General features: G+C 62.2%; 225 protein-coding genes, 1 pseudogene and 1 riboswitch (2 of these 227 only partly in view). Of the genes and pseudogenes, 84 read left to right on the top strand and 142 right to left on the bottom strand.

The window, feature by feature from the left end; all coding sequences use genetic code 11:
* The 12 genes from AB8B20_RS27095 to AB8B20_RS27040 form a co-directional block, all read right to left on the bottom strand.
* Window positions 1-1,127 carry the 5' portion of a cache domain-containing protein gene (locus AB8B20_RS27095; RefSeq protein ID WP_089261690.1) on the bottom strand. The gene continues 562 nt to the left of window position 1, outside the view, so 1,127 of the gene's 1,689 nt are visible here — the first part of the coding sequence; the start codon lies at window positions 1,125-1,127; its stop codon lies beyond the left edge, outside the window.
* A gap of 283 nt (window positions 1,128-1,410) precedes the next feature.
* Window positions 1,411-3,090 carry a methyl-accepting chemotaxis protein gene (locus tag AB8B20_RS27090; protein WP_120288635.1) on the bottom strand — a complete coding sequence of 560 codons (1,680 nt, stop codon included), beginning with the start codon at window positions 3,088-3,090 and terminating at the stop codon, window positions 1,411-1,413.
* A 198-nt stretch (window positions 3,091-3,288) separates the two neighbouring features.
* Complete coding sequence (gene serA, locus AB8B20_RS27085) at window positions 3,289-4,878, bottom strand: phosphoglycerate dehydrogenase (protein ID WP_439073968.1); 1,590 nt, start codon at window positions 4,876-4,878, stop codon at window positions 3,289-3,291.
* Between the two features lie 234 nt (window positions 4,879-5,112).
* Window positions 5,113-6,285, bottom strand: a complete 1,173-nt coding sequence (locus AB8B20_RS27080; protein WP_439073969.1) for a phosphoserine transaminase — start codon at window positions 6,283-6,285, stop codon at window positions 5,113-5,115.
* Between the two features lie 105 nt (window positions 6,286-6,390).
* Entirely contained in the window at window positions 6,391-6,633 is a 243-nt protein-coding gene (locus AB8B20_RS27075; RefSeq protein WP_093759294.1) for a hypothetical protein, read from the bottom strand.
* Between the two features lie 252 nt (window positions 6,634-6,885).
* Window positions 6,886-7,185 (bottom strand): hypothetical protein, encoded by a 300-nt coding sequence (locus tag AB8B20_RS27070; RefSeq protein ID WP_439073970.1) that lies wholly within the window; start codon window positions 7,183-7,185, stop codon window positions 6,886-6,888.
* 84 nt (window positions 7,186-7,269) lie between these two features.
* A complete protein-coding gene (locus tag AB8B20_RS27065) occupies window positions 7,270-7,674 on the bottom strand; it encodes a GNAT family N-acetyltransferase (protein WP_439073971.1) in 405 nt (134 codons plus the stop codon).
* A gap of 55 nt (window positions 7,675-7,729) precedes the next feature.
* Window positions 7,730-8,311: a glutathione S-transferase family protein gene (locus AB8B20_RS27060; RefSeq protein WP_439073972.1), complete on the bottom strand. Its 582-nt coding sequence runs from the start codon at window positions 8,309-8,311 to the stop codon at window positions 7,730-7,732.
* 99 nt (window positions 8,312-8,410) lie between these two features.
* On the bottom strand, window positions 8,411-9,235 hold the full coding sequence (locus AB8B20_RS27055; RefSeq protein ID WP_439057384.1) for an outer membrane protein: 825 nt from the start codon (window positions 9,233-9,235) through the stop codon (window positions 8,411-8,413).
* Window positions 9,236-9,388: 153 nt separating this feature from the next.
* Window positions 9,389-10,252: an outer membrane protein gene (locus AB8B20_RS27050; RefSeq protein WP_439073973.1), complete on the bottom strand. Its 864-nt coding sequence runs from the start codon at window positions 10,250-10,252 to the stop codon at window positions 9,389-9,391.
* Window positions 10,253-10,729: 477 nt separating this feature from the next.
* A complete protein-coding gene (gene glmM, locus AB8B20_RS27045) occupies window positions 10,730-12,076 on the bottom strand; it encodes a phosphoglucosamine mutase (RefSeq protein WP_089261706.1) in 1,347 nt (448 codons plus the stop codon).
* Between the two features lie 251 nt (window positions 12,077-12,327).
* Complete coding sequence (locus AB8B20_RS27040; protein WP_184520290.1) at window positions 12,328-12,525, bottom strand: hypothetical protein; 198 nt, start codon at window positions 12,523-12,525, stop codon at window positions 12,328-12,330.
* Between the two features lie 123 nt (window positions 12,526-12,648).
* On the opposite strand from AB8B20_RS27040, the gene AB8B20_RS27035 reads away from it, so the two are divergent.
* On the top strand, window positions 12,649-13,788 hold the full coding sequence (locus AB8B20_RS27035; protein ID WP_184513869.1) for an alpha-hydroxy acid oxidase: 1,140 nt from the start codon (window positions 12,649-12,651) through the stop codon (window positions 13,786-13,788).
* A gap of 7 nt (window positions 13,789-13,795) precedes the next feature.
* On the opposite strand, the gene AB8B20_RS27030 is transcribed toward AB8B20_RS27035, so the two are convergent.
* From AB8B20_RS27030 to AB8B20_RS26980, 11 genes are all read right to left on the bottom strand, one after another.
* Window positions 13,796-14,596, bottom strand: coding sequence for an alpha/beta hydrolase (locus AB8B20_RS27030; RefSeq protein WP_439073974.1), 801 nt, complete (start codon window positions 14,594-14,596; stop codon window positions 13,796-13,798).
* A gap of 25 nt (window positions 14,597-14,621) precedes the next feature.
* On the bottom strand, window positions 14,622-15,251 hold the full coding sequence (locus tag AB8B20_RS27025; protein ID WP_439073975.1) for a hypothetical protein: 630 nt from the start codon (window positions 15,249-15,251) through the stop codon (window positions 14,622-14,624).
* A gap of 72 nt (window positions 15,252-15,323) precedes the next feature.
* Complete coding sequence (locus tag AB8B20_RS27020; protein WP_439073976.1) at window positions 15,324-16,169, bottom strand: shikimate dehydrogenase; 846 nt, start codon at window positions 16,167-16,169, stop codon at window positions 15,324-15,326.
* 142 nt (window positions 16,170-16,311) lie between these two features.
* The gene (locus AB8B20_RS27015; RefSeq protein WP_439073977.1) at window positions 16,312-18,051 is read right to left on the bottom strand and encodes a SulP family inorganic anion transporter; all 1,740 of its coding nucleotides are present in this window, start codon (window positions 18,049-18,051) and stop codon (window positions 16,312-16,314) included.
* Between the two features lie 49 nt (window positions 18,052-18,100).
* Complete coding sequence (locus AB8B20_RS27010) at window positions 18,101-18,373, bottom strand: helix-turn-helix domain-containing protein (RefSeq protein ID WP_068731217.1); 273 nt, start codon at window positions 18,371-18,373, stop codon at window positions 18,101-18,103.
* A gap of 64 nt (window positions 18,374-18,437) precedes the next feature.
* Window positions 18,438-18,779, bottom strand: a complete 342-nt coding sequence (locus tag AB8B20_RS27005) for a hypothetical protein (protein WP_439073978.1) — start codon at window positions 18,777-18,779, stop codon at window positions 18,438-18,440.
* A 3-nt stretch (window positions 18,780-18,782) separates the two neighbouring features.
* On the bottom strand, window positions 18,783-18,947 hold the full coding sequence (locus AB8B20_RS27000; protein WP_439073979.1) for a hypothetical protein: 165 nt from the start codon (window positions 18,945-18,947) through the stop codon (window positions 18,783-18,785).
* A gap of 11 nt (window positions 18,948-18,958) precedes the next feature.
* Window positions 18,959-21,022, bottom strand: a complete 2,064-nt coding sequence (locus AB8B20_RS26995) for an elongation factor G (RefSeq protein WP_439073980.1) — start codon at window positions 21,020-21,022, stop codon at window positions 18,959-18,961.
* Between the two features lie 184 nt (window positions 21,023-21,206).
* Window positions 21,207-21,683 carry a DUF992 domain-containing protein gene (locus AB8B20_RS26990; protein WP_068731211.1) on the bottom strand — a complete coding sequence of 159 codons (477 nt, stop codon included), beginning with the start codon at window positions 21,681-21,683 and terminating at the stop codon, window positions 21,207-21,209.
* A gap of 169 nt (window positions 21,684-21,852) precedes the next feature.
* Window positions 21,853-22,383 carry a DUF992 domain-containing protein gene (locus AB8B20_RS26985; protein WP_068731210.1) on the bottom strand — a complete coding sequence of 177 codons (531 nt, stop codon included), beginning with the start codon at window positions 22,381-22,383 and terminating at the stop codon, window positions 21,853-21,855.
* A 119-nt stretch (window positions 22,384-22,502) separates the two neighbouring features.
* Window positions 22,503-23,705, bottom strand: a complete 1,203-nt coding sequence (locus AB8B20_RS26980; RefSeq protein ID WP_068731379.1) for a pyridoxal phosphate-dependent aminotransferase — start codon at window positions 23,703-23,705, stop codon at window positions 22,503-22,505.
* 217 nt (window positions 23,706-23,922) lie between these two features.
* Here AB8B20_RS26980 and AB8B20_RS26975 point away from each other — a divergent pair, with 217 nt between their 5' ends.
* The 4 genes from AB8B20_RS26975 to AB8B20_RS26960 all read left to right on the top strand — a co-directional run bounded on the left by AB8B20_RS26975 (window position 23,923) and on the right by AB8B20_RS26960 (window position 27,543).
* Window positions 23,923-25,149 carry a glycosyltransferase family 87 protein gene (locus AB8B20_RS26975; RefSeq protein ID WP_439073981.1) on the top strand — a complete coding sequence of 409 codons (1,227 nt, stop codon included), beginning with the start codon at window positions 23,923-23,925 and terminating at the stop codon, window positions 25,147-25,149.
* A gap of 181 nt (window positions 25,150-25,330) precedes the next feature.
* Entirely contained in the window at window positions 25,331-25,984 is a 654-nt protein-coding gene (locus tag AB8B20_RS26970) for a glutathione S-transferase family protein (RefSeq protein WP_089261726.1), read from the top strand.
* Window positions 25,985-26,123: 139 nt separating this feature from the next.
* A complete protein-coding gene (locus AB8B20_RS26965) occupies window positions 26,124-26,297 on the top strand; it encodes a hypothetical protein (protein ID WP_175367576.1) in 174 nt (57 codons plus the stop codon).
* Between the two features lie 82 nt (window positions 26,298-26,379).
* A complete protein-coding gene (locus tag AB8B20_RS26960; protein ID WP_439073982.1) occupies window positions 26,380-27,543 on the top strand; it encodes a PQQ-dependent sugar dehydrogenase in 1,164 nt (387 codons plus the stop codon).
* A gap of 10 nt (window positions 27,544-27,553) precedes the next feature.
* On the opposite strand, the gene AB8B20_RS26955 is transcribed toward AB8B20_RS26960, so the two are convergent.
* Window positions 27,554-27,910, bottom strand: a complete 357-nt coding sequence (locus AB8B20_RS26955; protein WP_068731204.1) for a DMT family protein — start codon at window positions 27,908-27,910, stop codon at window positions 27,554-27,556.
* A 207-nt stretch (window positions 27,911-28,117) separates the two neighbouring features.
* Here AB8B20_RS26955 and AB8B20_RS26950 point away from each other — a divergent pair, with 207 nt between their 5' ends.
* From AB8B20_RS26950 to AB8B20_RS26940, 3 genes are all read left to right on the top strand, one after another.
* Window positions 28,118-28,714, top strand: a complete 597-nt coding sequence (locus AB8B20_RS26950) for a PAS-domain containing protein (protein ID WP_089261730.1) — start codon at window positions 28,118-28,120, stop codon at window positions 28,712-28,714.
* 222 nt (window positions 28,715-28,936) lie between these two features.
* Window positions 28,937-29,791, top strand: a complete 855-nt coding sequence (locus AB8B20_RS26945; RefSeq protein ID WP_439073983.1) for a lysophospholipid acyltransferase family protein — start codon at window positions 28,937-28,939, stop codon at window positions 29,789-29,791.
* A gap of 96 nt (window positions 29,792-29,887) precedes the next feature.
* Complete coding sequence (locus AB8B20_RS26940; protein ID WP_439073984.1) at window positions 29,888-30,829, top strand: aldo/keto reductase; 942 nt, start codon at window positions 29,888-29,890, stop codon at window positions 30,827-30,829.
* A 70-nt stretch (window positions 30,830-30,899) separates the two neighbouring features.
* On the opposite strand, the gene AB8B20_RS26935 is transcribed toward AB8B20_RS26940, so the two are convergent.
* The gene (locus tag AB8B20_RS26935; RefSeq protein WP_439073985.1) at window positions 30,900-32,126 is read right to left on the bottom strand and encodes a DUF1501 domain-containing protein; all 1,227 of its coding nucleotides are present in this window, start codon (window positions 32,124-32,126) and stop codon (window positions 30,900-30,902) included.
* The gene (locus AB8B20_RS26930; RefSeq protein ID WP_439073986.1) at window positions 32,123-33,616 is read right to left on the bottom strand and encodes a DUF1800 domain-containing protein; all 1,494 of its coding nucleotides are present in this window, start codon (window positions 33,614-33,616) and stop codon (window positions 32,123-32,125) included. The genes AB8B20_RS26935 and AB8B20_RS26930 overlap by 4 nt, the downstream gene beginning before the upstream one ends.
* A 122-nt stretch (window positions 33,617-33,738) precedes the next feature.
* Between AB8B20_RS26930 and AB8B20_RS26925 the strand changes: the two genes are divergently transcribed.
* Window positions 33,739-33,942, top strand: coding sequence for a hypothetical protein (locus AB8B20_RS26925; protein ID WP_089261740.1), 204 nt, complete (start codon window positions 33,739-33,741; stop codon window positions 33,940-33,942).
* Window positions 33,943-33,996: 54 nt separating this feature from the next.
* Here AB8B20_RS26925 and AB8B20_RS26920 read toward each other — a convergent pair whose 3' ends face one another.
* The 3 genes from AB8B20_RS26920 to AB8B20_RS26910 all read right to left on the bottom strand — a co-directional run bounded on the left by AB8B20_RS26920 (window position 33,997) and on the right by AB8B20_RS26910 (window position 37,068).
* On the bottom strand, window positions 33,997-35,469 hold the full coding sequence (locus tag AB8B20_RS26920) for a diguanylate cyclase domain-containing protein (RefSeq protein WP_439062361.1): 1,473 nt from the start codon (window positions 35,467-35,469) through the stop codon (window positions 33,997-33,999).
* 170 nt (window positions 35,470-35,639) lie between these two features.
* A complete protein-coding gene (locus AB8B20_RS26915) occupies window positions 35,640-36,335 on the bottom strand; it encodes a glutathione S-transferase family protein (protein WP_439073987.1) in 696 nt (231 codons plus the stop codon).
* 22 nt (window positions 36,336-36,357) lie between these two features.
* The gene (locus AB8B20_RS26910) at window positions 36,358-37,068 is read right to left on the bottom strand and encodes a glutathione binding-like protein (RefSeq protein ID WP_439073988.1); all 711 of its coding nucleotides are present in this window, start codon (window positions 37,066-37,068) and stop codon (window positions 36,358-36,360) included.
* Between the two features lie 214 nt (window positions 37,069-37,282).
* Here AB8B20_RS26910 and AB8B20_RS26905 point away from each other — a divergent pair, with 214 nt between their 5' ends.
* Both AB8B20_RS26905 and AB8B20_RS26900 read left to right on the top strand, forming a co-directional pair.
* A complete protein-coding gene (locus tag AB8B20_RS26905; protein ID WP_175367583.1) occupies window positions 37,283-38,395 on the top strand; it encodes an MBL fold metallo-hydrolase in 1,113 nt (370 codons plus the stop codon).
* Window positions 38,396-38,442: 47 nt separating this feature from the next.
* Complete coding sequence (locus AB8B20_RS26900) at window positions 38,443-39,039, top strand: SCO family protein (protein WP_439074077.1); 597 nt, start codon at window positions 38,443-38,445, stop codon at window positions 39,037-39,039.
* 53 nt (window positions 39,040-39,092) lie between these two features.
* Here the strand turns inward: AB8B20_RS26900 and AB8B20_RS26895 are convergent, their stop codons facing one another.
* A complete protein-coding gene (locus AB8B20_RS26895) occupies window positions 39,093-39,866 on the bottom strand; it encodes a DUF4394 domain-containing protein (protein WP_439073989.1) in 774 nt (257 codons plus the stop codon).
* A gap of 153 nt (window positions 39,867-40,019) precedes the next feature.
* Between AB8B20_RS26895 and AB8B20_RS26890 the strand changes: the two genes are divergently transcribed.
* A complete protein-coding gene (locus AB8B20_RS26890) occupies window positions 40,020-40,598 on the top strand; it encodes a sigma-70 family RNA polymerase sigma factor (protein ID WP_439073990.1) in 579 nt (192 codons plus the stop codon).
* Window positions 40,595-41,359: an anti-sigma factor gene (locus AB8B20_RS26885; protein WP_439062356.1), complete on the top strand. Its 765-nt coding sequence runs from the start codon at window positions 40,595-40,597 to the stop codon at window positions 41,357-41,359. The genes AB8B20_RS26890 and AB8B20_RS26885 overlap by 4 nt, the downstream gene beginning before the upstream one ends.
* A gap of 59 nt (window positions 41,360-41,418) precedes the next feature.
* On the opposite strand, the gene AB8B20_RS26880 is transcribed toward AB8B20_RS26885, so the two are convergent.
* Both AB8B20_RS26880 and AB8B20_RS26875 read right to left on the bottom strand, forming a co-directional pair.
* Complete coding sequence (locus tag AB8B20_RS26880; RefSeq protein WP_439073991.1) at window positions 41,419-42,681, bottom strand: hypothetical protein; 1,263 nt, start codon at window positions 42,679-42,681, stop codon at window positions 41,419-41,421.
* Window positions 42,642-42,968: a hypothetical protein gene (locus tag AB8B20_RS26875; protein WP_439073992.1), complete on the bottom strand. Its 327-nt coding sequence runs from the start codon at window positions 42,966-42,968 to the stop codon at window positions 42,642-42,644. The genes AB8B20_RS26880 and AB8B20_RS26875 overlap by 40 nt, the downstream gene beginning before the upstream one ends.
* A gap of 121 nt (window positions 42,969-43,089) precedes the next feature.
* On the opposite strand from AB8B20_RS26875, the gene AB8B20_RS26870 reads away from it, so the two are divergent.
* From AB8B20_RS26870 to AB8B20_RS26840, 7 genes and pseudogenes are all read left to right on the top strand, one after another.
* A complete protein-coding gene (locus tag AB8B20_RS26870; protein WP_439073993.1) occupies window positions 43,090-44,133 on the top strand; it encodes a hypothetical protein in 1,044 nt (347 codons plus the stop codon).
* Between the two features lie 120 nt (window positions 44,134-44,253).
* Window positions 44,254-44,643, top strand: coding sequence for an EF-hand domain-containing protein (locus AB8B20_RS26865; protein ID WP_439073994.1), 390 nt, complete (start codon window positions 44,254-44,256; stop codon window positions 44,641-44,643).
* 40 nt (window positions 44,644-44,683) lie between these two features.
* Window positions 44,684-47,704 (top strand): excinuclease ABC subunit UvrB, encoded by a 3,021-nt coding sequence (uvrB, locus tag AB8B20_RS26860; RefSeq protein WP_439073995.1) that lies wholly within the window; start codon window positions 44,684-44,686, stop codon window positions 47,702-47,704.
* 43 nt (window positions 47,705-47,747) lie between these two features.
* Window positions 47,748-48,036: pseudogene (locus AB8B20_RS26855) on the top strand (type II toxin-antitoxin system RelE/ParE family toxin).
* A 2-nt stretch (window positions 48,037-48,038) separates the two neighbouring features.
* Window positions 48,039-48,326: an addiction module antidote protein gene (locus AB8B20_RS26850; protein ID WP_439073996.1), complete on the top strand. Its 288-nt coding sequence runs from the start codon at window positions 48,039-48,041 to the stop codon at window positions 48,324-48,326.
* Between the two features lie 263 nt (window positions 48,327-48,589).
* Entirely contained in the window at window positions 48,590-50,386 is a 1,797-nt protein-coding gene (locus tag AB8B20_RS26845; protein ID WP_439073997.1) for a DUF4209 domain-containing protein, read from the top strand.
* A gap of 637 nt (window positions 50,387-51,023) precedes the next feature.
* Window positions 51,024-51,251 (top strand): hypothetical protein, encoded by a 228-nt coding sequence (locus AB8B20_RS26840; protein WP_439073998.1) that lies wholly within the window; start codon window positions 51,024-51,026, stop codon window positions 51,249-51,251.
* Window positions 51,252-51,254: 3 nt separating this feature from the next.
* Here AB8B20_RS26840 and AB8B20_RS26835 read toward each other — a convergent pair whose 3' ends face one another.
* Complete coding sequence (locus AB8B20_RS26835) at window positions 51,255-52,079, bottom strand: transporter substrate-binding domain-containing protein (protein ID WP_439073999.1); 825 nt, start codon at window positions 52,077-52,079, stop codon at window positions 51,255-51,257.
* Window positions 52,080-52,292: 213 nt separating this feature from the next.
* Between AB8B20_RS26835 and AB8B20_RS26830 the strand changes: the two genes are divergently transcribed.
* Window positions 52,293-52,997, top strand: a complete 705-nt coding sequence (locus AB8B20_RS26830; protein ID WP_439074000.1) for a GrlR family regulatory protein — start codon at window positions 52,293-52,295, stop codon at window positions 52,995-52,997.
* A gap of 106 nt (window positions 52,998-53,103) precedes the next feature.
* Here AB8B20_RS26830 and AB8B20_RS26825 read toward each other — a convergent pair whose 3' ends face one another.
* Window positions 53,104-54,126: a trypsin-like peptidase domain-containing protein gene (locus AB8B20_RS26825; RefSeq protein WP_439074001.1), complete on the bottom strand. Its 1,023-nt coding sequence runs from the start codon at window positions 54,124-54,126 to the stop codon at window positions 53,104-53,106.
* A 197-nt stretch (window positions 54,127-54,323) separates the two neighbouring features.
* Here AB8B20_RS26825 and AB8B20_RS26820 point away from each other — a divergent pair, with 197 nt between their 5' ends.
* Window positions 54,324-55,643, top strand: a complete 1,320-nt coding sequence (locus tag AB8B20_RS26820; protein WP_089261771.1) for a dicarboxylate/amino acid:cation symporter — start codon at window positions 54,324-54,326, stop codon at window positions 55,641-55,643.
* 9 nt (window positions 55,644-55,652) lie between these two features.
* Here AB8B20_RS26820 and AB8B20_RS26815 read toward each other — a convergent pair whose 3' ends face one another.
* Both AB8B20_RS26815 and AB8B20_RS26810 read right to left on the bottom strand, forming a co-directional pair.
* The gene (locus AB8B20_RS26815) at window positions 55,653-55,898 is read right to left on the bottom strand and encodes a (2Fe-2S) ferredoxin domain-containing protein (protein WP_439074002.1); all 246 of its coding nucleotides are present in this window, start codon (window positions 55,896-55,898) and stop codon (window positions 55,653-55,655) included.
* Between the two features lie 103 nt (window positions 55,899-56,001).
* The gene (locus AB8B20_RS26810; RefSeq protein WP_089261775.1) at window positions 56,002-56,181 is read right to left on the bottom strand and encodes a hypothetical protein; all 180 of its coding nucleotides are present in this window, start codon (window positions 56,179-56,181) and stop codon (window positions 56,002-56,004) included.
* A gap of 144 nt (window positions 56,182-56,325) precedes the next feature.
* Between AB8B20_RS26810 and AB8B20_RS26805 the strand changes: the two genes are divergently transcribed.
* The 4 genes from AB8B20_RS26805 (at window position 56,326) to AB8B20_RS26790 (ending at window position 58,857) form a co-directional block, all read left to right on the top strand.
* The gene (locus AB8B20_RS26805) at window positions 56,326-56,601 is read left to right on the top strand and encodes a hypothetical protein (RefSeq protein ID WP_089261777.1); all 276 of its coding nucleotides are present in this window, start codon (window positions 56,326-56,328) and stop codon (window positions 56,599-56,601) included.
* 193 nt (window positions 56,602-56,794) lie between these two features.
* Window positions 56,795-57,226, top strand: coding sequence for a nuclear transport factor 2 family protein (locus tag AB8B20_RS26800; protein WP_089261779.1), 432 nt, complete (start codon window positions 56,795-56,797; stop codon window positions 57,224-57,226).
* A gap of 122 nt (window positions 57,227-57,348) precedes the next feature.
* Window positions 57,349-58,245: a hypothetical protein gene (locus tag AB8B20_RS26795; RefSeq protein WP_439074003.1), complete on the top strand. Its 897-nt coding sequence runs from the start codon at window positions 57,349-57,351 to the stop codon at window positions 58,243-58,245.
* 171 nt (window positions 58,246-58,416) lie between these two features.
* Window positions 58,417-58,857: a hypothetical protein gene (locus AB8B20_RS26790; RefSeq protein ID WP_439074004.1), complete on the top strand. Its 441-nt coding sequence runs from the start codon at window positions 58,417-58,419 to the stop codon at window positions 58,855-58,857.
* A gap of 354 nt (window positions 58,858-59,211) precedes the next feature.
* Here the strand turns inward: AB8B20_RS26790 and AB8B20_RS26785 are convergent, their stop codons facing one another.
* From AB8B20_RS26785 to AB8B20_RS26775, 3 genes are all read right to left on the bottom strand, one after another.
* On the bottom strand, window positions 59,212-59,355 hold the full coding sequence (locus AB8B20_RS26785; protein ID WP_170849743.1) for a hypothetical protein: 144 nt from the start codon (window positions 59,353-59,355) through the stop codon (window positions 59,212-59,214).
* A 125-nt stretch (window positions 59,356-59,480) separates the two neighbouring features.
* Complete coding sequence (locus AB8B20_RS26780) at window positions 59,481-59,963, bottom strand: MaoC family dehydratase (protein ID WP_439062344.1); 483 nt, start codon at window positions 59,961-59,963, stop codon at window positions 59,481-59,483.
* A 9-nt stretch (window positions 59,964-59,972) separates the two neighbouring features.
* Window positions 59,973-60,431, bottom strand: coding sequence for a MaoC family dehydratase (locus AB8B20_RS26775; RefSeq protein WP_089261787.1), 459 nt, complete (start codon window positions 60,429-60,431; stop codon window positions 59,973-59,975).
* A gap of 178 nt (window positions 60,432-60,609) precedes the next feature.
* Here AB8B20_RS26775 and AB8B20_RS26770 point away from each other — a divergent pair, with 178 nt between their 5' ends.
* Window positions 60,610-60,933, top strand: coding sequence for a DUF4282 domain-containing protein (locus AB8B20_RS26770; protein WP_068731168.1), 324 nt, complete (start codon window positions 60,610-60,612; stop codon window positions 60,931-60,933).
* A 128-nt stretch (window positions 60,934-61,061) separates the two neighbouring features.
* Here AB8B20_RS26770 and ychF read toward each other — a convergent pair whose 3' ends face one another.
* From ychF to AB8B20_RS26750, 4 genes are all read right to left on the bottom strand, one after another.
* On the bottom strand, window positions 61,062-62,159 hold the full coding sequence (gene ychF, locus AB8B20_RS26765; RefSeq protein ID WP_175367602.1) for a redox-regulated ATPase YchF: 1,098 nt from the start codon (window positions 62,157-62,159) through the stop codon (window positions 61,062-61,064).
* Between the two features lie 9 nt (window positions 62,160-62,168).
* Complete coding sequence (gene pth, locus AB8B20_RS26760) at window positions 62,169-62,792, bottom strand: aminoacyl-tRNA hydrolase (protein WP_439057358.1); 624 nt, start codon at window positions 62,790-62,792, stop codon at window positions 62,169-62,171.
* Between the two features lie 21 nt (window positions 62,793-62,813).
* Entirely contained in the window at window positions 62,814-63,524 is a 711-nt protein-coding gene (locus AB8B20_RS26755; protein WP_068731165.1) for a 50S ribosomal protein L25/general stress protein Ctc, read from the bottom strand.
* Between the two features lie 241 nt (window positions 63,525-63,765).
* Entirely contained in the window at window positions 63,766-64,017 is a 252-nt protein-coding gene (locus AB8B20_RS26750; RefSeq protein ID WP_089261793.1) for an accessory factor UbiK family protein, read from the bottom strand.
* A gap of 176 nt (window positions 64,018-64,193) precedes the next feature.
* Between AB8B20_RS26750 and lgt the strand changes: the two genes are divergently transcribed.
* The 5 genes from lgt (at window position 64,194) to AB8B20_RS26725 (ending at window position 68,862) form a co-directional block, all read left to right on the top strand.
* Window positions 64,194-65,045 carry a prolipoprotein diacylglyceryl transferase gene (gene lgt / locus AB8B20_RS26745; protein ID WP_439074005.1) on the top strand — a complete coding sequence of 284 codons (852 nt, stop codon included), beginning with the start codon at window positions 64,194-64,196 and terminating at the stop codon, window positions 65,043-65,045.
* A 1-nt stretch (window position 65,046) separates the two neighbouring features.
* Window positions 65,047-66,171, top strand: a complete 1,125-nt coding sequence (locus tag AB8B20_RS26740) for a class I SAM-dependent methyltransferase (protein ID WP_439074006.1) — start codon at window positions 65,047-65,049, stop codon at window positions 66,169-66,171.
* A complete protein-coding gene (gene pgeF, locus AB8B20_RS26735; RefSeq protein WP_439074007.1) occupies window positions 66,168-66,935 on the top strand; it encodes a peptidoglycan editing factor PgeF in 768 nt (255 codons plus the stop codon). The genes AB8B20_RS26740 and pgeF overlap by 4 nt, the downstream gene beginning before the upstream one ends.
* A gap of 198 nt (window positions 66,936-67,133) precedes the next feature.
* Window positions 67,134-67,742 (top strand): hypothetical protein, encoded by a 609-nt coding sequence (locus AB8B20_RS26730; protein ID WP_092139012.1) that lies wholly within the window; start codon window positions 67,134-67,136, stop codon window positions 67,740-67,742.
* Window positions 67,743-67,908: 166 nt separating this feature from the next.
* The gene (locus AB8B20_RS26725) at window positions 67,909-68,862 is read left to right on the top strand and encodes a ribose-phosphate pyrophosphokinase (RefSeq protein ID WP_089263589.1); all 954 of its coding nucleotides are present in this window, start codon (window positions 67,909-67,911) and stop codon (window positions 68,860-68,862) included.
* 11 nt (window positions 68,863-68,873) lie between these two features.
* Here the strand turns inward: AB8B20_RS26725 and AB8B20_RS26720 are convergent, their stop codons facing one another.
* Complete coding sequence (locus AB8B20_RS26720) at window positions 68,874-69,386, bottom strand: 6,7-dimethyl-8-ribityllumazine synthase (RefSeq protein WP_089261803.1); 513 nt, start codon at window positions 69,384-69,386, stop codon at window positions 68,874-68,876.
* A gap of 422 nt (window positions 69,387-69,808) precedes the next feature.
* Here AB8B20_RS26720 and AB8B20_RS26715 point away from each other — a divergent pair, with 422 nt between their 5' ends.
* The 3 genes from AB8B20_RS26715 to proC all read left to right on the top strand — a co-directional run bounded on the left by AB8B20_RS26715 (window position 69,809) and on the right by proC (window position 71,641).
* Window positions 69,809-70,309, top strand: coding sequence for a YbjN domain-containing protein (locus AB8B20_RS26715; protein ID WP_089261805.1), 501 nt, complete (start codon window positions 69,809-69,811; stop codon window positions 70,307-70,309).
* Window positions 70,306-70,737 (top strand): GNAT family N-acetyltransferase, encoded by a 432-nt coding sequence (locus AB8B20_RS26710; protein WP_439074008.1) that lies wholly within the window; start codon window positions 70,306-70,308, stop codon window positions 70,735-70,737. Before AB8B20_RS26715 ends, AB8B20_RS26710 begins: the two co-directional genes overlap by 4 nt.
* A 70-nt stretch (window positions 70,738-70,807) precedes the next feature.
* Window positions 70,808-71,641 (top strand): pyrroline-5-carboxylate reductase, encoded by an 834-nt coding sequence (gene proC / locus AB8B20_RS26705; RefSeq protein ID WP_439074009.1) that lies wholly within the window; start codon window positions 70,808-70,810, stop codon window positions 71,639-71,641.
* Here the strand turns inward: proC and AB8B20_RS26700 are convergent, their stop codons facing one another.
* Genes AB8B20_RS26700 through AB8B20_RS26690 form a run of 3 tightly spaced genes read right to left on the bottom strand, consistent with a single transcriptional unit; the run spans window position 71,642 to window position 74,337 of the window.
* Window positions 71,642-73,030, bottom strand: a complete 1,389-nt coding sequence (locus AB8B20_RS26700; RefSeq protein ID WP_175367608.1) for an ATP-binding protein — start codon at window positions 73,028-73,030, stop codon at window positions 71,642-71,644.
* An 18-nt stretch (window positions 73,031-73,048) separates the two neighbouring features.
* A complete protein-coding gene (locus AB8B20_RS26695; RefSeq protein WP_231077938.1) occupies window positions 73,049-73,774 on the bottom strand; it encodes a response regulator in 726 nt (241 codons plus the stop codon).
* Window positions 73,771-74,337 (bottom strand): MarR family winged helix-turn-helix transcriptional regulator, encoded by a 567-nt coding sequence (locus tag AB8B20_RS26690; protein ID WP_439074010.1) that lies wholly within the window; start codon window positions 74,335-74,337, stop codon window positions 73,771-73,773. Before AB8B20_RS26690 ends, AB8B20_RS26695 begins: the two co-directional genes overlap by 4 nt.
* 237 nt (window positions 74,338-74,574) lie before the next feature.
* Between AB8B20_RS26690 and AB8B20_RS26685 the strand changes: the two genes are divergently transcribed.
* Window positions 74,575-75,687: a branched-chain amino acid aminotransferase gene (locus AB8B20_RS26685; protein ID WP_439074011.1), complete on the top strand. Its 1,113-nt coding sequence runs from the start codon at window positions 74,575-74,577 to the stop codon at window positions 75,685-75,687.
* A 60-nt stretch (window positions 75,688-75,747) separates the two neighbouring features.
* Here the strand turns inward: AB8B20_RS26685 and AB8B20_RS26680 are convergent, their stop codons facing one another.
* From AB8B20_RS26680 to uvrC, 6 genes are all read right to left on the bottom strand, one after another.
* Window positions 75,748-77,145: an MATE family efflux transporter gene (locus tag AB8B20_RS26680; RefSeq protein WP_439074012.1), complete on the bottom strand. Its 1,398-nt coding sequence runs from the start codon at window positions 77,143-77,145 to the stop codon at window positions 75,748-75,750.
* Window positions 77,146-77,291: 146 nt separating this feature from the next.
* Entirely contained in the window at window positions 77,292-78,329 is a 1,038-nt protein-coding gene (gene prmB / locus AB8B20_RS26675) for a 50S ribosomal protein L3 N(5)-glutamine methyltransferase (RefSeq protein WP_439074013.1), read from the bottom strand.
* Window positions 78,329-78,805, bottom strand: a complete 477-nt coding sequence (locus AB8B20_RS26670) for a molybdenum cofactor biosynthesis protein MoaE (protein WP_439074014.1) — start codon at window positions 78,803-78,805, stop codon at window positions 78,329-78,331. The genes prmB and AB8B20_RS26670 overlap by 1 nt, the downstream gene beginning before the upstream one ends.
* A gap of 24 nt (window positions 78,806-78,829) precedes the next feature.
* Window positions 78,830-79,081 (bottom strand): molybdopterin converting factor subunit 1, encoded by a 252-nt coding sequence (gene moaD, locus AB8B20_RS26665; protein ID WP_439074015.1) that lies wholly within the window; start codon window positions 79,079-79,081, stop codon window positions 78,830-78,832.
* Window positions 79,078-79,689 (bottom strand): CDP-diacylglycerol--glycerol-3-phosphate 3-phosphatidyltransferase, encoded by a 612-nt coding sequence (gene pgsA, locus AB8B20_RS26660; RefSeq protein WP_089261825.1) that lies wholly within the window; start codon window positions 79,687-79,689, stop codon window positions 79,078-79,080. Before pgsA ends, moaD begins: the two co-directional genes overlap by 4 nt.
* 121 nt (window positions 79,690-79,810) lie before the next feature.
* Window positions 79,811-81,904, bottom strand: a complete 2,094-nt coding sequence (uvrC, locus tag AB8B20_RS26655) for an excinuclease ABC subunit UvrC (protein ID WP_439074016.1) — start codon at window positions 81,902-81,904, stop codon at window positions 79,811-79,813.
* A gap of 317 nt (window positions 81,905-82,221) precedes the next feature.
* Between uvrC and AB8B20_RS26650 the strand changes: the two genes are divergently transcribed.
* Complete coding sequence (locus AB8B20_RS26650) at window positions 82,222-82,842, top strand: outer membrane protein (protein WP_068731146.1); 621 nt, start codon at window positions 82,222-82,224, stop codon at window positions 82,840-82,842.
* Window positions 82,843-82,980: 138 nt separating this feature from the next.
* Here the strand turns inward: AB8B20_RS26650 and AB8B20_RS26645 are convergent, their stop codons facing one another.
* The 4 genes from AB8B20_RS26645 to AB8B20_RS26630 all read right to left on the bottom strand — a co-directional run bounded on the left by AB8B20_RS26645 (window position 82,981) and on the right by AB8B20_RS26630 (window position 85,586).
* On the bottom strand, window positions 82,981-83,196 hold the full coding sequence (locus AB8B20_RS26645; protein ID WP_068731145.1) for a cold-shock protein: 216 nt from the start codon (window positions 83,194-83,196) through the stop codon (window positions 82,981-82,983).
* 253 nt (window positions 83,197-83,449) lie between these two features.
* Window positions 83,450-84,310: a 23S rRNA (adenine(2030)-N(6))-methyltransferase RlmJ gene (locus AB8B20_RS26640; protein WP_439074017.1), complete on the bottom strand. Its 861-nt coding sequence runs from the start codon at window positions 84,308-84,310 to the stop codon at window positions 83,450-83,452.
* A 32-nt stretch (window positions 84,311-84,342) separates the two neighbouring features.
* Entirely contained in the window at window positions 84,343-85,029 is a 687-nt protein-coding gene (locus tag AB8B20_RS26635) for a ribonuclease T2 family protein (protein WP_439074018.1), read from the bottom strand.
* A gap of 86 nt (window positions 85,030-85,115) precedes the next feature.
* The gene (locus tag AB8B20_RS26630) at window positions 85,116-85,586 is read right to left on the bottom strand and encodes a hypothetical protein (RefSeq protein ID WP_175367615.1); all 471 of its coding nucleotides are present in this window, start codon (window positions 85,584-85,586) and stop codon (window positions 85,116-85,118) included.
* A 167-nt stretch (window positions 85,587-85,753) separates the two neighbouring features.
* On the opposite strand from AB8B20_RS26630, the gene AB8B20_RS26625 reads away from it, so the two are divergent.
* From AB8B20_RS26625 to AB8B20_RS26615, 3 genes are all read left to right on the top strand, one after another.
* Window positions 85,754-86,047, top strand: a complete 294-nt coding sequence (locus tag AB8B20_RS26625) for a hypothetical protein (protein ID WP_175367616.1) — start codon at window positions 85,754-85,756, stop codon at window positions 86,045-86,047.
* A gap of 47 nt (window positions 86,048-86,094) precedes the next feature.
* Window positions 86,095-86,640: a DUF3617 domain-containing protein gene (locus AB8B20_RS26620; protein WP_439074019.1), complete on the top strand. Its 546-nt coding sequence runs from the start codon at window positions 86,095-86,097 to the stop codon at window positions 86,638-86,640.
* A 115-nt stretch (window positions 86,641-86,755) separates the two neighbouring features.
* Window positions 86,756-87,547, top strand: coding sequence for a thioesterase family protein (locus AB8B20_RS26615; protein ID WP_439074020.1), 792 nt, complete (start codon window positions 86,756-86,758; stop codon window positions 87,545-87,547).
* Window positions 87,548-87,551: 4 nt separating this feature from the next.
* Here AB8B20_RS26615 and AB8B20_RS26610 read toward each other — a convergent pair whose 3' ends face one another.
* Window positions 87,552-87,758, bottom strand: a complete 207-nt coding sequence (locus AB8B20_RS26610) for a tautomerase family protein (protein ID WP_093759344.1) — start codon at window positions 87,756-87,758, stop codon at window positions 87,552-87,554.
* Window positions 87,759-87,890: 132 nt separating this feature from the next.
* Entirely contained in the window at window positions 87,891-89,399 is a 1,509-nt protein-coding gene (gene hisS, locus AB8B20_RS26605) for a histidine--tRNA ligase (protein ID WP_439074021.1), read from the bottom strand.
* Between the two features lie 184 nt (window positions 89,400-89,583).
* On the opposite strand from hisS, the gene AB8B20_RS26600 reads away from it, so the two are divergent.
* From AB8B20_RS26600 to AB8B20_RS26585, 4 genes are all read left to right on the top strand, one after another.
* Entirely contained in the window at window positions 89,584-90,177 is a 594-nt protein-coding gene (locus AB8B20_RS26600) for a phage holin family protein (protein ID WP_439074022.1), read from the top strand.
* Window positions 90,177-91,304: a YihY/virulence factor BrkB family protein gene (locus AB8B20_RS26595; RefSeq protein WP_439074023.1), complete on the top strand. Its 1,128-nt coding sequence runs from the start codon at window positions 90,177-90,179 to the stop codon at window positions 91,302-91,304. Before AB8B20_RS26600 ends, AB8B20_RS26595 begins: the two co-directional genes overlap by 1 nt.
* A gap of 153 nt (window positions 91,305-91,457) precedes the next feature.
* Window positions 91,458-92,933, top strand: a complete 1,476-nt coding sequence (locus AB8B20_RS26590; RefSeq protein ID WP_439074024.1) for an EAL domain-containing protein — start codon at window positions 91,458-91,460, stop codon at window positions 92,931-92,933.
* Between the two features lie 15 nt (window positions 92,934-92,948).
* A complete protein-coding gene (locus tag AB8B20_RS26585) occupies window positions 92,949-93,803 on the top strand; it encodes a TIGR01459 family HAD-type hydrolase (protein WP_439074025.1) in 855 nt (284 codons plus the stop codon).
* 1,130 nt (window positions 93,804-94,933) lie between these two features.
* Here AB8B20_RS26585 and AB8B20_RS26580 read toward each other — a convergent pair.
* Window positions 94,934-95,329 carry a response regulator gene (locus tag AB8B20_RS26580; protein WP_089263591.1) on the bottom strand — a complete coding sequence of 132 codons (396 nt, stop codon included), beginning with the start codon at window positions 95,327-95,329 and terminating at the stop codon, window positions 94,934-94,936.
* 260 nt (window positions 95,330-95,589) lie between these two features.
* Here AB8B20_RS26580 and AB8B20_RS26575 point away from each other — a divergent pair, with 260 nt between their 5' ends.
* The 8 genes from AB8B20_RS26575 to AB8B20_RS26540 all read left to right on the top strand — a co-directional run bounded on the left by AB8B20_RS26575 (window position 95,590) and on the right by AB8B20_RS26540 (window position 105,405).
* Window positions 95,590-96,561 (top strand): bifunctional riboflavin kinase/FAD synthetase, encoded by a 972-nt coding sequence (locus tag AB8B20_RS26575; RefSeq protein ID WP_439074026.1) that lies wholly within the window; start codon window positions 95,590-95,592, stop codon window positions 96,559-96,561.
* The gene (locus AB8B20_RS26570; protein ID WP_093759350.1) at window positions 96,558-97,118 is read left to right on the top strand and encodes a sugar O-acetyltransferase; all 561 of its coding nucleotides are present in this window, start codon (window positions 96,558-96,560) and stop codon (window positions 97,116-97,118) included. The genes AB8B20_RS26575 and AB8B20_RS26570 overlap by 4 nt, the downstream gene beginning before the upstream one ends.
* Before the next feature lie 179 nt (window positions 97,119-97,297).
* Window positions 97,298-100,294, top strand: coding sequence for an isoleucine--tRNA ligase (ileS, locus tag AB8B20_RS26565; protein ID WP_439074027.1), 2,997 nt, complete (start codon window positions 97,298-97,300; stop codon window positions 100,292-100,294).
* Window positions 100,267-100,788 carry a signal peptidase II gene (gene lspA / locus AB8B20_RS26560; protein WP_439074028.1) on the top strand — a complete coding sequence of 174 codons (522 nt, stop codon included), beginning with the start codon at window positions 100,267-100,269 and terminating at the stop codon, window positions 100,786-100,788. The genes ileS and lspA overlap by 28 nt, the downstream gene beginning before the upstream one ends.
* Window positions 100,789-100,888: 100 nt before the next feature.
* On the top strand, window positions 100,889-101,602 hold the full coding sequence (locus AB8B20_RS26555) for a hypothetical protein (RefSeq protein ID WP_439074029.1): 714 nt from the start codon (window positions 100,889-100,891) through the stop codon (window positions 101,600-101,602).
* Between the two features lie 129 nt (window positions 101,603-101,731).
* Complete coding sequence (locus tag AB8B20_RS26550) at window positions 101,732-103,129, top strand: M16 family metallopeptidase (RefSeq protein ID WP_439074030.1); 1,398 nt, start codon at window positions 101,732-101,734, stop codon at window positions 103,127-103,129.
* A gap of 2 nt (window positions 103,130-103,131) precedes the next feature.
* A complete protein-coding gene (locus AB8B20_RS26545; RefSeq protein WP_439074078.1) occupies window positions 103,132-104,493 on the top strand; it encodes a M16 family metallopeptidase in 1,362 nt (453 codons plus the stop codon).
* Window positions 104,494-104,502: 9 nt separating this feature from the next.
* On the top strand, window positions 104,503-105,405 hold the full coding sequence (locus tag AB8B20_RS26540) for a ketopantoate reductase family protein (protein WP_439074031.1): 903 nt from the start codon (window positions 104,503-104,505) through the stop codon (window positions 105,403-105,405).
* Here the strand turns inward: AB8B20_RS26540 and AB8B20_RS26535 are convergent.
* Complete coding sequence (locus AB8B20_RS26535) at window positions 105,402-106,085, bottom strand: ROK family protein (RefSeq protein ID WP_439074032.1); 684 nt, start codon at window positions 106,083-106,085, stop codon at window positions 105,402-105,404. The two genes, AB8B20_RS26540 and AB8B20_RS26535, sit on opposite strands and share 4 nt — an antisense overlap.
* A 155-nt stretch (window positions 106,086-106,240) precedes the next feature.
* On the opposite strand from AB8B20_RS26535, the gene arfB reads away from it, so the two are divergent.
* The 3 genes from arfB (at window position 106,241) to mutL (ending at window position 109,091) form a co-directional block, all read left to right on the top strand.
* On the top strand, window positions 106,241-106,657 hold the full coding sequence (gene arfB / locus AB8B20_RS26530) for an alternative ribosome rescue aminoacyl-tRNA hydrolase ArfB (RefSeq protein ID WP_089263593.1): 417 nt from the start codon (window positions 106,241-106,243) through the stop codon (window positions 106,655-106,657).
* Between the two features lie 48 nt (window positions 106,658-106,705).
* Complete coding sequence (locus AB8B20_RS26525; RefSeq protein ID WP_439074033.1) at window positions 106,706-107,101, top strand: VOC family protein; 396 nt, start codon at window positions 106,706-106,708, stop codon at window positions 107,099-107,101.
* Window positions 107,102-107,270: 169 nt separating this feature from the next.
* Window positions 107,271-109,091, top strand: a complete 1,821-nt coding sequence (gene mutL, locus AB8B20_RS26520; RefSeq protein WP_439074034.1) for a DNA mismatch repair endonuclease MutL — start codon at window positions 107,271-107,273, stop codon at window positions 109,089-109,091.
* Between the two features lie 110 nt (window positions 109,092-109,201).
* Here the strand turns inward: mutL and AB8B20_RS26515 are convergent, their stop codons facing one another.
* From AB8B20_RS26515 to AB8B20_RS26505, 3 genes are all read right to left on the bottom strand, one after another.
* Window positions 109,202-109,591 carry a VOC family protein gene (locus AB8B20_RS26515; RefSeq protein WP_089261869.1) on the bottom strand — a complete coding sequence of 130 codons (390 nt, stop codon included), beginning with the start codon at window positions 109,589-109,591 and terminating at the stop codon, window positions 109,202-109,204.
* A gap of 23 nt (window positions 109,592-109,614) precedes the next feature.
* Window positions 109,615-110,169 carry a 16S rRNA (guanine(966)-N(2))-methyltransferase RsmD gene (rsmD, locus tag AB8B20_RS26510; protein ID WP_309947204.1) on the bottom strand — a complete coding sequence of 185 codons (555 nt, stop codon included), beginning with the start codon at window positions 110,167-110,169 and terminating at the stop codon, window positions 109,615-109,617.
* Window positions 110,170-110,366: 197 nt separating this feature from the next.
* On the bottom strand, window positions 110,367-112,682 hold the full coding sequence (locus AB8B20_RS26505; RefSeq protein WP_439072942.1) for a pseudouridine synthase: 2,316 nt from the start codon (window positions 112,680-112,682) through the stop codon (window positions 110,367-110,369).
* Between the two features lie 160 nt (window positions 112,683-112,842).
* Between AB8B20_RS26505 and AB8B20_RS26500 the strand changes: the two genes are divergently transcribed.
* A complete protein-coding gene (locus AB8B20_RS26500; RefSeq protein ID WP_439072943.1) occupies window positions 112,843-113,289 on the top strand; it encodes a nucleoside deaminase in 447 nt (148 codons plus the stop codon).
* On the opposite strand, the gene AB8B20_RS26495 is transcribed toward AB8B20_RS26500, so the two are convergent.
* From AB8B20_RS26495 to AB8B20_RS26470, 6 genes are all read right to left on the bottom strand, one after another.
* Window positions 113,260-113,514 carry a DUF6894 family protein gene (locus tag AB8B20_RS26495; protein ID WP_439072944.1) on the bottom strand — a complete coding sequence of 85 codons (255 nt, stop codon included), beginning with the start codon at window positions 113,512-113,514 and terminating at the stop codon, window positions 113,260-113,262. The two genes, AB8B20_RS26500 and AB8B20_RS26495, sit on opposite strands and share 30 nt — an antisense overlap.
* Before the next feature lie 68 nt (window positions 113,515-113,582).
* On the bottom strand, window positions 113,583-114,866 hold the full coding sequence (gene purD, locus AB8B20_RS26490; RefSeq protein WP_175366466.1) for a phosphoribosylamine--glycine ligase: 1,284 nt from the start codon (window positions 114,864-114,866) through the stop codon (window positions 113,583-113,585).
* Between the two features lie 103 nt (window positions 114,867-114,969).
* Window positions 114,970-115,473, bottom strand: a complete 504-nt coding sequence (locus AB8B20_RS26485; protein WP_439072945.1) for a DUF6622 family protein — start codon at window positions 115,471-115,473, stop codon at window positions 114,970-114,972.
* A 21-nt stretch (window positions 115,474-115,494) separates the two neighbouring features.
* Window positions 115,495-115,797 (bottom strand): winged helix-turn-helix domain-containing protein, encoded by a 303-nt coding sequence (locus AB8B20_RS26480; RefSeq protein WP_089261883.1) that lies wholly within the window; start codon window positions 115,795-115,797, stop codon window positions 115,495-115,497.
* Window position 115,798: 1 nt separating this feature from the next.
* Window positions 115,799-116,350 (bottom strand): hypothetical protein, encoded by a 552-nt coding sequence (locus AB8B20_RS26475; RefSeq protein ID WP_439072946.1) that lies wholly within the window; start codon window positions 116,348-116,350, stop codon window positions 115,799-115,801.
* 4 nt (window positions 116,351-116,354) lie between these two features.
* Complete coding sequence (locus AB8B20_RS26470) at window positions 116,355-117,341, bottom strand: alpha/beta hydrolase (protein WP_439072947.1); 987 nt, start codon at window positions 117,339-117,341, stop codon at window positions 116,355-116,357.
* A gap of 122 nt (window positions 117,342-117,463) precedes the next feature.
* Between AB8B20_RS26470 and xseA the strand changes: the two genes are divergently transcribed.
* Both xseA and AB8B20_RS26460 read left to right on the top strand, forming a co-directional pair.
* On the top strand, window positions 117,464-119,065 hold the full coding sequence (gene xseA / locus AB8B20_RS26465) for an exodeoxyribonuclease VII large subunit (RefSeq protein WP_439072948.1): 1,602 nt from the start codon (window positions 117,464-117,466) through the stop codon (window positions 119,063-119,065).
* Window positions 119,066-119,186: 121 nt separating this feature from the next.
* Window positions 119,187-119,414: a DUF2093 domain-containing protein gene (locus AB8B20_RS26460; protein ID WP_089261889.1), complete on the top strand. Its 228-nt coding sequence runs from the start codon at window positions 119,187-119,189 to the stop codon at window positions 119,412-119,414.
* A 39-nt stretch (window positions 119,415-119,453) separates the two neighbouring features.
* Here the strand turns inward: AB8B20_RS26460 and lpxK are convergent, their stop codons facing one another.
* The 6 genes from lpxK to AB8B20_RS26430 form a co-directional block, all read right to left on the bottom strand.
* Window positions 119,454-120,464: a tetraacyldisaccharide 4'-kinase gene (gene lpxK / locus AB8B20_RS26455; protein ID WP_439072949.1), complete on the bottom strand. Its 1,011-nt coding sequence runs from the start codon at window positions 120,462-120,464 to the stop codon at window positions 119,454-119,456.
* Window positions 120,457-121,761 (bottom strand): 3-deoxy-D-manno-octulosonic acid transferase, encoded by a 1,305-nt coding sequence (locus tag AB8B20_RS26450; protein WP_439072950.1) that lies wholly within the window; start codon window positions 121,759-121,761, stop codon window positions 120,457-120,459. The genes lpxK and AB8B20_RS26450 overlap by 8 nt, the downstream gene beginning before the upstream one ends.
* Entirely contained in the window at window positions 121,754-122,467 is a 714-nt protein-coding gene (locus AB8B20_RS26445) for a lysophospholipid acyltransferase family protein (protein ID WP_089261893.1), read from the bottom strand. Before AB8B20_RS26445 ends, AB8B20_RS26450 begins: the two co-directional genes overlap by 8 nt.
* Window positions 122,464-122,709 carry a DUF4170 domain-containing protein gene (locus AB8B20_RS26440; protein WP_068733639.1) on the bottom strand — a complete coding sequence of 82 codons (246 nt, stop codon included), beginning with the start codon at window positions 122,707-122,709 and terminating at the stop codon, window positions 122,464-122,466. Before AB8B20_RS26440 ends, AB8B20_RS26445 begins: the two co-directional genes overlap by 4 nt.
* A gap of 61 nt (window positions 122,710-122,770) precedes the next feature.
* A complete protein-coding gene (locus AB8B20_RS26435; RefSeq protein WP_439072951.1) occupies window positions 122,771-123,580 on the bottom strand; it encodes a 3'(2'),5'-bisphosphate nucleotidase CysQ in 810 nt (269 codons plus the stop codon).
* Window positions 123,567-124,967 carry a TldD/PmbA family protein gene (locus tag AB8B20_RS26430; protein WP_439072952.1) on the bottom strand — a complete coding sequence of 467 codons (1,401 nt, stop codon included), beginning with the start codon at window positions 124,965-124,967 and terminating at the stop codon, window positions 123,567-123,569. Before AB8B20_RS26430 ends, AB8B20_RS26435 begins: the two co-directional genes overlap by 14 nt.
* Window positions 124,968-125,251: 284 nt before the next feature.
* On the opposite strand from AB8B20_RS26430, the gene AB8B20_RS26425 reads away from it, so the two are divergent.
* Window positions 125,252-125,776, top strand: a complete 525-nt coding sequence (locus AB8B20_RS26425; protein ID WP_439072953.1) for a DUF6101 family protein — start codon at window positions 125,252-125,254, stop codon at window positions 125,774-125,776.
* Window positions 125,777-125,803: 27 nt separating this feature from the next.
* Here AB8B20_RS26425 and AB8B20_RS26420 read toward each other — a convergent pair whose 3' ends face one another.
* The 7 genes from AB8B20_RS26420 to AB8B20_RS26390 form a co-directional block, all read right to left on the bottom strand.
* Window positions 125,804-127,246, bottom strand: coding sequence for an FAD-binding oxidoreductase (locus tag AB8B20_RS26420; RefSeq protein WP_439072954.1), 1,443 nt, complete (start codon window positions 127,244-127,246; stop codon window positions 125,804-125,806).
* Window positions 127,247-127,266: 20 nt separating this feature from the next.
* The gene (locus tag AB8B20_RS26415) at window positions 127,267-128,262 is read right to left on the bottom strand and encodes a Bug family tripartite tricarboxylate transporter substrate binding protein (RefSeq protein WP_439072955.1); all 996 of its coding nucleotides are present in this window, start codon (window positions 128,260-128,262) and stop codon (window positions 127,267-127,269) included.
* A gap of 115 nt (window positions 128,263-128,377) precedes the next feature.
* Window positions 128,378-128,974 (bottom strand): thiamine pyrophosphate-dependent enzyme, encoded by a 597-nt coding sequence (locus AB8B20_RS26410; protein ID WP_184513720.1) that lies wholly within the window; start codon window positions 128,972-128,974, stop codon window positions 128,378-128,380.
* Window positions 128,962-129,504: a thiamine pyrophosphate-binding protein gene (locus AB8B20_RS26405; RefSeq protein ID WP_089261903.1), complete on the bottom strand. Its 543-nt coding sequence runs from the start codon at window positions 129,502-129,504 to the stop codon at window positions 128,962-128,964. The genes AB8B20_RS26410 and AB8B20_RS26405 overlap by 13 nt, the downstream gene beginning before the upstream one ends.
* A 147-nt stretch (window positions 129,505-129,651) precedes the next feature.
* Window positions 129,652-130,590: a LysR substrate-binding domain-containing protein gene (locus AB8B20_RS26400; RefSeq protein WP_439072956.1), complete on the bottom strand. Its 939-nt coding sequence runs from the start codon at window positions 130,588-130,590 to the stop codon at window positions 129,652-129,654.
* A gap of 33 nt (window positions 130,591-130,623) precedes the next feature.
* Window positions 130,624-131,556 carry a 4-hydroxybenzoate octaprenyltransferase gene (gene ubiA / locus AB8B20_RS26395; protein ID WP_439072957.1) on the bottom strand — a complete coding sequence of 311 codons (933 nt, stop codon included), beginning with the start codon at window positions 131,554-131,556 and terminating at the stop codon, window positions 130,624-130,626.
* A gap of 25 nt (window positions 131,557-131,581) precedes the next feature.
* Complete coding sequence (locus tag AB8B20_RS26390; protein WP_439072958.1) at window positions 131,582-132,295, bottom strand: hypothetical protein; 714 nt, start codon at window positions 132,293-132,295, stop codon at window positions 131,582-131,584.
* Between the two features lie 202 nt (window positions 132,296-132,497).
* Here AB8B20_RS26390 and AB8B20_RS26385 point away from each other — a divergent pair, with 202 nt between their 5' ends.
* The 5 genes from AB8B20_RS26385 to AB8B20_RS26365 all read left to right on the top strand — a co-directional run bounded on the left by AB8B20_RS26385 (window position 132,498) and on the right by AB8B20_RS26365 (window position 137,495).
* Entirely contained in the window at window positions 132,498-133,262 is a 765-nt protein-coding gene (locus AB8B20_RS26385; RefSeq protein WP_439072959.1) for a 16S rRNA (uracil(1498)-N(3))-methyltransferase, read from the top strand.
* A gap of 113 nt (window positions 133,263-133,375) precedes the next feature.
* Complete coding sequence (locus AB8B20_RS26380) at window positions 133,376-134,542, top strand: ATP phosphoribosyltransferase regulatory subunit (RefSeq protein ID WP_439072960.1); 1,167 nt, start codon at window positions 133,376-133,378, stop codon at window positions 134,540-134,542.
* A complete protein-coding gene (gene hisG / locus AB8B20_RS26375; protein WP_068733618.1) occupies window positions 134,539-135,516 on the top strand; it encodes an ATP phosphoribosyltransferase in 978 nt (325 codons plus the stop codon). The genes AB8B20_RS26380 and hisG overlap by 4 nt, the downstream gene beginning before the upstream one ends.
* Before the next feature lie 90 nt (window positions 135,517-135,606).
* The gene (locus tag AB8B20_RS26370; protein ID WP_439072961.1) at window positions 135,607-136,653 is read left to right on the top strand and encodes a glycosyltransferase family 2 protein; all 1,047 of its coding nucleotides are present in this window, start codon (window positions 135,607-135,609) and stop codon (window positions 136,651-136,653) included.
* Window positions 136,650-137,495 (top strand): ChbG/HpnK family deacetylase, encoded by an 846-nt coding sequence (locus AB8B20_RS26365; RefSeq protein WP_439072962.1) that lies wholly within the window; start codon window positions 136,650-136,652, stop codon window positions 137,493-137,495. Before AB8B20_RS26370 ends, AB8B20_RS26365 begins: the two co-directional genes overlap by 4 nt.
* Here the strand turns inward: AB8B20_RS26365 and AB8B20_RS26360 are convergent.
* Together AB8B20_RS26360 and AB8B20_RS26355 are read right to left on the bottom strand one after the other, a co-directional pair.
* Window positions 137,492-138,460, bottom strand: coding sequence for a tripartite tricarboxylate transporter substrate-binding protein (locus AB8B20_RS26360; protein WP_089261917.1), 969 nt, complete (start codon window positions 138,458-138,460; stop codon window positions 137,492-137,494). The two genes, AB8B20_RS26365 and AB8B20_RS26360, sit on opposite strands and share 4 nt — an antisense overlap.
* Before the next feature lie 74 nt (window positions 138,461-138,534).
* Window positions 138,535-139,608, bottom strand: coding sequence for a tartrate dehydrogenase (locus AB8B20_RS26355; protein WP_115034037.1), 1,074 nt, complete (start codon window positions 139,606-139,608; stop codon window positions 138,535-138,537).
* 135 nt (window positions 139,609-139,743) lie between these two features.
* On the opposite strand from AB8B20_RS26355, the gene AB8B20_RS26350 reads away from it, so the two are divergent.
* A complete protein-coding gene (locus AB8B20_RS26350) occupies window positions 139,744-140,649 on the top strand; it encodes a LysR family transcriptional regulator (protein WP_439072963.1) in 906 nt (301 codons plus the stop codon).
* A gap of 136 nt (window positions 140,650-140,785) precedes the next feature.
* A complete protein-coding gene (locus AB8B20_RS26345; protein WP_309947161.1) occupies window positions 140,786-141,592 on the top strand; it encodes a DUF2076 domain-containing protein in 807 nt (268 codons plus the stop codon).
* Between the two features lie 68 nt (window positions 141,593-141,660).
* Here AB8B20_RS26345 and AB8B20_RS26340 read toward each other — a convergent pair whose 3' ends face one another.
* Window positions 141,661-142,452: a L,D-transpeptidase gene (locus AB8B20_RS26340; protein ID WP_439072964.1), complete on the bottom strand. Its 792-nt coding sequence runs from the start codon at window positions 142,450-142,452 to the stop codon at window positions 141,661-141,663.
* Between the two features lie 296 nt (window positions 142,453-142,748).
* Here AB8B20_RS26340 and AB8B20_RS26335 point away from each other — a divergent pair, with 296 nt between their 5' ends.
* Window positions 142,749-143,522, top strand: coding sequence for a protein phosphatase CheZ (locus tag AB8B20_RS26335; RefSeq protein ID WP_089261924.1), 774 nt, complete (start codon window positions 142,749-142,751; stop codon window positions 143,520-143,522).
* 29 nt (window positions 143,523-143,551) lie between these two features.
* Here AB8B20_RS26335 and AB8B20_RS26330 read toward each other — a convergent pair whose 3' ends face one another.
* A complete protein-coding gene (locus AB8B20_RS26330; protein WP_439057275.1) occupies window positions 143,552-144,760 on the bottom strand; it encodes an MFS transporter in 1,209 nt (402 codons plus the stop codon).
* A gap of 62 nt (window positions 144,761-144,822) precedes the next feature.
* Complete coding sequence (locus AB8B20_RS26325) at window positions 144,823-145,350, bottom strand: hypothetical protein (protein ID WP_439072965.1); 528 nt, start codon at window positions 145,348-145,350, stop codon at window positions 144,823-144,825.
* Between the two features lie 311 nt (window positions 145,351-145,661).
* Between AB8B20_RS26325 and AB8B20_RS26320 the strand changes: the two genes are divergently transcribed.
* From AB8B20_RS26320 to AB8B20_RS26310, 3 genes are all read left to right on the top strand, one after another.
* On the top strand, window positions 145,662-145,958 hold the full coding sequence (locus tag AB8B20_RS26320) for a co-chaperone GroES (RefSeq protein WP_439062887.1): 297 nt from the start codon (window positions 145,662-145,664) through the stop codon (window positions 145,956-145,958).
* Window positions 145,959-146,108: 150 nt separating this feature from the next.
* A complete protein-coding gene (groL, locus tag AB8B20_RS26315) occupies window positions 146,109-147,764 on the top strand; it encodes a chaperonin GroEL (RefSeq protein WP_068733597.1) in 1,656 nt (551 codons plus the stop codon).
* A gap of 201 nt (window positions 147,765-147,965) precedes the next feature.
* The gene (locus tag AB8B20_RS26310; RefSeq protein ID WP_439072966.1) at window positions 147,966-149,174 is read left to right on the top strand and encodes a hypothetical protein; all 1,209 of its coding nucleotides are present in this window, start codon (window positions 147,966-147,968) and stop codon (window positions 149,172-149,174) included.
* 223 nt (window positions 149,175-149,397) lie between these two features.
* On the opposite strand, the gene AB8B20_RS26305 is transcribed toward AB8B20_RS26310, so the two are convergent.
* Both AB8B20_RS26305 and AB8B20_RS26300 read right to left on the bottom strand, forming a co-directional pair.
* Window positions 149,398-149,793, bottom strand: coding sequence for an META domain-containing protein (locus tag AB8B20_RS26305; RefSeq protein ID WP_439073079.1), 396 nt, complete (start codon window positions 149,791-149,793; stop codon window positions 149,398-149,400).
* 168 nt (window positions 149,794-149,961) lie between these two features.
* On the bottom strand, window positions 149,962-151,629 hold the full coding sequence (locus AB8B20_RS26300; protein ID WP_089261934.1) for an L-lactate permease: 1,668 nt from the start codon (window positions 151,627-151,629) through the stop codon (window positions 149,962-149,964).
* Between the two features lie 277 nt (window positions 151,630-151,906).
* Between AB8B20_RS26300 and AB8B20_RS26295 the strand changes: the two genes are divergently transcribed.
* The gene (locus tag AB8B20_RS26295) at window positions 151,907-153,652 is read left to right on the top strand and encodes an ABC transporter ATP-binding protein/permease (RefSeq protein ID WP_439072967.1); all 1,746 of its coding nucleotides are present in this window, start codon (window positions 151,907-151,909) and stop codon (window positions 153,650-153,652) included.
* Between the two features lie 17 nt (window positions 153,653-153,669).
* Here AB8B20_RS26295 and AB8B20_RS26290 read toward each other — a convergent pair whose 3' ends face one another.
* The 6 genes from AB8B20_RS26290 to AB8B20_RS26265 all read right to left on the bottom strand — a co-directional run bounded on the left by AB8B20_RS26290 (window position 153,670) and on the right by AB8B20_RS26265 (window position 160,672).
* Window positions 153,670-154,182, bottom strand: coding sequence for an HPP family protein (locus AB8B20_RS26290; RefSeq protein ID WP_309947150.1), 513 nt, complete (start codon window positions 154,180-154,182; stop codon window positions 153,670-153,672).
* Window positions 154,183-154,251: 69 nt separating this feature from the next.
* On the bottom strand, window positions 154,252-155,244 hold the full coding sequence (locus AB8B20_RS26285; RefSeq protein ID WP_439072968.1) for a TorF family putative porin: 993 nt from the start codon (window positions 155,242-155,244) through the stop codon (window positions 154,252-154,254).
* A 467-nt stretch (window positions 155,245-155,711) separates the two neighbouring features.
* Window positions 155,712-156,305 (bottom strand): hypothetical protein, encoded by a 594-nt coding sequence (locus AB8B20_RS26280; protein WP_089261941.1) that lies wholly within the window; start codon window positions 156,303-156,305, stop codon window positions 155,712-155,714.
* A 100-nt stretch (window positions 156,306-156,405) separates the two neighbouring features.
* Window positions 156,406-157,719, bottom strand: a complete 1,314-nt coding sequence (gene glcF / locus AB8B20_RS26275; protein ID WP_439072969.1) for a glycolate oxidase subunit GlcF — start codon at window positions 157,717-157,719, stop codon at window positions 156,406-156,408.
* A gap of 12 nt (window positions 157,720-157,731) precedes the next feature.
* Window positions 157,732-158,970 carry an FAD-binding protein gene (locus AB8B20_RS26270; RefSeq protein ID WP_439072970.1) on the bottom strand — a complete coding sequence of 413 codons (1,239 nt, stop codon included), beginning with the start codon at window positions 158,968-158,970 and terminating at the stop codon, window positions 157,732-157,734.
* Window positions 158,971-159,178: 208 nt separating this feature from the next.
* Window positions 159,179-160,672 (bottom strand): FAD-linked oxidase C-terminal domain-containing protein, encoded by a 1,494-nt coding sequence (locus AB8B20_RS26265; protein WP_439073089.1) that lies wholly within the window; start codon window positions 160,670-160,672, stop codon window positions 159,179-159,181.
* Window positions 160,673-160,875: 203 nt separating this feature from the next.
* Here AB8B20_RS26265 and cycA point away from each other — a divergent pair, with 203 nt between their 5' ends.
* Window positions 160,876-161,271 carry a cytochrome c-550 CycA gene (cycA, locus tag AB8B20_RS26260; protein ID WP_115034028.1) on the top strand — a complete coding sequence of 132 codons (396 nt, stop codon included), beginning with the start codon at window positions 160,876-160,878 and terminating at the stop codon, window positions 161,269-161,271.
* 68 nt (window positions 161,272-161,339) lie between these two features.
* On the opposite strand, the gene AB8B20_RS26255 is transcribed toward cycA, so the two are convergent.
* From AB8B20_RS26255 to AB8B20_RS26235, 5 genes are all read right to left on the bottom strand, one after another.
* Entirely contained in the window at window positions 161,340-162,014 is a 675-nt protein-coding gene (locus AB8B20_RS26255) for a TetR/AcrR family transcriptional regulator (protein WP_089261951.1), read from the bottom strand.
* A gap of 171 nt (window positions 162,015-162,185) precedes the next feature.
* A complete protein-coding gene (locus tag AB8B20_RS26250) occupies window positions 162,186-162,503 on the bottom strand; it encodes an AzlD family protein (RefSeq protein ID WP_089261953.1) in 318 nt (105 codons plus the stop codon).
* Window positions 162,500-163,249, bottom strand: a complete 750-nt coding sequence (locus AB8B20_RS26245) for an AzlC family ABC transporter permease (protein WP_089261955.1) — start codon at window positions 163,247-163,249, stop codon at window positions 162,500-162,502. The genes AB8B20_RS26250 and AB8B20_RS26245 overlap by 4 nt, the downstream gene beginning before the upstream one ends.
* 112 nt (window positions 163,250-163,361) lie before the next feature.
* The gene (locus AB8B20_RS26240; protein WP_120288541.1) at window positions 163,362-164,486 is read right to left on the bottom strand and encodes a ribonucleotide-diphosphate reductase subunit beta; all 1,125 of its coding nucleotides are present in this window, start codon (window positions 164,484-164,486) and stop codon (window positions 163,362-163,364) included.
* Window positions 164,487-164,631: 145 nt separating this feature from the next.
* A complete protein-coding gene (locus AB8B20_RS26235) occupies window positions 164,632-167,562 on the bottom strand; it encodes a ribonucleoside-diphosphate reductase subunit alpha (RefSeq protein ID WP_439073090.1) in 2,931 nt (976 codons plus the stop codon).
* Window positions 167,563-167,681: 119 nt separating this feature from the next.
* Window positions 167,682-167,896: riboswitch (cobalamin riboswitch) on the bottom strand.
* Window positions 167,897-168,085: 189 nt separating this feature from the next.
* On the opposite strand from AB8B20_RS26235, the gene AB8B20_RS26230 reads away from it, so the two are divergent.
* Entirely contained in the window at window positions 168,086-168,271 is a 186-nt protein-coding gene (locus AB8B20_RS26230; protein ID WP_139212495.1) for a hypothetical protein, read from the top strand.
* Window positions 168,272-168,276: 5 nt separating this feature from the next.
* Here the strand turns inward: AB8B20_RS26230 and AB8B20_RS26225 are convergent, their stop codons facing one another.
* A complete protein-coding gene (locus tag AB8B20_RS26225) occupies window positions 168,277-169,242 on the bottom strand; it encodes a GlxA family transcriptional regulator (RefSeq protein ID WP_439074036.1) in 966 nt (321 codons plus the stop codon).
* A gap of 166 nt (window positions 169,243-169,408) precedes the next feature.
* Between AB8B20_RS26225 and AB8B20_RS26220 the strand changes: the two genes are divergently transcribed.
* A complete protein-coding gene (locus AB8B20_RS26220) occupies window positions 169,409-170,050 on the top strand; it encodes an HD domain-containing protein (protein ID WP_439073091.1) in 642 nt (213 codons plus the stop codon).
* Here AB8B20_RS26220 and AB8B20_RS26215 read toward each other — a convergent pair.
* From AB8B20_RS26215 to AB8B20_RS26140, 16 genes are all read right to left on the bottom strand, one after another.
* Entirely contained in the window at window positions 170,022-171,218 is a 1,197-nt protein-coding gene (locus AB8B20_RS26215) for a glycosyltransferase family 87 protein (RefSeq protein ID WP_439073092.1), read from the bottom strand. The genes AB8B20_RS26220 and AB8B20_RS26215 overlap by 29 nt on opposite strands.
* Window positions 171,219-171,383: 165 nt before the next feature.
* The gene (gene ftsH / locus AB8B20_RS26210; protein ID WP_089261969.1) at window positions 171,384-173,300 is read right to left on the bottom strand and encodes an ATP-dependent zinc metalloprotease FtsH; all 1,917 of its coding nucleotides are present in this window, start codon (window positions 173,298-173,300) and stop codon (window positions 171,384-171,386) included.
* Between the two features lie 233 nt (window positions 173,301-173,533).
* Complete coding sequence (gene tilS, locus AB8B20_RS26205; RefSeq protein ID WP_439073093.1) at window positions 173,534-174,565, bottom strand: tRNA lysidine(34) synthetase TilS; 1,032 nt, start codon at window positions 174,563-174,565, stop codon at window positions 173,534-173,536.
* 47 nt (window positions 174,566-174,612) lie between these two features.
* A complete protein-coding gene (ybgF, locus tag AB8B20_RS26200; RefSeq protein ID WP_439073094.1) occupies window positions 174,613-175,626 on the bottom strand; it encodes a tol-pal system protein YbgF in 1,014 nt (337 codons plus the stop codon).
* Between the two features lie 164 nt (window positions 175,627-175,790).
* Complete coding sequence (gene pal / locus AB8B20_RS26195) at window positions 175,791-176,285, bottom strand: peptidoglycan-associated lipoprotein Pal (protein ID WP_068733555.1); 495 nt, start codon at window positions 176,283-176,285, stop codon at window positions 175,791-175,793.
* Between the two features lie 270 nt (window positions 176,286-176,555).
* Window positions 176,556-177,296, bottom strand: a complete 741-nt coding sequence (locus AB8B20_RS26190; RefSeq protein ID WP_374725695.1) for an N-acyl amino acid synthase FeeM domain-containing protein — start codon at window positions 177,294-177,296, stop codon at window positions 176,556-176,558.
* A gap of 161 nt (window positions 177,297-177,457) precedes the next feature.
* The gene (locus AB8B20_RS26185) at window positions 177,458-179,785 is read right to left on the bottom strand and encodes a putative bifunctional diguanylate cyclase/phosphodiesterase (RefSeq protein ID WP_089261975.1); all 2,328 of its coding nucleotides are present in this window, start codon (window positions 179,783-179,785) and stop codon (window positions 177,458-177,460) included.
* Window positions 179,786-179,971: 186 nt separating this feature from the next.
* Window positions 179,972-181,321, bottom strand: a complete 1,350-nt coding sequence (gene tolB, locus AB8B20_RS26180; protein WP_439073095.1) for a Tol-Pal system beta propeller repeat protein TolB — start codon at window positions 181,319-181,321, stop codon at window positions 179,972-179,974.
* 44 nt (window positions 181,322-181,365) lie between these two features.
* A complete protein-coding gene (tolA, locus tag AB8B20_RS26175) occupies window positions 181,366-182,397 on the bottom strand; it encodes a cell envelope integrity protein TolA (protein ID WP_439073096.1) in 1,032 nt (343 codons plus the stop codon).
* 52 nt (window positions 182,398-182,449) lie between these two features.
* Window positions 182,450-182,923, bottom strand: coding sequence for a biopolymer transporter ExbD (locus AB8B20_RS26170; protein WP_093759405.1), 474 nt, complete (start codon window positions 182,921-182,923; stop codon window positions 182,450-182,452).
* 37 nt (window positions 182,924-182,960) lie between these two features.
* Window positions 182,961-183,674 (bottom strand): protein TolQ, encoded by a 714-nt coding sequence (gene tolQ, locus AB8B20_RS26165; protein ID WP_089261977.1) that lies wholly within the window; start codon window positions 183,672-183,674, stop codon window positions 182,961-182,963.
* Window positions 183,675-184,062: 388 nt separating this feature from the next.
* Window positions 184,063-184,542, bottom strand: coding sequence for a DUF2852 domain-containing protein (locus AB8B20_RS26160; protein ID WP_093760009.1), 480 nt, complete (start codon window positions 184,540-184,542; stop codon window positions 184,063-184,065).
* A gap of 107 nt (window positions 184,543-184,649) precedes the next feature.
* Complete coding sequence (locus tag AB8B20_RS26155; protein ID WP_092139180.1) at window positions 184,650-185,354, bottom strand: TetR/AcrR family transcriptional regulator; 705 nt, start codon at window positions 185,352-185,354, stop codon at window positions 184,650-184,652.
* Between the two features lie 161 nt (window positions 185,355-185,515).
* Window positions 185,516-185,941, bottom strand: coding sequence for a YciI family protein (locus tag AB8B20_RS26150; RefSeq protein WP_439073097.1), 426 nt, complete (start codon window positions 185,939-185,941; stop codon window positions 185,516-185,518).
* A 27-nt stretch (window positions 185,942-185,968) separates the two neighbouring features.
* Window positions 185,969-186,385, bottom strand: a complete 417-nt coding sequence (locus AB8B20_RS26145; RefSeq protein WP_089261983.1) for a YciI family protein — start codon at window positions 186,383-186,385, stop codon at window positions 185,969-185,971.
* 263 nt (window positions 186,386-186,648) lie between these two features.
* Window positions 186,649-187,590 carry a LysR family transcriptional regulator gene (locus tag AB8B20_RS26140; RefSeq protein ID WP_439073098.1) on the bottom strand — a complete coding sequence of 314 codons (942 nt, stop codon included), beginning with the start codon at window positions 187,588-187,590 and terminating at the stop codon, window positions 186,649-186,651.
* 76 nt (window positions 187,591-187,666) lie between these two features.
* Between AB8B20_RS26140 and AB8B20_RS26135 the strand changes: the two genes are divergently transcribed.
* Window positions 187,667-188,260 (top strand): isochorismatase family protein, encoded by a 594-nt coding sequence (locus AB8B20_RS26135; protein ID WP_439073099.1) that lies wholly within the window; start codon window positions 187,667-187,669, stop codon window positions 188,258-188,260.
* A gap of 132 nt (window positions 188,261-188,392) precedes the next feature.
* Complete coding sequence (locus AB8B20_RS26130; protein WP_439073100.1) at window positions 188,393-189,154, top strand: pirin family protein; 762 nt, start codon at window positions 188,393-188,395, stop codon at window positions 189,152-189,154.
* A gap of 47 nt (window positions 189,155-189,201) precedes the next feature.
* Here AB8B20_RS26130 and AB8B20_RS26125 read toward each other — a convergent pair whose 3' ends face one another.
* Window positions 189,202-189,567 (bottom strand): nuclear transport factor 2 family protein, encoded by a 366-nt coding sequence (locus tag AB8B20_RS26125; RefSeq protein ID WP_439073101.1) that lies wholly within the window; start codon window positions 189,565-189,567, stop codon window positions 189,202-189,204.
* A 5-nt stretch (window positions 189,568-189,572) separates the two neighbouring features.
* Window positions 189,573-190,220 carry a glutathione S-transferase family protein gene (locus tag AB8B20_RS26120; protein WP_439073102.1) on the bottom strand — a complete coding sequence of 216 codons (648 nt, stop codon included), beginning with the start codon at window positions 190,218-190,220 and terminating at the stop codon, window positions 189,573-189,575.
* Between the two features lie 327 nt (window positions 190,221-190,547).
* On the opposite strand from AB8B20_RS26120, the gene AB8B20_RS26115 reads away from it, so the two are divergent.
* The 3 genes from AB8B20_RS26115 (at window position 190,548) to AB8B20_RS26105 (ending at window position 196,077) form a co-directional block, all read left to right on the top strand.
* Entirely contained in the window at window positions 190,548-192,743 is a 2,196-nt protein-coding gene (locus tag AB8B20_RS26115; protein ID WP_439073103.1) for a TonB-dependent siderophore receptor, read from the top strand.
* 98 nt (window positions 192,744-192,841) lie between these two features.
* On the top strand, window positions 192,842-193,645 hold the full coding sequence (locus tag AB8B20_RS26110; protein WP_439073104.1) for an SDR family NAD(P)-dependent oxidoreductase: 804 nt from the start codon (window positions 192,842-192,844) through the stop codon (window positions 193,643-193,645).
* 185 nt (window positions 193,646-193,830) lie between these two features.
* Window positions 193,831-196,077, top strand: coding sequence for a TonB-dependent siderophore receptor (locus tag AB8B20_RS26105; RefSeq protein ID WP_439073105.1), 2,247 nt, complete (start codon window positions 193,831-193,833; stop codon window positions 196,075-196,077).
* Window positions 196,078-196,100: 23 nt separating this feature from the next.
* Here the strand turns inward: AB8B20_RS26105 and AB8B20_RS26100 are convergent, their stop codons facing one another.
* The 7 genes from AB8B20_RS26100 to AB8B20_RS26070 form a co-directional block, all read right to left on the bottom strand.
* A complete protein-coding gene (locus AB8B20_RS26100; RefSeq protein WP_439073106.1) occupies window positions 196,101-196,574 on the bottom strand; it encodes an anthrone oxygenase family protein in 474 nt (157 codons plus the stop codon).
* A 49-nt stretch (window positions 196,575-196,623) separates the two neighbouring features.
* Window positions 196,624-197,823, bottom strand: coding sequence for a multidrug effflux MFS transporter (locus AB8B20_RS26095; protein ID WP_439073107.1), 1,200 nt, complete (start codon window positions 197,821-197,823; stop codon window positions 196,624-196,626).
* A gap of 254 nt (window positions 197,824-198,077) precedes the next feature.
* Window positions 198,078-198,485, bottom strand: coding sequence for a VOC family protein (locus AB8B20_RS26090; protein ID WP_068733526.1), 408 nt, complete (start codon window positions 198,483-198,485; stop codon window positions 198,078-198,080).
* Window positions 198,457-198,903 carry a DoxX family protein gene (locus AB8B20_RS26085; protein WP_439074037.1) on the bottom strand — a complete coding sequence of 149 codons (447 nt, stop codon included), beginning with the start codon at window positions 198,901-198,903 and terminating at the stop codon, window positions 198,457-198,459. Before AB8B20_RS26085 ends, AB8B20_RS26090 begins: the two co-directional genes overlap by 29 nt.
* 80 nt (window positions 198,904-198,983) lie before the next feature.
* Window positions 198,984-200,297 (bottom strand): RNA polymerase sigma factor, encoded by a 1,314-nt coding sequence (locus tag AB8B20_RS26080; protein ID WP_439073108.1) that lies wholly within the window; start codon window positions 200,295-200,297, stop codon window positions 198,984-198,986.
* Window positions 200,294-200,659 carry a YciI family protein gene (locus AB8B20_RS26075; RefSeq protein WP_092139199.1) on the bottom strand — a complete coding sequence of 122 codons (366 nt, stop codon included), beginning with the start codon at window positions 200,657-200,659 and terminating at the stop codon, window positions 200,294-200,296. The genes AB8B20_RS26080 and AB8B20_RS26075 overlap by 4 nt, the downstream gene beginning before the upstream one ends.
* A 90-nt stretch (window positions 200,660-200,749) precedes the next feature.
* Window positions 200,750-201,412: a TetR/AcrR family transcriptional regulator gene (locus tag AB8B20_RS26070; protein WP_439073109.1), complete on the bottom strand. Its 663-nt coding sequence runs from the start codon at window positions 201,410-201,412 to the stop codon at window positions 200,750-200,752.
* Between the two features lie 99 nt (window positions 201,413-201,511).
* Here AB8B20_RS26070 and AB8B20_RS26065 point away from each other — a divergent pair, with 99 nt between their 5' ends.
* Window positions 201,512-202,162, top strand: coding sequence for a glutathione binding-like protein (locus tag AB8B20_RS26065; protein WP_439073110.1), 651 nt, complete (start codon window positions 201,512-201,514; stop codon window positions 202,160-202,162).
* A 125-nt stretch (window positions 202,163-202,287) separates the two neighbouring features.
* Here the strand turns inward: AB8B20_RS26065 and phnE (AB8B20_RS26060) are convergent, their stop codons facing one another.
* The 4 genes from phnE (AB8B20_RS26060) to phnC all read right to left on the bottom strand — a co-directional run bounded on the left by phnE (AB8B20_RS26060) (window position 202,288) and on the right by phnC (window position 205,959).
* Complete coding sequence (gene phnE, locus AB8B20_RS26060; RefSeq protein WP_439073111.1) at window positions 202,288-203,136, bottom strand: phosphonate ABC transporter, permease protein PhnE; 849 nt, start codon at window positions 203,134-203,136, stop codon at window positions 202,288-202,290.
* Complete coding sequence (gene phnE / locus AB8B20_RS26055; protein ID WP_089262015.1) at window positions 203,133-204,017, bottom strand: phosphonate ABC transporter, permease protein PhnE; 885 nt, start codon at window positions 204,015-204,017, stop codon at window positions 203,133-203,135. The genes phnE (AB8B20_RS26060) and phnE (AB8B20_RS26055) overlap by 4 nt, the downstream gene beginning before the upstream one ends.
* A gap of 80 nt (window positions 204,018-204,097) precedes the next feature.
* Window positions 204,098-205,036: a phosphonate ABC transporter substrate-binding protein gene (gene phnD, locus AB8B20_RS26050; RefSeq protein WP_175366406.1), complete on the bottom strand. Its 939-nt coding sequence runs from the start codon at window positions 205,034-205,036 to the stop codon at window positions 204,098-204,100.
* A gap of 113 nt (window positions 205,037-205,149) precedes the next feature.
* Entirely contained in the window at window positions 205,150-205,959 is an 810-nt protein-coding gene (gene phnC, locus AB8B20_RS26045; RefSeq protein WP_439073112.1) for a phosphonate ABC transporter ATP-binding protein, read from the bottom strand.
* A 224-nt stretch (window positions 205,960-206,183) separates the two neighbouring features.
* Between phnC and AB8B20_RS26040 the strand changes: the two genes are divergently transcribed.
* From AB8B20_RS26040 to AB8B20_RS26030, 3 genes are read left to right on the top strand one after another with little or no spacing between them, the layout of a single operon-like run.
* Entirely contained in the window at window positions 206,184-206,834 is a 651-nt protein-coding gene (locus AB8B20_RS26040) for a chloramphenicol acetyltransferase (RefSeq protein WP_089262021.1), read from the top strand.
* A complete protein-coding gene (locus AB8B20_RS26035) occupies window positions 206,831-208,018 on the top strand; it encodes an alpha-D-ribose 1-methylphosphonate 5-triphosphate diphosphatase (RefSeq protein WP_439073113.1) in 1,188 nt (395 codons plus the stop codon). Before AB8B20_RS26040 ends, AB8B20_RS26035 begins: the two co-directional genes overlap by 4 nt.
* 20 nt (window positions 208,019-208,038) lie before the next feature.
* On the top strand, window positions 208,039-208,740 hold the full coding sequence (locus AB8B20_RS26030; RefSeq protein WP_439073114.1) for a DUF1045 domain-containing protein: 702 nt from the start codon (window positions 208,039-208,041) through the stop codon (window positions 208,738-208,740).
* Window positions 208,741-208,744: 4 nt separating this feature from the next.
* Here AB8B20_RS26030 and zigA read toward each other — a convergent pair whose 3' ends face one another.
* From zigA to AB8B20_RS25985, 9 genes are all read right to left on the bottom strand, one after another.
* On the bottom strand, window positions 208,745-209,956 hold the full coding sequence (zigA, locus tag AB8B20_RS26025) for a zinc metallochaperone GTPase ZigA (RefSeq protein WP_439073115.1): 1,212 nt from the start codon (window positions 209,954-209,956) through the stop codon (window positions 208,745-208,747).
* A gap of 180 nt (window positions 209,957-210,136) precedes the next feature.
* Window positions 210,137-211,285, bottom strand: a complete 1,149-nt coding sequence (locus AB8B20_RS26020) for a diguanylate cyclase domain-containing protein (RefSeq protein WP_439073116.1) — start codon at window positions 211,283-211,285, stop codon at window positions 210,137-210,139.
* A 235-nt stretch (window positions 211,286-211,520) separates the two neighbouring features.
* On the bottom strand, window positions 211,521-213,098 hold the full coding sequence (locus AB8B20_RS26015) for a gamma-glutamyltransferase family protein (protein WP_439073117.1): 1,578 nt from the start codon (window positions 213,096-213,098) through the stop codon (window positions 211,521-211,523).
* Between the two features lie 336 nt (window positions 213,099-213,434).
* Window positions 213,435-215,453, bottom strand: coding sequence for a primary-amine oxidase (locus AB8B20_RS26010; RefSeq protein ID WP_439074038.1), 2,019 nt, complete (start codon window positions 215,451-215,453; stop codon window positions 213,435-213,437).
* Between the two features lie 73 nt (window positions 215,454-215,526).
* Window positions 215,527-217,137 (bottom strand): dipeptide ABC transporter ATP-binding protein, encoded by a 1,611-nt coding sequence (locus tag AB8B20_RS26005; RefSeq protein WP_439073118.1) that lies wholly within the window; start codon window positions 217,135-217,137, stop codon window positions 215,527-215,529.
* The gene (locus tag AB8B20_RS26000; protein ID WP_439073119.1) at window positions 217,134-218,024 is read right to left on the bottom strand and encodes an ABC transporter permease; all 891 of its coding nucleotides are present in this window, start codon (window positions 218,022-218,024) and stop codon (window positions 217,134-217,136) included. Before AB8B20_RS26000 ends, AB8B20_RS26005 begins: the two co-directional genes overlap by 4 nt.
* Window positions 218,021-218,971, bottom strand: a complete 951-nt coding sequence (locus AB8B20_RS25995) for an ABC transporter permease (RefSeq protein ID WP_439073120.1) — start codon at window positions 218,969-218,971, stop codon at window positions 218,021-218,023. The genes AB8B20_RS26000 and AB8B20_RS25995 overlap by 4 nt, the downstream gene beginning before the upstream one ends.
* Window positions 218,972-218,975: 4 nt before the next feature.
* Window positions 218,976-220,568: an ABC transporter substrate-binding protein gene (locus tag AB8B20_RS25990; protein ID WP_439073121.1), complete on the bottom strand. Its 1,593-nt coding sequence runs from the start codon at window positions 220,566-220,568 to the stop codon at window positions 218,976-218,978.
* Between the two features lie 35 nt (window positions 220,569-220,603).
* Window positions 220,604-221,803 (bottom strand): serine hydrolase domain-containing protein, encoded by a 1,200-nt coding sequence (locus AB8B20_RS25985; RefSeq protein WP_439073122.1) that lies wholly within the window; start codon window positions 221,801-221,803, stop codon window positions 220,604-220,606.
* A gap of 210 nt (window positions 221,804-222,013) precedes the next feature.
* Here AB8B20_RS25985 and AB8B20_RS25980 point away from each other — a divergent pair, with 210 nt between their 5' ends.
* The gene (locus AB8B20_RS25980) at window positions 222,014-223,021 is read left to right on the top strand and encodes a helix-turn-helix domain-containing protein (RefSeq protein WP_439073123.1); all 1,008 of its coding nucleotides are present in this window, start codon (window positions 222,014-222,016) and stop codon (window positions 223,019-223,021) included.
* Here the strand turns inward: AB8B20_RS25980 and AB8B20_RS25975 are convergent.
* A complete protein-coding gene (locus AB8B20_RS25975) occupies window positions 223,018-224,040 on the bottom strand; it encodes an NAD(P)H-dependent flavin oxidoreductase (protein WP_439073124.1) in 1,023 nt (340 codons plus the stop codon). The genes AB8B20_RS25980 and AB8B20_RS25975 overlap by 4 nt on opposite strands.
* A gap of 87 nt (window positions 224,041-224,127) precedes the next feature.
* Window positions 224,128-225,880: the 3' portion of an efflux RND transporter permease subunit gene (locus AB8B20_RS25970; protein WP_439073125.1), read on the bottom strand. Its footprint extends 1,400 nt past the window's final position; only the last 1,753 of its 3,153 coding nucleotides appear in the window; the start codon falls outside the window, past its right edge; the stop codon is at window positions 224,128-224,130.

Raw genomic sequence — 225,880 nt, 5'->3', positions numbered from 1 at the left:
TCGCCCACGGCCTTGCTGGCGATATCGCTCGAGGCTGCGACCTGACGCAGCACTTCGCTGACCGATGCCGATAGTTCTTCAGCCGCGGCGGCAACCGTGCTGACATTGTCAGATGAGCGCGCCGATGCCGCTCCGACCGTCGAGGCGCGCGAGCTCGCGTCGCTGGCTGTCGCCGTCATCGACTGCGCGGTGCTCTGCATACCAGCCGCGGCGGTGGAGACGGAACGCACGATGCCGTTGACGCTGCGCTCGAAATCATCGGCGAGGCTTTCCATAGCCGCACGGCGTTCGGCAGCAACACGGGCCTGCGATTCCACCTCGATCTTGTCGAGCCCGCGGATACGCACCGCGTTGTCCTTGAACACCTGAACCGTTGCGGCCATGGCGCCGATCTCGTCGCCGCGGTCGACGTCGGGGATCGCTTCATCCAGCGCGCCATCGGCGAGACCGCGCATGCGCGCGCCGAGCCGGCGAAGCGGGATGGTGATGCTGCGGCCAATCATCCAGGCAAGCGCGCCGAGAATGACAATGACCGCGAGTGCCGCGATCATCACGGTGCGCGCACTCTCCCAGAGCTGTACCTGCAAGTCGTCGATATAGACGCCGGTGCCGATGACCCAGCCCCAGGGCTCGAAACCGACGACATAAGAGAGCTTCGGCTGCGGTGCGTCCTTGCCGGGCTTGGGCCACAGATAGTCGACGAAGCCGGCCTTCTGCTTCTTCACGACATCGGCGAATTCGACAAACAGCCGCTTGCCGTTCGGATCCTTGTTGCCGGAGAGATCGCTACCGTTCATCTCGGGCTTGATCGGATGCATCACCATGCGCGGCTGCAGGTCGTTGATCCAGAAGTAATCGCCATTGCCGTAGCGCAGTTTGCCGATACGCGCCGCTGCGGTCTTGCGCGCGGCCTCGTCCGACACGCCGCTACGCTGGATCGTCGCGTATTCTTCCTGCGCGATGCCGAGCGCCAGCTCCGTAAGATGGGTCAATTCGCTCTGACGCTGCTGCTTGAGGGAGTCGCCGAGGGTGTTCAGCTGCATCCAGGCCAGCCCGGCGAGGCCAAGAAAGCTCAAGCCAATGATGCTGTAGAGGCGAAGGCCGATCGAAATTTTCAAACGATTCATGGGAAGTATCCCTGTAAGGCGCGCTGAAATAAGCGTGTCACCATCGCAGGGTGTAGTTTCGAGTTCGTGAAGTGGTGTGTAGTTCCGTTTTTGCAACCGCGGTTATAGGTTACCTCGAATGCACCAAAAGTCGCGCTACAGGTAGCTGCGCACCACTATGAACTATCATTGTGCAGATTTAAATTCGGTGGTCGACGCAGCGGCCGAAGCTCAATAGTTCAGACAAGTCCCAGCCCGGTAGCTCCCCGAGCACAGCAAAGCCGCGCTCGGGAAAAGATTTGACTCAGGCCGCTCTCACCTTGGCGAGGAATTCATCCACGGCGGTGCGCAGCATGCCGGACTGGCTCTCCAGCTCCTTTGCATTCGACAGCACCTGTGACGCCGCCGAGCCGGTGGCCTCGGCTGCGCTGCTGACGCCGCCGATATGATTGCTGATCTCATTCGCGCCGGCCGACACCGACTGAATGTTGCGCGCGATTTCCTGCGTCGCCGTGCCCTGCTGCTCCACCGCCACAGAGATCGTGTTGGTGATCTGGCTCATCTGGGCGATGGTGCCGGTGATGGCGCCGATCGATGCAACGGCCTCGCTGGTCGATGCCTGCATGGCGGCGACCTGCGCCGAAATTTCCTCGGTGGCCTTGGCGGTCTGGCTGGCCAGCGCCTTCACTTCGGATGCCACCACCGCGAAACCGCGACCGGACTCGCCGGCACGTGCGGCTTCGATGGTCGCGTTCAGCGCCAGCAGATTGGTCTGGGAGGCAATGCTGTGGATCAGCTGTACCACTTCGCCGATCTTCTCAGCGCCGCTCGACAGGATCTGAACAGTCGCATTGGTGCGCTCGGCATCGCCCACCGCCTTGCTGGCGATCTCGCTGGAAGCCGATACCTGACGCAGCACTTCACTGACTGACGCCGACAATTCCTCCGCAGCCGCCGCAACCGTGCTGACATTATCGGACGAGCGCGTCGAAGCTGCGCTGACCGTCGCGGCGCGCGAGCTTGCATCGCTTGCCGTCGCCGTCATCGACTGCGCAGTGCTCTGCATGCCGACCGCGGCGGTCGAGACCGAGCGGACGATACCCGTCACGCTACGCTCGAAATCCGTGGCCATCGCCTCCATGGCGGCGCGGCGCTCCGCGGCGATACGGCCCTGCGCATCCGCCTCGACCTGTTCCAGCGAGCGAATACGCAGCGCATTGTCCTTGAACACCTGAACCGTCTTGGCCATCGCACCGACTTCATCGCTACGGCCAACGCCGGGAATTTCCTCATCCAGCGCGCCATTGGCGAGCGACTCCATCCGCGATCCCAGCATGCCGAGCGGCTTGGTGATGCTACGGCCGATCAGCCACGCGATCGCACCCGCCACTGCGGCAATGGCCAGCATGGCCAGGCCGAGCGCCCAGATGATCGGTTTCAGATGAGCGTCGAGGTCATCGAGATAGGCGCCGGTGGCAATGAACATGTTCCAGCCGGGAAGCGCCGCGGCATAACCCATCTTGCGCGACGGGACCTGCTCATTGGGCTTCTGGAATTCATAGGTCAGAATCTTCGTGCCGTTGGCTGCGACGCCGTCGCGGAATTCACGTGTAATGGCTACGCCGCTAACCTTGACGTCGAGCCGGTTGGATCCCGCCTTGAAGCCCGGCAGATGAACCACTTCACCGTCCATCGTGTAGATGAACAGATAGTTGCCATTGTCATAGGTCATCGGCTCGATGCGGCGTACCAACTCGGCGGTCGCGGCTTCCTTGGTGAGCTTGCCTGCTGCGACATCCTTCTGGATGCTGGCCGCTACATTGGTTCCGATTTCGACGATCGACTTCAGCTGCTCGGTTCGCGCGGAGAGCATCTCGCTCTTGACCATATAGGCGGCCAGGATGCCCGCGGCGCAGAGGCCGATCATGGTGACGGCCACCAGAACGACGAGCTTGTACGTAATACGGATATTGGCGAGCTTCACGGCTGTATTCCCCCGGGCGTGCGATTTTCGATCGCTGATTCCTCGGAAATGTATCGGGGTAGTGTTCCCAAATCCTTACACGTGCGGGGCGGGGGCAAACCTGCCGCGCCGACCTGAATGTGAACATTTTCCGCAAAACGAAAAAATCCCCGCCTTTCGGACGGGGATTTCGGCAATGTCAGTTTAAGTAAGAGACACTCAGAAGGTCAGCGCCTTGGCCTGTTTCACCTGCGGCAGCGCCTGCACCTTGCTCAGCACATCGGCCGGCACAACGCCGTCGATCTCCACCAGCGCAATGGCGTCACCGCCCTGTTCGTTGCGGCCGAGATGGAAGGTTGCGATGTTGACCTTGGCATCGCCGAGCAGCGAGGCGAACTTTCCGATGAAGCCCGGCTTGTCCTCGTTGGTGACATAGATCATCGACTTCCCGAATTCGGCATCGACGCGGATACCCTTGATATCAACCAGCCGCGGCTTGCCGTCATGATAGACGGTGCCGGACACCGAGCGTTCCTGCCGTTCGGTGATAACCGTAACGGTGATCAGGCTTTCGTAATCGCTCTGCGCCGCGCGTACCACTTCATCGACCACCATGCCGCGCTCCTTGGCAACGGCCGGTGCGGAGACGACGTTGACGTCACCGAGCATCGGCCGCAGCAACCCGCTCAATGCAGCAGACGTCAGGGCCTTGATCTTCATTTCGGCCACCGCGCCTTCATAGGTGATCTGCACCTTGGCAATGCCGGTCTCGGTGAGCTGGCCCGCGAACGAGCCAAGCTTCTCGGCGAGTTCGATGAACGGCTTCAGCTTCGGTGCTTCTTCCGCGGTGATCGACGGGAAGTTGACCGCGTTTGAGATCGCGCCCGACAACAGATAATCCGACATCTGCTCGGCGACTTGCAAAGCGACGTTCTCCTGCGCTTCGGTGGTCGATGCGCCCAAATGCGGCGTGCAGATCACATTGGGATGGCCGAACAGCACGTTCTTGGTGGCCGGTTCCTCGACGAACACGTCGAAGGCAGCGCCGGCGACATACTTGCTATTCAGCGCATCGACCAGCGCTTGCTCATCGACCAGACCGCCGCGGGCGCAGTTGATGATGCGCACGCCGGGCTTCATCTTGGCGATGGCAGCGGCATCGATGATGTTCTTCGTCTTCTCGGTGAGCGGCGTGTGCAGCGTGATGAAGTCGGCGCGCTTGAGGAGATCGTCGAGCTCGACCTTCTCGACGCCGATGTCCTTGGCACGCTCCGGCGACAGGAACGGATCGAAGGCGATGACCTTCATGCGCAGGCCGAGCGCGCGGTCGGCGGCAATGGCGCCGATATTGCCGCAGCCGATCACGCCCAGCGTCTTGCCGGTGATCTCGACGCCCATGAAGCGATTCTTCTCCCACTTGCCGGCCTGCGTCGACGCATCGGCCTGCGGGATCTCGCGGGCGAGCGAGAGCATCAGTGTGATCGCATGTTCGGCTGTCGTGATCGAATTGCCGAACGGCGTGTTCATCACGATGATGCCCTTGGCGGTTGCCGCGGGAATTTCGACATTGTCGACGCCGATGCCGGCGCGGCCGATCACCTTAAGGCGCGTCGCCCTTTCGAGAATCTTCGCAGTTGCCTTGGTGGCCGAGCGAATGGCGAGGCCGTCATAGTTGCCGATGATCTCGGCAAGCTTGTCCTTGTCCTTGCCGAGATTCGGCTGGAAGTCGACGTCGATGCCGCGATCCCGAAAGATCTGCACGGCAGCGGGAGAGAGAGCGTCGGAAATGAGAACTTTGGGGGCGGTCATGGATGTGATCCTCGAAATGGGAGCCGGTGTAGGCGCGACAAACGCAGCAGGCTCCTTCTCCCCGTTATTACGGGGAGAAGGTCGGGATGAGGGGCCGCTTTCGACCCGAGAATGCAGGAGTGAGGAGAGTTGAGTGCCATGCCCCTCACCCGGACATCGCGCTTCGCGCGATGTCCGACCTCTCCCCGCCCGCGCACAGCGAAGCTGTGCTAGGCGGGGAGAGGTTAAGAGCAACTAAGCCGCTTTAGCGAGCGAAGCCTTGGTTTCGGCGAAAGCCCAGTCGATCCACTGCGTGAGGATTTGGACGTCCTTGGCTTCGACCGTAGCACCGCACCAGATGCGCAGACCAGCCGGCGCATCGCGATAATGCGCGAAGTCGAAACCGGCATTTTCCTTCTCGACGGTTGCGACCAGCTTCTTGGCGAAGTCAGCCTGCGCGTCCGGCGAGAGCGCGGTGATCGCGGGATCGATCACCTTCATGCACACCGACGTGTTGGAGCGGATCGCGGGATCAGCTGCCAGGAAGTCGATCCACGGCGTCTTCGCTTTCCAGTCGGCGAGCGCCTTGGTGTTGGCGTCGGCACGCGCGATCAGCGCCTTGAGACCTCCGACCGACTTGGCCCAGCCGAGCGCATCGAGATAGTCCTCGACGCACAGCATCGACGGCGTGTTGATGGTCTCGCCGACGAAGATGCCTTCGTTGAGCTTGCCGCCCTTGGTCATGCGGAAGATCTTCGGCAGCGGCCATGGCGGCGTGTAGCTCTCCAGACGCGCCACGGCACGCGGCGACAGCACGAGCACGCCATGCGCGGCTTCGCCGCCGAGCGCCTTTTGCCAGGAGAAGGTGACGACATCGAGCTTGGCCCAGTCGAGCGGCTGTGCAAAAGCAGCAGACGTCGCGTCGCAGATGGTCAGGCCTTCGCGGTCAGCCTTGATCCAGTCGGCATTCGGCACGCGCACGCCGGAGGTCGTGCCGTTCCAGGTGAAGACGATGTCCGAGTTCGGATCGGCCTTCGACAGGTCGGGGAGTTCGCCATAGCCGGCATGCAGCTTGGTGACGTCCTTGAGCTTCAGCTCCTTGACGATGTCCGAAACCCAGCCTTCACCGAAGGATTCCCAGGCGATGGTGGTGACGGGACGCGGCCCGAGCAGCGACCACAGCGCCATCTCAACGGCGCCCGTATCCGATGCCGGCACGATACCGATGCGGTAATCGGCGGGCACTTCAAGCACTTCACGCGTCAGATCGATCGCGAGTTTGAGCTTGTTCTTGCCGATCTTCGCACGGTGCGAACGGCCAAGGGCTGCGTCGGTGAGTTTTTCGGGGGTCCAGCCGGGGCGCTTGGCGCAGGGGCCGGAGGAGAAATGCGGCACGTTGGGCCGCGAAGAAGGCTTCGCTGCAGTCATAATCTATCCTTCCAGATAGCTAGCCTCCCGTTGGGGGGAGGTGTCCCGCTGGCGTGGATATGGGAACCGACCCGGAGCGTCAAGCGACTTCCGGGCTATCACGCGTCATTGATCTTGAGTGACATCGCCCGCCGGGTCGTGATCCTTCACAGACGATGCACCCGCAGGCATCGCGAGGTCACCGGACGATGCAGCGTCATCGGGTACCAGGGGCACGTCGTTCAGCAATTCCGACGCATAGACCACGAGCTGCGCGGCACGGCGGCGGCTGCCGACTTTCATGACGCTTTGATCGTCGACCTTCACGACATAGTCGCTGCCGACCTTCTCAATCGAATAATTGCTCATGAGTCCTTCCAACGTCCCCGCGTATATGGATACGTCGCTCGTCCCCGCACGTTCCGAAACAAATCCCATCAGCGCTTCGCTGGTTTACGGGTCATTAACCGGAACACCGACACCTACAGCCGCATGATACCGGCCCTCTTCGTCATTTCCCGCTGACGGAACGAACATGCGCGGTCAACGAAAAGGGCAGCGATGGCCATCGCCGCCCTTGCGTTTGAGGTTGCGGCTTACTCGCTCTCACGAGTGAAACGCCTATCGTCCCACCTTTCCGGGAAAGCCCGGCGCATTCGGATTATCCCCAGGTAAACCGCTCGGCGACGCGCCGGTGCCGATCCGTCCCGGCGTCGTTGTGTTCGGCGCGCCGGGCTGACTCGTGCCACCGCCCATACCCGTCGTGCCCGTTGCGGGAGGCGGCGAGACATTCGGGCTCGGCATCTGCGTTACCGGGGTGCCCGTGACACCGTCCGTGCCGGCACCCTGGGCCGAGGCGAATGCGGTCGAGGCCAGAAGCGAGGCGACGACGATAGCGGAAAAGCCAAATCGGGATTGCATGGGCAGCTCCATCGTTGATGACGATGGGCAACCACCGGTCCTGTTCGACGTTCCCGACCGCACGGCATGGTGATCGCGCGTGGCCTAGAAGCGGAACGTCATGCCCACATGACTGTCAGCGAAACCGAGCCGTTTGTAGAAGCGCTGGGCATCGACCCGGGTCTGATGCGTCAGCAGCTCGACGAGTTTGCATCCCCTCGCCTGTGCCTCGCCAATGGCCCATCGCACCAGTTGCTCACCGATGCCCTGGCTGCGCAGCGTCGTCGACACACGAACATCCTCGATAAGCGCACGCGAAGCGCCCTGCGAGCTCAAGCCCGGCAGGATGCAGAGCTGCAGGCATCCGACCACGCTGCCATCGCCGCCTTCTGCAACCATCGACCAGATATTTGGATCATGCGTGAGTTTATCGAAGGCCTCGTAATAAGATTGCGGCAGCGGATCCTCGATACGCTCGCGGCCACGGCCGAGCGCATCATCGGCCAACATCGCCACGATTGCAGCGACGCCCTGGCGCTGCGCGATCGCAGTACGACCTTCGTGCTCATACGAGGCCCAATGCCTTCTCGCTGTCGGCGATCCAGCGCCTGATCGACGCGTAACCGTCGAGATGGAAGCCCCCCTCATGGGCCACGCGCGTATAGGCCACCAACGACGCGTCGGCCAGCGAGACGCGATCTCCGACAAGGAAACGCGATGTCGTCAGGTGATGCTCCATGCGCACCAGCGCGAAATAGCCGCGCTTCAGCTTTTCGGGATCGAGATCCGAAATCGCCTTGCCGAGATAGACGATCTGATAGCGGCACACCGCGATATAGGGCTCGTGGCTGTATTGTTCCCAGAACAGCCATTCATCCATCTTGGCGGCATCATAGGCATCGGTCGGGATCAGACCGCTACCACGGGCGAGATAGCGGATGATGGCATTGGACTGCGCGAGCGGGCGACCGTCATCGAGCACGACGGTCGGCACCTGGCCGGCGCCGTTAAGCGCCAGAAACTCCGGCGTCCGGCTCTCGCCCTTGCTCGTGTCGATATCGATCCACGTATAGGGAAGTTTGAGGTGATCGCTCACCCACTTCACCTTCAGGCAATTGCCGGAATTCAGATCGCCGTAGATTTTCATGATGACTGCCCCGCATCCTCAGACACGGTAAGGCAGCATTCGTCAAACGGCATGTCAACAGAGATCAAACTCGTGCCAAACGTATGCGACCTTGGCCGGTCAGAACTTGTAGCCGACGCCGGCTCGCACGGTGTTGATATTGGTATCGACCGTTGAGGTGAAGCGGATGTATTCCCACTCGGCGCGCATGAACAGCCCACCGATCAGGTTCACGTCAACGCCGAGGCCAGCAGAGTAGCCGTAGATGAGATGGCTGTATTGGCCTTCGGTCTTGCTGTAGTCGAACGGGAGGTTCTGGAAGCCCGGTGCTGCGGCTACATTGACGGCGACCCCGTGAATACGTGCTGACCGAACGATATCGGCCTGTCCGAGCGCGAGACCTCCGAACATGTAAGGCAAGAACGATCCCACGGCATAGCCGGCGCGGGCACGCAGCGTGCCCATATCCGTAATCGACATCTTCGCAGCGGCATCGTAGGTGACGCCGTTGGTATAGCCGAGAGCATCGATGAAAGAGCGCCCCATCGAACCGCTTGCGTCGCCGCCGAACTTGCCGTGCATGTAGCTCATTTCGACGCCAATCACGACGTCGTCCCACTGGCTGTTGTAGCCGATGAAGCCACCCCAGCCCTCGCCTCGCCGCGACGTCTTGCCGAGCAATGGCCATTGCGAGACCTGGCCGGCTGATTCCATTGCAAGGCCATCCAGCAGGCTGCCCGCGAGGGTACGTGTCGCCCCGGTGAAATTCATGTCGGACTGTCCGACGCCAGCTTGGGCGCCGATATAGTAGCCCTCCCAGACCGAGCGCGTTGAGCTTAGTCCTTCGGGGAACGAGCCGCGCAGCGCCGGGAATTCTGGCATGTCGGCGGCTTGAGCGGTTTGCACTGCGCCCAGCAGCGCTGCAGCGATCAGAAGTCTACGCATCACGACAATTCCTCAACTCACCGAACTGTCCCGATCATCCGCTGTTAACCTTAATCATTGGTTGCGATGAGACTACCCGCGCAAAACAAAACGGCGCGGGAAGCTCCCGCGCCGTTAAGGTCTCTTAAGATAGTTGAGGCAATCCGCTTAGCTTTAGCCCTTGCGGATCAACGGCGGCGGCGCATAGGCCGGCGGGCTGTCGAGGTTCCAGCGCACGCCGAGCTTCAGGTCATGCGAGGTGATGTCCTTGAAGGTCACAGCGTACTGGCCCGGCACGACACCGGTATACGGGGTAAGCGATCCGGTCACGCCATCGCCAAGGTTCATGTAGCTATAGCCAAGTTCGACAGTCATGTTCGGATTGACCTTGTAGGCCAGACCGGTGTGCAGCGCCCACGCGAAATTCCACTTCGATGCAGAATCGGCATAGGCCGAGCCGACATTCGTGCCGACACCTGGAACGAACTGTAGATTTTGATCAGTGAAGTTGGCGACGGTCACGCGAGCCATACCGACGCCTGCGCCGACGAACGGCGTGACACACCACCAGGTACCGAGATCGACATAGGCGTTCGCCATGGCGACCCATTCCGACTTCCGGCCGCCATACTGCTCGGACTGGGCGATGCCGACATTTGCCGGACCGGTGAAGGAGAAGCGATCATAACCGTGGAAGTTTGAGCTGCCGCGATATTGACCGGTCACGTCGGCACGGAACCAGTTGTTGAACTGATAGCCGACGCCGAGCTGATAGATGCCGCCGGTATCGAAGCCGAGCGTTTGCTGTTCCAGCACGGTGTTTGGCGCGTTGTAACCAACACCGGCCGGGGTGGCGAGGTTCTTGACGCGCTGGTTGCTGAAACCAATATCGCCGCGCAGGTACCAACCGCCGAAGTCTTCGACCGGCGGCGGCGCATACATCTGAGGCGGTGGAGCAATGGGCATGTCGGCAGCGAGAACGGCGGTCGACATCAGGGAAGCCGCGCCCGCGGCCAGAATGAATTTAACGCTACGCATTGGCTTCGTCCTTTTGGGCCAAAGAGGCAACTAATGGAGGCCTCACACTCGGAAACTCACAAACGGACGATGACACCAACTCCTTAAGCGGCGCTTAACCCTAACTTTTAAGGTTGATATTTGGTGACGAAAATGCACGCAAATTCCATCACGCCGCTGCGTCGCCACAGTTACTAACAATGTCTTGCTATCAAACCGCGCTGCAATGCGCCACGGCATCGCCAGGTGTTAACGAGGACTTACCTCCCCGGAGCCTTCGGCTCTGATAGGACCGGAACCGAGGCTCCAGCCTTTTTTTTTGTCTAGACGCGTTTTCTTGATGCGAACCGGTGCCCACTTCGCTCGAAACGCTCTAACGCGAACTATCAAAACGCGGAAGAGCTGCCTCACCCGGTAAATATTCGGGCAAGACGGCTCTTCATGTCAGCTCAGCAGTCATCGCGCTGGCGCCTTGGCCAGAGCGAACGAACAGGAAGCTTACGCCGCGGCTGCGTGGCCCAGCGCGTCAACGATGGAATCCACCACTTCCTCGACCATCACGCGGTCATCGCCCTCTCCCATCACGCGGATGACCGGCTCCGTGCCCGACGGGCGGATCAGGAGACGACCATGGCCGTTGAGGCGCTGTTCACCGGCAGCGATGGTGGATTTCACTTCCGCATCATCGAGCGGCTTGCCGCTGCGATAACGCACATTCTTCAGAATCTGCGGCAACGGATCGAACAGGTGGCAAACTTCCGACACCGGCCGACCGAGCTTGGTCACCACGGCCAGCACCTGCAGCGCGGCTACGAAACCGTCGCCTGTCGTCGCATGGTCCGACATGATGATATGGCCGGAGGGTTCGCCGCCGACATTGTAGCCGTGCTGCAGCATCTGCTCGAGCACATAGCGGTCACCCACTGCCGTGCGGATGAGATCGATGCCCTGCCCCTTCAGGAAGCGCTCCAGACCGAGATTTGACATCACGGTGGAGACGATACCCGGCTTGGCAAGCCGCCCGTCTTCCTTCCAGCTCTGCGCGATAACGGCGAGCAACTGATCGCCATCGACCAGATGGCCACGCTCGTCGACCATGATCAGCCGATCGGCGTCGCCATCCAGCGCAATGCCAATATCGGCGCGCATCTCGCGCACCTTGCGACTCAGCGCTTCCGGTGCGGTCGATCCGCATTCCTTGTTGATGTTGAAACCATCCGGCTCGACGCCGATGGAGATGACGTCCGCGCCGAGTTCCCAGAGCGCCTCCGGCGCCACCTTGTAGGCAGCGCCATGGGCGCAATCGATGACGACGCGCAAACCATCGAGGCTGAGATTTCGCGGCAGCGTGCGTTTGGCGAATTCGATGTAACGATCATGCACCCCGTCGATGCGGCGCGCCCGACCGAGGCTGGCGCTCTGCGACAGTCTCTTGTCGAGATTCTCGTCGAGCAATTCCTCGATCTGCTTCTCGACATCGTCCGACAGCTTGTAGCCGAGCGGTCCGAACAGCTTGATGCCGTTGTCCTCGAACAGATTGTGCGATGCGGAAATCATCACGCCGAGATCGGCGCGCATCGACTTGGTCAGCATCGCCACGGCTGGCGTCGGCATCGGCCCGACCAGCAGCACATCCATCCCGACCGACGTGAAGCCTGCCACCATGGCATTTTCGATCATGTAGCCGGACAACCGGGTGTCCTTGCCGATCACGACACGATGACGGTGTTCGCCGCGCTGAAACACAAGACCTGCCGCCTGCCCGACCTTCAGTGCCAGTTCCGGCGTGATCAAACCATTGGCGCGGCCGCGAATGCCGTCTGTCCCGAAATATTTACGGCTCATGGTAACCCCCAATGCCCTCTCGCTTTGCGCGAGGGCTCAAAACCCTGTCTCAAGCGACTGACCCATTGGCAGCGCCATATATGTGACGGACTTATAAGGCTCGGGCCCCTAAAATCGCTTCAAAAAATATGATGAATCATTACCAAGCCCCGGTATACGTAATTAATGACAAGCCATTGATATTACTTATATACCTTAACCTTTCATGTAATGCCTTCGATGGAGCATCGGCTGACCGGAACCCGGCCCGCTCAGCCCTTTCGCTTGATATGCGCGTCCGCCTTTGAATGGGCAGGCTGGGTCACACTGACCGGATCGGAGCCCGGAAAAGTCTCCTCCAGTCCTTCGTCCAGCGCAACTTCCAGCTGTCGCTTTTCGTCGTCCGCGGCTGCCTTGCCGGGAGCCTTGCCGGCCCCGTGGCCTGCTGGATTTGTCTTGGAGCCGGACATTCTGGCCTCCTTCAATTTCGACGACATTCCAATGACAAGGATGATATGGCGGACCGCCTAACCATGCTAGATGACACCGAAACAAGCAAATACAAGCAAAGACAAGAACGGCTGGGACATCTCATGAAGCATATCACCTGCATCGAAGATCTTCGCCTCGAGCACAAGCGCAACGTGCCGAAGGCGTTCTTCGATTATGTCGACCATGGCTCCTATAGCGAAGATACGTTCCGTGCGAATTGTGAGGATCTGCAGAAGCTGAAGTTCCGCCAGCGTATTCTGGTCGATATCGCCAATCGCGACACCTCGACGACCATCCTCGGTGAGAAGGCCACCATGCCGCTGATCTGCGCGCCGGTCGGCTCAACCGGCTTGCAATATGGCGACGGCGAAATTCACGCCTGCCGGGCGGCGCAGGCGGCGGGCATTCCCTATACGCTCTCGACGATGTCGATCAATTCCATCGAAGACGTCGCCGAGAATGTCGAAAAACCGTTCTGGTTTCAGCTCTATGTCATGAAGGATCGAGGCTTCATCAAGGAATTGATCGAGCGCGCCATCAAGGCGAAGTGCAGCGCGCTGGTGCTGACCGTCGATCTGCAGGTGATCGGCCAGCGTCATGCCGACATCAAGAATGGCCTGTCGGTGCCACCTCAGATATTGAATGTGAAGAACCTGATCGATTTCATGAGCAAGCCCGGCTGGCTGGTGCGCACGCTGAAAGCCAAGCGGCGCAACTTCGGCAACATCGCCGGCTTCGTGAAGAACACCGACGATCTCGGCTCCGTCGCGCAGTGGACAGCATCGCAATTCGATGCGTCGTTGAACTGGAAGGATCTCGACTGGATCCGCAGCATCTGGCCCGGCAAGATCGTGATCAAGGGCATTCACGATATCGAGGATGCCCGCGAAGCCGTGAAGGTCGGCGCGCAGGCGATGGTCGTGTCCAACCACGGCGGACGTCAGCTCGACGGCGCACCGTCGTCAATCTCGGTACTGCCGGGGATCGCCGATGCCGTCGGCTCGGAGATCGAAGTGATGTTCGACAGCGGCATCCGCTCGGGGCAGGACGTGATGCGTGCGCTCGCACTCGGCGCCAAGTCCTGCATGATCGGCCGCGCCTATATCTACGGCCTCGGTGCCTATGGCGGCCCCGGCGTGACCAAGGCCCTGGACATCCTGCGCAACGAACTCAGCGTGACCATGGGCCTGTGCGGCGTGAATTCGATCGCCGAGATCGACAGGCACGTGCTGGTGCAGTGAGGACTCGTCAGATCGCCGCGTCAATCCACGCGGCGATCGTATCGACGACTTTTTGCTCGATGCCGTAATAGCCGTGCGGCGACAGCGATCCGCAATCCGTGGACGAGCGCTGATCTCCGCCACTGACCCTGAGGACCTTGACGCGCGGTGCGCCAGTCATCGCCGCTGCGATCCTGTCGGCGTCTTCCGGCGGTGCGACATTGCAACGATCGTCTGAATTGGCGACGACGAGTGCGGGCACATTGACTCGCTCAGGATGCGCGTCGAACACCGTCTCGTGGCTGCCACCAGGGCGCGACACCGACTCAGTGAGCACGATACCTGCGATCTGACCGTCACGCAGATTCGCTGCGCCGTTCATCGCCGCAATCGAGCCTTGGCTGGTCCCGAGCAGGAAGACCGGTCCCGGCGCCTGCGCGTGAGCCGCAGCGACGAGATCGCCCACAAGTGCTGCATATTGCGGCGAGCTGCGCAGCCCGCGCAAGTTCTGACTATCGACGGCGTCGGGGATCAGCACCGCGAAACCCGCAGCATTCCAGAGCACGCGCGAACGGACGACGAAGTTGTTACCGTGCGCTATTTCGCCATCCCGGGCGATGCCTACATCGCCTCTTCCGCCGGGCAGCATCACGATGGTTGCGCGTGGATGCGATGGACTGACGTAGAGCGCGCGCTGCTGATCGCCGCCATGAACAGGCAGGGTCAGCACGCGCTCTGTCGGAGCAAGTGTCTGCGCAGCAGCGAAGTGCGGCGCAGATAACAACAGAAATGCGAGGATGAAGCACGGTGTGAGGAACGGCCTGCGCAAGAGCTTTTCCGCTGTTTCGAATTTCTTACATCGGCGGCGTCAGCCCATCCAGCCCGACATTGACGCGTGCTGTCTCGAAGGTGCCGTCATCCTTCTTGATAGCGCCCATGATGATGATCTTCGCGCCAGGCTTGAGTTCATCCTTGTTGCCCGGCAAGAATGTCACGATCGGCGTGTCGGGCGTCACGGTCACTTTCTTTTCCCCGTCCTTGTACTTCACCGTCACCGTCTGGCCATCGGAGGCCTGGACCTTCTGATCGACGGTGGCGTTGGTCATGCTGCTGTTGGGGCGCAGATCCCAGGGGCGCGAGCCTTCGCCGGTGCCGCGCATCGCTTCCGGAAAGATATGGATCGCGATGGCCTTCTGCGACCCATCGGCCTGCGGCATGCCCGTCACGCCGATATAGGAGCCGGGCTTCACCTCGGCCATTGTCGTTCTGGCAATGCCGGTGACGGTGACATTGTCCGTCATCTTCACTTTGCGCTCATCGCCTTCACGCGTCTTGATCGTCAGCACCGCGCCATCGACGGCTTCGATGGCACCACGGATGCGCAGGGGTTGCGGCTGCTGCGCCGATGCGGCGGAAATCAGCAATGAACCAGCAAGAAGTGAGCCCGCGAACAAGCGAGCCGAAGTCGATACGATCTGAACCATAGGGGAATTTCCTTTGACGACAGCGCCCGCCGCTGCAAATGGAAACCCCAAGGCCAAATAGCTATTCCCCGCTCACGCCACTGTGAGATCGGCCTCGACGAGGCGACGCAGTTCCGGCGTCACATCGGGGCGCTGCCCGAACCACAGCTCGAAGCCACGCACGGCCTGATACAGTAACATGCCGAGTCCATCCGCGGTGCGGAGGCCCCGCGCCCGGGCGCCGGCGAGCAGCGGGGTGTCGAGTGGCACGTAAACGAGATCGGCGACGACCGCCTGGTCAGGCAACAGATCGAGGTCGATGATCAATGGTGGCTGGCCGCCCATGCCGAGCGACGTGGTGTTCACCAGCAAGGATGCGCGCGGCAACATGCAGGCGACATTCTCCCACGCCAGCGGCACCACCTGCGAGCCGAATTGCGCGGCCATCGCCTCGGCGCGATCGAGACTGCGATTGGCGACATAGACATGTTTGATTCCGCGTTCGAGCAATCCGAACACCACTGCACGCGACGAACCGCCCGCGCCGAGCACCAGCGCGTCGTCGGTGTGGTCCCAATCATGGGCGGCGTGATCGAGATTGTCGATGAAGCCTTCGATATCCGTATTGGTCGCGCGCAGCGTGCCGTGGTCGTACCATAGCGTGTTGGCAGCCCCGACCGCCCGCGCGCGGCGATCCGGGGAGGTCAATTTCAGCACGCGCTCCTTGTGCGGGATCGTGACATTGGCGCCGATGTAACCATGCTTGGAGAGGTTCATCACGAATTCGGCCACGCCTTCCGGTGGAATCGACTCGATGCTGTAACCGCCCGGAATATCCATGCTGCGCAGCCAGTGATGGTGGATCAGCGGCGAGCGCGAATGCGCGGCAGGCCAGCCGATCAAACAGGCGGCGCGGGGCGTGGTCTCGTTCGGCATCATTCATCCTTCGCTTCAGGCGGAAGCGTGCGTAGCATAAAAATCATGCAGGGGCTCTTAATCATCAGACAGTTTTGCGGCGCACAGCAAGTCCGACAACCATGCAGACGATCAATACTGCAGCTGCGAGCAACTGCCGATGCCATCAGCTCGACGTCTCCTGGATCGCTGCAGCGCGTCGGATCTTGATCTCGCTGACGGCCACTGCCACATCAGCACGGTATTTGACCAGTGGCGGTCGCGCGCCGTGGGTAAGCAGCGCCCGGCGCACGCCCTGCGAGGTGCCGGTGAGAATGACGCGGACGCCTTGTCGCTTTGCCTTCTCGGCAATGCCCTTGATCGCATTCGCAGCAGTCGAATCCAGGAAGGGGACCGCGGCAAAATCGATCACAAAAGCCTTGTGGCGATCCGAGAAGCCCTCGAGCACAGATCCGATGGTGGAGGCCGCGCCGAAGAAAAATGCGCCGGTGATGCGATAGACAACGACGTCGGGATCGGCAGCGAGACCGGGATCATAGGGTTTTCGGTCGCCATTGGCGTCGTCGGCCTTGTCGGCCACGACCAGCGGCTTATCCGCCTCAATGCCGGTTGTTTGCGCCATGCGGTTGATGAACAGAATCGCGCCAAGCGCGAAGCCGACCACAATGCCCTCGGTAAGATCGCGGAAGATCGTTAGCAGGAAAGTCGCCGACAGCACGGCAGCATCGCCCCATGATGACCGCAGTAACGTCGCGAATTCATGCTTCTCCGCCATGTTCCAGGCGACCACGGCAAGCACCGCGGCGAGCGCCGCCAGCGGAATGTAACTTGCCAATGGCGCCGCGGCGAGAATGAATACCAGCAGGAATACTGCATGCAGCATGCCCGAGATCGGGCCGTGCGCGCCGGCGCGGACGTTGGTGGCGGTTCGCGCGATGGTGCCGGTCACGCAGATTCCACCGAACAGCGCCGAGCCGATATTGGCGATGCCCTGCGCCACCAGTTCGCAATTGGAGCGATGCCGCCGGCCGGTCATGCCGTCAGCGACGACAGCTGAGAGCAAAGATTCAATCGCGCCCAGCAGCGCAAAGGAGATGGCGTCCGGCAGAATGGCCTGCAGCTTTGCCAGGGAAATCGCGGGAAGCGACGGCAGCGGAAAGGATTGCGGAATGCCGCCGAACTTGGTGCCGATGGTTTCAACCGGCAGCGCAAAGAACCATGCCGCGACCGCGCTTGCGGCAACCGCGATCAGAATGCCCGGCAAGGAAGGCCGCAGCTTCTTGAGCAGAAGGATGATCGCAATGGTCGCGATGGTGATCGCGGCGGCCGACAGGTTGACGGTGTGGATCGCACTTCCGAGCACCTGCAGCTTCGGGATCAGTTCGCCAGGCTCCTTGCCGGTGAGTGTGAGCCCGAGGAGATCCCTGATCTGGCTGGCGAAAATAATGACGGCAATACCGGCGGTAAATCCCACCGTGACCGGATAGGGAATGAACTTGATGTAAGTGCCGAGCTTCAAATAGCCCGCCACCATCAGGAACACGCCAGAGAGCATGGTCGCGAGGATAAGACCGTCGATGCCATTGCGGCTCACCGTGGCCGCCACCAGCACGATGAAGGCGCCGGCGGGTCCGCCGATCTGAAACCGGCTGCCACCCAGCGCAGAGACCAGGAAGCCGCCAATCACGGCGGTGATCAGCCCGCGGTCAGGTGATGCGCCCGAGGCGATGGCAATCGCCATCGACAGCGGCAGCGCCACGATCGCCACCGTCAGACCGGCGAGCACATCATCGCGAAATGCCGCAAGATTGTAGCCTTCGCGCAGCACCGTGATCAGTTTCGGTGTGAACAGCTCCGCGAATGTCGGCTGATGTGGGCGCCGCATGCCCCCGCCAGAAATGCCCATACTCGGCTCGCCTCTGTCGCACGCAGCGACTCGTCTCGATCTGCCAGTTTTATCCATCCACCTTAGGCGGCGGACCGGGCTGCTTCAGACGCACCCCTCGGCCACCGGAGTCGCTGCGGGTGTGTTCGCCGATCAATTCGACGCCGGCGCGATTGAACGCGTCCACCACCTTGATCAGCGAATCCACCACGCCCCTGACATTGCCTTCGCTCGCTTCCATGCGCTGGATGGTCGGTAGCGACACGCCGGCCATCTCGGCCAGCCGCTTTTGATCGATACCCAGCAGCGCACGGGCGGCCCGCATCTGAAACGATGTAATCAAGGGCGGTTTCCAGTTTCACGAGTCTTATATCATATGTGAGATATCTTCAATGATGTATAAAACATCACTTGATCGGCGAAGCCGCCATGGTCGCCACGAACTGGGCGACAGCGGCGCGCAATGTCAGGCGTCGTTTGACGCCGCCGAAGTCGTCGAACAGCGCCAGGTGGCCAGCGAACGAACTCGACGTTTTGCGCTGCCAGTAGGCCTCGGCCCAAGCCAGGAAATCTGCATGTTCCTCGGCCGTCGCACCACGCCAAGGGCCCCGGAGAGCGAGGCTATCGCGACAAACCTCCGGGCTCATGTCGAGCCAGATCAATGCTGTGGCGCGCGGCAATGCCGCTTCGACCAGCCAGCCGTAAACGCCTTCGATGATCCAGTTCGACTTCACGGCAAGGACGGCCACCAGTTATTTGGCCTGCCCCTCGTCGCGCTTCACACCGACCCTGTCCAGCCAGTGGATACAGTCGAGATCCGTGCGTTTGCCGCCGACGCGGCTTTCAAGCTGCTGCGCCAGCGTGCTCTTGCCCGAGCCGCTATTGCCAATGATTACAACCCGCGGACCAAGCGTCATGGGCCACTGTACTAAGCCGCCACCCGATGCGCCGCAACGATCTGGTCGGCGGCGCGGCCCGAGACTTCGGCCATGTGGTCGAAGCTGCGGGTGAAGCTGCCGGCACCCGCGGTGGCCGAACGCAACTCGACGATCAGGTCGCCGATCTCCGCTTCCGGCAACATCGCGCGCACCGTGTCCCAGCCCGGCCAGTTGTCACGGGTATCGAAGCCGAGGATCTGGCCGCGCCGTCCTGACAGGATGGCGTTGACCTTGGCCGTGGCCTCGGTGGGACAGACGATCTCCACCGTATGGATCGGCTCCAGCAGCACCGGCTGGCATTGCGGCAGCGCCTCGGTGAAACCGATGCGGGCAGCGGTCCGGAACGCCTGATCGGATGAATCGACGCTGTGATACGACCCATCGGTGAGCGTCACCTGCACGTCGATGACAGGAAAACCGAGCGGGCCACGCTGCAACCCGTCGACGACGCCTTCCTGCACCGCGGGAATGTAGTTGCGCGGCACCGCGCCGCCGACCACCTTTTCCTGGAATGCAAAGCCCTCGCCGCGCGGCAACGGGCCGATCTCCAGCACAACGTCGCCAAACTGGCCGTGACCGCCGGACTGCTTCTTGTGCCTGCCGCGCTGGGTGATCGGTTTACGGATGGTCTCCTGATAGCCGATCACCGGCGCATGCGATTTGACGTTGATGCCGAAGCGTTCGTGCAGGCGCTCCATCGCCACGCGCAGATGCATCTCGCCCTGCCCCCACAACACCACGTCATGGGTCTGCGCGTTATTGACCACCGCAAGCGACGGATCTTCTTCGGTCAGCCGCAACAGCGCCTGGCCAAGCTTGACGTCGTCCTTGCGATCGGCGGACGCCAGCGCCATGGCCAGCACGGGCGATGCGGCCACAACATTCACCAGAGACGCCGGCACGGTCTTGCCGGTCGAGATCGTGTCGCCGGTCCTGACATGATCGAGCTTGCCGAGCGCGACGGTCTCGCCCGCTTCGGCCGATGCGCGCTTGCTGTCATGTCCGCCGCTCGCCGCAAGAATGCCGGAGACGCGCCCGCTTTCGCCCGACGAGGACAGCAATGTTGCGCCATCATCGAGATGACCACTCAGCACGCGCGCGTAAGACAGCTTGCCGCCATGCTGTAGATGGCTGCTCTTGAACACGTAACCGATCGCATCCTTGCTGTCAGGCACGCCGAGGCGCTTGGCCGTCTCGGCCGCGCCGGGTGCCTCGTGGCGTAGCGCCTTCATCAGCCGCAGCACGCCATTCTCGCGCATCGCCGAGCCCAGCAACACCGGACAGATCAGACCTTCGCGCAATTCGCGCGCGAGATCGTCGAACACGGCGTCGGCCGGCGGCGCGATGTCGTCAAGCAACTGCTCCATCAGCGCGTCGTCATGATCCGCAAGCTTCTCCAGCATGGAGAAACGCGCCTCCTTCTCCCGATCGAGATCGCCGCCTTCGAGCTTGATGACTTCGGACGCCTTGTGCTCGCGATAGACGAAAGCGCGCTCCAGCGCGAGATCGACGAAGCCGGCGACAAGGTCGCCGTTCCAGATCGGGATCTGCCGCAGCACCAGCGGCACGCGCGAGGCCGGCTGCAATGTCGCCAGCGTCTCGCGCACGCGCTTGTGGGCGCGGTCGATCTTGTTGAGAAACAGAAATCTGGGAATGCCGAGGTCTTCGAGTTCGCGCAGGATCAATTGCAGCTGCGGCAATTTTCGCGCATCCGCCTCGCAAACCACGATGGCTGCATCGACGGCGGGTAATGCCGCGCGCATGTCATGTGCGAATTCCACCGAGCCCGGACAGTCGATGAATGTGTAGCTGTCGCCCGTGAAGGTGGTGGTAGCAGCCGTCAGGCCGACGCCCATCTTGTGGGCTCTGGCTTCCGCATTGGCATCGCCGATGCTTGTCCCATTGTCGACGCTGCCGGCCCGCGGGATCGCCCCGGTGCGGGCCATGATCGCTTCAAGCAGTGTGGTTTTTCCGCTCTGGAAAGGGCCCACCAGCGCAATGCACTTTGCGGCATTGCCTTGTGGACCGCGGGGACTTCTCAGGTCTTGTCCCATTGCCGCCTCCTCATGTGGAGCTCGGCCCATGATTGGGTCGGCGGTCAATGCTCCGCCCGGTCCGGATATTTGGCAAGATGGAAAAGTTGCTGCGCTGCGATGAACGTGATCGGATTGCGCCATAAAAAATCCGGCTCCGCCATGGGCGAAGCCGGATGAATTTGTGCGAGCGATCGCCGCGGGATCAGCGACCGGGGCGCAACTCCAGGCTCTGCAGACCGGCGGCGACATTCAGTCCCACCGACCCCTGCAGACTGAGCGGCTGCAGGGAGAAGGCATTTTGCGAACCGCCAACCAGGACATTCGCGCCGACGCCGACACCAACCGACGCGCTGCCCTGCGCGCCCGCATAGTTGCCGGACAGATCGCCGGGACCGCTATAGTTCACCGGCACGAACACGGCCCAGGATAGCGCGGTCTGTTCGGTAATACCGAGATCGATGCCCACTTTGCGGATCGTGGCGACATAAGGCTGATCCGGACGACCGGTACCGGTGAGCACGCAGCCGAGATTGGTCACCGAGCCCACGACGAATCCGACGCTGGCTCCGCCCCGGCAATTCAAGACACCGACCTGCACGCCTTGCTGCGACTGCGCTTGCGATGCAGTGAAAAAGGCGGCGGCAGCGATACCGAGAACAAGCGATGAGAGGCGGACCATCAGGAATCTCCGGGTGATGAACGGAAGTAAGGATGTGGATCGACTATCCATAGCTAATGATACCGCCCAATGACAGCGGCGCACGCGCAGCGCACGCAACAAAAAAGGCCCGCTCGCGCGGGCCTTTTCGTTAACCTTGCCGGATCGCTTACGCGATCACAGCGATCGCTTAGCGATGGCTGCGATGACGGCGCTTCTTGTTGTAGCGATGACCGCTGACCGGACCGGTCGCTTCCAGTTCGAGCTGAACGATGCCGCTGGCGACGTTCAAGCCGGTCTGGCCCTGCACCGAGATCGGCTGCAGCGAATAGGTGTTGCCCGGACCGCCAACGAGGAAGTTGCCGCCGAAACCGAGGCCAACCGATGCGTTGGTACCGACGCCGCCGTAGCTGCCGGCCAGTGCGCCGCGCGGCACGCGGGTGGTCGGAGCGAATGCAGCCCACTGCACCGTGGTGTTTTCGGTGAAGCCGAGATCAAGGCCGAAACGGCGGATGTTGGCGACGTAACCTTCGGCGCGGCCGCCGGCGCTCTGGAAGACGCAGTTGAGGTGCGCATTCGAACCGACCACGTAGCCGACGTTCTGGCCGCCACGGCACTCCAGCACGCCAACCTGAACGCTGCCAGGCTGCTGTGCATTTGCGGTCGCAACTGACGCCGCAAAGGCCACGGCCGTCAGGCCGAACATCTTGGAAAGTCGCATAGTGTTACTCCACCTTGGGGATTTTGATAGCGAGGGGACAAGAAGGAAGCGCCGTGTCGAAAACAAGGCGCTTCCCGGAATAAGCCCCGAAACCGTCAAAAGTTTCGGAGCAGGTTTTGTTACCGAAGATTTCCGCAGAAGCGCTGGATGCGCTTGCAGGCATCTTCGAGATCGGATGTTTTCGTCGCGTAGGAGATGCGGAATGCCGGGCCAAGGCCGAAGGCCGAACCCTGCACCACCGCCACGCCTTCGGTTTCCAACAGTTCTGTGACGAAGTCTTCGTCATTGGCGATAACCTTGCCCGAAGGCGCAGTCTTGCCGATGGTGCCGGCGCAGGACGGATAGACGTAGAATGCGCCTTCTGGACGCGGGCAGTTGATGCCCGAGGCCTGATTCAGCATTGCCACCACGAGATCGCGGCGCTCCTTGAACACAGCATTGTTCTTCGGGATGAAATCCTGCGGACCGTTCAAGGCTTCCACCGCCGCCCACTGTGCGATCGACGACGGGTTCGAGGTCGATTGCGACTGGATCGTCGCCATTGCCTTGATGAGCTCGGCGGGACCACCGGCGTAACCGATGCGCCAGCCGGTCATGCAATAAGCCTTGGAGACGCCGTTCACGGTCAGCGTGCGATTGAACAGGGACGGTTCGATCTGTGCCGGCGTGGTGAATTCGAAGTCGTCATAGACGAGGTGCTCATACATATCGTCGGTCATCACCCAAACGTGAGGATGCTTCACGAGGACATCGGTGAGCGCCTTGAGCTCCGACTTCTTGTAGGCGGCGCCCGTCGGGTTCGACGGCGAGCACAGGATGATCCACTTGGTCTTCGGCGTGATCGCTGCTTCCAGCGCGGAAGCCTGCAGCTTGAAGCCGAATTCTGCGGTGCAGACCACGGACACGGGCGTGCCGCCGGCCAGCGCCACCATTTCCGGATAGCTCACCCAATACGGCGCCGGGATGATGACTTCGTCACCCGGGTTCAACGTCGCCATCAGCGCGTTGTAGAGCACCTGCTTGCCGCCGGTGCCGACGATGATCTGGTTCGGCTTGTAGGTCAGGCCATTCTCGCGCTGAAACTTGCCGATAATGGCTTCCTTCAGTTCGGGAATACCGTCCACGGCGGTGTACTTGGTCTTGCCGGCCTCGATGGCGTGAATCGCTGCCAGCTTAATGTTCGCCGGGGTGTCGAAATCGGGCTCGCCCGAACCAAGACCGATGACGTTGCGGCCGGCTGCTTTCAGCGCACGTGCTTTATCCGTCACTGCGATCGTCGCGGACGGCTTCACACGGTCGAGCGCAGCGGACAAAAACGACATCATCTTCTCCTGAGAAAGGTCGCGGACCCGCGGTCGGCGACGTCAAAATGGCTGATCCTGCTGGGATCGGCGCACCCTAGTGCGTGCGACGTTGCATCGCAAGAAGCTTGGGCAAAAACCCATCTGGAAGTGATGCAATTCAGCAAGCGTTAAACGGGGGACGGTAGCGTCAACAGCACGTCGCAATCGACGATTTGGGCCAAAATGCACCCTTAAAATGATCTGGATCTGGCAGCACATTGAAAGCGGCGCATGGCTGCCCCTCGAACGCGTGCGGGCTTACAGCCTGATCGTGCTCGCTTTGGGCACATTGGCCTTCGCCGGCTGGATTGCGGTGTCGGACGGCGTGATCGACCGCAATGGCAAGCCGATCGGGACCGACTTTTCCAACATCTATGCGGCGGGCCGGCTCACCCTCGAAGGCAAACCCGCCGACGCCTATGATCCCGCCCTGCAACATGCCGCAGAACAGAGGGTGTTCGGCCGCGATGTGCCGTTCTACGGCTGGCACTATCCGCCGTTCTTTCTCGGAATTGCCGCGCTGGTGGCCACGGTACCCTATGGATGGGGGCTCGGTCTGTGGCTCGTCGCCAGCTTCGCCGCCTACCTCGCCGCGATCCGCACAATCCTGCCCCGCCAGGAAACGCTGCTGGTGGCCGCCGCCTTTCCTGCCGTCTTCATCAATGTCGGTCACGGCCATAACGGATTTCTAACCACCGCACTGCTGGGCGGCGCATTGCTTCTGCTCCATCGCCGGCCGTGGCTGGCCGGCGTGTTGATCGGGCTATTGGCCTACAAGCCGCAATTCGGTGTGCTGATTCCTCTCGCCCTGCTCGCCGATAGACGCTGGATCACGATGGTATCGGCCGCGCTCACTGTCGCTGTCCTCATCGTATTGAGCACGGGGTTGTTCGGCGCCGGCATCTGGCAGGCCTTTGCCGACTCCACTGCTTTCACTCGCGATGTCGTACTCGAACAAGGCGGCACCGGGTGGCAGAAAATCCAGTCGATCTTCGCCGCGACACGGATGTGGGGCGCCGGTCTTCCTGTCGCTTATGCCGCACAGTTCGGTCTCGCAGCCGGCATTGCCATCAGTTTGATGTGGCTATGGCGCAGCCATGCAGCGTTCGAACTCAAGGCAACAGCGCTCGCGGTCGGCAGTCTGCTGGCGACGCCCTATGTGCTCGACTACGATCTCATGGTGCTCGCCATCGCCATCGCCTTCTTCGCGCGGCATGGACTCGATCATGGCTTTCGCGCGGGCGAGATCAGCCTGCTCACATTGACCTGGATCATGCCGCTGCTGACGCGCAGCATCGCTGGCGCCATCGAACTGCCGCTCGGCTTTCTGGTGATGGTCGCTTTCTATATCATCGTGCTGCGGCGCGCACTCGCTGATAACAGCACATCGCGGCACCTTCACACACAGATCGCGGCAGCGTGATCTTCCATTGCCGAATGCTGCCTGACATACATTTTTCTCAATCCAGACTGCCGCAGCCGTTTTCGACTTTTTCCATTCCTTGGGCCTTGCGACAGGCTCGCATCAGCATCATTGTCTAACCGCGATCTGCGATGGCCAATCGCGCAGTTGCCTCGACCTGAAATGAATTGAACACCTGCGAATGTACAAACTCTATTCGATGCAGCGCTCTGGCAATAGCTACAAGGTTCGCCTCGCGCTGGCGTTCCTGGACGCGCCTTATCGCGCCATCGAGGTGGACATTCTGCGCGGCGAGAGCCGTACCCCGGAATTTCTGGCCAAGAACCCCAGCGGTCAGGTGCCGCTGCTCGAGATCGCCGAAGGCCGCTATCTCGCCGAATCCAACGCCATCCTGTGGTATGTCGCCATCGGTACATCTCTGGCGCCGGAATCGCGGATGGACCGTGCCGAAGCCATGCAGTGGATGTTCTTCGAGCAGCACGCGCTGGAGCCGAATCTCGGTGCCGCCTATTTCTGGCTGTGCCTGGTGCGCGGTGGCCGCGACCTGCAGACCCACGCGCTGGAAGACTGGATGGAGCGGGGCTATGCCGCGCTGCAGGTGATGGAGAATCACCTCAAGATCCATGACTTCTTCGCCGCCGGCCAGCTTACAATCGCCGACATCGCGCTATACGGTTACACCCACGTCGCCGAGAAGTGCGATTTCGACCTCTCTAGCTTTCCGTCGATCCGCCGCTGGCTGCGTCTGGTGGAAACCCAGCCGGGCTTTATCTCCATGGACTGGCACCCGACGTCGTCGGAATACGATACTTTGGACGTGGTTGCCGACGCTTAAGCCCTGAAATAGCGGGCATAACCGCTGTGAATGCCATTTTCCCGCCATAGTTACGGCCAATCCCGCCCAAATCTCGCCTGCCGCAGCTGCGAATTTGTGCACGCGGGTGATTCGCCCGCAATTTGAAGGATTTACGGCCATGATACGGTCGCTTCGCGTGGGTGCAGGATTTCAGGCACGCCCCACGTCCATCGCATCCACCCGGTTGACCCACGCCGTCGCGGCGTCGCTCGCGGTTGGCTGTCTGTCGCTCTGCGTCATCCTCGCCCTCACCGTGATGTCGATCCCGGTGGCGAGTGCGATGCCGCTCTGACGGTCCCCACAACTCATAAACACTCAGCCGCGATGCCGCGCATCGCTTATGCAACCTGCGACTCCGTGATGGAGCCATTTCGATGAAAAGGCCCGTGATCTGGGTCACTGTCACGTTGACGGCGGCTATCGTCGTGACCGCGACCCTTCTGATCGCCACGACCACCCGCGGCGAAAACACCTCGTTCGGCTCGTCGGCCGGCAGGCTCGAAGTACAGACAGTCGCCTCCGGTCTCGCTTATCCATGGGCATTGGCCTTCCTGCCCGAGGGCCGCATGCTCGTTACCGAACGGCCCGGTCGCATCCGTATCGTCTCGCCGCAGGGACAGTTGTCGCCTGCGGTGAAAGGCGTGCCCGAGGTGATGGCCGTCGGCCAGGGCGGTTTGCTCGACGTCGTCACCGACAAGAACTACGCGCAGAACAACACAATCTACTTCTGCTACTCGGAACGTTCGGGCAGCGGCGCTCGCACCGCGATCGCGCGCGGCAAGCTCATCGACGGCACTGCGCCGCGTCTCGACGACATGAAGGTGATCTTTCGCCAGGACGGCCCGCTGTCGTCGGGCAATCACCACGGCTGCCGTATTGTTCAGGCGCCTGACAGCAACCTGTTTGTTACGCTCGGCGAACACTATAGCGGCCGCGATCAGGCACAGAATCTCGATAATCATCTCGGCAAGCTGATCCGCATCGCGCCGGATGGATCTGTGCCGAAAGACAATCCGTTTGTCGGCCGCGACGGTGCCAGGCCGGAGATCTGGAGCTACGGTCATCGCAACCAGCAAGGCCTCGCCATCAATCCGGCGACCGGCGACTTGTGGGAGACCGAGCACGGGCCGCGCGGCGGCGATGAAGTGAACATCATCGGCAAGGGCAAGAATTACGGCTGGCCTGTGATCGGTTACGGCATCGACTATTCCGGCGCGAAGATCCACGAAACCACGTCGAAGGCGGGCATGGAGCAACCGGTGAAATACTGGGTGCCGTCGATCGCCCCGTCCGGCATGACGTTCTATACCGGCGATCTCTTCCCGCGCTGGCGGGGCAGCCTGTTCACCGGCGCGCTGGCAGGCCAGATGCTGGTGCGGCTACAGCTCAACGGAAACACGGTCACGTCCGAAGAGCGCGTTCTGCAAAATCTCAACGAACGTATCCGCGACGTCCGGCAAGGACCGGACGGCGCACTGTGGCTGCTGACGGATAGTTCAGCGGGACGGATCTTGCGGATTACGCCGGCCGGGAAGTAAGCGGTCGCTGCTACGACCACTTGTGGAAAATGAAGAACGCCCCGAGCGCGATGAAGGCAAAGCCCAGCGCGTGATTCCAGCCGAGCGGCTCCTTCAGATACAGCACCGAAAATGCAGCAAACACGACCAGCGTGATGACTTCCTGCATCGTCTTCAACTGGGCGGCATTGTAGACTTCGCTGCCCCAGCGATTGGCGGGCACCGCCAGCCAGTATTCGAAGAAGGCAATGCCCCAGCTCACCATGATGACGAGGGGCAAGGAGTGATCCTTGAATTTGAGATGGCCATACCAAGCGAAGGTCATGAAGATATTCGAGGCCAGCAGCATCAAAATCGGCAGCAGCAGCGGCGGAATGGTGAAGGGCATTCGATCGGGGTCCTTTTTAAATCCCGGCGCTAACATTCAGGGGCCGGCGCCGGTTCCGGTGGCATCGATAGCATTTGAAGCGAACAAGGGGAAAATGATGCCAGGCTCTTCACGCGCCGTTAGCTATACCGCCGGGAAATTGTGGGCCTTTTTGCAACCAGAGGCCAACCTGCGTTTCTTACCTATGTACGGACACAGGTACAGCCGATGCAGTACGATTGGCGACTGATTCTCGATCCGGGAATTGAAACGGCGATCATTGTGATCGCAGCCGTCGGGATTACTTTGGCAATCCGCCTCTTCCGGCTGCGACGCGCGGCCCGGGCCCGCGAGAACGAGCAGCACGCCACTGCCCAGCGCCTTTCGGCTGCACTTGACCAGATCGATATCGGTGTCGTGCTTCTCAATGCCGACACCCGCGCCGAATTCATCAACCGCGCCTTCCGCGACTACTTCACGCTCCCCGACGAGAAGGCTGACAGCAAGCCGCCGCTGATCGCGCTGATGTATCACGCGCGCGATATCCACGCCTACGCCCTCCCCGACGACGAGGTCGACAGCTTCATCGCCAGGCGCGTCGAGATGATCCGCGCCGGCACTTCCACGCCGACGACGTTGCGCCTCGCCAATGGCCGGGTGCTGCGGATGAGTTGCGCCGTGCTGCCCGATGGCGGGCGGATGCTGAGCTACACTCCGGTGACCGACCTCATTCGTCACACCGACGAGCTCTCCGAGCGCGACTATTATCTGGCGCTCCGCGAAGGCGACGTGTTCAGCTCCCACCGGCTGGACGCGGCCGAATAGGGCGCAATGCCACCTGTGGATATCCGGGTTGTCATGGCGATGTCACTCGCCCCGGCTAGGCTCCTCATGCAGCCGGTTGCTTCCCCCCGTCGCCAATCGGGTGCTTCCCCAGCGGTCTCCGTCAGTTGCCGCGCTGACCGGGACCGCTTCTTTTTGCCTTGGTTTCTCTTAGTTCATGCAACTGACTTTGCCTGCGGAAGACGGCCCCGGTATAACAAACCCATGATCCGTTTCGCCGCCGTCCTGATCTCCTTGACCATGCTGACGCTACTGCTGGCGCCGTTTCAGCTGATCGCACTGGCCTTCGGCCTGCGCTGGCACCGGAGTATTCCGCATCTGTTTCACCGCATCCTTTGCGCGCTGATCGGGGTGCGCATTCACGAAGTCGGCAAGCGGACGACGGACACGCCGGTCCTGATCCTCTCCAATCACGTCTCATGGCTCGACATCATCATCATCGGCGCCAGGGCGCCCGTGGTGTTCGTCGCCAAGAGCGAAGTTGCCAAATGGCCCGTGTTCGGCTGGCTCGCCAAACTGCAGCGCACGATTTTTGTCGAGCGCGAACGCCGGCAGAAGACCGGCGCGACGGCGCAGGAAATTGGCGACCGCATGCTGTCCGGCGACGCGGTGGTCCTGTTCGCGGAGGGCACCTCCAGCGACGGCATGCGCGTGCTGCCGTTTCGCTCGGCACTGGTCGGCTCGGTGCATCACGCGCTCGGCGATTCCACGCATCACAAAGAGATCACGGTGCAGCCGATGTCGATCGCCTATGTCGGCTTCGGTGGATTGCCGGTCGGCCGCGCCTTTCGCGAAAACGTGGCGTGGTATGGCGACATCGATCTGATCCCGCATTTCATCGGCATCCTGTCGTCGGGCGCCATCGACGTCGTCGTAAGCTGGGGCGAAGCCGTCGCCTATGACATGTCCGCTGATCGCAAGACGATCACGCGTAACGCGGAAAACGCTGTGCGGCGCATGACGTCCACAGCCTTGCGCGCCGGGCCGCCGCGGAAGACCCCGACCGCCCTGCCCGCGCCCGAAGCTCAACCGCCCGAGTCCGCTTCCGCCATCGCCTGAGCACCCGCGCGACTGCCATGATGCAGCGCGTCTTGCTGCGCGATGAGGCGCGCGCCATAACCTTGGTCCGCGCTTCCCTCACAAGGCACACTCATCATGGAAATCCGCAATCTCGGCCGCTCCGGCCTTCGCGTCTCCGCCGTCGGTCTCGGCTGCAACAATTTCGGCCAGCGCACCGATCTGGAGACCGCGCGCAAGGTCATCCACAAGGCGATCGATCTCGGCATCACGCTGTTCGACACCGCCGACATCTATGCCGGCATGGGCGGCTCCGAGACGGTGCTGGGTGAAGTGCTGGGCGATCGCCGCAAGGACATCGTACTCGCGACGAAATACTGCAAGCCGATGAGCAATGACGGCAGCAAGCAGGGCGCCTCGCGCCGCTACATCATGAGCGCCGTCGAGGCCAGCCTGAGGAGGCTGAAGACTGACTATATCGATCTGTATCAACAGCACGATTACGATGCGCTGACGCCCATCGAAGAGACGCTGCGCACGCTCGACGACCTCGTGCGTCAGGGCAAGGTGCGCTATATCGGCAATTCCAACTTCCCGGCCTGGCGCATCGCCGAAGCGGAGATGGCCGCGCGCCAGATGGGCGTCGCGCCCTTCGTGTCGTGCCAGGACGAATACAGTCTCGTCGTCCGCGACATCGAGAAAGACCTGCTGCCGGCCGCGCAGCATTTCAATCTCGGCCTGCTGCCGTTCTTCCCGCTCGCCGGCGGCATGCTGACCGGTAAATATGCCGGCCTGAAGAACGTCCCCGCCGATACGCGCTTCGGCAAGACCCCCTATATGCAAGAGCGCTATCTGAACCCGCGCAACATCGCCTTGGTCGATCAACTGCAGGCCTTCGTCGGCGCGCGCGGTCATTCGATGCTTGAGCTCGCCTTCTCGTGGCTCGCCGCCCGCCCGCAAGTCTCCAGCGTCATCGCCGGCGCATCATCGCCCGAGCAGATCGAGCAAAATGTGAAGGCGGCGCAGTGGAAGCTGACGGCGGAAGAGATGGCGGAGATTGACGGGATTACATTGGGGTAGTTAAACGCGCAGATTCTTCCCCTCTCCCCCAGCGCGGCAAAGCCGCGCGCCGCAGGAGAGGGGAAGCAAGCTACCCCACCAATCCCTTCGCCGGCTTCACCAGCGCACTGTCAGGAAACACCTGCTCGGCCAGTGCACGCTCGCTGATGCCGAGGTGATCGTGCAGCACGCCCTTGAAGATCGCGCGCAGATCCGTGGTGGGGGCGAGATCGCGGGCTTCATAGAGCTTGCCATTCGCAAGCCCCGGCCAGTCCGCAATCACCCGGCCGCCCTTGACCGCGCCACCCGCAAGCAGCGCAATCGTGCCGGTGCCGTGATCGGTGCCGGCCGTGCCGTTGATCTTGGCGGTGCGGCCGAACTCCGTGGCCACGACTACCACCGTGTCGCGCCAATGTGGCCCAAGCCCGCTCTCGAATTCCGCCAGTGCACCATCCAGACCGCCGAGCAATTGCGCGAGGCGGCCGACCGGCCCGCCCTCCTGCGCATGGGTGTCCCATCCATCGAAGGCGAGTGCCGCGATGCGCGGTCCGTCATCCGCGGCCATGAGTTTCGCCGCACCGCGTGCGACCTGGCGCATCGCCGCGACGGCATTTCCGCCGCTCTTCGGTTTCATCTCGTCGCCAACGGCAATCTTGTCGAGCTTCAGGCCCTGCGACAGGGCCGTCGCCAAAGCGGGATCGCGGTCCAGATAGAGTTGCATCAGCCGCATCGCCGTATCATCGGCCGCATTGGGCAGATTGACCGGCGCCCAGCCAACCGTCGGCGCGGCGCCGCGGAGCACCAGCGGCGTGGTCGGTCCGATCGCAAGACCCGACGAGACGCGTTCGCCACGCGGCAACGATTCAATGGCGCGGTTGAGCCAGCCCGACTGCACGCGGCCGGGGCCGGCATAGCCGCTCTCCAGCACGTCCTGGCCGTCGAAATGCGAACGTTCGCGATAGGACGTCGCCACCGCATGGACCACGGCCGCTTTCTTGTCGCGATACATCCGCGCGAATTCCGGCATCGCCGGATGCATGCCGAAGAACGAGTCGAGCGCGATGGCCGCGTTCGGTCCATCTTTTGCCAGCGCAATCGAGCCGTGCAGACCGGCATAATCGGGATCGCCGAGCGGCGCGACGGTCGCGAGGCCATCAAGCGCACCGCGCAGGATCACGACGATCAGGCGCGGATCGCGCGCGTCAGCGGCGCGGGCAAATTTCGGCAGATAGGCCCAGGCCGCAAAGGCTGCGCCTGACAGCAAGAGCGATCGGCGCGTGGGGCCGAGCATGCGGCTTTCACAGCAGTCCATCGTCATCTCCTTTGGAATTCCGGCGACATCAGCAACAGCGTCAGTGCCTGCTGCCGCGTCTCCGCGCGCGCGATCGTCTGTCGTGTTTCGGACGAGGCCGCCTCGCCGGCGACCACGTCGAGCATCTCGCGCGGATCGATACTGTCGGGAATGCGCGACGAAACCTGTGCGGCGAGATCGAGCCGCAGCTTCATGCCTTCGGGCACGGCCCAGGCGGCATTGCCGTCCGGAAAGCCGTTCGGCCCCGGCGGTGTCCAGAGCGGCTGGCCAAGCGTCTGCAGTCCTGCAAAGTAACGGCCGGGATCTTCGGGGATGCGCGCCAGCAGGCGGCCGGTGGAGATCAGATATTCATAGGGCGTGCGCAGCTTGGCCATCGGCATCCGCCAGGCTTCACTGGAATCGAGCAGCGCCAGCGCCAGCGCCTTCAGATCGCCGTCGGTCTTTTTGAACACCCCTTCCAGCCGCGCCAGCAGTGCCGGCGGCGGCGCATCAGCCACGAAATGCTGCGCGAATTTCCTGGCGATGAATGTCGCCGTCGATGGCTGCCGCGCAAGATCGGCGAGCGCTGTTTCGCCTTGCGCGACGCCGCTGTCGTCATAGGTCTTGCCCAGCAATTGCTGCGGCCCCGGTTCATGCGCATTGGCGTTGAAGGCAAAACTGCCGGGCGTGCCGATCTTTCCTTCGCGTCCGGCAAAGGTCCAGCCGGTGATGATGCGCGCCAGCGATGTCACGTCGGCCTGCGTGTAACCACCGCCGACGCCGAGCGTGTGCAGCTCCATGATCTCGCGCGCGAGATTTTCATTGAGGCCGCGCTTGCCCCTCTCACCGGCTTTTGAATTCGGGCCGATCGACTGCTGGTTGTCGAGGAAGAACAGCATCGCCGGATGCTGTTCGACGGCTTTCAGCATGTCGGCAAATTTGCCCAGCACATAAGGGCGGATCGCCTCGCGTTCGAAGGAGCCAGCCCACATCCGCGCCGGGTCGCCCTTGCTGGCCGAGATGCAGAAATGGTTCGACCAGAACACCACCAGGCGCTCGACAAAGCCACCCTCGGTAATGGTCGCGCGCTGGATCCGCGCCAGCGCTTCTGCACGATAGGTCTTCTGCACCACATTCGGCGGCAGCGCGACGGCCGGCGGCGGCTTCGGTGCGTCAGGCTGCACTGTCATGGTGGTGTTGCCGGTCATCGCGGGAGCTTCCGGCTTCCTGTCCATCGCAGCCGGCGGCGCTTCGACCGGCACCAGCCCCGGCGTCTTCAGCGCCGCCTCGCGTGCCGTTTTCACTTCGAGCTGATAGGCGAACATCGCCTGCCCCAGCTCGGTCGTGGATTGCAGGCCGGGCAATTCCAGCAGCGCCGCATTGGGGCGCGCCAGCTCGGCCTTCACGAAGCCGCGGGGATCGGAGGCCGCATTGACGATGTCGCCGGAAGCGCCACCCCGCGCGCCAAAGCCGAATCGGTTCAGCGCGATCAGCGCACCTTGCGGGTCGCGGGCCATCGGGTTTCCCTCACTCTGCCTTCGTCCTATGATGCATTGGAACATCAAAGGCGACACCCCAGATATACGGGTGGAACAGATGAACCCGGCATGAAAATCGCGCTGAAATTTGGGCTGCTTTCATGAATTATCGGACAGAAAGCTTAAAGCCGCTCAGCCGCAGCCTCACCTGCTCGGACTGCGGGACTGAATTCGGCTGCGACCTGTCGGGCAATTGCTGGTGCGCCGAGGAGACCGCAAAACTGCCGATGCCGACCACAGGCGGCGATTGCCTGTGCCGCGACTGCCTGCGCGCGAAGGCGGCGGCGGCGCACGCCACGACCTGACGGACGTGCCTGATCCGCAGGGCGCGCGATTGCGCATCGGCTCCCGCAGCCTGCCTACACCATGCCCGCGCTGCGCCGGTCACGATCGGGTTGCGCATAGTAGCTGCGCTTGGCTTGCAGCATTTCCATATCGGCGCGCTTGACCACGGCTTCGAGCCGCTCGCCGGTCCGGCTGGTGGCAATCCCGGTGGAGAGGCTCAGCGTCAGATCAGGATAGTACTGGTTGTTGACCTCGATCAGTCGCGCCAGCGAGGCAAGCACAGCTTCGCCGCCGGCAGCATCGACTCCGGGCAGCAAGATGGCGAATTCGTCGCCGCCGATGCGCGACACCGTCGCCGGCTTTTCGACCAGTTCGCCAAACACCTCGCCGGCACGGCGCAGCAACCCGTCACCTGCGGCATGGCCAAGATCGTCATTGGCAGCTTTCAGCGCGTTGAGATCGGCAATGATCACGGTGACCGGTTGCGATCCTTTGCGTTCGAGCCGGTTGAGTTCGTCCACGAAAAACGAGCGGTTCGTGGTGCGCGTCAATACGTCGTGGGTGCCGAGATATTCCAGATAGGCTTCCGCCTTCTTGCGCGCGGTGATGTCGGTCAGCGCGACCTGCACCTGTGACCAGTCGCGCTCATGCCCGGGCAATACCGAGAACTGCAGCAGCAGATGCAGCTTGGTGCCGTCGAGCGCGTAGTTGACGACCTCGCGCTGCTGGAACAGCTTGCCCTCCCACAGGTCGATCAACTGTTCGCGGAAATGCGGCTCCATCTCGTCGCGAAACACATCCGACAACTGACGGAGCAACGTGTCCTTGTCGGGCGCGCCGAACAGTTCGAGCGTGCGGCTGTTGACGTCGAGCACACGGATCTCGCTCATACAGCGCAAAACGAATTCCTCGTGCACATCCGTGAACACGCGAAAATCCTCAATGCCCCGCGCGCGAACGTCGTCGACTAGCCGCTTGACGCCGCTGAAATCCTCGACCCACAGCGACACCGGCGAATGCGCGAACAGGCCGAACGCATAATTCTCGCTCTCCGCGAGGCGACGACGCGCGCCTTCACGTTCGGTCACATCCTCGATGGCGATCATCACGCGATCCCAGCGCTCTTCATGCCCGGGCAGAACAATGCCGTGCAGCTGGATGTCGAGCCGCTCACCCTTCAGCGTGTAGTTGACCGTATGGCTGGAAAAATGATTCCGGCCGCTCCAGAGCTGGGCCAGTTCCGACACATGACTCTTGAACGTATCGTCGCGCATCACCAGGCCGAGACTCAGCGTCAGGTGAGACAGGTCGCGCGCGCCAAACAGTGACAGCGTCTTGCGATTGACCTTGAGAATGCGGATGTGCTGCGAGCACTCACGGACCCGTTCGGGATTGGCGAGCAGGAATGTCTCGATGTCGTCGACGCCCTGCGCCTGCCACTGTTCGAACAGCCCCTTCACATCGCTGTAGTCCTCGATCCAGAGCGAGACCGGGGCAAGATCGAACATCACGGCATCGTCGGCGAGATTGGTAGGCGGAACGGACATAGAGACCTTGGCGCGTGAGACAGCGTGAATCGTTGAGGTATTCCCTTATAGCGAGAGTTACAGGGAATATCCTCGGATTTTCACGAAGGCACCAAGCACCACCGAAACAACGCCGGTATGCGGACATGAATACCAGCGTTGCTCAATTCGTCGCCCGTAGAGAGTGGAACTCAGACCGGATAGCCCGCCGAGTTCCGCGCCATGCCGTTAAAAGCATCAAGCATGCTTTCGCGCCACGCATAGATCGCGTCGTCTTCCGCCAGCAGCTTGAACGGCGAGATCGCGCGCGCCCACTGGAACGGACCGAATACGATGTAGTCGGCATAGTTTGGCGCGGCGCCACCAAGGAACGGTTGCGTCTTCAGGGTGAGGCGCATCGGATCAAGCGACTTGCGGAAGGCATCTACGCCCGTGTCGCGATTGGATGCGACCTCTTCCAGCGACTTCTTGAACCGCGCTTCGCGGCTCTCGCGGAAATAGGCCTGATCGACCGGACGCAGATGACCATGAATATCCGCGACGATGAACGGAAACATGCCGGCGACCACGACCGTGTCGCCCCACCAGTTCAGCATCCGCCCCATGGCGCGGCCGCCCTCGCCGCCGAACAGTGACGGACGATCCGGATAGGTGTCTTCGAGATAATTGGCGATCGCCCAGGAGTCGTTGACCGCGCGCTCACCATCGAGCAGCACCGGCACCTTGTCGGATTTGTGCTTGTTGATCGCGTCCTTCTCGGTGAAGCGCCACGGGATCGATGTGGCGTCGAGGCCCTTATGTGCCAGCGCCATCCGGATGCGCCAGCAGAACGGGCTGAAGGGACGATCTTCGTCAGTGCCGACCAGTTCGAACAGTTGCAGCGCCATGATTGCTTCTCGTAAATCTGAGCTAACTCTTCACCACAGCCGAGGTCTGGCCGAACAGCAGCTTGCGCTCTTCGTCGGTGCGGATCGGCGGCTGGCCGAAATTAGGATTGACCTCTTTGGCGATCTCGTAAGCGCGCTTGACCGCCGGCCGCTCGGCGATGGTTTCGAGCCAGCGCTTGAGATGCGGGAAGTCGTTGATGTCCTGGCCCTGGTTCTTGTAGGGCACGATCCAGGGATAGCTCGCCATATCGGCAATCGAATAGTCGCCGGCGATGAATTTGCGGTCTGCGAGGCGCTTGTTGAGCACACCATAGAGCCGGTTGGTCTCGTTCACATAGCGATCGATGGCGTAAGTGATCTTTTCCTGCGCGTAGTTGCGGAAGTGATGGTTCTGTCCGGCCATCGGGCCAAGGCCACCCATCTGCCAGAACACCCACTGGATCGCATCATAGCGCACAGCGAGATCATCGGACAGGAACTTCCCGGTCTTCTCAGCGAGATACAGCAGCATCGCGCCGGACTCGAACACCGAGATCGGTTTCGAGCCGCTCTTGGGCGCATGATCGAGCAGCGCCGGAATGCGATTGTTCGGCGCGATGGCCAAAAACTCGTCCCTGAACTGGTCACCCTTGCTGATATTCACCGGAATGATCTTGTAGGGGAGCCCCGTCTCCTCAAGAAAGATCGTGATCTTGTGGCCGTTCGGCGTGCTCCAGTAATAGAGATCGATCATCGTTCAATCCGTTTTGCGTGATGAGGCAACCCGCAAACCCGACCGAAGGCCGATTGAATGCGACTGCATGAAATGTTGCCGGATCATCGGATCAAGTCAATGCAATTTGCTCCGCCTCCGATGATCTTCGAAAGATCATTCCCTGCCAGTGGCGCATCCGGTCTGTTATCAAACGGAAACTCCGCACAGGCGGATGATTTCCGGGAGACATGCCATGACCGCAGATATCCGCCGCCGCGACTTTCTCAAGACCTCGGCCGCCTTTGCTGGCATGGCTGCGGCCGGATTTTCCTGCGTGGAGGTTGCCAACGCGGCGCCGATCCAGGTGCCAACGGTCGATCGGCTCTCGATCCGCGTGCTCGTCGATCAGCAGCATGATCAATTCCTGCGCGGCAGCACGGTAAATGGCGTGGTGCATGAGGGGCCAGGACCGGCCCGCAGCGCGGATGCGCGCAACGTGCTGCACAATGAGTGGGGCCTGTCGCTGTTTCTGGAATCGCAGCGTGAGCAGGACAAGCGTAATATCCTGCTCGATTTCGGCTATACCTCGCCGGCGATCATCAACAATATCGGGCTGCTCAAGGTCGACCCGGCCTCGCTCAACGCGCTGATCGTCAGTCACGGACATATCGATCATTACGGTGGACTGATCGGCTTCCTCGAGCAATATCGCAGCGTATTGCCACCCGACATCAAGCTCTATGCCGGCGGCGAGGATAATTTCTGCCACCGCGTCAGCCGCGCATCGACCGGCCAGTTCGGCGAAGGCGGCATCCTCGACCGCAAGCAGATCGCCGCACAGAAGGTGCAGACCGTACTCTGCGAAACCCCCACGGTGATCGAGGGCCATGCTTTCACAACAGGCAAGATCAAGCGTAACAGCGTCGAGCGCGTGCTGCCGAACACCTTCGTGGACTACAAGCCGGACAGCGCAGGCTGCGACTACGGCCACTATACGGCTGCCGAACTGCAGGGCAATTTTGCACCGGACGAACACGTCCACGAACACGCCACCTGCTTCAACATCCGCGGCAAGGGGCTGGTGGTGATCAGCTCCTGCGGCCATGTCGGCATCGTCAATTCGGTCCGGCAGGCGCAGGAGATATCGGGCGTGCAGAAGGTACACGCCGTCGTCGGCGGCTTTCACCTCGGTCCTGCCCCTGCCGACTACCTCAAGCAGATCGTCGGCGAGATCAAGAAGCTCGAGCCCGATGTGATCATCCCGATGCATTGCAGCGGCCTGAACTTCCTGCTCGAGGCGCGCGCGCAGATGCCGGACAACGTCATCAACGTCTCGACCGGCAGCCGCCTGACCTTCAGCGCGTGACCTCGCGCGCCGCACGCGCCTTCTGGTACCGGACCGGCATAGCCGCCATGGCTGCGCTGTGGCTCGGGTGCTGGAGTGCGGCGCCCGCCTCAGCGCAGGGGTCGTCCCGCTCCGCAGCCGAATTGATGGACGCAGTGATGTGGAATCGCGAGCCGATCGGCGGCGCGTTCCAGCTTATCGACCAGTCGGGCCATGCCCGCAGCGAGCGCGACTATCGCGGCCGGCTGCTGCTGGTGTATTTCGGTTTCACCTATTGTCCGGACATCTGCCCGACCGACCTGCAGGCCATCGGACTGGCGATGGACCGGCTTGGCGCTGACGCCGCTCATGTGCAGCCGCTCTTCATCACTCTGGATCCCGAGCGCGACACCCGGGAGCAACTGGCGCAATATGTGCCGATGTTTCACCCGAAGCTGATCGGCCTGACCGGCAGCACTGCCGCGATTCATGCCGCCGCCGAAGCGTATCGCGTTTATTACAAGCGCATCGACTTCGACGACAAGCCGGCCGACTACACCGTCGATCACTCGGCCTTCGTCTATCTGATGGACCGCGACGGAAAATATCTCGGCTTCTTTCCGCCCGGCACCTCTGCCGAGAAGATGGTCGACATGATCCGGCCGTATCTGGGAATCGGAAAATAGAGATGCCGCGCCCTTGCGAGCGCAGCATCGTGATAGAAGTGATCGACTGAAGCTTACATGCCCATGATCGCGATATCCGTCACCTTGCCGGTGACGCCGGAGATCCTGGCGGCTTCGGTGGCCTTGCCGGTGACGAGATCGACCGAATAGAGCGTGCCGTCGGCCATCAGCCAGGCTTCGTTCCTGGTGCCATCCGACCAGATATCGAAGGCGACAGCCGCCGGCTTGATGCCGAGTTTGCCGACCGCGCCGAGAATGCCGTCATTCGGTGGCGCCTGCTTGACCAGCGCACCGATGGTGCCGTCGATGTCGAACAGCGCGGTCTCCTTGGTGCCCTTCACCGAATTGGTGTAGGCGCCGGCGATGACATTCGGTTTTTCGCCCTTGTGCATGTCGGTCTCGGCATATTTGTGATCGCCGTCCTTCGTCACCTTGCCGTCGTCGACATTGGCGCGCAGGCTCATGCCGTCCGAGCCCATCACGCGCAGACGATCGGCGACCGGATTGAAGTCGACGGTAGCGCCGACGCCCTTGGCCAGCATGGTGTCGAGCTTCGACTTCACCGTCGCCTTGCCGTCGGCGGCAATGGTGACCACGGTGCCATCATCGACCAGACCGTAGAGCATGCCGTCGGCCGGGCGGACATCGATGCCGACCAGCGCGCCGGATATACCAGTGACCTTGACGGATCCGGTGGCCATCTTCTTGGTGGTATCGACCATGGCGATGGTGTCGCCACCGACCAGGGCTGCGACCTGGGCGGCATTGGCGGCGGCGGATGTCAGCAGCAGCGCGGCGGAGGCGGCAAAAAGCGAACGAAATGACATGAGTGGCTCCCTGTGTTTCCGCGGTCCCCTCGGGACCGACACAAGGACTACCGGCGGGCCCTCCCGACTGGATGCACGCCCCTGAAAATAAATTCATTTGGGTGCATCCAATTGCGTGCGGCAAAGGTAGACTGACCATGCAAGGGCATGGACATGACTGGGAATGGCACCATCACCGAGACCCGGCGCGACGAGGCGGGCCTCGACCACGTGCGCGAGGCACAACTGTCGGCTGCGCTGGCGCGATGCGCCGCCGGCGACCGGGCGGCTCTGCAGATGATCTACAACAGCGAAGCCCCGAAGATGATCGGCGTCGCCCGCCGCATCCTGTTCCGGCAGGATCTGGCGGAGGAAGCCGTGCACGATGCCTTCGTGCGAATCTGGGGCGCGGCCGCGTCGTTCGATCCGCATCGCGGCTCGGCGCGCGGCTGGCTCTATGCCGTCGTGCGCAACCGCGCGCTCAGCATTCACCGCAACGAGCATCGCTATGATGCGTCCGACGACAGCGCGCTCGATATCGACTGCGAGGCGACCGTGACGCGGATGCCCGAGACATCGGCGTTGCGTAAATGCCTGGAGCGCATCGACCGGCCACGCCGCGATGTCGTGGTGCTGGCCTATGTCCATGGCATGAGCCACGGCGAACTGGCCGGCCGGCTGAAGGTGCCCTTGGGCACCGTGAAGAGCTGGGTCCGCCGCAGTCTGTTCGCACTGCAGGAGTGCATGGGATGAGCATGCACGACGACAATACGCATTCCACCGACGATCTCGCCGCCGACTATGTGATGGGCCTGCTGGAAGGCACCGAGCTCGCCGCTGCCGAAGCGCGCATGACCGACGATGCCGATTTCGCCAGGGCCGTCAGCACCTGGCGCGAGCGATTGGCCGATCTCGACGCCACAGCCGAAGCACTCGCCCCCAGCGCTGCACTGTGGGACCGCATCGCCGACTCCACCAAGGTGAAACCCGCGATCCCGCTACCCGGCGCCCGCGCCGCGCTGCGCGGTGCAACGCTATGGGACAATATCGGCTTCTGGCGCGGCACCGGGATCGGCGGCGTGTTCGCGGCCTTGATGCTTGTGGTGATCCTGATCGGCGCGCTCGCAACATCGCGCCAGCTCCGCCGCGAACTGATCGCGCTGGCGCAGCGCAAGCCGATCTATGTCGCCGTGCTGGTCAACGACGCCACCAGGGAAACCGGCGCCATCGTCAACACCTTCTCCGACGGCCGCGTTGAACTGATCCCGCTGCGCCCGATCGACGTCCCCGCCGGCCGCACGCTGCAGGTCTGGACCCTGTGGGATCGCGACATCGGCCCGAAGTCCATCGGTCTCACCGGACAGTCGCGGACATTGCAGCTCGATCTGGAAGCATTGCCGGATACTGTAGCAGATCAGCTGTTCGAGATCACACTGGAGCCCGAAGGCGGCTCGCCGATCGGGAGACCGACGGGGCCGATTTTGTTCAAGGGGAATGCGGCAAGGGCGTTGTGAACCGAGATAAGCAAATCCCCGGCTATATTCGCACCGGGGATTTGCCAACCCATTTACAACTATTGGGGCTCAACCTGCTTCGGCTTCCCGATAGATCCTGTCGGATTCAGATCTTTTTCTCCAGGCTTTTCCGAGTTCCGCACATCTGTTGCATTTGATGGTCGACTAGAAAGTTGGGAAGGCATTTGGGGGGAGCGTATTCGTGCGAGATACTGCCGTCTCTCCAATGACGCACTATACAGCCGCCCCCCCTCTCCAGGAACAAGGTCAGCCTCAAAGGCAGCTTTCGCCAATGCTTGGTTCAATGCATTCTGACATTTGTTTCTTGCAGTCGGAGTCTTCGTATACTCGGTGCTATCGCCCAACAAATTCTGGCATGAACGCCACATGAGTTTCGTTACTAAGAAAAAGTGAGGCGTATATGCCTCGATGGCAAACGTCGCATAGTTCATGTTCCAAGCGAAGTCTCGCCATAGACGAAGATCGCTATTTCCATTGTTCATAATCTGCAACGCGTATGCCAAGGTCGCGCAAACCTCGCCTCGCGCCATTGCGTAACTGGGAGCGTAGGAGCCGTCGGGTCCGGGAGTTACGTTCGCAGGCGCCAATTGGCACCTCTTCGTCAGATTATCGATGATCAGCCACATGTTGAGTTCGAGCGAATCCCGATAAAGCGGCAGCAGGGTTAATACGGGACCAGCACTCGAAAAGCTCAGATTGAGAAGATCGTCGACCAACGACGTGGCCTGATTGACTGCCTTGGTTGCGTGAATGGCGGCTTTCACTGAGTCCGAAAGGACCGGAATCTTCCCCATCAATTTGTCACGAATTTCGGAAAGTGATGCATTGCTTTCGGCATTGAAGAGCGTCGTCAGCGCGAGTCTGAACAGGGCGTAGTCCAATCTCGCCATCTTCTCATCGAAAAACTGGCAAACTGCCGGCAATGTAAATCTGGCAGCCTCGAGTGTACCGATCGCTCCCACTGCGTTGTCTGTGATCGCAATGTTCGTATTCGCATCGGGATAAAGGCAGTGGTATGCCTCATAAGCCGTTTCCACTGCAGCTCTCATGTTGGCTTCGATAGCAAGCTTGTCAGCATCGTTGTGACCGGCTTGCCGCGCTGCCGCTAATAAAACGCCAACCAACAGATATGACCGAAACAACCGATGGCTTTTCGTGTTTGCAACGAAGAGAACATAATCTTCGCCCTGCGCGACGATCCCCCCTCTTCGATTGAACTCCGCACACCCCGTCAGCATCGACGCCACTAGAACAAGCGCCGTCATTCGCGCAGTAAAGCGCGTCGCGAATCCTGAAAACATGGTCGCCCCCAAGCAAATCTTTGATTTGTAATGAGGTGAAGCTCGGCAGATTCGCGGCACATCCCGTAGTTGATATTTATCAGGGCATTTCCTTTGATTGATTTATCCACATCAATCGCTTTCGGGTTGAGTGTCCATTCGCGCAGCTGGCGCATCACGGCGGCGCCCGTCGCTTCGTCGTGGTCCCGACTGTCGCCGGAAATCGTCGCCGACCAGCCGTTCGAGATCACCCGGGAGCACGAAGACGGCTCGCCGGCCGGCCATCCGACCGGGCCTGTATCGTTCAAGGGCAATGCCGCGCGGGCGTTGTAGTCTCACGGCGACCGGTTTTGGCCCTTGAACGCTTCGGCCTGTGTAAGCGACAAAGGGCAGTGTTCGGCGTCGAATGGCGCATTGCGGAGAGAGTGCATGCGATATTCGACCGATGATCTGCGCGCGGCTGTCACAGCCGGCGTGCTTCCTTCCACGCAGCTCGACGCCCTGCTGACTTTCCTCACGGCGCGGGTGCCGGAGCAGCCTGCGGCCGGTCCCAAATTCGATGTCGTGCACTTGCTCTGGTATGCCGGCGCGCTGGTGGTGATATCAGCCATGGGGCTGTTCTCGACGCTGGCATTTTCGCAGATGGGCGGACCGGCCCTGACCGCCACTGCACTTGTCTATGCCGGCCTGTTCACCGCGGCCGGACACTATCTCTGGACCGTCAAGAAGCTGCGCACACCGGGTGGTCTGCTGATCGCGGTCGCCGTGGCGATGACGCCGCTCGCCGTGTTCGGCATACAGGATGCCTACGGTGCCTGGACCGATTTCGGTCGGCCGGCGGCGATGCGCGATTTCTATGTCTGGATCAAAGGCAGCTTCGTCTTCATGGAGCTGGCGACCATCGCCGCGGCAATCGTGGCGCTGCGGTTCTATCGCTTTCCGTTCATCGTGTTCATCATGGCGGTGGCGCTATGGTTCCTGTCGATGGATGTCGTGCCCTGGATCGCGGGCGCGAGCTACGGCAACTGGGAGCTATCGCGCAAGGTGTCCATCTGGTTCGGCCTTGGCATTCTGGTTGCTGCGGTGATCGTCAACCTGCGCCAGCGCAGCGGCGATTTCGCATTCTGGCTTTATCTGTTCGGCGTGCTGACATTCTGGGGCGGCATCACCGCCACGTCGAACGGCACCAATCTCGACAAGGCAATGTATTGCCTGCTGAACGTCGGTTTCCTGCTGATCTCGGTCGCCTTGTCGCGGCGGGTGTTCGCGGTGTTCGGCACCATCGGCATTGCGATCTATCTCAGCGACCTCGCCGAGAAGATCTTCAAGGATTCGATGCTGTTCCCGTTCGCGCTGTCGCTGATCGGCATCGGAATCATAGCGCTGGGGCTGTATGTCCATCGCCACCAGCGCGACATCGGCACCTGGGTCGATGCGCGCCTGCCGGAATCGCTCAAGCGCCTGCGGGCGTAACCTGTCGCCCCACAGGCGTGGTGAAGCCGCCCCCCTGCAGGACACCAAGTCTTGTCCCTTGAATGGACTATCCCCTTCAGGCATCCTTGCAATCAAGGATAGTATTCAAGGGAGGCTGCCATGGCGTTGTCGCGTCGGACCGTTCTGTTGTCGCTCGCCCTGTCGCTCGCCGCTGTGCCAGCGTGGTCGGCCTCTTTCCTGGCGCAGCTCGATCCCGACAAGGATGGCACCGTCGACCTCGCCGAAGCCAAGAACGCCGCCGGCAAACTGTTCGACAAGCTCGACCGCGACAAGGACGGCACGCTGGACGCCAGGGAGCTGCGTGGCCGCATGAGCAAGAGCGAATTCGCGGCCGCCAATCCGGACAACGACGGCACGCTCGACAGAGCGGAATATCTCGCCGTGGTGGAAACCCGGTTCCGCGCGGCAAACCCCGATAATGACGGCACCATCGACGCCAGGGAATTCGCCACGCCGGCGGGCAAGAAGCTGTTGAGGCTGCTCAAGTAGGGCCCTTTTATCGCCACCAGACTCGCCCCATATTCCGCCCATGGCGAAGAAACCCGACTCTCCGAAAAAGCCCGCAAAATCAATCAAGACACCCGCCGCCAAGCCTGGCGCCGGCCGTCCCGACGTCAAGCCGATCGGGCCTGCGCTGGCGGAACTGCTGAATCCCGCGATCAACCGCGGCGATGCCGGCATGGGCTCGGGCACCGGCCTGCAGCCGCCGCCGACTAATTCCTTCGAGCGCCGCTCCGGCGGCGAGGCCGCGGTGCATCGCGCGCGCAAATCGACGCCTAAGAAGTTCGAGGGCGATGAAGGCATGCGCCCGACGCCATTGCAGCCGTTTCCCCAGCCTGTTGTCGCGCCCTATGCGCCGCGGCTGAGCGAGCAGAAGGGTCTCGAGGAAGCGCCGCAGGCCAATTACAACACCTCGGCCTCGATCCCGACGCTGGATCCGGAACTGGCCAAGCAGCTCGGCTTCACCACCGAGGAAGAAGACGCCGAGGCGCTGACGGCGCGCCCGCCGCGCAACAAGATGGAAGCCCTCGGCGTGCAGGCCACCGCCGACGCGCTGGAAGCACTGGTGCGCGACGGCCGTCCGGAGTTCAAGGACCAGAAGGTGTGGACGCCGCACCGTCCGCCGCGCCCGGAGAAATCCGAAGGCGGCGTGCGCTTCGAGCTGAAGTCGGAATACGAGCCGAAGGGCGACCAGCCCACCGCCATCAAGGAACTGGTCGAGGGCATCGACCGCAACGACCGCACCCAGGTTCTGCTCGGCGTCACCGGTTCGGGCAAGACCTACACCATGGCCAAGGTGATCGAGGCAACGCAGCGCCCAGCGATCATCCTCGCGCCGAACAAGACGCTGGCCGCGCAGCTCTACGGCGAGTTCAAGAACTTCTTCCCCGACAACGCCGTCGAATATTTCGTCAGCTATTACGACTACTACCAGCCGGAAGCCTACGTCCCGCGCACCGACACCTATATCGAGAAAGACTCGTCCATCAACGAGCAGATCGACCGCATGCGCCACTCGGCGACGCGTGCGCTCTTAGAACGCGACGACGTCATCATCGTGGCCTCGGTATCGTGCATCTACGGTATCGGCTCGGTGGAAACCTATACCGCGATGACCTTCGCGCTCAAGAAGGACGAGCGCATCGACCAGCGCCAGCTGATCGCCGATCTCGTGGCGCTGCAATACAAGCGCACCCAGCACGATTTCACCCGCGGCACATTCCGCGTGCGCGGCGATGTCATCGACATCTTTCCGGCCCACTATGAAGACCGCGCCTGGCGCGTGAACCTGTTCGGCGACACCGTGGAGAGCATCGAGGAGTTCGATCCGCTCACCGGCCACAAGCAGGACGAGCTCGAATTCATCAAGATCTACGCCAATTCGCATTACGTGACGCCGCGGCCGACGCTGATCCAGGCGATGAAGTCGATCAAGGAAGAGCTGAAGTGGCGACTCGACCAGTTGCACAATCAGGGCCGTCTGCTGGAAGCGCAGCGCCTGGAGCAGCGCACCACCTTCGATCTCGAAATGATGGAAGCCACCGGTAGCTGCGCCGGCATCGAGAACTATTCGCGCTATCTCACCGGCCGCCGGCCGGGCGAGCCGCCGCCGACCTTGTTCGAATATGTGCCGGACAATGCGCTGGTCTTCGCCGACGAAAGCCACGTCTCGGTGCCGCAGATCGGCGCCATGTTCAAAGGCGACTTCCGCCGCAAGGCGACGCTGGCGGAATACGGCTTCCGCCTGCCCTCCTGCATGGACAACCGCCCGCTACGATTCGAGGAATGGGACATGATGCGCCCGCAATCGATCGCGGTGTCGGCGACGCCGTCCGGCTGGGAGCTGCAGGAATCCGGCGGCGTGTTCGTCGAGCAGGTCATTCGCCCCACCGGCCTGATCGACCCGCCGATCAATATCCGCCCGGCCCGCACCCAGGTCGACGATCTGTTGGGCGAAGTCCGCGCCACCGCGGCCCAGGGCTATCGTTCGCTGATCACCGTGCTGACCAAGCGCATGGCCGAAGACCTCACGGAGTTCCTGCATGAGCAGGGCATCCGCGTGCGCTACATGCACAGCGACATCGACACCATCGAGCGTATCGAGATCATCAGGGATCTCCGCCTCGGCGCCTTCGACGCGCTGGTCGGCATCAATCTCCTCCGCGAAGGTCTCGACATTCCCGAATGCGCGCTGGTCGCCGTGCTCGACGCCGACAAGGAAGGCTTTTTGCGCTCGGAGACGTCGCTGATCCAGACCATCGGCCGCGCCGCGCGTAACGTCGACGGCCGCGTCATTCTCTATGCCGACCAGATGACCGGCTCGATGACGCGCGCCATCGCCGAAACCGATCGCCGCCGCGAGAAGCAGGTCGAATACAACACGCTGCATGGCATCACGCCGGAGAGCGTGAAGAAGTCGATCGGCGACATCATGAACTCGGTCTATGAAGGCGACCGCGTGCTGGTGGATATCGGCGGCGGCATGGCCGAGGATGCCATCACCATCGGGCACAATTTCGAAGCCGTGCTGGCCGATCTGGAAGTGCGGATGCGCGAGGCCGCGGCCGACCTGAACTTCGAGGAAGCCGCAAGGCTGCGCGACGAGGTCAAGCGCCTGCGCGCCACCGAATTGGCCGTGGTCGACGACCCCACCGTCAAGCAGCGCGGCGTTGCCGCTCGCGGCGGCGGTTACAAAGGCGAGAAGAAGTATGGCGACGCCGCCAATCTTCCCGCGCGTCTCGACAAGGCCGCGCAAGGCAAGGCGCGCGGCAAATACGGCAAGAGTTCATCAGCGGGCGGTGCGTCGTCGAAAGTGCACAAGCCCGGGCTGGACGAGATGGGCATCGCGAACTGGCATGAAGTGAAGCCCGCCCGCGGCAAAGAGGTGGAACGTCCGCGCAAGCCGACACTGGACGAAATGGGTCCGGGCACCGAGAGCAAGATCTTCCAGCCGAAGAACAGCCGCGAGTCCGGGCCGGAGTTTGGCCCCGCGCCAAGATCAACCGGCGGCGCGCCGGGGCATCGGGGTGGGTGGAAGAAGAGGCCCTGATCCGCGCTCATTGACGAATGCATCTGTAGCGTATACGCTACAGATGCCGGTGATCAAGAGAACCGACGAATTCTCGATTTGGCTGAAAAATCTGCGCGACATCCGGGCGCGGGCTGTCGCGCATCGATCGGCTGGAGCTTGGCAACCCCGGCGACGTTGCGCCAGTCGGTGATGGCGTCAGTGAGATGCGCATTCACTACGGACCAGGCTATCGGGTCTATTTCGTCCGTCGCGGCGACGAACTGATCATCCTGCTCTGCGGTGGCGACAAGAGCTCGCAAAGCGCAGACATCGCCGCTGCCAAGCAGCTCGCGCATCAACTGAAGGAGTGAGCATGGCCACCGTGACCCCATTCGATGCCGCCGACTATCTCGACAATCCAGAGATGATCGCCGCCTATCTAACTGAGGCTTTTGAATCGGAAGACCCGGCCTTGATCGCCAAGGCGATCGGCGCCGTTGCCCGCGCGCAGGGCATGACCGACGTTGCCGAGAAGACCGGCCTGTCGCGCGAGAACCTTTATCGCGCGCTCGGCGGTGATGCCAAACCGGAATTCGCGACGGTGCTGAAGGTGTTGCATGCACTCGGGATCAGTTTGGTGGCGCAGACAAGGGTGGCATGAAATGCGCGAAGATCTTTCTGTGACCGCAGTGCCTTCCTTCCTGCGGAACAACATCAAACGCCACCCTGATAGACTGCAGCCGCTACCGGCTGAGCTTTTTCAAAGGATAGTTGCCTTAACGCACGGCATGACGTTCGATCCCACCGAACCGATCGAGGGGCGACGTCGAGCTTTGAGCGACTAGCGCCCCGCCCTACGAAAGCACTCAGGCCCAAGAGCAACATATTATCTCGACACCTTTCCGAACTACGATCGGAATATCCATGATGTCCGCACTCGCCGTTCCAAGTTTTATTGAGGACATCGTCCAGCGCTTCGATGCCAACGAAGAGCCGTTTGATGAATTCACGATCGGCGGCGAGCTGAAGACCGCGCGTGGCGCTTTGATTGATCCGTCCGAAGCCGAAAATCTTGGTGCCTGGGCGGAAGTACTAGCGTTCGCTTTGGCAACTGGCCAACATGAAAACCCGTGGAATAACTACTTTGGCCCCATGGGGTCGGGCACAAACGCCGACGGCCAAATATTCTATTTCCCGGACATCACAGGGACCCCACCAGATGTTGTAACGCATTGGGCGGCCCGGGCACGATCTCTCAAGCATCCCTTCCTTAAATCGCGCTACGCTGATCTTGCGTGGGAAATGAGCGGCCTTATCGGTAAGCGTAAGCGTGATCCAGAGGACGCCCGGATCGCAATCGATTCCTACCTCAATGCAGTTCCACGCATGGCTGAGGACCACAACCAAGTGATGTTTGCGATCCGGGCACTCGACCTTGCCACTTTGATCGACGACAAGGACCGCACCGATCGGGCGCGCGCTACGCTAATGGATATGCATCGCGCATTGATGAAAACTCACGCTGGTATGTGGTGGTACACTGTTGACCGGCTACTTGAGGACAAAAAGGCAGGTGTCACGGATGCGGAGCGTGATGAACTAGTCGCTGACTTGGAAAGCATTGTCACGAAAGGCTCAAATACCGGAGATCCAACCCACTTCAACCCGCATGAGGTCAAGGATGCTGCCGAGCGTTTGATCTCGTATTACCGCCGCTTGAACAAGTTCGATGATATCAGGCGTCTCCACAAGGCCGTCCGCGAGTCATTTGAACACTTCGCGAGTAACGCCGATCCGATGCTCGCGGCGGCATTGCTACAGACGGCCACCGATGAATACCGGGACGCAGGCTTGAAGGACGAGCGCGACCGTACCCGCATCCTTATGCAGCAGAAAATCGGCGCGGCTGGCGAAACTCTTCAATCGGTTGAGCATAAGATCGAGATCACCAAGGACGACATGGACAAGTTCTTGGACCTCGTTGTCGTTGATGACCTTGGCAAAAGCTTTGTGCGTATAACCCGAGAGTTCATGCTGAAACGTGGAGAGCTTGAAAAGGAAGTCCAAAAGACCCTGAAAGAAGCTCCGATTATGGCTCATATCACGCAAATGGTTATGGCCGACGATCACGTTGCCGCAAAGATCGGATCAGTAGGGGAGGATGCGTTCGGTCGCCTTTTCCATCAAGCCAAGTTCTCTTTTCAGTTTGCCACGCCTTGGCTAGCGCAAGCCTTCCGGCGCTTGTTTGAGAGGCACGAAGTAGTGGCCGAGCATTTTTCCGGATGGGCTAACCGTCACGGGTTGTTCGAAGATATGAGTTTATTGGTGGAAGGCGCCCGCGCATGGGAGCGCAACGATCACGTGAAGGCCGCGCATGTGCTTATCCCACAAATTGAGCGCGCGTTGCGGAAGATCGCGGATAGCCTCGGTGTGCCAGTTACCAAGCCTCACCCTAAAGTGTCCGGAACAAGCGTCGCCATCGGACAGGGTGAAATACTCTATAATGACAAGGTTGCAGAGGCCCTTGGGCCCGACGCCACACTACATTTTCAAGCGCTCTATGCCGATCCACGCGGCATGAATCTGCGAAATGAGATCGCGCATGGTTTGATGGATGCGGGTCAATTCTATTGGCACATCGGCAACCTCATTGTTCACTCACTTATGATGCTGGGCTTGTGGAAGGAGTTCGGCGACTTAAGTAAGAAACGGCGAGATTGAGGACGGATCAATAGGTTGAGAGTGGCTCGGAATCCTACCTTGACAAAATTCCTATAAGATTATATACTCATCCCCGTCCTTGCTCATGAGGGGCGCTTCTCGAGGGCGCTTTCGGAGTGGAGCAGGATACGGCGCCTGCGGACGTGCCTCGCAAGCACGGACTCGGGAGGTCCGGGGTCACCGTCCTGGCCCACTACGGGGCTGCGCCGGAAACGGCTGGACGGGTGCGGGTGAAGGCAGGCGAAAGCCTGTCCGGAACGGAGGACTTTATTAGTCCTGCCCAGTACCCGGAAGCACGGTCCCTGGAACAGAAACCGCCGTGATGGAGCGCCGCAAGGCGTTGCGCTGTGGACGGAACGGCGTCGCAACCGGACTGGACGCAGCGACTGACTATCAAGGTGCGCCTTGCGGCGCTCCATTCCCCTCAGTTTTCGAGGGGACAACGACAGCTCACCTCGGGGCTTTCGCCCACGAGAACGATGTCACGTGGCTGTTTGACATTCGAATCGGAGAGACAAATGCGACGGTGCAGGCGCGGACCTGTTGAACCGTTTCGGCGTCCCGCCAACCAATCATGATGCGCGGCCATCACGCCGCATCACGGCGGCAAGTGGCAATGACCGAGTGGCAGTTGGCGATGACCGAGATTAGTGCCCTCAAGAAGCGGCTCGACGACGTCACGCGCGACCACGGCAGAACCCGCGACTATCTGATCGGGCTGGCATCGGGCATGGTGGCTGCGCTGGCGGCCGCGCTGTTCGAGCAATACGGCAGGACGGCCAGCAACATCTATACCCAGATCATCGTCTTCGTGATCTGTTTTGTCCTCATCCGCCGCGTCATGCGCTGGACGCTGAAAGGCTGACGCTCACTTCCCCGCCGGCGGCGCGACGTCGGCGACCTGGCCGCTGCGCTTGAGCGCGTCGGCGACGAAACCCGAGGCCTTCATCTCCTCGACGAAGGCGGCAAGATAGGCGACACCAGTCGTGCGCGGCTTGTCGGCGATGCGCGGCATGGCCATCGCCTGCTGGATCTCCTGGAAATGCCCGGACATCACGCGCATCTCCGGATGGTCCTTGGCATAGGCATCGAGCTGCTGACGGACGCCGGCGGCCGCATCGAGCTTCTCGTCGAGAAACTTGCGGATCATCGCGCTGCCGCCGCCGGCATCGGCGCGCAGTACGGTGGCATGTTTGATGGTGCGGGTGAGATAGAGGTCGTAGGCCGAGCCGAGGCCGACCGACATCCGGACGCCGTCTTTGTCGACGTCATCGACGGTCTTCAGCGGCGAATTCACGGGGACCATGTAGGTGCCCTCGATGATTACATAGGGCGCGGTGAAGATGATCTCCTGCGCGCGCACCGGCTCGATGGCGATGAAGCCGACATCCCAGGCGCCGGCCTTGGCGCCCTCGAACACCTTGCCTGCCGCCTCATAGGGCACATAGTCCACGGCCACGCCGAGGCGCTTGGCGAGTTCAGCGGCAAGATCCGCCGAGACGCCGCGCGGCGCGCCGTCGGGGCCCTTCTGGGCCAGGACGCTATTGCCGTAATTGATCGCGGCGCGGAGTTTGCCGCTGGGGGCGAGATCGCGCAGCACCTCGGGCGATGCCTGAACGGATTGGGCCGCGGGCTGAGCGAAAGCCGGGACTGCAGCAGTCATGAACAGCACCATCCATCGTAAAACACGCATCCTAGGCCTCCCCGATTTCGGCGCGACCATGCCCGCAAACCCGCCGCGCGACAATCGGCGACCAGGGGCTTCGACGACAGCGTGATCGGCCCGGCGCACCCAACCTCCGTTCGTCACGCGGACGGGATGGCTGATATGCCCGGCCGGGAATGCCTGTTATCGCACTGCGCGACCGTCTACACTGGTGCCCGTTGGCGCAGTGGGTGGCTTTAGGTGTTCGACGGTTTCTACAAATGTGACTACCGGGCGGGCGATGTGGTCGGCCGCAGCGTCATGTATTGCAAGGACGGCCGCATGCTCGGCGGCAACACTGCCTTCGCCCATGTCGGCACCTATGAGGAAGCCGACGACGGCATCCATGCGGTGATCCACGGCCAGCGCCATCATGTCGGCTCGCAGTTTCGCACGCTCTATGGCGACGACGACGGCTCGATCCGCGTGCGTGGCATCCACGACGGCAAGAACTACAGGTTCACGGGCGGCGACGCGCAGGGCAAGGGGCCGGCCTTCGAGTCCGTGATGACACGGCTCGACGAAGAGGACTTCCCGGACACCGGAACGGTAGGCGATGGCGGCATCGCCAACGGGCTGTATTCGCTGCACATGAAAACCCTCGACGGCGTCGAGGACGGGCTGACCGGCGTGATGCTGCTGTTCGACGGCCGCATCCTCGGCGGCGATGCGCGCTTCTATTATCTCGGCGCCTATGGTTCGGCCGGCGGCCGCTGGAAGGGCGAGATCGTCAATCAGGAACACACGCCCGCAGCCGGCGGGAGTTCGCTGTTCGCCGGCTATGAAGTGGGCATCGGCTTTTTCGGCAGCTGCAGCGACGGCTGCGCGGCCTTCGAAGCCACCGCCCTCGCCGGCAAGCGCAGCCTGCGCCTCAAGGCCGAGCTGTCGCTGCTGCACAAGGCCTGACGCGGAGCCTTTTCCGTTCCGATTGAATCGGAACGGGGCTCCTGCTTCTTGTTTTACGCGTTTTCTTAACGCGAACCGGTGACCACTTCGCTCGAAAACGCTTTTGTTACGCGCGCGCCAGCACCTTGCGTTCGACGGGATGAATGTCGATGGCGCGCAGGCGGCCCATCCGCAGCACGTCGATCTCGATCGTCCGATCGATACGGTCGCGATCAAGAATGCGGATCAGATCGTCGACGCCGTTCACCGGCACGTGATCGAGACTGATCACGACATCGCCAGGCAACAGACCAGCCTTGAACGCCGGACCGTCGGGATCGATCTGGTCGAGCAGCGCGCCCATGGTGTTCTCGATGCCGGCAAGCACCGCATGGCGGCGCGGGATCGGCGCGGTTTGGCCGGACACGCCGATGAAGGCGCGGCGGACATAGCCGTGGCGGATGATCTCCGACAGCACGAATTGCGCGGTGTTGCTGGCGACCGCAAAGCAGATGCCCTGCGCGCCCTGGATGATGGCGGTGTTGATGCCGATCACCTCGCCGCGCGACGACACCAGCGCGCCACCGGAGTTGCCGGGATTGAGCGCGGCATCGGTCTGGATCACGTCCTCGATGTTGCGCCCGCTCACCGAGCGGATCGAGCGGCCGAGTGCCGAGACGACACCGGCGGTGACCGTGGATTCGAAGCCGAGCGGATTGCCGATCGCGACCACGAGCTGGCCGCGCTTCAGGTTCTTGGAATTGCCGAGACCCGCATAACGCAATTCGCGCGCGCCATCGGCCCGCAGCAAAGCAAGATCGGTATCGGGATCGGCGCCGAGCACGCGGGCATCGGTGACGACGCCTTCGGTGTCGCGCAGGCGTATATGCTTCGAATTGCCGACGACATGGCTGTTGGTCAGGACAAGGCCGTCCGGCGAGATGACGATGCCCGAGCCCAGCCCGCCGCGTTCGCGGGCATTCGGCGTCCTCGCGCCGGTCTCGACGCGCACGACCGCGGGACCGACGCGTTCGGTGACATCGATGACAGCGTTCGAATAGGCATCGAGCAGCGCAGCATCGTTCGGCACTGCGGCAACGGCGGATGTCGCGGAATCGTCATTTAAGGGATGTGCGGTGATATCAAGCATGGCGATGCTTCCTTTGACATTTAAATGGCCCCGGCGCGCACCACTGCAAGTGCAGCATGCACGGGAGACATGGCCGGGCTGCGCCGCGCTTTAACCTCAGGTCTGTTCAAAGCGTGACTTTACGCCGCAGCTCAGCGCACCTATGTTTTGCGCGCGGCTGTCGATGGTGATGAGCGCTTTCAAGGGACGAAACCACGATGGCCAAGCAACCCTGGTATCGCATTCTCTATATCCAGGTGCTGATCGCGATCGCGATCGGCGTCACCGTCGGCTACTTCTATCCGGATGCGGGCAAGGCCCTGAAGCCGCTCGGCGACGGCTTCATCGCGCTGATCAAGATGATGATCGCGCCGGCGATCTTCTGCACCGTGGTGCACGGCATCGCCTCCATCGGCGACATGAGCAAGGTCGGCCGCATCGGCGGCAAGACGCTGCTGTATTTCGAGACGGTCTCCACCCTGGCGCTACTGATCGGCCTGCTGGTCGGCCACTTCCTGCAGCCCGGCGCCGGCTTCAATATCGATCCCTCCACATTGGACGCAAAATCCGTCGCCAGCTATGTCAGCCGCGCCAAGGAGGAAAGCTTCGTCACCCATCTGATGGGAATCATTCCGACGTCCTATTTCGACTCGCTGGCCAAAGGCGATCTGCTGCAGGTGCTGCTGGTGGCGATCCTGTCCGGCTTCGCGATCTCGCATATGGGCAAGCCCGGCGAAAAGATCGCCGAAGGCGTTGATCTCGCCGGCAAGATGTTCTTCCGCATCATCGGCATGATCGTGCAGCTCGCGCCCATCGGCGCCTTTGGCGCGATGGCTTTCACCATTGGCTCGTTCGGCCTCGGCGCCCTCGTCAATCTCGGCTATCTCATCTTCACCTTCTATCTGGCGTCGCTGCTGTTCGTGCTGCTGGTGCTCGGCGGTATCGCGCGTGCCTTCGGCTTCTCGATCCTGCGTTTCATCGGCTATATCAAGGACGAGCTGCTGATCGTGCTCGGCACCTCGTCGTCCGAAACCGTGCTGCCGCGCATGATCACCAAGATGGAAGCGCTCGGCGCATCGAAGCCCGTGGTCGGCCTCGTGATCCCGACCGGCTACAGCTTCAATCTCGACGGCACCAATATCTACATGACGCTAGCCACGCTGTTTCTGGCGCAGGCCACCAACACGCATCTCACCTTCGGCCAGATGGCTGCAGTGCTCGGCGTGGCAATGCTGACATCGAAGGGCGCATCGGGCGTCACCGGCGCGGGCTTCGTGACGCTGGCCGCGACGCTGTCGATCATCCCCGATATTCCCATCACCGCGCTGGCCATTATCGTCGGCATCGACAAGTTCATGAGCGAATGCCGCGCACTCACCAATCTGATCGGCAACGGCGTCGCCACCATCGTCATCAGCCGCTGGGAAGGCGAACTCGATCGCCATCAGCTCCACGAGGCGCTGCTGCATCCGATCGATTTCGGCGAAGAGATGGAGCGCCGGCCGCTGGGAGAACTGCCGGAGAAATCGGCCGCCTGATCACCCTGTCTAGGGCACGCGATCCGGCATCAGCGTCTCCGCCGCCTCTGCGCTAGCGTCCGCACCTGACAGCAACAGATACTGCCCGTTCTTTAGCGTCGCGGCACTGGCCACGACGACGGCCCGCTTCGGGCAGATGCCAAGGCAACTCGTCAGCACCACGCGTGGACCTTTCACGTCCTGCTTCGCGCTGCGGCGTTTCAAGTCCGACTTGAGCGATTTGCGCAGTGCCTTGCCGTCATCAATGCGACCCAAGCATTTCTTGCAGACAAGAACGGGTGACGCGCGGCGCAAGCGCGCGGTGACGACGGGTTTACTGGCCATTCCTGTTATATAGAAACCGCCTGCTGCATTGCGATCACCCCGACCGGCGGTTGCTGGTGTTCTGCGTGAGATTGCCGTGCGCCGCCTGCTCACGAATATTGTGCTTCTCGTCGTCGCGATGACCCTTGGTGTTATCGAGCGTAACCTTCGGCGCGCTGCCAGGTCCCTTGTCGCTGCAATTATCTTCGGGAACGGGCTGGATGTGCTTGGTCATCGGGAATCTCCCTTGCAGATCGGGAGAAAACGCAGCCGCCCAAGCAGCGTTCCTCTCCCGGGCTCCGGCACATGAAATCGCCGCCCGCCGTTGAACCTTCTGGCGCCATTGTTTGACGCATAAAACATTGAGTGGGGGCGCTGCATGAAAATCGCGTTGCTGATCTTGCTGGGTCTGGTTCTGGGCTTGCTCGGTGGAGCGGCCGTGGGGATCGGCGCCGGCGTTGCCTGGGTCGAATTGTTCAAGACCAGCAATTTCGAGGGCTACAGCGCCATGCTGGTGTTTTTCACCTTCATGCCCATTGGCGCACTCCTCGGCGCCGTCGGCGGGGCCCTCCTGTTCGGCGTTATGGCTGCCCGCAATGGCGATGTCGCCATGGAACCACTCCCCGTGCAGGACCACGAGCAGACATACCGGTAAGGTTATGCCGACGCCGCAATGCAGCTTAACGTTTTGGTGAGCAGCTCCTCACCACGAACATTTGTGCATTGCAAAATAAACCGTTGAATTTTAGCGAAATTATATTACTTCAGCTATCAAGCAATTTGTGCAGACCGCCCGGGCAACGTTGCCCCGGCGCGCAAGTGTTTCAACCATTTTCAGGACTATCCCAATGACAGAGCACAGCCTCTGGCGTTTTTCGCGTGCGTTGCATCGCGCCATCAATGAACGCCAACTCGACCAACTCGCTGACATCATCGACGACAATATCGAATGGGCGGTCTACGGGCCGATCGACATGTTTCCGTTTCTCGGTGCGCGCCACGGCAAAGCCGCCGTGCTCGATGTCTGCAAGCAGATCGCCGACAATGTGCGTGTGCATCGCTTCGAGCGTGAGTCGATGATCCTTGGTGATGAGTCTGGCTCCGCAATGATGCGCTTCTCGCTGACTGCGCTGGATTCGAACCGCCCTATCAGCCTGCGGCTGGCGCAATTCGCGCAGTTCAAGGCCGGGCGTCTGACCAGCATGCGCGTGGTCGTGGATACGTTCGACCTGGTCGAGCAGGCATTGGGCCGGCCTATCCATCTGCCGAAGATCGCCTGAGCAGCACGGCGATTGCCAATCGCCAACGTCCATCCCCAGCGAAATGTTGCGACGCCACAATTCCGCCGGGCCTGATGGTATTATGTGCCAATCGATCCGCGATCTTGCTGGGCAGTGGCACGATGGCTTCAATCAAACCGACATATTGGGCGCTTGTCGCAGCACTCGGCGGAACCGCGTTTGCCTTTCCGGCTCACGCGCAGAATCCGTGGCGTGGTCTTATCGATCTCGCGCCGCCTCCCGGCGAAATAGAGCAGGTCGACACGGCAGCCACTCCTCCTGCTGACACACCGGAACCCGACTGGAGCCTCTTGAACGCCGACGATTCGCCGACGGCGAAGGCATCGCTCCGCGAGAAGCGCTCGTCGCTGATCGTCGGCAGCCCGTCGTCCAGCTGGACTTCCAATGACAGCAACGGCGCGTCCGCACTCTCGGTCAAGCAGTCGGTTACGCCGTTCTGGGATACCCGCGTCGGCGCCGACATCAATGTCGCGCGGCAAAACGCGCCGCGCAGCGCAGCCGATGCGTACCGCAACCAATTCGGCGACGGCACGGCGCAGGCCCAATCGGGCGGCGCCGCCTGGGCGGCAGCGACTGCTCCCGGCGTGGGCTCAATCTGGGACAAGACGGCGATCGAAGCGCGCGTCGATCCGGGCGCGGATCAAACCAAACTGGGCACTTCGCTCAGCAAGTCGGTACCCATTGCCGGCGATCAGTATTCGCTGACGCTGCAGAGCGGCTACAACGTGATCCAGCAAGGCAGCATTCCAGCCATTGGTTACAACGGTCGCCCCACGCGAAGCTACGAGACCGACCAGCTCGCGCGCTTCAACATCACCGATACCGGCACCAGCTTCATCGCCGGGCAATCGCTCGCCACCACCGACGACAAATGGCTGCGCAAGTTCGGCGCCGAGCAGAAGCTGTTTGGCGGCGTCAACGTCTCCGGATCGATCAGCGAGACCGTTCAGGGCGTGACCAACAAGACGTTCTCGGCCGGCTTCAAGCATAGTTGGTGAATTAAGTTTTAATACACTTTGCCAGACGATTGCCGGCAAAGATCGGCGCCCTGCCGCATATTCGCCGCTATCTCGTCAAAATCCACTGCGCAGATGTACACGTAAATTTGTCATGCGGGGGACCGCGCTCGCTCATTGTGAAGTCCGCTTCACACAAACAAGGAAGAGCTGATGAGTGCCATTCGTTCAGAACAGACAGAAGCCAAAGATGACGACAGCAACCTCGCCGCTGTGTCTGAAGTCGAAGCGGGTATCCGCGACTTCGTGCGCAACGATATCGCTTACCTCCGTCGTCCGGTGCCTGGCATGGTGAACAATTCAAGTGAAACCACCACCGGCAGCGAAGCGCCGCTGGAAGCGACGACCGAAGCAACCGTGAACAGCGTCAATTCGCTGATCCAGCGTGTCGCCGGTACCTCGCTCGGCGAGATCGAGAAGCTGGTTTCCGAACTCGAAAGCCTGCGCGACCTGCTCCACGCCGAAGGCCAGCGCGTTCAGCGCGAGATCTCGGGCTATGCCCAGCTCAGCCAGGCCGCGATGAAGTCGACCCGCCTGATCGCCGACAACGTCGCGCAGTGGAAGCGTACCGCTGACGGTCTGCGTCACGACTGATCGGCACTAGACCGCCCGAATCAAAAGCCGCCGCCCGAAAAGGCGGCGGTTTTTTCGTGAGCCCGTTCAATTGAACTTTATTCGTTTTGTTCCCGACCAACGGTTACGCAGCACCTGCGAACTGCTTTTGGGGGAATCGATCCGTGGAGACCATTCGGCCGAACAACACCGATCCCATTCCGGCGCGCAGCAACGCGCCCAGGATGGGGACCATTATCTTACGTTTTGTCGGATTGCTGTTGGTGGCCGTGGCATTGCTCGCCTGGGCCTGGAGTCGCTGAGGTCGCCATCATCGACCCTACTCACGAAAAAACCCGCGCAGTTCGGCGCGGGTCTGGTTAGCAACTCGTAAAATTACTCGCTGACGACCGCGCTGCTCTCGAGCGTATAGGCGCCATCGGCATAACCCTTGACCACCATGCACGTGGCCAGCATCACCGCAAGCGTCACGCTCGCAAAGATGAAGCCCACAAATTTCAATCCGGTGCGGTCAGCCATTGTCGTCCCCAAAATCGTCCTACGAAGTGTCGTCTCGGTCGTCATACCCGTGAGTCGCAGATCACGCTCACAAGGTTCAGAACCCCTTAACAGAGCTAGGGTTCCATCGATAAAGTTTGAAATGGTTAAGCCGCGTCGCCCCGTTGCGGCAGAAAGACCGAACCAAGGAAGCTGTAGACCTCCTCGCCGCGCTGATTAACGGCAACGTTCCTCGACTGCAAGATCCCCCAACCCGGACGCGTCGCGGTCGCGCGCACGGACACGACCTCGCTGCTATAAGTCAGGGTATCGCCGGCGAGAACAGGCCGGGTCCAGCGCAAATCACGAAAACCGGGAGATGGGCCGCCGACTGGAGGCTCTTCGCCACGCGCCTCTGCCTCCGCCTTTGCGCGCTGGCCATCGGCGACCAGCAACTTCATGCAGACCGACGCCACGTGCCAGCCCGACGCAGCGAGACCACCGAATAGCGATTTGCGGCCGGCCTCTTCATCGAGATGGAACGGTTGCGGATCGAATTGCCTGGCAAACGCCTTGATCGACTCCGCCGTGAACGTGAACGAGCCGAGCTCACGGCGCATACCGATTTGGATGTCTTCCAGATAGCGCATGCTGCGACCCTAGTTCCCGGAGGCGGGTTCACGCACCCCGATCATGATCGGGGTGATCATCTCGGAAATCGTCTGCCCCTTGGCATTGCGTGTGCTGAACTTGAATTTAACGATGCCCAAGGTCGGCCGGCTTTGCGATACGCGCGCCTCGACCACTTCGACATCCAGCGTCAGATCGTCGCCGGGGCGAAACGGCGCGAGCCATCGCATCTGATCTACGCCCGGCGAGCCCATCGATGCGGTCTTGTGCAGAAATCCGTCATAGATCATCCGCATCATCAGCGAGCACATGTGCCAGCCGGAGCCGGAAAGTCCTTTGAGCATCGATGCGCTTGCGGCAACTTCATCGAGATGCATCGGCTGCGGATCGTATTCTTTCGCATAGGCGATAATCTCGTCGCGCGTAATATGGCGCGGCCCGAAGGTCCCGAAGTGGCCGGGCTTAAAATCTTCAAATGTCAGGGTCATAATGGGGAATGCCGTCGAGGAAGCCTGATTGTGGCCGTTATTTGCAGCAATCTCAACCCGGTCGCTTGCATGGCTTTCCCGCGATCCTGCCCGTCAATGTGGTCGGGCCGGGATATTTGAAGCCGTTTCTCAATGCAATTGAATTTGTCACACATCTACACGGCGGGGGATTTTACCGATGTTCGAATTTCGCGATCTGTTTCAGTGGGACCGTTTCATCACGCCCACCATCATCAAGACGTTCTATTGGCTGGTGATCGCACTGATCATTCTGTTCGGCATTTCCGGGATCTTTTCGGGTCTCGCCGCAATGGCCATCAGCCCGTTCGGCGGTTTCGTCCTCGTGATGTCGAGCCTCGCGAGCGTCATCGTCGGCATCATCTTCGCACGTATTGCGGCTGAGTTCGTTCTGATCGTGTTCCGTATCAACGAACATCTCGGCGCGCTACGGGATCAGGGGCAAAACCTCGGGCAGGATCACGGCCACGGCCAGCAGTACTGAAAACTACCGCGCTCTCAACCGTCATTGCGAGGAGCCCTTGCGACGAAGCAATCCAGTCTTCGCTTGTGGCTCCTGGATTGCCGCGTCGCTTCGCTCCTCGCAATGACGGGGAGAGGATTGAGAATATCTTACGTGTTGAACCGGAAATGCAGCACGTCGCCGTCAGCGACGACATATTCCTTGCCTTCCAGCCGCAGCTTGCCGCCATCGCGCGCCCCGGCTTCGCCGCCGAGCCTGACATAGTCTTCATAGCCAATGGTTTCCGCGCGGATAAAGCCCTTCTCGAAATCCGTGTGGATCACGGCTGCAGCCTGCGGTGCCTTGGTGCCCTGGGTGATGGTCCAGGCACGGGCTTCCTTTGGGCCGACGGTGAAGTAGGTGATGAGGTGCAGCAGCGAATAGCCTGCACGGATCAGGCGATCGAGGCCCGCTTCCTCAAGCCCGAGCGTATCGAGGAATTCCACGCGTTCGGCACGTGACAGCGTCGCGATCTCGGATTCGATCTTCGCGGAGATGGCGACCGCAACAGCGCCCTCCTTCGCAGCATGTTCTGCAACCCGCTTCGAGTATTCGTTGCCTTCGCCCGCCGCGCCTTCTTCGACGTTGCAGACATAGAGAACAGGCTTGGAGGTCAGCAAGCCGAGCATGCCGAACGCGCGCTCTTCCTCGGGCTTGCGCTCGAGAAAACGTGTCGGCTTGCCGTCCCGCAGCAGCACCAACGCGCGCTGGACCAGATCGAGCTGTTCCTTGGCGTCCTTGTCGTTGCCCTTGGCCTTCTTGGTCAGGTTGTCGATGCGCTTCTCGCAAGAATCCAGATCCGCAAGCATCAGCTCGGTCTCGATGATCTCGATGTCGGCGAGCGGATCGATCTTGCCTTCGACATGGGTGATGTCGTCATCGATGAAGCAACGCACCACATGGGCGACGGCATCGACTTCGCGGATGGTGGCGAGGAACTGGTTGCCAAGGCCTTCGCCCTTCGACGCGCCTTTCACCAGGCCCGCGATGTCCACGAAGGTCAGGCGCGTCGGGATGATCTGCTGCGACTTGCCGATCTCGGACAATTTGTCGAGCCGCTTGTCCGGCACCGCGACTTCACCGACATTCGGCTCGATGGTGCAGAACGGATAGTTCGCAGCCTGCGCCGCGGCAGTTTCGGTGAGCGCATTGAACAGCGTCGATTTGCCGACATTCGGCAGTCCGACGATCCCGCATTTGAATCCCATGACCCTGTCCTAATTCTTCGACGGCTTCTCAGCGGAGCCGTTGTCGTCCTTCGACGTGAAACCCTTGGCCTGCATCGTCAGATGCACCTTGTTCTGAAACGACGAGTCCTGACCACCGACCAGCAGGCCGACATGGTCCGACACCGCATCGTTGAACGCTTCGAGCTGAGGCCGTTCGGCCTTGGCGAAATCGCTCAGCACGTGATTATGTACCAGCTCCTTGGCACCGGGATGTCCGATGCCGAGGCGCACGCGCCGATAGTCGTTGCCGACATGCGCGGAGATCGAGCGCAGACCGTTATGTCCCGCAATGCCGCCGCCGACCTTCACGCGCACCTTGGAGAATGGCAGTTCGAGCTCGTCGTGAAACACGGCGATGTCGCCGAGTGAAATCTTCAAATAGGCGGACGCTTCCTGAACTGAGCGGCCGGAGTCGTTCATGAAGGTCATCGGCTTCAGCAGGATGACGCGCTCGCCGTCCAGCGTGCCTTCGGAGGTCTCGCCCTGAAAGCGACGGCGCCACGGTCCAAAACCGTGACGCCGCGCGATATCATCGAGAACCATGAACCCGATATTGTGCCGGTTGCCCTGGTATTTGGCACCAGGGTTTCCGAGTCCAACAAAGAGAAGCATGACGCGGAGCTCCGCGCCGGATTACTTCTTCTTCGCCGGAGCGGCGGCAGCGGCCGGAGCCTTCGCGCCAGCGGCGGGGGCCTTGGCGCCGGCAGCCGGAGCCTTGGCACCCGCAGCGGCAGGAGCCGCAGCAGCAGCCGCAGGGGTCGCAGCTTCTTCACCGTAGCCCGACGGAGGCACGATGGTGACCAGCGTCAGATCGGCATCACGCGCCAGCGTCTTCACGCCCTTCGGCAGAACAACGTCGGTGATGTGCAGCGACGTGCCGATATCGAGCTGGCCGACATCAACTTCGAGGAACTGCGGAATGCTCTCGGCTTCGGCTTCCAGTTCGATCGTGTGGGTCACGATGTTGATGGTGCCGCCACGCTTCACGCCCGGAGCGCCTTCAGCACCCTTGATGTGCAGCGGAACGCTGACGCGGATGGTCGCGCCTTCGCCGAGGCGGAGGAAGTCGACGTGGAGCGGGAAGTCCTTGACCGGGTCGAGGTGGAAGTCGCGCGGAATCACGCGGTGCTTCTTGCCCTCGAGTTCGATGTCGTAAATCGTGGTGAGGAACCGGCCTGCCAGAATGCGCTGACGCAGTTCGGCATCATTCACCGAAATCGCCACCGGGGGTTTGTTGTCACCATAGATCACTCCGGGCACTCGGCCGGCGCGACGCTCTGCCCGTGCGGCCCCCTTGCCGCCGACCGGACGTGAGGTCGCCTTCAATTCCTTGACGGTCGCCATCGTTTAAGTCCTTGTTTTCTAAAAGTTAAAGGCCGCAATGCGGCCCGTTTTCACGCTGCAGCAAGCCTCCAGGGGTGCGGGGGCTGCGGACGTGGGCGGCTTCTACCGCCGAAACGCCAAAAAGACAAGGAAATGACAGGCTTTTTCTTCGTCGGCGGGCCCCTTCCAGGGGCTTATTTTGGCCGTCTATGCACGGGTAGCCGATGTCCGGCGCGCCGTGCAGGCCACCGCAGGCTTCCACTCAGCCGCCGAGCTTGGCTTCCAGCGCTGCGATCCGAGCCTTCAGCGCCTCGTTCTCCTCGCGGGCGAGCCTGGCCATATCCTTGACCGCCTCGAACTCCTCACGCTTCACGATATCGAGGTCGCGCAGGATCTTCTCAGCCTGGTTGCGCACAACCGTATCGACCTCGCGCTTGACGCCCTGAGCCGCGCCGGCGGCATCATTCATCAGGCGGCCGATCTCGTCGAAGAACCGATTGTTGGTCTGGGTCATGGCAAGAACTCCGGTCGGATGAACAAACACGCGGGATTAAGTTGTAGATCGACAATGGCGATCCCGACCGCGCAGTTCAAGTATCGCCTGCTTTTGGCGTTCACAACTGCAGAAGTCCCTTAATTCGTCACATGCCAATGCTTTACTGGCGCCATCGGGAGCCGTAAGCCCACCACATGCCATTCCTGACCATCGCCTTCCCCGTTTTCGATCCGATCGCCATCGCGCTCGGCCCGATTGTCATTCGCTGGTACGCGCTGGCCTATATCGGCGGCATCGTGATCGGCTGGATTTATGCCCGCGCGCTGATCAAGAGCACGAGACTGTGGGGCGGCCCCTCACCAATCTCCCTGCTGGATTTCGACGACTTCATCCTCTGGGTGACCATCGGCATCATTGTCGGCGGCCGCACCGGCTATGTGCTGTTCTACAATCTGGATTTCTTCATCGCCCACCCTGCCGAGATCTTCGAGCTCTGGAAGGGCGGCATGTCGTTCCATGGCGGCTTCATGGGCTGCGTCTTTGCCGTGTTTCTGTTCTGCTGGAAACGTGGGCTGTCGGTGCTGTCGCTCGGCGACATCACCTGCGCGGTCGGCCCGATCGGCCTGCTGCTCGGACGCCTCGCCAATTTCATCAACAGTGAATTGTGGGGCCGCCACGCCGACGCCAGCGTGCCCTGGGCGATGGTGTTTCCCAATGGCGGGCCGCTACCGCGCCATCCCAGCCAGCTCTATGAAGCTGGCCTAGAAGGCATCGGGCTGTTTCTCATTCTCGCCCTGATGATCCGGGCCGGTGCGCTGAAGCGGCCTGGCCTGATCCTCGGCGCCTTCATCTTTTTTTATGCGCTGGCGCGTATTACGGGAGAATTCTTCCGCGAGCCGGACCCACAACTCGGATTTCTGTGGGGTGGGCTCACCATGGGCATGCTGCTCTCCGTGCCGATGATATTTGTGGGACTCGTTTTGATGGTGCGCGCCTGGCGAAAGCCGCAGGCATCGCTCGAATTGAGCCCAGGCAAGAAGGCCTGATGTGACCGACCAATCGCCGCTGCAGGATGAAATCAAGCGCCTGATCAAGTCCACCGGACCCATGCCGGTGTGGCGCTACATGCAGCTGTGCCTGACCCATCCGCAACACGGCTACTACATTTCCCGCGATCCGCTCGGTCGCGAGGGTGACTTCACCACGTCGCCCGAAGTCAGCCAGATGTTCGGCGAGCTGCTCGGCCTGTGGTCGGCTTCGGTCTGGCGCGCGATCGGCGCGCCGCCCTTCGTCCACCTGATCGAGCTGGGCCCCGGCCGCGGCACCATGATGGCCGACGCGCTGCGCGCCCTGCGCGTGTTGCCGCCGCTGTATCAGGCGCTCAACGTGCATCTGGTCGAGATCAATCCCGTACTGCGCGAGAAGCAGAAGGCAACGCTGTCTGGCGCCCGCAACGTCACCTGGCACGACAGTATCGAGACCGTCCCCGCGGGCCCATCGATCATCCTCGCCAATGAATATTTCGACGTGTTGCCTATCCATCAGGCCGTGAAGCGCGAAGGCGGCTGGCACGAGCGCATGGTGGATATCGACAGCAACGGCCAGCTGATGTTCAGCGCGTCAACCGATCCGCTGCCGCGCTTCGACGTGCTGCTGCCGCCGCTGGTGCGCGCAGCCCCTGTCGGCGCGGTGTTCGAATGGCGCCCCGATACCGAAATGATGAAGATTGCCAGCCGCGTCCGCGACGAAGGCGGCGCGGCTCTGATCATCGATTACGGCCATGTCCGCAGCGATGCAGGCGACACCCTGCAGGCCATCGCGCAGCACAGCTATGCCGATCCGCTGAAGAATCCCGGCCAGGCCGATATCACCGCGCATGTGGATTTCCAGGCGCTCGGCCGCGCAGCAGAGGATGTTGGCGCACGCGTGCACGGGCCGGTGACGCAGGGCGAATTCCTCAAGCGCCTCGGCATCGAGACGCGCGCGCTGACCCTGATGGCCAAAGCCACGCCGGAAGTTTCCGAAACCGTCTCCGGCGCACTGAAACGCTTGATCGACAGCGGCCGCGGCGGCATGGGCTCGATGTTCAAGGTGGTCGGCATCTCCGATCCCAATATCGACACGCTGGTGGCACTGAGCGACGACACCGGCATAGAGACCCCGACATCATGACTTTCACATCGCCTTTGCTGTCAGCCATTCCCGGCCTGCGCCACGCGTTCTTCACGCGCGACGGCGGCGTCTCCGAAGGCATCTATGCCGGCCTTAATGGCGGGCTCGGATCGAACGACGATCCCGCGCATGTGGCGGAGAACCGCCGGCGCATGGCGGCGGAGATGGGCGTCGATCCCCTGCACTTCCTCACCGCCTATCAGGTCCATTCGCCCGATGTCGCCGTCGCCACGGCACCGTGGAATGGCGATTCACGACCGCGCGTCGATGCGATGGTGACGAAGGTCGAGGGCCTGGCGCTCGGCGTCACGACGGCCGATTGCGGACCGGTGCTGTTTGCCGATCCCAAGGCTCGCGTCATCGGTGCCGCTCATGCCGGCTGGAAGGGCGCCTTCACCGGCGTGCTCGAGGCCACTATCGCGGAGATGGAAAAACTCGGCGCCGACCGCTCCGACATCGTGGTCGCGATCGGTCCGCTGATCCGCCAGCCAAGCTATGAGGTCGGGGCCGAATTCGTCGAGCGCTTCACGCAGTCCGATGCTGGCTTCGCCCGGTTCTTCATTCCCTCGACCCGCGCCGGTCATGCCATGTTCGATCTCGGCGGCTTCATTCGGATGCGGCTGGAGCGCGCCGGCATTGCCATTATCGATGACACCGGCATCGACACCTATCCCGACAGCAACCTGTTCAGCTATCGCCGGTCGGTGCATCGGAACGAGCCGGATTACGGACGCCAGATCCACGCCATCGTGCTTGAGCGGTAACTCGCGCGTTGACGCGCCGTTATCCTTAACGCGTCCGAACTGCCTCAAACTGAACGCGAATTGTCGGGGCGCGGTGACCGTTTCGGTCACCCTGGAAAGACCTGTGGCCGCGCTGCCCTAGACCTTAACGCATTTTAACGATATCGCTCGACCTGTCCGGCGCCGCTTGCGGCAAACGGACGGAAGTCGGGACGCCCTATGCGATTTTCTGCCCTTACGACCGATCGAGCCAGACCGCGCCTGATCCAGGCTGCGCTGTTGCTGACCGTAGCGTTTGGGCTTGCCGGCTGCGCCAATGTCCCCAATTCGGGCGGCGCCATGAACGCGCAGGCCAGCCTTTCCACCGCCTCCGGCCCGACGATCGCGTTCGAATCCATCGACGGGCCGCCGCCGCAGGTCTTCGACCGCATGGTCAACCTTCTGGATAGTGAAGCGCGCCTGCGCAACCTTGCGGTTGTATCGCGCAAGGACAGCGCGGCTTTTCGGGTCCGAAGCTACCTCTCGGCCCAGGTTCGCGGCGGCCAGACCTCGATCGCCTGGGTGTGGGATGTCTATGACCGCGACCAGAACCGTGCTCTGCGCCTGAGCGGCGAGGAACAGGCCGGCAAAGGCGGCCGCGACGCCTGGGCTACTGCCGACGACCTTGTCTTGCGGCGGATCGCGCAAGCGGGGCTCACCGGCCTCAATGGCATGATCAACGGCACCACGCCCGGCGAGCAGCCGCCTGCGCCAAGTGGCAACGGACCTGCCATCGCCAGTACCGATGAATTGCCCGTGCAGGCCACCGCATTTGCCGAGACGCGCTGACTTCAGTTCACGTTAAGCAGAGGCCCGTTTTTACGCAGGAAAACAGCGGCCCACGGGTTGCCAGCGGACGGCCGTCCTTGATATCACCTCGCTCAGCTAGACGAGTTCTTGTGGGTAATCCGATATGCTGAACGTTGTATCCACCAAGCCGCGGGGAGACGCGTCGATGTCGGCCAAGAACGGTTCGATCAAACTGGTCGCCGGTAATTCCAATCCTGTCCTCGCGCAGGAAATCGCGACCTCGCTGAATATCCCGCTGACCAAGGCCAGCGTCCGGCGCTTCGCCGACATGGAAATCTTCGTCGAGATCCAGGAAAACGTCCGCGGCTCCGACGTCTTCATTCTTCAATCCACGTCGTTCCCGACCAACGACCATCTGATGGAATTGCTGATCATCACCGATGCGCTGCGCCGCGCTTCCGCGCGCCGCATCACCGCGGTGATCCCCTATTTCGGCTACGCTCGCCAGGACCGCAAGGCCGGTGGCCGCACCCCGATCTCGGCCAAGCTGGTCGCCAACATGATCACCCATGCCGGCGCCGACCGCGTCATGACGCTCGACCTGCATGCCGGCCAGATCCAGGGCTTCTTCGATATCCCGACCGACAACCTCTATGCCGCGCCGCTGATGGTGCGCGACATCAAGGAGAAGTTCGATCTCGCCAATGTGATGGTGGTTTCGCCCGACGTCGGCGGCGTCGCCCGTGCCCGCGGCCTTGCCAAACGCATCAACGCGCCGCTCGCCATCGTCGACAAACGCCGCGAACGCCCCGGTGAATCCGAAGTGATGAACGTGATTGGCGACGTCGCCGGCTACACCTGCATCCTGATCGACGACATCGTCGACTCCGGCGGCACGCTGGTGAACGCCGCCGATGCGCTACTCAAATACGGTGCCAAGGACGTCTCCGCCTACCTCACCCATGGCGTGCTGTCCGGCGGCGCCGCCGCGCGCATCGCCAATTCCAAGCTCAAGGAATTGGTGATCACGGACTCGATCCAGCCCACGGAAGCCGTCAGCAAATCGCCGAACATCCGCGTGCTCTCGGTTGCCTCGCTGATCGCCGAAGCGATCGGCCGCACCGCATCGGAAGAGTCGGTATCGAGCCTGTTCGACTAAGGCTCGCGCCTCTACACGATCCCGGCCGCGACCTGACCGCGCAGACGCTCCAGACTGAGTAGCGTCTCGGCGCAGGCTGCCGCAACCTTGAGGCCGCTCTCCGCAAAGTGCTTGCGGAAGAATGCCGCCCGCTCTTCTGTCTCGTGAAAATCCTCCGGCGCCGTCACGGCCGAGAACACTGGGATCTCGGTGCGTAGCTGCACATCCATGAGCGCACGGATGACCGTGTCCGCCACGAAGCCGCGGGTGCCGCTGTCGATCACGAGGCCGGCCGCGACGATGGCCGTGTAGCGCCGCGTCTTGGCGAGAACCTGCACATGCAGGGGGATCTCGAACGAGCCAGGCACTTCGAACAGATCGACCTGCGACGGGCCGATATGACGCGCCTCGATCTCGCTCAGAAACGATTCCCAACACGGTGCAACGATGTCGCGATGCCAGGACGACTGCACGAAGGCGACGCGTTGCGGCTTGGCAAAGCGCGGATGCTGGACTGCGGATGACTCGGAGGTGGTGTCGTTCATGGCCTGATACTTTCGTTACGGCCAAACTATGCCGAAACCGAACCAGCCCAGCAAGGCCGTCCACAGGCTGTATCGGGCCCCAACAGGACTCCTGCGAGGCCGGGAAAGCTTGCGGGCCCCGCGGCGGAATCAATAGTTACCACCCCAACCGGACTCGCGGCGCGCGAGGGCGCACCGCACAGACTCGCAATCCGAGAATCCGATTCCGGTTTGTTCTCATTGCGGCCAGATGACCTGTGGATGAGGGCCGGTTTGTCTGTGGATGGATTCGTGGTGCCGTTGCGCAGATTCAGCAAATCACATCACTTCAAACTCGCAAGGTCTGGACGAATAGAACTTGCAGCCTGCAGCGACGCTCCGACATTTTCGCGTACCGGCCAGCTGTTTGCATCATCACATTTCAAGAGCAAGGTCGCGACGGCATGTCACTTCTCGAAGGTACTATCGATTCACGGCTCAACCCGCTCGCCGTTGTCGAGGATATTGCCGCCGATCATAACTGGGCCTTCGAGCGCTCCGGCGAAGACGAAGTCACAATTGTTTCTAAAGGTGACTGGATCGATTACCAGCTCTCCTTCACCTGGATGAACGAGATCGAGGCCCTGCATCTGGCTTGCGCCTTCGATATGAAGATTCCGCCCGCTCGCCGCGCGGAAGTGCAGCGCCTGATCGCCGCGATCAACGAACAGATGTGGGTCGGTCATTTCGATATATGGACTCACTCAGGCATGGTGATGTACCGGCAGGCACTGGTGCTGCCCGATGGCCTCACCGCAACGACCGCGCAGTGCGAAGCGATGCTGGTCTCGGCGATCCATTCCTGCGAGCGCTACTATCCGGCATTGCAGTTCGTGGTGTGGGCCGGCAAGACCGCAGCCGAAGCGATGTCTGCTGCGATGTTCGACACTGCCGGCGAAGCATGACCGACGCGCCGGTCATCACCGTGCCGGATGCGCCCGGCGAGGCCGAACGGCTGGTGGTCGCAAATGCGTTGCTGGCCTACAATACCAAGACCGTTGGCCCCAACAATCACCAGCCGCTCTCGATCCTGATCCACGATCCTGCGACCGGCGAGCCGATCGGCGGCATCTGGGGCAAGACCGCGTTCAACTGGTGTTTCGTCGAGCTGTTCGTCGTGCCCGAACAATTGCGCGGCCAGGACATCGGTTCGAAAGTTCTCGCCAAGGCCGAAGAGATCGCGCGTGAACGCGGCTGCATCGGTCTGTGGCTCGATACCTACTGGTTTCAGGCGCGGAGCTTCTACGAGAAGCAGGGCTATGAAGTGTTTGGCGAAATCCCGGACTATCCGCGCGGCGGTCCGCGCTACTTCCTGAAAAAAAGCTTCGTCTAGGTCCGTTCGGGCTGTGCGGCCTGCCCCGCAATGTTATGGTCCCGGCCGTTCTGACAGCCGGGATTTTGCGATGACCTCCTCCACGACCTCACGCGCGCTCAACGATATCGACGGCCATATCGTGCTGGCCGGCGCCGGCAAGATGGGCGGCGCAATGCTGACGGGCTGGATCGCCGGCGGCCTCGATCCCAAACGCGCCATCGTGATCGATCCGTATGTCTCCGACGAGATCAAGGCGCTCGCAGCCAAAGGCGTCCGCCTCAATCCGGATGTGAAGGACATCGGCGCCGTCGCCGCACTGGTCCTCGCCGTGAAACCGCAGATGTTCGCCGAGGTCGGGCCGACACTGCGCACAATCGCGAGATCATCCCTCGTGGTCTCGATCATGGCGGGCACAACCATCGCCGGCATCGCCAAGGCCTGCGGCGGCAAGGTGGTTCGCGCGATGCCGAATACGCCGGCCGCGATCGGCCGCGGCATCACCGTGGCGGTTGCCGCGAGCGACGTATCGCCGGAGCAACGCGGCCTGACCGACGCGCTCTTGCGGGCCACCGGATCGGTCGAGTGGGTCGAGGACGAGAGCCTGATCGACGCCGTCACCGCCGTCTCCGGCTCAGGGCCTGCTTATGTGTTTCTGCTGGCCGAAGAAATGGCTCGCGCCGGCATTGCTGCGGGCTTGCCGCCCGAACTCGCGATGAAGCTTGCTCGCGAGACAGTGTCCGGCTCCGGTGAGCTCCTCCGCCAATCCGATCTCGACGCGGCGACGCTGCGAAAGAACGTCACCTCGCCCGGCGGGACCACTGCAGCCGCGCTCAGCGTATTGATGGCCGATGATGGTTTCGAGCCGTTACTGACTCGCGCGATTGCCGCAGCAACCGCGCGGTCGAAGGAACTGGCGAAGTAACTAAACGGGCACCCGCACCACCGCCCGCAAGCCACCCATCGGACTATCCGTCAGCGTGATATCGCCGCCATGGGAGCGCGCGATATCGCGGGCGATGGCGAGGCCCAAACCTGTCCCGCCTTCGTCCTGATTACGCGCGTCGTCGAGCCGCAGGAACGGTTTAAACACTTCCTCGCGCATGTCGGCGGGGATGCCAGGGCCGTCATCATCCACAGTCACCGTCAGATAGCGATGATCGCGATGGCCGGTGATGGCGATGTCGTTGGCATGGCGCGCGGCATTCGAGACGAGATTGCCGAGGCAACGCTTGAACGCGGCTGGCTTCACCGTGACGATCGGCAGGCCGTGGAACGTGACCGTCGCCTTGTGTCCGTTGCGCTCGGCATCGCTGCGCAATTCTTCCAGCGCAGCCGCCATGTCTGTCGGCTGGGCCTGCTCGCCGCTGTCGCCGCGTGCAAAAGCGAGATAGGCCTCCAGCATGCCCGACATCTCGTCGATGTCCTTGCGCATGCCATCGACTTCCGGACCGTCCTCGATCAGCGCCAGTTCGAGCTTGAAGCGCGTCAGGATCGTGCGCAGATCGTGCGAGACGCCGGCGAGCATGGCCGTGCGCTGCTCCATCGCGCGTTCGATACGCGCCTTCATCTCGATAAAGGCATTGGCGGCACGACGGACCTCGCGTGCGCCGCGCGGCCGAAAATTCGGCGCTTCGCGGCCTTTGCCGAAACTTTCGGCGGCGTCAGCGAGTTTGAGGATCGGGCGGATCTGGTTACGCAGGAACAGGATCGCGACGATCAGCAGGATCGAAGACGTCCCCACCATCCAGAACAGGAAGATTTCCGAATTCGATGCATAGGCCGCGCTGCGCTGGGCGAAGATGCGCATCACGGCATCATCGAGCTGGATGCGGATTTCCACGAGATTGGAGCGACCAACGGTGTCGATCCAGAACGGCCGCGTGATCTGCCGACCGATCTGGACCGACAGCGCCTGATCGAGCAGCGAGAAGAACGGCTTCGGACCGGGCGGCGGCATGTCGCCGAGCGGCAGAAAATCCACCACGAGGCCAAGGCGCTGCTGGGCGATGGCCTTGATCTGCGTGCGGTCCTTATCCTGCGGATAGACCTTGTAGACGTCGATCAGCGTCGCGATGTCCTGCACCACGGCCTGCGACAGGCGACGCGTCACCGTGTTCCAGTGCCGCTCCATGAACACGAAGGCGACCACCGACTGCAGCAGCACCATTGGCACGATCATGATCAGCAGTGTGCGGGCATAGAGCCCCGTGGGCATCACACTCTTGAAGCGCCGGCCCATCAGACTGTGCGCCGCAGAGACGCGGCCCGCCGCAGAGCGGAGGATGGTGATGCCGGTGTCGAGTGTGGTCATCGTGCAAACTTCATCGAACTATGGCGACGCGACGAGGCGATAGCCGATGCCACGCACGGCCTGCAGAAACAACGGATTGGCCGGATCGGTCTCGATCTTGCGACGCAGGCGATTGATCTGCACGTCCACCGCACGCTCGTTCACGGTGCCACCGCCGCCGGTGAGTTCACCGCGCGGCACGGTCTCGCCAGGCGCCGCAGCCAGCACACGCAGCATGTCACGCTCGCGGTCAGTGAGATGGATGATCTCGTCGCCTTGGCGTAGTTCGCCGCGCGCGAGGTGATACACATAAGGCCCGAACTGCAGCGACTCCGCGCGCTCGACCGGGACCGGCGCACTACGCTTCAGGATGTTTGCGATGCGCAGCACCAGTTCGCGCGGCTCGAACGGCTTGGCCACATAGTCGTCGGCGCCGATCTGCAATCCCTCGATCCGGCTTTCCGCCTCGTGCCGCGCCGTCAGCATGATGATCGGCACGGCCGAGGACGTCCGAATGAAGCGCGCGAGCTCGAAGCCGGTCTCGCCTGGCATCATCACATCGAGGATCAGGAGATCGAAATGCAGACCGAGCAGCTTGGCGCGCGCTTCCTTGGCGCTCGGCGCCGTGGTGACGCGGTAGCCTTCGCCCGAGAGAAAGCGCGAGAGGAGATCGCGGATACGGCGGTCGTCATCGACCAGCAACAGATGCGGCGCATCGTCGGCCAATGGCGCCGGCATACGTTTGGCGGCCTGAGCTAACATCATGTCTTGTTTGTCCTGCCGTCAGTTTTGGCGGATGCCTGGCCCAAGATGACCTGCAGCACCTTGTCGGGATCATTGCGGTCAATCATCGCCGAGAGAAACCTGCCGATTGCTTCAACTTCGACCGGCGTAAAATCCTTGAGCGCGCGGTTAATGCGATCGGTCTGCAAACCCGCGAGCTGCGCAACGAGAGCTTCACCCTTGGCCGTGGCGAAAAGAAGCCGTTGCCGCCGATCGGCCTCGCCGGATTTCTGAACGATATACCCTTCATCGAGCAATTGCTTGAGGACACGGCCCAGCGACTGCTTCGTAATACGCAAGACATCGAGCAGATCGGCAACCTTCAGGCCGGGATAGCGATGCACAAAATGTACGACCCGGTGATGGGCGCGTCCGAAACCGAACTGATCGAGCACATCGTCGGGATCGCCCACAAAGTCGCGATAGGCAAAGAACAACAGCTCGATGATGTCCCAGCGGGGCGGTTTCGCAGGATCGCCGCTGGATTGCCGCTGGATCGCCTCAAGCGATCGTGACGCCGCGTCCTTGGAATTTACGTCAACCATATTGACATATCTTGGGTTCAATCTTACAAAACTGACCATCGCGACGAAACATTAGAACTCTCGCCGCATGGCCCAATAGGGCCGATCTGAGAACCATACCGGACTTCGGCATGGCGCTAAAGCCTGTCCTGGGTCATCCACCGGGGCCGGAAACGCTTTTGCCGTGGGTCCGCTTGACGTAGAACAACATCGACGCTGCCGCCCCCAGGAGCTGCGCCGTAAGCAGGAGTGAGGTCCATGGGAGTTTCGTTTGATAAAATCGATGGCGCAGCTTTGCTGAAATTCGACATTCAGCCCGCGGCGAACGCGGTGTCCGAGGCGGACCGCGCAGCAAAGCTCAAGGATCCGGGCTTCGGCCGGGTTTTCACCGACCACATGGCTCTGGTCCGCTACAACCAGAAGGACGGCTGGCATGGCGCGCGCATCGAATCCCGTGCGAATTTCCCGCTCGATCCCGCAGCGGCCGTCCTGCATTACGCGCAGGAGATTTTCGAAGGGCTCAAGGCCTATGTGCGTGAAGACGGCGGCGTGAATCTGTTCCGCCCCGATGCCAATGCAAGGCGCTTCCGAAATTCGGCCGATCGCATGGCCATGGCCCCGCTGCCCGAGCCCGTGTTTATCGAAGCGATCGAACAACTCGTGCGCATCGACCGCGCCTGGATTCCATCAGGCGAAGGCAGCCTCTACCTGCGCCCCTTCATGGTCGCGAGCGAGATTTTCCTCGGCGTGAAGCCGTCCGCGGAATACATCTTTGCCGTCATCGCCTCGCCGGTCGGCTCCTATTTCAAGGGCGGCCCCGCCCCGGTGTCGATTTGGGTGTCGGAGAACTACACACGCGCCGCGATCGGCGGCACCGGCGCCGTCAAATGCGGTGGCAACTACGCCGCGAGCCTGCGCGCGCAGGCGGAAGCCAGCGATCACGGCTGCGATCAGGTCGTGTTCCTCGATGCGGTCGAGCGCCGCTACATCGAAGAACTTGGCGGCATGAACATCTTCTTCGTGTTCGAGGACGGCTCGCTGCTAACACCGCCGCTCGGCACGATCCTGCCAGGCATCACGCGCGATTCGATCATCGCATTGGCGAAGGACAAGGGCACGCAGGTGCGCGAAGAGGCCTACACGCTAGACCAGTGGCGTGCCGATGCTGCCAGCGGCAAGCTGAAAGAGGCCTTTGCCTGCGGCACGGCGGCGGTCATCTCGCCGATCGGCCAGGTGCGCTCTGCGAGCGGCGATTTTACCATCAATGGCGGCGCGGCTGGTCCGGTCACGATGGGGCTGCGCAAACAGCTGGTCGACATTCAGTACGGCCGCGCGCCAGACCCGCACAACTGGATCCGCAAGGTTCTGTAAGCGCAGGCGCTTCAAGGCGATAAATGCCGCAGCCTTTCGAGGCTGCGGCATTTTTGTTTGTTAAGTCGCCGGTACGAGCCCGAGTTGCTCGCGCCGGGTCCAACGCCAGAGCATGACCGGTGCAACGACCGCGAGACCCGCTGCCAGCCCGATCCAGATGCCGACGCCGCCGAAACCCAGCTTGAATGCGAACAGCAGGCTGAGGCCCATGCCGAAGCCCCAATAGCCTAATGCGGCAAAGATCATCGGCACCCGCGTATCCTGCAATCCGCGCAGCATCCCTGCTGCAACCGACTGCGCGCCGTCCGCAATCTGGAACACCGCCGCGCAAAACAGAAACGACATTGCCGTGTCGATGACGACGGCATTGGCGGGATTGCTCAGATCGATGAAGGCGCCAATCAGGAGACGCGGCGCAGCCAGCAACAACATGCTCATCGACGCCATGAATGCCACCGCAAGGCCAAATGCAGTCCATCCTGCTCGCGTGATGCCATCGCGATCCACGGCGCCTTTGGCCAATCCAACGCGGACAGTTGCCGCCTGGCTCAGTCCCATTGGCACCATGAAGGAGATCGATGCGATCTGGATCGCAATCGCATGCGCCGCGATAGCCGCCGTTCCAAACTGCCCCATCAGGAACACCGCCGCATTAAAGACAGTAATTTCGAATGCGAGCGTCGCGCCGATCGGCAGACCGATACGCCATAGCTTTGCGAGACGCGGCCAGTCGGCGCGCCACCAGTTGCCGAACAGATGATAGCGCCGAAACTTCGGATGCCACGCGACGACGAGCGCAAAGACCGCGAACAGAAAGATGTTCGACAGCGTGGTCGCAAGGCCGGAACCGCGCAGACCCATCTCCGGAAATCCGAGATGGCCGAACACCAGAACCCAGTTGGCAGCAGCATTGAACAGAATGGTCACGCCCGTCACCACCAGCGCCCAGAGCGGACGTTGCACGGCAGCGACAAAGGAGCGCAGCACAATGAACCCGAGCGCGGGCAGGAAACCCCATTGCAACATATGCATGAAGGTCTGCGCATCGGCAGCGGCCTGCGCCTCCTGACCGAACAGCAACAGGATCGCTTCGGTCTGCCAGAGAACGATCCATGCCGGCACTGAGACGATCAACGCTGTCCACAAACCTTGCCGAAATGTTCGCCTGACATCGCGCACCGCATGCAGCTTGCGGCCGATCGCCTCCGCCATCATCGGTGATGCCGCCGTGACGAGGCCGATGGCGAAAATCAGAAACGCGAAATAGAGATTCACGCCCAGCGCCGACGCAGCCAATGCCTCCGCGCTCACGCGGCCGAGTATGATCACGTCGGTCGTGGTGAGTGCGATCTGCGCAAGATTGGTCAGCACCAGCGGCCAGCCAAGCGCCAGCGTCGCTCGCAATTCAGCGAGCCACAGATTGCGCGTTGGCGCTTTCTGACCGACAGCCAGCAGCATGACATCCTTCAGTCGATTTGAACGACGCGACTGCAAGGGATGTCGCGTCGAAATCCGTCCGACAACAAATGTCGGACATTCACACATCAAAATGCGCGTGAAGATGCCGTGATAAACGCTACGGGCGTATTTGGCCAGATGCGGGACTAGCCGGCGCCGCGACCTTGCAGCGCAGCAGCGGACACCCAGAACACCTCGCCTTCGGAGTCTTCGGTGTCCAGCCAGATCAACGGCAGATCGGGAAAGGCTTCATCGACATTGGCGCGACCGCGACCAATTTCACACAACAAACCGCCATGTGGATTTAGATGATCGCCAGCCTGTTCAATGATCTTCCTGACGATGTCGAGCCCGTCATCGCCGCCATCGAAAGCCATAGCCGGTTCGGCCAGGCATTCATCCGGCAAATCCGCCATGCCCTGCGCATCGACGTAAGGCGGATTGGTGATGATGAGATCGTAACGGGTATCCCCGAGCGGTTCGAACAGATCGCCCTTGTAAAGCGTCAGTCGCTCATCGAGCCCGTAATCGATGACATTGCGCATGGCGACGGCGAGCGCCGCGGGCGACAGATCGACGGCATCGACCTGCGCGTTGGGGAATGACTGACTGGCCAGTATCGCGATGCAGCCGGAGCCGGTGCAGAGGTCCAGCACGCTTTCAACGTCCATGGGATCGTCGATCAGCGAGCCGCCTTCACCGTCATCGCCGCTGAAATGAGAATCCAGCAATTCGCCGATGAAAGACCGCGGCACAATAGTGCGCTCGTCCACATAGAACGGCAGGCCGCGCATATAGATCTTGTTGAGCAGATAGGCCGCCGGTTTGCGCGTCGTCACGCGGCGATGAATGATGTCGAGGATCTGCTTGCCTTCGGCCGCAGTTACCCGCGCCATGGCGAAATTCTCGAACTGGTCGGGATGCAGATGCAGGACTTCGCAAACGATGAAGGCGGCTTCGGCCACGGGATCGGTGGTGCCGTGCGCAAAAGAGAGCCGGGCCTCGATGAAACGGCTGGTGGCGTAGCGCACATAGTCGAGCAATGTCGCTAGCTCGCCCGGCGCCACCTTCGGCAGGGTCGCAGTCGCGATCTTCTTCACGGAGGTCTTTGCCTTTGCAGAAGCCTTGCTTGCAGATTTCCTGACAGCCTTCTTCGCGGTTGTCTTCACAGTCTTCTTTGCCATCATTTATCCCAGCGCGCCGCAGCGTCGTCATCGTCGGCCTTCGCAGCAATCCAGCTGCTGCCACCGGCGGTTTCCTCGCGCTTCCAGAACGGAGCATGCGCCTTGAGGTAATCCATCAGAAACTCGGCGGCCTGAAACGCGGCCTGGCGATGTGCCGACGCGGTTAGCACCACCATGATATTCTCGCCGGGCAGGATGCGGCCGACGCGATGAACGATTGTCACGCCTGTCAACGGCCAGCGTGTCATCGCTTCCTCGGCGTGGCGCGCAATTTCGGCTTCGGCCATGCCGGGATAGTGCTCCAGCGTCAGCGCCGTGGTCGCGTCGCCGCTGCCACTTAAGTTTTCTTGGCCGCGGCAGATGCCGCTGAATGTGACCACCGCGCCGATATCGGTCCGGCTCGCCGTCAGCGCGGCGATCTCGCTGGAGACGTCGAAATCGGCATCCTGAATGCGGATGGTCACGTTGGAGGTCATGAGATCAACGCAGTCGTTGTAAAATCAGCCGCCGGTCATCGGCGGGAAAAATGCAATCTCGCGGGCGCCAGCGATGATGGTGTCGGGCCGCACATGGGTATGGTCGATGGCTGCGCGGATCACTTTCGGTGTTTCGAACGCATAGGCATATTCGTCGCCGCGCGTGCTCAGCCATCCGATCAGATCGCCGACGGTGCGCACGGCTGCTGGCGGCTCGACCGTCTCTTCGGCCTTGCCGATGCGCTCGCGCACCCAGGCGAAGTAGACGACCTTCATGCATCCTCCGCAATGAGGTGGTGAATGCCAGCCCTGAAATAGTCGTAGCCCGTGTAAATGGTGACAAGCGCGGAAATCCAGAGCAGCAACAGGCCGAGCTGCGTCGTGATCGGGATCACCTGATCGCCGGCCTCACCGGCCAGCAGGAAGCCGATGGCGATCAACTGGGCCGTCGTCTTCCACTTCGCCACTCTGGAGACCGGGACGCTAACACGGAGTGCGGCGAGATATTCACGCAGGCCCGAGACCAGAATTTCGCGGCACAGGATCACGATGGCGGCCCACAGGGTCCAGCCGTGGATGATGCCATCGGCCGCCAGCATCAGCAGGCAGGAGGCCACCAGCAGCTTGTCGGCGATCGGATCGAGCATCCGGCCAAAAGCCGACTGCTGATTCCAGATCCGGGCGTAATAACCATCGAGAAAATCCGTGACCGCGGCGCCGATAAAGACGGCCAGCGCGACCCAGCGCAGCCATAGCGGGCCATCCATGATCGACTGCGAATAGATGCAGCCGACCACCACCGGAATGGCGGCAATGCGGGCCATGGTCAGGATATTTGGCAGGGACATCGCGGAATTCGCGGCCCGTCTCGTGGTCACTGTCATCCGTCTTACCAATACTGCCAGAGCGCAGAGGTCAACCGCCAGCGAAGCGAGGCGGCTTAGTTTACCGCAAAACTGCCCCAAGGCATGCGACAGCCAGATTACGTCTCGTCCATCTTTGCGGTCATCTGGCCACTGGCTGGGGGTGAAAAAAGTCGAAAATCTTGCGGGCGCTCTCGGCCGAGATGCCGGGAACCTTGCCGAGGTCGCCTACGGAGGCCCGCTCGATCTCTTTCAGCGTTCCGAAATGGTGCAGGAGTGCCCGCTTGCGGGTTGGGCCGATTCCCGGGATTTCCTGTAATCCGGCCTCACGGATGTCCTTCTTGCGCAGTGTGCGGTGCGATCCAATGACGAACCGATGCGCTTCGTCGCGCAGCCGCTGGATGAAATACAGCACAGGATCCCGCGGCTCGAGCTTGATGGCATCGCGGCCAGGAATGAACATGGTCTCGCGGCCGGCGTCACGATCCGGCCCCTTGGCCACAGCCATCAGGGTCACATCGGTCAGTTTCAGCTCGTCGAAGATCTCCTTGACTGCATTGAGCTGGCCGCGGCCGCCGTCGATGATGACGAGATCAGGCCATAGCGGCACGTCATCGTCTTTCGGCTTGGCCACCTCGCCCTCAACCGGCGGTGCCAGCAGCCGTTTGAAGCGGCGCTGCAGCACCTCCTTCATCATCCCGTAGTCGTCGCCGGGCGTGAGCCCCTCGGACTTGATGTTGAACTTGCGGTACTGGTTCTTGATGAAGCCATCCGGCCCCGCCACGATCATTGCACCAACCGCGTTGGTGCCCTGGATATGGCTATTGTCATAGACCTCGATACGCTTCGGCACCGTGGCCATGCCCGCCATTTTCGACATGCCTTCCAGCAGACGCGTCTGCGTCGCCGTGTCGGCGAGCTTGCGGCCAAGCGCTTCGCGGGCATTGGTCAGCGCGTGGACGACCAGCTCCTTCTTTTCGCCGCGCTGCGGTGTCAGCACCTCGACCTTGAAACCTGCCTTGACGCCGAGCGCGCTGGCCAACAGCTCGCTTTCCTCGATGGCATGCGACAGCAGCACCATCTTCGGCGGCGGCTTATCCTCGTAGAACTGCGCCAGAAACGAGCCGAGCACTTCCTCCGGCGTGTATGATTTTTCGGCCTTGGGGAAATAGGCGCGGTTGCCCCAGTTCTGGCCGGTGCGGAAGAAGAACACCTCGACGCAGGAATAACCGCCTTCCTGATGGATGGCGAAGACATCGGCCTCTTCCACCGTGCGCGGATTGATGCCTTGCTGCGACTGGATGGCAGACAGGGCTGCAAGGCGGTCGCGATACAGCGCGGCGCGCTCGAAGGCGAGCTCATCCGACGCCTTCTCCATTTCACCAGCCAATAGCTGCTTCACTGCGCGGCTGCGGCCGGACAGGAAGTCCTTCGCCTCACGCACCAGTTCGGTATAGCCGGGAAAATCGATCTCGCCGGTGCAGGGGCCAGAGCAGCGACGGATTTGATACAGCAGACACGGGCGCGTACGGCTCTCGAAAAAGGAATCCGTGCACGACCGCACCAGGAACGCGCGCTGCAGTGCCGTGATGGTGCGGTTGACCGCGCCCACCGACGCAAACGGTCCGAAATAGCGGCCGGGCCGCGATTGCGCGCCGCGATGTTTCAGAATCTGCGGCGCCCAGTGATCGCCCGAGATCAGAATATACGGAAAGGACTTGTCGTCACGGAGCTGTACGTTGAACCGCGGACGCAGCTGCTTGATGAGATTGGCCTCGAGCAACAATGCTTCGGTCTCGGTCGCCGTCGAGATGATTTCCACCACCACGGTCGCCGCGATCATACGTGCGATGCGCATCACCTGCCCGGTCGGCCTTGCATAGGACGACAACCGCTTCTTCACGTTCTTGGCCTTGCCGACATACAGCACGTCGTTGGCCGCATTCAGCATCCGGTAGACGCCGGGCGATGTCGGAGCATGGCGTACGGCATGTTCGATGGCCGCGCGGCCGAGCGCCAGCGGGCCCTCGGCAACCACGTCGCCGGAACCGTCATCGCCAGCATCTGGGAGCGCGCCGTCTTCCTCGTCGTCGGCCGCCGCGGGTTCCGGTTCGAGATCGGGTGGCGCCTGCAGGGTCGACTGGATGCCCTGTCCGGAACTAGGGCTGTCGGAACCTGGCTCTGCCGCGGGCTCAGATGGCGTCTCGTGCAGCGGCTCAGTGGGGTCTTGAATCATGAGCCTAATTTAGGCGCTGCGGCGGGCCATCGCCAGCATCCGACCGACCCGAATGCCCGTGTAACAACCGGTTTCCCGGGTGTTGGCAGCAAGCCACAGGATTTTGGCTGTCCGCCCGGGAAATTCGCGGATCGTCAAAAGTAAGACTCTTTTAACGCCAATACGGCGCCGCTGAGGGCCGTTAAGGACCGCTTAATCTAAAACTCTCGATAAATCGTCTCGATAAAAGATGGAATTCCGTAACCCTAAGGCTTCGTTCGGCAGATCCCGAGCGCGCTCCCATGGGCCGGCAGTAACGCGTATTTTGGAGAGTTGAGATGAGTAAGTTTGCGTTCGCAGCAGTCGCCCTCGTGGCTGCAGGTGCGACAACAGCACATGCGGCGGACATGCCTTACCGGTCGCGCGCCCCCTATACCGTTGCCCAGCCGCTCAATGCCTATAGCTGGGCCGGCCCGTATCTCGGCGCCACTCTCGGTTACGAATGGGGCAGCGTCTCCAACACCGGCGCGAAGCCCTCGGGCATCGCCGGCGGCGTGACCGGCGGTTACAACTGGCAGAGCGGCAACATCGTGTTCGGTCTCGAAGGCGATCTGCAGGGCACTGGCGCAGATGATCGCTTCGCCACCTACAAGTTCTCGAACCCCTGGTTCGGCACCGCGCGCGGCCGCATCGGCTACGCCTTCAACAACGTGCTGCTCTACGGCACCGCTGGTCTCTCCTTCGGCAGCCTAGAAGCCGAGCTGAACGGCCTGCAGCAGTCCCAGACTTCGGTCGGCTGGACCGCCGGCGTCGGCGCCGAAGTCGGCATCTACCAGAACTGGACCGCCAAGATCGAATATCTCTACGTCGATCTGTCCAAGAACACCTACACGCTCACCGGCACCGACAGCGCGCTCAGCTTCGGCACTGTGCGTATCGGCGTGAACTATCACTTTTAAGTCCGGCTCCGGACGCCTCGCGTCCGGACTTCGTCTTCAAGTACTTTATCTCCAAGTACAAGAAACCGTCGCCATCCACTCCCGGCCGCGCTGCGGCCGGGATTTTTTTTATGGCCCACTCCCAAGCTGGATCCGCCGCTATCCTGTGATGACCAGATTGACCGCTTTGGGGCCCTTGCCCTTCTTGTCGGGCTCGACCTCGAAGGTGATCCGCTGTCCTTCGATCAGGTCCTTCAGGCCAGCGCGCTCGACTGCGGTAATGTGCACAAACACGTCCCGTCCGCCATCGTCCGGCTTGATGAAGCCGTAGCCACGCTCGCCATTGAAAAACTTGACCGTACCGCTCATGCCCATCGGGTCCCTCCCCGCAATGCTCCGCCGCGGCGCTTTCACGCTGCGACCGACCGGACATTCACTCCACGGAAGCTAGGCCTTGTTTCAATATCGATTTGGGCCACGTCACTCCGCCGCAACCATTCGCGGAAGCGGAACGTAAAGCCAGTCATAATGACAGCAGCTTAATACGGTTCCGCCGGGATTGACTACCGTTTTTGGCGGCGCCGTTTGATAGTTGGAGTTTGCGTAGTTCGGCGCAGGCCGTGCGACGTCAGGGTTTGGCCGTCTCGAGCCGGAAGCGTCCGGCGCCGCCAAGGCCAAGCGGCTTCTCGAGTTGCGGCAGAATTTCCTTGAGCTCCGCAGCAAGCTTCCACGGCGGATTGACGATCAAAAGGCCCGTCGAGGTCAGCGGACCATCCGCCGTTTGCGGTGCAACGCTGAATTCGAGGCGCAGGCATTTACCAGGTGTGGCAGATGCAGCAGCCGTCGCGGCGACGTGCTGCGCCAGCTCATCGGTGGCGCGGCGGCTCTTGGCGGGATACCACAGCATGTAAATGCCGGTCGCCCATTTGGCATAGACCTGCTCGAACACTGCAGCCATCCGCGCGAACTCGTTCTTGTCTTCATAGGGCGGATCGATCAGCACCACGCCGCGTCGTTCCTTCGGCGGCACATAGGCCGGCAGGCCGATCCAGCCATCGATATCGACCACGCGGGCCTGCTCGTCCCTGCGCAGCGCCGAGATCAGCTTCTTCCGCGCCGTGGGCTCGACCTCGCAGCACACCATGCTGTCCTGCGGCCGCATCAAGGCGCGCGCGATCAGCGGCGAGCCGGGATAGGCTTTGAGTTCGCGCGGCGCATTGAATGACCGGACGATGTCGAGATAGGGCGCGACCAGCGGCGCACTGGCTTCGCTGAACCGCGCCTGCAGGACGCGCGCGATGCCGGTGGTCCATTCGCCGGAGCGTGTGGCTTCATCGCCGGTCAGGTCATAGAGCCCGGCGCCGGCATGACTGTCGATGACGCGGAACGGCGCCGGCTTCTCCTGCAGATGCGTCAGGATACGGACCAGCACGATATGCTTGATGACATCGGCAAAGTTGCCGGCGTGAAAGGCGTGTCGATAATTCATGCGCCAGCAGTACGCTAGGAATGCCGGTTGAGCTAGCCGCCTCGCATCGGCGGCATCACCACCTGGTCGCGGCGGCAGGCGCGGCGGTCAATCTCCTCGCAAGCGCGGAACTGGAGATCCTTGCTCATGCAGACCCGGACCTCGGTCAGGCGGTTACGATCGCAGGTCACGGCGATGGCCGAATTGCTGAGGCCCGGATTGACCTTGATGAAGGCTTCCTCGATTGCGTCCGGCGCAATCGTCTTGGCCTGCTGCAGATCGAGAAATTCGTCGGGAATTTTGATACCGGCGCGCGCCTTGCGGATGGCTTCGAAATAGGCGCGCTGGCCGAGGCCGGAGCAGGTGCCGTGCTTGTCCCATTCATTGAAGATCAGGCCGGGCGCGGGCATCAGGTCGAGCATCGACTGCATGATATTGCGTGCCAGCCGCGGGGCCGGACGCTCGCAGTAATTCGGGAAGCCGCGGTCATATTGCGGCCACAGGCCATGAACCACGAAAGAGTAAGGCCGGCCGCCGCATTGCATCTGGGCTGAGCGGTTGTTGCCGCCGCGCTCCTGAGCCGCCTCGCAGAAACTCGGCGACCATGACAGCGACAACACGTAAAAATCGAATTCGCCCGGCGCATTCTGCCGGCGATCCTGGGCGGAGGCCGGATAGGCGCTCAGCGCCGCGAGCGCGAGAAACCCAAGCGAAACGACAAATCGAAATGCCTGAAACATGACGCGCCCCACCCCTGAGAAGGGCAAACCTAATCAGGCATCAAGAACAATTCAAGAACAAAATGGGTTGGATCCGCAAACGAAGCTTAGTGCTTCGCCGCCCGGCAACGCGGGTTATAGGCCCAGTCGCGGTCGAGACCGACGACGCACCATTCCACGCCCTGGCCGTAGCCGGCAAAGCCGCCATCCTCGATGATCGAGTAATGCACCTGGCGCGTCTTGCCATCGGTCAGCATCGCGTCGGCGGTGCAGTAGCGGCGCGGAATGTTGTCGGAGGTCCAGGGGCGGAAGGCCGTCTCATGGACACGGCTGAAGCCGGTGATCTGCAGCGCCGAATTCCAGAAGGTGCTTTCCTTGTCCTGGAACTGCGACGAAATCGTCGAAAGACCAGCCTCGCACTCCGCCAGACGGCCCTCGTAGTTCGGCCCGGACAGCCAGAAGTTCAGCTCGAGCAGGTTCGCAGCCTGTGCGCCCGGAGCCAAGGTCATAAGCCCGAGAACGGCGCCGGTAACGGCAGCCAGGACGGCTTTCTTCCAGGATGAAATGAGGTCGCGCATGGGGAATCCGCCGTCTGATGATTGTTCCCGGAACGTGCCGCGAAGCCCGTGCAGGGTCAAGTGCATCGCGGCCACACCCAGCGCACAACTCTGTCAGAACCTGGACGGCGTTCTTTTCAGCGTCGCCGATGCCCTCTAAGGTGCCCATAACGACGATGGAGACGGTGATGCGAATGATTCGGTTGGCGATTTTGGCTGCAGGTCTGAGCGGTGCGATCCTGAGCAGCGCGGCCAAGGCCGACTGGGTGCCGCCATTCAAGGGCAATGACACCGGCGGCATCATCTCCACATCCCTGATCAGCCAGACCGACATTCGCGCCCTGGCGATTGATCATTGTGCGCGTTACGGCAAGGTCGTGAAATTCCTGAGCGCCCCGCAGGAATATGGCGCCTACGTCTCATTCGCCTGCCGCTGGGTGCCCTATGGCGCCTCGGATCGGCCACTCCGCGTTCGCTACTGAACCTTTTCACGCGACACAGCGTCTCATCGGCTTGGGGAGAACCAAGCATGATGCGACGCTATGTTTCACTGTTGAATATTTCCGTTTTGAGCGCGACTGCGATGTTGTGGGCAATCCCCGCCATCGCCGATCCCATCGAGTTGCCGGCACGCAAGGCCGGGCTCTGGGAAATGAAGATGCAGGGCAGCGCCGGGATGCCCGGCATGACGATGCAGCACTGCACGGACGAGACCACCGACAAGTTCATGAACACGACCTTCTCGCCGATGGCGAAGGATATGTGTTCGAAGAACGAGATGAGGAAGACCGCGACGGGCTATATCACGGATTCGGTCTGCAATATCGGTGGCACCACCAGCACATCGCATGCCGAGATCACCGGCGATTTCAACTCTGCGTATACGATGAAGATCACGTCGCAGAGCACTGGCGGCGCCAAGGCTAATACTGGTGACAACACCACGCAGCTGGAAGCCAAATGGCTCGGCGCCTGCAAGCCGGACCAGAAGCCCGGTGACATCATGATGCCCGGCGGCATGAAGATGAATGTCAAAGACATCGAGAAGATGAAGGGCATGCACCGGCCGCAATAGAGCCGCGCGCCCGCTGACTGGATGTTTCCCACCGTTGCGTTCCCCGCTATAGATGATGCTAATCATCCCAATGGCGCGTTACGACGCCGGCGACAGGAAACATCAGGAACACGCAATGACCGAATTCACCGCATTGATGTCGTCCATGACGCGCTCCGGCGACGGCTGGGCCGTCAACGTCAGCGACGACTGGCTACAGGGCCGTACCGTCTATGGCGGTCTGGCCGCGGCACTGTGCATGCAGGCTGCGCTCAATGAATTCGGCGCCGTGCCGCCGCTTCGCTCGGCGCAGATCGCCTTCATCGGCCCGGCCCCCGGTCCATTGCATTTGCGCGCCAGCGTTCTGCGCAAGGGCAAATCGACCTTGTTCGCCAGCGTCGATCTTATCGGCGAAGCAGGCCTCGCGACCCGCGCCATGTTCTGCTTCGGCGCCGCGCGTGAATCGGCTTTTGCCCATGTGGTTACCGGGACGCCGGAACTGAAAGCACCGGAGCATTGCCCGGATTTCTTTCGCCGTGCGCCGCCGACGCTGCGTTTCCTGGAGCATATCGAAGGCCGGCATATGGGGGGCTCGACGCCGTTCAGCGGCAGCGAGGATCCGCAGATGATGCTGTGGCTGCGCCACCGCGAGCCCGGCATCCAGCCATCGCTGGTGGCGTTGCTGGCCTTGGCCGACGCGCCGCCGCCGGCAGCTTCCGTCCGATCCACAACGCCCTCGCCGATCAGCACGATGACCTGGTCGATCGACATGCTCACCGACGAGATCACCACCGATGACGGCTGGTGGCTGATCCGCAATGTCGCCGAGCAGATCGCCGGCGGCTATTCCAGCCAGGCGATGACGCTGTGGAATCGAAACGGCCGGCCCATCATGGCCAGCCGTCAGAATATTGCAGTGTTTGGATAGAGACTTACTTCTTCGCCGCGGCGGCTGCGCGCTCGACGAAGGTCTGGCCACCCTTCATCTTATTGTTGAGCGGCGCTTCGTTGATCTGGATGACGACGGCATCGGCGGTGACGCCGAGATTCTTCACCAGCGCCTGGGTAATGTCGAGCATCATGCCCTTCTTCTGCTCGTCGGTGCGGCCGGCCGCCAGGTTGATCGTGATCTCAGGCATTGATGTCTCCTTTTATGATTTCACTCTCGTCATGGCCGGGCTTGTCCCGGCCATCCACGACTTTCTCAATCGACCGTATCAAACAAGACGTGGATGCCCGGGACAAGCCCGGGCATGACGATCAACTGATGGTTATGAGCTCCACTTCACGCCGTGCTTGTCGAGAATCTTGCGGACCTCGCTCACGAGATCGTTTTCCGCGATTTTGGTCTGCGCCTCTGCCTGCTTCTGCAGATAGGCGTCGCGATCGCCTTCCAGATCCGACAATCCGGCACCGAGGATCAGATCCTTCAGCATCACTTCGCCGGTCGCCTTTTCGTCGGAGCCCTGAATGATCACGCAGGGTGAATTGCGTCGGTCGGCATATTTCAGCTGGTTGCCCATGTTCTTGGGATTGCCAAGATAAAGCTCAGCGCGGATGCCGGCATTGCGCAGGCTCGCAACCATCTTCTGATAATCGGCGACACGGTCGCGATCAAACACGGTGACGACGACCGGGCCGAAATCCGGCGTGGTGTCGATCTTGCCGAGCAGCGTCAGCGCCGCCTGCAGGCGCGAGACGCCGATGGAGAAACCGGTAGCGGGCACCGGCTCGCCACGGAAGCGCGAGACGAGACCATCGTAACGACCACCGCCGCCGACGGAGCCGAAGCGAACGGGGCGGCCCTTTTCGTCTTTGGTTTCAAGCGTGAGTTCAACTTCGTAAACGGGGCCGGTATAGTATTCGAGGCCGCGCACGACAGACGGATCGATCTTGATGCGATCGGTTTGATAGCCCGCCGCAGTGATTAGCTTTTCGATCTCGGCAAGCTCGGCGCGTCCCTGCTTGTATGCATCGGAGCTATCGAGCTTCGCAGTCGGCTCGCTCGCTGCGTCGAGACTGCGCAGTACTGTCTCAGAATCGTCCGGCGAGAGTCCCGCACCCTTAGTGAAATCGCCCTTGCCTTCCTCGCCGCCATCCCAGCGGCCGGGGCCGAGCAGCTTCTTGATCTCGTCGACCGGAAACTTGTCCATCTTGTCGATGGCGCGCAGCACCGTGAGGCGACGTCCGACGTTCTCGTCGCCGCCGAGGCCGATGCTCTCCATCACCCCATCGAGCACCTTGCGGTTGTTGACGCGCACCAAATAGCTGCCACGCGGAATGCCGAGCGCTTCCATCGCATCCGCCGCCATCATGCACATCTCGGCATCGGCTGCCGGCGAGCCTGAGCCGACGGTGTCGGCGTCGAATTGCATGAACTGGCGGAAGCGGCCGGGGCCCGGCTTCTCGTTGCGATAGACGTAACCTGCACGGTAGCTGCGATACGGCTTCGGCAGCACGTCCCAATGCTCAGCGACGTAGCGCGCCAATGGCGCGGTCAGGTCGTAGCGCAGCGAGATCCACTGCTCGTCGTCGTCCTGGAATGAGAACACGCCCTCGTTCGGCCGGTCCTGATCAGGCAGGAACTTGCCGAGCGCATCGGTGAATTCCATGGTCGGGGTCTCGACCGGCTCGAAGCCGTAGCGCTCATAGACCTCGCGGATGGTGTCGGTCATGCGCCGGGTCGCGGCGATATCGGCCGGTCCGCGGTCGCCAAGGCCGCGCGGCAGGCGCGCGCGCAGTTTCTGGAGTTTTTTGGGCTTTTCAGACTTTTCGCTCATTGCGGCGTGGTACCAGCGCAGGCAGGAACCGGCAAGCGTTCGGCCCCGCGATCACCTGAGGTTGGCCATGCGCGACGCCACAAGGTTCGCCACGGCGGAACCTTCGTCATGCCTCCCCGTTCAATTTCAAATGTCGGTCGCCGCAACATTCATATTTTGGCCGGCGCAGAACGAGGCTTTCCATATGCCACCGCTCGCAAGCGCCCTGGTGCGAACAGGGCTCGCGCTCAAGCTCAATCAGGTCAAGCGCGCCACATCGTCCTATATCCGTGACCGCAGCGAGCAGACCCAGGGCATCGCGGTGTCTTACGCGGTTGCTGCCGGACTTTACGCTGCCGCAGGCATCTTTCTGATTGCCACCTTGCTGGTCGGCGCCGCCGCACTGTTTCGCTGGGTCGAATTGCGCTACGGGCTGTTTCAGGCATTTGGCGCAACCGGCGGATTGCTGCTGGTGCTCGCTGCGCTCTTCGCTGTCCTCGCCGCGAGCCGGCTGAAACGCCCGGCGAAACAGTTTCCCAGTCTCGGCAGCCGCTTGCGGGTCGCGATCAATGCGAGCCCCGGCAAGCATGAGCAGGTCACATCGGCCGCACCACATCGCGCGGCCGCGCCCAATGAATTCAGGCCGAGCACGCGCCCAGCTCAGCCCCTGCCAAACAATGGCCCCGTCAAAGCCGGCCTCGTTCTGGCCGCGACGCTTGCCGGCTGGGCTTTCGCCCGGCGCCGCAGCCTTGCGCAGCCAGCCCCAGCCCGCAGACCCGTGAGCAAAGCGAACGCCTGATGGTCGTCCGCCGATCCGACACGGACAGTCTGCTGCTTGTCGCAGCGACAACCTTTGCCGTGCTCGCGTTGCAGAGCTTTTTCTCGACACGCAATACCGAGAGGTCCGTGGCAGATGAGCCGCAACCGATCGGCGACACCGACGTCCCGCCACCAGCGACATTCACCCGCGAACTCGCTCAGTCCGGACGCGGCCGCCATTCTTCCAGCCCGCTGCAGATTCCATGGACGGGCTGGAAGGACGTGCTGTGGCGCACCTACGAGCAGATCAACGAGGATCGGCTGCTGGCGATAGCGGCCGGCGTCGTGTTCTTCGGCCTGCTCGCCGTGTTTCCGGCCATCACTGCGCTGGTCTCCTGCTACGGGCTGTTTGCCGATGCTTCCACGATTTCGGACAACCTGCAGACGCTGGCGCTGATGCTGCCGGATGGCTCGTTCCAGATCGTGCAGGACCAGATCGCGCGCGTGCTCGCCAACGGGCAGGCCAAACTCGGCCTCACCTTCCTGTTCGGCCTTGCGCTGGCGCTGTGGAGCGCCAATGCCGGCGTGAAGGCCGTAATCGACGCGCTCAATGTCGTTTATGGCGAACGCGAGAAACGCAGCTTCATCAGGCTCAATATGCTCTCACTCACTTTCACCGCCGGTGCCATCGCCGCGCTCCTTCTCATGGTCAGCGCCGTCGTTGCGCTGCCGCTGACACTGGACCGGATCGGTCTCGCGACCGACAGCAAGACGATCATCAGCCTCTCCCGCTGGCCGCTTCTGCTGCTGGTGGTCGTGCTGGCGCTCGGCATCCTCTACCGCTTCGGTCCGAGCCGCCCCGGCGCGCGCTGGGAATGGCTCAGCATCGGCACCCTCGCTGCAGCCCTGCTCTGGCTTGCCGGCTCAGCGCTGCTGTCCTGGTACCTGTCCAATTTCGGCAATTACAGCGTCACTTACGGCTCGCTCGGCGCCGCCATCGGCCTGATGATGTGGATGTGGATGTCCGCGATCATCGTTCTGTGCGGGGCCGAGCTGAATTCCGAGATCGAACACCAGACCGCCGTGGATACCACCGTCGGACCTGGACGGCCGATGGGCGCACGTGGCGCCGCCATGGCAGATACGCTCGGCCGCGCCAGCGCCTGAGGTGCAAAAGCACCGGTGGGCAAGTTCTCCCAGCCCTGCTTTCCGAATCAACAATAATGCTAAGGTTGGCCGGGTACTTAGCGCCGGGAGCGCTCGCGGCCGGACCTTTGTCGTGCCGTGCAGGAGTTTGGATTTGAGGATGTTGCGCGCGTTATGATCCGCATCTCCACGATTTTTGTCGGCATTTGCATGGTGCTGGTCTCAGCCTCGCTTGGCTTGGTGCTGTATGCGATCGCCGGCATCAGCGGCTACGAATCGGCCATCGTCGCACTGACTGCGCTGACCGTGATGATCCTCTACAACGCGGTGTCGATGCGCATCAAAGACCGCGCCGAATCCACTGGCCAGATCACCGATCTGTCGCGCGGCACCGCCGATCTTGCCCGGCAGGTCGCCGAATTCGGCCGCCGCCTCGCCGTGGTCGAGAGCAAGATCGCATCCGCCGGCACAGCCAATCAGGACCGTATCCAGACCGTCGCTGGAGAGATCGGCGAATTGGGTGCGCTGGTGAAGCAACTCGCCACATCGGTTGCCACCCACGAAGACATGCTGACAGCGATGCCTGCACCCATGACCGCGTCTGCCGCCATCGCGCCGCCATCGCCACCGGTCAAACCCGTGACCGCTGCCGATGTGCCGCTTGCCGTCGAAGTCGCCGAGGACACCGTGACACCGACGGCACCTGCGATCATCGTCAAGCCGGAGGCAGCGCCAGCGCGCGACAATGCGCAGTTCACCGCCATGGTGAAGAGTGCCATCGCCGACAATCGTATCGACATCTATCTGCAGCCGATGGTCACGCTGCCGCAGCGCAAGGTGCGCTTCTACGAGGCGATGACCCGGCTGCGCGACGACAAGGATCAGGTGATCACGGCCGACGAGTTCATCGGTCCCGCAGAAGCCGCGGGCCTGATGGGCCAGATCGATCACATCGTGCTGCTGCGCTGCATGCAGGTGCTGCGCCGCCTGATGGTGCGCAACAAGGATGTCGGCGTGTTCTGCAACATGGCTGGCGCGACCCTGTCGAATGCCGAGACCTTTGCGCAATGCATCGACTTCCTCGAAGCCAACCGCGCGCTGGCGCCGTCCTTCGTGCTGGAATTCAAGCAGAACGTGTTCCGCAATCTCGGCCCGATCGAGAGCGAGCATCTCGCCGCCCTCGCCCAGCGCGGCTACCGCTTCTCCATCGATCACGTCACGGATTTGCGGATCGAGCCGCGCGACCTCGCCGATCGCGGCGTGCGCTTTATCAAGGTACCGGCAGCACTCCTGCTCGACCCCAAGCAGACGTCGAATTCCGACATTCATCCCGCCGATCTCTCCGACCTGCTCGGCCGGTTCGGAATCGACCTGATCGCCGAGCGAATCGAGGGCGAACGGGCCGTGGTCGACCTGCTCGACTTCGACGTCCGGTTCGGGCAAGGCTTCCTGTTCGCGGCGCCCCGCCCGCTCCGGCCGGAAACGCCGGCCAATGGCGGTGCGCCAAATCCCTCCGCCAAGGACCCCGCAAAGGCGCCCACCGACCCCAATGGCCTAGCGAGATCCGCCCCAACCACGCCTGCGCGGCCTGAGCCGCCGCGTACCACCGGCAATGCCGCGCTGGCGCGCCGCGCCACCGGCCCGAACTGAACGGCCCTCAATCCAATGACCACACTACGTTTCGCCGAGCGCTTGCGCGACCTCACCGGACATGTCGACGTCGTCCTCAGCGACATCTGGGGCGTCGTCCATAACGGCCTCGAATCTTTCCCCGAAGCCTGCGAGGCGTTGCATACGTTTCGCGCCAAGGGCGGCACGGTGATCATGATCACCAATGCGCCGCGCCCCGCCGACTCCGTGCAGCGGCAGCTCCGCAAGCTCGGCGTCGCTGACGACACCTATGACGCCATCGTCTCGTCCGGCGACCTCACGCGCAATTTCGTCGCGGGCCGGCCGGGTCAGGCGATGTATCTGATCGGGCCGGACCGCGACAGTTCGATCCATCGCGGCCTCGATGTGAAGCTCACCCAGCTCGAACAGGCCGACTACATCGTCTGCAGCGGATTGTTCGACGACGAGACCGAATCCGCCGACGACTATAGCGACATGATGCAACAAGCGCTGGCGCGCAAGCTGACGCTCGTATGCGCCAATCCCGACATCATCGTCGAGCGCGGCGACCGCTTGATCTACTGCGCCGGCGCGGTCGCTGAACTCTATCGCGAGATGGGCGGCGAGGTGATCTTCTACGGCAAGCCGCATCGGCCGATCTACGATCAGGCCATGGCGCTGGCCAAGGCGAAGCGCGGCAAGGACACGGCGCTGGATCGCGTGCTGGCGATCGGCGATTCCGTGCGCACCGATCTCGCCGGCGCGCACGCCTATGGCATCGACCTGCTGTTCGTCACCCGCGGCATCCATGCGGGCGATTTCGAAGGCATCGAACAGATGGGCGCCTCGGAAGTGAAGGAACTGTTCGGCCATCCACCGAAGGCGCTGATGCGTGAATTGAAGTGGTGATCTGAAACATAGAATGGGATGACGCTCTCGGTCGTCATGGCCGGATGGCGCGAAGCGAGCTTCGCAATAATCCCAGGCTTCTCCCCACGTCATGGCCGGGCTTGACCCGGCCATCCACCTTGTCTTGTGCGACGGTGTGCGGGCCAAGCTGGATCCCCGGGTCAAGCCCGGGGATGACACCGTGGGTGCGGCGCCTCCATCGCAGATTCAAATTTCAAACAGCCACTGCTCTTCAGACATGCGTCATCGCCCCCATTGTTTGCGGCGCGGGGGCGCCGTCGTGGCTTGCATTCCCGCCCCCTGTGAGAGGGCGTGCGGAACGCCGGGTGCCCGTTGCACCCTTGGGCCTGATGCGAATGCGGTCTTCCGCAGGTTAGTGTGCATCAGGACTTTCGGAGGCGCCGAGCGATTGCCCGGCGTTCCGCATGCGGTGTTTTTTCGGTTGCTTGCACATCTGCCATGGCGAACGGTCCCATCACCAAAATTAATGTCCCAGGGCGGAGGGACAGGGTAGCCTCAAGCGACTGGGCCGAACGCGTTTCGATTTGGTCGTCCGTCACGCTGTCCAGGGCTCTTTCCATCCGAAGGTCGGCCGTCTCCTTGCCAGTGGCAGTGCTGGCGCAGATCCGTCCTGCCCGAAGACAGACGTTCCCCCATGAACCGCGTGACGCCGCATCTCCGGCGTCCACCGCATCCCACCCCGCGAACGTGACGATCGCGATCGCCCCTCTCGGTGGGGCAGGACGAAGGGGAATGTAAACCTGATAGGGATGTTGTCAACGGAAGATAGGAAAAAATGTTTGACGTCTTCCAGCTCCACGCTCGTCATTCCGGGGCGCGAGGAGGCGCCGAAGGCGGCGTATCGCGAACCCGGAATCCCGACATGTTCAGCGCAAAACACTCTGAGATTCCGGGTTCGCACTTCAGCGGCTCTGCCGCTTACGTGCGCCCCGGAATGACGAGTGTGGATCGAGATTCCCCGCCACTCGAATTGGAGTGGCTGAAGTTCGCCTGCGCGTGACGTCGTCGCATTCCGACGCCCCAGAATGACAGGGGGAGCCAAAATGCAAAATGCCCGGCACAAGGCCGGGCATTGCGAAATTCGAAAGCTCTGAGCGAAGCTGCGCGGCTTACGCCGGCACGGTGTCCGGGAACACGGCTTCGATCTTGGTCTTCAGCGTCGCCGCGTTGAACGGCTTGACGATGTAGTTGTTCACGCCGGCCTTCTTGGCGGCAATCACGTTCTCGGTCTTGGATTCTGCCGTGATCATGATGAACGGGGTCTGCGACAGGTTCGGGTCGGCGCGGACTTCCTTGAGCAGGTCGTAGCCCGTCATCGGCTCCATGTTCCAGTCGGAAATCACCAGGCCATACTTCTTGGTACGCATCTTTTCCAGCGCCATCGAACCATCGCTGGCATCGTCGATGTGTTCGAAACCAAGCTGCTTCAGAAGATTGCGAATGATGCGGATCATGGTGTTGTAATCGTCCACCACCAGCACCGTCATCGACAAATCAACCGCCATCTTCATTCCCCCTGAGGCACGATACGCAAATGCAAAAAATGATATTTGCCGTCAGGCAAACCGTTCCAACCGGGATTGGCGAGTATTGCTGTCCGCGGCCCGGAGCCAGAATTAGCAGGGTGGGTTAAATTTCCAGTTAACCGCCCCATGGCGCGAAATTCGTCAAATTCGAGAAGAAAGCCGATTTTACCTTCGCTTGACTTCGACGTGGTGGGCGCGCCACGGTCCCTCACCCGCCAAAACCACCAACGAATCCAATCATGACGACTGCTTTCAGCGTGATCCGCGACACAACGCCCGCCAATGCCATCCCGCGCGGATGCGTCGTGGCAATGGGTAATTTCGACGGCGTCCATCTCGGCCACCGCGCCGTCATCGGTGCTGCGTTACGCATGGCGGAACTGCATAAAACAAGCGCTTTGGCGGTGACCTTCGAGCCGCATCCGCGCAGTTTCTTCAGCCCGAACACGCCGCAGTTCCGACTCTCCGACGAAGCCGCCAAGCTGCGCCTGCTGGCGGGAACCGGCCTCGCCGGCGCCGTCGTGATGACCTTCGACAAGGGACGCGCCAGCACCACGGCGCAAGACTTCATTCACCACGATCTCATTGAGCGTCTCGGCATCAGCGGCATCGCCGTCGGCTACGACTTTCATTTCGGCAAAGGCCGCGTCGGTTCGCCCAGCCTGCTGGCCAACGAAGCGCCGCGCCTCGGCATCGAGGTCGACATCCAGCCGCATGTCGATATCGATGAGCGCCCGGTGTCTTCGACGGCCATCCGCATGGCCTTGGCTGAGGGCCAGGTGACCGAGGCCACGGAGATGCTGAACGGGCCGTGGTTCATCACCGGCGAAGTGATCCACGGCAAAAAGCTCGGCCGCGACCTTGGCTATCCCACCGCCAATATCCGCCTGAATAACAATTGCGGCCTCAAGCACGGCATCTACGCCGTGCGGGTCGGCCGCGGAAACGAGCACTTCGACGGCGTTGCATCCTTTGGCCGCCGCCCGACCTTCGATAACGGCGCGCCTTTGCTCGAAGTCTTCCTGTTCGACTTCAAGGGCGACCTTTACGGCCAGGCACTGGACGTCGCCTTCATTGCCTTCATCCGCGATGAAATGAAATTCGAGGGCATCGAACCCCTGATCCGCCAGATGGACGACGACAGCGCCAAAGCGCGGGCCGCGCTGGCGGCCGCGCCGGATGCATTTCCGAAACTGGGAGACATCGACTGACCAGGACCGAAAAGCAGAAAATGCTGGCGGGCGAACTCTATCGCCCTGGCAGCCCCGAACTGGTCGCCGACGAGAAGGCCAACAAGGCCTGGCTCGCGAAATACAACGCGCAGCTGGACCGGCCCGTGGCCGAACGACGGACGTTGCTCGCCGAGCATTTCGGCAAGGTCGGCGCCGACTGCGTGATCCGGCCGCCGTTCTTCTGCGACTACGGCTACAACATCCATCTCGGCGACAACGTTTTCCTGAATTTCAACTGTGTGATCCTGGACATCGTCGCGGTCTCCATCGGCGACCGGACGCAAATCGGCCCGGCCGTGCAGATCTACGCCGCCGACCATCCCCGCGACGCCGAGACCCGCCGCAACGGACTGGAATTCGGCCGGCCGGTCAAAATCGGCGCCGATGTCTGGATCGGCGGCGGGGCCATTATCGTGCCCGGCGTCACCATCGGTGACGGCGCCGTGATCGGCGCCGGCAGTGTCGTGACCCGGGACGTTCCGGACGGCGCCACCGTGGCAGGCAATCCAGCCCGGGTGATTGGCAAACGGGGCTAATCCGACCCTTTGCGATCGTCTCCCCGGCTGCTATTGAGTGCCGGATGTCTGCACGGCGCCCCATCATAAGCATTATCGGCCCGGCTTCCGCCTGAGCTTCGCTCGGCGCAAGACCGGGACCGTCCAGTTTCATCGCGTTTTCACGCGTTTCAGCGCCATTCGAGCAAGCCAGAGCCATTATGTCCGACAAGCCCGCCAAATCTGATACCCACGACTATTCCAAGACCCTCTATTTGCCGCAGACCGAATTTCCGATGCGCGCCGGTCTGCCGACCAGCGAGCCGAAAATGCTGGCGCGCTGGAACGAGATCGACCTCTACGGCAAGCTGCGCGAGACCGCCAAGGGCAAGCCGAAATTCGTGCTGCATGACGGCCCGCCCTACGCCAATGGCAACATCCATATCGGGCATGCGCTCAACAAGATCCTGAAGGACGTGGTGACCAAGAGCCAGCAGATGCTGGGCTTCGACAGCAACTACGTGCCGGGCTGGGACTGTCACGGCCTGCCGATCGAGTGGAAGATCGAGGAAGAGAACTACCGCTCCAAGGGCAAGGTCAAGCCGAACTTCAAGGACGGCGCGGCGATGATCGCGTTCCGCCAGGAATGCCGTGCCTATGCCAACAAGTGGCTCGACATCCAGCGCGAGGAATTCAAGCGACTCGGCATCATCGGCGACTGGGCCGGCCGCTACGCCACCATGGACTATTTCGCCGAAGCGCAGATCGCCCGCGAGCTGATGAAGTTCGCGGCCAATGGCACGCTGTATCGCGGATCGAAGCCTGTGATGTGGAGCGTGGTCGAGAAGACCGCGCTGGCCGAAGCGGAAGTCGAATATGAGGACTACACGTCGGACGCGGTGTGGGTGAAATTCCCCGTGGCCGCCGAATTCGGCCGGCTCGCCAAGGCCGCGGTGGTGATCTGGACCACCACGCCATGGACGCTGCCGGCCAATCGCGCCATCTCGTTCTCCAGCAAGATCTCTTACGGCCTCTATGAGGTCACCGAGGCGCCGGAGGATAACTGGCTGAAGACCGGCGACCTGCTGATCCTCGCCGATGCGCTGGCCGAGAGCGTGTTCAAGCAGGCGCGCGTGACGTCCTGGAAGAAGAGCAGCGAGCTGTCCTCCGACATCCTCGAGGATCTCGAATGCCGTCATCCGCTCAAGGGTCTCGCCGGCGGCTATGACTTCATCGTGCCGCTGCTCGACGGCGATCACGTCACCGACGATACCGGCACCGGCTTCGTGCATACCGCACCAAGCCACGGCCGCGACGACTTCGATATCTGGACGTCGAATGGCCGCCAGCTCACCGAGCGCGGCATCGCGACCACGATCCCCTACACGGTTGATGAGAACGGTGCGCTGACCGAACAGGCACCGGGCTTCGCCGGCACCCGCGTAATCAACGACAAGGGCGAGAAGGGCGACGCCAACGAAGCCGTCATCAAGGCGCTGGTCGAGCGGGGCATGTTGGTGGCGCGCTCACGCCTCAAGCATCAGTACCCGCATTCGTGGCGCTCCAAGAAGCCTGTGATCTATCGCAACACGCCGCAATGGTTCATCGCGATGGACAAGGACATTGTAGACGATGGCGCGGCGAAGTCCGGCGACACGCTGCGTCACCGTGCCCTCGAAGCCATCAAGGTCACGCAATGGGTGCCGGCCACCGGCCAGAACCGCATCAACGGCATGATCAACACCAAGCCCGACTGGGTGATCTCGCGCCAGCGCGCCTGGGGCGTGCCGATCGCGGTATTCGTGCGCGAGAAAGGCGACGGCTCCGCAGAGATCCTGCAGGACGAGGCCGTCAACAAGCGCATTTCCGACGCCTTCGAGAAGGAAGGCGCCGACGCCTGGTATGCCGAAGGCGCGCGTGAACATTTCCTCGGCTCGCTTGCCAATGAGGAGTGGAAGAAAGTCGACGACATCTGCGACGTCTGGTTCGACTCAGGCTCCACACACGCCTTCGTGCTCGAAGACCCCGTGCACTTCCCCGGCCTTGCCGGCATCAAGCGCAAGGTAGAGGGCGGCGCGGACACCGTCATGTATCTGGAAGGCTCCGACCAGCACCGCGGCTGGTTCCAGTCGTCACTGCTGGAGAGCAGCGGCACCCGCGGCCGCGCGCCCTTCGACGTCGTGCTGACCCACGGCTTCACGCTCGACGAGAACGGCCGCAAGATGTCGAAATCGATCGGCAACACCATCGAGCCGCAGAAGATCATCAAGGACTCCGGCGCCGACATCCTGCGCCTGTGGGTCTGCGCCACCGATTATGCCGACGACCAGCGCATCGGCCCGGAGATCATCAAGAACACCATCGAGACCTATCGCAAGCTGCGCAACAGCGTGCGCTGGATGCTCGGCAGCCTCGCGCATTTCCACGACGAGGATCGCATCAAGGCCGACGATATGCCGGAGCTCGAGCGGCTGATGCTGCATCGTCTCGCCGAAGTCGACGGTGTCGTGCGGCAGGCCTATGCCGATTTCGACTACAAGACGGTGGTGGCCACACTCGCCGCCTTCATGAACACCGAACTGTCGGCCTTCTACTTCGACATCCGCAAGGACACGCTGTATTGCGATGCGCCGTCGTCGGTAACACGCAAGGCGTCGCTGACCGTGATCGATTACCTGTTCCGTTCGATCGTGACCTGGTTCGCACCCATTCTGAGCTTCACCGCCGAAGAAGCATGGCTGTCGCGCTATGGCAGCAGCTCCGTGTCGGTGCATCTCGAAACTTTCCAGAAGACGCTGCCGGCATGGCGTAACGAGGCGCTCGCCGCGAAGTGGGACACCATCCGCAATGTCCGCCGCGTCGTCACCGGCGCGCTGGAAGTGGAACGTGCTGCCAAGAACATCGGCTCGTCGCTTGAGGCCTCGCCGCTGATCCATGTCACCGACAAGGCGATCTTCGCCATTCTGGCCGACGTCGATCTTGCGGAGATCTGCATCACCTCGAATGCGATGCTGACCAATGCCGAAGCGCCCGCAGACGCCTTCGCGCTGAACGACGTGCCCGGCGTAGCCGTTGTGGTCGAAAAGGCTGTCGGCACCAAATGTGCGCGGTCGTGGAAGATCCTGCCGACGGTCGGTGAGGACAAGGAGTATCCCGACGTCACCCCGCGCGATGCGCAGGCGCTGCGGGAATGGAAGGCGCTGGGAGTGGCTGTTTGAAACCAGCCGTCCGCTCCGGGCTGATCGCAGCCATCGCCGTCCTGATCATCGATCAGGCGACGAAGCTGTGGCTGCTCTATGGCTTCGATCTCGGCCATCGCGGCCTGGTCAGGATCACGCCGTTCTTCGATCTCGTCCTGGCCTGGAATACCGGCATCAGCTACGGCTGGTTCTCCGATTCCGGCCCCACCGGTCAGGTCGTGCTGGTGGCCATCAAGGCGATCGCGGTGGTGGCGCTGGCCGTCTGGATGGCGAAATCCGAGACCAGACTGGCCACGATCGGGCTGGGACTGATCATCGGGGGCGCGATCGGCAATGCCATCGACCGGTTCGCCTATGGCGCGGTGGTCGATTTCGCCCTGCTGCACGTCGAAATATCAGGCAAGACCTACAACTGGTACGTGTTTAACCTTGCCGATGTCGCCATTGTTGCCGGTGTAGCGGCCCTGCTGTATGACTCTTTCTTCACGGTACCCGCCGCAAAAGCGCCCTGATCCCAGCCGATACGCAAGGCCGAGGGCGATACCAGCGGAACCGCACCAGGATTCTTCGGATTCTTGCCGATCCGCCAGATATTTGAACAGGATGAACACGATGCGCGAGACCGAAACCGGTTGGGCTCTGCACACTTCATCGGGCGCCTGGATGCGCGCCCTGCGCCTCACCGCCGTTGCCCTCAGCGTCGGTCTCGTGATGTCCGCAGGCGCCGCACGTGCCCAGGATACCGAGGAAGAAGACCAGCCGTTCGAGCAGAAGGTCATCAAGCAGATCATGACCGGTCTCGGCGGCACCAATATGGAAAACACCGGGATCGACTACCGTGAGCGCTCGCCGCTGGTGGTCCCGCCGAAGATCGACCTGCCGCCACCGGATGCCAAGGGCCCCGCGCCTGTCGCCAACTGGCCGAAGGATCCGGATGTACAGCAGCGCCGCGCAGCCGCCGCCAACGCCAAGACCGGACGTCCGGAAGAAGTGCTGGAAGCCGCGCGTCCGTTGACCCCGCGCGAGATGGCGCCGAAGCGCGCACGTGGCGCCTCGTCCGCCGTGGACAATTCCTCACCAGGCGATCCGAACAAGAACATCGTGCTGAGCCCGAAGCAGCTCGGCTATGAGGGTGGCCTGTTCAAGAACATGTTCGGCAGCAACAAGGGTGAGACCGCCGAATTCAAGGGCGAGCCGACACGCGAGTCGCTGACCCAGCCGCCGGCCGGTTACCAGACGCCTGCCTCGGGCTATGCCTATGGCACCGGGCCGAAGGAAACCATGAAGAACGATTACAACATCAACCCGATGACGGGTAAGTTCTGATCGCAGCGCTCCCTTTGCGCCGCCATTCCAAAGACGTCCTTTCACTGCGATCAGCCTGCACGCGCGGATGTGTCCCGCGCGATGGCTTGGTCACGCCTTTCCCCATGCTTTGGAGCTATTAGCCCCGCCATGACCCCTTCATTCCGACTTGCCGCACGATCCGTCGCAGTCGTCGCTTTGCTGCTGGCTCCCGCCCTCGCCATATCGGGCGCCCGCGCACAGACGGTGACGGCGAAACCGCCAACCACGTTCAAGCTCGATAACGGCATGCAGGTCGTGGTGATCGAGGATCACCGCACGCCCGTCGTGACGCAGATGATCTGGTATAAGGTCGGCTCGGCCGACGAGACGCCGGGCAAGTCAGGCTTGGCGCATTTCCTCGAACATCTGATGTTCAAGGGCACCGCGAAACATCCGGTCGGTGAGTTCTCGCAGACCGTGCAGCGCGTCGGCGGTGAGGAGAACGCTTTCACCTCGACCGACTACACCGGCTACTACCAGCGCATCAGCAAGGACCAGCTCGGCAAGATGATGGAATTCGAGGCCGATCGCATGACCGGCCTCGTGCTGAAGGACGAGAACGTGCTGCCCGAGCGCGACGTCGTGCTGGAAGAATACAACATGCGCGTCGCCAACAGCCCGGATGCAAGGCTGTCCGAGCAGATCATGGCCGCGCTCTATCTCAACCATCCCTATGGCCGCCCGATCATTGGCTGGCATCAGGAGATCGAGAAGCTCGACCGCGAGGATGCGCTCGCCTTCTACAAGCGCTTCTACGCCCCCAACAATGCGACGCTGATCATCGCGGGCGATGTCGACCCGCAGGAGATCCGCCCGATGGTGGAGCGCACCTATGGCGTGGTCCCGGCGCAGCCGGCGATCCCCGAACGCCGCATGCGCCCACAGGAGCCAACGCCCGCCGCGCCGCGCACGGTGACGCTCGCCGATCCGCGTGTCGAACAGACAAGCCTGCGCCGCTACTATCTGGTGCCGTCGGCCACCACCGCTGCGGCCGGCGAGAGCCAGGCGCTCGATGTACTCGGCCAGTTGATCGGCGGCGGCGCGAACTCATATCTCTACCGCGCCCTCGTCATCGACAAGCAGCTCGCGATCAATGCCGGTGCCAGCTACCAGGGCACGGCACTCGACAGCGCACAGTTCATGATCTCGGCCTCGCCGAAGCCCGGCACCGAATTCGCCGATATCGAAAAGACCATCGACGCCGTGATCGCCGACCTCGCGACCAACCCGGTGCCGGCTGCCGACCTGGAACGCGTCAAGACGCAGCTCGTCGCCGAAGCCACCTATGCGCAGGACAGCCAGGCCTCGCTGGCACGCTGGTACGGCGCGGCACTCACCACGGGCCTCAGCGTCGAGGACATCCGTAGCTGGCCCGACCGCATCAAGGCGGTTACCGCCGAGCAGGTGCGCGCAGCCGCACAGACCTGGCTCGACAAGAAGCGCTCGGTCACCGGCTATCTGATCAAGGATACATCTGCGCCGAAGCGCGAGGAGAAGCGGTCGTGAGCATCATCTTCAACGCCGGCCGCCTCGGTATTGCCGTCGCCACTGCCTTCTCACTCGTCACCCTGACGGTGACGCCATCTTTCGCCGCCGCCAAGGTGCAGCGGCTCGTGACGCCAGGCGGCATCGAAGCCTGGTTCGTGCAGGATGCAACCGTTCCCCTGATCGCCATGGAATATGCGTTCGGTGGCGGTGCGGCGCAGGATCCGAAGGATAAATCCGGCACTGCGAACATGGTGGCCAGCCTGATGGACGAAGGCGCGGGCGATCTCGATTCCACGACCTTCCGCGATCGCATGGAACGCCGCGCCATCGAGCTCAACTTCAACGCCCAGCGCGATTACCTGCGTGGCTCGCTGCGCATGCTGAAAGAGCATCGTGACGAGGCGTTCGACCTCGCCCGCCTCGCTTTGACGTCGCCACGCTTCGATGCCCCCGATGTCGAGCGCATCCGCGCGCAGATCCTGTCCGGCCTGCGCCGCGAAACCTCGAACCCGAATTCGCTGGCGACGCGCAAGTTTCTGCAGGTGGCATTCGGCGACCATCCCTATAGCCGGCCGGCCAATGGCAGCCTGACCGACGTGCCGACCATCAATGTCGATGACATCAGGGCCTACAAGCAACGCATCGTCGCCAAGGACACGCTGAAGATTGCGGTGGTCGGCGACGTCGATCCCGACACGCTCGCGACATTGCTGGACAAGACCTTCGGTAGCCTGCCCGCCAAGGCCACGCTGACGCCGATCCCGGAAGTCACAGCGGCTAAGCCGCCGCAGAAGGAATCCGTGACGCTGGACGTGCCGCAGACGGTCATCACCTTCGGCAGCCCCGGCGTCAAACGCGACGATCCGAACTTCATGGCTGCCTATATCGTCAATCACATCCTCGGCGGCGGCACGCTGTCGTCGCGGCTGTATCACGAAGTGCGCGAGAAGCGCGGCCTGGTCTATTCCGTCAGTGGCTCGCTGCTGTGGATGCAGCATTCCGGCATCTATATCGGCAGCACCGCGACTCGCGCCGACCGCGCCACCGAGACGGTCGATACCGTGACCAGCGAAGTGAAACGCATGGCCGAGCAGGGTCCGACCCAGCGCGAGCTGGATGAGGCCAAATCCTATCTCAAGGGTTCGCAGATGCTGGCGCTCGACACCTCGTCGAAACTGGCCGGCGCGCTGCTGCAATACCAGCTCGACAGACTGCCGATCGATTACATCGAGAAGCGCAATGCCGTGGTCGATGCCGTGACGCTGGACCAGGCCAAGGCTGCAGCCAAGAAGCTGTGGGCGGATGGCCTGCTGACCGTCGTCGTCGGACGCGCGCCGCAGGCGGCCGCAGCGCCGGTGGCCCCGGCGCCGAAGGCCAACTGAGGCGCCGCCATGCGGATCGCGGTGATCGGTGCCGGCGCGGTCGGCTGCTACTACGGCGCCAAGCTGCTGCGCGCCGGCCATGACGTGACATTGGTCGGACGCCAGATCCATGTCGATGCGATCAATGCGCACGGCCTTCGGTTCGAGAGCGCCGAGTTCGACGGTTTCATTCCAGCGAAGGCGGTGACGCAGAGCACCGATCTCGCGCCGCCGGACCTCGTTCTGTTCGCCGTGAAGTCCGGCGATACGGACAGCTCGGCAACAGCGCTGAAGCCTGTGCTCAAGCCCAACTCCATCGTGCTGAGCCTGCAGAACGGCGTCGACAATCCCGAGCGCCTGCGCGCCATCCTCAGCCAGCCGGTGATCGTTGCAGCCGTCTATGTGGCCGCCGAGATGCCGGGGGCCGGTCATGTGAAGCACAATGGCCGCGGCGAGTTGATCATCGGCGCATCGCCCGAGAGCGAAAGGCTGGCGAAGCTGCTGTCCGACGCCGGCGTGCCGACCACCGTCGCCGGCGACATCGACGCGGTGCAGTGGTCGAAGCTCATCAACAACTGCGCCTATAACGCGCTCTCCGCGGTGGCCGGCATCGCCTATGGCGAGATGTTCAAGGTCCAGGGCGTGCCTGACATCGTCACCAATGCCGTCGTGGAATGCATGGCGGTGGCGCGCGCTTGCGGCGTGTCGCTGCCCGCCGACCTCCTGGACAAGACCCTCGCCCTCGCCGCCAGCATGCCGCTTCAGCAATCGTCGACATCGCAGGATCTCGCGCGTGGCAAGCCATCGGAAATCGACTTCCTCAACGGCTTCATTGTCCGCAAGGGCCTGGAGCATGGGATTCCGACGCCGACGAACCATGCGCTGCAGGTCATGGTGAAGCTGGTCGAACGCAGCGGATCGCGGCGGTCCTAGCGGCGCTTCACTGGCTTCGGTGGATCCCAGAGCCGGAAGCCGCCTTTGAACGCATTCGCGTTGTCGCCGCGCCGGGTCTTGTGCGGGAGTTTGTCGAGCATCTCCACATTGCCACCGCCGAGCACCGTATAGTCGGGCTCCAGCGCAGCCGTCAGATCAGCAACGACATCAGCCACGCGCTGCCGCCACTTCTTCTTGCCCATCCGCTTCAGGCCGGCTGCGCCGACATAATCCTCGAATGTCTTGTGACGATAGGGCAGATGACCGAGCTCCATCGGCTCGGACAGACCATCGATGATCATGGCCGCACCCAGTCCGGTGCCGAGGCCGAGAAACAGCATCCGGCCGCCATCATAGCTGCCGACCGCTTGCATCATGGCGTCGTTCACAAGCTTCGTGGGCTTGCGGAATGCCCGTTCGAAATCGAAACCCTTCCAGCCCGTGCCGAGATTGTGTGGCTCCTTGAGCGGACGATTGCCGGCCACCGGGCCGGGATAGCCGGCTGAGACGACGTCATAGCGCCAGTCTTTGGTCAGCGCCTTGACCTTGCGCACCATTTCCTTCGCGGACAGGTCCGGACCGGATTCGAATTCGCGTTTGATCCCTTCACGGCTGGTCATCACCTTCACATGGGTACCGCCGATATCGATGGTGAGAATATTGCGGGGGGTCTTGGTCATGAGACGTCCGGATTGACTGATGGTGCAACGATAAGCCTCGGCAGGGCGCCAGTTCCAGCATTACCGCTATGTCCCGGGCATATCTTTGCGATCTGCGATCAAGCGCACGGGGGCACCAAGCAAAACGCGGTATCCTGTGCTACGGAGACAGAATGCTGCTCCGGATCACCCGCTCCATCGCCATCGACGAAGACGATATCGATATCGTCTTCGTCCGCGCGTCCGGACCCGGCGGGCAGAACGTCAACAAGGTCTCCACCGCCGCGCAATTGCGCTTCGACAGCCGCAAGCTGGCGCTGCCGGAGGATACCGCAATCCGGCTTCGCACCCTCGCCGGCCAGCGCATGACCAAGGACGGCGTGATCGTGATCCACGCCCAGCGCTTCCGGACCCAGGAGCGCAACAAGGCCGACGCGATCGAACGGCTGGTGGAACTGATGCAGGAAGCCGCTTTCCGGCAGGCGCCGCGGCGGGCCACCAAACCGACGCTCGGCTCGAAGATGCGCCGCCTCGACGGCAAGAAGCGCCGCAGCGACGTCAAGGCAGGCCGCGGCGGCCGCTTCGACGACTGAGCGGCGCCCCACACAACAAGCCAGACCACTTTTTCCAGGAATTTCCCGATGGCCAAACCCGTTCATTCGATGATCCGCGTGCTCGACGAAGTGCGCTCATTGGACTTCTACAAGCGCGCCTTTGGCCTCGAGATTGCCGAGCGCATCGCATTTCCTGACTTTGCGCTGATCTATCTGCGCCATCCCTCCTCGCCCTTCGAGCTCGAACTGACGGTGAATTTCGATCGAACCGAGCCCTATGTGCTGGGCGACGGTTACGGCCATCTCGCCGTCGTCGTGGACGACGTGGCCGCGGAACATGCCCGCTTCGAGCGCGAGACGCTCGCGCCCGGGCCGTTGCGCGATTTCAAGCATGAGGGCCGCACGCTGGCGCAGTTCTTTTTCGCCACCGACCCCGACCGCTACAAGATCGAGGTGATCCAGAAGGGCGGCCGATTCGCTTAAAGCGTTTTCGAGCGAAGTGGATACCGGTTCGCGTCAAGAAAACGCGTCGAAACAAAAAGCCAGAACCGGGGAAAAGCGGGTTGCGGCGGGGACATCAGGCGCCCGGGGCCATAGAATGGCGCTTCAGGTTCCCTACATAATCCCGACCCATCACCACGCCCCGAGATCCATGCCCGTTCGCCAGCTCCCAGAAACCATCGTCAACCGCATCGCCGCCGGCGAGGTGGTGGAGCGGCCGGCCAGCGTGGTGAAGGAACTGGTGGAGAATGCCATCGATGCCGGCGCCTCCAGGGTCGAGATTTTCACCGATGGCGGCGGACGGCGAAAGATCGCCATCACTGATGACGGCGGCGGCATGACCCATGCCGATCTCACGCTTGCAGTCGACCGCCACGCCACCTCGAAGCTCGACGACGAGGATCTGCTGCAGATCCGCACGCTTGGCTTTCGCGGCGAGGCGCTGCCCTCCATCGGCTCGGTGGCGCGGCTGAGCATCACCACACGCCACGCAAGCGAACCACATGCCTGGTCGCGCACCGTTGATGGCGGCGAGAAATCGCCGATCGCCCCCGCCGCGCTGTCGCAGGGCACCCGCGTCGAGGTCAGCGATCTGTTCTACGCGACCCCTGCCCGGCTGAAATTTCTCAAGACCGACCGCACCGAAGCCGAAGCGATCCGCGAAGTCGTGCGCCGCCTCGCAATGGCACGGCCGGATATCGCCTTCACCATGGCCGGCGAAGAACGCGCGCCGGTGACATGGGCGGCGGCCCTGCCCGGGCCGGCCGGACAGTTGACGCGGCTTGGCGACATTCTCGGGCCTGAGTTTCGTCTCAGTGCCATTGAAGTGCGCAGCGAGCGCGAAGGCGTGGTAGTTGAAGGTTTTGCTGCGGCGCCATCGCTGACCCGCGCCAATGCGCTTGGACAATATCTGTTCGTCAATGGCCGTCCGGTCCGCGACAAGCTGATCATCGGTGCGGTGCGCGCAGCCTATTCCGATTATCTGCCCCGCGACCGCCATCCGATCGTCGCGCTGTTCGTCACGCTCGATCCGCAGGAGGTCGATGCCAATGTGCATCCGGCCAAGACCGAGGTGCGTTTCCGCAATGCCGGGCTGGTGCGCGGGCTGATCGTGCATGCTTTGAAAGAAGGCCTGGCCCGCGAAGGACGCCGCACCGCGGCCAATAGCGACGGCGCCGTGCTGGACTCGTTCCGCCCCAACTTCGCTCCGAATTTTGCGCCGCGTCCAAATGCGAACTGGGACTGGCAGCGCTCGCCGGCCTATCCGGTCAATCCAATGCCGGGCTTCGATGGTTCGGCGGCGTTTTCCGAACGCAGCCAGGCGGCCTTCGATGTCGGCACGCCATCAGCCGATGTGCGTTTCGAAGACGCACCGCGGACCGACCTGGTCGACCGGCCGCTCGGCGCCGCGCGTGCGCAGGTGCATGAGAACTACATCATCGCACAGACCCGCGACGGCATGATCGTGGTCGATCAGCATGCCGCGCATGAACGTATCGTCTATGAGCGACTGAAGGCATCGCTGGCTGCCAATGGCGTGCAGCGGCAGATCCTGTTGATCCCCGAGATCGTCGAACTCGACGAGGCCATCGTGGAGAAACTGTTCGACCGCGCCGAAGAACTCGCGAGCTATGGTCTCGCCATCGACAGTTTCGGCCCCGGCGCCATTGCCGTGCGCGAGACGCCGTCGCTGCTCGGCAAGACCAATGCCGCGTCGCTGCTGCGCGATCTTGCCGAACACATGGCCGAATGGGACGAAGCCCTGCCGCTGGAGCGGCGGCTGCTGCATGTGGCGGCGACCATGGCCTGCCACGGCTCGGTGCGCTCAGGCCGCCGCCTGCGGCCCGAGGAAATGAACGCGCTGCTGCGCGAGATGGAAGACACGCCGAATTCCGGCCAGTGCAATCACGGCCGGCCGACTTATGTCGAGCTGAAGCTCAGCGATATCGAGAAGCTGTTCGGGCGACGATAGACCCTCAGCCGTCATTGCGAGCGCAGCGAAGCAATCCAGAGCCGCAAGCGAAGACTGGATTGCCGCGTCGCTTCGCTCCTCGCAATGACGTGGACGGGCTGGTGCTCGACTCACGTATATTTCGGATCGCGCTCGAGCAGCTCGATCGACACGCCCTGCGGGGCGCGGATGAAGCAGATGCGCAGGCCGGGCTTGAGCGTATGCGGCTCCTTGGTGAACTCCACGCCCTTGGCCTTCAGCGACGCAGCCACCGCATCGATGTCCTTCACCTTCAGGCCGAAATGGTCGAGGCCCTGATAGGGCGTGACCGGCGGCGGGTTGACGCCCATCTCCGGCGTCACGGGGGCGAGGAAGATCATGCCGCCGCCAAGCCTGATATCGATGCGGCCAGGGGCACGCAGGATCTCGGCGCCGAGCATATCGGCAAACCACTGCGCGGTCGCTTCGGTGTCCGGCGTGCGGATATGGACGTGATCCCAAGTGTATTCGATTGCAGACATCGGCGGCTCCTTTTGAAGTCTTTTTACACAGATCGCAGAAACGTAAACTCGGTATCGTCATAGGCGCGGCGCTCGAGTTCTTCGAACCCTTCCGGCACCGCAAAGCCAGCATCCTTCGCCTCTTCCACCACCAGCAAAGCGCCCGGCGTCAGCCAGCCACCATCGCGCAGCGAGGCCAGCGCCTTTTCGGCAAGCTTCATGCGATAGGGCGGATCGAGGAACACCAGCGAGAACGGTTCGACCGGATGGGCGGGGCCGAGATCGGCGGCGTCGCGGCGATACACTTTGGTGACGCCGCCGAGACCGAGCGCCTCGACATTGTTGCGGAGCAGTGCGCGCGCCTCGGACCCGTTATCGACGAACAGCGTGAATTTGGCGCCGCGCGACACGGCCTCGATGCCGAGCGCACCAGTGCCGGCAAACAGATCGAGCACGCGGGCGTCCTCGATCGGACTTTCGTAAGCGTGGATCAGGATGTTGAACAACGACTCGCGCAGTCGATCCGCCGTGGGACGGATCGCCTGCGTCGTGGGCGACGCGATGTTGCGGCCCTTCAGCCGGCCACCGACGACACGCATCAGATGCCTCGCAATGAATACTGCGCCGCTGCCGCGGGCGCTGTGAACTCCCCTCCCCCTTGCGGGGAGGGGTCGGGGGTGGGGGTGCCCCACGGTAAGGCCTTCGCTCGCGGCCCCCCCTCCCCGACCCTCCCCCGCAAGGGGGGAGGGAGCACAACTGCCGTCGCGATGTACATCGTATTTCTCTTTGACTTCTCTTACGCGTCCCGCGGCTTCAGATCGCGCTTGCCGTGATAGCCGCGCTTCGGCTTCTTCGGCGGGCCACCGAAGGTGGCCGCGTCCTCGTTGCGGGCACGCGACTCTTCCGAGCCGGCGCGCTGCACGAGAATGCGACGGCCCTTGCGGTCTTCCACCGTCGAGCGCTTCAGAACCGGCTTCTTCACGATCACCGGATCGAGCGACACATCGCCCTTGCTCGGCAGCTGGCGACCGAAATCGGCGCCGGAGGCCTCCGCGATCTTCTCGCCGAGCTGCTCGCGCAGCACGCGGGTCTTCACCTCGTCGACCTGGCCTTCCTCGATCTCGCCGAGCTGGAAAGGACCGTAGGAAATGCGGATCAGCCGGTTCACCTCGAGACCGAGATGCGCCAGCACGTTACGTACTTCGCGGTTCTTGCCTTCACGGATCGCGAACACGATCCAGACATTGGCGCTCTTGTCGCGCTCCAGCGTCGCATCGATCGAGCCATATTTGACGCCGTCGACCTCGATGCCGTTCTTGAGCTCATTGAGCTGTGCCTGCGTGACTTCGCCATGCGCACGCACGCGATAGCGGCGCAGCCAGCCGGTCTCCGGCAGTTCGAGCGTCCGCGCGAGGCCGCCGTCATTGGTCAGCAGCAGCAGGCCTTCGGTGTTGAAATCGAGCCGGCCGATGGAGATCAGGCGCGGCAGACCTTCGGGCAGATGATCGAACACCGTCGGCCGTCCCTCGGGATCGGCGTGGGTCGTCATCAGGCCGCGCGGCTTGTGATACAGGAACAAGCGCGTGCGCTCCGGCGCCGGCAACGGCTTGCCGTCGACGGTGATCACGTCGTTGGTGCTGACGTCCAGCGCCGGCGAGTTGATGACGCGGCCATTGACGGCGACGCGGCCCTGCGTGACCCATTCCTCGGCATCGCGGCGCGAGCACAGGCCCGCGCGCGACACGACCTTGGCGATACGCTCGCCGGCCTTCTTGGCCGCGGGGACGCGCGCCGGGCGGCGCTGCTCGGGATCGCGTTCGCGATATTCACCACGACCACCAAATGCAGGACGCTTGGCGAAAATCCTGCTGTCGTCCTCGTTCTCGCGACGCGGACGCTCATCACCGTCGCGAGCCTCGCTGCGACCATGCTCCTGCCAGTCGGTGCGGCCACGCGGCTCGCGCGGGCGATCGAAGCTCGGGCGATCTTCACGCGGACGCGAGAAACGCGGACGCTCACTGTCGCTACGCTCCGGCCGGTCGTCGCGCGAACGCTCGAATTTCGGCCTGTCGAATTTCGGCCGATCGAAATTGCGCGCGCCATCGCGCGGCGGACGCGCGCTGCGGCTGCCGCGATCATCCGATCCGCCTTCGCGCTTCTGCCAGGGCTTCTGCTCGCTGCGATCAGGGCCACGCTCGAAATCACGCCCCCCGCGATCGTTGCGATCGCCAAAGCTCTTGCGCGGGCCGCCGCGATCCGGCGCACCACGGGAGAATTTCTTGTCGCCGCCGAACTTCTTCTCGGCGCTGAAAGGCCGGTCGCCACGCGGACGATCTCCGTCACGCGACGGGCGCGGGCTGAACGGACGATCGCCTTGCGGACGATCACTGCGATCACGCTGTGGGCGATCGTTGCGATCGCCTTGCGGGCGATCAAAGCGCGGACGCGGACGATCACCATCGCCGCCGCGGAAACCTTCGCCGCGCGGCGTATAGGGGCGCTTCTCACCGCCGCCATCGCGCGGCGCGTAGGGCTTCCGCTCGCCGAACTTCTTGTCGGAGAAGCGGCCGGCCGGACGCGCATCGCCGCGGTCGCCACGCGGGGCGCGGTCATCCCTGTTGAAATTCGGACGGTCGCCGCGCGGTGCCTCTCCGCGCGGGCTGTAGGGACGCTTGTCGCCGCCACCGGCGCCGGCGCGCGGTGAATAGGGACGCTTCTCGCGGTCACCGAAATCCTTACGCGGCCCACGGTCTGGACGATCACCGCCACCGCTGCGCGCGGGACGGTCATCGCGGTTGAAGCGGGCCGGACGCGCATCGTCACGATCGCGTCGCGGCGCATCGCCGTAGTCGCGGCGCGGCGCACGGTCGTCATCGCGCTTGCCGGCGTAAGGCTTGGCGCCAAAAGATTTGCCGCCAGAAGGCTTGCCACCGAAAGATCGCTTCTCACCGCCGCCAGCACCGGGCGGCTTCGGGGTGTATGTGCCGTCGCGCTTGGCGAATTTCTTGTCGGGTCCGCGTGCGGCGCCGGAGCGGCCCTTGCCGGCTCCGCCTTTGCCACCGGGTGGCCGGCCGCGCGAGGGGCCGTTGTTTTTGTCGTTGTCGCGGGGCATGAAGGGTCTCACTGCAGCGGAAGCTGAATTGGGTTGAGCGGTGCGGACAGGGTTCGCGGGCCGAAAATGCGCGCTCATTGGGGCGCATTCTCACGCAAAACCAGTATCCACTTTTGCTGAATGCAACTCCGTAGCAGAGTTTTGCGCAGGAAACGAGCCGTTGACCGCACCTTCTTTCATGGATCTGGCGCTGAAAGCGGCCGAAAGCGCCGGAAATGCCGGCGAAGTCCCCATCGGCTGCGTCATCGTCGGGAATAACGAGGTGATCGCCACGGCCGGCAACCGCACCCTCCGTGACCGCGACCCGACCGCCCATGCCGAAGTCCTGGCGATCCGGGAGGCCGCCGCCAGGCTCGGCAGCGAGCGGCTGATCGACTGCGACCTGTATGTGACCCTGGAGCCCTGCACCATGTGCGCGGGCGCAATCTCCTTCGCCCGGATCCGGCGGCTGTATTACGGCGCAGCCGATCCCAAGGGCGGCGGGGTCGATTCCGGCGTGCGCTTCTTCGCTTCGCCGACCTGCCACCACGCGCCGGAAGTCTATCCGTCCGTGGGCGAAACCCAGTCCGCCACGTTGTTACGAGAGTTTTTTAGAGCGCGGCGCTGAGGCTTTGCTGACAGCCAAGTCAACGGGAACGCGGGTCACTTCGTGCCCGTCTTCGTGAATGACGCAGACATGGCGCTCATGGTCCTGATGCATCGCCGGCCGGGCGCTGACTTCGTCGGCGATCACATAAGCCTGTGCAATCGCTTCGGCGTCACTGCGCAGCTCCCGACCAGCATGGTCGCGCTGTGTCGTGCCGTTCTTGAGGTCGAAATAATAGTGCGCCATGGGTACCTCACAGCCCCATCAACGCGCCATACAACCTTCGGTTCCCCAAGAGGAACCCCTGAATACCGTTATTTGCCCTTGCGCTCCCGCGCCACCGCCTGCCAGCCGATATCGCGGCGACAGAAACCTTCCGGCCAGTTGATCAGGCCGATGGCCTCATAGGCGCGGCGCTGGGCCTCAGCAACGGTCTTGGCGGAGGCCGTCACGTTGAGGACGCGGCCGCCATTGGCGAGAATCCAGTCGCCGGATGCCTTGGTCCCGGCGTGAAACACCTCGACGCCGTCAATCTTCTCGGCGCGGTCGAGCCCGGCAATCCGGGTGCCCTTCTCATAGTCGCCGGGATAGCCCTTGGCGGCCATGACCACGGTGAGTGCGGGATCAGGGAACCAGCGCAGATCGAAATTCTTGAGCTGCCCGTCGCAGGAGGCGATCAGGGCCGGCAGCAGATCCGACATCAGCCGAACCATCAGCACCTGGGTCTCGGGATCGCCGAAGCGCGCATTGTATTCGATCAGCTTCGGGCCTTCGTCCGTGATCATCAGGCCGGCGAACAACACGCCCTTGTAGGGATTGCCCATCGCCTTCATGGCGCGCAGCGTTGGATAAATGATCTCGTTCATCGTGCGATCGCGGATCGCATCGGTAAAAACCGGTGCCGGCGAATAGGCGCCCATGCCGCCGGTGTTCGGCCCCTTGTCGCCGTCGAAGGCGCGCTTGTGATCCTGCGCCGCGACCAGTGGCAGTGCATGCTCGCCGTCGCACAGCACGAAGAACGAGGCTTCCTCGCCGGTCATGAATTCCTCGACCACGGCTTCCGCACCGGCTGCGCCGAAGCCGCCGCCGAGCATCATGTCGATGGCGTCTTCCGCTTCCTTCAGCGTCATCGCGACAACGACGCCCTTGCCGGCGGCAAGACCATCGGCCTTGATCACGATCGGCGCGCCCTGCGCGCGAATATAGGCCTTGGCGGCATCCGCATCGCTGAAGCGCTCATAGGCCGCGGTCGGAATGTTGTTGGCCTTGCAGAGATCCTTGGTGAAGCCCTTGGAGCCTTCGAGCCGGGCGGCGGCCTTGCTCGGTCCGAACGACTTGATACCGGCAGCAGCCAGATCGTCGACGATGCCCGCCGCCAGCGGCGCCTCGGGGCCGACCACGACGAAATCGACCTTGTTGGTCCGGCAGAACGCAATCACGGCGGCATGGTCGGCGACATCCAGCGCGATACATTCCGCCTCTTTGGCGATGCCGGCATTGCCGGGCGCGCACCAGAGTTTGGTCAGCAGCGGCGACGCGGCCAGTTTCCACGCCAGCGCGTGTTCGCGACCACCGGAACCGATGAGGAGAATGTTCATAACCAGCCAGACCAATTGCAATCAAACACGCCCATCGTTTAGCACGGCGCGTCGGGACAGCAATCAGTGGTCTGAGTAATCAACCGGCCAGGCGGCCAACCCGTCAAGCGACGGCGACATGTGTTTCCGCGCGATAACGGCGGATCAAACCCACCGTCCAGCCAAGGAAATAGCCAGCGCATGCCCCCGACACCAATTGGCCGATCAGCGGAACGGCAGCACCCGAACCCAGCTTCATCGCGGTTGCGACCGCCACGGCATATTGCAGGAGGAAGACCGACAGGTTGCGGATCAGGGGCAGCCAGCTCCCGGGGCGCAGAATAGTGCCGTCCTGCCGATCGACCGTCATCTCGCCGGGACCGACCCACAGAGCGACGGCCGCCATCACGATTGCCGCTGCCAGCCAAGCTCCGATCAGATGCAATTGGCCGCCGGCAAAGATCAGCCGCGACAACCCCATCAGGAGAAACACCATCGGAACGATCAGCAAACGGCGCAGCTCTGTCTTTCGCGGCCGGAGCGACAGACTTCCGAGCCAGATCAGCAGTGCCAGCAACGCGAACACCCAGATCGGCGTGTTGGTCAGAATGCGCCACGCGATGTCCATGACAATCTCCCAGGCTTTGCTCTACTTGCCTTCCGCAGTCGCGATGATCTCACGCAAGGTCGCGACGTGCCGCGCGAAGGCGCCACGCCCGGTCGCGGTGGCCGTCACCGTCGTCTGCGGCTTCTTGCCGACAAAGGCCTTTTCGACGCTGACATAACCGGCTTTCGCCAGTGTCTCGATATGAGCGCCGAGATTGCCATCGGTGGCGCCGGTCAGTTTCTTCAATCGCGGGAAATCCAGCCCCTGTGCCGGATGCAGCGCGTTCAGCGCTGCCATGATCTTGAGCCGCAGCGGCTGATGGATGATGTCGTCGAGTTCGGCCATGTCAGCTGCGCCGCATCCAGAGGCCACCGAGCAACAGGCCGCCACCATTGACGACAGCCATCCAGAGCGTGAACCACGGTCCGGCGAAGAAGTAACCGAGCAGCGTCAGCGCGATCACGCTCATGCCGATGACGACAAAGACGCGGCCGAACCAGAACCCTGTCATCACGTAAGGCAACATGAAGTAAGTCGTCCAGAACGCGCCGATCTGCCGCGGCACCATGTTCCCGAAAACGATGCTCCACAGACAGCCAAAAGCCACGAAGGCAGTGAAAGCTGCCGTCGCGCGTGCATCGAAGGTGCTGACGCCTTCGCGCTTCTTGTTGAGGGCCCCGATGATGGTCGCGCAGATGACACCCGCGACGATGACGACCGACCAGATGACGGGAGCCGCAGCAGGCGCGAAGAACGAGAGCAGATAACCGATAAAAGTCGCAACGCCCCATAGAATGAGCATCGTGCTGGCGTGCCGATAGAATACCGACTGCCGGACCAGCCGACTGAGGCTCTCGATCTCCATCAACGCAGCACCGGCTTCCTGGCTGTTGATCACGGTGTCACCTCGTTGCGATATCGTCGGCAACGACGGCGACGAAACTTGCCGTGCTGACGACGTCCATATGATTTGCGTTGTCGAGGACGCGCACGTCGATATTGGCTTTCGACTGCATTGCCTCGCGATATTTGTCGGCGAACATCAGCTCGTCATTGCGCCCGGCGATGACCGATATGGGCCCATTCGCCGGATCGAGATCGAGGCGATAGTCGCGATGCGTGCCGAAATTCTGCAGCAGCCGAAACGAATATTCGGACGTCAGAATGCGTGTCGACCCCGGTTGCACGGCAAAGGCAACCACCGGGAGCTGCGAACAGCATGTCACCCCCAACGACTGCAGCACACTGAGCGCGATGATGCGCGGCACATTCGGACTGGCCCATCCGCCTGCGTTCTCGCGTGTGGATGGCGACTTCAGGCCGAGATAGGGTGACAGCAGAACGGTGCGTGCGAAAAGCCCCTGATTGACGGACCCTGCTACGCGCAGTGCAAACCCGCCGCCCGACGAATGCCCGGCGAGCGTCAGTGGCGACGCCAACCCCTGCCCGCGCACATGGCCGACGAGATCTGCGAGATCATCGTCGAGCTGACCGAGATAGGCGATATCGCCGCGGGTCCCCGATGCGCCATGGCCGCGCATGTCGGGAGCGATGCTTTCGACGCCCCGCGCGGCAAGCGCTTTCGCCAGGGCGTGCACCGCGATGCTCGATCCCGACGAACCATGAATGAGCAGTGCGGCACGGTTCACGGATGGTCCGGATGGCGTGTAGCGCCGGTAGGCCAGATTCGAGCCGTCTCTCGCCTGGAAATACTGCAGTGGCGGCACATCCCCGCGATACGCACTGCGCGCCGTGTCCGCAATGGAGGCCAGTGCCTTGGGCCGGGAAACCGGAACCGCAATCATGCCGGCCAGCACCAGGGCCGCCAGACCCACCGCAGCAAGGAGCCAAACGATGCCACGGACCGCGAAGGTCAATATCGACGCCATAATACCCGCCCTTCTCTGAATACAGATTACTCTGTACAACAGAGTTATCTGTAGATCAATATCTGATTGGCGTTTTGCGACCGACATCCCTACTTTGCGACGATCCTGAAAGCCGAGATTCGATGTCCAAAGCCGCCGCCCCCCTCACCAATTCCCCCGAATTCACCGTCTCCGAGCTGTCCTCAGCCCTGAAACGGACGGTGGAAGACACATACGGGAACGTGCGGGTGCGCGGCGAAATCTCGGGTTTTCGTGGGCCGCATTCGTCCGGCCACTGCTATTTCTCGCTCAAGGACGAGAGCGCCAAGATCGAGGCGGTGATCTGGAAGGGCGTCCATGGCCGAATGCGGTTCAAGCCGCAGGAAGGCCTCGAAGTTATCGCCACCGGCAAGCTGACCACCTATCCCGGCTCGTCGAAATACCAGATCGTCATCGAGGCCATCGAGCCGGCTGGGGTCGGCGCGCTGATGGCGCTGATGGAGGAGCGCAAGCGCAAGCTTGGCGCCGAGGGCCTATTCGACGAAGCGCGCAAGCAGTTGCTGCCATGGCTGCCGGAGGTGATCGGCGTGGTGACGTCGCCGACCGGCGCTGTCATCCGCGACATCCTGCATCGGCTCGAAGACCGCTTCCCGCGCCGCGTGCTGGTCTGGCCCGTCAAGGTTCAGGGCGAAGGTTCGGCCGAGCAGGTCGCGGCCGCGATCCATGGCTTCAATGCGCTGCCCGAAGGCGGCGCCATTCCGCGGCCGGATCTGCTGATCGTCGCGCGCGGCGGCGGTTCGCTGGAAGACCTGTGGTCGTTCAACGAAGAGATTGTGGTGCGCGCCGCGGCCGAGAGCATGATCCCGCTGATTTCGGCGGTCGGGCATGAGACCGATATCACGCTGATCGATTTCGCCGCCGACAAGCGCGCGCCGACACCGACGGCGGCCGCCGAAATGGCGGTGCCCGTGCGCGCCGAACTGATGGTGGAGATATCCGGCTTCGAGCGCCGCATGATGTTGTGCTGGCAGCGCGGCCAGGAATCCCGCCGCAACGAACTGCGCGCCGCAGCGCGTGCTCTGCCGGATCTCAGCGAACTGCTCGCCATTCCGCGCCAGCGTCTCGATGGCGCAACCGCATCGCTGCCTCGTGCGCTCAAGGCCAATACCCACGCGCATCATCGCCGCTTCGCGCAGGCGAGCTCAGGTCTCACGCTGCGCGTGCTGCGCGCGCAGATCGCCCATGCCACGCAGCGACTGACGGTATCGGGCGAACGGCTGAGCCTCTCCGCGCGTGCACTGCTTCGGCAGCGCCGCGATCGCTTTGCTGCACTCGATGCCCGGCTGAAGGCCTCGAAACTCGCCAATGCGCAAGCGCAGCGCAATGCCATCATACGCGACAGGGAGCGCGCATTGCGCCTCACTGAGCGCGCGCGCCGTGCATTGACGACACTGGTGCAGCGCCAGCAGGCGCGCGTACAGGCATCGAGCCAGTTGCTCGGTGCCCTCTCCTATCGCAGCGTACTGGCCCGCGGCTTTGCGCTGGTGCGCGACGAGCAAGGTGCAGCACTGCATGCCGCCGCCACTGTCGGCGCGGGCGCCCGCCTGAGCATCGAATTCGCCGACGGCCGCGTCGGTGTGACCGCCGATGGCGACCGCCCGGCCGCCGCGGCGCGTGAAGCAAAGCCTGCGTCGCCGTCCGCGCCGAAAAAGGCGCTGAAAATCGATCAGGGCAGCCTGTTCTAGAGGTTGCGCAGGCCGCCTTTATTGGGCGACGCAGCGGCCCTATTTATGCTACGAGATGACGACATTCAGGGCCGGTGACCGATCCGGCAAGACGACTTAGTGACGATCCAGGAGACCAGCCGTGCTGAACAAATTTGGCCCTTCGGGCCACGGCGAAGCCCAGTTGCAATATCTCGACGGCGATTTCCGCGTGGTGTCGCCCGGCACCTATGTGACCTGCGCCATCACAGGCGAGCGCATTCCGCTGGACGAGTTGAAATATTGGAGCGTCGATCGGCAGGAAGCCTATGCGGTGCCGAATGCAGTGCTGGCGCGGCATTATCCGGACGCCGTGAAGGGTCAGAAGTAAGCTCGTATCGGTCCTTCCGTAGGGTGAGCACGCTTCGCCTTACGTTCTGAGTGTCTTCACTCTTGCCTGATTGAGCCGTTCGATCACGAAAGCCTGCAGTGCCGCCTTGTCTTCGAAGGCCAGCGTGACGGCGAATGGTACGATCTCCGCCGCGGCCGGCATGCTGCTGAGCTTGACGATGTCTTTCTCGGTCGTCACCAGCGTCAGCCCATCACGCTTCGCCTGCGCGACCAGCGCATCGATCTCACCGGGCGCATACGGGTGATGGTCGGCGAGGGCCTTCTCCACCGCCACGTCCACACCTGCATGACGCAACGTGCGAAAGAACCGCTCGGGATCGCCGATTCCCGCAAAGGCCAGCACGCGCTTGCTGCGCAAGGCTGCCACTGACGTCTCATCCGGCACGAGGCGCGCCGTCAATACCGGACCGCCCTTGCCAGCGACCAGCGCCGCAACGCCCGTCGCTGCAACACCATCGCCGATCACGACCAATGCATCGGTGCGTGCGATCTGCAGATCGAGCGGCGCCCGCAAAGGTCCCGCGGGCAGCACGCGCCCGTTGCCGAGACCGCGATTGCTGTCGATCACAATAAACGACGCATCCTTGGCGATGGCCGGATTCTGGAAACCGTCATCCATCACGATGACGCTGGCGCCGGTCGAGCGCGCCAGCGCTGCGCCAGCGACGCGATCCCCGGAGATCACCACCGCCACCTGTCGTGCCATCATCAGCGGTTCGTCGCCGACATCTGCCGCCACGTGCCTCGACGGATCAACTTTCACCGGGCCGCGCAGCTTTCCACCATAGCCGCGGCTGAGCACCACCGGCGTCTCGCCGAGATCGCACAGCACGTGTACCAATGCCAATGTCGTCGGTGTCTTGCCGGCACCGCCGACGTGATAATTGCCGACGCAAAGAACGGGAATACCGACATCGACGCCCTTGCGCGCCATGCGGCTACCTGCGACTTCGCCATAGATGGCGCCAAGCGGCATCAGCAGACGCGACAACCATGTCGATGGCGGCCGCCAGAACGCCGGCTCACGCATCCTGCGCTCCCGCTTCGAGCCGGAGCTGCATCAAATAGGGCTCCAGCGCATGCAGCGTACGGTCGAGCGCACCGCCAAGCCGTTCAACCACGCGATGCCCGGCCTCGATCGCGGCATCGCGTGCCGCCTCGTTACCGAGCATCTGGCCGAGCTGTTTCACCAATTGCTCGGAGGAGTCGGCGAGCTTCGCGCCGCCGGCTCCATCCAGCGCCTCATAGACGTCGGTGAAATTGAACACGTGCGGACCATGCACCACGGACGCACCGAGCTTCACGGCTTCAATCGGATTTTGCCCACCATGCGGCACCAGCGAACCGCCCATGAACACCACCGGTGACAGGCGATAGAACAGGCCGAGCTCGCCCATGGTGTCGGCGACATAGATATCAGTGCCTGCATGCGGCAATTCCTCGCGCGAGCGCAAGGCGACCTGCGCACCCGCCACCGTGATCATCTGCGCGATATCTGCGCCGCGATGGGCGTGGCGCGGCACAATGACGGTCAGCAATTTCGGAAAGAAACTGGTCAGCGTCTTGTGGGTCTCGAGGATGATCTCCTCTTCACCGGGATGCGTCGAGGATGCGACGATGATGGGGCGACCGCGCGTCACCGCCATGAGCTTGTCGAGCTTCACGGCGTCACCGGGCGGCGCCTGCACGTCGAGCTTCAGATTGCCCGTGACAACGACGCTGCGCGACCCCAATGCGCTGAAGCGCTCGGCGTCGGTTTCGGACTGCGCCAGGCAAATCTCGAAACGGCCGAGCAACGCGCCGATGGTCGCCGAAAATTTCTGCCAGCGCGGGAAGGAGCGTTGCGACATGCGCGCATTGATCAGCACCATCGGCAGCCGACGCTTGGCGGCGGAGATGATGAGGTTCGGCCAGAGATCGCTTTCGATGAACAGTGCCAGGCTCGGCTTCCAGTGATCGAGGAAGCGCGCCACGAAGCGCGGTGAGTCATAGGGAATGTATTGATGGATGATATCGGCAGGAAAGCGCTTGGCGATGATCTCGGCCGAGGTCACCGTGCCCGACGTCAGCAGGATGCGCATGCCCAGCGCGCGCAGCCGCTCGATCAGCGCTGCCGCCGCCAGCACTTCGCCGACGCTGGCGCCGTGAATCCAGACCAGCGGCCCGGCGGGGCGCTCGATCTGCGAGATGCCGCGACGCTCGTCTAGGCGCGCAGGATCTTCCTTATTCTTCTTCAACCGTTGCCTGATCAGGACGGGCGCAAGCGGCGTCAGCGCCGCCGACAATCTGCGATAGGCGCGCAGCGTGATCGGCAGCGCGTTAGGCACGACGCGCACCTTCCGGCCGACCTACCGCGTCATAGGCACGCTGCGTGGCCTCGTTCAGCGTGGCTTCGAGCTGCAGGCGCAACGCCTCCATCGTGGCAGCGTCGGCATCGGCAGGAACGCTCAGGGGTTCGCCGCCGACCAGCACGCCGCGCCCGAAAGGCAGATTGATCGTGGTGCGGTCCCAGTTGTTGAGCTGAACGTAGCGGCTGGTGGCCATGGCAAACGGCATGATCGGCCGGCCGCTTTCACGCGCCAGCATGATGATGCCCATGCCGGCGACACGCGAGCGCTTCGGCACGTCGGCGGTCAGCGCCATATTGATACCGCGCTCCAGCACCCGCACCATCTCCTTGAACGCACCGACGCCGCCCTTGCGGTGAAACGCGCCACCATGATCGCCGGAGCCGCGAACGGTGGCGATGCCAAGGCGCTCGGCGGCCAGCGCATTGAACTCGCCGTCGCGATGCTTCGAGATCAGCACCGCGCCGCGATAGTCCTTCTGCCGGATGAACGGCGTCATGAAGTGCTGGCCATGCCAGAACGCCAAGATGACCGGCATCTGCGGTTCGACAATGTCATAGACATCGACGGGATCGAAGGTGAAGGTGTTGGTCTTCCAGACCAGACGCAAAAATTCGGCCGCGAGAAACCCCGCGGCGCGCTGAACCCAGCTGCTGCGCAGCGTGTTTCGGAGCAGTCGTTTCAAGCGGTCGGCTTCGCGTCTTGACCCGGATCGAGCAGCCGATGGAGATGGACGATGAAATAGCGCATGTGGGCGTTGTCGACGGTCTGCTGCGCCTTGGCCTTCCAGGCGACAAATGCCGTCGCGTAATTCGGATAGACGCCGACGACTTCAACCTGGCTGAGATCCTTGAACGTCGTCTCTTTCAGGTTGGTCAGCTCGCCCCCGATGACCAGATGAAGCAGTTGCTGTGGTGTGTCAGACATGAATCCTGTTCCTGCAGCGACCGGCTGCGATCCGATAAGTCAAAGATAGTGGTGCAGCCGGTTAAACCCGGCGGTTCTGGAATTGCTCGACGATGTAAGCATGGCGATCGGCCCCCGCTGCCACCAGCAACCCGTGCGTGACTTCCCGGCGATTATAGAGGATGGGATCGCCCGAAAGCTCGGTCATCCTACCATTCGCTTCGTGCACGATCAAATCTGCGGCGGCCAGATCCCAGTCCCGGCTCTGCCCCCCGGCAAAGGCTGCATCCAGCCGGCCATTGGCGATCCAGCACAATCGCAGCGCCAGTGAGCCGATTCGCGGATAAAGCGTGATATCCTGTCTGGGGTGCACCATCCGCTCGACCAGAGGTTTCGGGCCCGCCACGCGCGAAAAGTCCATTACGGAACCGGTCGTGGCCCGAACCGGAACGCCGTTGCAGGTGGTGCCCTGCCCGCGGATCGCCAGAAAAAATTCATCTGTGGATGGCGCAAATACCGCGGCCATCACCGGCCGGGCGTCCTCGACCAGCGCGACACAGATACACCAATCCTCGCGACCGGCGAGATAGCTGCGGGTGCCGTCAATCGGATCAATGATCCAGGTCAGGCGTTTGCCGAGGCGAGATTCGTCATCGGCGCTCTCCTCCGAAAGCCAGCCGTAATCGGGCGTCGCCGCGCGAAGCCGCTTCTCGATCAGATCGTTGACGGCGATATCCGCTTCGGAGACCGGGGAGGATTCGCCCTTGGTCCATTTCTTGAGTTCTGTACCGAACATTGCGAGGCCGAGCTCGCCGGCCGCCCGCACTGTGTCCGCCATCAGGGCAACATCGTGCGCGAGCCGTTTGTCTGTGTCGAGATCAGCGTCCGGCAATCGTCAGTCCCTCGACGCGCACGGTCGGCGCGTTGACGCCGTATTTGAAAGCGAGGTCGTTGGCCGGGATCATCGACTTGAAAATCTCGAACAGATGACCGGCGATGGTGATCTCGCTGACGGCGTAAGTCAGCTTGCCGTTCTCGATCCAGAATCCGCCGGCGCCGCGGCTATAGTCGCCGGTCACGCCATTGACGCCCGAACCGATCAGATCGGTGACGTAAAAGCCTTCCTTGATATCGGCGATCAGGTCTCCGGGGCTCACGTCGCCCGCTTCCATATGCAGGTTATACGCGCCGGGCGATGGTGACGACGACACGCCGCGATGCGCGTGGCCTGTCGTGATCATGCCGAGTTCGCGCGCGGTCGCGCAATCCAACAGCCAGGTGGTGAGCACGCCGCCGTCGATGATGGCCTGCTGCTTCGTCGCGACACCTTCGGCATCGAAGGACTGCGAACGCAGGCCGCGCACGCGCAGGGGATCATCGATGATGCGGATATTGCTGCTGAACAGCTGCTTGCCGAGACTGTCCTTGAGGAAGGTCGTCTTGCGCGCGACGGACGCGCCATTGGCGGCACCGATGACATGACCGACCAGCGAGTTCGAGACGCGCGGGTCGTACACCACCGGCACCTTGCAGGTCGGCACCTTGCGCGGATTGGCCCGCGCCACCGTGCGCTCGCCCGCGAGCTTGCCGACGCTGGCCGGCGAGTCCAGATCGGATGCATGCAGCGCCGAGGTGAAGGCGTAGTCGCGCTCCATCTTGGTGCCGTCGCCGACGATCGCGGTCATGGACACGCCCTGGCTCGATCGCAGATAGGAGCCGTGGAAACCGGTCGAGGTGACGAGCACCATGCCGCCGATGCCGGTCGAGGCCGATGCGCCGCCGGACTTGGTCACGCCCTTCACCGCGAGCGCCGCCGCTTCGGCTTCCACTGCGCGGCGTTCGAGTTCGCTCACCGACGGCACGACGGGATCGAGCAGATCGAGATTGGCAAAGTCGCGCGCAAGCAGCACTGGGTCCGCAAGGCCGACATATTGATCATCAGGTGCGACGCGCGCCATCGCGACAGCACGTTCGACCAGTTGCGCGACATTATCGCCGGACATGTCATTGGTGGAGATCACCGCCTGACGGCGACCGACGAACACGCGCAATCCCATATCGTCGCCTTCCGAACGCTCGGAGGCTTCGACCTTCCCATCACGCACTTCGACGCCATGCGACACGCCGCGCACCGCGACCGCATCCGCGGCATCCGCACCGGCCTTCCTGGCAGCCTCGACGAGACGCTGCGCCAGCGTGGAGAGTACGGACTGATCGAGCAGATCGGAATTGTCGGATTTCGTGGAGACAGACGACGACGCGTTTGGTGAAGAGTTCACGAACAAAATCCCAACATTGAGAGACGATTTCAAGAGGTCCGAAGCGGCGATGGCCGCTGTTAGAGATGTGCTTATTTCGCAGGGACTTCAAGCATTTGCCGCGCCGAAAAGGAAAGAATTTCAGGGCTCTCGCAACGGTTCGTCAATCATGCCTGCCAAGCTTCTGTCAATCATGAAGGGCAGTCGGATTCGATTAACCAGCCTTTTTAAGCCGATTCCGAACCGGCTCTGGCAAGGTCTCCCCATCGACCGGGAACATAATTCCGGCGGGGAGATAAAAAGCCGTGAGGCATCAAACAGCGACAGGTGGGGCCCATGCCCCGGGATCGGGCAGCGCATTGCGGCTCGATCCCCATTCACTTCCGGTTCGTTTCGAGGCGCATGATACCCGCGCCGACGGAGCGATCCGCCATATCGAACTGCATCGCACCCGCGTCGTCCTGCATCGTGCCGTCAGCGGCATGCGTATGGCGATCAATGTGCGCGTCAGCGATTTTCTCGGCGTCACCTTGCGCGGTCTCGACGACGGCAAGATGCTGATGCTCGCGCATCGCGATCCTTCACTGTCGATTCCATTGCTGGTCAGTTCGGATCGCGAAGAAATCGACACGGCCTGGCAGATGTGGAGCGAGATCTTCGCGCTTCCGCAATTGCCGGAAGAGAAGACTTACGAACCATCGCAACGCCGCCGTCGCCGCAATGCGATCCGCGAGCGCCGCCCGAAATTCCTGGTGCGTCGTCGTCCGGGCGCTTTGCTCGGCGAAGCCGGCAGCTACAAGGGTGAACGCGAGATCATCGCGCGACACTAAGAAGACAGGCAGGAGCCTCCTGCCGTCCTACTCTCCCGGCAGTCGCAACACCTTGACCGGATTCATCATCCGGTCGGGATCGAGTGCGAGTTTCACGCGCCGCATCAGATCGAGCTCGACTTCCGACGTGTAGAGCGGAAGCCGGTCGATATGCATGCGGCCGATGCCGTGCTCGGCGCTGATACTGCCGCCACAGGCGACGCTTTCCTGATGCACAATGGTGTTGGCCTCGTGCGCCGCAGCCTCGCGCACCTGCGCATCGCCGATGTCGTAGGGAAACACAACGATCACATGCACATTGCCATCACCGACATGCCCGCAATGCGCGACCTGCGCATTCGGCAGCTCGCGCTGCAGCCGGCGCGTGACGCGGTCGATGAATTCCGGCAGCGCCGAGATCGGCACCGACGTATCGTTCGACACGGTAAAACCCTCGCGCTTGTTGGATTCCGAAATCGTGTGGCGCAGGTTCCAGATCCGGTCGGCCTTGGCCTGATCGGTGGCGATCACCGCATCGCCGATGAGCCCTTCCTCCATCGCTGCGGCCAGTGCCGTCTCCAAGCTTTCCACGGCGTTCCAGTCCGCGGCGCTGTCCGCCAGTTCGAGCAGCACATACCATGGCGCCTCACCCGCCATCGGACTGCCGCTCGCAGAACCATGACGCAGCACGATCTGCAATTGGCTCTGCGACATCAGTTCAAAGGCCTCGACACGACCGCCCGTCGTGCGCTGCAGATACTGCAATAGCGCAATCGCCTGGCCGACCTCGTCCATCGACACCATTGCCGTCGCTGACACCATGAGCTTCGGATACAGTTTCAGCACAGCGGCAGTGACGATGCCGAGCGTGCCCTCAGCGCCGATGAAGAGCTGTTTCAGGTCGTAGCCGGTATTGTCCTTACGCAGCGCCTTGAGGCCATTCCAGATGCGACCGTCTGCCAGCACCACTTCCAGCCCGAGCACCTGCTCGCGCATATTGCCGTAACGCAGCACACCGGTGCCGCCGGCATTGGTAGATATCAGCCCGCCGACCTCGCAACTGCCGACGCTGCCGAGCAACACCGGAAACTGCCGGTCATGCTGGTCAGCCAGCGCACGCACATCCGCCAGAATGCAGCCGGCTTCCAGCGTCACCGCATTGTTGAGCGGATCGAGGTTGCGCACGCGGTTGAGCCGCGAGACATTGACGATCAGGCAGTCCAACTCATCCGGTGCGATCGCTCCGCCGGTGAGCCCGGTATTGCCGGCTTGCGGCACGACCGCCACACCGAAGCTGCGGCAGACGCCCATCAGTGCCGCAACTTCCTCCGTACTTCCCGGCAGGGCTACAGCGACAGCAGCCCCGCGATAACGGGCGCGCCAGTCTTGCTGATAGGAATCGGCATCCGCACCAGTGCGCACATATTTGCCGCCAATAACTGCGGCCACGGCAGCAAGAAATGCAGCAGGATCGGCTTTCAGAGACGTCAACACGCTATCCTTCCGCAGAGCTACTCAGCCTTCAGACCGGCGGCCTGGATGATCGGGCCCCACTTCACGCCCTCGGCCTTGACCTGCGCCTCGAGCTCGGCGCCGGTCGAGCCCACCGGATCTCCGCTCAGCTCGCGCAACTGCTTCGCCACGTCCGGATCGGCGACGGCCTTGCGGAACTCTGAACTCAACCGCTCGGCCAGCGCCAGCGCCATGCCGGGTGGGCCGAACACCGCGTTCCAAGTATAGGTCTCGTAGTCAGGCAGGCCGGACTCTGCAACGGTCGGAATGTCCGGGAATGATGGCGACCTCTTCTTAGTCGTGACGGCCAGCGTGCGGATCGAGCCCGCCTTGATGAACGGCGCAGCGCCGCTCAACACGTCGAACAGAACCGGGATCTGTCCGCCCATCAGGTCGTTCATGGCCGGTGCGCCGCCGCGATAGGGCACGTGCTCCATCTTCACGCCCGCCTGCACCTTGAATAACTCACCGGAGAGATTGGGCGGTGTTCCCACGCCGGACGACCCGTAACTATATTTGGTCGGCTCGGCCTTGAGCAGCGCGATGAGTTCGCCGACGGTGGTCGCCTTCACCTGCTTGGACACCATCAACACATTGGGCACCGTGACCAGCATCGAGATCGCGGTGAAATCCTTGACCGGATCGTAAGGCGGCACCTTCGCCATCAACGGATTGATGGTGTGGGTGGAGATCGTGCCCATCAACAATGTCAGCCCATCGGGCTTGGCGCGCGCGACCCGCGTGGCACCAACCACACCGCCTGCGCCGCCGACATTTTCGATGAGGATCGTTTGCCCGAGTTGATCGGAGACCTTCTTGGCGACATGCCGACTGACGATGTCGGTGGCCCCGCCAGCTGCGAAAGGCACGACCAGCGTGATCGGGCTTTTCGGCAGGTCTGCCTGCGCCCAGACACTGGTACCTGGAATCATCATGCTGGACGCCGCAACGGCTGCCGAGCGGCAGAACGTGCGGCGCGTAATCTTGCTCGCCATTGTTTCCCTACCCTTGATGATGTTTTTGTTTCCCACACTGGTTTTCCAGCATTGGGTCTCCAGACGATCGTCAGAAGGGCGCCGCATCCACATGGATGAGCGCCCTTCCGTTTGTTCAGAGCGGCGCGTGTCCCAGCGCTGCACGGAATCGGTTCTTCACATAGACACCATCACGCGGCGGCAGCACGCGGGGCGGGTTTTCCGCTTTCACTTTGATCGTCGCGAGCTTGACGCCATCGCGCGACGACAGGCGAGTGCGCAGATCGTCCACGCCCGCCATATCGCGAATCTCGCGCGTCCAACCAAAACCGCAGGCTTGCGCCACGCGATCGAGATTGACGCCGAGCCCAGCGTGGCTGACCTGCATGCCGGTTTCGCCGAAATGCCCGTTGTCGAGAATGGCGATGGTGAGATTGGCAGGTTTGCGCGTGGCAATGGTGGCGAGGCCGCCCATACCCATCAGCATCTCACCATCTCCGGTGATCACCAACACCGAATGATCAGGCTTCGCCGTCGCCAGTCCAAGCCCGACCATGGCGGCGCTGCCCATGGCCGCCCAAAGATAGTAGTTATTGTCGTGATCGCCGGCGGCCATCACATCATAGGACGGTGAGCCAAGGCCAGTGACCACGAGCAGATCCTTGCGGCCGGCCAGCAGCTTCTGCACGACCTCGCGGCGATCGAGCGCGCCGGTTGCGTTTACTTGACCCACTGCTTCTCTCCGATCAAACGCTGCCCCAGAAGCAATGCACAGGCTGCATCGCCATTGAATGCCATCGATGCGGCGCCATGCAACAGCGGCGCAACATCTTGCGGCTCATCGGCGCGCCAGGTCAGCACGCCCATCAGGTTGAGCGCCTTCTCGGTCGCCTGCCCCATCGGATTTTGCCACGCATTGAACTCCGCCCAGTCGCCGCGCATGGTCACGACCATCAGCAGAGGAAAGCGCGTGCAGGCCTGCAGCGCCAGCGTATTGATGCAGTTGCCGACGCCGCTGGACTGCATCAACAGCGCACCGCGCTCGCCGCCGAGCCAGGCACCCGCGAGATAGCCGATGCCTTCCTCCTCGGTCGTCAGCACAACGGAATTGATCGCATTGTCCTCGTCGGCGAGACGGATCGCCGTGGAGTGGCCGGCATCGGGCACATAGACGATGTGCTTGACGTCGGCCTCCTTCAGGATGCGGAACACATCGTGCCGCCAATCCACCTGTGAACCGGGCGTGGGCCCTGCATCTGACATTCCAGTCTCCGTTGCTTGCAGCATAGCGCTGACTCACGCTTAGCCCAAAGCAGACGGCCCGACGCATACCGATTTGCTCGAAGAGATATGCCGAGATTTGATCTCTGGCGTTGCAGCACTCGACAGCGTGCGAATGGTGCGACGCAGCTACGTTTTCCTGGGATCGATCATGTGTCCAACCCAGATATTCCGGGCGACGAGATCGGCGGCGATCTCCGTGAATGTATCGCCGACAAAGCGCGCCGCCGCGCTGACCGAGCGGTCTGCCGGATAGGCCAGCACCAGCTTGCGCGCCGGTGTGGGATTGACCAGCGGCGCCGCACAGAGCACGCCGCTCTCGACCAGCGCGTGGATCGGCGCGAGCGGCAAAGCAGTGGAGCCAACACCGTTGCGCACCAGATCGATCATCGCACCAAAGGAGTCCGCCTCGACACTGCCGCGCAACTGGATGCCCGCCTGCCGCGCGCATTCTTCCATGATCCCACGCAAGCCATGGCGGAGGCTCGGCAGAACCAACTCTTCGTGAGCCAGTGCCGCGAACGGAACGGGACGATCCATCCGCAATCCCTTGCTGCCGGCGCTGACGAACAGCAGGTTCTCCATCATCACCGGCACGATGCGCAGTGAACGCAGCGGCTGGGGATCGTAGGACACGGCGAGCTCCAGTTCGCCGCGTTGCAGCCAGTCGAGCAGATGGCCCGTGAAGGCCGATGACAGCCGGATTGAGAGCTGCGGATGCACTTCCTTGATCTTCTTCACCAGCGGAACGGTGACGATCTCCGCCACGGTCGGCGTCGTGCCAATGGAGACGAGCCCCTTGAACGACGCGCTCTCCTCCGAGGTGACATTGCGGATGGCATCGAGCTCGGTCATCACGCGGGTGGCGTGGTTGAGAACGTCGCGGCCGATCTCAGTGATGACCATGCCGCGCCCGTGCCGCTCGAACAGCGCGGCGCCAAGTTCCTTTTCAAGCAATCTGATCTGCCGGCTCAAGGCCGGCTGCGCGATGCGAAGGCGATCGGCGGCCTTGCTCAGGCTTCCCAGTTCAGCCACGTGAATGAGTGTCTTGAGCTGCGCGACGTCCATCTCTGTGGTCCACCAGTGCTTGGGAAGGCGCGATTACGCCGCCCGCATGATGGCATCCACGAGCAATCCTGCAAACAGCAGCAGCCCCGCGTCACGGTTGGACTTAAACAGCCGCAGGCATAATGCGGAGTCGCTGATATCGATGCGGGTGATCTGCCAAGCCAAGTGCGCCGCGAACGCCGCGAGGCCGAGCCATGCCGGCCAGCGCGCGCCAGCCAGTGCTAGCGCCGCGCCGATCAGCAACACGGCAAGCCCGTAGAACAGCGTCAGCGCGGCCTGCGTGCGTTCCCCAAACAGCAGCGCCGTCGACTTCACGCCGATCAGCGCGTCGTCCTCGGTGTCCTGATGAGCGTAGAGCGTGTCATAGGCGATCACCCAGCAGATCGAACCCGCGTACAAAGCCAGCGCTGTTGCATCGATGCGGCCGAACATGACAGCAAAGCCCATCAGCGCGCCCCACGAGAAGGCGAGGCCCAGCACGCTCTGTGGCCAGTAGGTGATGCGCTTCATGAAGGGATAGGCGGCAACGATGCCAAGCGAGGCAATGCCGGTGGCGATGGCGAAACTGTTGAACTGCAGCAGCACCACGAGACCGATCAGTGCCTGCAGCACCAGAAATGCAAAAGCCTGTTTCGCCGTGACCTGCCCGGCCGGGATTGGCCGCGAGCGCGTGCGCTCCACCTTGGCGTCGAGGTCGCGATCGGTGATGTCGTTCCAGGTGCAGCCGGCACCGCGCATGACGAAGGCGCCGATAAAGAACAGCGCGATCATCTTGGGCAATTGATGGATATCATGCGCCATGCCGGAGGCGAGCGCCGCCGACCACCAGCACGGCATCAGCAATAGCCACGAGCCGATCGGACGGTCAAAGCGCGACAGCCGCAGATAGGGCCGCGACCACAACGGCGCCGAGCGATCGACCCAGTTACCGGTCGCATCCGCAACGCGGGCGGCCGCGTCGCTCATTGGAACAGAATGATCTGCCACCCGATCATCGGGTGAGCACGTTGCCGTTCAGCGTATCGAAGGTGGTGCCGCCGCTCTTGCGCGCATTGTTCGCTTCCGGCAGCGATGCCGAGGAGCCCAGCACGTCGCTGAGACGCGGCGCAGCCACCGGGCCGCCACCACCACCGCCACCCCGTTGCTGCTGAGCGACGCTGCAGACCTTCTGCCGCATGCCTTCGGTGTTCTTGTGGCCGGTCTTCATCTGTTCGCCGACATTGGGCGGAATGCCGCACTTCTGCGCATTGGCCTCGATGTATTTGATCATCTTGACTTCGGTCTGCGAGAAAGAGGTGATCAGCTTGCAGGCCTCGTCCGGCGGCGCGCGACGCTCGCTCGCAGCCTTGATGGCAGCGCCCTTCTTTTCGGCGTCCTGGCGCAGGGGCAGAAAGCCCTTCATGCAATCTTCGCCGCCGGGCGGGCCCGCCTGCTGCTGCGGAGGAGCGCCGAAGCCGCCGCCACCAATCGGCGCAGCGCCATTGGAGGGAAACGCGCTGGGCGCAGCCGCTGCACCATTGACCGGCGGAAATGGCGATGCGCTGGCAGGCGCACCGTTCACCGGCGGAAACGGCGACGAACTCGCAGGCGCAGCCGAACTGTTGCCCGGCAGCGGCGCGGGAAACGCGCCCTGGGCGTGAACTTCGATAGCCTGCATGGCGAACACGGCCATGGACAGCGGCACAATCAAACGACGGATGATCACAGATATTCCTCCGGCAGCTCAGTGCCCCGATTGATCGGGGGCGAAGCCCATCCTGATTCAGGACTTTCTACGATTCCTGCCAAGCCTTAACAACCCACCAACAGCACGCGGATTCGGGCGGCAGCACGGCGCAAAGCCGCGTTCTCGCATGATAATTCGTCGCAGTTGGGCTAAAGCTCGCCCTCTGAATGGAACATGAACGATGCCGCAAGCCGATTTCCGCAGCCCCCGCCTCTTTGTCGATGCGCCTTTTGCAGCCGACGCAACCATTTCGCTCGATCGCAACCAGAGCAATTACCTCGGCAATGTGCTGCGGCTGGGCTCCGGCGCCTCGGTGCTGGTGTTCAACGGCAAAGACGGCGAATGGCAGGCCGCCATTTCCGGCGGCAAGCGGGCAGACCGCCTGACCCTGCTGACCCAGGTCCGGCCACAGGATACCCTGCCCGAAGTGACCTATGTATTCGCTCCACTGAAACATGCGCGGCTCGATTACATGGTGCAGAAGGCTATCGAAATGGGCTCCGCGGCGCTGCAGCCGGTGATGACGCGCTTTACCCAGGCCAGCCGGGTCAATACCGAGCGGATGCGCGCCAATGTGGTCGAGGCGGCCGAACAATGCGGAATTCTGAGCGTGGCCGCTGTCGCCGAACCACTGAACCTGCCCAAATATCTCGACCAGCGGGATGCCAAACGGCTGCTGATCTTCTGCGACGAGGCCGCTGAAGTGACCGATCCCATGGCCGCGCTGGCCGGCGCCCGGACGGCCGCCTCCGCCGGAATCGACGTCTTGATCGGCCCGGAAGGCGGCTTTGCCGAGGAAGAACGGGCCCTTCTGCTGAAACAGGTCAATATTCTCCGGCTGGCGCTGGGCCCGCGGATCATGCGGGCCGATACAGCGGCGGTGGCTGCGCTGGCGCTGGTGCAGACTGCTCTTGGTGACTGGAATGGTAACCAAGTAGGCAAATAGCCCGCTGCCATGACCCGACATTAAGGCCACCGGGTGATGGTGGTCGAAACGTCGCAACCGCCATGCTATGGGCTGCGCCAACGACCACTCTGTTGAGATTGCTGGACTTCGAGATGACCAAACCCGCCGCCCCTCGCGCGACCGGATCCGCCGCCTGGGCGGATGCGCTGCTGTTGTCGTTTGCCGAGGCCGGCTACGCCCATGCCGAGCCGGCGATCCTGCAGCCGGCCGATCCGTTCCTCGATATGTCCGGCGAAGACATCCGCAAGAGCCTGTATCTGACGACCGACGCGTCGGGCGAAGAGCTATGCCTGCGGCCGGATCTCACGATCCCCGTGGCGCGCGATTATCTCGCCTCGCCGCAGGCCGGCCAGCCCGCGGGCTTCAGCTATCTCGGCCCGGTGTTCCGCTATCGGCAGGGCACACCCAGCGAATTCCAGCAAGCCGGCATCGAATCCTTCGGCCGTCAGGACCGCGCAGCCGCCGATGCCGAAATGCTGGCGCTCGGCCTCGAGGCGACGGCCGCCTTTGGCCTCAGCGATATCGAGATCCGCACCGGCGACGTCGCACTGTTCGCGGCGCTGATCGAGGCGCTCGACCTCTATCCGGTGTGGAAGCGCCGGCTGATGAAAGACTTCAACCGCAAGATCAGCCTGACCCACGATCTCGACCGGCTGACCCTCGCAGAGTCGCCGGTCCGCAACGAATATGAAGGCGTGCTCGCTGCTCTCGCGGGCTCCGACCGCAAGGCAGCGCTGGCACTGGTCACCGACCTGATGTCGATCGCCGGCGCCACCAATGTCGGCGGCCGTTCGGTGGCGGAAATCGCCGATCGCTTCCTCGAACAGTCGACGCTGAAAGGCGGCGCACTGCCGCGCGATGCGCTGGTGCTGATCAAGCGCTTCCTCGCGATATCAGGCGATCCCGACGATGCCCTGCAGCAACTGCGCAAGCTCGCCTCCGATGCCAAACTCAACATCACGGCCGCCATCGACGAATTTGAAAGCCGCATCGGCTTCATGGCGGCGCGTGGTATCGATACCACCAGGACGCGTTTCTCGACGTCATTCGGCCGCGGCGTCGACTACTACACCGGCTTCGAATTCGAGCTGCACCGCAAGGGCAATGGCACCGAGCCGCTGGTCGCCGGCGGCCGGTATGACGGACTGCTGACGCAGCTCGGCTCCGCTACGCCGATCCCTGCGGTCGGCTTCTCGATCTGGATCGAAGCCCTCACTCATAACGCGTCCTCGGCGCTGGTTTCCGGGAGCGCGTCATGACCGCACCATTCGTCCTTGCCGTTCCCTCCAAGGGCCGGCTGCAGGAAAACGCCGAAGCCTTCTTCACCCGCGCCGGTCTGACGTTGGCGAAGCCGGGCGGCGTGCGCGATTACCGCGGCACCATTGCCGGATTCGACAATGTCGAAATCGCCTATCTCTCGGCCAGCGAGATCGCCTCGAACCTGGCGCGCGGCGCCGTGCATCTCGGCATCACCGGCGAAGATCTGCTGCGCGAGAGCATCCCCGACGCCGACAAGAAGGTCGCTTTGATCGATGGCCTGGGCTTTGGCAGCGCCAATGTGGTCGTTGCCGTGCCTCAGGCCTGGATCGACGTCCGCACCATGGCCGATCTCGATGACGTCACCACCGGCTTCCGCGCGCAGCACAATCGCCGCATGCGCGTCGCCACGAAGTATATCAACCTGACGCGCAACTTCTTCGCGTCGCACGGCGTGGTCGACTATCGCATCGTCGAAAGCGCCGGCGCCACCGAAGGCGCACCGGCCACCGGCACGGCCGAACTGATCGTCGATATCACCACCACCGGCGCGACCCTCGTCGCCAATGGTCTCAAGGTACTCGATGACGGCGTCATCCTGCGCAGCCAGGCCAATCTCGTCGCCTCGCGCGCCGCCGACTGGTCGGCGCAGTCTCTGGAAACCGCGCGCATCATTCTCGACCACATTGCCGCGCGCGCCCGCGCCAGCAAATACAAGGAAGTGCGCACCCGCTTCGCCGGCTGCAATCAGGCGCTCCTCACCGAGGCACACAACCGCTTCGGCGTGGTGTCGCCGTTCGGCGGCCCGACCTCGTCGGGCATGATCACGCTGCACTGCCCGCCGGCGCAGCTTTACGCGCTGAGCAGCTTCCTGCGTGCCAACGGCGCAGATACCGTCTCGGTCGCCTCGCTCGACTATGTGATGGATCGCGAGAATCCGCTGTTCGCCAAACTTGAGGCGTTCTTGCGGCAGTAACGCGCAGCGCCGCGTTTCGCCTTGCTGGCGGACGCGCCGGCTGATTACCATATGATTCATGAGCATATTTTGGATATCGGAATCTGATCGATGATGCTGGGCAGCGACGTATCGAGCCTGTCGACCGATGCCGCGACCGCCGCGGCACAAGGCCTGTCGATCGTTGTGCCTGTTTACAACGAGGCGCCCGGCCTTGCCCTGTTTCATGAGCGGCTGGCGACGCTTGCGACGACACTGAAAGAACGCCACGGCCTCGCCTGCGAAGTCGTCTATATCGATGACGGCAGCGCCGATGGCACGCTGGCGGTTGCGCGCAGCCTGCAAGCCACGTCGGTCGACGTTCAGGTCGTGTCACTGTCGCGCAATTTCGGCAAGGAAGCCGCGCTGATGGCAGGGCTCGACCATGTCACCAAGGGCGCGGTTCTGTTCATGGATGGCGACGGCCAGCATCCGCCGTCACTGGTCGAACAGCTGGTGCGGCACTGGATCGTCGAAGGTTATGACGTCGTCTATACCGCCAAAGCCCATCGCGACAACGAATCCTTCCTGCGCCGCCAGGCCGTGCGCGGCTTCTATGCGCTGATCAACTGGGGTGCGCGGCAGAAGATCCCCGAAGATGCCGGCGACTTCCGTTTGCTGTCACCGCGTGCGGCTGCGGCGCTGCGCCAGCTGCCGGAGCGCAACCGGTTCTTCAAGGGACTGGCGACCTGGATCGGCTTCCGCCAGCTCCGCGTCGACTACGAACCGGCGGCACGCGAACATGGTGTGACATCGTTCAATCCGAAGCAGTTGATCGGCCTGTCGATCGAGGGCCTGACCTCGTTCTCGGTGGCTCCGCTGCGTTTCGCCAGCCTGCTCGGTCTTCTGCTCGCCTTCGGCGCGTTCCTGTTCGGTCTGTCGATCCTGTGGGAGACATGGGTCTCCGGCAAATCGGTACCGGGCTATCCATCGCTGGTCGTCGGCCTGATGACCCTCGGCGGCGTGCAGCTGATCATGATCGGCGTGCTCGGCGAATATATCGGCAAGATCCTGTCCGAACTGAAGGCGCGGCCGATCTATTTCGTCGCCGAGCACAGCGTGAAGCGCAACACTCCCGATAGCGTGGCGCAAACCACCGACCGGACCGCCGCCGAATGACCGGCGCAGCCCTGCGCCGCATCACACTCTGCGCCGACGATTACGGCATCAGCCCCGGCGTCAATCGGGGCATCCGCGAACTCATTGCGCTCGGACGCCTCAACGCCACATCTGTGATGGTGGTCGGTCCTGCAATTTCGCGCGATGACGTGAGTGCGTTGCAGGACGCCGTCGCCAAGAATCCGAATTGCGAGATCGGGCTGCACGCGACACTGACCGCCCCGTTTCATCCGCTGACGATGCACTACCGACCGCTGCTCGACGAGCTGTTCCTGCCGCTTGGCAAGATGCTGCGCTTCAGCCTGTTGCGAAAACTCGATCGCGAGGCGATCGAGACCGAGCTGACTACGCAGATCGCGAAGTTTACGGCCCTGTTCGGGCGCGCCCCCGACTATGTCGACGGGCACCAGCACGTACAGACCTTCCCGCAGGTGCGCGATGCGCTCCTCGCTGCGGTGAGGAAAAATGCGCCGACGGCCTGGGTCCGCCAATCCGGCCGTGTGCTGCCGTTAGGCCAACGCCTCGATAATCCGAAGGCGCTGCTGCTCGACACGCTCAGCGCCACGTTCCGCCGACGTGCGACGCGCGCCGGCGTGACGTTCAATCCGGGATTTGCCGGCGCCTATGACTTCACCAAGCATGCCGACTTCGGCACGCTCATGGCCGGTTTCCTCAACGACCTTCCGGATGGCGGACTGGTGATGTGCCACCCCGGTCATGTAGATGAGATCCTGATCGACCTCGATCCGTTCACCGACCAGCGCGAACGCGAATATCAGTATCTGGCAAGCGATGCCTTCGTGCAGTTGCTGGCGGCAAACAACGTCACTCTCGCACGCTAATCCGCGAACTGTCCGCTCGCCTTGATGATCGGCGCCCAGCGATCGACCTCGCTGTCGAGCTGCTTCTTCAATGCCTGCGGCGTCGCCTGATCCTGTGGCACCGGATCGGTGTTGATGTCGTTGAAGCGCTTGATCAGTTCGGGATCGCGCAACGAATCCTGCAGCACCTTCGCCAGTTTCTGCACGATATCGTCAGGAGTTCCCTTTGGCGCGTAGATGCCATGCCAGGCGCCCGCCTCAAAACCCTTCAGGCCGGCTTCATCCGCGGTGGGCAGGTCCGGCATGGACGACAAACGCGTCTTCGTCGTAATCGCGTAGCTCTTCACAAGTTTCGCCGCGATCGGGCCGGTGGTGTTGGTGGTCTGGTCACAAGTGAGATCGATCTGGCCGGCGATCAGATCGTTCATCACCGGGCCGTTGCCCTTGTAGGGCACCGACAGGATCTGCTTGTCGATGGCATTCATGAACATCAGGCCACAGAGCTGCGAGGCGGCGCCGAGGCCGGCATTGCCGAATGTCATCTTGTCGCCGTTGGCCTTGATATAGGTGATCAGCTCGGCGAGCGTGTTCGGCGGCAGGTTCGGCCTGGAGATGATGGTCATCGGCGCATTGGTGACGAGGCCGATCGGCGCGAAGGCGGTCTTGGTATCGTAAGGCAGTTTGCGATACAGCGTCGCAGCCGTGGAAATTCCGATGTGATGGATCAGGATCGTGTAGCCGTCCGGCTCGGCACGAGCCGCGCGTGCGGCGGCGATGGTGCCGCCGGCGCCTGTGGCATTTTCGATGATGATGGTCTGGCCGAGGATCTTCGACATTGTCGCAGCGGTGACGCGCGCGACGGTGTCGGTGGCACCGCCGGCCGCGAACGGCACCAGCATGGTGATCGGCCTGTTGGGATAGCCCTGTGCGAAGGCAGCGGAGCTTGCCAGCGTAATCGCAAACGCAAGTGTAGCTGTGACTTTCATGAGATCCTCCCTGAATATTGTTTTGATTATTGAAATCGAACGCCCCGGTGAGACCGGGGCGTTCGGAAATCGCGTCAGACGTTCGAACTATGGATCGCGTCTACCACGGCGTCGGTCACTTCTTTCGTCGTGGCCTTGCCGCCAACATCGGGCGTGATAATGCCGGCTTCGCAGACCTTTTCCACCGCACGCATCAACCGCGCCGATGCATCCGGCTCACCAAGATGATCGAGCATCTGCGCAGCGGTCCAGAAACTGGCGACAGGATTGGCGATGCCCTTGCCGGTGATGTCGAAGGCCGAACCGTGGATCGGTTCGAACATCGAGGGGAAGCGCCGTTCCGGGTCGATATTCGCCGTCGGCGCGACACCGAGGCTGCCGGCCAGTGCGCCGGCGAGGTCGGAGAGAATGTCGGCGTGAAGATTGGTGGCCACGATGGTGTCGAGGCTCTGCGGCTTCAGCGTCATACGCACGGTCATGGCATCGACCAGCATCTTGTCCCATGTGACGTCAGGGAAATCCTTCGACACTTCGTCGGCGATCTCGTCCCACATCACCATGCCGTGGCGCTGCGCGTTCGACTTGGTGACGACGGTGAGCAGCTTGCGCGGACGTGACTGCGCGAGCTTGAACGCGTAGCGCATGATCCTGACCACGCCGACGCGGGTGAACACCGAGACTTCGGTACCGACTTCCTCCGGCAGCCCGCGATGTACGCGACCGCCGCAACCGGCATATTCGCCTTCGGAATTTTCGCGCACGATCACCCAGTCGAGATCGCCGGTTTCGACACCGCGCAGTGGCGAGGTGATGCCGGGCAGGATCTTGGTCGGGCGCACATTGGCGTATTGGTCGAAGCCCTGGCAGATCGGAAGCCGCAGGCCCCACAGCGTAATGTGATCGGGCACATCGGGCGCGCCCACCGCACCGAAATAGATGGCATCGAACTTCTTCAGCTTCGGCAGGCCGTCGGCTGGCATCATGACGCCGTGCTTGCGGTAATAGGCCGAGCCCCAATCAAACGTTTCGACATTGAAGGTCACGTCGCCGACCCGCTTCTGCAGGGCTTCGAGCACACGGGTGCCGGCGGCGATGACTTCGGGGCCGATCCCGTCGGCCGGAATGGCCGCGATGGAATATTCGCGCATGGTGAGGTCTCTGCTGGGTTGAACTGGCTCTCCCCACCCTGCAGGCGGGCAGCGCCCGGCTCAATCGCGGTTGTTTATACAAATAAATGATATAATAACTCCCGAGGCGGCCGAAGGGCGCCATCGGGAGGCTTGATGGATCTGCACCAGTTGCGCTGTTTTGTAACCGCGGCGGACGAACTGCATTTCGGCCGCGCGGCGCAGCGGCTCGAGATGATGCCGTCCGCACTCGGCCGCTACATCCGCCTCCTCGAGGACGATCTCGGCACACGCCTGCTGACGCGCACGACGCGCAGCGTCGCCCTGACCGATGACGGCGCCGAGTTTCTGAAACAGGCGCGCGACCTGCTCGCCCGCGCGGATCAGATCGCGTCGTCATTCCGGGCGCGCGTGCGGGCGCGCGCAGCCACAATCCGGGTCGGCGCAATCGACAGCGCCGCCGCCGGGCTTCTGCCGGCACTGCTTCACGATCTTCGCGAGCGCGTCCCTGACCTTGCCATCAAGCTGGATGAGGACAAGACGATCCGGCTGCTGCCGCGCCTGCTGTCGGGCCGGCTCGATCTCGCTTTTGTCCGGCCGCCCGAGAGTGCCGACAAGCGGCTGGAATTCATGTTTCTGTTTCACGAGACAGCCGTCGTGGCCGTCTCCGAGCGCCATCCGCTGGCCTCGCGCACGCATCTGACGATCGCAGACATCGCCGAGGAGCCTCTGATCGTGCCGGAGCGACGGTCGCGGCCGCACAGTCACGACCTGACGATGAAGCTGTTTGCGGAATCCGGGCTACAGGCGAATGTCGTTCAGATCGCCGACGAGAAGCAGACCATCGTCAATCTCGTCGCCGCCGAAATCGGGCTGGCGATCGTGCCGCGCTGGACGTCTCGCATGCCCGCACGCGGCGTTCGCTATATGCCGCTAGGCATGGCGGCAATGAACAGGCTTCCGCTCGCCGCGGCGTGGGTCAGAGGGACCCGCGATCCGGCACGGGATCAGATTCTTGACATGCTGAAGGCCAATCTGGCGCGCTACGCGCTGGAAGCATGACAAGAGGAAGCACGACAAGGCCTGCCGGTCGTTTTGTCGCATAACTAAATTTAATCCAGGCGGCACTTATTGCGACACAAAGCGTCACTACATCTCCAGCGCGCAAAGCAAGCGCGCTTTGAAGACAGAGGACGCCATGACACCGCAAGAACGCCAACTGGTTGACGATCTCTTTGACCGGCTCAGCAAGGTCGAAGGCGCGCCACGCGATCCAGACGCGCTCGACGCCATTGCGCAGGGCCAGCGCCGCGCCCCCAATGCGCTGTATGCGCTGGTACAGACCGTATTGCTGCAGGACGAAGCGCTGAAGCGCGCCCATGAGCGCATCCAGCAACTGGAAGGCAACGGCGCCCCCGAACAGGCTGCTCAGGGCGGCTTCCTCGATTCGATGCGAGACGCCCTGTTCGGTCAGGGTCAGAACCCGAACCAGCCGCGCGGCTCCGTGCCGAGCGTGCGCCCGCCCGAGCCGAGCCGTCCTGCCTGGAACACCGGGCAGGTCATCGGCCAGCCCCAGCCACAGGGTGGCTATGGTCAGGGTGGATACGGCCAGGGTCCGGGACCGGGCCAGTTCGGCCAGCAACAACCGCAAGCCGGTGGTGGCGGTTCGTTCCTCGGTACAGCGGCTGCGGCAGCAGCCGGCGTGGTCGGCGGGTCACTCTTGCTCGGCAGCATCCGTTCGATGATGGGCGGCAGCCATCAGCAAGGTTTCGGTGACGCCGCCAATGCCAGCGAGAGCAAGAGCCCATGGAGCTCCGGTTCGGATTCCTCCGGCGGCAACCTCGGCAATCAGGCCGGCGTCAATGATATCGGTTCGTCCAGCGGCTCCCGCGCCGGATCCTTCGATCAGGCGCAGGCCGATGCCGACCAGGACCAGGATCAAGACCAGGACGACGGTGACTACGACGCCATGGACATGGATTCCGACGACAGCGATTTGGCCTGATCGTTTAGACCAGCAACACAAAAACGGCCGCTCTCACGAGCGGCCGTTTTCATGTGACGGGAGATCAATCAGATCACGACGACCCGGGCTCCGACGCCGACGCGGCCATAGAGATCGATGACGTCCTCGTTGCGCATGCGGATGCAGCCTGAGGAAACATTGGTGCCGATAGTCCATGGCTCGTTGGAGCCGTGAATACGGTACAGGGTCGAGCCGAGATACATCGCGCGTGCGCCGAGCGGATTTTCCGGACCGCCTTCCATGTAACGCGGCAGATCAGGACGGCGCGCCAGCATTTCCTTTGGCGGCGTCCACGACGGCCATTCCTTCTTCGCCGTGATCGTCTTTACACCGGACCAAGTGAAGCCCGGCCGGCCGACGCCGATGCCATAGCGCATCGCCCTGCCGCCACCCTGTACCAGGAACAGAAATTTGTTCGGCGTATCGACGACGATGGTGCCCGCACTTTCGCTGCCCTGATATTCGACCAGCTGCGGTTGATACTTGGGATCGAGCGTGGGACGCGCGGGATCTGCCGTCTCTTCCTGCCGATAGACACGCTGTTGCGGATCCATCGGCGGCAACAGCGAACGCCGCTGCTCGTAAGAGTAGTCCGGCTGTTGCTGATAACGCTGGCCCTGCTGCGCCGGACCATCGCTGAACAGAAACTCGATGAAGCCGCCGCCCATGCGCGAGCGTTCGGCATAGGCCGTGCGCTGCATCGGGCGCTGCGGCTGCTGCGCATACACCACCGGAGGCTCGGCAAATTGCGCCGCGGCTTCCACCGCAAGCGCCTGATGCGATCCAGCGGCGATGAAAGATGCGCTGGCAAGAAGCGTGAGAGAGAACTTTCTGAACATCGACGTACTCTGTACTGTTTCGTCGTGCGCGTTCTCACCTGAGAAGCGCTTTGCACACTCCGACTTAAGGTTAAAATCGCCTCGGTTTGGTAAACACAATCGCCGTTTGGATTCACCACGTCGTCAAACGGCGCAGTTCTATTTAGTAGCGTTTATTTTGAATGAACGCGAAAGCCCCATGGTTAACTAACAGTTTGCGCAGCGATTATCGGCTATCGGCGCGATGTTCCCGCGTGAACTTCACGTTAAACTCATAGGTATACGAACGGGGGATTGATTGAACGTTGGGGGACCTGATGTCTGTTCGTCGCAAGCGATTTCGCATTGAAGAAGTTTTCGGTACTGCACCTATGCCCAATGAAGTGGTGGGCAGCAGCGAGCCGATGCCAATGCATCGCGAAATCATGGCTGAGCTCCGCGCGATCCGCGCGCAGATGGGAGCGCCGGCCCGCAACGCCGTGACAGATCAGGTCGGCGCCGCCGCCGATCAGCAGGTTGCGGAAGCGCAGGCGCTGCTGGCAACCTACCGCGCTCAGATCGAGCAGTGCGAAAAGCTGAAGATCGAACTCGATCTGATCCACGACGCCATTACCCGTACCAAGATGGAAATCGCAGTTCTTCACGGCAAGAGCTTCGAAGGCGACGAAATGGCGAAGGTCAACGGTGAACTCGGCGCCGTCGTCGGCGGCACCGAAGAAGCCACGCAGCAGATTCTCGCCGCAGCCGAAGCCATCGATAATGCATCGACAGCGCTCGGCAAGGTGACCTCACCCGATCAGCAGAAGCAGATGCTGGAAGAGATCGGCGATAACGTCGTCGCGATCTTCGAAGCCTGTAACTTCCAGGACCTCACCGGCCAGCGCATCAGCAAGGTGATGACCACGATGAAGTTCATCGAAAACCGCATTACTGCGATGATGGACATCTGGGGCGGTGTCGACGAGATCAAGGCGCATGCGCCGGCCAAGGTCGACGACCGTAGCGAAGACGACAAGCTGCTGAATGGTCCGAAACTGGACGGCGACGTCGGCCATGCTTCGCAGGACGATATCGACGCGCTGTTCGGCTAAGATAATTTTCGACCACAGTTAGAGATCGCTTAACGCCGGGCAGCAATGCCCGGCGTTTTTATCATCACGAAACAGAGCAGCACCGCCAGCGCCAACACGGTCCCAAGCAGCAGCACCATGCGGTCGGACAGTGTCTCGACTGCGGACGCCACCACGAATGGCGCGAAGGCCTGCACGAACAAAGCCGGCCGCGCGATACGGCCGATCACACGGCCATACCCCGCCGGGCCGAACATCAGAAGCGGCAGCGCACCGCGCGCGATGGTCATGACGCCATTGGCCGCTCCGAAGCCGATAGCGAACAAGGCCGCCAGCGGAAACGAAATCCCCGCAAAGGCCAGCATCGCGAAGGCCGATACCACGAGCACCACCGCCCCGCGCGCGATCCACAGCGGATGGGTGCGTCCCGCCAGCATGAAGTCTGCCAGCCGCGACGCCACCTGCGCCGGACCGAACATCGCACCGATGGTCACCGCCGTTGCAGCACTGAGCCCGCCGCGCTCCAGCAGCGCGAGCAGGTTCGAGGTCACGCCCGACAGAATGAAGCTGTAAAGCGAGAACGCGGCCGCCAGCAGGATGAACGGCCAGCCTTCCGGGCGCAGGGTTGCCTGCGGGGGAACGACAACGGCGTCCACCACGGGCAGAGGCGCGACGGCGACGTGGCGCGGCAATGCAAAAGCATGAAGCGGCGCAACGACAAATGCGAAGATCGCTGCGAAGGTCAGATACGTCCCGCGCCAGCCGACGGCCTCAAGCAGAAGATGGGTCGCCGGCCAGCCAACCGTCGAGGCGAAGCCGCCTGCAAAGGTCACGAAGGTGATCTGCCGCCGCGCCGAGGCACCGAAGATACGCGTCAGCGTGGCGAAGGCGGGATCGTAGAGCGACGCAGACATTGCAGCGCCGAGCAACACCCAGCAGGCCAGATAGGTCGCGGGATGATCGGCGACTGAAAACAGAGCGAGACCCAAGGCACCGGCCAATGCGCCCGATGCCATGACGACATTGCCGCCGTGGCGGTCGATCAATCCACCAACCACCGGCGACAGCAGTCCCGATACGATCAGCCCCAGCGAAAAGCCCGCCATGCCGAAGGCCAGCGACCAGCCATGCGCCGCCGTGACATGCGGCATGGTCAGCACCGGTGGATAGATCAGGATGCCCCAGGTCAGGATCTGGGTGAATGCCAGCACAAGGACCGCGCGGCCCGGTCCGAAAACAAGGTCGCGCAATCGGTGCATGGGCTCACGTCTTCAAGGGAGTGGCGGGACCCGCCTTACGCCTCAGGTCAGGCCTTGTCAGGTCAGGCCTTGGGTGCGCAACGGACATAGACCATGTTGCCGTAGCGAATCGCAGCGTCCTTGTCGATGAAGCGCGTGACGAGAATCCGACCGTCGAAGGAGACGATCTCGCGATCCTTCTCACCACCGGCGGGACCGGGCGGGCCGATATAGTTCTTGCCGCTCGGCGAGCCCTTGAGGCGCAGTTCCTGCGGCGTCGCCTCGTCGGCGAGATGCATGATGACGCCGCCGGTGGCGCCCTGGCCGATGATATAGGGCTGCTTGCACTGGCCGCGCGCGGCATTCTCGGTGCGAACGCGATCGTTGGGATTCATGTAGGACGCCAGACCCCAGCGGCCGACGAGTTCTTCCGAGCGGATCGAGGCTGGCAGTTCCGGCGCCGGCGGGGGCTCCGGCGGCGGTGTCGGCTGCGAGTTCCCAAAGCTGAACCCGCCCAATCCACCAGACGTGCCGCACCCGCCCAATGACAGCGCCAAAGTTGAAACGATCGCCAGATGGGCAACCGTGCGGGCGTAGCGTGACCTGATCATATTATCCCCTAGAGCAAATTCCCCGGCTGCCCGTCCCGGCAGCCAAGCGCAAAACACCTGACGGCGCAATGAGGTCGGCAGAATTACGCCGACTCTCCATTATGGTTTCCAGATCATCCTATATTGGCCTCACCAAGGCCTTAAGGCCTCGCTTGACTCAAAAAGCGTCTGGCCATATTTCCCGGACGCTCAATTAGCACTCCCGGAGCGCGATTGCTAAGGGAATGAGCCGGCCGCCTTGAGCGTTCCGGCTGGATTCCCGCCCGCCTCCGAGATGGCAACGAAATCGCAAACCCTAAAGGGACACTCCCATGGCCAAGACCAAATTCCGCCCGCTGCACGACCGCGTCGTCGTCAAGCGCATCGTCGCCGACGAGAAGACCAAGGGCGGCATCATCATCCCGGACAGCGCCAAGGAAAAGCCGTCTGAAGGCGAAGTCGTCGGTGTCGGCCCTGGCGGCCGCGACGAAGCCGGCAAGCTGATCCCGATCGACATCAAGATCGGCGACAAGGTTCTGTTCGGCAAGTGGTCGGGCACCGAGATCAAACTCGACGGCGAAGAACTCCTCATCATGAAGGAGTCGGACATCATGGGCGTGATCGCTTAAAGGCGGTCCGCTCTCCAAACACTCGGACGTCATGCCCGGACTTGATCCGGGCATCCATCTGGCTTCTTCGCAGGAAGATGGATGGCCGGGTCAAGCCCGGCCATGACAGCGTTTTAATTTCAAATTCCCATCACTCGGAGCACCATCAACATGGCAGCCAAAGACGTTAAATTCTCCGGAGACGCGCGCGATCGCATGCTGCGCGGCGTCGACATTCTCGCCAACGCCGTCAAGGTCACGCTCGGTCCGAAGGGCCGCAATGTCGTGATCGAGAAGTCGTTCGGCGCTCCGCGCATCACCAAGGACGGCGTCACCGTCGCCAAGGAGATCGAGCTCGAGGACAAGTTCGAGAACATGGGCGCGCAGATGCTGCGCGAAGTCGCCTCGAAGACCAACGACACCGCAGGCGACGGCACCACCACCGCCACCGTGCTGGCCCAGGCCATCGTCCGTGAAGGCGCCAAGTCGGTTGCTGCCGGCATGAACCCGATGGACCTCAAGCGCGGCATCGATATCGCCGTCGCCGCCGTCATCAAGGACATCACCAAGCGCGCCAAGCCGGTTGCGTCTTCGGCTGAAGTCGCCCAGGTCGGCACCATCTCCGCCAACGGCGACGCTGCCATCGGCAAGATGATCGCCCAGGCAATGCAGAAGGTCGGCAACGAAGGTGTCATCACGGTTGAAGAGAACAAGTCGCTCGAGACCGAAGTCGACATCGTCGAGGGCATGAAGTTCGATCGCGGCTACCTGTCGCCCTACTTCGTCACCAATGCCGAGAAGATGACCGCCGAGCTCGAGGACGTATATGTCCTGCTCGTCGAGAAGAAGATCTCCAGCCTGCAGGCCATGCTGCCGGTGCTCGAAGCCGTGGTGCAGTCGGGCAAGCCGCTCCTGATCATTGCTGAAGACGTCGAAGGCGAAGCGCTCGCCACCCTCGTCGTCAACCGCCTGCGCGGCGGCCTCAAGGTTGCTGCCGTCAAGGCACCGGGCTTCGGCGATCGCCGCAAGGCGATGCTGGAAGACCTTGCGATCCTGACCGGCGGTCAGCTCGTCTCGGAAGATCTCGGCATGAAGCTGGAAAGCGTCACGCTCGCCATGCTCGGCCGCGCCAAGAAGGTCGTGATCGACAAGGAAAACACCACCGTCGTCAACGGCGCTGGCAAGAAGCCGGCCATTGAGGCCCGCGTCAACCAGATCAAGGCACAGATCGAGGAAACCACCTCGGACTACGACCGTGAGAAGCTGCAGGAGCGTCTGGCCAAGCTGGCTGGCGGCGTTGCCGTCATCCGCGTCGGCGGCGCGACTGAAGTCGAAGTGAAGGAAAAGAAGGATCGCGTGGATGACGCGCTGAACGCGACCCGCGCGGCCGTTCAGGAAGGCATCGTCCCCGGTGGCGGTACTGCGCTTCTGCGCGCCAAGAAGGCCGTCGGCCGTCTCACCAACGAGAACGCCGATGTGCAGGCCGGTATCAACATCGTGCTGAAGGCGCTGGAAGCTCCGATCCGCCAGATCGCCGAAAACGCCGGCGTTGAAGGTTCGATCGTGGTCGGCAAGATCCTGGACGAGAAGTCCGAGACCTTCGGCTTCGACGCGCAGACCGAAACCTATGTCGACATGGTCGCCAAGGGCATCATCGATCCGGCCAAGGTGGTGCGTACTGCACTGCAGGACGCGGCCTCGGTTGCCGGCCTGCTGGTCACCACCGAAGCCATGGTCGCCGAACTGCCGAAGGAAGCTGCACCGGCGATGCCGGGCGGTGGCGGCGGTATGGGTGGCATGGGCGGAATGGGAGGCATGGGCTTCTAAGCCCTGCTTTCACGCTCAACTGCATTGTGATCGAAGGCCGCCTCCCGGCGGCCTTCTTTTTTGCCTGCCACGCATCGTGCTTGCGACTTATGGCCTTTCGCCTTGGTCGCGGTTCTGATTCAATCCCGTGATTAATCTCGCATGGGCGGAATCAGATAAATCCGCCCGGAGACACGTCGATAACGTCCAGGGACTTTTGAAATGCGCGCGCTTCATCTTTGTCTGCTCGGCCTTACGGTCACCGCCTCGGTTGGGACCGTCCACCACGCTTTCGCGCAGGTGAAAGCCGCGCCGAAGAGCCAGCCGGCAGGCCCCGAGACGCGCTATTTCACCTCGATCGACGGCGTCATGAACGGCAATGCCGACGTCATCCTGCGGGAGACGCGGCAGGGCAAGGCTGTCACGGCCGCGACGCTTGATGTTTGCTATCCCGCCGAGAAGGGCAGCGACCGCAAGGATCGCTTCGTCGCCAATCTCACGGTCAGCGGTTCGACGCTGACCGGCGCAACGCAGACCCAGGTCGACAAGCTGCCGGTGACCATCAAGCTGAACCGCCGGCCGACCGGCGACACGTTCGAATTCAAGGGACAGATCTCGGTCGGTCAGACCAACAACAACGTGACGTCTTCGGACAATTCGGATCAGAGCGAGAAGGAATTCCAGGACAATCAGTCCACCGACGACAATATCGCGCCCGCACCGAAGGATTTCACCGAAGTGTCGCCCGAAGCGATCGCGGTCAAGATCAAGCTCGAAGCGGCACTCGATTTCGTCCGCACGCTGCGTGGGCAGAGCGTCGAGGTCGCGTTGAACAGCCTGGCCGTATCGTGCGATGCACTGCGCGCCGGCGAGCAGGTCATCAGCCTCGCCATCGACCCGGAACGCGCTGCGGCTTTCGTCGCCAAAACCAAGACCTATCCCGGCGTCGTCAATGTCGGCTGGACCACGGGCGCTATCGACATGGATCGTACCGTACGCTTTGCGGCAGCCGACTGGCGCGATGGCGACAAGATCAATCGCGACAAGGTTGCTACGGCGCTGGCGAATGTGCTCGCCAAGACCATGTCGGGCAAACCTGCCGCCACGTCATGGGACGATGAGACCGGAAAGCTCAAGCTGACCTTCAAGCGCCCGAGTCAGGTACTGCCCGCGCTCGAATTGACCGAGACGGTCGAGGTCAACGCGATCATCGCTCCCGACAAGCCCGGCACGACGGATAAGCTCATCCTGTGGGTCAGCACGCCGTCAGTCACCACTGCGGATGAGACTTCGGGTGCGAAGCTGGCTCTCGCGGATTCGCCGACGGCCGATGAAGAAAGCGATCCGCGCGACGACAACGGCGCGGTTGCAGCTGTCGCGGCGGAGTTCAAGGCACAGCGTTGGGATGCGGACAATTCGAACTGGAAGTAAGATGCAGTAGAGGCGTGGCACGCGCTTTCCCCCTCCCCCAGCGCAGCAAAGCTGCGCGCCGCGGGAGAGGGTGCCTGAGCGCAGCGAAGGCGGGAGAGGGCCGGAGTTCGTGGCGCCCCCTCTCCCGTCTCGAACCGCTTTGCGGTTCGATCCACCCTCCCGCCTGGCGGAGCTACGCTCCGCGGGGGAGAGGGGAAGTGGAGCGCCTTCGCAGCTTAAGCTATCAATTCGTATTCAGCCGAAACCGCAGCGACTTCGGCCCGACGAACGTCACTGCATCACCGCGCCGCTGCCAGTTGGTGGCCGCGCCGAGATCGGCGATCAACTGATCGTCCATCGCGGCCTGTGCGTCCGAGCAACTGCGGTTCTCCATCGCGCCGGCGACGAAGACGACGGTGTTGCCAGCGACCGAGAACTGCCCCTTGCCGCCCTTGCACCACAACTCCACCCGCGCCTCGCCGGCCTCGCCGATTTCCAGATTGGGAATCCGCTTCGAGCCGGGCTGACGCTGTGCATCCAGAGTCATTTCCATGCCGAATGGAAACTCGTCAGCGGCATGTGCAGGGACGGCAATCAGAAACGCCGCACCGGCAAGAGCGGCCCGCAGCAAAGTGGTCATGGCAGTCATAAGAATTCTCGGCGTGATCGTGGATAGCGACAATGGCCGCGGTTCTACGCGCGGCCGCGACGGTTGACCAGAACCGTCGGGAAACAATATGGCGCGACAACGAAAAATCCCCGCGGCCTTGCAGCCGCGGGGATTCGTCATTGGTTCGTTGCGTGCACCCTACGGCGCCAGGACCATCAACGTGAACGGATAGACATAGGCCTGTAGCATCACGAACAGGCCGACCATGCAGGCCAGCACGATCGAGTGCCAGAACACGAAGCGCAGGATCGTGCCCTCATGCCCGAACCAGTTGGTTGCGGTGGAGGCCACAACGATCGATTGCGCGTCGATCATCTTGCCCATCACGCCGCCGGACGAGTTCGCCGCGCTCATCAGGATCGGCGACAGACCGAGCTGTTCGGACGTGATCCTCTGCAGGTTGCCGAACAGCACGTTCGATGCGGTATCCGAACCGGTGAGCGCCACGCCGAGCCAGCCAAGCAGTGTGCCGAAGAACGGGTACAGCACGCCGGTCGCAGCAAAGGCCAGACCGAGCGTCGCGTCGACACCCGACAGGCGCGTGAGCGTGCCGATGGCCAGCATCGCCGAGATGGTGATCAGCGAGTAGGCGCAGATCTTGATGGTGCGGCCATATTCCACAATCATCTTCGCAGGCGAGAAGCCCATGATGAAGCCGGAGATGATCGCAGCCAGCAACATGCCGCTGCCGGTATAGGAAACGTAAGTGAACGCGAACACCGCGCCTTCCGGCGTTGGCTTGGCGGCCACCGGCGGCACCTTGTTGATCATGTTGTGCAGTTCAGGCACCGGAAAATTCCAGGAGAAGATCGGATTGACGATTCCCTTGAACCAGTTGGTGCCCCAAACCAGCAGGATGACGCAGAGGATGATCCATGGCGTCAGCGCGCTCCAGACCTGAGCCGAGGTCAGCTTCTCCGTGCTCATCGGTTTCACCGGCGGCACGGTGGACGCGGAATCGTCGTGCTGGCGCAGCGCGGCCGAGGTCCAGATCGTCTTGGGCTGCCAGACCTTCAGGAACAGGATCAGCGCGCCCATCGAGATCAGCGAGGCGCCGATGTCGACGATCCACGGATTGATGAAGTTCGAGATCACGAATTGCGGGATCGCGAAGGAGAGCGCGGTAACGAGAATAGCAGGCCAGACTTCCTTCATGCCCTTCCAGCCGGCAAAGGCCCAGACCACCCAGAACGGGACGATCATGGAGAAGATCGGCAACTGCCGGCCGACCATCGCGCCCAGAATGAAGGGGTCGAAGCCGGTGACGGTGGCGAGGCCCTGGATTGGCGTGCCGAGTGCGCCATAAGCGACGGGCGCGGTATTGGCGATCAGCGACAGGCCCGATGCTGCCAGCGGCGAGAAGCCGAGGCCGATCAGCACGGCGCCGGTGACGGCCACCGGCGTACCGAAGCCCGACGCGCCCTCGAAGAATGCGCCGAACGAAAACGCGATCAGCAGGATCTGCAGGCGGCGGTCATTGGTGACGCCGCCGATGGCGCGTTGCAGTACCTCGAAGCGGCCGCTATCCACCGTGAGGCGATACATGAAGATGACGTTGAGGACGATCCAGCCGATCGGGAAGAAGCCGGTGACGACGCCGAGTGCCGATGCGCGAAGCGACATATTGGCGGGCATCGTGAATGCGTAGATCGCCACAAGATTGGCCAGCACCAGCGCAATGATCGCTGCGATATGCGCCTTGACCTTGTTGGTGGCGATCAGCACCAGCAGGACGACCACCGGTATCGCGGCTACAAGCGTCGAGATCGTCGAGCTATTGAATGGATTGTAGACCTGATTCCACATGGTCGTTCTCCCCCTTTATATTATTGCAGCGGCTCGATCGTTATCGATCGGCAAATTGCTGATTGTTCACTTGCGAGGGCATCCACGATCGGTCAAAGCCGATAGCGCCCATAGGCTACGCGAATGCGAGGCCCCCATGCCTCGCTTTTCGTCATGCTAGGGTGAATCACAGTTTCGCGACAAGGTGCCGCAGGCCATCAAACCAGCTACTTTAGTCTAAACGCTGGAATTCATTTTTGATCTTAAGGGCTTAGGGCCCTCCTCCTGGAGACGACCTGTGAATAACATCCGCTCCACGCTCGCGACCGTCTGGCGGATCGCGGTTCCTTATTTTCGTTCCGAGGACAAATGGGCGGGACTCGGACTCCTCACGGCGGTGATCGCCATCGAGCTGGCGGTGGTCGGTCTCAGCGTCTTGTTCAATCGCTGGAACAATACCTTCTACAACGCACTGCAGGACAGAAACCTCGACGTCTTCACCTATCAGCTCGCTTACTTCAGCGTGCTTGCCGCGATCAACATCGCACTCAAGGTCTATCAGCTCTACCTCAACCAGTGGCTCCAGATCCGCTGGCGGCGCTGGATGACCGAGCGCTATCTCGGCAACTGGCTCGCCGACGCCAACCACTATCGCATGCAGCTGCAGGGCGACGCTGCCGACAACCCGGATCAGCGCATCGCCGAAGACGTGAAGCTGTTCGTGGAGAAGACGCTCGACATCGGCATCGGCCTGTTGAGTTCGGTCGTCACGCTGCTCTCCTTCGTGATCATTCTGTGGGGCCTGTCCGACGCGGCGCCGCTGCATGTGTTCGGCCGGGATATCCCGATTCCCGGCTATCTCGTCTGGGGCGCGCTTGTTTACGCCGTGATCGGCACTGCGCTGACCCACTATATCGGTGCACCGTTGATGGCACTGAATTTCCAGCAGCAGCGCTATGAAGCGGACTTCCGCTTCAATCTGGTGCGTGCGCGCGAAAATGCCGAGCAGATCGCTCTCCTGCGCGGCGAGCCGGTCGAGCGCCAGCGACTCTCGACCCGCTTCCAGCTGGTCGTCGGCAACTGGATCGACATCATGCGCCGCACCAAGAAGCTGACATCCTTCACGGTCAGCTATCAGCAGATCGCGATCATCCTGCCCTATGTTCTGGTCGCGCCAGCCTATTTTGCGGAGAAGGTCCAGCTCGGCGCCGTGATGCAGACTGCGGATGCGTTCGGCACCGTGCAGGGTGCGCTTTCATTCTTCGTCACGGCCTATCGGACACTGGCGGAATGGCAGTCCGGCGTGATGCGCCTTGATGGCTTCGAGACAGCCATTGCCAACGTACAGGCGCTGACGACCAAGGCCGATATCGTTCACGCCACTGAGACCGGCACCAGTGACATCGCACTGAGCGATCTGACGCTCACCCTCCCCAACGGCGCTCCCATGGTGCAGACGCCGGGCTTCAGCTTCCGCCGCGGGGAACGCACGCTGTTTACGGGCCCATCGGGCTCCGGAAAATCCACGCTGTTTCGCGCCATCGCCGGCGTCTGGCCGTTCGGCAAGGGCAAGATCTCGATCCCCGCGGATGCGGCGATCATGATGCTGCCGCAGCGGCCGTATTTTCCGGTCGGTACATTGCGGGATGCGGTGGCCTATCCTGCCGGGACCGACGCGTTCAGCCCACAGGAGGTCGCCGATGCCGTCAGGTCCGTGGGTCTGCCCGCGCTGGCGACCCGGCTTGACGAAGATGGTCACTGGAATCGCATGCTGTCGCTCGGTGAACAGCAGCGCCTCGGCGTTGCCCGCGCGCTGCTGCAAAAGCCGCAATACCTCTTCCTTGACGAGGCTACTGCGTCGCTCGACGAGCCCTCGGAAGAAGCACTTTATCGGCTGCTCGAAGACAAGCTGCCTGGCACGACCATCGTGTCGATCGGCCACCGCAACACGCTCGATGACTTGCATCAGCGCAAGGTGTCGCTAACGCGGTCCGGCGATCACTTCGCGCTGGGAGATGCAAAGGCCAGGACGGAAACCGCCTGAGGCGTGACACGCCCCCGCTAAAGCCAGTGCCGCGGCCAGTCGCGGCCTGCCGCATAGCGATGCCAGACAAACGTGAAGCTCGCGAGCAGCAGCGCGCCGACCAGCACCGGCGCGAGCAGGAACGTCCACGGTAGGGCGTGAGACACGACAAGCAACGGGTTGATCCCGGCAGGCGGGTGGAATGTGCCGGTGACATACATCGCCAGCACGGCGAGGCCGACTGCCATGGCGGCGGCCCAGTCATGGGGGCCGGTCAGCTTGAGCACCGCGAGCCCTACCAGCGTCGCGACGATGTGTCCGCCGACCAACGCGCGCGGCTGCGCCGGCTCGGCTTCGGGTGAGCCGATCACGAGGACGATCGAGGTCGCAAAGGGGATGATGACCAGCGGATAATGCGCAACCGCCGAGAAGAACTCCATCACACCGATGGCAATCCCCGCCCCCAGCCCGGCAACGGCACCAGCCAGCGCATTGCGATGATTGTTGCGACGGATCGTCTTTGCTGCACGCCGCAACCAGTCCCGATTCATGGAAGCTCAATCCCCAAAAAAAAGGGGCGGCAGATTGCTCTGCCGCCCCTTCGATCTCAGTCGAAGTTCTTACTTCAGGTTGGTCATCGCGGTCAGGTCAGCCGACAGCTTGACGATGCCGGTCGCGCCGCACCAGCTCGAGCCAGCGCCCGACGGGTTGATCGCGGTGACGTTGTTGGTGCCCGAAGCAGTGAAGTCCGAGGTGAAGGCGTTGCAATCACCCTTGGACAGGTTGGTGTCCGAGTAGCGCAGGTCCAGCGTGAAGACCTTGTAGGTGAAGCCGATGCCGATGTTCCAGGTGTTGTAGTCGGCGTACTTGATGCCATTCGGGAACTGAGCGGTACCGTAGAAGGCATCCGAGGTGCCCAGCCACTGACGACCGAACTCACCCGAGACGTAGGAGCCGATGCCGGTCGAACCGAACCAGGTCGACGGCGCGATCACCTTACCGGTGATCGAAGCGTAGGTACCATCAGCGCCGGTGTTCAGGAAGTTCGGCGAATAGAAAGCGTTACCGCCGAGCGAGAAGTAGTCGTTGAAGGTGTAGTTCACCTTCGCGTAACCCTCGTAGAAGCTGACGTCCTTCTTCATGACGTTGAAGGCAGGACCAGCAACGTTCGAGCCGACCGGGCACACGCCGCCGCCGCCAACGACGGAGTCGATGCACTGGCCACCCGGATAACCGTAGTACCAGAAGCCGAAGTCGAACGCGGCTGCGCCCCAAGTCGGGCGGATACCGAAGTAACCGTCGAGCTCCATGGAAGCGCGGTTGGTGAAGGAGATGCTCTCACCGGCGACACCAGCGTAGATCTGGACGTCCTTCGTGATGTTGTAGCGCGGCTCGAAGTAAGCTGCGACTGAGCCCTTCTGGCCATTGGACTGGGTGATACCACGGAACACGTAGTTGCTCATAATTGCGCTGCCGAACGCGATGTCCCAAGGATCGTAGGCCGCCACGATCGGCGGCGCCTTCTTGTACATCTTCGCGCCCAGATCGGCTGCGGAAGCCGAGCTCATCCCCATGGCGAGCACCGCAGCAGAGGCGACAACAATTTTCTTCATGACATTCCCCATCACTTTTGAAACCAGAGGCAGTTCCGTGTCTGAAAGACGGCGAGACCGCGAAATTCATCGACTGAACGCAACTTTGAGGCGCAAAGCCGCAGTGGTGAAGGAAAAAAAACGAGCAAGTGCCGCCTAAATAGGCGTTCTGACGTTTCCGTGAGAGGTTGTGGCGCGGTGTTGCAAAAGCACAACGTTTTTGGAGGGATTCCAGCCCGAAAATACCACCACGGGGAATTACCACTGACTGGGAATTGTGGATTGCCGTCCGTGGAGCGGTTAACAGCTGCCCGTCAGAGCCTCCGAGGCCGACGATCACTCGAATCGCCTGCAAATTCAGGACACCCGGGCATCGGTTGAAATACGCATGCGCGACAGAGCCTGACCAAGCAAAAACCGCAGCGGCGAGCGCTGCGGTTTTCCGGAGTTTATTGGCGCGTCAGGAACGCGGACTTGATCCGGTTCGACTATCTGGTTTCGTCGTGATCGGGCGACGTATCGCCAGGAGATTCGATTGCCGTCGTCTCGCCTGAAGAATGCCCTTCGACCGGTGACGGATCAGGCTCCGGCGTCGCCCAGCTCGGTGTCTCAGCGATTGCCGGTGCGACCGGCTTGGGCTTGGGAGCACGCGGCTTGCGCGGCGGCTTCGGCGGCAGCGCAACCGGCGCTGGAGCTTCTGTTACAGCGGGCGCGGGCGCCGTGCTCGACAACAGCGTAGAAGGAACCTTCACTGACTTCTTGGCAGCTTTCTTCGGTGTTGCTTTCTTGGCGGCCTTTTTCGGCGCAGCCTTCTTCACTGCCTTCTTGGCGGGAGCTTTCTTCGGCGCCTTCTTGGCAGACTTCTTCGCGGCCTTCTTGACGGTCTTCTTGGTGGCTTTCTTGGCCGCCTTCTTCACCGTCTTCTTGGCTGATTTCTTCGCAGCCTTCTTGGCCGCTTTCTTCACAGCCTTCTTCGCGGATTTCTTGACTGACTTCTTGGAGGACTTCTTCGCGGGTTTCGCCGCCGTCAAAAGCTTCTTCTGCTTTTTCTTGTCCTTCTTCGACTTCTTGCCTTTAGCCATCGTGGTCCTCCTGTTGGCGCCGATCCAAAAGGGACCGGCGTTTCAAGTCTTCCGCGCCAGCGCGGGGCCAGTTTAACGCGGGGCCGTTGTCACAATTAGATCAGTTCAATCCTGGCCTGGGACCGCCTGTCGCCCAATCGAGTAGCTCAATCGTATGTACGACCGGGACTGACGTCCCTCCGGCGATCTGAACCATGCAGCCGATGTTGCCGGCAGCGATGATATCCGGCTTGACCATCGCGATGTTGGCGACCTTTCGATCGCGCAACCGGCTCGCAATATCAGGCTGGAGAATGTTGTACGTCCCCGCCGAACCGCAACACAAATGGCTCTCTGGGATATCTTTCACCACGAATCCATTCTTGGAAAGCAATTCTTTGGGAGCCTGTGTGATTTTCTGCCCATGCTGCAGCGAACACGCCGAGTGATAGGCGACGACAAGGTCGCTTTGTTTGTCAGGCTTTGGCAGATCCATGGCGCTGACATACTCGCTGATATCCTTCGCCAGCGCAGAGACCTTGGCGGCCGGCGCGGCGAACTCAGGGTCCTCGCGCAGCATGAAGCCATAGTCCTTGATAACGGTTCCACAGCCGGACGCCGTGACCAGGATGGCGTCGAGACCGCCCCGGTCTGCCTCCCCCAGCCAGACGCCGATATTGGCCCTGGCCCGCGCCAGCGCATCCCCGTCGCGGCCGAGATGATGGGTCAGCGCACCGCAGCACTGTTCGTCCCGGACCAGCACGACCTCGACGCCATGTCGGGTCAAAAGGCTGATGGCGGCCTGGTTGATCCGCGGCGCCAGCACCTGCTGGGCGCAGCCCTGCAGGAGTGCGACCCGGCCACGGCGAGCGCCGATCGCGGGAAAAATGCTGCCACCCGATGGACCGGCGGCGGGTAACTGCTTCGGCGCCATCGTCAGCATCGCCTTCACGCGGCTAAGCAGGTTCGGGTTGGATTGCTTGCTGGTCGAAGGCAGCAGCGCCGCCAGCGGCCGCGCCAGCCGGGCCATTGTCATGCTCAGGCGAAACAGACCGGGGCGTGGCAGTACCCAGGCCAGCACGTCACGCAGCAATCGCTCGGAGAGCGGCCGGGTGTAGTCCTTCTCGATCTTGACCCGCGCCTGATCGACCAGATGCATGTAGTTCACGCCGGACGGGCAGGTCGTCATGCAGGCGAGGCAAGAGAGGCAACGATCGACATGCTTGACCACCTCCTGAGTCGGCTTCTGGTCCTTTTCCAGCATCTCCTTGATCAGGTAGATGCGGCCGCGCGGACTATCGAGTTCGTCGCCGAGCAGCACATAGGTCGGACAGGTCGCCGTGCAGAATCCGCAATGCACGCATTTGCGCAGGATCTTGTCGGCCTCGGCAATATCCGGATCGGCCAGTTGGGTCGGGGTGAATTCAGTTTTCATGTCGCAAGTCTTTCAAGTACCAAGGCCACGCGACATCCGGCCGCGATTGAGAATGGTCTTCGGATCGAAACTGTGACGCACGCGCTCGCCGAGCGCCGCGATGCCTTTGGGCTGCGGATGAAACACATCAATGATACGGCGCACATCTTCCGGCGCGCGGATCAGCGTCGCATGGCCACCGGCTGCGTTGACCAGCTTGCGGAGTTGCGCTGCCTGCGCATCGGCCGATGGCGGTAGTGCCGCCCAGATCAACCCGCCGCCCCAGTCATAGATAACCTCGCCCTGCGAGCCCTTGGCGATGGCCTGGCCCAGCGCACCGCCCGATGCCGGCGGCGTCACGATGCGCCACACCGGCCACATCGCACGCGGACCGCTGGCCGCGAATGGCGTCACATCTCGGACACCCGCCCACAGTGCAGCGGACTGAGCGTCTTCAAGTATCTCGGCCACGCCGAATGACTTCAGCGTCGTGCTCAGTGACACCGCGCGCTGCGACGCGGACGCGGTGATGCCTTCAAGGCGGATCAGCGTGACCGACTGGTCGGGCGACGCGATTTCGCCAAGCGCCCCCTGCGTGGTGCGTAACGCCGAGCCCGGCAGATGCGCGGCACCTGAGACATCGAAGGGCGACCCCAGCGCTGCGGTCATCGCCTTGTTGGCTGCGATATCATCGAGCCCGCGCAGCACCAGGGTGCGCTCGCTCTCCGCGCGCGGCATCACCTTGAGCGTCACCTCCGTCATCACGGACAGCGTGCCCCACGCGCCGGCGAGCAGCTTGCAGACATCGTAGCCGGTGACATTCTTCACCACCCGGCCGCCGGCCTTGTAGCTGTCGCCGAAGCCGGAAACCGCATGCACGCCGAGCAAATGATCGCGCGCACCGCCGGCCTGAATGCGCCGTGGCCCGGCGAGCCCGGCCGAGATCATGCCGCCGATGGTGCCGATATCCGGCGTGCCCAGGAGCTGTGACGTGTTCATCGGCTCGAACGAAAACTGCTGATTCTTGGAATCGATCAGCGAGAGCACGTCGGCCATCGGCGCGCCGGCCTGCACGGTGAGGATCAATTCATTCGGCTCATAGGACGTCACCGCATTCAGCGCCGACACGTCGAGCACCGCATTGGTCGCAATGGGCTGGCCGACCATGCGCTTGCTGCCATGACCGATGATTTCCAGCGGCTGCTCGCTTGCAATTGCCGCGCGCACCGCCTGCTCGACGTCCTGAGCGTCGCGTACTTTCAAAATGTCCACGATAGATGCCCTACACGCTGTAGATTCCCTCCCCCCTTGCGGGGGAGGGTTAGGGAGGGGGGTAGCCACACGCTCCGGAGATTGGGGTTACCCCCCTCCCCGGCCCTCCCCCCTAGCGAAGCTTTGCTTCGCGCGGAGGGGGGAGGGAGCACTTTGTCCGCGCGTGCTGCAAAAGCAGATGGCACTACTAACTTCACAGTTCTCATCATCAAAATCGCGGCAGATCGGGAAACGCCAGCTTGCCGCCATGCACATGTACACGGCCAAGTTCGGCGCAGCGATGCAGCGTCGGAAACACCTTGCCGGGATTGAGCAGACCCTGCGAGTCGAACGCGCATTTGATGCGCTGCTGCTGATTGAGATCGACCTCGCTGAACATCTGCGGCATCAGGTCGCGCTTCTCAATGCCGACGCCGTGCTCGCCGGTCAGCACGCCGCCGACCTCGACGCACAGCCTCAGAATATCTGCACCGAAATCTTCCGCGAGCTGCAACTCGCCGGGCTTGTTCGCATCGTACAGGATCAGCGGGTGCAGATTGCCATCGCCGGCATGAAACACATTGGCGACGCCGAGGCCGTATTTGGCTGACATCTCCTTCATGCGGCGCAGCACCAGCGGCAGCGCCGCGCGCGGAATGGTGCCGTCCATGCAGAGATAGTCCGGCGAGATGCGCCCAACTGCAGGGAAGGCTGCCTTGCGGCCAGACCAGAATAGCAGGCGTTCCTGTTCGGAGGTCGATATCTGGCAGGTGGTCGAGCCGCAGCCGAGCGCGATCTTCTCGACGCGCTTGATGAGTTCGTCGACCTCGACACCTGGACCATCGAGTTCGATGATCAGCAGTGCTTCGACATCCAGCGGATAGCCTGCATGCACGAAGGCTTCGGCCGCATGGATCGCCGGCTTGTCCATCATCTCCATGCCGCCGGGGATGATGCCGGCGCTGATGACATCGGCAACGCATTGGCCGGCGTGCTCGACCTCGGCAAAGCCGATCATCAGCGCACGCGCCGTTTCCGGCTTCTGCAAGATGCGCACGGTAATTTCGGTGATGACACCCAGCAGACCTTCGGAGCCGGTGATGATCCCCATTAGGTCGTAGCCCGATGTCTCTGCGGTCTTGCCGCCAACGCGAATGACTTCGCCCGACATCAGCACGATCTCGCAGCCGAGCAGGTTGTTGGTGGTCATGCCGTATTTGAGGCTGTGCACGCCGCCGGAATTCTCCGCGACATTGCCGCCGATCGAACAGGCGATCTGGGACGACGGATCCGGCGCGTAGTAAAAGCCTGCATGCGCGACCGCCTGGCTGATGGCGAGATTGGTGACGCCGGGCTCGACAACAACGGCGCGGTTGTCGAAATCGATCTCGCGCACGCGCTTGAACTTGCCGAGACCAAGCAGCACCGCGTCGGCCAGCGGCAGCGCGCCACCGGACAGCGACGTGCCCGAACCGCGCGGCACCACCTTGATGCCGTTCTCGTGACAATATTTCAGAACTTTGGAGACCTGTTCCGTCGTATCGGGCAACACGACGACCATCGGCGGTTGGCGATAGGCCATCAGCCCATCCGACTCATAGGGCAGCATTTCCGCAGCGCTGGAGATCACGCCCTCGCCCGGCACCAGCTTGTGCAGCGCAGCGACAATGGCCTCGCGCCTTGCGAGGACAGCCTGATCCGGCGCGGGCATCATGATGGTCATTGAACGCGCACTCCCGAAGATCGCAGCGATAACTCGGCTGCTTTGCCATGAATCAACCACGTCCGTGCGGCTTTGGGTAGCTTACCAAAGCATGACGCGTCGCGTGGTGCCGGGACGCGCGGCAGCCGCCATCGCACTTGTGGACTACTCGGAGCGTGTGCAACAAACTAAGCTGGAAAGCCAACCAACAAAAAGAGCCATCCATGAAGTCTGTCACTTTCGGCGCCCTGATCGTTCTTGCCGCCTCGACCGCCTCCTCCTTCGCACTTGCACAGGACGTCGCCGCCGGGAAATCCTCCTTCAACAAATGCCTCGCCTGCCACGCCGTCGGCGAAAACGCCAAGAACAAGGTCGGTCCGGAACTCAACGGGTTGAACGGCCGCAAATCTGGAACCGCCGAGGGCTATTCCTATTCGGACGCCAACAAGAATTCCGGCATTACCTGGGATGAAGCGACGTTCAAGGAATACATTAAGGATCCGAAGGCCAAGATCCCGGGTACCAAAATGGCCTTTGCCGGCATCAAGAAGGAGTCCGAGGTCAACGACCTCTGGGCCTTCCTCGCGCAGTTCGACAAGGACGGCAAAATCAAGCCGTAAGCCCTGAAGCCTTTTGGTTTGACGCGCTTTCTTGATGCGAACCGGTGCTCACTGCGCTTGAAAACGCGCTAGGCGCCGGCCGCCATCTTGGTCGGCAGCACGGCCTGCACCACAAGCCCGCGTGCGCGGGCATCCATCACGCCGACGGCGCGCAGCGCCAGCAGCGTGACGGTCTGCACCGCGTCGCGCAGCTTGGCCTGATCTTCGAGATTGTCAGGCGCCATCGGCCCGACCAGCGCTTCATGCAACGCGCCGAGCAGTGCGGCGGCTGCGAGCGCCGTATCCTGCGCCGGCAAATGACCGGCGCGAATAGCGGCCGAAATGCGGGATTCGATCTCACCGGCGATCTCGCGGCGACTGGCCAGCCGCGATTCCGTCACATCGACCTCGACTGGCTCGGCCAGGATGCCCCACGACAATTTGCGGTGTGACACGACATGCACAGCCACCGTGGTCACCGCAGCAGCCAGCGCCGATGACGGTCCCGGCGCAGCATCCGCAGCCCGGCGGATCGCGGCGAGTTCGTCGCGCGAGACGTCAGCGATGAGTTCGGAAATCAGGTCGGCCTTGGACGGGAAATACCGATAAACCGTGCCCGCCGCGACATTGGCGCGAACCGCAACCGGCGCAATCTGAACCGCCGCCATGCCACCTTCGGCACAGGTTTCGCGTGCCGCCGCCAGAATGGCGCTGCGCCGCGCCGCAAGCCGCTTCACGACTTGATGGGTCCGTCGGTAAACCATGAGCGTCTCATCCCCGGCACCCCTTGGCCAACCTGACGGCTGTCACAAATAAGGCGCGTAACTTCAAGGTTTTGAGCGAGCTTGAGGGTGCCCGCGATAAGAACTGAACACTAGTTCAGACTCGTTGACAAGGTGTTTTGCGCATAGCGGGATTCAACTTTTCGGGTAGACCTAGCCGCCAAAACCGAGCGCGCGGGCGGCCGCGGCTACCGCCATGCCGGTGATGACGGCAATGAAGTCGTTGCGGCGGATGATGGTCACGGCCATTGCGGCGAGGATCGCGAAAACCACCACCGGCCCGCCATTGACGGCCACGGGCAGCGCGGCGGCGACGATGATCGAGCCCGGCAATGCATCGAGCATCCGCCGCACCCGCGGCGTGACATTGACGTAGCCCATCAGCCAGTAGCCTCCGAGGCGCGAGGCCACTGTGACCGCCGTCATGACAGCAAAAGCGACCATCACATCGCTGCGCAAAAATTCCGTCATGCGGACACGCCCGCCGGATGTTGCGGTTCGGGTTCGTCCATGAGCCCGGCACTGATCGCTCCCGATAGCGCGCCGGCGATGATGAACCACCAGCCCGGCACCAACCAATGCACCGCGAGGGCAACGACGCCCGACACGACCCAAGGAATGGCACGGCGGGGGCCCTTCCATGCGGGCACCAGCATCGCGGCATAGAAGGCCGGCATCACCAGATCGACGCCATACTTTCTCGGGTCAGTGAGTTGTTCGGCCAGCAGGAAACCGGGGATGGCCGAGAACAGCCAGGTAAAATACAGCACGATACCGCCGCCGAGATAGAACGACGCATCGGCCCCGCCATGATCGCGATAGCGCATCGCGGCGAGCCAGCCGCCATCGGTGACCAGCAGCATCGACGGATAGGCCTGCCATGCGGGCAACGTGCCGAACCACGGGCGCAGTGTTGCGCTCATCAGGAAAAAACGGATGTTCACGGTGAGCGTCAACAGCGCCAGCGTCGCGATCGCACCCGGCGTCAAAACATCAGGCCATGATTGCACCGCAACAAATTGCGATAGCCCGCCATAGACCGTCGCCATCATCACTTCGACTTCGGCAAGCGTGAGGTTCTTCTGCGCACACAGCGCACCGAATGCCATGCCGAAAGCGAGCGTGCCGGGCAGCATCGGACCGATGGCAATGATGCCAGGCACGATGGCGACCTTCGACCAATAGGCTGGTGCTTTAGGGATGTGGGTGGCGTGCATCGACTGATCCGCGTGATGCCGAAAGGCGAGATCATGCCTGCGGGCATCACGCGATCAGGTCAAGCGATGCGGATTCATATGCGCCATGCAGCGGCGGATATGAGACCAAAGACTACTCCCAATTCAACGCGCCGCCATTCTGGTACTCGATCACCCGGGTCTCGAAGAAGTTCTTCTCCTTCTTCAGATCCATGGCTTCCGACATCCACGGGAACGGATTTTCCGTCTCAACGAACACCGGCGCGAGGCCGATCTGGGCGCAGCGACGGTTGGCGATGAAATGCATATAGGTTTCGCACAGCGCCGCATTCAGTCCAAGGAAGCCGCGCGGCATGGTGTCCCGCCCGTAGGCCGCCTCGAGCTCGGCCGCGGTGCGGATCATGTCGCGGATTTCCTCCTGGAACGCCTTAGTCCAGAGATGCGGATTCTCGATCTTGATCTGGTTGATCACGTCGATGCCGAAGTTCAGATGGATCGATTCATCGCGCAGGATGTACTGATACTGTTCGGCGATCCCGACCATCTTGTTGCGGCGGCCGAGCGACAGGATCTGCGCAAAGCCCGTATAAAACCACATGCCTTCGAAGATCACATAGAACGCGACGAGATCGCGCATGAAGGCCTGATCGGTCTCCGGCGTGCCGGTCTTGAAGTCGGGATCGTCGAGATGCTGGGTGTGCTTGAGCGCCCAGGCGGCCTTCTCGGTGATCGACGGCACCTCTCGATACATGTTGAACAGCTCGCCCTCATCGAGGCCGAGACTCTCGACGATGTACTGGAAGGTGTGCGTATGCACCGCCTCCTCGAACGACTGCCGCAACAAATATTGCCGACATTCCGGGTTGGTGAGGTGGCGATAGATCGCCAGCACGATATTGTTGGCGACGAGGCTCTCCGATGCCGCGAAGAAACCGAGATTGCGCTTGATCGCGCGGCGCTCGTCTTCGGTCAGGCCGTCGCGCGACTTCCACAGCGCGATATCAGCCTGCATCGAGACTTCGGTTGGCATCCAGTGATTGTTGCAGCCGGCGAGATACTTCTCCCACGCCCATTTGTATTTCAGCGGCAGCAGCTGATTGACGTCGGCGCGGCAGTTGATCATGCGCTTCTCGTCCACCGAGACACGGCCGCCGGAGCGGTCGATGGTGCCAAGGCCGGTGGCGTCGGTGGGAGATTGCGGGATCGGGATGAAGGCGGGGGTTTTGGGAGCGGATGAGGTATCGGACCAGTCGAGCATGGGTGTTCCTTGCGTATTTGTTCGGCCCTCATGGTGAGGAGCCCGCTTCTTCAGCGGGCGTCTCGAACCATGAGCGTGGGGCCATCCTTCGAGACGCGGCCAAGAAGCCGCTCCTCAGGATGAGGTCAGTGTGTTTGGCGCACCCTTACTGGCACGCCTCGCATTCGGGATTGTCGATCGAGCAGGCCATCGCGACATTCAGCTCCGGCGCCGTGACGGAAGACTGAACGAGGATCGGCGCACCGGCCATCTTCGCCGCAGCGACTGTTGCTGACACAGCATTGAGCTTGCCGTCGGTACCCTTCAGCGTCGATTTCTCCACATGCGTCGCGCTGCGCGAGCGCAGGTAGTAGGTCGTCTTCAATCCCAGCGTCCAGGCCAGGCGATAGAGCTGGTCGAGCTTCTTGCCTGAGGGATTGGCGATATAGAGATTGAGCGACTGCGCCTGATCGATCCACTTCTGACGGCGCGAGGCTGCCTCGATCAGCCACGCGCTGTCGATCTCGAACGAGGTCGCGTAGAGCGCCTTGAGATCGTCGGGTACGCGGTCGATCGATCCGACGCTGCCATCGAAATATTTGAGGTCGGAGACCATCACCTCGTCCCACAGGCCCCTCTTTTTCAGATCGCGCACAAGGAAGGCGTTCACCACCGTGAAATCGCCCGACATGTTCGATTTGACATAGAGGTTTTGATAGGCCGGCTCGATCGACTGCGCGACTCCGCAGATATTGGAGATCGTCGCTGTCGGCGCAATCGCCATCACGTTGGAATTGCGCATGCCGGTGGACTTCACGCGGTCACGCAGGCCGTTCCAGTCGAGCGTGGTGGAACGATCCATCTGCACGCCGCCGCGTGCCTCCGCAAGGATCTCGATGGAGTCGATCGGCAGGATGCCGCGGCTCCACAGCGACCCCTCAAAGGACGGATAGCGGCCGCGCTCGGCGGCGAGATCCACCGATGCCGAGATCGAATGGAAGGCAATCGCTTCCATGCTGGTGTCGGCAAAGGTCACCGCCGCATCCGACGCCATCGCGATACCCTGCACCTGTAGCGCATCCTGAAAGCCCATCAAGCCCAAACCCACCGGACGATGCTTGAGGTTCGAGCGGCGCGCTTCCGGGATGGTGTAGAAATTGATGTCGATGACATTGTCGAGCATCCGCATCGCCGTGGTCACAGTGCGCTTGAGCTGCGCATGATCGAGGCCGTCTTTGCCGATGTGGTTCAGCAGGTTGACCGAGCCGAGATTGCAGACCGCCACTTCGTCGTCCGACGTGTTCAGCGTGATCTCCGTGCAGAGATTCGATGAATGGATCACGCCGGCATGCTGCTGCGGCGAGCGCAGGTTGCAGGGATCCTTGAAGGTGATCCAGGGATGGCCGGTCTCGAACACCATGGTCAGCATGCGGCGCCACAGGTCGGTCGCGCGCACTTTCTTGAACACGCGGATCTCGCCTCGCGCAGCCTTCTCCTCATAGGCCGCATAGCGCTCGGCAAACGGCTTGCCATAGAGATCGTGCAGCTCAGGCGTTTCGTCCGGCGAGAACAGCGTCCATTCGCCATCGGCTTCGACGCGCTGCATGAACAGATCCGGCACCCAGTTGGCGGTGTTCATGTCATGGGTGCGGCGGCGGTCGTCGCCGGTATTCTTGCGGAGATCGAGGAATTCCTCGATGTCGATGTGCCAGGTCTCGAGATAGGCGCAGACCGCGCCCTTGCGCTTGCCGCCCTGATTGACGGCGATGGCCGTGTCGTTGGCGACCTTCAGGAACGGCACCACGCCCTGGCTCTCGCCATTGGTGCCCTTGATGTGCGCGCCGAGACCGCGCACGCGAGTCCAGTCATTGCCGAGACCACCGGAATATTTCGCCAGCAGTGCATTGTCCTTCACCGACTTGAAGATGCCGTCGAGATCGTCGGCCACCGTGGTGAGGAAGCACGACGACAGCTGCGGCCGCTGCGTACCCGAATTGAACAACGTCGGCGTCGAGGCCATGAAGTCGAACGACGACAACAGATTGTAGAATTCGATGGCGCGGACTTCGCGGTCGATCTCGCGCAGCGCGAGGCCCATGGCAACGCGCATGAAGAAGGCCTGCGGCAGTTCGATGCGATTGCCCTGCACATGCAGGAAGTAGCGGTCATAGAGCGTCTGCAATCCCAGGAACTGGAACTGAAGGTCCCCTTCCGGCTTCAGCGCGGCAGCGATTCGCTTGAGATCGAAGCGCGCGAGTTCGGGATCGAGCAGCTCGGCTGCAATGCCAGTCTTGATATAGGCGCCGAAATATTCGGCGTAGCGCGTGGTCATGTCAGCCTGCGACGCGTGGGTCGGGCTGCCATGAACGAAGGACAGGACTTCCGTGCGCAGTTTGTCGAGCAGCAGGCGGGCGCTGACAAAGGTGTAGTTCGGCTCCTGCTCCACCAGCGTGCGCGCGGCCATGATACCAGCCAGTGCCAGCTCATCCAGCGTGATGCCGTCATAGAGATTGCGGCGGGTTTCCTCGAGCACCGGGGCGGCATCGACGCCGTCAAGGCCGGCGCAGGCCTCGTTGACGATCAGCGCGAGACGGGCCGAATCGAGCGGGGCGCGCGTGCCGTTGGCGAGCGTGACATGCAGCACCGGTGCGGTGGAGACGAGCGCCGGCTTCGCCGCCAGTTCCTCCGCGCGGGTGCGAGCGCGCTCCTCGCGATACAGCACATAGGCGCGGGCCACCTTGTGGTGCTCGCTACGCATCAGCGCCAGTTCGACCTGATCCTGGACGTCCTCGATATGGAAGGTGCGGCCTTCACCGACGCGGCGCGTCAGTGCGGCCACGACTTCGCCGGTCAGTTGTTCCACCGCCTCATGGACGCGGCGCGAGGCCGCTGCCGTGTGGCCCTCGACGGCCAGAAACGCCTTGGTCATGGCCACGGAAATCTTGCTGCCGTCGAAGGGCGACACGGTGCCGTTGCGCCGGATGATCTGCATCGAGGGTTCGCGCGCGGGCGCAGCAAGCGTTTCCGGCGACAGTTGAATCAGCGGCGCATGAGCCGCATCGCGGCCGTTGGACGAGACGGAAGATGAAGTAGGCATCGGCAAGACCCCGTGTGATGCATCAAGCAATGGGGGCTGGGGCCGAAAGGACGCTGCAAAATACACGGCGGAGATCCGCCGGCATTGCCTGCAAGCGACCGCTGGGACACCCCGCCCATGGACGTTCTGGTGTCGCGGCAGGTCTCCTGGCTCGCAGGTCAATGTCTGTTTCAGCCTTCCCGATGCTTGCGCATCAGTGACTTCAATCGAAACAGACTCACTGCTTACAGTTGCGGGGGCAGCGCCGGAATATGACGCAAAACAGCGTCTTTACCGGCTTCCCTCTTAGCCACCAAGTCTTGCGACTAGGCGGACCGTGACATCTACATTTGGTGTGACCCGCGGTGAAGTGTCAAGCGAGCATTGGCGCCGAACGCAACAAATTCGGTAGGGCTGTTGGTTCAGTGGACAACCGCTTGCGTGGCTGAAACCGCGGGATCGTTGGCGGTTTCTGCACGATGCGATTCGTTGTCCGAAAGGACCGTGAGGCGCAGAAGAGCCACATCAATCGATGGAGGATGCCATGCGGAACCTGGCAACGAGCACTGAGAGAACCGAGTTCAACGCTTTCGTGGGGCACGCAGGCGCGGTCACGGCGTTCGAGACGACGGAGCAGATCGCCCGCCTTCGCCTCGACGACATGCTCAACGACGCGTTGATGGACAGCTTTCCTGCGAGCGATCCGATTTCTTCGTTGCAACTCGCCTGAGCGGATCAGACCGCGCGAAAGCTGGCCCGATACTGGCTGGGCGTCAGGCCAAGCCGCCGCACGAAGACCTGACGCATATGTTCGGCGGTGGTGAAACCGGATTCATAAGCCACCACCTTCAGCGGCAGATCGCTGCCTTCGAGGCGGTTGCGTGCCGTGTCGATCCGGGCGCCCTCCACAAAATCTGCCGGCGTCATTTTGGTCTCGAGCTTGAACACCCGCGCGAAGGTGCGCGCGCTCATGCCCGCCACATCGGCCAATTCATCCACGCTGTGTGCGTCACGCAGATGCGCCATCACATGGGCATGGACTCGCGCGATCGGCGAGTCCGGCTCGGCCGGCGGTACCAGATACGGACTGAATTGCGACTGGCCACCCTGGCGCTGCGCCACCACGACCAGACGCTTGGCCACAGCCAACGCAACGTCCGCACCATGATCTTCCTGGACCAGCGCGAGACCCAGATCGATGCCTGCGGTGACGCCGGCTGACGTCACCAGCGCACCGTCACGACTGTAGATGCGATCGAACTCCACATGCGCTTTGGGAAAACGCAGCGCCAATAGCGGCGCGTTCTGCCAGTGCGTCGTCACCGTCTTGTCGTCAAGCAAGCCTGCATGGCCGAGCGCGAATGCCCCGGTGCAGACCGAGCCATAACGCTCCGCATGGAGCGCCGCATTGGCCAGCCACTCTGTAAGCTGCGGATCCGCCTCTGCCGTCGGCAGCCCAGGCCCGCCGGCCACCAGAACCAGATCCCAGGGTTTGTTCGCATCACTGAACGCCAGATCGGCAGATATCCGCAGGCCGTTCGATGCACGCAGCGGCGCGCAGTCTGCAGCGACAAGTGTAATGTCGTAGCCGTCGCCCGGTGCAACGAAGCCATTGGCCTCCATGAACACATCAAGCGGACCGGCTACGTCCAGCGACTGGACGCCCGGAAAGATCGCAAGAGCAACGGTCTTCATGGTGATGCTTCATTCCGACGGCGAGGACAGGCCCAAGTCATTCTGAATAGATAGTCGTCTTGCGGCAGGAAATCACGGGCGAATGGCAGCTTTGCAGGGCGCGGCGCGATTGCGAGGACACCGCCCGCCGGCGACAACGGATGCATCACAACACCCCCGCAAGGAGCATCTCATGAGCAAGACCATTGCCGGCATCAAAGTCCCTGACAGCGCCCTCGCCCGCCAGGTCGATCAGCTGGTGCGCGATACCGAAAGCGATCTTCTGTATCATCATTCCAATCGGGTTTTCCTGTTCGGCGCGCTCGCCGGGCAACGCAAGGGTCTCAAGGTCGATTCCGAATTGCTCTATGTTGGCGCGATGTTTCACGACATGGGCCTGCAGGCGCCCTATGCGAGCAAGGAGGAGCGCTTCGAAGTCGATGGCGCAAATGCTGCCGCAGACTTTCTGCGCAGCCACAGGATCGATGAGCGCGACATCGACGATGTCTGGGACGCCATCGCGCTTCACACGACACCGGGCATTCCCAAGCACAAGCGGCCCGTGGTGGCGCTCGTCACGGCCGGTGTTGAGATGGATGTATTGGGTCTGGAGTATGATGCCTTCACCGCCCATCAGCGCCACGAAGTGTGCGTCTGCCATCCGCGTGGCCATGACTTCAAGAACGGGATCATCGATGCGTTCGCCGCGGGGACGATCCACAAGCCGGACACGACCTTTGGCAACGTGAAGGCTGACGTGCTCGACCTCCGCGACCCCACCTACAAGCGCGCGAATTTCTGCAGCATCATCCTGAACTCGGCGTGGAGCGAATAGACTCCCGCACGCGCATGGCGATCAACGCTGCCACCAGCAGCGTTGCGCCAAAGCCCGTGGGAGCGCCGAGAAATGGATAGGCGATCAGCAGCGCAGCAGCGAGGCCGAGCACCGGCAGTTCGTGACGGCGAAAGCCTTCCGCGAGACCGATACGGGCGATGAAGCCGATGGCAATCGCAAGTACCATCACATCGTACAGGAAAAGGTAGGGCGTCGTGAGCAAGGCGCCGACGGCCAGCGCAGCGGCTTTCAGCTCATAACGCACGCTGCTGCGCCACAACGGCACCAGCACCGCTACGACGGCACCAATCATGATCCACTGAAACGTCCAGGCCAGCAGCTCGCTACCGTCGAAATAGCGCACCAGTGCGAAGATGCTCTGCATCTTGCCCCATGGCGCGCGGCCTTCGGTGAGGAAGGCCTGCGAGAACATCGGCATCCAGTGGATAAAAGCTTGCCAGCTCTCGGTGCCGAAAGCGAGCCACGACACCGCGGCCAGCAGCACGGTGGTGATACCTGCGCTGACAAACGCCTTCCATTGTGACGCCGCGATCAGCATCAGCGGAAACAGGAAACCATATTGCGGCTTGTAGCTGAGCAGGCCCAGACAGATTCCCGACAGGATCGGCCGCATCGGCAGCAGCACCAGCATGCCGCCGATCAGCGCTGCGGTCAGAAATCCATTCTGCCCGACAAGGCCGTTGGTCATCACCACTGGAAAAGCCGCAGCCAATAAAAGGCCAAAGGGACGACCGACGATCGCACGCATCGCCGCCAGATACGGCACGAAGCTGACCGCAGCCCAGCCGGCAAAGGCCACGGCATAAGGCAGCTTTGCGAGCAGTGCCGCGATGAACAGGAACGGCGGCGGATAGTGCCAGGCGAAATTGCCGGGATAGCTCTGACCGAGAACAGCGATCTGGACCTTTTTCTGGATGTCCCAGTCATAGGCCCAGGCCGGATGACCATCGAGCACCAATCGCCCGGCAGACCACACATTGACGAAATCGGTGGGCGAGCCGAGGCCGTCTTCATAGATCCAGCCGCGACCGTAGAAAGTCGGGAAGAAGGCGAGATGCAACATCGCCAGGATGATGCAGACAATCAGCAGCGCCCGCGGAATTGGGCCACGCTCGGGTGTCGAAGTCATGGTGAGCGGCGCTGGCATAGGTTCCCCAATGCGCATCAAGGGCGCCGGGCGACAGTGCCGAGGGAAGTTTGAGGAAGGTTTAAGTGGGACGTGGTCCCCAGATCGGGCCTCGCTCCATTTGCGCTACAGATAACAAAAAACGCGGCCTTTCGGCCGCGTTTTGCATGTTTGCGTGTGACGACTTTACGCCTGCGGCTGCGGCTCCAGGCCACCGTCCGGACGCGGGCGCGGCTTGCCAGCGGGCGGCACAGCCGAGGTGCGCGGGCCCGACGGCTCCAGCACCGACTCGCGGTTCGGCTTCTTGCCATTCAGCAAATCCGTGATCTCGTCGCCCGAGAGGGTTTCGAATTCGAGCAAGCCCTTGGCCAGCGTTTCAAGATCATCGCGCTTCTCGGTGAGAATCTTGGTGGCCTCGTCATAGCCTTCCGCGACAAGACGCTTCACTTCAGAGTCGATCTTCTGCGCGGTCGATTCAGAGACCGCCTGGGTGCGGTTCATCTGCATGCCGAGGAAGACCTCGTCGTTGTTCTCGCCATACGACACCGTACCGAGTTCTTCCGACAGGCCCCAGCGCGTGACCATCATGCGAGCCAAGCGCGTGGCCTGCTCGATATCGGAGGACGCACCCGAGGTGACCTTGTTGCGGCCGAAGATCAATTCTTCAGCAACGCGGCCGCCCATCATGATGGCGAGGCGCGAGGTCATCTGCTCCAGGGACATCGACATCTTGTCGCGCTCCGGTAGCTGCATGACCATGCCGAGCGCACGGCCGCGCGGAATGATAGTCGCCTTGTGGATCGGGTCGGTGGCGATGACGTTGAGGCCGACGATGGCGTGACCGCCTTCGTGATAGGCCGTCAGCATCTTCTCTTCCTCGGACATCACCAGCGACTTGCGCTCGGCGCCCATCATCACCTTGTCCTTAGCCTCTTCGAACTCGCTCTGCGTCACCATGCGCTTGTTACGGCGCGCGGCGGTCAGGGCGGCCTCGTTGACGAGGTTCATCAGGTCCGCGCCGGAGAAACCGGGCGTGCCGCGGGCAATGGTCTTGAGGTTGATATCCGGGGCCAGCGGCACCTTGCGGACATGGACCTTGAGGATCTGCTCGCGACCGACAACGTCCGGATTCGGTACCACGACCTGACGGTCGAAACGGCCCGGACGCAACAGCGCGGGATCCAGCACGTCAGGACGGTTGGTGGCGGCGATCAGGATCACGCCTTCATTGGCTTCGAAACCGTCCATCTCGACCAGCAACTGATTGAGGGTCTGTTCGCGCTCGTCATTGCCGCCGCCGAGACCGGCGCCACGATGACGACCGACGGCGTCGATTTCGTCGATGAAGATGATGCAGGGCGCGTTCTTCTTGGCCTGCTCGAACATGTCACGCACACGGGATGCGCCGACGCCGACGAACATTTCGACGAAGTCCGAACCCGAAATGGTGAAGAACGGCACATTGGCTTCGCCCGCGACCGCACGCGCGATCAGCGTCTTACCGGTGCCGGGAGGGCCGACCAGCAGCACGCCGCGCGGGATACGTCCGCCGAGGCGCTGATACTTGCCGGGGTCGCGCAGGAATTCGACGATTTCCTGAAGATCCTGCTTGGCTTCGTCGACGCCGGCGACGTCTTCGAAGGTGACGCGGCCGTGCGCTTCCGTCAGCATCTTGGCGCGCGACTTGCCGAAGCCCATCGCCTTGCCGGCGCCGCCCTGCATCTGGCGCGACAGAAAGATCCACACGCCGATCAGCGCGATGAACGGCAGCCATGAGACGAGCAGCGACACGAACCACGGCACGTTGTCGCCCGGAGCCTTCGCGGTGATCGAGACCTTGGCGTCATACAGACGCTTGATCAGGGTCGGGTCGCTCGGGGCATAGGTCTGGAAGCTGGAGCCGTTGGTGAAGGTGCCGTGAATTTCAGGCCCCTGGATTACGACATCGCGGACGTGATTTTGATCAACTTCGGTGAGGAGCTGCGAGAACGAAATGTCCTGCGAGGCGGTGCGCTGACCAGGATTCTGGAAAAGCGTGAACAGCGCCAGCAGCAACAAAACGATAATGACCCAGAGGGCAAAATTGCGCAGGTTCGCGTTCATCGATCTTCCTTCGTCGCCGCGCGAAATCGCGGCCTTATTCCCTTGTGAGTCGCCACAAGGGTTCACCCTGGGTCGGTCGGATACAATCTAGGTGCGACCGAGGGCGCTGCCAAGGGAACTGGGATGGACTATTTAACGCATCTACGCGCATTTCCGGTTCAAATAATGGCAGTGCTGACAGGGTTTTCCCACGGTGGTTAAGGTACTGTGGGGCCACAGGTAGCTCTTTGCACTCAATCGGCGCGGCGACGCCTCAGCGGCGCCGGAACGATTCTCAGGCGGTCCTGCGTCAGCGTGATCATGGCACCGGCGAGCGTCTGCTTCAGCAGAGTACCTTTCCCGCCCGATCGCGTGGCCTGAGCCATGGCGAATACCAGCGTTTCGACCTTACCGAGCTCGGCCGGCCCTTCGTGCCCGACCTGATCGATCATCCGCAGCAACAATCGAACGCGAATTTCCTCAGCCAGCCCCGCAAATGCTCCCGCATCGATGGCTTCGGGCACCCTGCCCGGGCTGTGCAGTGCCAGAAACCGCTCTGCCCCGTCGACCATCAGTTCCAGCGCAGCATCGGCACGCCGGAGCCGCGTCGCCAGCCGGGCGAGGTTGCGCGAATCGAAGCCCTCGGACGCCAGCGCCGGCATCAGCGCCCGCAGCCGCGGGCGGGTGTAGCTTGGGTCGGAATTACTGGGATCGGTCGCGAAGTCGATTTTCGCTTTGGTCAGCGTAGTAACAAGCTGCGCCTTCGCGATGTGCAAAAAGGGACGCGCGAGCTGGATGCCGTCACGCTCGGTCAGCCGCGCCATGCCCGCGAGGCCGGCAATGCCGCTGCCGCGCGCCATCCGCATGAGGAGGGTCTCAGCCTGGTCGTCACGGGTGTGCGCCGTGAGCACATGGGAGGCGCCGGCACTACGCGCGGCCTTGGCGAGCAACAGATAGCGCGCTTCGCGGGCCGCGGCAGGCAGTCCGGTTTTCGGCTTGGCGCCAGTCCAGCGAAGAGTGCGGTGAGGAATATCGAGAGATGCCGCGAGTCGCTTCACGTCGCGGGCCTCGCGGGCCGCTTCAGGTCGTAAACCATGGTCGATGGTCACGGCAATAAGGTCGGGGCCGCGTTTGAGCGCACGCCGCCAACGCGCGGCGAGCCACATCAGGGCGACGGAATCAGGACCACCGGACACGGCCAGGACCAATGCTGGCGCGGACGCCCAGTCAGCGAATAGCTGTTTCGCCATCTGGGCCGAAATCGGCGACTGGTCGTCGTCGGACATGCGCGTCAGAACCGGTTGCGACCCGGCTGATTGTCCGGGTCGATCACCTAGCACTTAACGCGTTTTTGCTCGCGGTCCACGCCCTGTTTCACGCCGGCCGAGGCACGGGGATATTTCCGTGTCACTTCACCGAAGGCGGCACAGGCGGCTTCCTTTTCCTTCAGCGCGGCCAGCGACTGGCCAAGCCGCAGCAACGCATCGGGCGCCTTGGCGGAGGTGTCGTATTTCGTGGTCACGCCGAGGAATACTTCGGCGGCATCGCGATATTTCTGGCGCTGGAAGAAGCTCTCGCCGAGCCAATACTGCGAATCCGCAATCATTGGATCACCAGGATATTTCTGGGCGAAGTTGCGCATGGTCTCTTCGGCCAGCGCGTAATCACGACGCTGCATATAGCCGATGCCGAGATCGAACTCGTCCTTCGGGGTCGCGCCCGGCGGTAAGGTCGTCAGTGCTGGCGCTGTTCCGCCCGGGGCGGTATTGCCCAGCGGGAGCGGCTCGCCGACCCCACGGCCGCCCTGTGCACCGACCGGCGCGTTTGCGGGCATCGGCTGCTGCCCACCACCCAGCGCGCGCGGCACGCCCGGCGCATTGGGGTTCGCATTGGGATCGAACGCATCGTTACGACGGCCAGCGCGAGGAGCCGGCGCGGGATCCTGAGCAATTGGTGCAGGTGCCGCGATCTGCGGCTGTTGCTGATTGTAGCCCGGCAGCTGCACGGGAGCCTGCTGCATCGGCGGCTGCTGGACCGGCGCGGCAGCGACATTGGGACGGCCTCCTGCGCCCGCTGGGGCGCCGCCGGCCTGCAACTGCCGGAGCTGATCCTCAAGCTGCCGATTGCGGAACTGCAGTTCTTCATTCTGGCCGGTGAGCTGCCGCAGTTGGTTCTGCAACCGCTCGATCTGCAAGCCCTGGTCGGCATCGTCGTCGCCCGATTGCTGGCCGTAGCCCTGCTGACGGGGAGCCGGCTGACCAAACAACTGCGCGGATACGGGCGATGCCGTCACGAGCAGGACAGACAATAACGCAGCGCCGGCGAGCGAATGAAATCTGGATGACATTTGAGCCTGAAAATGACCGGTTTCGCGCCCCATCGGCGCGCATCACGATGAGGATTTCACTACGCCAAAAATGTGACTTTCGACAGCGACAAAGGCGCCTGCCCCAAACAAAAACGGCGCCTGCCCCGGGGGCAGACGCCGTTTTGTTTGATATCAGACGTCGCTTACGCGCCCGCGTTCAGCACGGTGACCGCACGGCGGTTCTGCGACCAGCACGAGATGTCGTTACACACCGCGACCGGACGTTCCTTGCCGTAAGAGATGGTGCGCATCCGGCTGGCATCGATGCCGCGCGAAGCCAGGAAGGTGCGAACCGACTGGGCACGGCGAGCGCCGAGGGCAATGTTGTATTCGCGGGTGCCGCGCTCGTCCGCATGACCTTCGATGGTGAAGGAGTAGCGGTTGTACTGCTGCAGCCACTGCGCCTGCTTGTCCAGGGTCGCGATCGCCTGCGGCGACAGTTCGGTCTGATCGCTCTCGAAGAACACGCGATCGCCGACATTGACGACGAAGTCCTGCTGGCTGCCCGGCGTGGCGGCATTGGCCATCGCGCCATCGGCACCCAAACCATTCTTGTTGGCGCAGGCGCCCATCGACAGCGCCACGGCCAGCACTGCAGCCAGTTTTAATCCCTGGAGGATACGCATCTGATGCTTCATTCCCGGAGCCTCCACGCTCACGCTTTACCCAACTGTCATTCGGTCTACAGGGCGTTGGTTAAGCGAACGTTCCGTCAACCTTGATGAGGTGTTGCCAAAACCGATCAAAAGCCACAGGCCGCGAAAAAGCAACGACGTGGTTAATGGTTGGCAAATGTGGCGCGACGGTGAAGGTTCTGAGAAAGCAGCTGGTTTTAGGCAGAATCCCGCTGCGGGACTGCCGGGATAGTCAGCAATGACCGGCGACCGGACTGTCGCCCCCCTTCACCCTCAGGTGCGGGGCAACACCGCGGCCTGGGCGATATGGAACTCGGATGAATGGAGATCCGGCGCCAGGGGTTCGCTCTTGCGCTCAAACAAGGCCCGCTGCTCGAAAAGACTGGAGCGGAAATGCGGGTAGCGCATGAAAATGCGTTCGCGCACCGCGGCGTAGTCGGCCGCCATCAGGCATAGCGGCTTGGTCAGCGTCGGATAAGGCCGTGGCTCGCACATCGGCGTCTGCAGGAAAACCTTGCGATAGAACGCACGGTGCTCGGCGCGCACGGTCGCCGTCCCGATATCAGCCTTGAAATAGCCGCAGGCGACATAGCCCAGCCGAACCGTCATATAGGGCAGTTCAGGAAACTTGGTACGGTTGTTCGGGTCGGCCACGAAGCGGTTCGGGTCGACGATGATCTTCCCCTTGTCCAGCTCGGGACGCAGCAAGTCCCCGAATGCATCGACGGCGGGCGTTTCCGGATTATCCGGCGTCGCCACGCTGACGCGCAGCGAACTGGCGAGCTCGCCATCAACGAATATCCCGAAAGTCCATGAATTCGGCAAATCATCGAAACGGTCGGCGAGACGGCGATCCGCGCGAGGCTCGATAGCCCCCTCATGGAGATAGGCTCTATAGCGCAGGCTATAGATCGCCTCTTTCTCAGCTTCGGTTTCGGCAAGACGGTAGTCAACCCGGTCGAGAATATCGCTGCGCTTCGAAGCTTCAGTCGCTTGATCGGCCGAAGCCATCATTCCGTCTCCTACGCACCAACGCCATGACTACGCGAGTAAGGAAAGGTTAAAGCTTTCTTAAAAGTTGTCAAAGGTTCTGCCACAATGTGGTTAACCCTTTTGACCTATTCGGCGCGCGAAACGAATGGAAATGGAAATTCGAGAGTGTGGCCCGCGGCTGGTCAGGCCGGTGCGCGCGTGGCCTCGACATTGGCGCCGGGCTCGATCACGCGACGTCCGTGGGATGCGTCCAGGAGCTGCCTGATCCGGGTCGCAGGCACCGGGCGGCTGAACAGATAACCCTGGGCCTCGCTGATCGTGCCGTCGGCACTGATCAGCTCAAGTTGCTCGTTGGTCTCGATGCCTTCGACGACGACCGTCATTCCCAGATCGGCACTGAGGCGCGCGACGCCGCGCAGCAGCGTCAACGGACGGTCCGTATCGATCCCTTCGAGGAATGAGCGATCGATCTTCACCTTCTGCAGCGGGAAATTGTGCAGATAGCTCAGGCTCGAATAGCCGGTACCGAAATCGTCGAGCGAAATCCGGCAACCTGCTGCGTGAAGCTGCGCGAGGGCATCGTGGGTCCACTGCGTATTACGCAGCAGCGACGATTCGGTGATCTCGATCTCGAGACGACGCGCCGGCAGCCCGGACACATCGAGGGCGTAGCGTACCTCGCTCAACACATCGCGCTGATGAAACTGCTGCGACGAGAAGTTGACGGCGACGCTGACCGCGTCCGGCCACTTCATGCATTCGATACAGGCCTTGCGCAAAATCCAGCGGCCAAGATCGACGATCAGGCCCATGTCTTCTGCGACGGGAATGATATCGACCGGCGAAACAGTGCCGCGGACAGGATGATTCCAGCGCAGCAGCGCTTCGCAGGTCGAGATGCGTCCCGACTTCAGATTGACCAGTGGCTGGTAGTAAATCTCGAATTCTTCATTGGCGAGCGCCTGGCGCAGATCCAGTTCGAGCACGCGGCGCGCCTCGACCGTCTGGGCCATCTCGTCGCGGAAGAAGCAGAAGGTGCCACGGCCGGAGGCCTTCGCACGATACAACGCCATATCGGCGTTCTTCAAAAGGTTGTCGGCGCTGACGTCGGGTTCCGTCAAGGCGATGCCGACGCTGGCGCCGATCTCGACCTGATGATTGTCGACCTCGTAGCGCTCACTGAGCCGTTCGACGATGCGACGCGCCAGATCGGCTGCATCATGATTTGTCTTGATGGCACGTTGGAACACGACAAATTCGTCACCGCCGAAACGAGCCACGAAGTCATCCGCGCGCAACATTTCGCGCAGCCGATCGGCGACCATGCACAACAGCTGATCACCGCATGGATGACCAAGCGTATCGTTGACCTGCTTGAACTGATCGAGATCGACGAACAGCAGGGCCGACAGCGTGGATTGGTCCGAGCTCTTCAGCATGCGGCCGATTTCGTTCCGGAAACTGACCCGGTTCGGCAGCCCCGTCAATTCGTCGAAACGCGCCATGTGGCTGATACGCGCTTCGGAATTGCGGCGCTCGGTAATATCTTCAAGCAGAACGACCGTGCCGCCGCCGACCATCGGCTGAAACTTCCACGACAATGCACGTTCACTCTCGTGGGCGTGATCAAGGGTCGTGATTTCGGCTGCCTTCGAGCTTTCAATCTCGGTGATGATGGTCATCGCGCTGGCCGATGACACTGTCCCTGCATTGACGCAGAGCGAGACGACTTCGCGAGCAGTCACGCCGCGCTGCACGAGATCCTCTGAAATCTCCATCATCGCGGTAAAGCGATTGTTGAGCACCGCCAACCGACCATCGGCGCCGAACATGCACAGGCCGTTGGGCATATTGTTCAGCGCCGTATCGAACTGGCCGGCGATGGAGCCGACCCGCTCGGTGGCCAGCAGCGCTTTGACGTAGACGTCATGCAGACGAAGCGTGATCCGGCGCAGGCCGACAAAGAACAGGACGTTCAGAAACGCAAAGCCGATATAGTAGAAGTCACCGTGGATAATCAGCGCCAGGGCCATCGGACCGCATGCCAGCAGCACCTGCAACTGCGCGATCTTCGGACGGCCATAGGTCCGGCCGGCGCCGGCCGCGATATAAGCGACGGTCACTGCCGTACCCAGCATATGCGCGACCGGATCATCGCTGCCGAGCAGAACGACCCAGCACCACAGGCCCAACGCGGCTGCATAGAGCGAGCCGCCAACCATGTAATTGAATTCCCAGCGGATCGCCTCGTCGGGCGTCAGCGCGGTCTCGCGCTTTTCATAGCGGCTAAGCTGAAGGGCCCGCAAAGCGCCAATGACGATGATCAGGGCGGCGCATGGCCACAGCAAAGGGTTGCCGGTCTTCACCGCAGTCATGACTGCGCCTGTCCCGGCGCAGACCGCACCGGCCAGCATCGGAATCGGGTTTTCGAACAAGGAATCGACGAGCGCCGTGTAGATCGACGGCGACATCGATTTGCTGTTCGTCCGGTTGTGGTCGGCGAGCTGCATCGGGCGTAAATGCGTCCTGTTCAGGCGCACATTGGTACCGGGTCCTGATGAAGTCTTTCTGAGGGAACATCGTTAGCGAACTGTTTACGCATTCGCATAAACAGCAAATCTGCTCGTGATTTCAGCGCGGTGGGCAAAGTTTGCCGGGAATAGCCGGTAATCCGCCCGTCGCCGCCAATCGTTTGTTTACGATAGCAACGGCGACCAGGCCGGGTCGGACGCGAAGCCAGGCGTCGGGACCTTGAGCTCGTTACGGCCGGACACGTCGACCGTAAACAGCGACGGCCCTCCTCCCATATCGCGGAAGAACATGATCACGCGGCCATTGGGCGCGAAGGTCGGACCCTCATTATGATAGCCGGACGTCAGCAGCCGTTCGCCGGAGCCATCGGGCTTCATGATGCCGATCGAGAACTGCCCGCCGCCCTGCTTGGTGAAGGCGATATAGTCGCCGCGCGGCGACCAGACCGGGGTCGAATAGCTGCCTTCGCCGAACGAGATGCGCTGGGCACCGCCGCCGGTTGCCGCCATCGTATAGATCTGCGGCTTGCCGCCGCGATCCGATTCGAAGCAGATCTTCGAGCCATCCGGAGAATATGACGGCGAGGTGTCGATTGCCGGCGTGTCGGTGAGTCGCGTCGTCGATTTCGACCGCAGGTCCATGACGAACAGGTTGGAATTGCCGCCCTGCTGCAGGCTCATGATGACACGCTGGCCATCCGGCGAGAAACGCGGCGAGAACGACATGCCCGGGAAGTTGCCGACAACCTCGCGCTGGCCTGTCTCGATGTTGAAGAGATAGACCTTGGGATCACCCTGACCGAATTCCATATAGGTGATCTCTTGCGTCGACGGCGAGAACCGCGGCGTCAGCACCAGATCCGCCCCGCGCGTCAGGTAACGCACATTGGCACCGTCCTGATCCATCAGCGCCAGTCGCTTGACGCGGCGCTCCTTGGAGCCCGTTTCGTCAACGAAGACCACGCGGCTATCGAAATAGCCCTTCTCGCCGGTCAGGCGCTCGTAGATCTGGTCGGAAATGATATGGGCGATACGACGCCAGTATTCCGGCGAGGTGAAATATTGCTGGCCTGCCAATTGCTGACCGGTGGCGATGTCCCACAGACGAAATTCGGCTTTCAGGCGACCATCGCCCTGACGGGTCATGCGGCCGGTGACGAGCGCCTGTGCATTCACGGTCTTCCAGTTCACGAAGTTCGGCGGCGCGTCGATGTTGACGGCCTTCTCGACGAAGGCGGCCGGATCGATCGGCGCGAACAGGCCGCTGCGCTTGAGATTGTTAGTGATCACCTGCGAAACGCCGACGCTGACTTCGTTGTCGGCGCCGGTGCCGGCATTGAAATTCGGAATCGCGATCTGCATGGGCGCAACGTCACCGCCGGTGATCGTCACGCGGGCTTGACCGAAAGCGGCGCGTTGACCGCCGATGATCAAACCGGCCGACGCGGCGCCGGCAATGAACTGGCGGCGGCTGGGCCGCAGCAGCGACCCTTCGAGTTCATTTTTAAAAATCATTTGTACCGGGCTTTTCATGTTGCGGTCTTCGTTGCAGCGCGAAGTCACGTTATTTTTTCAGTGAAATAAGGATTGAACGACTTCCATTCGTCGAACATCTGCGGCGGCAGCTTGTAGGGCTGGCAATCGATGATCGCACGCAGACCGCTCTCCTGATAGACCCGTTGATAAGGCGTGGTCGGCCGTCCGATCGCCACCGGAGTCGCCTCCAGCGTGCCGTCCTTCTTCAGTGCGATGCTGAACTCCGCTTCGACCTGCTGGGCTTCGATGCCGCCATACGGCTTCTTCCAGCAGCGATCCACCTGCTGCTTGAACATGGCGCCCCAGGTGGCGACGTTGCTGCCGGCTTTGCCTTTTGACGTGCCGAGCGCCTCGTTCGGATTAAGGTCCGAGCCCGTCATCGAATTGCGGGTCGGATCGCGCTTGTCGATCAGTGCTGCGATTTTCGACTGGTCAAACACACGCTCAGCCTTCTTGGTCTCTTCGGCCTTGGCTTTTGCTTCAGCCTTGGCTTTTGCTTCGGCGTCAGCCTTGGCTTTGGCCTCAGCCTTCGCTTTGGCTTCGGCTTTCGCCTTGGCCTGCGCTTCGGCTTTTGCCTTGGCTTCCGCCTGCGCCTTGGCGTCAGCTTCCGCTTTCGCTTCAGCTTCCGCCTTGGCGTCGGCGACTGCCGCGGCTTTCGCCTCCGCCTTGGCCTTGGCATCGGCCGCGGCTTTGGCTGCGGCTTCGGCTTTTGCGGCTGCCTCCGCCTTTGCTGCTTCGGCAGCGGCCTTTTCGTCGGTCTTGGGCTGTTCCTTCGGCGCCGTCTCGGTGATCACCGGCGGCTTCTTGTCGTCAATCTTGCCGACAGTGTCTTCGGCCGGTGGCTTGGCCTCGGCGATCTTCTCCACCTTCGGCTTCGTCGTTTCCTTCTTGCCAGTCTTCTGCCCGGCCATGGCCTGGCTTTCAACGCTGATATCGACGCCGACGGAATCCTCCGGCATCACTTCCAATGCCTTGGAAGAAAACGTGAGAAGTCCCCACCCGATCACGATGACGTGCAGGGCTACCGATGCGATGAGTGTCTTGTCGACCTTCACGATCAGATTTCCAATCCTGCTCCTGCCCAGATCAACCGGCTGTTCCACGAGCTTACGTCCCCTGCTCCGGCAGGATCACGATATTGGCCTTGAATCCGGCAGAGCGAACAGTGCCGAGCAATTTCATCATGTCCGTGTAACAGACGTCCTTGTCACCACGGAGAAACACGGTGTTGTCTGTTTCCGAACGCGTCGCCCGGATCGCCTTGATCTTGGCGTCGAGCTCACTCACCGGCACGAGGGCGTCGCCGACATACATTTCGACCGCCGAATTACAGCCGCCGCCGGTGCGCTTCACCGACACGGTGAGCGGCGGAGCATTCTGCGATATCGACTTGCCGCCGCTCGCGATCGGCAGGTCGATATCGATGGTCGAGGTCATCAGCGGCGCCGACACCATGAAGATGATCATCAACACGAGCATGACGTCGACCATCGGGGTGACGTTGATCTCGGCCATGACGGCAGCACGCCGGCGCCCGCGCCGACCTCCGCCACCACCGCCCGAGCCCATATTCATCCCCATGACAGGGTGCTCACTTCAAGGTTCAATTCGTCACCCATCAGACGCGCTCGTCGATCTGGCGCGACAGGATCGCTGAAAATTCGTCGGCAAACCCCTCCAGGCGCTGGGCCTGTTTGTTCACTTCTGACGTGAATTTGTTGTAGAAAATAGTCGCCGGGATGGCGGCGATAAGGCCGATGGCCGTGGCGAACAGCGCTTCGGCGATACCAGGCGCGACCACGGCGAGCGATGTGTTCTTGGACGCCGCAATCGCCTGGAAGCTCGACATGATGCCCCAGACGGTGCCGAACAGGCCAACGAAGGGGCCGGCCGAACCGACCGTTGCCAGCACCAGAAGCCGGCGCTCGAGCCGCTCGACCTCGCGGGCGATGGAGACGTTCATCACCTTGTCGATGCGCATCTGCAGACCGGTGAAGGAGCGCGCCTGGCTTTCGAAAGACCGCTTCCACTCGCGCATCGCCGCGACGAAACACGCCGCCATCGACTGCGTCGGCTTGGCGGAGAGCGCGCGGTACAGATCCTCGATGGACTCGCCGGACCAGAAGGCCTGCTCGAACCGGTCCATCGCGCGGCGTGTGCGCGCATACAGGAACATCTTGTCGATCGCGATCGCCCAAACCCACACCGAACAGCCCAGCAGTCCCAGCATGACCGCTTTCACGATCCAGTGGGCCTGCAGGAACAGCGCGATCAGCGAAACGTCGGATGAAGCCAGCGGCAGGGCTGACTGCGCCACATCGGCCGGATTCATGAACGGTATCCTCTCAACGCAAAAATCCTCAATTTGCCAGCGACTTGCTCATCGCTGGTGCCGCGGCCACGCATCGCGCGCGGCGCGGAACGCCAGTGCAATGTTCTTGTTGTGTCGCATGGAGGGCTTGTCCGAAGCCGAGCCCTAAATTCCCTGCCAACATGTCAAAACAAGGGCTTGCACGCGTTTCTGCGGCTTTTACCAGACGCCAGTCATGGTTAATGCGGAGTTACCAAAGCGTGTTTTGGCCGAGAAATGAAGCGGTATTCGCTTGTTCGTGAAGGGCTCGTGACAAAGCAAAACCGCCCGCCTGAATGATCAGACGGGCGGCGATGTCGGCATCGGGCGAAGGGGGCGCCACCGCCTGACGCCTATCAGTTTCGGGCTGTTAGCCCTGCGGCTGATTGTTATCCGATGGCGGGGTCGGCTTTGGTCGGTGCTGCGCCATGAACTGGTCGAACTCTTCCTTGTCCTTGGCGTGACGCAGGCGATCGAGGAAGTTCTTGAACTCGTGCTGTTCTTCCTCAAGGCGGCGCAGGGTTTCGACGCGATATTCGTCGAAAGCGCGGTTGCCCGAGGTCGGCGGGCCGAAGCCGAAGCCCGATCCGAAGCCTGAGCGCTCCATGCGGTTGCGCATGCGCTCCATCTTGTACTGCATCCGCTCCATCTTGTTCTCGAAACGGCCGTGACGATCCCAGCAACCCATTTTTCTGCTCCCGAGTGTGAAGAAGAGAAGTGCGAGGCCAACCGGCCACCAGATGATAAAACCGAGCACGATCAATACGATGTGCCATGGTGAGCGCATCTGGTAGGACACCCGATCATCGGCGGGTGGACCCCATCGATTGTAATCTGCAGCGTTGGCCATTTTCCTCTCCATCAGCGGCACCATGCCGCTTGTGAATGTAAATAACATTTACATACGTAGCTCACGGCCGGATTTTGTCAAGGCGACCGCAAGGGGAGCGCCGCAAATTATTTTGGGGCGGTTCCCCAAGGACCCGATTTGGGCGCTGTAGATGTGTCGGACTTGTGGACGTTTTGGTCGGTTGGAAAGCCCAGTCCGCGCAAATAAATCAGCGCACCGGCCTCCAGCAGGTCGTCCGGCGACATCGGCAACTTGCGCCGCGCGGCATCGCCGCGGCCGAACAGCGAGGCCACCCCATGCGCCAGCGACCAGATGTGCAGCGCCATCATCATCGCCGGTGGACGCGTCACACCGGGCGGCGTCAAGGCGGCCAAACGTTCTGCCGCCGCACGGATCACACCGAAGGCACGTTCTCCCGCCGCGGCCAGTTCAGGACTGGAATCTACGGGGATTCCGGATTCGAACATCGCCGAATAGAAGGCCGGTTCAGTACGGGCGAAGTTCAAATACGCCTTGCCGATCCGCTCGAAGGCCGTGACCGTATTCGGACGGCCATCATCCCACGCCGCCGTCAGCACCTGCTCGAACTGCTCGAAGCCACGCTGCGCGATGCTGGCGAGAAGATCGTCGCGATCGCGGAAATGGCGATAGGGCGCGGCCGCGCTGACGCCGGCCGTGCGCGCGGCATCGGCGAAGGTGAAACCCGCGGGCCCCTTCTCCGCAATCAGCCCGAGCGCTGCCTGCAGCAGCGCCTCTTTCAGATTTCCGTGGTGATAACCGCGCTCGCCGCGGCTGTCTTTGCGCCAGCTCATGTGAAGGGCTTTAACATGAGCCGGCCAAAAGGTCACACCAAAACGGTGTGACCGGCGCAAATTCCCTCAACAAATCAACGCCCGCCGCATGCGGAAATCCTGCGGCAGGCATGCGGCCGTGTTTCGACACGACCGTTTCATGCCCGTCACAGTGATTTGCCTCAGCCGAGCCGCTTCGCGGTGGTCTGCATTTCCTCAAATCCCGAGGCGACGGCCTGCACGTCCTCCGGATAATCAGCCATTTCCTGCACCTGGCGGATCTCGATCACCTCGTTGGGCGTCGCCGGGCAGCGACTGGCCCAGGCGATGGCCTCATCGCGCGAGGCGACGTCGATCATCCAGTAGCCGCCGAGCACTTCCTTGGATTCCGCGAACGGCCCGTCGGTCACCACCGGCTTGCCGGATGGAAAGGACACCCGCGCGCCCATCGATGGCGGGTGCAGTCCGTCGCAGGTGATCAGCACACCGGCGTCCATCAGCGCCTTGTTATAGGCCATCATCAACGCGACGCGCTCGACATCCTCCGGCACGGTGCCCGGCGCCGCAGTCTCATAGCCGCCGGGGATCATCAGCATCATGAATCGCATGGTCATTATCCTCGTTGAACTCGTCGCTTATTTCTTGGCGGCTTGCGCGCGCAGACGCTCTTCCTTCTCGCGCAATTCGGGCGTGAGGGCGTCGCCGAAATCCTCGGCCGCAAACACCTGACGGATCTCGATCTCGTCGCCGGCCGCAAACGGCGCGCGCTTCATCCACGCGATCGCCTCGTCCTTCGAGGCAACGTCGATCAGCCAGAAGCCGGCAATCAGATCGCGCGTTACATCGAACGGCCCCTGCTTCACCACTGGCTCACTGCCGGTAAAGGCGATGCGCGCGCCCTTTGAGGTCGGATGCAGCCCCTCGCCGGCCTGCATCACGCCGGCATTGCACATCTCTTCATTGAACTTGCCCATCGCGGTCAGCAGTTCCGTCGTCGGCATCACGCCGGCTTCGGTGTCCTTGTTCGCATGCACAATCACCATGAAACGCATCGGTCTCGCTCCGTTGGAGGGTTCGACTGCAAATATGACGAAGCAGCTTTTGCCAGTCCGACATGACCGGTGAAATTATTTCAGACGTCATGACCAATGGATTTTTTCCTTCAACCATAGTCAGCGGCAGTCCCTCTGCGAAGTTGGGCTATCGCTGCCCAATCGGCCTGGTCCAGGCTTCTACAATTACCGGATCACAACTGGCCGCCCGTGTGGCTCTCCCGGAAACGCAATCATCGCTCAACAGCATTTCGAATGATCGACTAGCGCGACGCCCGATCATCTTTCAGCGCATCTGCGAATTCGGTCACGATTGCCTTTATCAGGCGACCGCTAAACCTATCCTTTTGCCACAGCGCCGTCATCTCGACAGGAGATGGCTCCCAACCTGTCAGGACGCGAACAAGCGCACCGGATGTCAGTGCGGCTTCAACCAAAAAGAATGGCAGGTTGGCAATCCCGAGGCCCGCAATTGCGGCGTCCACCAATATCGTCTGCCGGTTGGCCGCGAAGCCGATTTTGGGATGGACAGTCGCAGTCACGCCTTTGTCGTTTCGCAGGTCCCATTCGACCAGATCGCGACGGATCGCAAGCGCGGGAATTTCCCTGAGGTCCTGCGGCTCGTTCAAACCGGGGTGTGCCGATAAAAAGCGCGGACTGGCGACCAGCACTCTCGGCAAGGTGGCAATTCTCCTGAAGATGAGTTCGGAGTCCGCGACCCGCCCCATCCGAACCGCCAGATCATATCCTTCCTCAATCAGCGACACTCTGCGATCGGCAAGGGTTATCTCGATCGTGACATCGGGATGTCTGACCCCGAAGCGGATCAAGACAGGCGCAAGCACTGCAGTGGCGATATCGGGCGGCAAGGAAAGACGAATGTTGCCCGACAGGGCTGCGCGCTCGTCCTGAACCTCGGCTACGGCCTCTTCAGCGAGCGAGAAGGCCGCACGGCTTCGTTCGAAAAGTTGCTGCCCCTGCTCTGTGAGCACGACGCCCTTTTTCTTCCGCCGGACGAGTCGGACGTTCAAGGTATTTTCCAGCACCGACAGTCGCCGGGACAGCGTCGCTTTCGGAATGCCCGTCGCACGCTCGGCCGCCGCGAGCCCTCCGGCCTCGACGATACGGGTGAACAGCGCAAGGCCGTCGAAATCTCCGAAGACTGTCATGTTCCATTTATGAAACATGATGAGGTCATTTTTCAAGTCTGCCGCGGGCTTTGTTTCATTTCTACACTTATGGACGAGCAATGACGCTCTTTGAGCCAAACGAGGTCAGATCATGCCCAATTACTTCACCCCGGAAAATTCCGCGCTTCTGCTTATCGATCATCAGATCGGCACGATGCAGTTGATCAAGAACATCGACGTCGCCCGGGCCAAGCGCATGTCGCTGGCACTGGCGAAAACAGCGAGCATCCTGAACATTCCGACCATCCTGACGTCGAGCCAGGAAGATCGTCTGCAGGGGCCGCTGTTGCCGGAGTTGCAGGAGATCCTGCCAGACGCCTTCAAAGCGCGCGTCAAGCGCGAAGGCATCGTCAATGCCTGGACCGACGTCAACTTCAAGGCAGCGGTGGAAGCGACGGGACGAAAGAACCTGATCATGGCCGGTGTCACGACCGACGTCTGCCTTGTCTTCCCGGCGATCGATGCGGTGACCGAAGGCTACAGCGTCCAGGCAGTCATGGACGCTTCCGGGTCTCCATTCGAGCTCTCCGATGATATGTCCCGCCGGCGCATGCAGGATGCTGGCGTTGTTTTAACAGCGACCAACACGATGATCGCCGAGCTCGCTCAGAACTGGGGCACGCCCAATGGGCAAAAGCTCATCCAGTTGCTGTTCACCGAGGTCCTTCCGCCGATCAATCCGTAACGACATCGCGCCCGCCGAAGCTGGAGCCTCCTTGGTTCTGATTGAAGCAGAACCGGGCTCCAGCTTTTTGTTTAACGCGTTTTCTTGACGCCGGCATCCACTTCGCTCGAAAACGCGATAAGGAGAAAAAACATGACCTCAGCACCAACCATCGAAGGGATCGGCGTTGTCTCGCCCGAAAGCCATCAGGTGCGGTCGCAAGGGCCATTCCAGTTGCGTCGAATCCATCCCGGCATCGCTCTGGGACAGCCAAATGACGCAGGCTTCGGCGGGCTCGGCGTTATCGACCACGCCCGGCTGCAACCCGGCCTCGTCGTGAGGATGCACGAGCATCGCAATGACGAGATCATAAGCTACATGCGTGCAGGCCGCATGCAGCACACCGACTCCGCCGGAAAGAGTGAACTTATATCGCCCGACCGGTTGATGGTGATGAACGCAGGCCGCGGTTTTCATCACGAAGAGCGGGTTGTCGGAGACGACCAGATAGAAATGCTGCAGATTTTCGTTCGGCCTGAAGCCGCAGACGAAGAGCCAATCGTTCAATTTGTCGAACTCGATGAAATCAAGCGAAACGATCAATGGCGGTTGCTGACCGGACCGAAAGGATCCGGCGCGCCGACCTTCGTACGTCAGGCCGTCTATTTGTACGATACCCAGCTATCGGCAGGTCGAAGTATCGACCTCCCGTCCAAACCCGGGTTCGATCGTTGGCTCTATATTTTTAAGGGCAGAGTATCTGCGGGACAGCACGACGTCGGAACACATACCGCGCTGATGCTTGCCGCGGATCAGGCCGAGATGAACGTTACCGCCGTCCAGAAAACGGACCTCGTTGTTTTCCTCGTTGATCGGAACGCGAAGTTCTCGCGTGGAGGAACTATCAGCGGCTGATCCGAATGGATGGTTCGGATCTTGTCCGCGCTCATATGATTGCGACCTTACGACGCCTGCTTCTGGAATACCCCATCCCTGTATGTCGCGCCGAAATACACATCGATCGACCGGATGAGATCGCCCTCGAAGCCGAAGATTTCGGTGTTGCGAAAGCTCTTGCCGTCTTTGGCGACGCAGCGATAGGTCACGAAAGCCGTATCGCCATCGACGGCGATACGCTCAAGATCATGCTGCGCGATCCAGTCGGCGACACGCCAGCAGCGCGCGAAATAGGTAGGCTTGTCGATCCCGTCATCGAACGGGCTCGTAAAGGTGAAGTCGTCCGTGAACGCGTCTTCGACGGCGGCGCGGTCATTGCGCAGATAGGCTGCAAACAGGTCTCGAATGATCCCGGCCTTGTCGGCACTCATAATGCTCACTCCTGCGGAAACATGTGTGCGTACGGCTCCGCCTCCTTCACCACCCGCGCGAATGACGGACGCGCCAGCAGCCGGCGCAGATAGGCCGAGACGTTGCGATGCCCATCTCCGAACGGATGCACCTTGTTCGCGTAGTAGAGCGCCGGCGCAGCCGCACAGTCGGCGAGCGTGAACGCTGTACCCATCGCCCACACGTTCGTCGCCATCTGCCTGTCGATCATGCCATAGGACGTGGTGAGCTGGGCCCGCGCCATGGCGACGCCATGCGGATCCTTCTTGTCAGCCGGCACCAGACGGTCGCCGACGATCTTCTGCGTCGGCGTGTGCACATAGAGATCGTAAAAGCGATCGCGTAACCGCATCTGCAGGCCGGCGTCGCCATCGGGGATGAAACGCGTGCGGCCGGGGAAATGCCGGTCGAGATACTCGATGACGATGGAGGACTCCGGCACGATCGCGCCGCGCTCATCATCTTCCAGCACGGGGAATTTGCCGATCGGCCACAGTTTCAACAGCGCCGCGCGCTCGGCCTCATCGCCGAGATTGACCATATGCGGCGTGAACGGCGTGTCGTTCTCGTAGAGCGCGACCAGCGCCTTCCAGCAGTAGGACGACAGCGGATGGAAATGCAATGTGAGGGACAAGGGAACCTCCTATCGGTGAACGATATCGCTCGCAAACGACGCCGACAGGTGGCGCCGTGCACAGGACGAACGAGATTTTCTATTGCCGACATCCCATGGCCCTTTTTCGATGTGGCGGACGCAGAAGTCATGCAGCCGGGCCTCGGGAACAATCAAGGAATTCCAAACTGGAGCAATACTAAACTCGCGGTCTGTGGAAACGATGGTTTGCCGTTCACACCGCCTCACGCGCGCGTTACCGCCTTAGCTGAAAATTAGCTAAGGAGCGTAAGCGTGGCCATTTCCCAAACCTCACAGCGACTCTTCGGAGCGTCTGTCGCAGTTCTTATGACCTTCGCGATCGAAGCTCCGACGCAGGCCCAGAGCCAGCTTCCGCCCGTCGTTGTCGAGCAGGCCAAACCTCGTGCCACGCCGGCACGTCCGCAGCGGTCGCGGGCGGCGCGCTCCGCCGCCAGCCGTCGAACTGCAGCGCGAGGGCCGACGGCGCCGGCCGCGACCACCGCTCCGGCTGCTGCAGCTTTCGAATCCGGCACGGGTCCGGTCCAGGGCTACCTCGCCGGGCAGAGCACCACCGGCATGAAGACCGACACGCCGCTGCGCGAGACGCCGCAGTCGATCACGGTGGTCACGACCGATCGCATGGCCGATCAGGGCGCGACGAGTGTTCAGGATGCCCTGCGCTATATCCCGGGCGTCTTCGCCGACGCCTACGGTGTGGACTCACGCGGCGACTACCCGCGCATCCGTGGTCAGGACCCCAATATCTATCTCGACGGTACGCGCGCGGCGGACGCCTATCGGTTCAACGAATGGCGGCCCGATCCCTATACGGCCGAGCGCATCGAGGTGATGCGCGGACCGGCGTCCGTACTGTACGGCGACACGTCCACTGCGGGCCTGATCAACCTGATCTCGAAGCGCCCCCAGGCGGAAGCGGCGAGCGAGATCGGCGTTCAATTTGGCAGCTTCAACCGCAAGCAGGTGCAGATCGATACGACCGGCAAGCTAACCAAGGATGGCGAGTGGTTGTATCGCTTCGTCGGCGTCTTCCGCGACAGCAACATGCAGACCGACTTCACCAAGGACGACCGCATCGTGCTGGCACCGTCGCTGACCTGGCGGCCGACCAACAACACCAGCTGGACTGTGCTCGGCACCTATCAGAAGGACACGAGCGGCAGCTCTACGGCGTTCCTGCCGCATGAAGGCACGCTGTTCGCGGGGCCGAACGGCTTCATTCCGGTGAATCGCTTCGCGAGCTATCCCGGCTACGACAAATACCAGACCGAGACCGGTGCTTTCAGCAGCCTGTTCGAACACAGCTTCAACGATGCCGTGAAAATCACCCAGAACCTGCGCTTCACGCATGTCGAAGGCATCTATCGGACGGCCTACCCGGATTCCTACTCAAATCCCTCGAATCCGTTTCTGGATCCCGAACACCGAACGGTGGCGCGCTACATCTCCAGCCAGGAAGTGGCCAAGGACAGCCTGACCATGGACAACAATGTCCAGCTCAAGCTGCTGACCGGACCTGTTTCACACAAGATGCTGTTCGGCCTCGATTATCGCGACCTGAACCAGCGCACACGTTCAGGCGGTGGCTTTGATCCAACACCGTTCGATCTCTATGCTCCCGTCTACACCAGTCTTACGGCGCCTGTGTTGTCCGACACCCCCGCGGTGCGGCAAAGCCAGCTCGGCCTGTACGCGCAGGACCAGATGCGGCTCGGCCCCTGGCTCGCCACGGTCGGCGTTCGACAGGACTATGTCAGCAACCGCGTCGCAGGCAGCCCCGACGAAGACACCAAGGCCACAACGGGCCGCGTGGGCCTGATGTATGAAACGCCTGTTGGCTTCAACCCCTACGTCACCTACGCGCAGTCGTTCAATCCGATCTTCGGCGCCAATGTCTGCGCCGAGATCTGCAAGGCGCAGCGCGGCGAGATCTACGAGGTCGGTTTCAAGTACAATCCATTCCCGGGCACCGCGATCAATGGCGCTATTTTCGACACAGTCGAGAAGAACCGGCTGGCCTCAGGATCCGTGCCCGATGCAAATGGTTTCATCGCTTCGATCCAGACCGGACAGGTGCGTATCCGTGGCGTGGAGCTCGAGGTCATCACCCAGGTGACGCCCGACCTCAGACTCATTGGCAGCTACTCCTATCTCGATGCCAAGGTTGAAAGCGGCGACAATGTCGGCAAGCATGTGGAAACCGTGCCGGATCATCAGGCATCACTGTGGGGCACCTATCGCTTGACGTCGCTGGGTCTGCGCGACGTCTCCCTCGGCGGCGGCGTGCGTTATATCGGCGAGTCCTGGGACGGCACGGATACGCTCCGCACGCCGGACTACACGCTGTTCGACGCCATGATCAAATACGAGACAGGCCCTTGGCGTTTCCAGGTCAACGCCAGCAACATCACCGACAAACGGCACCTCGCCACCTGCCTCGCGCGTGGCGACTGCTTCTACGGCATCGGACGCACAGTGCTGGGGTCAGCGACCTACCGGTTCTGAGCGGGTGAGACCTGCCACAACCAGATCGCGGCCGGGCTTGTCCCGGCCGCTCACGTTCTCTAAACAGCCCTGCAACGATCAAGACGACAGGGCAGGACATGACCAAGGCTGACGGCAAGGAACAGATTCGCAAGGTTGCACTCGTCACCGGCGCCGCGCGCGGCATCGGCCTTGCGGTGGCCAAGCGCTTTCTCGGCGAAGGCTATCGTGTCGCGCTGCTGGATATCGAGGGCGAGCTGCTCGACGCCAGCGTCAAGGCGCTGAACGATCCCGACAACACGCTGGCGCTGCATACGGATGTCTCCGACGCTGCTGCTGTCGACAAGGCCTTTGCCGCCACGCAGGCCCGCTTCGGCCGGCTCGATGCACTGGTCAACAATGCCGGCATCGCGAATTTCAAGCCTCTGCTCGAGACGACGCTGGTGGAATGGGAACGCATCATGGCCGTGAACCTCACCGGCCCGTTCCTGTGCACCAAGGCGGCGGCCCCCTTGATGCGCGAGCATGGCGGCGGCGCCATCGTCAACATCGCCTCGATCTCGGCGCTACGCGCGTCCACGCTGCGCGTCGCCTACGGCACCAGCAAGGCCGGCATCATTCACTTCACCAAGCAGTCCGCTGTCGAGCTCGCGCTGCTCGGCATCCGCGTCAATGCGGTGGCGCCAGGCCCGGTGGAGACGGCGATGGCCAAGGCCGTGCATACGCCGGCGATCCGCGCCGATTATCACGATGCGATTCCGCTCAATCGCTACGGCGGCGAGGACGAACTCGCCGACGCCATCTTCTTCCTGTGCAGCGATCGCGCAAGCTACATCACCGGCCAGATGCTGGCGGTCGACGGCGGTTTCGACGCCACCGGCATCGGCCTGCCGACGCTGCGGCGCGAGGGCATCAACGGCTAGCGAAGGTCCGTGCCCGGATGACGTGCAACATCATCCGGATTGCGCGGCTGCCGAGTCGATCGCGCAGCTTTGCCAACTTAGAGAGATACTAATTCCAGACTAATTGTATGACGCCCCGGACGTCTTTCGGCTGCGTCGCTGCGTGATAAGTCGCCTGCATCACTTGGTAATGGGGGTGCGGGCAAATGACATTCAAATCTTCCACACATCTGGGATGGCTGGTCGGGACGGCACTGCCGATGCTGGCGCTGATCACGACGCCATCGCAGGCGCAATCGCCGCAAGGCAGCACTGCATTGCCAGCCGTGGTGGTGGATCAACCCGTTCGACCGGCCGCGCGTGCGCGCGCGACCCGCCCATCGACCGCACGCGCGCGTGCAACACGCCAGGCCGCGGCCCGCAACAATGCGCCCGTTGCCGCAGCCACCGCGGCTGCCGGCATTCGCGCGGAAACGGCCACCGGGCCGGTGCAGGGCTATCTCGCCAATCGCGGCATGGGCGGCACCAAGACCGACACGCCACTCCGCGAAACGCCGCAGTCGATCTCGGTCGTGACCGCCGATCGCATCACCGACCAGGGCGGCCTGTCTGTCCAGGAAACCCTGCGCTATGTGCCCGGCGTGACCGCCGATCCGTTCGGCGGCGATGCCCGCGGCGACTACACGTTGATCCGCGGCCAGGAGCCGAGCCGCTATCTCGACGGCATGCAGGGCTCGCGGCTCAGTCAGGTGCTGGAATGGCGCCGCGATCCCTACGCGCTGGAGCGCATCGAGGTGCTGCGCGGGCCATCGTCCGTGCTGTATGGCGGCTCGTCCACCGGCGGCGTACTCAACGAAGTGTCGAAGCGCCCGCAGGCCGAATCCCGCAACGAGATCGGCGTGCAGTATGGTTCCTTCGACCGCAAGCAATTGCAGATGGACTCCACCGGCAAGCTGACCAAGGATGGCGAGTGGCTGTATCGTTTCGCCGGCGTATTGCGCGACTCCAACTCGCAGGTCGACTATGTGCCGAACGACCGCATCCTGCTGGCGCCGTCGCTGACCTGGCGCCCGACTAACGACATCTCCTGGACCGTGCTCGGCAACTACCAGAAGGACAGTTCCAGCTCGTTCAGCGCCTTCCTGCCCATCGAGGGCGTGCTGAAGCCCGGCCCCAACGGCTTCATCCCGGTCAACCGCTTCGCCGGCGAACCGAATTACGATCGCTACAACATCACAACCGGCGGCGTCACCAGCCTCTACGAGCAGAGCTTCGGCGATGCGCTGAAGATCAAGCAGAGCTTCCGCTACAGCCACACCGACGGCGATTACGCCATCATGTATCCGGACCTGTATTCCAACCCCACCAATCCATTCCTCGACGCCGGCCGGCGTACCGTGCAGCGGATCTATTATGCCCGTCAGGCCGCGAAGGACGCCTTCACCTCCGACAGCAATGCCGAAATCAAGCTGCAGACTGGCGCCGTGTCGCACAAGGTGCTGGTGGGCATCGACTATCTCGGCTTGCACGAGAAAACCCGCAGCGGCAGCGGCCTCGATCCGCGGCCGTTCGATCTGTATGCGCCGGTCTATAGTAGTTTCTCCGCGTCGCTGACCGACGATCCCCAGGCGCAGCAGGGCCAGACCGGCTTCTATGCGCAGGACCAGATGCGGCTGGGCCCGTGGCTGGCGCTGCTCGGCGTACGGCAGGACTATGTCAGCTATAGTGTCGAGGGACTGCCCACCCAGAATGACAGGGCCACCACCGGCCGCGCCGCGCTGATGTATGAGCTGCCGTTCGGCGTGACGCCCTATGTGTCTTGGGCGCAATCGTTCAACCCGGTATTCGGCGCCAACACCTGCGAAAGCGGGTTCTGCAAGCCGGTGCGCGGCGAGCAGTTTGAGGTCGGCGTCAAGTACAATCCGTTTTCCGGCACCGCGATCAATGCGGCTATCTACGACACCACCGAGCGCAACCGGCTGTCCTCCGGACCCGGCGTCTTCTCGATCCAGACCGGCCAGGTGCGGATCAAGGGCCTTGAGCTGGAAGTGCTGACCAGCGTCACACCCAATCTCGACCTCATCGGCGCCTATACCTATACCGACGCGCGGATCGAGTCCGGCGACAATGCCGGTAAGCGCGTGGCCAGCGTGCCGCAGCAGCAGGCGTCTCTGTGGGGCAAATATCGCCTGGCCTCGCTCGGCCTGCCTGAGGTCACCGTCGGCGCCGGCGTGCGTTACATCGGCGAGTCCTGGGACGGCATCGACGTGCTGCGCACGCCGGACTACACGCTGTTCGATGCCATGGTGCGCTGGGACAACGGCCCGTGGCGGCTGCAGTTCAATGCGACCAACATTGCCGACACCCGCAACATCGCCACCTGTCTGTCGTTCGGCGACTGCTTCTATGGCATGGGCCGCACGCTGCTGAGCACCGCGACGTATCGGTTCTGAGGCGACGAGGCAGCAGGTCTGCACTAGAGAACGCGGAGCCCCAGCATAAAAAAGGCCAGCGCGCCGGTGGATGCCGCCGTGCGCACGTGGTTCCAGCCGGTCCAGACCGACAGATAGCGCGTCCACAGACTTGCAGTCTCGGCGCTGTCGGCGGGTGCGGCAGCGAGCGCGTCGTTCAGCGGCACGTTGAAGACAACGGTGACGAGGAAGGTACCGACGGTATAGAGCAGTGCACCCGTGACGAGATAGGGTGACGCCGGATGCGACCAGTTCAGCACCGCTATCACAGCGATGATGACGCTGAGCAGCACCGTGCCCATAAAAGCGGTGAGGAACAGCGGGCTGAGAATCGTGCTGTTGATCGACTGCATCGCGGCAATACCGGCCGGCGCTGGCAGCTTGCCGAGCGCGGTCATCACCGTGACCGAGAATACGAAGAACAGCCCCGCCATCAGGCCGGAGCCTATCGCTGCCGCAAATGTCAGGCCGAACGACATTCGTCCCATCCTCACCTCGACCCTGTCGGTGCTCAGCCTAGCAGTTTTACTACTCCGCGAGCTGCGGCGAAAGTTCGCGCGGGCGCAGCGTGGCGATACTGACGGCAAGCGCACCAACCGCCGTGCAGGCGATGGTCGCAACCATCGGCAGCGAGGTGCCGTCGAAGAACAGGCCTGAGATGGCGATCATCACGCCGCCACTGACCATCTGCAGCGTACCGCCCAAGGCGGAGGCGATGCCGGCGATGGGGCCGTGGTTCTCCAGCGACAGCACCATGGTCGACGGGATCACCAGACCGAGGAAGGCGAAGGACACGAACAGTAGCGGAATCAGTACGGCAAGGCTGGTGAAACCGGCCAGCGTGAGCGCCAGCAGCACGACTGCGAAAAACGCATAGGCCGACACCGCCGCCATCACCACGCGGCCCATGCCGAAGCGGCCACCGAGATAGCCCGCGAATTGCGAGGCGCCGATGAAGCCGATGGCATTGACCGAGAAGGCCAGGCTGTACTGCGTCGGCGTCAGGCCGTAGTGCCCGATATAGACAAAGGACGATGTCGCAAGAAACGCGAAGAAGCTCGCCATGCCGAGACCACCGATGAAGGTGAGCCCGAGAAAGTGCCAGTCGCGTAGCAGCGCGCCGAAGCTGCCGAGCACATTGCGCACGCTGCCCGAGATGCGCTCATGCGCGGGGCGCGTCTCCGGCAGCAGCGAGGCCACCAGCACAAGAGCAATGACGGCTGCGATGGTCGTTGCAACGAACACGGCGCGCCAGCCGAATGGCACGATCAGCGCGCTGCCGCCGAGCGGCGCGAGGATCGGTGATACCGAGAATACCAGCATGACCAACGCCATCAGCCTGGTCGCCTCAGGACCGGTGTGCAGATCCCTGATGATGGCACGCGGGATCACGCCCATGGCGGCGGCGCCGAGTCCCTGGACGAAACGGAACGCGATCAGCCACGCCACACCCGGTGCCAGCGCGCAACCGATCGAGCCGGCGATGAACAGCGTCAGACCCGCATAGAGCGGCGCCTTGCGGCCATAGACGTCGGACAGCGGGCCATAAGCGATCTGGCACAGGCCGAAAGCAATGAAGAACGCAATCAGCGTCATCTGCGTCGCCGAGGTCGTGGTGTGCAAATCGGCGGTGATCGCCGGCAGCGCCGGCAGATACATGTCGATGGCGAAGGGACCGACGGCGGAGAGCAGGCCGAGCACGACGGCGTTGCGGGTAAAGGCGGACATGGGATTTTCTTTTCTTGTTCAACGTGGCCGCGACGCATCTTCGATCGCTGATCGTGACACGCCGGCTGGGATGAGGAGCAAGGCACAGCCTCTCACAACACCAATGATCTGACGGGGCGCCTTGTAGCGGAAGCGAGCCCTACACGCCAATCAAGCGGTTGGCATCGTGCCCCGCCCCTCACCCGCCGCGAAGACGCGGCGACCTCTCCCCGCGCAGGTGCGGGGAGAGGTAAGAAAGCGGCGTACGCCTCACATCACTCCATCGCGCAGTTGATCATCCAGGGCGCACCGAATTTGTCGACACACATACCAAATCCCTTTGACCAGAACGTGGCGCCGAACGGCATCTTGATGGTGCCGCCCTCGGACAATGCCGCGAAGACCTTGGCGCCATCCGCAGGATCCTGGATCTGCAGACAGACCGACATGCCCTGCATCTTCTCAAAATAATCCGGCGGCGCGTCCGAGGCCATGATGACCTCGCCATCGACCGAGATCTGGCCATGCAGCACCTTCTTGGCCATCGACGGTGGCATCTGTTCCGCCGCGGGCGAGCCTTCCACATGCATGATGACGTCGATCTTGGCCCCGATTGCCTTCACATAGAAATTGAGGGCCTCTTCGCAATTGCCGTTATAGTGAAGATAGGGATTGACCTGCATCGCTCTTTCCTCCGGTTAAAAAACTCTGGTTTCGGATCGGGATCATCGCGCGCATGGCGGGATCGCGCAGGTACAGCCCACCCCATGCCATCACGCCGATGTAAAAGCCAAACAACAGATGCGTGAACAGCGGGCTGTCGACACGCAGATGCGTCGCCATCGCGCCGCCGAGAAGCCCGGTGAGCAGAATGGCGCCGAAAACGGACGTGCGTGGGATCGCGTACAGCAATGCGCAGAGCAGCGTGAGAACGCCAAGGCCGCGCGCCTGCGCCATACTGCCGCTATAGCCGAGCTGCTGCATGGTCTCGGTAACCTCCTTGATCGGCACCAGCTTGATCCCGCCATCCATCACAAGAAAGAGAATGACGAGGCCGCTGAGAATGCGGCCGATCCAGAGCGCGGTACGGAAAACGGGCATGAAATGGGTCCTGTGGTTCGAATAGAGAGTGCTGTCTCCAAGACGAACGGCATCGGCGTCATCCGACAGCGCCATAAAAACTATTTTGGAGCAGCCGCCTTGTTCTTCGCCTGATTCTTGGCCTTGTTCGCGACTTTCGGTCGCGGCTTGCTCTCCAGCATCAGCCGATCGAGATGCATCCGGATGTGATCGGCCTCCGCCGACGTATTGGCCAGCGCGATGGCGCGGTTGAAGCTTTCTCGCGCTTCGTCGTTGCGGCCGAGCTGCATCAGATAGGCGCCTTGCACGCCGAAAAAATGGAAATAGTTCGAGAGCTTTGCGGCCAATGGCGCGATCATCTCCAGCGCGGCTTCGGGACCGCGCACTTTCGAAACCGCCACCGAGCGGTTGAGCGTGATCACCGGCGACGGCTGCAGGATTTCCAGCGAGCCATAAAGCAACTCGATCTGCGCCCAGTCGGTGTCTTCCGGCTTGGCCGCGCGGGCATGCAACGCGGCAATGGCAGCCTGGATCTGATAGGCGCCGGTGCGGCGATGGCGCATCGCCTTGTCGATCAACGCCAAGCCTTCGGCGATCATCTTGCCGTTCCACAGCGTGCGGTCCTGATCGTCGAGCAACACCAGCGCGCCATTGGCATCGAAGCGCGCCGCCGAACGGGCATATTGCAGCAGCATGAGCGCTGCGAGGCCCATGATCTCCGGCTCAGCCGGAAACAGCTTGAGCAGCAGCCGTCCCAGCCGGATCGCCTCCTCGCATAATGGCGCGCGCAGATCGATGCTCTCGCCTGACGCCGAATAGCCCTCGTTGAAGATCAGATAGAGCATGGCGGCCACGGCAGCGAGACGTTCGCTGCGCTCCGGCGCGCCGGGCGTCTCGAACGGCACATTGGCCTTGGCGACGGCAGATTTGGCGCGGGTGATGCGCTGTTCCATCGCGGCATCCGAGACGAGGAACGCGCGGGCGATCTGCTTCACCGTCAGGCCCGAGACGATCCGCAGTGCCAGCGCAATCTGCTGCGTCGCCGGGAGCTGCGGGTGGCAGCAGATGAACAGCAACCGCAGGATATCGTCACGATAATGCGATCCATCGAGGCGCTCGGCGAGCTCGCTCTCGGCATCGTCCAGATCGGATATCGCGTGGTCGTCCTCCGGCAGCGGCTGCTGCTTCGCGCCGCGGCGGATATCGTCGATAGCCACATTGCGACCGACCATGATCAGCCAGGCGGCGGCATCGCGCGGCGGGCCATTTTGCGGCCAGGTCTTCAGCGCGCGCAGGCAGGCGTTCTGGAACGCCTCCTCCGCGGTGTCGAGGTTACGGAAATAGCGCAGCAACGCACCGAGCGCCTGGGGACGCGCCGAGGTCAGCGCCGCATCGATCCAGGCGACATCGGTCATGGCTGAAACGCTCCGTGAAATACGCCAATCGGCCGGATCTCATAGGCGCCGCCGGGATTGGCGCGGCCGAGATCCTGCGCAATCTCCAGCGCACCATCGAGATTCTCGGCCTCGACCACATAGAAGCCGAGCAGCTGCTCCTTGGTTTCGGCGAAGGGGCCATCCAGCACCACGGGCGGCTCGTCCTTGCGCAGCGTGGTCGCCGCAGTGGTCGGCAGCAGCCGCGCAACGGGACCGAGCCGGCCCTGCTGCGCGAGCTTGCCGTGCACAACGGCGAGCTTCGCCATCACGGCGTCGTCTTCGTCCTTCGACCAGCCGCCGACAACGGCTTCATCATGGTAGCAGAGGATGGCGTAAAGCATGGGGTCTCCTTAGATGAAAGACGGTCGACATCGTGCGATCCCGACAGGTTAGCGGAAATTATTGTTGGGAGCGCGGCGACGTGGAACACGTCATGCGGAGGACCGGCATAACAGGCCGACCGCCTTCTGCAGGAACGCCTCCAGCTCTGCGCGCGGAACACCGGCACGGGACCGGATCGAGAGCATATTCAGTATCGCAGACGCCATCTGCGACAGCGTGGGAACATCGATCGTCTCCGGCAATTCGCCGCGCGCGACGGCGGTCTTGAAACACCAGCCAAAGGCGTCATCGAGCTCGACAAAATTTTCGCGCATCATCGCGCCGATCTCCGGATCGGCGATAGCGTCGGACGCCACCGTCATGACAGCAAAACAGCCGCGCGGCGCGGTATCGCCTGTGGTGTAGATGTCGAGTGCCGCATCGAAGAACCGGCGCAGCCGCTCCCGGATGTCGATATCGGCCTTGAAGATCTCGATGACCCGGACGGTGTAGTCGTCGCGATAGCGCTGGTAGCTCTTGATATAGAGCGCGCGCTTGTCGCCGAAGGCGCCGTAGAGCGACGGCCGGTTCATGCCGGTCACTTCGCTGAGATCGTCCAGCGACGTCGCCGCATAACCGCCTTTGCGAAACAGCGCCAGCGCCTGCCCGATCGCCACATCGGGCTCATAGGCGCGTGGTCGGCCGCGGCGCTTCCGCTCGCTGGCCACCTCCGGCTTCGCCATCTCGACGGGCTTTTTCTTTTTTTGTACCATTTCGCATTAAATTCCTTGACCAGATTTATATTATGCGAGACGGTACGAAAATCAACCGGCGGACAGGTCGTAACAGTCCGCCATTTCAAGGAGGCTTCCATGGATCTGTATTTCTCCCCGATGGCCTGTTCGATGGCCACTCGCATCGCGCTGTATGAGGCCGAAGCCGGCGCCGATGCCCGGTTCTTCGAGGTCGATCCACTGAACAAGGAGGTGCGCAACGACGGTTCGGATTTCCGCGACGTGAATCCGCTCGGTCTGGTGCCGACGCTGCGCACCGACGATGGCGTCATCCTCACCGAGAATGCTGCGATCCTGCAGCATGTCGCCGACTGGTTTCCGCAGTCCCCCATCGCCGCGGGTTCGGGCATCGACCGCAGCCGGCTGCAGCAGTGGCTGTGTTTCATCGGCACGGAACTGCACAAGGGGCTGTTCGTCCCGTTGCTGGCCAAGAAGGCGCCCCCGGAGATGAAGGCCTATGCACTACAAAGCGGATTGTCGCGGCTGACCTATCTCGAAAACCATCTCACCGGACGCGACTTCCTGCTCGACAGGTTCAGCGTCGCCGACGCCTATCTTGTCACGGTGCTGAACTGGACGATGGTGTTGCCGGAGATCGATCTGAACAACTGGCCGGCGATCAAGGCCTATCACAAGCGCCTGCGCGAACGCCCGAGCATCGTGCGCGCGGTCACTGAAGAGTTCGAACTGTTCAAGGCCGAACAGGAGCGCCACAAGACGGCAGCGTGATCAACTAATCCACCCTGGATCTAACTAGAACTCGTCATGCCCGGCGCCATGCCGGGCATCCACGTCTTGGCCGCATACAAAGACGTGGATGGCCGGGACAAGCCCGGCCATGACAGAATGTGTTGTTAGGCCACCGCGCGGCGGCCGATAATGGCAAAGCGCAGTCGGCTGGAAATCCAGTCGATTGCCGCCACGGCGACCAGGATCATCAGGATCAGAAACGAGACCTTCTGCCATTCCAGCACGCGGATCTGCTCGGCGAGCTGAAGACCGATACCACCTGCGCCGACAATGCCGATAATGGTGGCGGAGCGGGTGTTGGACTCGATGAAATACAGCACCTGACCGGCAATCACCGGCAGCACCTGCGGGATCAGGCCGAAGCGAATTTCATGCAGCGCGCTGCCACCGGAGGCGCGGATCCCTTCGACCTGTTTCTTGTCGGCGGCTTCAATGGCTTCCGAAAACAATTTGCCGAAGGCGCCGAAATCCGAAATCGCGATAGCCAGCACGCCGGCAAACGGGCCGAGACCGACGACGTTGATCCAGACCAGCGCCCAGATCAGCGTATCGACACCGCGGATCGAATCCAGAAACCGCCTGACCGGAAAGCGCAGCCAGGCCGACGGAATGACGTTACGCGCGGCCAGCAGGCTGACCGGCAGCGCGAACACCGCGGCCAAAGTCGTGCCCAGCAAGGCGATCGACAGCGTCTCGCCCATCGCCTGCAGATAGGCAGGCAGCGACGAACCGGGATTCGGCGGGATCATCATCATGGTGATCCAGCCGAGTTCGCGCAGGCCGGTCCACATCCGCGCCGGCGAGAAATCGAGTTCATTGAGCCCAAAGATGAACAATGCCAGCGCCGCGACCAGGATGGCGGGCACACCGGCGCGCGACGCCATCGGGCGGTTGAAGACATCGGGATAGCGCCCGCGCAACGCGGGGGTATTGACGTCAGGCTGCCTGCTCATGATCTGGCTTCCTTGCCGAACAGACGGCCGCGCAGCCAGCCGGTGCCGATATCGATGATAAACACGGTAACGATGATCATCAGCAGAATCGCACTGACGTCGGAATAGTAGAACTTTCTGACAGCAACGACGAGTTCCTGGCCGATGCCGCCGGCGCCGACGAAGCCCATCACGGAGGCACCACGCACATTGATCTCGAAGCGCAGCAGCGTGTAGCTCGCAAATCCGGCCGCGACCTGCGGCAGCACCGCAAAGCGCATGCAGTCGATCCAGCCCGCTCCGGTCGAGCGAATTCCTTCCACCGGCTTCATGTCGATATTCTCGACGATCTCGCCATAGAGCTTGCCGAGCGCCCCAACGCAGTGGATCGCAATGGCCAACACGCCGGCCATCGGGCCAAGGCCAAAGGCGATGACGAAGATCAGCGCGAACACGATATCCGGCACGGTCCGGCAGAATTCCATGAAGCGGCGCACGGCAAAGCGCAGCGGCACTGAGGGCGCAGTGTTCTCGGCCGCGAGAAAATTGAGCCCGAAGGCCAGCACAGCACCGATCAGCGTGCCGACATAGCTGATCAGCACGGTCTCGCCGAGCAGCGACAGCCACTTCTTCCAGCCCCAGAACCATTCATTGACGTCGGTCCAGACCCGGGCGCCGGCCTCAAGCGTGAAGATACGATCGAAATAACTGCCGAAATTTCCGATCTTCTCCACAAAAGTCCTGAGATTGACCTCGGCGCCCAGCGCCGCGACGAACAGCGCTGCAAAGCAGGCCGCCACAACGAACAGCGTGCGCAACCGACGACGCGCCACCGCCTTGCGATAGGCGTCGTTCAGCACAGCGAGCTGCGGAGCTGGAAGGATGGAAACGGCGGCGGACATGATGTGCGGGCCTATCTGGGATCAAACACAGAAAAGGAGCCGGACCATTTCTGATCCGGCTCCCTTCAATCGTCTGGCGATCAGGACGCCTTCTTCTTGCGAAGCGCGTCCACGAACTTGATCAGGTCGATGGTCGCGTCCCAATCCTTGGTGGTCGCGGCGTGGAAGCCCTTCTTCTGGCCGTCCGACAGGCGATCAAAAGCCGCCTTGTCCTTGGTCGGTGCATCGACGAAGGCCTTGGCGATGGCGACCTTCAGCTCTTCCGGCAGGTCGGAGCTATAGGCATAGGGGCCGTTGATGATCGGGGCCGACTTGTGAATGATGCGGAAGTCTTCCTTCTTCATCGGCGTGCCGTCGGCATTCTTCAGCATGCCCTTGGTCAGCATCTGCTGCAGCGTCGAGTCGTTGTCGTTGGTCCACTGGTTGGCGGCGACATCCACCGTGCCCTGCGACAGCGCCAGCAGCGCATTTTCGTGGCTGCCGGTGAACACGACCTTGCTGAAATAGGTGTCGGCATCCGAGATGCCCATCTTGTCCAGCTCGAAGCGCGGCACGTTGTTGCCGGAGGTCGAATTCGGATCGACCAGACCGAGGTTCTTGCCCTTTAGATTATCGATGGTCTTGTAAGCGCTGTTCGCCTTGACGAAGAACACCGAGTAATAGCCCGTCGAGCCATCGATGTTGATGTCGTTGGCGAATGCATCGGTCTTGACGCCGGTGAGGCGCGCACGGGCGAACGAGGCCGAACCATAGCTGGCGATGTGGATGTTGCCGGAGCGCTGGCCTTCGATGACGGCTGCGTAGTCATTGGCGATGCGCAAATTGACCTTCACGCCGAGTTCTTTCGACAGATAGGCGACGAAGGGCGCCCAGCGCTCGGTGACGCCCGAGGCGTTTTCTGCCGGGATGATGGCGAAGGTCAGTTCCGGATACTTGGCCTTGTAGTCCTGAGCCGAAGCAGTGGTGGCGGCGAAAGCCAGCGCCGCGGCGCTGAGCAGAATGGAGCGACGGTTGATCATGACAGTCCCTGTTTTGATCTGAGGTGAAACGTTTTTTCTTGGTAGAAGGCGCGTCTATCGCGGCGATGGCATCGTTACGATGACGTCACCGCGATAATTTCAACGCACTGCAATCACGCAACGGCGGCAGCGCCGTATTCGGGAACGCGGACGGGCGCTGGCACATGCGCCGATCCCATTACCTCGTCGGCTTCGAGATCGTAGAGTTCGCGGGCAATATGTTCGGTGAGCGCGGAGGGCGCGCCATCGAACACGACGCGGCCGGCGGACATGCCGATCAGGCGATCGCAATAGGTCCGCGCCAGATCGAGCGAATGCAGGTTGCACATCACGGTGATGCCGAAGTGCTTGTTGATACGCAGCAGTGCATCCATGACGATGCGGGTATTGCGCGGATCCAATGATGCGATCGGCTCGTCCGCAAGTATGATGTCGGGCTGCTGCACGAGGGCGCGGGCAATGGCGACGCGCTGCTGCTGACCGCCGGAGAGCTGATCCGCGCGTTGCGAGGCGTATTGCGCCATGTCGAACCGCTCCAGCGCCGACATCGCCAGCGCACGGTCGTCCTCGGGCCACATCTGGGTCAGCGAGCGCCACTGCGGCATCTCGGCCAGGCGGCCCATCAGCACATTGGTCAGCACGTCGAGACGGCCGACGAGATTGAACTGCTGGAAGATCATTGCCGAGCGCGCGCGCCACTTGCGCAGATCGCGGCCCTTGAGCGCGGTGACATCCACGCCATCAAATACGATACGGCCTTCGGTCGGCTCGCACAGGCGATTGATCATGCGCAGCATGGTCGACTTGCCGGCACCGGAACGGCCGATCACGCCGACGAATGCGCCCGGCTTGATCTCGAACGACGCATTATCGACGGCAGCCTTGGCGCCGAAACGGCACGTCAGCTTATCCACCACCAGCATGAGGCACTCCAATGACAATAGACATCGCCACCGGTAACGCCCGCGTTTAACAATGATGTGACATGTGCCCTGCGCATACGGGTTATCGTCGTTGCGGGAAAAGGACGCCCGAATTCATGCTGATGTCACGACACCGTCACGAAACCGACCGAAGAGGTGCCCGCGCGCCAGCGCTCACTCTAATATATCACCCACCGATTCCTCTTCCGTCGCACGAGCGTCACATGGCCGGAAAACAACTCTCGCTCACGCCAGCGGTCGATCCCACCGCGAAACTCGTCGATACCGAGCTCGGCGCCTATACCGAAGTCGGCGCGCGCACGATCCTCAATGAAGTGACGATGGGCGACTATTCATATGTCGTGAATGACGGCCAGATCACCTACACGACGATCGGCAAGTTCTGCTCAATCGCGGCGATGATCCGGATCAATCCCGGCAATCACCCGATGCACCGGGCGACACAGGCGCACTTCACCTATCGCGCCAGTGCCTACTTCCCCGGCGAAAGCGACGACGCCGACTTCTTTGCCTGGCGACGCGAACATCATTGCACTATCGGCCACGATGTGTGGCTCGGCCATGGCGCCATCGTGCTGCCCGGCCGTAATATCGGCACCGGCGCGGTGATCGCCGCCGGGGCCATCGTGACCAAGGACGTCGCCCCCTATACGATCGTCGCCGGCAATCCGGCGCGGCCGGTGCGGCGACGATTTTCGGAAGCCGTGGAAGACGGGCTGATGGACCTCGCCTGGTGGAACTGGGACCACGAGATGCTACGACAGGCGCTACCGGATTTCCGCAAGCTCCCGGTCGAGGATTTCCTGAGCAAGTATAAAGGCGTCAAGGCGCCCAGGCAGATGGCGGTGACATGACTGGACTTTTCATCGACGGCGGACGCACTTTGCTCGGCCAGGACATCGCCGAGACTTCGCTGCAGATTGGGGATGGCGTGATTGCGGACATCGGATCAGATGCGCCCCATGGCGCGCTCGGCCTCGATGCCTCCGATCTGCTGGTGCTGCCGGGAATCGTCGACCTGCATGGCGACGCCTTCGAGCGGCAGTTGATGCCGCGCCCCGGCGTCGACTTCCCGGTCGATGTCGCCTTGATCGACAGCGACCGGCAGGCCATCGCCAATGGCATCACCACAGTGTTTCACGGCACCACGTGGTCTTGGGAGCCGGGCCTGCGCGGCGCGGAGAACGCTCGCAAGCTGCTGGATGCCATCGAGACGCTGCGGCCGAAGCTCGCCTCCGACACGCGCTTCCATCTGCGGCAGGAGACGTTCAATCTCGACGCCGAAGATGAGATCGTCGGCTGGCTGCAGGCCGGCCGCATCGATCTGCTCGCCTTCAACGATCATATGGACATCGCCGGCATCTCAAAGCCGGCAAAGCGCGCGCGGATGGTCGAACGTACCGGGCTCAGCAGCGATGCCTTCGATCAACTGGTCGAACGCGTGCTGTCGCGCGCCGATGAGGTGCCTGCCTCGATTGCCCGCCTCGCCAAAGCGGCGAGCGCTGCCGGCGTGCCGACGCTCTCGCATGATGACGCAACGCCTACGATGCGCGATGACTTCCGCAGGCTCGGCGTCAATATTGCGGAGTTCCCGATCAACGAAGAGACCGCGAAGGCCGCGGCGGCGGCCGGCGATTTCATCGTGTTCGGCGCACCCAATGTGGTGCGCGGCGGCAGCCATACCGGCTGGACCAAGGCGTCCGACATGATCGCCAAGGGCCTCTGCTCGGTGCTGGCGTCGGACTATTACTATCCCGCGCAATTGCTGGCCGCGTTCCGGCTGCTCCATGATGGCATTCTGTCGCTGCCGCAGGCCTGGGCGCTGATCTCGTCCGCACCGGCCAAGGCTGCCGGGCTCACCGACCGCGGCGAGATCGCGGGCGGGCGCCGCGCTGATTTGCTGCTCGTCGATGACAGCATCGCAATGCGTCCCCGCATCGTCGCCGTGATCGCACAGGGCAAGCTCGTGCATCTCACCGATGCCACGCGCCTGCAGCCGGCGCGTGCCATGCAACGCAAAGCTATTGCCGCGGCGTAACGCGGCTTTATGGTGCGGCCATGAGTGAATTCCCGCGTTACGCGATCTATTACGCCCCCGATGCCGACAGCGCCCTCTCCCGCTTCGGCGCTAAAATCCTCGGCTACGATCCCTTCACCGGCAATGACGTGCTGGTTCCCGGCGACCTCATCATGCAGGCGCCGGACTGGCCGGCTGTCATCAAGGATCCGCGCAAATACGGCTTTCACGCCACGCTGAAGGCACCATTTTCGCTGGCGGCGGAAGCCACCGAAGCCGACCTGATCGCAGCCTTCGATGACTTCGCGCGAATGCCCCGCGCCATCCCGGAAATCTCGCCTGTGGTTCGTATCATCAGCGGCTTCACGGCTGTGGTGCCGGATGCCCCCTCTGCTGAACTTTCCACACTGGCTCAGGCCTGCGTTGAGGGATTCGAGGTGTTCCGCGCACCGATGACGCCCAACGATCGCGCGCGCCGCAAACCGGAGAACCTGACGCCGCGGCAGGTCGAGCAGCTGGATCGTTTCGGCTATCCCTATGTGCGCGACGACTTCCGCTTTCACATGACACTGACCGGACGGCTTGCGCCCGAGCGCAGCACAGCGGTGCTGGCGATACTGCAGCAGCGGTTCGCGACACTTGATCTCACCTCAGTGCGGATCGACCGCATCGGCCTTTTCCGCCAGACATCTGCGACGTCGCGCTTCCAGGTGCTGCGTCACGCGCCGCTGACGGCGACTTGATGCGTCACGAGGATGCCATCTCGTCGGCTCGCTTCCACGGCGGAAACGGATCGGCGAACTTCGCCCAGCCGGCGATATCCATGCCCGGCTTACCGGGCACGAGGCATGCATCGAGCCGGCGGCGGATGTCGCTCTCATCCATGTCGGAACCGATGAAGACGATCTCCTGTCGCCGGTCGCCATAGATCTCGTTCCAGTTCTTCTTCAGGGACTGCCGCCAATACGGATCGTCCGGCCAGCGATCAACGGGGACATTGGCCCACCAGAATCCCATGCCTTCGGTACGCACGATGGCGCCCGCCTGGCTGAGTTCGCCGACCCATTGTGGCCGCGTTGCCAGCCAGAAATGCCCCTTGCTACGGATCACGCCGGCCCAGCTCTCGCGCAGAAAGGCCTGAAACTTCACGGGATCGAACGGCCGCCGCGCGCGATAGACGAAATTCGTCACGCCGTATTCTTCGGTCTCGGGCACGTGGTCGGCAAAACCATAGAGCTCCTTGTGCCAGAGCGGATGCTGCTGCGCCTTTTCAAAATCAAAACGGCCGGTATCGAGCACGCGGTCGAACGGCACATTGGCAAAATTCGCCTCGATGATATCGGCGTCGGGATTGAGCGCGCAGATGATCTTGCGCGCGCTGTTGCATTGCTCGGGCGTGGCGTCATTGACCTTGTTGAGCACCACGACATCGGCGAATTCGATCTGCTCCACCAGCAGATCCACCAGCGTGCGTTTGTCGCCGTCGAGGGCCTCGCCGCGGTCCTGCAGAAAGTCGGTCGAGGAATAGTCTTTCAACAGGTTCACCGCATCGACCACCGTCACCATGGTGTCGAGCTGCGCCACGTCCGACAGGCTGTCGCCGTTCTCGTCGCGGAAATCGAAAGTCGCGGCCACCGGCAGCGGCTCTGCAATTCCGGTGGATTCGATCAGCAGGTAATCGAACCGCCGGCTTTCGGCGAGCGCCCGCACTTCCTTGAGCAGATCGTCGCGCAGCGTGCAGCAGATGCAGCCATTGGTCATCTCGACCAGCTTCTCATCCGTCCGCGACAGGTTGGCACCGCCATCGCGAACCAGGGCCGCATCGATGTTCACCTCGCTCATGTCGTTCACAATCACCGCCACTTTCAGGCCGTGACGGTTGTTCAGCACATGGTTTAGCAAAGTTGTCTTTCCAGCCCCGAGGAAGCCGGACAAGACTGTGACGGGGAGTTTTTGCATCGAGATCGAACAGTCTTTTGAGGGTGCGGGACATTGGGCTCTTCTCGTATGTAACGTTATAACATTACACATCTAGCGCATGTCAACCCGCTAGCGCGGATCCCGTCGATGCGCTGTCAGCTTTCCGATCTGCAGAAAATCTTATCTGGCGCGGTTCAGCCCACGCTCATTGCGTGGACGCTAGCCTGCCCGCGCGATTGTCTCGGCATCCACCGGCTTGGCAAACGTCACACGGTTTCGACCGCTGGCTTTCGAGGCGTAAAGCGCCCGGTCCGCGGCAGGCGTAAGATCGCAGGGGTCGTCGCCCTCGCGGCCAATAGCAATGCCGACGCTGGCGCCAACCGTCAGTTCCAGGTCATCGATGACGAACGGCTCCGAGAGCGTCCGAATGATGCGGCGGCCCAGCAACATGGCCTCCTCGCGATTGCCGACGACGGATTGCACCACGACGAATTCGTCACCGCCCATGCGCACCGCGAAGTCGCCGTCGCGCAAAATTCCGCTGAGCCGGCTCGCGACCGCCTGCAGCAGCGCATCGCCTACCGGATGGCCATGCACGTCGTTGACCTCCTTGAACCGATCGAGGTCGACGCTGTGAACGGCAATGAGACAGCCCACCGCCCTGGCGCGCGCGGCGATGATCGCGAGGCGCTCCTGAAAGCCAAGCCGATTGGCCAGGCCCGTCAGCGCATCGTGCCGCGCGAGGGTCGAGAATTCGTGCTTGAGCGAGATCTGCTCGATATTCTGCCGATAGATAAAACGCACGGTCTCGAAGCTGCCGAGCAGGAACGCGATCAGGATCACCGCATAGAAAGCCAGATTGCTATCGACGCGGGCGAGCGCCGCGAACGCCGTCGGCAAGGCGACCAGCATCAAGGCAGGCAATGCGATCCCCGGCCGGACGGAAATCCGACAGACGATGCCGGCCGCATAGCCGAACACCAACGCGGTCGCCAGGAGTTGATGAGCCGGATTCTTCGCCCAGAAAGTCGCTGCGCCAAGCAGGCCGATCAATCCTGCAAAGACGTAGCTGCTCCACGCGTAAAGCCGCTCCCATCGCTCGGCCGCGGCGATGGTGAAGCTGCGTTGACCTTTGCTGCGATGATAGACGCCCTCGGTGGCCACGCGGAAGATCGTGACGATCACTCCGGCTGCACTCAACCCGTAGAACCATGGATTTGCAGAACTAATGGCAACGTGACACGAGACGATGGCCAGTGTGAAGCCGGCGATCGAGAGCGGCACACGCGTCTGGAAGAGCATGTCGATGAGTTCGATCCGGACATGGTCCGGAACGCCTACGAAAATTGATCTCCAGAATTTGACCACGTCGCTTCTCCCCGAAGCACCCGATACCGCCAAAGTCTGAAATTTTCATCGGCGAACTCGGTCAAAATCTAACTGAGTTAACCGGCAGTTACCAATCGCACGCATGTCCGCCAGGCGCAGAGCCTCTTCCGCTGGATGCAGAAAACTCGAGCTTATCGGTAGAAGACTGGCGAACTCCGGACCAGTCACGGCGCGATGGGACCTGAAGTTCGCCCTCGCGCCTTGTCCTGATCGATCAGAAGCCGAGCGCGAGGCCGTCCTTGCGGTGGTCCGAGGCGCCGAGCAGCACGCCACGCTCGTAATCGATCTGGATGGCCTGGCAACCGCCGATGCCGGTATCCATCATCTGCAGCGTATGGCCGCGGGCGGCCAGATCGTTGCGCACCGCTTCCGGGATGGTCTTTTCAAGCTGCAGCAGGTTGTTGGTCGCGAACGAGCGCGGCGCCTCGGCAGCGGCCTGGATGTCCATCTTGCGGTCGATCACATCGGATATGAACTGGGCATGGCCGGTGGCCTGATAATGGCCGCCCATCACGCCGAACGGCATCACCGCGCGACCGTTTTTCATCAGCATGCCCGGGATGATCGTGTGCATCGGCCGCTTGCGCGGGCCAAGCGAATTCACGTGGCCGGGCTTGGCGCGGAAACTCCAGCCGCGGTGATGCAGCAGCACGCCGGACTTCTTTGCATAGATGCCGCTGCCGAACGGGCCGAACAGCGAATTGATCAGGGACACGGCGTTGAGATCGCGGTCAACCACGGTCAGATAGACGGTGTCCTTGTGGATGACCGAGTCCCAATGCTCTTCCGGCGAAGCGTGCTTCATGTCGATCTTGGCGCGGAGGTCGCCGATGAATTTGTCCGACAGGAAGCGCTCGACATCGACCTGGCCATAGGCAGGATCGCAGAAATAGGCATCGCGCGTGCGATAGGCCGCCTTGGTCGCCTCCGCGAGAACATGGATACGGTCGGCCTCACTCAGATTGGCGATGTCATAGCCGGCCAGCACGCGCAGGATCATCAGTGCGGCGAGTCCCTGGCCGTTCGGCGGGCATTCGGCGACATCATAGCCGTGATGATTGGCCGAGATCGGCGTCACATAGTCGGAGCGCTGCTCGTTGAAATCATCGGCCTCGTGCGCGCCGCCAACGGCACGCAGCGTGGTGATGATGTCGTCGGCTACCTGACCCTGGTAGAAGCCGTTGCGGCCTTCGCGCGCGACCCGGCGCAGCGTGGCAGCGAGCGCCGGCTGGACGCGCTTGTCGCCGACCGCGGGGGCATGGCCGCCCGGCAGGTACTGCGCGGTCGCGTCGGGATGCAGTTCCAGCTTGCGGCGCCATTTGGCCCAGTCGGCGGACACGCGCGGGGTGATGAGGAAGCCGTTCTCGGCGGCATCGATGGCTGCGGCAAACACGTCGGCCAGCGGCTTCGAGCCATGATCCTTGCTCAGCGTGCACCAGGCATCGATGGCGCCTGGCACGGTGACGGTCTCGACACAGGTCTCGGGAATGTCGCGGTCACCGGATGCTGCATATTTCTCGGAATCGATCTTGGCCGGCGTACGGCCGGAGCCGTTCAGCGCGATCGGCGCGCCGCCCTTCGGCGAATAGAGGGCGAAACAATCGCCGCCGATGCCCGTCATCGCGGGATCGGCCACGCATTGCACGGCGACCGCCGCCAGCGCCGCATCGATGGCATTGCCGCCTGATTTCAGCATCTCCACCGCGGCCAGCGTCGCCAACGGATGCGAGGTTGCGGCCATCCCGTGCTCGGCAACGGCGACGGAACGGGCAACGGCCATGAAATCACGCATGAGAGTCCTCTATCGGTACGAAGCCGCCTGGCGCAGATCGCGCGATGAGGCGGGAGAGATGCGGTCGAGCGCCGAGCAGATCGGCCCCCAGGCGCGCGGGGATGGCGTGTGGTTTAGCGTGTGAATCGGCAGTGCGGTAGCCGTTATGACAACAATGAGACTGGCAGCCGCTACCGCGAATACGACATCGCGCCGCAACCCAGCCGTGCAAATTTGAACGTAATGCGCGCGTGACCCACGACCGGCCTTCAAGCGCCGGATCAGCGCAACGCCGGGCAATGCCGCGAGCAGGGCCAGGAGGCAGCAGATCATAATGCGTGCCTCCCGGTCATGGCCTCAGGACTTGTGGCAGCACGAGCTGGCGACAGTTCCCGTGGACGTTTCGGAGCTCAGAACGCTGCGGCCGTTGCGCTCCGGCGCGATATCCTGCGCCGGATTCGCCGTGAAGAAGCCATTCGGCTTCAACATGAAACCGGCATACTCCACCGGCATCACCGGAAAATCCTCGGGCTTGCAGACATGGGTGTGGCCGAACGAGTGCCACAACACGATGTCGGTGTTCTCGATATTGCGATTCTGCTCGATGTAGCGCGGCAGGCCATCGCCGCCGGCATGGACGTTCGGGTAATCGCCGCTGGCGTATTTTTCGGCGGGATCGTAGGCCGTGACCCAGACATGCCTAGTGGCGAAGCCGCCGCGCTTGCGCACGAAGCTGCCTTCCTGCGCCAGCATCAGCGGGCTCGGCATCACGGAGAGCTTGTAACCGGTGGGATTGCCGACGCTGTTCTTGCTGTTCGGGTTGGTGACCTTCCAGTAACGGCCGCTTTGGCCGTCGGCGATCGCTGCCGCATCGCGCTCGCGCGACAGCGTGCGGCTCTTGAGATCAAACGCATTGCCATGAGGATTGTCGGTGCCCCATGGGCGCTGCGCGAATTCATGCTCGGTCACGGTGTTGCCGCCGCCGTCGAGATCCATATGCATGCGGACATTGAAGAAGTGCTGATGGGTGGGACCGCCAAGATTTTCATCGACCATGCCGCCCCAGGCATATTTCTGGCCGGGTGCAACGGCAGCCGTCTGGATGATGCCGGTGAGCTTGGCCTCGAGCTGGATGGTCCCGTCCTGGTAGAGGTACCAGTAGAAGCCGTAGTCGTAGTTTCCAACCGTCGCGAAGAAGCTAATGACGAGGCGCCGCGAGCGGCGCACTTCAAACAGCCCGTTGCGGAATTCGTAGTGCTTCCAGAGGATGCCGTAATCCTCTTCATGCATGCAGACCGCATTCTTCATGGTGAACGGCTTGCCCTGCTCATCGGCCGCCGGGATATCGAAATAATGGATGTTGCCGAGGCAATCGCAGCCGAGCTCCAGCGCGTTGGCGAGCATACCCAGGCCATATTCGCCGGCATCGAAAGCTGACTTCCAGTAATGATTGGCCGTCGGATCGGCGTAAGGCACCACCATTTCGGTGACGCTGGCGCGGTGGATGATGGAGCGCTTCCTGTCGCCGTCCTGATAGGCCAGCTGGTTCAGCACCAGACCTTCACGCGGCGTGAAACCAACGCGAAAACTCCACTTCTGCCACTCCACATTCCAGCCATCGACCTTGAAGCTCGGACCTTCCGGCTGCTCGATATTCAGCGGCTTGATGTCGGTGCGCGGATTGGTGTTCTCATGGGCGCCGTAATTACGCTTTTTCTTCGGGATCGGAATGACGACCTCGTCATCAAGCAGATCGACCACCTTCTGATGGATGAGATCGACAACGGCCACGACACCCTCGACCGGATGCGCGTATGCATTGTCCTTGATGTCCTCGCGGAAAAACGCGACGGCACGCACGATGCGGCGGCCACGCTCGAAATCGCGGTCGAAAAAGCCCGACGAGAACGGATCGACCTGCGCCATCTCCATATCCTTGTCGGACATGCCACGACGGCGCATCGCGTTACGCCAGCCCTCGTCGGACTTGACGATCTGCTCGCACAGCATGAACTCACCGATCATCACCGGTGGCTGACCATAGGGCGCTTCGGAATTCGGCAGCAGCTTGCTTTCGACGATCTTGCTGGCGGTCAAATCGACGATGTATTCGGTCGATGCGCCGGTTGCGGAGTCCAGCACGACGATGAAGGCGAAGCGCGGAAGCGACGTGCCACTGGCATAGGCGCGCAGATCAGCCTTACTTGGCTCTTCCAGCCGCACGATTGGAAAGCGAGCCCGCGCCGACAGTTTGGCATCTCTCCTTACGAGATCGCAGGCCGCGCCGATTTCATCGAGCGAGAGCGGGTTGAGCGGATGGAACGGCACCGGCGCAGCCGTTGGCTGAACGATCGCATCGCTCTCGATCTTGGTCATGACCGTCATAGGCAGAACTCCTGAAGGCGCTTGGCGCCGCGAGGGATTGGAAAATATTGGGCGTCAAAAGCATTCATTGCAGTCGCTCGCGGCCGGGGGCCGCCGAAAACAATTCACGGGTATAGGGATGCTGCGGATTGTCGAAGATGTCGGCGGTCGGGCCGCTTTCGACGATCTCGCCGGACTTCATCACCATGATGCGGTCGCACAGCTCACCGGCAACGCGGAGATCATGGGTGATGAACAGCATCGCGAGACCAAGCCGGCTGCGCAGATCCGCGAACAGTTTTAGCACCTGCGCCTGCACAGTGACGTCGAGCGCCGAGACCGCCTCGTCCGCGACCAGGATTTGCGGCTCCGAGGCCAGTGCGCGCGCAATGCAGATGCGCTGGCGCTGACCGCCGGAGAATTCATGCGGGAAGCGATCGAGGATCTGCGTATCCATGCCGACAAGCTCCAGCAGTGTCGCGACCCTGGCGCGCGCGACTTCGGGCGTCGCTCCAAAATTGACGACTCCTTCGATCAGCGATCGTCCGACCGAGAGGCGCGGATTGAGCGACCGATAAGGATCCTGAAACACGACCTGAATGTAGCGGCGATGCGGACGCAGCGTCTCGTTGGATGCGCGCGCGATATCGGTGCCAAGCAGGCTGATCTCGCCCGATGTGGGTTTCATCAGCCGCGACACGCAGCGCGCCAGCGTCGACTTGCCGGAACCGGACTCACCGACCACGCCGAGGATTTCGCCGCGGCCCAAAGTGAATGCGGCCTCCTTGACCGCCTGCGTCACCCGGCCCCGGCCAAAGAAACCGCGATGGCCATAGGTCATCTTCAGTGCCTTGACCTCCAGCACCGACGGCGACGGGTCACGAATCTCGGCGGACTTGCGAATGCCCTTGGGCACGGAATCGATCAGCAGACGTGTGTAAGGCTGCGTAGGATTCTTGAGGACAGCGTCGGCGCTGCCGCTCTCCACGACCACGCCCTTCTGCATCACCACGACCTGATCGGCGATATCGGCAACGACGCCGAAATCGTGGGTGATGAAGAGCACGCCGATATTCTTGCGTTTCACCAGATCCTTGATCAGCACCAGGATCTGCTTCTGCGTCGTGACATCGAGCGCCGTGGTCGGCTCGTCGGCGATCAGCAGGATCGGTTCGAGCAGCATCGCCATGGCGATCATCACGCGCTGGCGCTGACCACCGGAGATCTGATGCGGATAGGCATGCATCATCTGCGCGGCATTGGGCAGCAGCATGTCTTCCAGCGCTGCGAGAACGCGCTTGTCGACTTCGGCCTTGGGATGCCGCTTTTCGGAATGCCATTCGATCAGTTCGGCAAGCTGCTCACGCACGGTCATCACCGGATTGAGCGCCGTCATCGGCTCCTGAAAGATCATACCGATACGGCTGCCGCGTAGTTCGCGCATCCGGTCGTCCGTTGCCCCAATCAGCTCTTCGCCAAGCAGCTTGATCGAGCCGGCGACAGGCTTCAGTCCTTCAGGGAGCAGGCCCATGACACTGAAAGCCGTCACTGACTTGCCGGAGCCGGATTCACCGACGACGCAGGCGATCTGCCCGAGCGGCACGGTGACATTGATATCTCGGACGATACGGCGTGCCTCGGCATCATGAGTCAGCCCGACAGTGAGACCCGCGACTTCCAGGACGGCCTCGCTCATTTGACGCCTCCCACCGAACGCGCCAGACGAGGATCGAGCATGTCACGCAGGCCGTCGCCGAGCCGATTGATGCCGAGCACGGTGAGCGCAATGCAGATACCGGGGAATAGCATCAGGCCGGGCCTGATCTGAAAATACAGCCGCGCATCGGCCATCATGTTGCCCCAGCTCGGAATCTCGTCGGGCATGCCGATGCCGAGGAAGGACAGCGAGGCCTCGATCAGAATCGCCGATGAGGCAATATAGGTGGCCTGCACGATCAGAGGCGCAAGAATATTGGGAACGATATGTCTGATAACCAGCACTGGCAGCCGCGCGCCCATGCTGACGGCGGCCTCGACATAGGCCTCCTCGCGTACCGTCAACACGACGCTACGTACCATACGTGCCACACGCGGGATCTCGGGAATGGCGATGGCGATACAGATGGTCACGAGATTGGCGCCGAGCCCGCCGATCAGCGCAATAGCCAGCAGGATCGCGGGAATCGCCATCATACCGTCCATCATGCGCATCAGCACATTGTCGATCCAGCGCACCATGCCCGCGATCAGGCCAAGCGCACTGCCGGCCATGACTGCGATAACGGCCACCACCGCGCCCACAATCAGCGACACACGGCTTCCATAGATCAGCCGGCTCCAGATATCGCGGCCGAGATTGTCGGTGCCGAGCCAGTTGACCGCGCTCGGCGGACGCAGCCGCAGGCGCGGCTTGAGCGCAGCCGGGTCCACAGTCCACAATGCACTGGCGAAAACCGCGACCAAAGCGAGCAGGATGAGAACACCGAGACCGAACAGGATCGCCCGGTTACGCAGCAGCTTGCGGGCGAAGGTCCACACATCGACGGGCGAAGATGCAGGCGCGATGACGGTGGTGGCGGTCATTGCGCGCTGATCCTCGGGTCGAAGAATGTGTAACTGATATCGACCAGGAGATTGATCGCCACATAGGCGCCGCCGAACACCATGATGATGCCCTGGATCACCGGATAGTCACGCGCCAGAACCGAGTCGACGGTGAGACGACCGAGGCCGGGCAGATTGAATACGCTCTCGGTGACGACAACGCCGCCGATCAGCAGCGCCACGCCTATACCGACGATGGAAACGATGGGCACCGCGGCATTGCGCAGCGCATGTTTGAACACCACGATGCGCTCCGGCAGGCCCTTGGCGCGTGCGGTGCGGACGAAATCCTCGTTCAGAACTTCGAGCAGGCTGGTGCGTGCGACACGGGCGATGAGCGCGACATAGACGAGGCTGAGCGTCAGCGTCGGCAGCGCGAGGTGCCAAAAGAACCGGCCAATTCCTTCGGACAGCGGTGCATAGCCCTGTACGGGAAACAGGCCGAGCTGCATCGACAGCAGATAGATCCAGAAATAACCGATGGCGAAGGTCGGGACAGCGAAGCCGGTCACCGAGGTCCACATAGCGAAACGATCGAACCAGCCACCGCGACGCCATGCCGCGAGCACACCAATCGGCACGCCGACGAGCACCGAGAAAATGATGGTGGTGAGCGAGACGGCGAATGTCGGACCGACGCGCTGGGCGATCAGCGTCGAGACCGGCTGATTTGAGACGATGGAGATCCCGAGATCACCCTGAAGAAGCCGCCACAGCCAGTGCAGGAACTGCACCGGCAATGGTTGATCGAGGCCGAGCCGCGCGCGGATCGCGGCGATCGCTGCCGGATCGGCATTATCGCCGGCAAGCTGCGCCACGGGATCGCCGGACGAGAAGCGCAAAAGAAGGAACGCAATCAGCGCAACCACCGCAAGCACGGGGATCACCGATACGGATCGCTTCAGGAGGACGCCGGCGACTGCCATCGTGTTATGCCGTCTTCTCGACGTTCCAGAACAGCGGCGCAGGCGCCCTCACGATGTCCTTGAGCGCTTTGCTGTGCGACACCGGCTGACGGAACTGGCCGCCCGGTATATGCGTCATCACATCATAGGCGCGCTTCTGGATCGCCTCGGCGACGGTCTTCTGGGCGGCGGCCTCAGGCTCTAGCGCAAATTTGTTGCGCAGGCTTTCGATCTCGGTGTCTTCCGGCCAGCCGAAGAAACCGCCATTCTTCCCGCGGGTGTCAAGCACCGTGCTAGCCAGCGGGTTCATCAGTTCAGTCGTGGTCGTAACCCAATGGGTCATCGACCAGCCGCCATTGGCGGTCGAATCCTGCTTGACGCGGCGCGCCAGCAGCGAGCCCCAGTCCATGGTCTGCACCTCTACATTCATGCCGACGGCACGGAGTTTCTGCGCGGTGACGGTGCTGGAGCCGGACAGCAACGGCGAGTCCGTGCCCTGCAGCATCACGACCTTCTCCCCCTTGTAGCCGCCCTTCTTCAGGAGATCCTTGGCGCGTGCGATATCCGGTTTGGTGTTCCAGCCAACCTCGCTTGCCAGCGGCGTGGTGACGCCGAACATTGCAGCGGAGGCCTGATAATATTCGGGATTGCCGACCTGCGCGTCGAGCCAATCGGCCTGGTCGCTGGCATACATCACGGCCTGCCGGATTTCCTGCTTGTTGAACGGCTCCGTGAGCCAGTTCATGCGCACCACCGACATGAAGCCGAGTGGATTGTAGTCGGCGACGGTAACGTCCTTTGCGGCAATCAACGACGGCAGGATGTCGTGCGGCGCGGCTTCGAGAAAATCGATCTCCTTATTGATCAGCGCATTCGCTGCCGTCTGGAAGTCCGGCATGCTGATCCACTCGTAGCGATCGATCTTGACGATCTTGCCGCCGGCGAGGCCGTCGGACGGCTCGTCGCGCGAGACGTAATCCGCGTTGCGCTCATAGACGGCGCGGTTGCCCGGCCGAAACTCCGACGCGATGAAGCGGAACGGGCCGGAACCGACGAACTCCGTCACCGGCTGATCCGGCGCCTGCGCCGCTAGGCGCGCCGGCATAATGAAGGGCATGATGCTGGACGGCTTGGCTAGTGTCTGCAGGACCTGACCATAGGGGGACTTCAACACCATCTGGAACGTACGCTCGTCGACAGGCTTCAGCTCCGCGACGAAACCCATCATCCGCGAGCCCATGGTGTCGCGCTTGGCCCAGCGCTGCAGCGACGGGATCACGTCGGCCGACGTCACCGGCGCGCCGTCGTGGAATTTCAGGCCGGAGCGCAGCTTGAACGTATAGCTCAGCTTGTCGGCCGATATCTCATAGGCCTCGACCATCTGCGGTCGGATCTGGAATTTCGAGTCGGTGGAGAACAGCGTGTCATAGATGTTCAGGCCGTGGTTGCGGCCGGTCCATGCGGTGTTGATCAAGGGATCGGTGGCACGCAGCGGCGCGTGCATGACAGCGCGGATGACCTTGCTTGATTGTGCGCGCGCGATAGGCGGCATCATGCCTGCGGCAAGAGCGGCGGCGCTGACCTTGAGCAACGAACGACGGCTGAAATCATTGAACATGGCGGTCTCCAGGCAATGAGAGTGATGCGAAAACGTCAGACGGGAGATTTGGACAGCGTTTCGCCGATGGCACGGAACGCGGCGAGCCAGCGATGGTCGATGGCGATATCCATCGGCTTCGGCTGTGCCGCGACCTTGACGATCACCGTATCCGTGGTGGGATCGATATAGATCCACTGGCCATGGATGCCGACGGCCGCCAGATCGAGCCGTGCGGGATCGATGGTGTACCAACATGCGCGATAGCGACCGCTCGGGAAAACGAAGGCGAGATCGCCATTCGCAAAGGCCTGCGTGTCGCCATTGAGATGGATATCGTCGATCCAGCCACCCGGCACAACCTGCATGCCATTGGCGAGACCGCGATTACGGATCATCTCGCCGAAGCGGGCGAGATCGCGCAATGTCGCACAGATGCCTCCTGCGGAGCGCGACGCGCCATGTGTATCGAGCGTGATATAGGCGTCGTCTTCCGCGCCCATCGGCTCCCAGATATATTCTGAAAGAATCTGCGCATAGGGCTTGCCGCAGGCCTTCTCATAGACCCAGCCCAGCACGTCGGTATTGGTGGACACGTAGTGAAACACCTTGCCGTGCGGCCCGCCATTCGGCCGCAGCGTCGCAAGGAAGCTGCGCTGGTCGCCCTGCGCAGTACCATTCGGCAGAACATCCCAGCCGTTGCAGAGGCGATATTTGACGACATCTCCTTCCGGATCGTCGTAGTCCTCGTCGAATTTGATCGCGACCGTCATATCGAGCAGGTTGCGGACCGTGCAGCTGCCATAGACCGACGCGGCGACTTCCGGAATGTAGTGGGTGATCAGCTTATCGGGATCAAGCAGACCGCGCTCGACCAGCACGCCTCCCAGCGTGCCGCAAATCGATTTGCTGACCGAGCACACCAGATGAGGCGTATGCGGGGTCATGCCCTCGCCGTACCATTCGCTGACGATCTTGCCGTGCTGCATCACCAGCAATCCGTCCGCGTAGGTCTGCGCCAGCGTTTCGGCGACCGTTGTCTGCTTTCCGTCGGCAACAAAGGCCACCGTGGTGAGATCGCGAACCGACGACGTCAGTGCGCTCGGCGTTGAGGAGCGTCGGATATCCGCCGTCGGCAACACCTGCCGCGTATTGCGAAAGCTCCACTGGCTGTGGGGGTACTTCCGCCAATTAAACCGGGTCACCAGCGCCTCGGTCGACGGAGGCGCACCCTTCATGACGTCACTTGGCTTCATCTCGACCTCGTATGGCACTGCAGCATGATGGCGAACCAACCGACCCGGCGGGCAATTCGGACGTGGGATCATCTGCGGAGGGCGGTTCGGCCGTTATCAAGAATCGGCAAATCTTCCGAAAATCAGCCCATGCCTTTCCGGCGGGACTGGCATAGGCTTTGCTTAGATTAACATCTGCACCCTGATTGAGCGGCCAAGAGTGGATCCGGCATGTTGTTGTCTCCTGATGTCTCTGCTGGTGGAAGCGCTGCAATAGCTGCGGATTCCTGGCTATTCGACACCGCGAGCGATGACGTCGATACGCATTGCGCCAATCTCGGCCGCTGGCGGCTGGATTACGATCAGATCAGTTGCGGCGCTTTTCGCGGCACTTTCACCGAGGTACGGCTGCCCGGACTTCAGGTGTTCAGGGAAACCACAAGCCAGAAAGTGCGCCAATACGGACTACTCGGCTCCGACAGCTTCGGCATCGCGCTACCGTGGAATACCCAGACCGACATCAATTTCAACGGCGCCTGCATGTCGCCGGGCAACGTCATCACGTGCTTCGATGCAGAAGTCGACATGTGCACACCGCCGGAGTTCGAGTTGCGTGGGGTCGTGATGGACGCGGCGCTGATGGAAAAGACACTGGCTGCTTTGCAGATCGAACTGCCCGACGGCCTCTGGCATCAGTTGAGGGAATTGAAGACGGACCCGGATGCGATCGACCGCGTCCGGCAGTTGCTGGTCTATGCGCACCAGGTCGTCGCACAGACACCGCAAATTCTGGACGACATTGCCGCCCGTCAGCATCTCGAAGACAATTTGCTATCAGAGATCATCGATCTGTTGCCGACGCTGCAGCCCTGCGACGACCTACGCGGCGGCAATGCGCGCAAGCGTCTGGTCGAACGCGCCTGCGCCTTGATGCTCGCGCGGCCGGACGAGCCGATGTCGATCCTCGATGTCTGCAAGGGCGTCGGCGCCAGCCGCCGCAAGCTGAACTACTGTTTTCAGGACGTACTCGGCAGCAATCCGATCCACTATCTCCGAGCGGTTCGGCTCAACCGCGTGCGCCGCGAACTCAAGCAATGCATCGATGAGCAGATCGGTGTGTACGATATCGCGGTGAAGTGGGGCTTCTGGCACTTCAGCCAGTTCTCGCTCGACTACAAGCGCCACTTTGCGGAATTGCCGTCCGAAACCCTGCGCCGGGCGCGAATGCTTCACTCCTAGCGCACTGGCCCCGCGGGCGAACGCCGTGTCGTCGAACGCGCAGTCTCATATTCATCGCGCGTGCGGGCAACCAGCCTCGCTACGGGCTCGATTGCAGCAACACCTGAGACAGAGTGGCCTGCGCTCCAGACGTCACGCCATCGCTTGACCCCGGACGTCGCCTGCCGGCCATAGAGCGCATCGGCGCGTTCTTTGGTCATGTCCGTCGGCAGATCTTTCGGATCAAGGCCCGCGGCGACAATCGAGGGAACCAGCGTATTGGTTTCCAGGCCGGTGAAAGCCCGTGACAGCAGGACATCGTCGAGCTCGGACGTGACGAGCATCCGCTTGTACTCGTCCACTGCCATGCTCTCCTCGGTGGCAATGAACTTGGTACCCATATAGCTGAGATCGCAGCCGAGCACCTCGGCGGCAAACACCGCCTGCCCGTCCGACACACCGCCGGCCAGCACGACCGGCCCCTCCCAGAACGAGCGAACCGCACGCACGAACGAAAAACCGTTGACCCAGCCGGTCTGCCCGCCGGCACCCGCCGTCAGCAAGACGAGCCCATCGACTCCCGCTGCAATGGCTTTCTTCGCATGCCGGATCGAAGCTACATCGGCAAACACCATACAGCCTGCCTCATGCAGCGGGCCGACGACCGCATCCGGCGGTCCGACGCTGGTGATCACCATCTCGCAGCCATGCCGGATCACCGTCGCCAGATCATCCTGCAAGGTCTCGCGACGAATGATGAGATTCGGACAGAACGGCGCGTCGTCCGGCCCGAGCGCGCCGAGAATGCGCGCTATCCAGCCATCGAGTTCATCATCGGTTCGGCAATTGGCCGTCGGAAACGAACCGATCACGCCAGCCTTGCACGCCGCAATGACGAGTTCCGGGCCTGACACGCGAAACATCGGCGCTGCGACCAAAGGCACCGACAGCCGCGGCCGGATGGTTTCCGCAAAGCGCGCAGCACTCGTTTTGCCGCTGGGGTCATTGATCACGCGGTGGTCACCCGAAGACAGCGGCATCTTTTTCCATCCCTCTCATTTTTCGGAGGATAGCCGGAATTCCCCGGTGACCGCTATAAGCCGGCCGGAATGCCGAGCATGACGCGGTTACTCCGCGGGCGATGCCACTGCGTGCTCCTGCGCCTGGCCCTTTTCGTCCTTCTTGCGGCCCGGAAACAGGCGCTGCACCAACACATAAAGCACCGGCACGAAGAAGATGCCGAGCGCCGTCGCGGTGACCATACCGCCCGCGACGCCGATGCCGATGGCATTCTGGCTGGCCGAACCTGCGCCCGTCGCCATCGCCAGGGGCAGCACGCCGAGAACAAAGGCCAACGAAGTCATCAGGATCGGGCGCAAACGCTGCCGTGCAGCGTGCAACGTCGCCTCGACCAGCGACTTGCCCGCCGCTTGTTGCTCGATAGCAAACTCCACGATCAGAATCGCGTTTTTCGCGGACAGGCCTATCGTCGTGAGTAGACCGACCTGGAAATAGACATCGTTGGCCTGCCCGAACATCGTGGCCGCCGCCAGCGCTCCAAGGATGCCGATCGGCACGGACAGCATCACGGCGAAGGGGATCGACCAGCTCTCATAGAGGGCCGCGAGGCAGAGGAACACGATCAGTACCGAAATCGCATAGAGATAAAGCGTCTGGCTGCCGGTCAGCCGCTCCTGAAACGACAGTCCGGTCCATTCATGCGTATAGCCGGCCGGCAGTTTCTTCACCTGCTCATCGACCGCTGTCATCGCGGTGCCCGAACTGGTGCCGGGTGCCGCCTGTCCCTGGATCTGCACGGCCGCCACGCCATTGTAACGCTCGAGGCGCGGCGAGCCGTAGCTCCATCTCTCGCTCGCGAAAGCTGTGAACGGCACCATCGAGCCCGACCCGTTGCGCACATACCATCTTCCGATATCGGTCGTCCCCATCCGGAACGGCGCGTCGCCCTGCACGTAGACCTGTTTCACGCGGCCGCGGTCGATGAAGTCGTTGACATAAGAGCCGCCCCACGCCGCCGACAGCGTCGTGTTGAGGTCGGTCAGGTTGATGCCAAGCGCCGTGGCTTTCGGCTGATCTATATCGAGATTGAATTGCGGCGTATCATCCTGTCCGTTCGGCCGCGACTGCGCGACACGCTTGTCGCCTGCAAGCTGTCCGAGCAATTGATTGCGGGTCTTTAGCAGCTCCTCGTGGCCGGCACCGCCGGAGTCCTGCAGATAGAAGTCGAAGCCGCTGGCATTGCCGAAGCCCGGCAGCGACGGCGGCAACACGGTGAAGGCCATCGCGTCACGAATCTTCGAGAACACTGCCATTGCACGCCCGGCAATGGCCTGCGCCGACTTCGCGTGATCCGCACGTTCCGCAAACGGCTTCAGGCTGATGAATGCGAGACCGACATTCTGGCCCTGCCCGGCGAAGCTGAAACCACGCACGGCGAACACGCCCTGCACGGTGTCCTTCTCATTCTCCATGAATTGATGCTCGACCTGCTTGATCACATCGAGCGTGCGGCCGGCGGTGGCGCCCACCGGTAGCTGGATCAGTGAGATGAGCGTGCCTTGGTCTTCGTCGGGAAGGAACGAGCTCGGCAACCGGACGAATAGCAGCACCATGCCGGCGACAACGGCGACGAAAGCGATCAAGGCAGCGGCGGGCCGCCGTACCACAGCGCCCGTGGTCTTTTCATAGCCACTCGCTGTGCGATCGAAAGTGCGATTGAACCAGCCGAAGAAACCGCGCTTCTGGCCATGACCCTTCTCGGGCTTTTTCAGAATCGTCGCGCACAACGCCGGCGTCAGGATCATCGCCACCAGCACCGATAGCACCATGGCCGACACGATGGTGAGTGCGAATTGCCGA

This window comes from Tardiphaga sp. 866_E4_N1_4 (genome assembly GCF_052076075.1).
In the GTDB taxonomy this organism is placed as follows: domain Bacteria; phylum Pseudomonadota; class Alphaproteobacteria; order Rhizobiales; family Xanthobacteraceae; genus Tardiphaga; species Tardiphaga robiniae.
This window is presented reverse-complemented; position numbering and strand designations above follow the sequence as displayed.

Excerpts from the sequence above, each read along its gene's own strand:
- AB8B20_RS26365 (WP_439072962.1), top strand. The coding sequence starts at position 136,650 with ATGACCGGCGCAGCCCTGCGCCGCATCACACTCTGCGCCGACGATTAC.
- AB8B20_RS25995 (WP_439073120.1), bottom strand. The coding sequence starts at position 218,971 with ATGGCAGTCGCCGGCGTCCTCCTGAAGCGATCCGTATCGGTGATCCCC.
- AB8B20_RS26625 (WP_175367616.1), top strand. The coding sequence starts at position 85,754 with ATGCGAATGATTCGGTTGGCGATTTTGGCTGCAGGTCTGAGCGGTGCG.
- AB8B20_RS26910 (WP_439073988.1), bottom strand. The coding sequence starts at position 37,068 with ATGATCGATCTCTATTACTGGAGCACGCCGAACGGCCACAAGATCACG.
- AB8B20_RS27020 (WP_439073976.1), bottom strand. The coding sequence starts at position 16,169 with ATGATGCCGAACGAGACCACGCCCCGCGCCGCCTGTTTGATCGGCTGG.
- lspA (WP_439074028.1), top strand. The coding sequence starts at position 100,267 with ATGGAAGGCGCTGGGAGTGGCTGTTTGAAACCAGCCGTCCGCTCCGGG.
- phnD (WP_175366406.1), bottom strand. The coding sequence starts at position 205,036 with ATGATCAACCGTCGCTCCATTCTGCTCAGCGCCGCGGCGCTGGCTTTC.
- AB8B20_RS26090 (WP_068733526.1), bottom strand. The coding sequence starts at position 198,485 with ATGCAGGTCAATCCCTATCTTCACTATAACGGCAATTGCGAAGAGGCC.
- AB8B20_RS26795 (WP_439074003.1), top strand. The coding sequence starts at position 57,349 with ATGGCTTCAATCAAACCGACATATTGGGCGCTTGTCGCAGCACTCGGC.
- AB8B20_RS26885 (WP_439062356.1), top strand. The coding sequence starts at position 40,595 with ATGAGCATGCACGACGACAATACGCATTCCACCGACGATCTCGCCGCC.
- AB8B20_RS26110 (WP_439073104.1), top strand. The coding sequence starts at position 192,842 with ATGACCAAGGCTGACGGCAAGGAACAGATTCGCAAGGTTGCACTCGTC.
- AB8B20_RS26105 (WP_439073105.1), top strand. The coding sequence starts at position 193,831 with ATGACATTCAAATCTTCCACACATCTGGGATGGCTGGTCGGGACGGCA.
- phnC (WP_439073112.1), bottom strand. The coding sequence starts at position 205,959 with ATGCTGGTGGTGGATAAGCTGACGTGCCGTTTCGGCGCCAAGGCTGCC.
- AB8B20_RS26335 (WP_089261924.1), top strand. The coding sequence starts at position 142,749 with ATGTCTGTTCGTCGCAAGCGATTTCGCATTGAAGAAGTTTTCGGTACT.
- AB8B20_RS26065 (WP_439073110.1), top strand. The coding sequence starts at position 201,512 with ATGGATCTGTATTTCTCCCCGATGGCCTGTTCGATGGCCACTCGCATC.
- AB8B20_RS26300 (WP_089261934.1), bottom strand. The coding sequence starts at position 151,629 with ATGTGGAATCAGGTCTACAATCCATTCAATAGCTCGACGATCTCGACG.
- AB8B20_RS26095 (WP_439073107.1), bottom strand. The coding sequence starts at position 197,823 with ATGTCCGCCTTTACCCGCAACGCCGTCGTGCTCGGCCTGCTCTCCGCC.
- hisG (WP_068733618.1), top strand. The coding sequence starts at position 134,539 with ATGACCGCACCATTCGTCCTTGCCGTTCCCTCCAAGGGCCGGCTGCAG.
- AB8B20_RS26340 (WP_439072964.1), bottom strand. The coding sequence starts at position 142,452 with ATGTTCAGAAAGTTCTCTCTCACGCTTCTTGCCAGCGCATCTTTCATC.
- AB8B20_RS26640 (WP_439074017.1), bottom strand. The coding sequence starts at position 84,310 with ATGAATTATCGACACGCCTTTCACGCCGGCAACTTTGCCGATGTCATC.
- AB8B20_RS25975 (WP_439073124.1), bottom strand. The coding sequence starts at position 224,040 with ATGCCGCTGTCTTCGGGTGACCACCGCGTGATCAATGACCCCAGCGGC.
- pgeF (WP_439074007.1), top strand. The coding sequence starts at position 66,168 with ATGACTTTCACATCGCCTTTGCTGTCAGCCATTCCCGGCCTGCGCCAC.
- AB8B20_RS26880 (WP_439073991.1), bottom strand. The coding sequence starts at position 42,681 with ATGTTTTCAGGATTCGCGACGCGCTTTACTGCGCGAATGACGGCGCTT.
- AB8B20_RS26285 (WP_439072968.1), bottom strand. The coding sequence starts at position 155,244 with ATGAAGAAAATTGTTGTCGCCTCTGCTGCGGTGCTCGCCATGGGGATG.
- AB8B20_RS26690 (WP_439074010.1), bottom strand. The coding sequence starts at position 74,337 with ATGGTTGACGTAAATTCCAAGGACGCGGCGTCACGATCGCTTGAGGCG.
- AB8B20_RS26850 (WP_439073996.1), top strand. The coding sequence starts at position 48,039 with ATGGCCACCGTGACCCCATTCGATGCCGCCGACTATCTCGACAATCCA.
- AB8B20_RS26485 (WP_439072945.1), bottom strand. The coding sequence starts at position 115,473 with ATGGACATCGCGTGGCGCATTCTGACCAACACGCCGATCTGGGTGTTC.
- AB8B20_RS26320 (WP_439062887.1), top strand. The coding sequence starts at position 145,662 with ATGGCCAAGACCAAATTCCGCCCGCTGCACGACCGCGTCGTCGTCAAG.
- AB8B20_RS26245 (WP_089261955.1), bottom strand. The coding sequence starts at position 163,249 with ATGCACGCCACCCACATCCCTAAAGCACCAGCCTATTGGTCGAAGGTC.
- AB8B20_RS26960 (WP_439073982.1), top strand. The coding sequence starts at position 26,380 with ATGAAAAGGCCCGTGATCTGGGTCACTGTCACGTTGACGGCGGCTATC.
- AB8B20_RS26160 (WP_093760009.1), bottom strand. The coding sequence starts at position 184,542 with ATGGCCAACGCTGCAGATTACAATCGATGGGGTCCACCCGCCGATGAT.
- AB8B20_RS26775 (WP_089261787.1), bottom strand. The coding sequence starts at position 60,431 with ATGACCCTGACATTTGAAGATTTTAAGCCCGGCCACTTCGGGACCTTC.
- phnE (WP_439073111.1), bottom strand. The coding sequence starts at position 203,136 with ATGAGCAGGCAGCCTGACGTCAATACCCCCGCGTTGCGCGGGCGCTAT.
- AB8B20_RS26440 (WP_068733639.1), bottom strand. The coding sequence starts at position 122,709 with ATGTCTGACACACCACAGCAACTGCTTCATCTGGTCATCGGGGGCGAG.
- AB8B20_RS26695 (WP_231077938.1), bottom strand. The coding sequence starts at position 73,774 with ATGATGTTAGCTCAGGCCGCCAAACGTATGCCGGCGCCATTGGCCGAC.
- AB8B20_RS26230 (WP_139212495.1), top strand. The coding sequence starts at position 168,086 with ATGCGGAACCTGGCAACGAGCACTGAGAGAACCGAGTTCAACGCTTTC.
- AB8B20_RS26595 (WP_439074023.1), top strand. The coding sequence starts at position 90,177 with ATGGTCGTCCGCCGATCCGACACGGACAGTCTGCTGCTTGTCGCAGCG.
- prmB (WP_439074013.1), bottom strand. The coding sequence starts at position 78,329 with ATGGCAAAGAAGACTGTGAAGACAACCGCGAAGAAGGCTGTCAGGAAA.
- pgsA (WP_089261825.1), bottom strand. The coding sequence starts at position 79,689 with ATGACAGTGACCACGAGACGGGCCGCGAATTCCGCGATGTCCCTGCCA.
- AB8B20_RS27000 (WP_439073979.1), bottom strand. The coding sequence starts at position 18,947 with ATGACGCTTGGTCCGCGGGTTGTAATCATTGGCAATAGCGGCTCGGGC.
- AB8B20_RS27040 (WP_184520290.1), bottom strand. The coding sequence starts at position 12,525 with ATGTCCGGCTCCAAGACAAATCCAGCAGGCCACGGGGCCGGCAAGGCT.
- AB8B20_RS27080 (WP_439073969.1), bottom strand. The coding sequence starts at position 6,285 with ATGACTGCAGCGAAGCCTTCTTCGCGGCCCAACGTGCCGCATTTCTCC.
- pal (WP_068733555.1), bottom strand. The coding sequence starts at position 176,285 with ATGAAGCATCAGATGCGTATCCTCCAGGGATTAAAACTGGCTGCAGTG.
- AB8B20_RS27035 (WP_184513869.1), top strand. The coding sequence starts at position 12,649 with ATGAAGCATATCACCTGCATCGAAGATCTTCGCCTCGAGCACAAGCGC.
- tolB (WP_439073095.1), bottom strand. The coding sequence starts at position 181,321 with ATGATTTTTAAAAATGAACTCGAAGGGTCGCTGCTGCGGCCCAGCCGC.
- AB8B20_RS26615 (WP_439074020.1), top strand. The coding sequence starts at position 86,756 with ATGACCGAATTCACCGCATTGATGTCGTCCATGACGCGCTCCGGCGAC.
- AB8B20_RS26975 (WP_439073981.1), top strand. The coding sequence starts at position 23,923 with ATGATCTGGATCTGGCAGCACATTGAAAGCGGCGCATGGCTGCCCCTC.
- AB8B20_RS26895 (WP_439073989.1), bottom strand. The coding sequence starts at position 39,866 with ATGTCATTTCGTTCGCTTTTTGCCGCCTCCGCCGCGCTGCTGCTGACA.
- AB8B20_RS26155 (WP_092139180.1), bottom strand. The coding sequence starts at position 185,354 with ATGAGCTGGCGCAAAGACAGCCGCGGCGAGCGCGGTTATCACCACGGA.
- AB8B20_RS26920 (WP_439062361.1), bottom strand. The coding sequence starts at position 35,469 with ATGTCCGTTCCGCCTACCAATCTCGCCGACGATGCCGTGATGTTCGAT.
- AB8B20_RS26890 (WP_439073990.1), top strand. The coding sequence starts at position 40,020 with ATGACTGGGAATGGCACCATCACCGAGACCCGGCGCGACGAGGCGGGC.
- AB8B20_RS26030 (WP_439073114.1), top strand. The coding sequence starts at position 208,039 with ATGAGTGAATTCCCGCGTTACGCGATCTATTACGCCCCCGATGCCGAC.
- AB8B20_RS26770 (WP_068731168.1), top strand. The coding sequence starts at position 60,610 with ATGTTCGAATTTCGCGATCTGTTTCAGTGGGACCGTTTCATCACGCCC.
- uvrC (WP_439074016.1), bottom strand. The coding sequence starts at position 81,904 with ATGATTCAAGACCCCACTGAGCCGCTGCACGAGACGCCATCTGAGCCC.
- AB8B20_RS26400 (WP_439072956.1), bottom strand. The coding sequence starts at position 130,590 with ATGGACGTCGCGCAGCTCAAGACACTCATTCACGTGGCTGAACTGGGA.
- AB8B20_RS26370 (WP_439072961.1), top strand. The coding sequence starts at position 135,607 with ATGATGCTGGGCAGCGACGTATCGAGCCTGTCGACCGATGCCGCGACC.
- AB8B20_RS26980 (WP_068731379.1), bottom strand. The coding sequence starts at position 23,705 with ATGTCGTTTTTGTCCGCTGCGCTCGACCGTGTGAAGCCGTCCGCGACG.
- glcF (WP_439072969.1), bottom strand. The coding sequence starts at position 157,719 with ATGAAAACTGAATTCACCCCGACCCAACTGGCCGATCCGGATATTGCC.
- AB8B20_RS26935 (WP_439073985.1), bottom strand. The coding sequence starts at position 32,126 with ATGACGATGGACTGCTGTGAAAGCCGCATGCTCGGCCCCACGCGCCGA.
- AB8B20_RS26590 (WP_439074024.1), top strand. The coding sequence starts at position 91,458 with ATGATCCGCATCTCCACGATTTTTGTCGGCATTTGCATGGTGCTGGTC.
- AB8B20_RS26550 (WP_439074030.1), top strand. The coding sequence starts at position 101,732 with ATGACCCCTTCATTCCGACTTGCCGCACGATCCGTCGCAGTCGTCGCT.
- AB8B20_RS26945 (WP_439073983.1), top strand. The coding sequence starts at position 28,937 with ATGATCCGTTTCGCCGCCGTCCTGATCTCCTTGACCATGCTGACGCTA.
- AB8B20_RS26970 (WP_089261726.1), top strand. The coding sequence starts at position 25,331 with ATGTACAAACTCTATTCGATGCAGCGCTCTGGCAATAGCTACAAGGTT.
- AB8B20_RS27050 (WP_439073973.1), bottom strand. The coding sequence starts at position 10,252 with ATGCGTAGCGTTAAATTCATTCTGGCCGCGGGCGCGGCTTCCCTGATG.
- AB8B20_RS27025 (WP_439073975.1), bottom strand. The coding sequence starts at position 15,251 with ATGGTTCAGATCGTATCGACTTCGGCTCGCTTGTTCGCGGGCTCACTT.
- AB8B20_RS26650 (WP_068731146.1), top strand. The coding sequence starts at position 82,222 with ATGAGTAAGTTTGCGTTCGCAGCAGTCGCCCTCGTGGCTGCAGGTGCG.
- AB8B20_RS27065 (WP_439073971.1), bottom strand. The coding sequence starts at position 7,674 with ATGTTGGCCGATGATGCGCTCGGCCGTGGCCGCGAGCGTATCGAGGAT.
- pth (WP_439057358.1), bottom strand. The coding sequence starts at position 62,792 with ATGCTTCTCTTTGTTGGACTCGGAAACCCTGGTGCCAAATACCAGGGC.
- AB8B20_RS26995 (WP_439073980.1), bottom strand. The coding sequence starts at position 21,022 with ATGGGACAAGACCTGAGAAGTCCCCGCGGTCCACAAGGCAATGCCGCA.
- AB8B20_RS26150 (WP_439073097.1), bottom strand. The coding sequence starts at position 185,941 with ATGCGATTCATGATGCTGATGATCCCCGGCGGCTATGAGACTGCGGCG.
- AB8B20_RS26930 (WP_439073986.1), bottom strand. The coding sequence starts at position 33,616 with ATGGCCCGCGACCCGCAAGGTGCGCTGATCGCGCTGAACCGATTCGGC.
- AB8B20_RS25980 (WP_439073123.1), top strand. The coding sequence starts at position 222,014 with ATGTTGTTGTCTCCTGATGTCTCTGCTGGTGGAAGCGCTGCAATAGCT.
- AB8B20_RS26985 (WP_068731210.1), bottom strand. The coding sequence starts at position 22,383 with ATGCGACTTTCCAAGATGTTCGGCCTGACGGCCGTGGCCTTTGCGGCG.
- tilS (WP_439073093.1), bottom strand. The coding sequence starts at position 174,565 with ATGTCCGACGACGACCAGTCGCCGATTTCGGCCCAGATGGCGAAACAG.
- AB8B20_RS26805 (WP_089261777.1), top strand. The coding sequence starts at position 56,326 with ATGAAAATCGCGTTGCTGATCTTGCTGGGTCTGGTTCTGGGCTTGCTC.
- xseA (WP_439072948.1), top strand. The coding sequence starts at position 117,464 with ATGTCCAAAGCCGCCGCCCCCCTCACCAATTCCCCCGAATTCACCGTC.
- AB8B20_RS26350 (WP_439072963.1), top strand. The coding sequence starts at position 139,744 with ATGGATCTGCACCAGTTGCGCTGTTTTGTAACCGCGGCGGACGAACTG.
- AB8B20_RS26360 (WP_089261917.1), bottom strand. The coding sequence starts at position 138,460 with ATGAAAGTCACAGCTACACTTGCGTTTGCGATTACGCTGGCAAGCTCC.
- AB8B20_RS26620 (WP_439074019.1), top strand. The coding sequence starts at position 86,095 with ATGATGCGACGCTATGTTTCACTGTTGAATATTTCCGTTTTGAGCGCG.
- AB8B20_RS26385 (WP_439072959.1), top strand. The coding sequence starts at position 132,498 with ATGCCGCAAGCCGATTTCCGCAGCCCCCGCCTCTTTGTCGATGCGCCT.
- phnE (WP_089262015.1), bottom strand. The coding sequence starts at position 204,017 with ATGTCCGCCGCCGTTTCCATCCTTCCAGCTCCGCAGCTCGCTGTGCTG.
- AB8B20_RS26415 (WP_439072955.1), bottom strand. The coding sequence starts at position 128,262 with ATGGCGAGCAAGATTACGCGCCGCACGTTCTGCCGCTCGGCAGCCGTT.
- AB8B20_RS26715 (WP_089261805.1), top strand. The coding sequence starts at position 69,809 with ATGTCACTTCTCGAAGGTACTATCGATTCACGGCTCAACCCGCTCGCC.
- AB8B20_RS26810 (WP_089261775.1), bottom strand. The coding sequence starts at position 56,181 with ATGACCAAGCACATCCAGCCCGTTCCCGAAGATAATTGCAGCGACAAG.
- AB8B20_RS26900 (WP_439074077.1), top strand. The coding sequence starts at position 38,443 with ATGGCTGCGCTGTGGCTCGGGTGCTGGAGTGCGGCGCCCGCCTCAGCG.
- AB8B20_RS26585 (WP_439074025.1), top strand. The coding sequence starts at position 92,949 with ATGACCACACTACGTTTCGCCGAGCGCTTGCGCGACCTCACCGGACAT.
- AB8B20_RS26710 (WP_439074008.1), top strand. The coding sequence starts at position 70,306 with ATGACCGACGCGCCGGTCATCACCGTGCCGGATGCGCCCGGCGAGGCC.
- AB8B20_RS26305 (WP_439073079.1), bottom strand. The coding sequence starts at position 149,793 with ATGACCACTTTGCTGCGGGCCGCTCTTGCCGGTGCGGCGTTTCTGATT.
- AB8B20_RS26955 (WP_068731204.1), bottom strand. The coding sequence starts at position 27,910 with ATGCCCTTCACCATTCCGCCGCTGCTGCTGCCGATTTTGATGCTGCTG.
- AB8B20_RS26575 (WP_439074026.1), top strand. The coding sequence starts at position 95,590 with ATGACGACTGCTTTCAGCGTGATCCGCGACACAACGCCCGCCAATGCC.
- AB8B20_RS26070 (WP_439073109.1), bottom strand. The coding sequence starts at position 201,412 with ATGGTACAAAAAAAGAAAAAGCCCGTCGAGATGGCGAAGCCGGAGGTG.
- AB8B20_RS26145 (WP_089261983.1), bottom strand. The coding sequence starts at position 186,385 with ATGCGTTTCATGGTGATTGTGCATGCGAACAAGGACACCGAAGCCGGC.
- AB8B20_RS26750 (WP_089261793.1), bottom strand. The coding sequence starts at position 64,017 with ATGACCCAGACCAACAATCGGTTCTTCGACGAGATCGGCCGCCTGATG.
- glmM (WP_089261706.1), bottom strand. The coding sequence starts at position 12,076 with ATGAGCCGTAAATATTTCGGGACAGACGGCATTCGCGGCCGCGCCAAT.
- AB8B20_RS26905 (WP_175367583.1), top strand. The coding sequence starts at position 37,283 with ATGACCGCAGATATCCGCCGCCGCGACTTTCTCAAGACCTCGGCCGCC.
- AB8B20_RS26005 (WP_439073118.1), bottom strand. The coding sequence starts at position 217,137 with ATGAGCGAGGCCGTCCTGGAAGTCGCGGGTCTCACTGTCGGGCTGACT.
- AB8B20_RS26685 (WP_439074011.1), top strand. The coding sequence starts at position 74,575 with ATGGGAGTTTCGTTTGATAAAATCGATGGCGCAGCTTTGCTGAAATTC.
- AB8B20_RS27060 (WP_439073972.1), bottom strand. The coding sequence starts at position 8,311 with ATGAAAATCTACGGCGATCTGAATTCCGGCAATTGCCTGAAGGTGAAG.
- AB8B20_RS26515 (WP_089261869.1), bottom strand. The coding sequence starts at position 109,591 with ATGTCTGCAATCGAATACACTTGGGATCACGTCCATATCCGCACGCCG.
- AB8B20_RS26000 (WP_439073119.1), bottom strand. The coding sequence starts at position 218,024 with ATGACCGCCACCACCGTCATCGCGCCTGCATCTTCGCCCGTCGATGTG.
- AB8B20_RS26135 (WP_439073099.1), top strand. The coding sequence starts at position 187,667 with ATGCCCAATTACTTCACCCCGGAAAATTCCGCGCTTCTGCTTATCGAT.
- AB8B20_RS26535 (WP_439074032.1), bottom strand. The coding sequence starts at position 106,085 with ATGACCAAGACCCCCCGCAATATTCTCACCATCGATATCGGCGGTACC.
- AB8B20_RS26405 (WP_089261903.1), bottom strand. The coding sequence starts at position 129,504 with ATGTCAGATGCAGGGCCCACGCCCGGTTCACAGGTGGATTGGCGGCAC.
- ubiA (WP_439072957.1), bottom strand. The coding sequence starts at position 131,556 with ATGAGCGACGCGGCCGCCCGCGTTGCGGATGCGACCGGTAACTGGGTC.
- AB8B20_RS26040 (WP_089262021.1), top strand. The coding sequence starts at position 206,184 with ATGGCCGGAAAACAACTCTCGCTCACGCCAGCGGTCGATCCCACCGCG.
- AB8B20_RS26670 (WP_439074014.1), bottom strand. The coding sequence starts at position 78,805 with ATGACCTCCAACGTGACCATCCGCATTCAGGATGCCGATTTCGACGTC.
- AB8B20_RS26720 (WP_089261803.1), bottom strand. The coding sequence starts at position 69,386 with ATGAACGACACCACCTCCGAGTCATCCGCAGTCCAGCATCCGCGCTTT.
- AB8B20_RS26820 (WP_089261771.1), top strand. The coding sequence starts at position 54,324 with ATGGCCAAGCAACCCTGGTATCGCATTCTCTATATCCAGGTGCTGATC.
- purD (WP_175366466.1), bottom strand. The coding sequence starts at position 114,866 with ATGAACATTCTCCTCATCGGTTCCGGTGGTCGCGAACACGCGCTGGCG.
- AB8B20_RS26015 (WP_439073117.1), bottom strand. The coding sequence starts at position 213,098 with ATGCGTGATTTCATGGCCGTTGCCCGTTCCGTCGCCGTTGCCGAGCAC.
- ileS (WP_439074027.1), top strand. The coding sequence starts at position 97,298 with ATGTCCGACAAGCCCGCCAAATCTGATACCCACGACTATTCCAAGACC.
- moaD (WP_439074015.1), bottom strand. The coding sequence starts at position 79,081 with ATGAAGGTCGTCTACTTCGCCTGGGTGCGCGAGCGCATCGGCAAGGCC.
- AB8B20_RS26525 (WP_439074033.1), top strand. The coding sequence starts at position 106,706 with ATGGCCAAACCCGTTCATTCGATGATCCGCGTGCTCGACGAAGTGCGC.
- AB8B20_RS26085 (WP_439074037.1), bottom strand. The coding sequence starts at position 198,903 with ATGCCCGTTTTCCGTACCGCGCTCTGGATCGGCCGCATTCTCAGCGGC.
- AB8B20_RS26100 (WP_439073106.1), bottom strand. The coding sequence starts at position 196,574 with ATGTCGTTCGGCCTGACATTTGCGGCAGCGATAGGCTCCGGCCTGATG.
- AB8B20_RS26380 (WP_439072960.1), top strand. The coding sequence starts at position 133,376 with ATGACCAAACCCGCCGCCCCTCGCGCGACCGGATCCGCCGCCTGGGCG.
- proC (WP_439074009.1), top strand. The coding sequence starts at position 70,808 with ATGACCTCCTCCACGACCTCACGCGCGCTCAACGATATCGACGGCCAT.
- AB8B20_RS26610 (WP_093759344.1), bottom strand. The coding sequence starts at position 87,758 with ATGCCTGAGATCACGATCAACCTGGCGGCCGGCCGCACCGACGAGCAG.
- groL (WP_068733597.1), top strand. The coding sequence starts at position 146,109 with ATGGCAGCCAAAGACGTTAAATTCTCCGGAGACGCGCGCGATCGCATG.
- ftsH (WP_089261969.1), bottom strand. The coding sequence starts at position 173,300 with ATGAACGCGAACCTGCGCAATTTTGCCCTCTGGGTCATTATCGTTTTG.
- lgt (WP_439074005.1), top strand. The coding sequence starts at position 64,194 with ATGCCATTCCTGACCATCGCCTTCCCCGTTTTCGATCCGATCGCCATC.
- uvrB (WP_439073995.1), top strand. The coding sequence starts at position 44,684 with ATGGCGAAGAAACCCGACTCTCCGAAAAAGCCCGCAAAATCAATCAAG.
- AB8B20_RS26645 (WP_068731145.1), bottom strand. The coding sequence starts at position 83,196 with ATGGGCATGAGCGGTACGGTCAAGTTTTTCAATGGCGAGCGTGGCTAC.
- AB8B20_RS26125 (WP_439073101.1), bottom strand. The coding sequence starts at position 189,567 with ATGAGTGCCGACAAGGCCGGGATCATTCGAGACCTGTTTGCAGCCTAT.
- AB8B20_RS26130 (WP_439073100.1), top strand. The coding sequence starts at position 188,393 with ATGACCTCAGCACCAACCATCGAAGGGATCGGCGTTGTCTCGCCCGAA.
- AB8B20_RS26870 (WP_439073993.1), top strand. The coding sequence starts at position 43,090 with ATGCGATATTCGACCGATGATCTGCGCGCGGCTGTCACAGCCGGCGTG.
- AB8B20_RS26080 (WP_439073108.1), bottom strand. The coding sequence starts at position 200,297 with ATGACCGATGTCGCCTGGATCGATGCGGCGCTGACCTCGGCGCGTCCC.
- AB8B20_RS26950 (WP_089261730.1), top strand. The coding sequence starts at position 28,118 with ATGCAGTACGATTGGCGACTGATTCTCGATCCGGGAATTGAAACGGCG.
- mutL (WP_439074034.1), top strand. The coding sequence starts at position 107,271 with ATGCCCGTTCGCCAGCTCCCAGAAACCATCGTCAACCGCATCGCCGCC.
- AB8B20_RS26355 (WP_115034037.1), bottom strand. The coding sequence starts at position 139,608 with ATGCGCGAATATTCCATCGCGGCCATTCCGGCCGACGGGATCGGCCCC.
- AB8B20_RS26730 (WP_092139012.1), top strand. The coding sequence starts at position 67,134 with ATGCGATTTTCTGCCCTTACGACCGATCGAGCCAGACCGCGCCTGATC.
- AB8B20_RS26680 (WP_439074012.1), bottom strand. The coding sequence starts at position 77,145 with ATGCTGCTGGCTGTCGGTCAGAAAGCGCCAACGCGCAATCTGTGGCTC.
- AB8B20_RS26220 (WP_439073091.1), top strand. The coding sequence starts at position 169,409 with ATGAGCAAGACCATTGCCGGCATCAAAGTCCCTGACAGCGCCCTCGCC.
- AB8B20_RS26840 (WP_439073998.1), top strand. The coding sequence starts at position 51,024 with ATGACCGAGATTAGTGCCCTCAAGAAGCGGCTCGACGACGTCACGCGC.
- AB8B20_RS26075 (WP_092139199.1), bottom strand. The coding sequence starts at position 200,659 with ATGCTTTACGCCATCCTCTGCTACCATGATGAAGCCGTTGTCGGCGGC.
- rsmD (WP_309947204.1), bottom strand. The coding sequence starts at position 110,169 with ATGCGTGTCGTCGGTGGCCGGCTGAAGGGCCGCAACATCGCGTCGCCC.
- AB8B20_RS26555 (WP_439074029.1), top strand. The coding sequence starts at position 100,889 with ATGCGCGAGACCGAAACCGGTTGGGCTCTGCACACTTCATCGGGCGCC.
- AB8B20_RS26845 (WP_439073997.1), top strand. The coding sequence starts at position 48,590 with ATGATGTCCGCACTCGCCGTTCCAAGTTTTATTGAGGACATCGTCCAG.
- AB8B20_RS26235 (WP_439073090.1), bottom strand. The coding sequence starts at position 167,562 with ATGCCTACTTCATCTTCCGTCTCGTCCAACGGCCGCGATGCGGCTCAT.
- AB8B20_RS26965 (WP_175367576.1), top strand. The coding sequence starts at position 26,124 with ATGATACGGTCGCTTCGCGTGGGTGCAGGATTTCAGGCACGCCCCACG.
- AB8B20_RS27015 (WP_439073977.1), bottom strand. The coding sequence starts at position 18,051 with ATGGGCATTTCTGGCGGGGGCATGCGGCGCCCACATCAGCCGACATTC.
- AB8B20_RS26700 (WP_175367608.1), bottom strand. The coding sequence starts at position 73,030 with ATGACCACACTCGACACCGGCATCACCATCCTCCGCTCTGCGGCGGGC.
- AB8B20_RS26480 (WP_089261883.1), bottom strand. The coding sequence starts at position 115,797 with ATGGCCGAACTCGACGACATCATCCATCAGCCGCTGCGGCTCAAGATC.
- tolQ (WP_089261977.1), bottom strand. The coding sequence starts at position 183,674 with ATGAATCCGGCCGATGTGGCGCAGTCAGCCCTGCCGCTGGCTTCATCC.
- AB8B20_RS26505 (WP_439072942.1), bottom strand. The coding sequence starts at position 112,682 with ATGCCCCGCGACAACGACAAAAACAACGGCCCCTCGCGCGGCCGGCCA.
- AB8B20_RS26010 (WP_439074038.1), bottom strand. The coding sequence starts at position 215,453 with ATGACCAAGATCGAGAGCGATGCGATCGTTCAGCCAACGGCTGCGCCG.
- AB8B20_RS26825 (WP_439074001.1), bottom strand. The coding sequence starts at position 54,126 with ATGCTTGATATCACCGCACATCCCTTAAATGACGATTCCGCGACATCC.
- AB8B20_RS26940 (WP_439073984.1), top strand. The coding sequence starts at position 29,888 with ATGGAAATCCGCAATCTCGGCCGCTCCGGCCTTCGCGTCTCCGCCGTC.
- AB8B20_RS26790 (WP_439074004.1), top strand. The coding sequence starts at position 58,417 with ATGAGTGCCATTCGTTCAGAACAGACAGAAGCCAAAGATGACGACAGC.
- AB8B20_RS26265 (WP_439073089.1), bottom strand. The coding sequence starts at position 160,672 with ATGACCATCATGATGCCCGCGCCGGATCAGGCTGTCCTCGCAAGGCGC.
- AB8B20_RS26115 (WP_439073103.1), top strand. The coding sequence starts at position 190,548 with ATGACCTTCGCGATCGAAGCTCCGACGCAGGCCCAGAGCCAGCTTCCG.
- lpxK (WP_439072949.1), bottom strand. The coding sequence starts at position 120,464 with ATGCGTGAGCCGGCGTTCTGGCGGCCGCCATCGACATGGTTGTCGCGT.
- AB8B20_RS26915 (WP_439073987.1), bottom strand. The coding sequence starts at position 36,335 with ATGGCGCTGCAACTGTTCGAACTGGTCGGCACTGACGAAGATCGTCCC.
- AB8B20_RS26240 (WP_120288541.1), bottom strand. The coding sequence starts at position 164,486 with ATGCTCGACTGGTCCGATACCTCATCCGCTCCCAAAACCCCCGCCTTC.
- AB8B20_RS26495 (WP_439072944.1), bottom strand. The coding sequence starts at position 113,514 with ATGGCGCACTATTATTTCGACCTCAAGAACGGCACGACACAGCGCGAC.
- AB8B20_RS26780 (WP_439062344.1), bottom strand. The coding sequence starts at position 59,963 with ATGCGCTATCTGGAAGACATCCAAATCGGTATGCGCCGTGAGCTCGGC.
- AB8B20_RS26345 (WP_309947161.1), top strand. The coding sequence starts at position 140,786 with ATGACACCGCAAGAACGCCAACTGGTTGACGATCTCTTTGACCGGCTC.
- AB8B20_RS26600 (WP_439074022.1), top strand. The coding sequence starts at position 89,584 with ATGCCACCGCTCGCAAGCGCCCTGGTGCGAACAGGGCTCGCGCTCAAG.
- AB8B20_RS25990 (WP_439073121.1), bottom strand. The coding sequence starts at position 220,568 with ATGTTCAATGATTTCAGCCGTCGTTCGTTGCTCAAGGTCAGCGCCGCC.
- AB8B20_RS26215 (WP_439073092.1), bottom strand. The coding sequence starts at position 171,218 with ATGCCAGCGCCGCTCACCATGACTTCGACACCCGAGCGTGGCCCAATT.
- AB8B20_RS26755 (WP_068731165.1), bottom strand. The coding sequence starts at position 63,524 with ATGGCGACCGTCAAGGAATTGAAGGCGACCTCACGTCCGGTCGGCGGC.
- ychF (WP_175367602.1), bottom strand. The coding sequence starts at position 62,159 with ATGGGATTCAAATGCGGGATCGTCGGACTGCCGAATGTCGGCAAATCG.
- AB8B20_RS26630 (WP_175367615.1), bottom strand. The coding sequence starts at position 85,586 with ATGCGCGACCTCATTTCATCCTGGAAGAAAGCCGTCCTGGCTGCCGTT.
- AB8B20_RS26290 (WP_309947150.1), bottom strand. The coding sequence starts at position 154,182 with ATGAATCGGGACTGGTTGCGGCGTGCAGCAAAGACGATCCGTCGCAAC.
- ybgF (WP_439073094.1), bottom strand. The coding sequence starts at position 175,626 with ATGTCATCCAGATTTCATTCGCTCGCCGGCGCTGCGTTATTGTCTGTC.
- AB8B20_RS26250 (WP_089261953.1), bottom strand. The coding sequence starts at position 162,503 with ATGACGGAATTTTTGCGCAGCGATGTGATGGTCGCTTTTGCTGTCATG.
- AB8B20_RS26170 (WP_093759405.1), bottom strand. The coding sequence starts at position 182,923 with ATGGGGATGAATATGGGCTCGGGCGGTGGTGGCGGAGGTCGGCGCGGG.
- AB8B20_RS27075 (WP_093759294.1), bottom strand. The coding sequence starts at position 6,633 with ATGAGCAATTATTCGATTGAGAAGGTCGGCAGCGACTATGTCGTGAAG.
- AB8B20_RS25985 (WP_439073122.1), bottom strand. The coding sequence starts at position 221,803 with ATGAAGCCAAGTGACGTCATGAAGGGTGCGCCTCCGTCGACCGAGGCG.
- AB8B20_RS26800 (WP_089261779.1), top strand. The coding sequence starts at position 56,795 with ATGACAGAGCACAGCCTCTGGCGTTTTTCGCGTGCGTTGCATCGCGCC.
- AB8B20_RS26865 (WP_439073994.1), top strand. The coding sequence starts at position 44,254 with ATGGCGTTGTCGCGTCGGACCGTTCTGTTGTCGCTCGCCCTGTCGCTC.
- AB8B20_RS26990 (WP_068731211.1), bottom strand. The coding sequence starts at position 21,683 with ATGGTCCGCCTCTCATCGCTTGTTCTCGGTATCGCTGCCGCCGCCTTT.
- AB8B20_RS26255 (WP_089261951.1), bottom strand. The coding sequence starts at position 162,014 with ATGGTTTACCGACGGACCCATCAAGTCGTGAAGCGGCTTGCGGCGCGG.
- AB8B20_RS26190 (WP_374725695.1), bottom strand. The coding sequence starts at position 177,296 with ATGATGGCTTCGGCCGATCAAGCGACTGAAGCTTCGAAGCGCAGCGAT.
- hisS (WP_439074021.1), bottom strand. The coding sequence starts at position 89,399 with ATGAGCGAAAAGTCTGAAAAGCCCAAAAAACTCCAGAAACTGCGCGCG.
- AB8B20_RS26185 (WP_089261975.1), bottom strand. The coding sequence starts at position 179,785 with ATGCAGCTCGCCGACCACAACCGGACGAACAGCAAATCGATGTCGCCG.
- AB8B20_RS27070 (WP_439073970.1), bottom strand. The coding sequence starts at position 7,185 with ATGCAATCCCGATTTGGCTTTTCCGCTATCGTCGTCGCCTCGCTTCTG.
- serA (WP_439073968.1), bottom strand. The coding sequence starts at position 4,878 with ATGACCGCCCCCAAAGTTCTCATTTCCGACGCTCTCTCTCCCGCTGCC.
- AB8B20_RS26580 (WP_089263591.1), bottom strand. The coding sequence starts at position 95,329 with ATGGCGGTTGATTTGTCGATGACGGTGCTGGTGGTGGACGATTACAAC.
- AB8B20_RS26325 (WP_439072965.1), bottom strand. The coding sequence starts at position 145,350 with ATGATCAGGTCACGCTACGCCCGCACGGTTGCCCATCTGGCGATCGTT.
- AB8B20_RS27055 (WP_439057384.1), bottom strand. The coding sequence starts at position 9,235 with ATGCGTAGACTTCTGATCGCTGCAGCGCTGCTGGGCGCAGTGCAAACC.
- AB8B20_RS26835 (WP_439073999.1), bottom strand. The coding sequence starts at position 52,079 with ATGCGTGTTTTACGATGGATGGTGCTGTTCATGACTGCTGCAGTCCCG.
- zigA (WP_439073115.1), bottom strand. The coding sequence starts at position 209,956 with ATGCAAAAACTCCCCGTCACAGTCTTGTCCGGCTTCCTCGGGGCTGGA.
- AB8B20_RS26280 (WP_089261941.1), bottom strand. The coding sequence starts at position 156,305 with ATGGCTAAAGGCAAGAAGTCGAAGAAGGACAAGAAAAAGCAGAAGAAG.
- cycA (WP_115034028.1), top strand. The coding sequence starts at position 160,876 with ATGAAGTCTGTCACTTTCGGCGCCCTGATCGTTCTTGCCGCCTCGACC.
- AB8B20_RS26925 (WP_089261740.1), top strand. The coding sequence starts at position 33,739 with ATGAATTATCGGACAGAAAGCTTAAAGCCGCTCAGCCGCAGCCTCACC.
- AB8B20_RS26785 (WP_170849743.1), bottom strand. The coding sequence starts at position 59,355 with ATGGCTGACCGCACCGGATTGAAATTTGTGGGCTTCATCTTTGCGAGC.
- AB8B20_RS26470 (WP_439072947.1), bottom strand. The coding sequence starts at position 117,341 with ATGGCGTCGATATTGACCTTCGCGGTCCGTGGCATCGTTTGGCTCCTT.
- AB8B20_RS26035 (WP_439073113.1), top strand. The coding sequence starts at position 206,831 with ATGACTGGACTTTTCATCGACGGCGGACGCACTTTGCTCGGCCAGGAC.
- AB8B20_RS26330 (WP_439057275.1), bottom strand. The coding sequence starts at position 144,760 with ATGCACCGATTGCGCGACCTTGTTTTCGGACCGGGCCGCGCGGTCCTT.
- AB8B20_RS26635 (WP_439074018.1), bottom strand. The coding sequence starts at position 85,029 with ATGTTTCAGGCATTTCGATTTGTCGTTTCGCTTGGGTTTCTCGCGCTC.
- AB8B20_RS26310 (WP_439072966.1), top strand. The coding sequence starts at position 147,966 with ATGCGCGCGCTTCATCTTTGTCTGCTCGGCCTTACGGTCACCGCCTCG.
- AB8B20_RS26540 (WP_439074031.1), top strand. The coding sequence starts at position 104,503 with ATGCGGATCGCGGTGATCGGTGCCGGCGCGGTCGGCTGCTACTACGGC.
- AB8B20_RS26725 (WP_089263589.1), top strand. The coding sequence starts at position 67,909 with ATGTCGGCCAAGAACGGTTCGATCAAACTGGTCGCCGGTAATTCCAAT.